The 230,686-nt window shown below is 71.4% G+C and carries 184 protein-coding genes and 33 pseudogenes (2 of these 217 cut by a window edge); 136 read left to right on the plus strand and 81 right to left on the minus strand.

The window, feature by feature from the left end; all coding sequences use genetic code 11:
• From Pflav_RS40985 to Pflav_RS41010, 7 genes are all read right to left on the minus strand, one after another.
• Positions 1–696: the 5' portion of a nucleotidyltransferase domain-containing protein gene (locus Pflav_RS40985; protein WP_232072511.1), read on the minus strand. 18 nt of this gene lie to the left of the window's left edge; 696 of the gene's 714 nt are visible here — the first part of the coding sequence; the start codon lies at positions 694–696; its stop codon lies beyond the left edge, outside the window.
• A gap of 153 nt (positions 697–849) precedes the next feature.
• A complete protein-coding gene (locus tag Pflav_RS40990; protein WP_173041872.1) occupies positions 850–3,588 on the minus strand; it encodes an ABC transporter permease in 2,739 nt (912 codons plus the stop codon).
• Complete coding sequence (locus Pflav_RS40995; protein ID WP_173041873.1) at positions 3,585–4,298, minus strand: ABC transporter ATP-binding protein; 714 nt, start codon at positions 4,296–4,298, stop codon at positions 3,585–3,587. Before Pflav_RS40995 ends, Pflav_RS40990 begins: the two co-directional genes overlap by 4 nt.
• Positions 4,295–4,684 carry a hypothetical protein gene (locus Pflav_RS46925; RefSeq protein ID WP_232072810.1) on the minus strand — a complete coding sequence of 130 codons (390 nt, stop codon included), beginning with the start codon at positions 4,682–4,684 and terminating at the stop codon, positions 4,295–4,297. Before Pflav_RS46925 ends, Pflav_RS40995 begins: the two co-directional genes overlap by 4 nt.
• Positions 4,573–4,908: a PadR family transcriptional regulator gene (locus Pflav_RS46930; protein WP_232072512.1), complete on the minus strand. Its 336-nt coding sequence runs from the start codon at positions 4,906–4,908 to the stop codon at positions 4,573–4,575. The genes Pflav_RS46925 and Pflav_RS46930 overlap by 112 nt, the downstream gene beginning before the upstream one ends.
• Before the next feature lie 48 nt (positions 4,909–4,956).
• The gene (locus Pflav_RS41005; protein WP_173041874.1) at positions 4,957–5,382 is read right to left on the minus strand and encodes a ferritin-like domain-containing protein; all 426 of its coding nucleotides are present in this window, start codon (positions 5,380–5,382) and stop codon (positions 4,957–4,959) included.
• A gap of 46 nt (positions 5,383–5,428) precedes the next feature.
• Positions 5,429–5,923: a hypothetical protein gene (locus Pflav_RS41010; protein ID WP_232072514.1), complete on the minus strand. Its 495-nt coding sequence runs from the start codon at positions 5,921–5,923 to the stop codon at positions 5,429–5,431.
• A 258-nt stretch (positions 5,924–6,181) separates the two neighbouring features.
• On the opposite strand from Pflav_RS41010, the gene rimP reads away from it, so the two are divergent.
• The 8 genes and pseudogenes from rimP to Pflav_RS41050 all read left to right on the plus strand — a co-directional run bounded on the left by rimP (position 6,182) and on the right by Pflav_RS41050 (position 15,120).
• Positions 6,182–6,790 carry a ribosome maturation factor RimP gene (gene rimP / locus Pflav_RS41015; protein WP_173041875.1) on the plus strand — a complete coding sequence of 203 codons (609 nt, stop codon included), beginning with the start codon at positions 6,182–6,184 and terminating at the stop codon, positions 6,788–6,790.
• Entirely contained in the window at positions 6,787–7,821 is a 1,035-nt protein-coding gene (gene nusA / locus Pflav_RS41020; RefSeq protein ID WP_173041876.1) for a transcription termination factor NusA, read from the plus strand. The genes rimP and nusA overlap by 4 nt, the downstream gene beginning before the upstream one ends.
• A gap of 47 nt (positions 7,822–7,868) precedes the next feature.
• Complete coding sequence (locus Pflav_RS41025) at positions 7,869–8,156, plus strand: YlxR family protein (protein ID WP_232072811.1); 288 nt, start codon at positions 7,869–7,871, stop codon at positions 8,154–8,156.
• 106 nt (positions 8,157–8,262) lie between these two features.
• A pseudogene (gene infB / locus Pflav_RS41030) lies at positions 8,263–11,323 on the plus strand (translation initiation factor IF-2).
• 73 nt (positions 11,324–11,396) lie between these two features.
• Positions 11,397–11,689 (plus strand): annotated as a pseudogene (locus Pflav_RS41035) (DUF503 domain-containing protein).
• A 94-nt stretch (positions 11,690–11,783) separates the two neighbouring features.
• Positions 11,784–12,260 carry a 30S ribosome-binding factor RbfA gene (rbfA, locus tag Pflav_RS41040; protein WP_173041878.1) on the plus strand — a complete coding sequence of 159 codons (477 nt, stop codon included), beginning with the start codon at positions 11,784–11,786 and terminating at the stop codon, positions 12,258–12,260.
• 5 nt (positions 12,261–12,265) lie between these two features.
• Positions 12,266–13,318: a DHH family phosphoesterase gene (locus Pflav_RS41045; protein ID WP_173042929.1), complete on the plus strand. Its 1,053-nt coding sequence runs from the start codon at positions 12,266–12,268 to the stop codon at positions 13,316–13,318.
• Positions 13,319–13,819: 501 nt separating this feature from the next.
• Positions 13,820–15,120, plus strand: a pseudogene (locus Pflav_RS41050) (MATE family efflux transporter).
• Here Pflav_RS41050 and Pflav_RS41055 read toward each other — a convergent pair.
• The gene (locus Pflav_RS41055) at positions 15,117–15,455 is read right to left on the minus strand and encodes a helix-turn-helix domain-containing protein (protein WP_173041879.1); all 339 of its coding nucleotides are present in this window, start codon (positions 15,453–15,455) and stop codon (positions 15,117–15,119) included. The pseudogene Pflav_RS41050 and the gene Pflav_RS41055 overlap by 4 nt on opposite strands.
• Positions 15,448–15,861: a type II toxin-antitoxin system RelE/ParE family toxin gene (locus Pflav_RS41060; protein WP_173041880.1), complete on the minus strand. Its 414-nt coding sequence runs from the start codon at positions 15,859–15,861 to the stop codon at positions 15,448–15,450. The genes Pflav_RS41055 and Pflav_RS41060 overlap by 8 nt, the downstream gene beginning before the upstream one ends.
• Positions 15,862–15,969: 108 nt before the next feature.
• On the opposite strand from Pflav_RS41060, the gene truB reads away from it, so the two are divergent.
• The gene (truB, locus tag Pflav_RS41065) at positions 15,970–16,851 is read left to right on the plus strand and encodes a tRNA pseudouridine(55) synthase TruB (RefSeq protein ID WP_173041881.1); all 882 of its coding nucleotides are present in this window, start codon (positions 15,970–15,972) and stop codon (positions 16,849–16,851) included.
• On the opposite strand, the gene Pflav_RS41070 is transcribed toward truB, so the two are convergent.
• On the minus strand, positions 16,841–19,834 hold the full coding sequence (locus Pflav_RS41070) for an NACHT domain-containing protein (protein WP_173041882.1): 2,994 nt from the start codon (positions 19,832–19,834) through the stop codon (positions 16,841–16,843). The two genes, truB and Pflav_RS41070, sit on opposite strands and share 11 nt — an antisense overlap.
• Before the next feature lie 96 nt (positions 19,835–19,930).
• Here Pflav_RS41070 and Pflav_RS41075 point away from each other — a divergent pair, with 96 nt between their 5' ends.
• The 5 genes from Pflav_RS41075 (at position 19,931) to dapB (ending at position 26,030) form a co-directional block, all read left to right on the plus strand.
• Positions 19,931–20,857 carry a bifunctional riboflavin kinase/FAD synthetase gene (locus Pflav_RS41075; RefSeq protein ID WP_173041883.1) on the plus strand — a complete coding sequence of 309 codons (927 nt, stop codon included), beginning with the start codon at positions 19,931–19,933 and terminating at the stop codon, positions 20,855–20,857.
• A 113-nt stretch (positions 20,858–20,970) separates the two neighbouring features.
• Entirely contained in the window at positions 20,971–21,240 is a 270-nt protein-coding gene (gene rpsO, locus Pflav_RS41080; RefSeq protein ID WP_173042930.1) for a 30S ribosomal protein S15, read from the plus strand.
• Between the two features lie 253 nt (positions 21,241–21,493).
• Positions 21,494–23,866, plus strand: a complete 2,373-nt coding sequence (locus Pflav_RS41085; protein ID WP_173041884.1) for a polyribonucleotide nucleotidyltransferase — start codon at positions 21,494–21,496, stop codon at positions 23,864–23,866.
• Positions 23,866–25,122 (plus strand): M16 family metallopeptidase, encoded by a 1,257-nt coding sequence (locus Pflav_RS41090; protein WP_173041885.1) that lies wholly within the window; start codon positions 23,866–23,868, stop codon positions 25,120–25,122. The genes Pflav_RS41085 and Pflav_RS41090 overlap by 1 nt, the downstream gene beginning before the upstream one ends.
• A 146-nt stretch (positions 25,123–25,268) precedes the next feature.
• Positions 25,269–26,030: a 4-hydroxy-tetrahydrodipicolinate reductase gene (gene dapB / locus Pflav_RS41095; RefSeq protein WP_173041886.1), complete on the plus strand. Its 762-nt coding sequence runs from the start codon at positions 25,269–25,271 to the stop codon at positions 26,028–26,030.
• A 417-nt stretch (positions 26,031–26,447) separates the two neighbouring features.
• On the opposite strand, the gene Pflav_RS41100 is transcribed toward dapB, so the two are convergent.
• Positions 26,448–28,454 (minus strand): amylo-alpha-1,6-glucosidase, encoded by a 2,007-nt coding sequence (locus Pflav_RS41100; protein WP_232072520.1) that lies wholly within the window; start codon positions 28,452–28,454, stop codon positions 26,448–26,450.
• 131 nt (positions 28,455–28,585) lie between these two features.
• Here Pflav_RS41100 and Pflav_RS41105 point away from each other — a divergent pair, with 131 nt between their 5' ends.
• Genes Pflav_RS41105 through Pflav_RS41120 form a run of 4 tightly spaced genes read left to right on the plus strand, consistent with a single transcriptional unit; the run spans position 28,586 to position 32,642 of the window.
• Positions 28,586–29,557, plus strand: a complete 972-nt coding sequence (locus Pflav_RS41105; protein ID WP_173041887.1) for a LacI family DNA-binding transcriptional regulator — start codon at positions 28,586–28,588, stop codon at positions 29,555–29,557.
• Between the two features lie 12 nt (positions 29,558–29,569).
• Entirely contained in the window at positions 29,570–30,808 is a 1,239-nt protein-coding gene (locus Pflav_RS41110) for a sugar ABC transporter substrate-binding protein (protein ID WP_173041888.1), read from the plus strand.
• On the plus strand, positions 30,805–31,830 hold the full coding sequence (locus Pflav_RS41115; protein WP_173041889.1) for a carbohydrate ABC transporter permease: 1,026 nt from the start codon (positions 30,805–30,807) through the stop codon (positions 31,828–31,830). Before Pflav_RS41110 ends, Pflav_RS41115 begins: the two co-directional genes overlap by 4 nt.
• On the plus strand, positions 31,827–32,642 hold the full coding sequence (locus tag Pflav_RS41120; RefSeq protein WP_232072522.1) for a carbohydrate ABC transporter permease: 816 nt from the start codon (positions 31,827–31,829) through the stop codon (positions 32,640–32,642). The genes Pflav_RS41115 and Pflav_RS41120 overlap by 4 nt, the downstream gene beginning before the upstream one ends.
• Before the next feature lie 889 nt (positions 32,643–33,531).
• Here the strand turns inward: Pflav_RS41120 and Pflav_RS41125 are convergent.
• Positions 33,532–34,056, minus strand: a pseudogene (locus Pflav_RS41125) (N-acetyltransferase family protein); the annotation flags it as partial.
• Between the two features lie 50 nt (positions 34,057–34,106).
• Entirely contained in the window at positions 34,107–34,934 is an 828-nt protein-coding gene (locus Pflav_RS41130) for a bifunctional DNA primase/polymerase (RefSeq protein ID WP_173041891.1), read from the minus strand.
• 60 nt (positions 34,935–34,994) lie between these two features.
• On the opposite strand from Pflav_RS41130, the gene Pflav_RS41135 reads away from it, so the two are divergent.
• Positions 34,995–36,200 (plus strand): winged helix-turn-helix domain-containing protein, encoded by a 1,206-nt coding sequence (locus tag Pflav_RS41135; RefSeq protein WP_173041892.1) that lies wholly within the window; start codon positions 34,995–34,997, stop codon positions 36,198–36,200.
• Between the two features lie 120 nt (positions 36,201–36,320).
• Entirely contained in the window at positions 36,321–36,767 is a 447-nt protein-coding gene (locus Pflav_RS41140) for a DUF2752 domain-containing protein (protein ID WP_173041893.1), read from the plus strand.
• A 15-nt stretch (positions 36,768–36,782) separates the two neighbouring features.
• Here Pflav_RS41140 and Pflav_RS41145 read toward each other — a convergent pair whose 3' ends face one another.
• Positions 36,783–37,595: a DUF4097 family beta strand repeat-containing protein gene (locus Pflav_RS41145; protein WP_173041894.1), complete on the minus strand. Its 813-nt coding sequence runs from the start codon at positions 37,593–37,595 to the stop codon at positions 36,783–36,785.
• Between the two features lie 11 nt (positions 37,596–37,606).
• Positions 37,607–38,083, minus strand: a complete 477-nt coding sequence (locus Pflav_RS41150) for a toxin-antitoxin system HicB family antitoxin (protein ID WP_173041895.1) — start codon at positions 38,081–38,083, stop codon at positions 37,607–37,609.
• An 80-nt stretch (positions 38,084–38,163) separates the two neighbouring features.
• Between Pflav_RS41150 and thyX the strand changes: the two are divergent.
• The 7 genes and pseudogenes from thyX to Pflav_RS41185 all read left to right on the plus strand — a co-directional run bounded on the left by thyX (position 38,164) and on the right by Pflav_RS41185 (position 44,893).
• Positions 38,164–38,915, plus strand: a pseudogene (gene thyX, locus Pflav_RS41155) (FAD-dependent thymidylate synthase).
• A 59-nt stretch (positions 38,916–38,974) separates the two neighbouring features.
• Complete coding sequence (dapA, locus tag Pflav_RS41160; protein ID WP_173041896.1) at positions 38,975–39,868, plus strand: 4-hydroxy-tetrahydrodipicolinate synthase; 894 nt, start codon at positions 38,975–38,977, stop codon at positions 39,866–39,868.
• Positions 39,865–41,553, plus strand: a complete 1,689-nt coding sequence (locus Pflav_RS41165) for a ribonuclease J (protein WP_173041897.1) — start codon at positions 39,865–39,867, stop codon at positions 41,551–41,553. Before dapA ends, Pflav_RS41165 begins: the two co-directional genes overlap by 4 nt.
• 168 nt (positions 41,554–41,721) lie before the next feature.
• Entirely contained in the window at positions 41,722–42,645 is a 924-nt protein-coding gene (locus Pflav_RS41170) for a helix-turn-helix domain-containing protein (RefSeq protein WP_173041898.1), read from the plus strand.
• A gap of 100 nt (positions 42,646–42,745) precedes the next feature.
• Entirely contained in the window at positions 42,746–42,943 is a 198-nt protein-coding gene (locus tag Pflav_RS41175; RefSeq protein WP_173041899.1) for a DUF397 domain-containing protein, read from the plus strand.
• Positions 42,944–43,051: 108 nt separating this feature from the next.
• A complete protein-coding gene (locus Pflav_RS41180) occupies positions 43,052–43,240 on the plus strand; it encodes a DUF397 domain-containing protein (protein WP_173041900.1) in 189 nt (62 codons plus the stop codon).
• A 123-nt stretch (positions 43,241–43,363) separates the two neighbouring features.
• On the plus strand, positions 43,364–44,893 hold the full coding sequence (locus Pflav_RS41185) for a S1 family peptidase (protein WP_173041901.1): 1,530 nt from the start codon (positions 43,364–43,366) through the stop codon (positions 44,891–44,893).
• Positions 44,894–45,044: 151 nt separating this feature from the next.
• On the opposite strand, the gene Pflav_RS41190 is transcribed toward Pflav_RS41185, so the two are convergent.
• Genes Pflav_RS41190 through Pflav_RS41200 form a run of 3 tightly spaced genes read right to left on the minus strand, consistent with a single transcriptional unit; the run spans position 45,045 to position 48,919 of the window.
• A complete protein-coding gene (locus Pflav_RS41190; RefSeq protein WP_173041902.1) occupies positions 45,045–46,613 on the minus strand; it encodes a type III secretion system chaperone family protein in 1,569 nt (522 codons plus the stop codon).
• Positions 46,610–48,421 (minus strand): HSP90 family protein, encoded by a 1,812-nt coding sequence (locus Pflav_RS41195; protein WP_173041903.1) that lies wholly within the window; start codon positions 48,419–48,421, stop codon positions 46,610–46,612. The genes Pflav_RS41190 and Pflav_RS41195 overlap by 4 nt, the downstream gene beginning before the upstream one ends.
• 60 nt (positions 48,422–48,481) lie before the next feature.
• Entirely contained in the window at positions 48,482–48,919 is a 438-nt protein-coding gene (locus tag Pflav_RS41200) for a type III secretion system chaperone family protein (protein ID WP_173041904.1), read from the minus strand.
• Between the two features lie 299 nt (positions 48,920–49,218).
• Here Pflav_RS41200 and Pflav_RS41205 point away from each other — a divergent pair.
• The 3 genes and pseudogenes from Pflav_RS41205 to Pflav_RS41215 all read left to right on the plus strand — a co-directional run.
• Positions 49,219–51,576 (plus strand): annotated as a pseudogene (locus tag Pflav_RS41205) (DNA translocase FtsK); the annotation flags it as partial.
• Positions 51,577–51,591: 15 nt separating this feature from the next.
• Positions 51,592–52,245 carry a helix-turn-helix transcriptional regulator gene (locus tag Pflav_RS41210; RefSeq protein ID WP_173041906.1) on the plus strand — a complete coding sequence of 218 codons (654 nt, stop codon included), beginning with the start codon at positions 51,592–51,594 and terminating at the stop codon, positions 52,243–52,245.
• 7 nt (positions 52,246–52,252) lie between these two features.
• A complete protein-coding gene (locus tag Pflav_RS41215; RefSeq protein WP_173041907.1) occupies positions 52,253–52,729 on the plus strand; it encodes a DUF3291 domain-containing protein in 477 nt (158 codons plus the stop codon).
• Here Pflav_RS41215 and Pflav_RS41220 read toward each other — a convergent pair.
• From Pflav_RS41220 to Pflav_RS41230, 3 genes are all read right to left on the minus strand, one after another.
• On the minus strand, positions 52,708–55,344 hold the full coding sequence (locus Pflav_RS41220; protein ID WP_173041908.1) for a putative bifunctional diguanylate cyclase/phosphodiesterase: 2,637 nt from the start codon (positions 55,342–55,344) through the stop codon (positions 52,708–52,710). The two genes, Pflav_RS41215 and Pflav_RS41220, sit on opposite strands and share 22 nt — an antisense overlap.
• Entirely contained in the window at positions 55,341–56,570 is a 1,230-nt protein-coding gene (locus tag Pflav_RS41225; RefSeq protein WP_173041909.1) for an FIST signal transduction protein, read from the minus strand. Before Pflav_RS41225 ends, Pflav_RS41220 begins: the two co-directional genes overlap by 4 nt.
• A gap of 136 nt (positions 56,571–56,706) precedes the next feature.
• Positions 56,707–57,972: an FAD-binding protein gene (locus Pflav_RS41230; RefSeq protein ID WP_173041910.1), complete on the minus strand. Its 1,266-nt coding sequence runs from the start codon at positions 57,970–57,972 to the stop codon at positions 56,707–56,709.
• A gap of 69 nt (positions 57,973–58,041) precedes the next feature.
• Between Pflav_RS41230 and rimO the strand changes: the two genes are divergently transcribed.
• The 6 genes from rimO to pspM all read left to right on the plus strand — a co-directional run bounded on the left by rimO (position 58,042) and on the right by pspM (position 63,102).
• Positions 58,042–59,481, plus strand: a complete 1,440-nt coding sequence (gene rimO / locus Pflav_RS41235) for a 30S ribosomal protein S12 methylthiotransferase RimO (protein WP_173042932.1) — start codon at positions 58,042–58,044, stop codon at positions 59,479–59,481.
• Positions 59,478–60,065 carry a CDP-diacylglycerol--glycerol-3-phosphate 3-phosphatidyltransferase gene (gene pgsA, locus Pflav_RS41240; RefSeq protein WP_173041911.1) on the plus strand — a complete coding sequence of 196 codons (588 nt, stop codon included), beginning with the start codon at positions 59,478–59,480 and terminating at the stop codon, positions 60,063–60,065. The genes rimO and pgsA overlap by 4 nt, the downstream gene beginning before the upstream one ends.
• A gap of 21 nt (positions 60,066–60,086) precedes the next feature.
• Positions 60,087–60,545 carry a CinA family protein gene (locus Pflav_RS41245; protein ID WP_173042933.1) on the plus strand — a complete coding sequence of 153 codons (459 nt, stop codon included), beginning with the start codon at positions 60,087–60,089 and terminating at the stop codon, positions 60,543–60,545.
• 127 nt (positions 60,546–60,672) lie between these two features.
• A complete protein-coding gene (locus tag Pflav_RS41250) occupies positions 60,673–61,227 on the plus strand; it encodes a helix-turn-helix domain-containing protein (protein ID WP_173041912.1) in 555 nt (184 codons plus the stop codon).
• 188 nt (positions 61,228–61,415) lie between these two features.
• Positions 61,416–62,279 (plus strand): PspA/IM30 family protein, encoded by an 864-nt coding sequence (locus tag Pflav_RS41255; RefSeq protein WP_173041913.1) that lies wholly within the window; start codon positions 61,416–61,418, stop codon positions 62,277–62,279.
• Between the two features lie 13 nt (positions 62,280–62,292).
• Positions 62,293–63,102 (plus strand): phage shock envelope stress response protein PspM, encoded by an 810-nt coding sequence (gene pspM / locus Pflav_RS41260; protein WP_173041914.1) that lies wholly within the window; start codon positions 62,293–62,295, stop codon positions 63,100–63,102.
• A 287-nt stretch (positions 63,103–63,389) separates the two neighbouring features.
• Here the strand turns inward: pspM and Pflav_RS41265 are convergent, their stop codons facing one another.
• Both Pflav_RS41265 and Pflav_RS41270 read right to left on the minus strand, forming a co-directional pair.
• Complete coding sequence (locus Pflav_RS41265) at positions 63,390–64,253, minus strand: dioxygenase family protein (protein ID WP_173041915.1); 864 nt, start codon at positions 64,251–64,253, stop codon at positions 63,390–63,392.
• Between the two features lie 8 nt (positions 64,254–64,261).
• A complete protein-coding gene (locus Pflav_RS41270) occupies positions 64,262–64,780 on the minus strand; it encodes a MarR family winged helix-turn-helix transcriptional regulator (protein ID WP_173041916.1) in 519 nt (172 codons plus the stop codon).
• A 78-nt stretch (positions 64,781–64,858) separates the two neighbouring features.
• Here Pflav_RS41270 and Pflav_RS41275 point away from each other — a divergent pair, with 78 nt between their 5' ends.
• The gene (locus tag Pflav_RS41275; protein WP_173041917.1) at positions 64,859–65,236 is read left to right on the plus strand and encodes a DoxX family protein; all 378 of its coding nucleotides are present in this window, start codon (positions 64,859–64,861) and stop codon (positions 65,234–65,236) included.
• A gap of 46 nt (positions 65,237–65,282) precedes the next feature.
• Here the strand turns inward: Pflav_RS41275 and Pflav_RS41280 are convergent, their stop codons facing one another.
• A complete protein-coding gene (locus Pflav_RS41280; RefSeq protein WP_173041918.1) occupies positions 65,283–66,098 on the minus strand; it encodes an Fpg/Nei family DNA glycosylase in 816 nt (271 codons plus the stop codon).
• 80 nt (positions 66,099–66,178) lie between these two features.
• Between Pflav_RS41280 and Pflav_RS41285 the strand changes: the two genes are divergently transcribed.
• Positions 66,179–66,928 carry an N-acetyltransferase gene (locus tag Pflav_RS41285; RefSeq protein WP_173041919.1) on the plus strand — a complete coding sequence of 250 codons (750 nt, stop codon included), beginning with the start codon at positions 66,179–66,181 and terminating at the stop codon, positions 66,926–66,928.
• Between the two features lie 23 nt (positions 66,929–66,951).
• Here Pflav_RS41285 and Pflav_RS41290 read toward each other — a convergent pair.
• Positions 66,952–67,736, minus strand: a pseudogene (locus Pflav_RS41290) (SAM hydrolase/SAM-dependent halogenase family protein).
• Between the two features lie 63 nt (positions 67,737–67,799).
• Between Pflav_RS41290 and Pflav_RS41295 the strand changes: the two are divergent.
• Positions 67,800–68,264, plus strand: a complete 465-nt coding sequence (locus tag Pflav_RS41295) for an SRPBCC family protein (protein ID WP_173041920.1) — start codon at positions 67,800–67,802, stop codon at positions 68,262–68,264.
• Here Pflav_RS41295 and Pflav_RS43005 read toward each other — a convergent pair.
• The 3 pseudogenes from Pflav_RS43005 to Pflav_RS49385 form a co-directional block, all read right to left on the minus strand.
• Positions 68,261–69,127, minus strand: a pseudogene (locus Pflav_RS43005) (Lhr family helicase); the annotation flags it as partial. The gene Pflav_RS41295 and the pseudogene Pflav_RS43005 overlap by 4 nt on opposite strands.
• 183 nt (positions 69,128–69,310) lie before the next feature.
• Positions 69,311–71,997, minus strand: a pseudogene (locus tag Pflav_RS41300) (Lhr family ATP-dependent helicase); the annotation flags it as partial.
• Between the two features lie 417 nt (positions 71,998–72,414).
• Positions 72,415–73,011 (minus strand): annotated as a pseudogene (locus Pflav_RS49385) (DEAD/DEAH box helicase); the annotation flags it as partial.
• 61 nt (positions 73,012–73,072) lie between these two features.
• On the opposite strand from Pflav_RS49385, the gene Pflav_RS41305 reads away from it, so the two are divergent.
• Genes Pflav_RS41305 through Pflav_RS41325 form a run of 5 tightly spaced genes read left to right on the plus strand, consistent with a single transcriptional unit; the run spans position 73,073 to position 78,064 of the window.
• A complete protein-coding gene (locus tag Pflav_RS41305; protein ID WP_173041921.1) occupies positions 73,073–73,402 on the plus strand; it encodes a hypothetical protein in 330 nt (109 codons plus the stop codon).
• Positions 73,403–73,459: 57 nt separating this feature from the next.
• Complete coding sequence (locus Pflav_RS41310) at positions 73,460–74,749, plus strand: cation:proton antiporter (protein ID WP_173041922.1); 1,290 nt, start codon at positions 73,460–73,462, stop codon at positions 74,747–74,749.
• Complete coding sequence (locus Pflav_RS41315; RefSeq protein ID WP_173041923.1) at positions 74,749–76,044, plus strand: hemolysin family protein; 1,296 nt, start codon at positions 74,749–74,751, stop codon at positions 76,042–76,044. The genes Pflav_RS41310 and Pflav_RS41315 overlap by 1 nt, the downstream gene beginning before the upstream one ends.
• The gene (locus Pflav_RS41320; RefSeq protein ID WP_173041924.1) at positions 76,041–77,096 is read left to right on the plus strand and encodes a hemolysin family protein; all 1,056 of its coding nucleotides are present in this window, start codon (positions 76,041–76,043) and stop codon (positions 77,094–77,096) included. The genes Pflav_RS41315 and Pflav_RS41320 overlap by 4 nt, the downstream gene beginning before the upstream one ends.
• Positions 77,097–77,104: 8 nt before the next feature.
• Positions 77,105–78,064, plus strand: coding sequence for a sporulation protein (locus Pflav_RS41325; protein ID WP_173041925.1), 960 nt, complete (start codon positions 77,105–77,107; stop codon positions 78,062–78,064).
• A gap of 910 nt (positions 78,065–78,974) precedes the next feature.
• On the opposite strand, the gene Pflav_RS41330 is transcribed toward Pflav_RS41325, so the two are convergent.
• Complete coding sequence (locus Pflav_RS41330; protein WP_173041926.1) at positions 78,975–79,214, minus strand: hypothetical protein; 240 nt, start codon at positions 79,212–79,214, stop codon at positions 78,975–78,977.
• A 93-nt stretch (positions 79,215–79,307) separates the two neighbouring features.
• On the opposite strand from Pflav_RS41330, the gene Pflav_RS41335 reads away from it, so the two are divergent.
• On the plus strand, positions 79,308–79,646 hold the full coding sequence (locus Pflav_RS41335; protein ID WP_173041927.1) for a hypothetical protein: 339 nt from the start codon (positions 79,308–79,310) through the stop codon (positions 79,644–79,646).
• A 237-nt stretch (positions 79,647–79,883) separates the two neighbouring features.
• Here the strand turns inward: Pflav_RS41335 and Pflav_RS44410 are convergent, their stop codons facing one another.
• A complete protein-coding gene (locus Pflav_RS44410) occupies positions 79,884–80,351 on the minus strand; it encodes a hypothetical protein (RefSeq protein ID WP_197938871.1) in 468 nt (155 codons plus the stop codon).
• 68 nt (positions 80,352–80,419) lie between these two features.
• Between Pflav_RS44410 and Pflav_RS44415 the strand changes: the two are divergent.
• The 4 genes and pseudogenes from Pflav_RS44415 to Pflav_RS41350 form a co-directional block, all read left to right on the plus strand.
• A pseudogene (locus Pflav_RS44415) lies at positions 80,420–80,824 on the plus strand (substrate-binding domain-containing protein); the annotation flags it as partial.
• Positions 80,825–80,857: 33 nt separating this feature from the next.
• Positions 80,858–81,832: pseudogene (locus tag Pflav_RS46935) on the plus strand (glycoside hydrolase family 43 protein); the annotation flags it as partial.
• Positions 81,833–81,924: 92 nt separating this feature from the next.
• The gene (locus Pflav_RS46940; RefSeq protein ID WP_232072812.1) at positions 81,925–82,335 is read left to right on the plus strand and encodes an RICIN domain-containing protein; all 411 of its coding nucleotides are present in this window, start codon (positions 81,925–81,927) and stop codon (positions 82,333–82,335) included.
• A 14-nt stretch (positions 82,336–82,349) separates the two neighbouring features.
• Positions 82,350–83,771, plus strand: a complete 1,422-nt coding sequence (locus tag Pflav_RS41350) for a family 43 glycosylhydrolase (protein ID WP_173041928.1) — start codon at positions 82,350–82,352, stop codon at positions 83,769–83,771.
• Positions 83,772–83,788: 17 nt separating this feature from the next.
• Here Pflav_RS41350 and Pflav_RS41355 read toward each other — a convergent pair whose 3' ends face one another.
• From Pflav_RS41355 to Pflav_RS41375, 5 genes and pseudogenes are all read right to left on the minus strand, one after another.
• A complete protein-coding gene (locus Pflav_RS41355) occupies positions 83,789–84,442 on the minus strand; it encodes an L-ribulose-5-phosphate 4-epimerase (protein WP_173041929.1) in 654 nt (217 codons plus the stop codon).
• A 2-nt stretch (positions 84,443–84,444) separates the two neighbouring features.
• Positions 84,445–86,119, minus strand: a pseudogene (gene araB, locus Pflav_RS41360) (ribulokinase).
• 8 nt (positions 86,120–86,127) lie between these two features.
• Positions 86,128–87,171 (minus strand): LacI family DNA-binding transcriptional regulator, encoded by a 1,044-nt coding sequence (locus Pflav_RS41365; RefSeq protein WP_173041930.1) that lies wholly within the window; start codon positions 87,169–87,171, stop codon positions 86,128–86,130.
• 872 nt (positions 87,172–88,043) lie between these two features.
• Positions 88,044–88,682 (minus strand): leucine efflux protein LeuE, encoded by a 639-nt coding sequence (gene leuE / locus Pflav_RS41370; protein WP_180201304.1) that lies wholly within the window; start codon positions 88,680–88,682, stop codon positions 88,044–88,046.
• A 10-nt stretch (positions 88,683–88,692) separates the two neighbouring features.
• Positions 88,693–89,937: a bifunctional pyridoxamine 5'-phosphate oxidase family protein/GNAT family N-acetyltransferase gene (locus Pflav_RS41375; protein WP_173041932.1), complete on the minus strand. Its 1,245-nt coding sequence runs from the start codon at positions 89,935–89,937 to the stop codon at positions 88,693–88,695.
• Between the two features lie 49 nt (positions 89,938–89,986).
• On the opposite strand from Pflav_RS41375, the pseudogene Pflav_RS41380 reads away from it, so the two are divergent.
• The 9 genes and pseudogenes from Pflav_RS41380 to rny all read left to right on the plus strand — a co-directional run bounded on the left by Pflav_RS41380 (position 89,987) and on the right by rny (position 98,730).
• Positions 89,987–91,329 (plus strand): annotated as a pseudogene (locus tag Pflav_RS41380) (aminotransferase class I/II-fold pyridoxal phosphate-dependent enzyme).
• Positions 91,326–91,972, plus strand: a pseudogene (locus Pflav_RS41385) (UdgX family uracil-DNA binding protein). Before Pflav_RS41380 ends, Pflav_RS41385 begins: the two co-directional pseudogenes overlap by 4 nt.
• Before the next feature lie 4 nt (positions 91,973–91,976).
• A complete protein-coding gene (locus Pflav_RS41390) occupies positions 91,977–93,119 on the plus strand; it encodes an acyl-CoA dehydrogenase family protein (protein WP_173041934.1) in 1,143 nt (380 codons plus the stop codon).
• 60 nt (positions 93,120–93,179) lie between these two features.
• Positions 93,180–93,380 (plus strand): DUF3046 domain-containing protein, encoded by a 201-nt coding sequence (locus Pflav_RS41395; protein WP_173041935.1) that lies wholly within the window; start codon positions 93,180–93,182, stop codon positions 93,378–93,380.
• 283 nt (positions 93,381–93,663) lie between these two features.
• A pseudogene (gene recA / locus Pflav_RS44430) lies at positions 93,664–94,644 on the plus strand (recombinase RecA); the annotation flags it as partial.
• Positions 94,645–95,013: 369 nt separating this feature from the next.
• Complete coding sequence (locus Pflav_RS44435) at positions 95,014–95,703, plus strand: regulatory protein RecX (RefSeq protein ID WP_415624410.1); 690 nt, start codon at positions 95,014–95,016, stop codon at positions 95,701–95,703.
• A 108-nt stretch (positions 95,704–95,811) separates the two neighbouring features.
• Positions 95,812–96,039, plus strand: a complete 228-nt coding sequence (locus Pflav_RS49215) for a 3-keto-5-aminohexanoate cleavage protein (protein WP_232072526.1) — start codon at positions 95,812–95,814, stop codon at positions 96,037–96,039.
• A gap of 144 nt (positions 96,040–96,183) precedes the next feature.
• Positions 96,184–96,534 carry a 3-keto-5-aminohexanoate cleavage protein gene (locus Pflav_RS46950; RefSeq protein WP_232072528.1) on the plus strand — a complete coding sequence of 117 codons (351 nt, stop codon included), beginning with the start codon at positions 96,184–96,186 and terminating at the stop codon, positions 96,532–96,534.
• Between the two features lie 418 nt (positions 96,535–96,952).
• Positions 96,953–98,730, plus strand: a pseudogene (gene rny, locus Pflav_RS41415) (ribonuclease Y).
• Between the two features lie 15 nt (positions 98,731–98,745).
• Here rny and Pflav_RS41420 read toward each other — a convergent pair.
• The 4 genes and pseudogenes from Pflav_RS41420 to Pflav_RS41435 form a co-directional block, all read right to left on the minus strand.
• Positions 98,746–99,716, minus strand: a pseudogene (locus Pflav_RS41420) (amino acid ABC transporter permease).
• Positions 99,713–100,420, minus strand: a complete 708-nt coding sequence (locus Pflav_RS41425; RefSeq protein ID WP_173041936.1) for an amino acid ABC transporter permease — start codon at positions 100,418–100,420, stop codon at positions 99,713–99,715. The pseudogene Pflav_RS41420 and the gene Pflav_RS41425 overlap by 4 nt, the downstream one beginning before the upstream one ends.
• A gap of 39 nt (positions 100,421–100,459) precedes the next feature.
• Positions 100,460–101,350, minus strand: coding sequence for a glutamate ABC transporter substrate-binding protein (locus tag Pflav_RS41430; protein WP_173041937.1), 891 nt, complete (start codon positions 101,348–101,350; stop codon positions 100,460–100,462).
• A gap of 57 nt (positions 101,351–101,407) precedes the next feature.
• Positions 101,408–102,154: an amino acid ABC transporter ATP-binding protein gene (locus Pflav_RS41435; protein WP_173041938.1), complete on the minus strand. Its 747-nt coding sequence runs from the start codon at positions 102,152–102,154 to the stop codon at positions 101,408–101,410.
• Positions 102,155–102,311: 157 nt separating this feature from the next.
• Between Pflav_RS41435 and Pflav_RS41440 the strand changes: the two genes are divergently transcribed.
• The gene (locus Pflav_RS41440) at positions 102,312–102,821 is read left to right on the plus strand and encodes a hypothetical protein (protein WP_173041939.1); all 510 of its coding nucleotides are present in this window, start codon (positions 102,312–102,314) and stop codon (positions 102,819–102,821) included.
• 97 nt (positions 102,822–102,918) lie between these two features.
• Here the strand turns inward: Pflav_RS41440 and Pflav_RS41445 are convergent.
• The 4 genes and pseudogenes from Pflav_RS41445 to Pflav_RS41460 all read right to left on the minus strand — a co-directional run.
• Positions 102,919–103,119: pseudogene (locus tag Pflav_RS41445) on the minus strand (DUF2277 family protein); the annotation flags it as partial.
• Between the two features lie 11 nt (positions 103,120–103,130).
• Complete coding sequence (locus tag Pflav_RS44440) at positions 103,131–103,310, minus strand: type II toxin-antitoxin system VapC family toxin (protein ID WP_197938875.1); 180 nt, start codon at positions 103,308–103,310, stop codon at positions 103,131–103,133.
• 208 nt (positions 103,311–103,518) lie between these two features.
• Positions 103,519–103,746, minus strand: coding sequence for a FitA-like ribbon-helix-helix domain-containing protein (locus tag Pflav_RS41455; protein ID WP_173041940.1), 228 nt, complete (start codon positions 103,744–103,746; stop codon positions 103,519–103,521).
• Positions 103,747–103,830: 84 nt separating this feature from the next.
• A complete protein-coding gene (locus tag Pflav_RS41460; protein WP_173041941.1) occupies positions 103,831–104,328 on the minus strand; it encodes a hypothetical protein in 498 nt (165 codons plus the stop codon).
• A 119-nt stretch (positions 104,329–104,447) separates the two neighbouring features.
• Between Pflav_RS41460 and miaB the strand changes: the two genes are divergently transcribed.
• Positions 104,448–105,887, plus strand: coding sequence for a tRNA (N6-isopentenyl adenosine(37)-C2)-methylthiotransferase MiaB (gene miaB, locus Pflav_RS41465; RefSeq protein WP_415624362.1), 1,440 nt, complete (start codon positions 104,448–104,450; stop codon positions 105,885–105,887).
• Between the two features lie 10 nt (positions 105,888–105,897).
• Here miaB and Pflav_RS41470 read toward each other — a convergent pair whose 3' ends face one another.
• The gene (locus Pflav_RS41470) at positions 105,898–107,520 is read right to left on the minus strand and encodes a cellulase family glycosylhydrolase (RefSeq protein ID WP_173041943.1); all 1,623 of its coding nucleotides are present in this window, start codon (positions 107,518–107,520) and stop codon (positions 105,898–105,900) included.
• A gap of 363 nt (positions 107,521–107,883) precedes the next feature.
• Between Pflav_RS41470 and Pflav_RS41475 the strand changes: the two genes are divergently transcribed.
• Positions 107,884–109,620 carry a transposase gene (locus Pflav_RS41475; protein WP_173041944.1) on the plus strand — a complete coding sequence of 579 codons (1,737 nt, stop codon included), beginning with the start codon at positions 107,884–107,886 and terminating at the stop codon, positions 109,618–109,620.
• A gap of 571 nt (positions 109,621–110,191) precedes the next feature.
• On the opposite strand, the gene Pflav_RS41480 is transcribed toward Pflav_RS41475, so the two are convergent.
• Positions 110,192–112,360: an MMPL family transporter gene (locus Pflav_RS41480; protein ID WP_173041945.1), complete on the minus strand. Its 2,169-nt coding sequence runs from the start codon at positions 112,358–112,360 to the stop codon at positions 110,192–110,194.
• A 214-nt stretch (positions 112,361–112,574) separates the two neighbouring features.
• On the opposite strand from Pflav_RS41480, the gene Pflav_RS44445 reads away from it, so the two are divergent.
• Positions 112,575–113,183, plus strand: a complete 609-nt coding sequence (locus Pflav_RS44445) for a TetR/AcrR family transcriptional regulator (RefSeq protein ID WP_197938876.1) — start codon at positions 112,575–112,577, stop codon at positions 113,181–113,183.
• Between the two features lie 61 nt (positions 113,184–113,244).
• Here the strand turns inward: Pflav_RS44445 and Pflav_RS41490 are convergent, their stop codons facing one another.
• Positions 113,245–114,453, minus strand: coding sequence for a DUF349 domain-containing protein (locus Pflav_RS41490; protein ID WP_173041946.1), 1,209 nt, complete (start codon positions 114,451–114,453; stop codon positions 113,245–113,247).
• A 244-nt stretch (positions 114,454–114,697) separates the two neighbouring features.
• Between Pflav_RS41490 and Pflav_RS41495 the strand changes: the two genes are divergently transcribed.
• The 4 genes and pseudogenes from Pflav_RS41495 to Pflav_RS41510 all read left to right on the plus strand — a co-directional run bounded on the left by Pflav_RS41495 (position 114,698) and on the right by Pflav_RS41510 (position 117,641).
• Positions 114,698–115,357 carry a class III extradiol ring-cleavage dioxygenase family protein gene (locus Pflav_RS41495; RefSeq protein WP_180201306.1) on the plus strand — a complete coding sequence of 220 codons (660 nt, stop codon included), beginning with the start codon at positions 114,698–114,700 and terminating at the stop codon, positions 115,355–115,357.
• A gap of 5 nt (positions 115,358–115,362) precedes the next feature.
• Positions 115,363–116,243: pseudogene (miaA, locus tag Pflav_RS41500) on the plus strand (tRNA (adenosine(37)-N6)-dimethylallyltransferase MiaA).
• An 8-nt stretch (positions 116,244–116,251) separates the two neighbouring features.
• Positions 116,252–117,028, plus strand: coding sequence for a diaminopimelate epimerase (dapF, locus tag Pflav_RS41505; protein WP_173041948.1), 777 nt, complete (start codon positions 116,252–116,254; stop codon positions 117,026–117,028).
• 85 nt (positions 117,029–117,113) lie between these two features.
• The gene (locus Pflav_RS41510; protein WP_173041949.1) at positions 117,114–117,641 is read left to right on the plus strand and encodes a hypothetical protein; all 528 of its coding nucleotides are present in this window, start codon (positions 117,114–117,116) and stop codon (positions 117,639–117,641) included.
• A 629-nt stretch (positions 117,642–118,270) separates the two neighbouring features.
• Here the strand turns inward: Pflav_RS41510 and Pflav_RS41515 are convergent.
• Positions 118,271–119,682: pseudogene (locus Pflav_RS41515) on the minus strand (malic enzyme-like NAD(P)-binding protein).
• Positions 119,683–119,856: 174 nt separating this feature from the next.
• On the opposite strand from Pflav_RS41515, the gene hflX reads away from it, so the two are divergent.
• Together hflX and Pflav_RS41525 are read left to right on the plus strand one after the other, a co-directional pair.
• Positions 119,857–121,248 carry a GTPase HflX gene (gene hflX / locus Pflav_RS41520; RefSeq protein ID WP_173042935.1) on the plus strand — a complete coding sequence of 464 codons (1,392 nt, stop codon included), beginning with the start codon at positions 119,857–119,859 and terminating at the stop codon, positions 121,246–121,248.
• A gap of 50 nt (positions 121,249–121,298) precedes the next feature.
• On the plus strand, positions 121,299–122,855 hold the full coding sequence (locus Pflav_RS41525; protein ID WP_173041950.1) for a hypothetical protein: 1,557 nt from the start codon (positions 121,299–121,301) through the stop codon (positions 122,853–122,855).
• Positions 122,856–122,898: 43 nt separating this feature from the next.
• On the opposite strand, the gene lexA is transcribed toward Pflav_RS41525, so the two are convergent.
• A complete protein-coding gene (gene lexA / locus Pflav_RS41530; protein WP_173041951.1) occupies positions 122,899–123,699 on the minus strand; it encodes a transcriptional repressor LexA in 801 nt (266 codons plus the stop codon).
• Between the two features lie 286 nt (positions 123,700–123,985).
• On the opposite strand from lexA, the gene Pflav_RS41535 reads away from it, so the two are divergent.
• The 5 genes and pseudogenes from Pflav_RS41535 to Pflav_RS41550 all read left to right on the plus strand — a co-directional run bounded on the left by Pflav_RS41535 (position 123,986) and on the right by Pflav_RS41550 (position 129,766).
• Entirely contained in the window at positions 123,986–124,426 is a 441-nt protein-coding gene (locus Pflav_RS41535; RefSeq protein ID WP_173041952.1) for a LysM peptidoglycan-binding domain-containing protein, read from the plus strand.
• A gap of 299 nt (positions 124,427–124,725) precedes the next feature.
• Positions 124,726–125,250, plus strand: coding sequence for a transcriptional regulator NrdR (nrdR, locus tag Pflav_RS41540; protein WP_173041953.1), 525 nt, complete (start codon positions 124,726–124,728; stop codon positions 125,248–125,250).
• 189 nt (positions 125,251–125,439) lie between these two features.
• Positions 125,440–125,574, plus strand: a pseudogene (locus Pflav_RS46955) (hypothetical protein); the annotation flags it as partial.
• Positions 125,538–128,144 (plus strand): annotated as a pseudogene (locus Pflav_RS41545) (vitamin B12-dependent ribonucleotide reductase); the annotation flags it as partial. The pseudogenes Pflav_RS46955 and Pflav_RS41545, both read left to right, overlap by 37 nt.
• Positions 128,145–128,505: 361 nt before the next feature.
• Positions 128,506–129,766, plus strand: a pseudogene (locus Pflav_RS41550) (IS4 family transposase).
• A 281-nt stretch (positions 129,767–130,047) separates the two neighbouring features.
• Here the strand turns inward: Pflav_RS41550 and Pflav_RS41555 are convergent.
• Positions 130,048–130,497: a hypothetical protein gene (locus Pflav_RS41555; protein ID WP_173041954.1), complete on the minus strand. Its 450-nt coding sequence runs from the start codon at positions 130,495–130,497 to the stop codon at positions 130,048–130,050.
• Between the two features lie 229 nt (positions 130,498–130,726).
• Here Pflav_RS41555 and Pflav_RS41560 point away from each other — a divergent pair, with 229 nt between their 5' ends.
• The 4 genes from Pflav_RS41560 (at position 130,727) to Pflav_RS41570 (ending at position 133,564) form a co-directional block, all read left to right on the plus strand.
• Positions 130,727–131,389 carry an EamA family transporter gene (locus tag Pflav_RS41560; protein ID WP_232072530.1) on the plus strand — a complete coding sequence of 221 codons (663 nt, stop codon included), beginning with the start codon at positions 130,727–130,729 and terminating at the stop codon, positions 131,387–131,389.
• The gene (locus tag Pflav_RS46960) at positions 131,317–131,634 is read left to right on the plus strand and encodes a DMT family transporter (protein WP_232072531.1); all 318 of its coding nucleotides are present in this window, start codon (positions 131,317–131,319) and stop codon (positions 131,632–131,634) included. The genes Pflav_RS41560 and Pflav_RS46960 overlap by 73 nt, the downstream gene beginning before the upstream one ends.
• Before the next feature lie 108 nt (positions 131,635–131,742).
• On the plus strand, positions 131,743–132,942 hold the full coding sequence (lhgO, locus tag Pflav_RS41565; protein WP_173041955.1) for an L-2-hydroxyglutarate oxidase: 1,200 nt from the start codon (positions 131,743–131,745) through the stop codon (positions 132,940–132,942).
• 67 nt (positions 132,943–133,009) lie between these two features.
• Positions 133,010–133,564 carry a hypothetical protein gene (locus tag Pflav_RS41570; RefSeq protein ID WP_173041956.1) on the plus strand — a complete coding sequence of 185 codons (555 nt, stop codon included), beginning with the start codon at positions 133,010–133,012 and terminating at the stop codon, positions 133,562–133,564.
• A 1,204-nt stretch (positions 133,565–134,768) separates the two neighbouring features.
• Here Pflav_RS41570 and Pflav_RS41575 read toward each other — a convergent pair.
• Positions 134,769–135,452, minus strand: a complete 684-nt coding sequence (locus Pflav_RS41575) for a metal-dependent transcriptional regulator (RefSeq protein WP_232072533.1) — start codon at positions 135,450–135,452, stop codon at positions 134,769–134,771.
• An 88-nt stretch (positions 135,453–135,540) separates the two neighbouring features.
• Here Pflav_RS41575 and Pflav_RS41580 point away from each other — a divergent pair, with 88 nt between their 5' ends.
• The 6 genes and pseudogenes from Pflav_RS41580 (at position 135,541) to Pflav_RS41605 (ending at position 142,372) form a co-directional block, all read left to right on the plus strand.
• A complete protein-coding gene (locus Pflav_RS41580; RefSeq protein ID WP_173041958.1) occupies positions 135,541–136,365 on the plus strand; it encodes a sulfurtransferase in 825 nt (274 codons plus the stop codon).
• A 115-nt stretch (positions 136,366–136,480) separates the two neighbouring features.
• Positions 136,481–137,661: pseudogene (locus Pflav_RS41585) on the plus strand (acetoin utilization protein AcuC).
• 111 nt (positions 137,662–137,772) lie between these two features.
• Complete coding sequence (locus Pflav_RS41590) at positions 137,773–138,246, plus strand: RNA polymerase sigma factor (RefSeq protein ID WP_173041959.1); 474 nt, start codon at positions 137,773–137,775, stop codon at positions 138,244–138,246.
• The gene (locus Pflav_RS41595) at positions 138,243–138,881 is read left to right on the plus strand and encodes a hypothetical protein (RefSeq protein ID WP_173041960.1); all 639 of its coding nucleotides are present in this window, start codon (positions 138,243–138,245) and stop codon (positions 138,879–138,881) included. The genes Pflav_RS41590 and Pflav_RS41595 overlap by 4 nt, the downstream gene beginning before the upstream one ends.
• The gene (locus Pflav_RS41600) at positions 138,881–141,535 is read left to right on the plus strand and encodes a bifunctional acetate--CoA ligase family protein/GNAT family N-acetyltransferase (protein ID WP_415624363.1); all 2,655 of its coding nucleotides are present in this window, start codon (positions 138,881–138,883) and stop codon (positions 141,533–141,535) included. Before Pflav_RS41595 ends, Pflav_RS41600 begins: the two co-directional genes overlap by 1 nt.
• Before the next feature lie 51 nt (positions 141,536–141,586).
• Entirely contained in the window at positions 141,587–142,372 is a 786-nt protein-coding gene (locus Pflav_RS41605) for a methyltransferase domain-containing protein (protein WP_173041961.1), read from the plus strand.
• A 4-nt stretch (positions 142,373–142,376) separates the two neighbouring features.
• Here Pflav_RS41605 and sigB read toward each other — a convergent pair whose 3' ends face one another.
• Complete coding sequence (sigB, locus tag Pflav_RS41610) at positions 142,377–143,342, minus strand: RNA polymerase sigma factor SigB (protein WP_173041962.1); 966 nt, start codon at positions 143,340–143,342, stop codon at positions 142,377–142,379.
• Positions 143,343–143,588: 246 nt separating this feature from the next.
• On the opposite strand from sigB, the gene Pflav_RS41615 reads away from it, so the two are divergent.
• Positions 143,589–144,377 carry a sporulation protein gene (locus Pflav_RS41615; RefSeq protein WP_173041963.1) on the plus strand — a complete coding sequence of 263 codons (789 nt, stop codon included), beginning with the start codon at positions 143,589–143,591 and terminating at the stop codon, positions 144,375–144,377.
• 282 nt (positions 144,378–144,659) lie between these two features.
• Here Pflav_RS41615 and dtd read toward each other — a convergent pair whose 3' ends face one another.
• The 5 genes from dtd to Pflav_RS41640 form a co-directional block, all read right to left on the minus strand.
• A complete protein-coding gene (gene dtd, locus Pflav_RS41620; protein ID WP_173041964.1) occupies positions 144,660–145,082 on the minus strand; it encodes a D-aminoacyl-tRNA deacylase in 423 nt (140 codons plus the stop codon).
• A 4-nt stretch (positions 145,083–145,086) separates the two neighbouring features.
• Positions 145,087–146,547, minus strand: a complete 1,461-nt coding sequence (locus Pflav_RS41625) for a DUF7782 domain-containing protein (RefSeq protein WP_173041965.1) — start codon at positions 146,545–146,547, stop codon at positions 145,087–145,089.
• Positions 146,548–147,021, minus strand: coding sequence for a cupin domain-containing protein (locus Pflav_RS41630; RefSeq protein ID WP_173041966.1), 474 nt, complete (start codon positions 147,019–147,021; stop codon positions 146,548–146,550).
• Between the two features lie 17 nt (positions 147,022–147,038).
• Positions 147,039–148,157: a PQQ-dependent sugar dehydrogenase gene (locus tag Pflav_RS41635; RefSeq protein WP_173041967.1), complete on the minus strand. Its 1,119-nt coding sequence runs from the start codon at positions 148,155–148,157 to the stop codon at positions 147,039–147,041.
• 150 nt (positions 148,158–148,307) lie between these two features.
• A complete protein-coding gene (locus Pflav_RS41640) occupies positions 148,308–148,868 on the minus strand; it encodes a helix-turn-helix domain-containing protein (protein ID WP_173041968.1) in 561 nt (186 codons plus the stop codon).
• 221 nt (positions 148,869–149,089) lie between these two features.
• On the opposite strand from Pflav_RS41640, the gene Pflav_RS41645 reads away from it, so the two are divergent.
• Positions 149,090–149,674, plus strand: coding sequence for an HhH-GPD-type base excision DNA repair protein (locus tag Pflav_RS41645; protein ID WP_173041969.1), 585 nt, complete (start codon positions 149,090–149,092; stop codon positions 149,672–149,674).
• 12 nt (positions 149,675–149,686) lie between these two features.
• Here Pflav_RS41645 and Pflav_RS41650 read toward each other — a convergent pair whose 3' ends face one another.
• Both Pflav_RS41650 and Pflav_RS41655 read right to left on the minus strand, forming a co-directional pair.
• Positions 149,687–149,998, minus strand: coding sequence for a ribbon-helix-helix protein, CopG family (locus tag Pflav_RS41650; RefSeq protein WP_173041970.1), 312 nt, complete (start codon positions 149,996–149,998; stop codon positions 149,687–149,689).
• Positions 149,995–150,282: a hypothetical protein gene (locus tag Pflav_RS41655; RefSeq protein WP_173041971.1), complete on the minus strand. Its 288-nt coding sequence runs from the start codon at positions 150,280–150,282 to the stop codon at positions 149,995–149,997. The genes Pflav_RS41650 and Pflav_RS41655 overlap by 4 nt, the downstream gene beginning before the upstream one ends.
• A gap of 77 nt (positions 150,283–150,359) precedes the next feature.
• Here Pflav_RS41655 and Pflav_RS41660 point away from each other — a divergent pair, with 77 nt between their 5' ends.
• Positions 150,360–150,710 carry a DUF3099 domain-containing protein gene (locus tag Pflav_RS41660; RefSeq protein WP_173041972.1) on the plus strand — a complete coding sequence of 117 codons (351 nt, stop codon included), beginning with the start codon at positions 150,360–150,362 and terminating at the stop codon, positions 150,708–150,710.
• Here Pflav_RS41660 and Pflav_RS41665 read toward each other — a convergent pair.
• Together Pflav_RS41665 and Pflav_RS41670 are read right to left on the minus strand one after the other, a co-directional pair.
• A complete protein-coding gene (locus Pflav_RS41665; protein WP_173042937.1) occupies positions 150,707–151,576 on the minus strand; it encodes a carbohydrate kinase family protein in 870 nt (289 codons plus the stop codon). The two genes, Pflav_RS41660 and Pflav_RS41665, sit on opposite strands and share 4 nt — an antisense overlap.
• Positions 151,576–152,477, minus strand: a pseudogene (locus Pflav_RS41670) (pseudouridine-5'-phosphate glycosidase). The gene Pflav_RS41665 and the pseudogene Pflav_RS41670 overlap by 1 nt, the downstream one beginning before the upstream one ends.
• 71 nt (positions 152,478–152,548) lie before the next feature.
• On the opposite strand from Pflav_RS41670, the gene Pflav_RS41675 reads away from it, so the two are divergent.
• The 3 genes from Pflav_RS41675 (at position 152,549) to Pflav_RS41685 (ending at position 155,226) form a co-directional block, all read left to right on the plus strand.
• Positions 152,549–152,767: a DUF3039 domain-containing protein gene (locus Pflav_RS41675; protein ID WP_173041973.1), complete on the plus strand. Its 219-nt coding sequence runs from the start codon at positions 152,549–152,551 to the stop codon at positions 152,765–152,767.
• 54 nt (positions 152,768–152,821) lie between these two features.
• A complete protein-coding gene (locus Pflav_RS41680) occupies positions 152,822–153,406 on the plus strand; it encodes a trimeric intracellular cation channel family protein (protein ID WP_232072536.1) in 585 nt (194 codons plus the stop codon).
• 101 nt (positions 153,407–153,507) lie between these two features.
• On the plus strand, positions 153,508–155,226 hold the full coding sequence (locus Pflav_RS41685) for a DEAD/DEAH box helicase (protein WP_269474589.1): 1,719 nt from the start codon (positions 153,508–153,510) through the stop codon (positions 155,224–155,226).
• Between the two features lie 967 nt (positions 155,227–156,193).
• Here Pflav_RS41685 and Pflav_RS41690 read toward each other — a convergent pair.
• Both Pflav_RS41690 and Pflav_RS41695 read right to left on the minus strand, forming a co-directional pair.
• Positions 156,194–156,433, minus strand: a complete 240-nt coding sequence (locus tag Pflav_RS41690; RefSeq protein ID WP_173041975.1) for a DUF7455 domain-containing protein — start codon at positions 156,431–156,433, stop codon at positions 156,194–156,196.
• Positions 156,434–156,679: 246 nt separating this feature from the next.
• Positions 156,680–158,307: pseudogene (locus tag Pflav_RS41695) on the minus strand (RNA polymerase sigma factor).
• A 270-nt stretch (positions 158,308–158,577) separates the two neighbouring features.
• Here Pflav_RS41695 and Pflav_RS41700 point away from each other — a divergent pair.
• Positions 158,578–159,374 (plus strand): annotated as a pseudogene (locus tag Pflav_RS41700) (inositol monophosphatase family protein).
• 46 nt (positions 159,375–159,420) lie between these two features.
• Here Pflav_RS41700 and Pflav_RS41705 read toward each other — a convergent pair.
• Positions 159,421–159,957 (minus strand): LytR C-terminal domain-containing protein, encoded by a 537-nt coding sequence (locus Pflav_RS41705; RefSeq protein ID WP_232072538.1) that lies wholly within the window; start codon positions 159,955–159,957, stop codon positions 159,421–159,423.
• 293 nt (positions 159,958–160,250) lie between these two features.
• Between Pflav_RS41705 and Pflav_RS41710 the strand changes: the two genes are divergently transcribed.
• Both Pflav_RS41710 and Pflav_RS41715 read left to right on the plus strand, forming a co-directional pair.
• On the plus strand, positions 160,251–160,547 hold the full coding sequence (locus Pflav_RS41710) for a DUF4193 domain-containing protein (RefSeq protein WP_173041976.1): 297 nt from the start codon (positions 160,251–160,253) through the stop codon (positions 160,545–160,547).
• Between the two features lie 13 nt (positions 160,548–160,560).
• A complete protein-coding gene (locus tag Pflav_RS41715; RefSeq protein WP_173041977.1) occupies positions 160,561–161,337 on the plus strand; it encodes a hypothetical protein in 777 nt (258 codons plus the stop codon).
• Here the strand turns inward: Pflav_RS41715 and Pflav_RS41720 are convergent.
• Positions 161,327–161,794: a DUF3093 domain-containing protein gene (locus Pflav_RS41720; protein ID WP_173041978.1), complete on the minus strand. Its 468-nt coding sequence runs from the start codon at positions 161,792–161,794 to the stop codon at positions 161,327–161,329. The genes Pflav_RS41715 and Pflav_RS41720 overlap by 11 nt on opposite strands.
• 175 nt (positions 161,795–161,969) lie before the next feature.
• Between Pflav_RS41720 and dut the strand changes: the two genes are divergently transcribed.
• The 4 genes and pseudogenes from dut (at position 161,970) to Pflav_RS41740 (ending at position 164,367) form a co-directional block, all read left to right on the plus strand.
• A complete protein-coding gene (dut, locus tag Pflav_RS41725; RefSeq protein ID WP_173041979.1) occupies positions 161,970–162,440 on the plus strand; it encodes a dUTP diphosphatase in 471 nt (156 codons plus the stop codon).
• Positions 162,437–163,102, plus strand: a pseudogene (locus Pflav_RS41730) (DUF3710 domain-containing protein); the annotation flags it as partial. The gene dut and the pseudogene Pflav_RS41730, both read left to right, overlap by 4 nt.
• 231 nt (positions 163,103–163,333) lie before the next feature.
• On the plus strand, positions 163,334–163,714 hold the full coding sequence (locus Pflav_RS41735; RefSeq protein WP_173042940.1) for an OB-fold nucleic acid binding domain-containing protein: 381 nt from the start codon (positions 163,334–163,336) through the stop codon (positions 163,712–163,714).
• Between the two features lie 2 nt (positions 163,715–163,716).
• Entirely contained in the window at positions 163,717–164,367 is a 651-nt protein-coding gene (locus tag Pflav_RS41740) for a DUF3159 domain-containing protein (RefSeq protein ID WP_173041980.1), read from the plus strand.
• Here the strand turns inward: Pflav_RS41740 and Pflav_RS41745 are convergent.
• Together Pflav_RS41745 and Pflav_RS41750 are read right to left on the minus strand one after the other, a co-directional pair.
• Positions 164,364–165,053, minus strand: coding sequence for a potassium channel family protein (locus Pflav_RS41745; RefSeq protein ID WP_173041981.1), 690 nt, complete (start codon positions 165,051–165,053; stop codon positions 164,364–164,366). The genes Pflav_RS41740 and Pflav_RS41745 overlap by 4 nt on opposite strands.
• A 2-nt stretch (positions 165,054–165,055) precedes the next feature.
• A complete protein-coding gene (locus Pflav_RS41750; RefSeq protein ID WP_173041982.1) occupies positions 165,056–165,721 on the minus strand; it encodes a potassium channel family protein in 666 nt (221 codons plus the stop codon).
• A gap of 91 nt (positions 165,722–165,812) precedes the next feature.
• On the opposite strand from Pflav_RS41750, the pseudogene Pflav_RS41755 reads away from it, so the two are divergent.
• Both Pflav_RS41755 and Pflav_RS41760 read left to right on the plus strand, forming a co-directional pair.
• Positions 165,813–167,815 (plus strand): annotated as a pseudogene (locus tag Pflav_RS41755) (APC family permease); the annotation flags it as partial.
• Positions 167,808–168,976 (plus strand): annotated as a pseudogene (locus Pflav_RS41760) (class I SAM-dependent RNA methyltransferase). The pseudogenes Pflav_RS41755 and Pflav_RS41760, both read left to right, overlap by 8 nt.
• Positions 168,977–169,055: 79 nt before the next feature.
• Here Pflav_RS41760 and Pflav_RS41765 read toward each other — a convergent pair.
• Positions 169,056–169,283, minus strand: coding sequence for a hypothetical protein (locus Pflav_RS41765; RefSeq protein WP_173041983.1), 228 nt, complete (start codon positions 169,281–169,283; stop codon positions 169,056–169,058).
• 276 nt (positions 169,284–169,559) lie between these two features.
• Between Pflav_RS41765 and dxs the strand changes: the two genes are divergently transcribed.
• Positions 169,560–171,503, plus strand: coding sequence for a 1-deoxy-D-xylulose-5-phosphate synthase (gene dxs, locus Pflav_RS41770; RefSeq protein ID WP_173041984.1), 1,944 nt, complete (start codon positions 169,560–169,562; stop codon positions 171,501–171,503).
• Positions 171,504–171,507: 4 nt separating this feature from the next.
• Here dxs and Pflav_RS41775 read toward each other — a convergent pair whose 3' ends face one another.
• Entirely contained in the window at positions 171,508–172,131 is a 624-nt protein-coding gene (locus Pflav_RS41775; RefSeq protein ID WP_173041985.1) for a PIN domain-containing protein, read from the minus strand.
• A 21-nt stretch (positions 172,132–172,152) separates the two neighbouring features.
• A complete protein-coding gene (locus Pflav_RS44455; protein WP_197938879.1) occupies positions 172,153–172,398 on the minus strand; it encodes a helix-turn-helix domain-containing protein in 246 nt (81 codons plus the stop codon).
• Between the two features lie 397 nt (positions 172,399–172,795).
• On the opposite strand from Pflav_RS44455, the gene Pflav_RS41785 reads away from it, so the two are divergent.
• The 7 genes from Pflav_RS41785 to Pflav_RS41815 all read left to right on the plus strand — a co-directional run bounded on the left by Pflav_RS41785 (position 172,796) and on the right by Pflav_RS41815 (position 180,198).
• Entirely contained in the window at positions 172,796–174,244 is a 1,449-nt protein-coding gene (locus tag Pflav_RS41785; RefSeq protein WP_173041987.1) for a hypothetical protein, read from the plus strand.
• An 80-nt stretch (positions 174,245–174,324) separates the two neighbouring features.
• A complete protein-coding gene (locus Pflav_RS41790) occupies positions 174,325–175,263 on the plus strand; it encodes an outer membrane protein assembly factor BamB family protein (RefSeq protein ID WP_173041988.1) in 939 nt (312 codons plus the stop codon).
• Positions 175,251–175,628, plus strand: coding sequence for a hypothetical protein (locus Pflav_RS41795; RefSeq protein WP_173041989.1), 378 nt, complete (start codon positions 175,251–175,253; stop codon positions 175,626–175,628). Before Pflav_RS41790 ends, Pflav_RS41795 begins: the two co-directional genes overlap by 13 nt.
• A 43-nt stretch (positions 175,629–175,671) precedes the next feature.
• On the plus strand, positions 175,672–176,940 hold the full coding sequence (locus tag Pflav_RS41800) for a PQQ-binding-like beta-propeller repeat protein (RefSeq protein ID WP_173041990.1): 1,269 nt from the start codon (positions 175,672–175,674) through the stop codon (positions 176,938–176,940).
• 2 nt (positions 176,941–176,942) lie between these two features.
• Positions 176,943–178,271, plus strand: coding sequence for an outer membrane protein assembly factor BamB family protein (locus Pflav_RS41805; protein WP_173041991.1), 1,329 nt, complete (start codon positions 176,943–176,945; stop codon positions 178,269–178,271).
• Positions 178,272–178,336: 65 nt separating this feature from the next.
• On the plus strand, positions 178,337–178,996 hold the full coding sequence (locus Pflav_RS41810; RefSeq protein WP_173041992.1) for a response regulator transcription factor: 660 nt from the start codon (positions 178,337–178,339) through the stop codon (positions 178,994–178,996).
• The gene (locus tag Pflav_RS41815) at positions 178,993–180,198 is read left to right on the plus strand and encodes a sensor histidine kinase (RefSeq protein ID WP_232072540.1); all 1,206 of its coding nucleotides are present in this window, start codon (positions 178,993–178,995) and stop codon (positions 180,196–180,198) included. Before Pflav_RS41810 ends, Pflav_RS41815 begins: the two co-directional genes overlap by 4 nt.
• Positions 180,199–180,202: 4 nt before the next feature.
• Here Pflav_RS41815 and Pflav_RS41820 read toward each other — a convergent pair whose 3' ends face one another.
• The gene (locus tag Pflav_RS41820) at positions 180,203–180,598 is read right to left on the minus strand and encodes a VOC family protein (protein ID WP_173041993.1); all 396 of its coding nucleotides are present in this window, start codon (positions 180,596–180,598) and stop codon (positions 180,203–180,205) included.
• Between the two features lie 69 nt (positions 180,599–180,667).
• Between Pflav_RS41820 and htpG the strand changes: the two are divergent.
• A pseudogene (gene htpG, locus Pflav_RS41825) lies at positions 180,668–182,514 on the plus strand (molecular chaperone HtpG).
• A 109-nt stretch (positions 182,515–182,623) separates the two neighbouring features.
• On the opposite strand, the gene Pflav_RS41830 reads toward htpG, so the two are convergent.
• The 5 genes from Pflav_RS41830 to Pflav_RS41850 form a co-directional block, all read right to left on the minus strand.
• On the minus strand, positions 182,624–184,237 hold the full coding sequence (locus tag Pflav_RS41830; RefSeq protein WP_173041994.1) for a cation:proton antiporter: 1,614 nt from the start codon (positions 184,235–184,237) through the stop codon (positions 182,624–182,626).
• On the minus strand, positions 184,234–185,016 hold the full coding sequence (locus tag Pflav_RS41835) for a transporter substrate-binding domain-containing protein (protein ID WP_173041995.1): 783 nt from the start codon (positions 185,014–185,016) through the stop codon (positions 184,234–184,236). Before Pflav_RS41835 ends, Pflav_RS41830 begins: the two co-directional genes overlap by 4 nt.
• 48 nt (positions 185,017–185,064) lie before the next feature.
• Positions 185,065–187,119, minus strand: coding sequence for a 3-hydroxyacyl-CoA dehydrogenase NAD-binding domain-containing protein (locus Pflav_RS41840; RefSeq protein ID WP_173041996.1), 2,055 nt, complete (start codon positions 187,117–187,119; stop codon positions 185,065–185,067).
• Complete coding sequence (locus Pflav_RS41845) at positions 187,116–188,309, minus strand: thiolase family protein (protein ID WP_173041997.1); 1,194 nt, start codon at positions 188,307–188,309, stop codon at positions 187,116–187,118. Before Pflav_RS41845 ends, Pflav_RS41840 begins: the two co-directional genes overlap by 4 nt.
• An 81-nt stretch (positions 188,310–188,390) precedes the next feature.
• Positions 188,391–189,707, minus strand: a complete 1,317-nt coding sequence (locus tag Pflav_RS41850; protein ID WP_173041998.1) for a ribonuclease D — start codon at positions 189,705–189,707, stop codon at positions 188,391–188,393.
• Between the two features lie 433 nt (positions 189,708–190,140).
• On the opposite strand from Pflav_RS41850, the gene Pflav_RS41855 reads away from it, so the two are divergent.
• Together Pflav_RS41855 and Pflav_RS41860 are read left to right on the plus strand one after the other, a co-directional pair.
• Positions 190,141–191,226 (plus strand): S1C family serine protease, encoded by a 1,086-nt coding sequence (locus Pflav_RS41855; protein WP_173042942.1) that lies wholly within the window; start codon positions 190,141–190,143, stop codon positions 191,224–191,226.
• 222 nt (positions 191,227–191,448) lie between these two features.
• Complete coding sequence (locus Pflav_RS41860; protein WP_232072544.1) at positions 191,449–192,336, plus strand: hypothetical protein; 888 nt, start codon at positions 191,449–191,451, stop codon at positions 192,334–192,336.
• 51 nt (positions 192,337–192,387) lie between these two features.
• On the opposite strand, the gene Pflav_RS41865 is transcribed toward Pflav_RS41860, so the two are convergent.
• The gene (locus Pflav_RS41865) at positions 192,388–192,954 is read right to left on the minus strand and encodes a DUF3000 domain-containing protein (protein ID WP_173041999.1); all 567 of its coding nucleotides are present in this window, start codon (positions 192,952–192,954) and stop codon (positions 192,388–192,390) included.
• A gap of 149 nt (positions 192,955–193,103) precedes the next feature.
• Here Pflav_RS41865 and hemE point away from each other — a divergent pair, with 149 nt between their 5' ends.
• On the plus strand, positions 193,104–194,174 hold the full coding sequence (gene hemE / locus Pflav_RS41870) for a uroporphyrinogen decarboxylase (protein WP_173042000.1): 1,071 nt from the start codon (positions 193,104–193,106) through the stop codon (positions 194,172–194,174).
• On the opposite strand, the gene Pflav_RS41875 is transcribed toward hemE, so the two are convergent.
• Positions 194,148–194,909, minus strand: a complete 762-nt coding sequence (locus Pflav_RS41875; protein WP_173042001.1) for an SDR family NAD(P)-dependent oxidoreductase — start codon at positions 194,907–194,909, stop codon at positions 194,148–194,150. The genes hemE and Pflav_RS41875 overlap by 27 nt on opposite strands.
• 27 nt (positions 194,910–194,936) lie before the next feature.
• On the opposite strand from Pflav_RS41875, the pseudogene Pflav_RS41880 reads away from it, so the two are divergent.
• Both Pflav_RS41880 and hemQ read left to right on the plus strand, forming a co-directional pair.
• Positions 194,937–196,276, plus strand: a pseudogene (locus Pflav_RS41880) (FAD-dependent oxidoreductase).
• Positions 196,273–196,977, plus strand: coding sequence for a hydrogen peroxide-dependent heme synthase (hemQ, locus tag Pflav_RS41885; protein WP_173042002.1), 705 nt, complete (start codon positions 196,273–196,275; stop codon positions 196,975–196,977). The pseudogene Pflav_RS41880 and the gene hemQ overlap by 4 nt, the downstream one beginning before the upstream one ends.
• A 126-nt stretch (positions 196,978–197,103) precedes the next feature.
• Here hemQ and Pflav_RS41890 read toward each other — a convergent pair whose 3' ends face one another.
• Complete coding sequence (locus Pflav_RS41890; RefSeq protein WP_173042003.1) at positions 197,104–197,541, minus strand: GNAT family N-acetyltransferase; 438 nt, start codon at positions 197,539–197,541, stop codon at positions 197,104–197,106.
• 112 nt (positions 197,542–197,653) lie between these two features.
• Between Pflav_RS41890 and Pflav_RS41895 the strand changes: the two genes are divergently transcribed.
• The 22 genes from Pflav_RS41895 (at position 197,654) to Pflav_RS42000 (ending at position 226,815) form a co-directional block, all read left to right on the plus strand.
• Positions 197,654–197,929, plus strand: coding sequence for an isoamylase early set domain-containing protein (locus Pflav_RS41895; protein ID WP_173042004.1), 276 nt, complete (start codon positions 197,654–197,656; stop codon positions 197,927–197,929).
• A 209-nt stretch (positions 197,930–198,138) separates the two neighbouring features.
• Positions 198,139–198,561, plus strand: coding sequence for a WXG100 family type VII secretion target (locus Pflav_RS41900; RefSeq protein WP_173042005.1), 423 nt, complete (start codon positions 198,139–198,141; stop codon positions 198,559–198,561).
• A 31-nt stretch (positions 198,562–198,592) separates the two neighbouring features.
• Positions 198,593–198,886, plus strand: a complete 294-nt coding sequence (locus Pflav_RS41905) for a WXG100 family type VII secretion target (RefSeq protein WP_232072546.1) — start codon at positions 198,593–198,595, stop codon at positions 198,884–198,886.
• Between the two features lie 125 nt (positions 198,887–199,011).
• Positions 199,012–199,989: a hypothetical protein gene (locus tag Pflav_RS41910; RefSeq protein WP_232072548.1), complete on the plus strand. Its 978-nt coding sequence runs from the start codon at positions 199,012–199,014 to the stop codon at positions 199,987–199,989.
• Positions 199,990–199,998: 9 nt separating this feature from the next.
• Positions 199,999–202,041, plus strand: coding sequence for a hypothetical protein (locus Pflav_RS41915; RefSeq protein WP_173042007.1), 2,043 nt, complete (start codon positions 199,999–200,001; stop codon positions 202,039–202,041).
• Positions 202,038–202,643 carry a hypothetical protein gene (locus Pflav_RS41920; protein ID WP_173042008.1) on the plus strand — a complete coding sequence of 202 codons (606 nt, stop codon included), beginning with the start codon at positions 202,038–202,040 and terminating at the stop codon, positions 202,641–202,643. Before Pflav_RS41915 ends, Pflav_RS41920 begins: the two co-directional genes overlap by 4 nt.
• A complete protein-coding gene (locus Pflav_RS41925) occupies positions 202,640–203,737 on the plus strand; it encodes an SMI1/KNR4 family protein (protein ID WP_232072550.1) in 1,098 nt (365 codons plus the stop codon). Before Pflav_RS41920 ends, Pflav_RS41925 begins: the two co-directional genes overlap by 4 nt.
• A gap of 2 nt (positions 203,738–203,739) precedes the next feature.
• Positions 203,740–204,696: an SseB family protein gene (locus Pflav_RS41930; RefSeq protein WP_173042009.1), complete on the plus strand. Its 957-nt coding sequence runs from the start codon at positions 203,740–203,742 to the stop codon at positions 204,694–204,696.
• 68 nt (positions 204,697–204,764) lie between these two features.
• Positions 204,765–205,187: a YbaB/EbfC family nucleoid-associated protein gene (locus tag Pflav_RS41935; protein ID WP_173042010.1), complete on the plus strand. Its 423-nt coding sequence runs from the start codon at positions 204,765–204,767 to the stop codon at positions 205,185–205,187.
• A complete protein-coding gene (locus Pflav_RS41940) occupies positions 205,171–205,524 on the plus strand; it encodes a hypothetical protein (RefSeq protein ID WP_173042011.1) in 354 nt (117 codons plus the stop codon). The genes Pflav_RS41935 and Pflav_RS41940 overlap by 17 nt, the downstream gene beginning before the upstream one ends.
• Positions 205,525–205,527: 3 nt before the next feature.
• Positions 205,528–206,442: a hypothetical protein gene (locus Pflav_RS41945; RefSeq protein WP_173042012.1), complete on the plus strand. Its 915-nt coding sequence runs from the start codon at positions 205,528–205,530 to the stop codon at positions 206,440–206,442.
• 21 nt (positions 206,443–206,463) lie between these two features.
• Entirely contained in the window at positions 206,464–207,132 is a 669-nt protein-coding gene (locus tag Pflav_RS41950) for a hypothetical protein (RefSeq protein WP_173042013.1), read from the plus strand.
• Positions 207,133–207,152: 20 nt separating this feature from the next.
• Positions 207,153–209,399, plus strand: coding sequence for a WXG100-like domain-containing protein (locus Pflav_RS41955; protein WP_173042014.1), 2,247 nt, complete (start codon positions 207,153–207,155; stop codon positions 209,397–209,399).
• On the plus strand, positions 209,396–213,907 hold the full coding sequence (locus Pflav_RS41960; protein ID WP_173042015.1) for a hypothetical protein: 4,512 nt from the start codon (positions 209,396–209,398) through the stop codon (positions 213,905–213,907). Before Pflav_RS41955 ends, Pflav_RS41960 begins: the two co-directional genes overlap by 4 nt.
• A 72-nt stretch (positions 213,908–213,979) precedes the next feature.
• Entirely contained in the window at positions 213,980–214,315 is a 336-nt protein-coding gene (locus Pflav_RS41965) for a hypothetical protein (RefSeq protein WP_173042016.1), read from the plus strand.
• Complete coding sequence (locus tag Pflav_RS41970; RefSeq protein ID WP_173042017.1) at positions 214,294–216,696, plus strand: toxin glutamine deamidase domain-containing protein; 2,403 nt, start codon at positions 214,294–214,296, stop codon at positions 216,694–216,696. Before Pflav_RS41965 ends, Pflav_RS41970 begins: the two co-directional genes overlap by 22 nt.
• A 32-nt stretch (positions 216,697–216,728) precedes the next feature.
• The gene (locus Pflav_RS41975) at positions 216,729–221,243 is read left to right on the plus strand and encodes a toxin glutamine deamidase domain-containing protein (protein ID WP_173042018.1); all 4,515 of its coding nucleotides are present in this window, start codon (positions 216,729–216,731) and stop codon (positions 221,241–221,243) included.
• Entirely contained in the window at positions 221,198–222,613 is a 1,416-nt protein-coding gene (locus tag Pflav_RS41980) for a hypothetical protein (RefSeq protein ID WP_173042019.1), read from the plus strand. The genes Pflav_RS41975 and Pflav_RS41980 overlap by 46 nt, the downstream gene beginning before the upstream one ends.
• A 291-nt stretch (positions 222,614–222,904) precedes the next feature.
• Positions 222,905–223,132 (plus strand): hypothetical protein, encoded by a 228-nt coding sequence (locus tag Pflav_RS41985; RefSeq protein ID WP_173042020.1) that lies wholly within the window; start codon positions 222,905–222,907, stop codon positions 223,130–223,132.
• Between the two features lie 23 nt (positions 223,133–223,155).
• The gene (locus tag Pflav_RS41990) at positions 223,156–224,949 is read left to right on the plus strand and encodes an ADP-ribosyltransferase (RefSeq protein ID WP_173042021.1); all 1,794 of its coding nucleotides are present in this window, start codon (positions 223,156–223,158) and stop codon (positions 224,947–224,949) included.
• A gap of 37 nt (positions 224,950–224,986) precedes the next feature.
• On the plus strand, positions 224,987–225,856 hold the full coding sequence (locus tag Pflav_RS41995) for a hypothetical protein (RefSeq protein WP_173042022.1): 870 nt from the start codon (positions 224,987–224,989) through the stop codon (positions 225,854–225,856).
• Positions 225,853–226,815 carry an ADP-ribosyltransferase gene (locus Pflav_RS42000; protein ID WP_173042023.1) on the plus strand — a complete coding sequence of 321 codons (963 nt, stop codon included), beginning with the start codon at positions 225,853–225,855 and terminating at the stop codon, positions 226,813–226,815. Before Pflav_RS41995 ends, Pflav_RS42000 begins: the two co-directional genes overlap by 4 nt.
• A 29-nt stretch (positions 226,816–226,844) precedes the next feature.
• Here the strand turns inward: Pflav_RS42000 and Pflav_RS42005 are convergent, their stop codons facing one another.
• Positions 226,845–227,351 (minus strand): hypothetical protein, encoded by a 507-nt coding sequence (locus tag Pflav_RS42005; protein ID WP_173042024.1) that lies wholly within the window; start codon positions 227,349–227,351, stop codon positions 226,845–226,847.
• 57 nt (positions 227,352–227,408) lie between these two features.
• Between Pflav_RS42005 and Pflav_RS42010 the strand changes: the two genes are divergently transcribed.
• Together Pflav_RS42010 and Pflav_RS42015 are read left to right on the plus strand one after the other, a co-directional pair.
• Positions 227,409–227,969 carry a hypothetical protein gene (locus Pflav_RS42010; RefSeq protein WP_173042025.1) on the plus strand — a complete coding sequence of 187 codons (561 nt, stop codon included), beginning with the start codon at positions 227,409–227,411 and terminating at the stop codon, positions 227,967–227,969.
• Between the two features lie 17 nt (positions 227,970–227,986).
• On the plus strand, positions 227,987–229,222 hold the full coding sequence (locus tag Pflav_RS42015; protein ID WP_173042026.1) for a S8 family serine peptidase: 1,236 nt from the start codon (positions 227,987–227,989) through the stop codon (positions 229,220–229,222).
• A gap of 4 nt (positions 229,223–229,226) precedes the next feature.
• Here Pflav_RS42015 and eccB read toward each other — a convergent pair whose 3' ends face one another.
• A complete protein-coding gene (eccB, locus tag Pflav_RS42020; RefSeq protein ID WP_173042027.1) occupies positions 229,227–230,618 on the minus strand; it encodes a type VII secretion protein EccB in 1,392 nt (463 codons plus the stop codon).
• A gap of 6 nt (positions 230,619–230,624) precedes the next feature.
• A protein-coding gene (gene eccD / locus Pflav_RS42025; protein ID WP_173042028.1) for a type VII secretion integral membrane protein EccD crosses the window boundary here: on the minus strand, positions 230,625–230,686 show its 3' end. 1,345 nt of this gene lie beyond the right edge of the window; 62 of the gene's 1,407 nt are visible here — the last part of the coding sequence; its start codon lies off the right edge, out of view; the stop codon is at positions 230,625–230,627.

Below are 230,686 nucleotides of genomic sequence, written 5' to 3' on the forward strand. Positions count from 1 at the left end.
GCTCACCGTCGCGTCCACCGGGCGGCCCCGGTTGGCCAGCTCCTTGGCCTGGTCGCGCAGGATCAGGCCGAGCTCGGTCATGTCCACGCCGGCCAGGCCGGTGCGCTTGACCGCGTCCGCGCTGTTGCGGAAATACGTGCGGGTGATCAGCCCCACCACCATCGCCGCGTTGAGCCGGGCCTCGCCGATCATCAGCATGGCGGCATCCGTCTCGTACCACTGGGTGAGCCGGACCGCCCGCGCGTGCGCCGACGAGGCTCGGCACCACGCCTCCCGGGCGAGCGTCGTGAACTCCAGCGACTTTGCCTCCGCCAGCCGCCCGAGGTGGGTGTCGCGGAGCCGCTCCAGCCACCCGTCCGGGTCGTAGATCGACTTGGTCGTCACGTACCGGTCGGCGGCCACCGGCCACGAGGTGGTGAGGGTGCGGGCGTGCTGGAGGTACTCCTCGGCGGCCACCACACCGAGGTCGACAAGGATCCCGTCCACCCGGCGGGTGACCGGCCGTGGCCCGGCGCCCGCCTTGTAGGTGACCACGACCAGGTCGACGTCGCTCGTGTCGGTGTCGTCGCCGTGGGCAAGTGACCCGTGGACCCCGATGGCCTGCACCCCCGCTGGGTACCGCCGTCGGGCCGCGTCGGCCACCTGTTCCGCCACGACCCAGCGGGGATTCGCGAGGTACGGATTTGGCTCCGCCACGGCGATCATTCTCCGCCACACCGTGTCGGATCGGTAGCGCTAAGTTTCTTCTACGTAGGACCGGCCCATCGCTTCATATCCATGATGGTGCCGTCCGGCGGGCTAGGGTGGGCCCGCCGGACGTTTCTGTGGCACGACTCCGGGATCTCCGGATCAGGTGGCGCGGCGGGCCTCGATCGGCAGCCGGGAGCGGGTGAGCAGGCCCGCGCCGAGCATCGCCACGAGCGGCACGACGGCGACGACCGCGAGGCTCTGCCACGGGACCCCGACTGGGTACGGCGGCTCGACCGGCCACCGGTCAGCGCCCGTCTGGTTGTACGCGTACAGCACCGCGGCGGAGACGCCGAGCCCGGCGGTCACCCCCAGCACCGTACCGAGCCCGGCGATCACCCCCGACTGGCTCAGCGACAGCCTCCGCCGTACCCCCGGACTGGCCCCCACCGCCGCGAGCGTGGACAGGTCGGCGCGGCCGTCGGCGGCGGCGAGGCCGGTCGCGATGCCGGCCGCGCCGAGCGTGATCAGCCCGGCCGCGGCGGCGAGGACCAGCAACATCGGGTCGGACCGTTGGCTGGGGCCGTGCTCGACCGACGTGTACAGCGCCGCGTCCAGCTCGCGTAGCCCGGCGGTCAGCCGGTCCTGCTCCGCGCTGGTGGGCATCCGGCTCGTCGACACCACGAGGCCGGAGGGGCGGTGGGACAGCTTGGCCGCCTCGACCGCGCCGCTGGAGAGGATGATCCCGCCGAACGCAGGCAGGCCGGTCGACACCGCGTACGCGGGCACCACGACCGTGGGCAGCTTCGCCAGGTCCCGCACCGCAGTGGTCCCGCTCTGCTGGCTGGCGTCGTAGATCTCCAGCGTGACCTTGCCGTCTTCGACGAAGCGCGGGTCGCCGACCACGACGCCGCCCGCGGCAAGGGCCGCTCGGGCCGTGGCCAGGTCGTCGCCGGTCGCCGCGGTAAGCCCGGGCAGCGCGTCGGGCCCGGCGACGGCCATGCCGTACCCGACGCTCTGCCAGCCGGAGTCCAGTACGCAACGCGGGTCCTGGCGGGCCTTGCGCTGTTCCTCGGCGCCCAACGTCCCCACCTCGTCGGCCCACGGGCACTCCCGCCCGGCCGGCACACGCGGTGAGAGTCCACAGTAGACATCGTTCGGGGTGCCGGCGGGACAGGTGACCTCGGCGAGCGGAGCGGTGGCGACCGTCGGGAAGGTGGCGCGGGCGATCGCCGCCACCCGTTCCAGGTCGGGCGCCTGCTCGGGCTTGCCGGGTTCTGTCTGCGCCTGGCGGTACTGGTACTGGATGAGCGCGTTCCCGGAGGGGAGCCCGGCGTGGTACCTCGCGTCGTTTCGGTCCTGCTCGGCCGTGAGCACGACGCCGAGCGCCACGCTGCCCGCGACGGCCGCCATCACCGCGGCGATGGCCGGTGCCGAGGCGGCCCGGTTGCGCGCGGTGTCGCGGAGCGCGATCCGGGGCGCCAGCGGCAGGACCCGGCCCAGCCGGGCGATCAGCCCCACCAGCGCGGGCGTGCAGAGCACGAGCCCCAGCTCGCCGAGGATCAGGCCGGCCAGCAGCATGTTGATGTCCGTACGCCGGGCGCCCAACACGGTCACGGCCGCGCCCACCCCGGTGAGCGCGAGGCCGGCGACAAGCCAGCGCTTGCGCGAGCGCACGCTGCCGCGCCGCCCGGTCAGGGCCGCGACCACATCGCCGCGGGCCGCGGTGAACGCCGGCACGAGCGCGGCGAGCAGGCCGGTGCCCACCGCGAGTACGGCGATGCCGGCGAGCGCGAGCGGGAACACCCGGTAGCCGCCGGCCCGCTGGTTGACGAAGTGCTCCTCGAGCAGCGGGCGGGTGAGGAACGCGGCGGCGATGCCGATCACCAGGCCGGCGGCGGCGCCCAGCGTGCCCAGCACGACGCCGTCGGCGAGCACGATGCGGCGCAGGTGTGCCGGGGTACCCCCGTTGGCGGCGATCAGGCCGAGGTCGCGCCGGCGACGGCGGGCGCCCACGGCGAACGCCGGCCCGGCCAGCAGCACGATCTCCAGGATGGCCAGGCCCGCGACAAGCCCGCCGATGCCGAGGGCCTCGGCGTCGACGCCGGAGGTACGGAACATCTCCGGCGTCTCGGACTCCGGTGGTGGGTGCAGGAACACAGCGCGGGAAGAGACGATGATGCCCCGCTGGTTGAGCTGCTTGACCTGGTCCCAGTCGACCGGGCCGGGTGCGTCCCAGAGCCAGCCGGCGCTGCCACCGGAGGGACTCGGCCGGGCGGGCATTGTCTCGGGGAGGAATACGGCGGTCTCGTAGAGCGAGTCGGGAAACTCGACGAGCCCGGTGACCGTCCAGGACCGGGTGCGGTCCGGGTTCTGGATCGTGCCGCCGATCTCGGTGCCGAGCCGGTCAGCCGCCTGCGGGGTGAGCGCGACTTCGCCGGCGCTGGCGGGCGCGCGGCCCTCGAGGAGCGTGACGAGCCCTTCGGTGAGCGGGTCGCGGACGTCCAGTCCCTGGACACCGATGCTGCCGATCCCACCAGCGGTACGGAACTCGGTGTAGTTCTCAAGCGCCGGGATGATCCGGCTGCCCGCGGGCAGGGCGGCGAGGACCTCCCGCTCGGTAAAGGGCTGGGTGACCGGCGAGCCTTCGCCGCTCCAGCCGTTGCCCCGCGGTTCCTGCACGACCGGCCCGGTGTGGTCCCACCGCAGCCGGGCGTCGGCGGCACCCATCTCGCGGTCCGCCTGCTCGGCCGGGCGGAGCCGGAACATGTCGTACGACGCGGCGGCGAAGGACAGTGCCAGCACCGGCAACGCGATCATCGCGACCACCATCGCGGAACGGCCCTTGGCCCGGCGTGCCTCGCGCCGGGCGATGCGCAGCGCAATGAACCAGGAGGTCACGATGCCGGCTCCAGCAGCTCTTCGGCCTGGGCGAGCGGGCCGGACGTGTCCACCACGACGCCGTCGCGCAGGAAGACCACACGGTCGGCCCAGCCGGCGTGCCGCGCCTCGTGCGTCACCAGTACGCCGGCCGCCCCAGCGTCGACCCGCGCCCGGAGCAGCCGCAGCACTGCCTCGCCGGTCTGCGAGTCGAGCGCGCCGGTCGGCTCGTCGGCGAGCACGAGACGGCGGTCGCCGACAAGCGCCCGCGCGATCGCCACCCGCTGCTGCTGGCCGCCGGACATGTCGTCGGGGAAGCGCGGGCCGAGGTCGGCGAGGCCCACCTCCTCCAGCGCGGCGACGGCGAGCCGGCGCGCCTTGCGTACGCCCATGCCGTCCAGCTCCAGCGGCAGTGCCACGTTCTCCGCGGCGGTGAGGCTGGGCAGCAGGTTGAGGTCCTGGAAGACGTACCCGACCGAGCGCCGGCGCACAGCGGCCAGCTGCCGCTTGGAGAGCTCGCCGAGCAGCTTGCCCTCGACGTACACGCCGCCCTGGGTGGGACGGTCGAGGCCACCGGCGAGGTTGAGCAGGGTGGACTTTCCGGAGCCGGATGGGCCCATGACAGCCACCAGCTCCCCGGGGCGTACGCCGAGCGAGACGCCCCGCAGCGCGTGTACCGCCGCCGCGCCGGTGCCGTGGGTACGGTGCACGTCGCGCAGTTCGAGGATCATGACGAGCTCACCTCGCTGTGTTCGGTATCCGGCGTATCCACCGGGGAGGGGGTGGCTGCCAGGGTCGGCTTGGCGGACGAGGGGTTCGGCGTCGCTGGCGGGTAGCGCATGACGCTCGCCTCGCAGTGGTCCAGCCAGCGGATCTCCGCCTCGGCCTGGAAGATCATCGCGTCGAGGACGAGCCGCCACGGCAGGTCGGCGACATCGGTCTCGCGGCTTTTGAGGCGGGTGTACTCCTGTAGCGCCCGCATCGTCGCGGTCCGCTGGGTCTGCACTACCGCGCGTACGTCGACGCCGGGCGTGGTGAGCGCCAGCGCGAGCTTGATCGCCAGCTCGTCGCGGGGCCGGTCGGTACGGCTGATCGGGGTGGCGAACCACTCGGCCAGCTCGCTCCGGCCCGGATCAGTGATCTCGTACGGCCGCTGCCCCCGTCGTTCTCCGGCAGCGGACGGATGAGGCCGTCCCGTTCGAGGCGGGACAGCGTCGTGTAGACCTGCCCGATGTTCAGCGGCCACGTCGTGCCGGTGGACTCCTCGAAGGCGGCGCGGAGCTGGTAGCCGTACATGGGGCCGCGTTCGAGCAGCGCCAAGAGGCCATGACGGATGGACATGGCTACCGAGTATGCATACCCGGTATGGTGAGGGCAAGAGCAGGGGCCTCAGGTAACCCGTCCGGGGAAGGGGACGGTCGCCGGGCTGACTCCTGCGCGGCGGCGCCAGCGGGTGGCCCGGACCGCGCAGTCGCAGAGCGCCGCGAGGGCGCTGGCCCGGTCGGTCTCCGTCGTCTCCGGCAGGGCGGCCCGCCATACCGCTGCGGTGCGTTCCTCTATCTCGGTGGCCAGCTTGAGCGCGGCGGCCCGGTCGGTGACCTTGTAGGGCAGCGTGTAGCTGGCCGCCGCGGCGGGTGGCGAGGTGCCCATCTCGGTCAGTCGCAGCACGAGCGCGTCCCGGCGGGTGCGGTGCGCGGCCTCGGCCTGCCGGGCGTCGGCGGCCGAGGCGTTGTCGAGTCGGACCCCTATCGGCCCGTATGCGTAGATCGCCGCATGCTCGGCTTCGAGCGCGGCGGACAGGGCCTCGGGCTTCATCGGTTCGTCCTGAATGGGAAGGATCGGGGGTCCGGCGGTGTTGGCATCATCGGACCACTTCCAGGTGTGTCGCGCGCGCCGCGGCGATAGAGCCCAGCAGCGCGGCACGCTCGGCCGCCGCGGCCTGGCAGGCCTGCGCCGCGGACTTCTGACCTTTTTGCTCCGCGCTCCGCAGTGCGCCGAGAGTGCTCTTCTCGTCACCGCTCGGCGGGGCGGGGCTGGCGGAGGAGGCGGAAGCGCTGGGCGCCGGTGCCTTGATCACCTTGGTAAGGGCGGTCGCGTGCTCGCGATGTGCCGCCGCGACCGGGGTCAACCGCTCGGCGAGCGCGGGGAAGGCGGCGATCGCGGCCTCGTGCTGGCTGGCGAGCGAAAGCGCCTCGGCCAGCAGTGGAGCCAGCGGGTCGGGCGCCGGGGGCTGCGACTTGTCCTCTTCGTCGCCGAAGAGGCCGCACCCGGCGATCGGGTACAGCGCGGCGGCCCCCACCGCCGCGGCCAGCACTCCACGGCGGGACGCCTGGTGAACCTCAAGCCTGCTCCGCACGGCCAAAGTCTGCCGTACCCCGCTACCGGCCGGCGACCCGACTCCCGGAAACCCCCGACTCGGGTGACCTGGCCTCTCGTGCTGAGTGGCCCCGTGGATGGATGGTCGGTGCGGCGGCCGTCCCGGAAGTGCTCCGGCGCGTTACGCTCTGCGCAGCCACCGGACGCGCTTTGGTCCGGTGGCAAGGAGGCATGGCCGCCCAACCAGGTCGGGGAGACGGCGGCTGGGCCGCTCGATTGACGGAGAGAGGTGCACCCGATGACTCAGCGTGGTCGCACCACTCCGCCCCGCAGCTCCGGCGGCGGCCGGCGCCAGTCGGCTGGCGGAGAGCGGACCCCGCAGCCGAGGGTGTCCAAGGAGCGGGTCACCGCCGTCGTGCAGCCGGTCGTGGTCAGCGCCGGGTACGACCTGGAGGACCTCGCGGTCTCCCGGGCCGGGCGGCGACACGTGGTGCGGGTGACGATCGACGGCGACCGGGGCGTAAGCCTCGACGGCATCGCCGACGTCTCCCGGGCGGTCTCCGCCGCGCTCGACGCGGCCGAGGAGGCCGAGGGCGACCTGCTGCCCGGGGAGTACGAGCTGGAGGTCAGCTCGCGTGGCGTCGACCGGCCACTGACGCTGCCCCGCCACTGGCGGCGCAACGTGGGGCGGCTGGTGAAGGTGAGTGCGGCCGGCCGGCAGATCACCGCGCGGATCAAGGCCGCTGGCGACGAGGGCGTGACGCTCGACGTCGACGGCACCGTCCAGGAGGTGGCCCACGCCGACCTCGGGCCAGGCCGGGTGGAGCTGGAGTTCACCAGGTGGGGCGAGGTCGAAGGCGCGGATGATGAGGACGACGAGATCGACGAGGAGGACGAGGAGAGGTGAACATCGACCTCGCGGCGCTGCGCGCCCTCGAGCGGGAGCGGGAGATTCCGTTCGACACGATCCTCGCGGCGATCGAGACCGCGCTGCTGACCGCGTACCGCCACACTGAGGGCGCGGAGGCACACGCGCGGGTGGAGATCGACCGGAAGACCGGTGCCGCGCTCGTGTACGCGCAGGAGCTGGACGCGGACGGCACGGTGGTCCGCGAGTGGGACGACACCCCGCACGACTTCGGCCGGATCGCCGCGATGACCGCCAAGCAGGTGATCCTCCAGCGGCTGCGCGAGGCCACCGACGAGGTGCACTTCGGCGAGTACGTGGGCCGCGACGGCGACCTGGTGACCGGTGTGGTCCAGGCGCACGAGGCACGCTCGGAGAAGGGCATCGTCACGGTCGACCTGGGCAAGCTCGAGGCGGTGTTGCCGCACTCCGAGCAGGTGCCCGGCGAGATCTACGCGCACGGCCAGCGGATCCGCTGCGTGGTCGTGCACGTTGCCAAGGGCTTCCGCGGCCCGCAGATCACGCTCTCCCGCTCGCACCCCAACCTGGTGAAGAAGCTCTTCGCCCTGGAGGTGCCGGAGATCGCCGACGGTACGGTGGAGATCGCCGCGATCGCCCGCGAGGCAGGTCACCGGACCAAGATCGCCGTACGCTCGGCCGCGCCCGGTGTCAACGCCAAGGGCGCCTGCATCGGTCCGATGGGCCAGCGGGTCCGCGCGGTGATGAGCGAGCTGCACGGTGAGAAGATCGACATTATCGACTGGTCGGAGGACCCGGCGAACTTCGTCGGCAACGCGCTCTCGCCGGCCAAGGCGCTGCGTGTAGAGGTCATCGACGCGGCGACGCGCACCGCGCGGGTCACCGTGCCAGACTTCCAGCTGTCGCTGGCGATCGGCCGCGAGGGGCAGAATGCCCGCCTCGCCGCCCGGCTCACCGGATGGCGGATCGACATCCGCCCTGACAACGAGCCGGCGCGCCCCGCTGGTAACGATCATGCGACCGAGCCAGGCGGCGCGGTCGCCGAGGCGTAGGAGTAGACTCTCTGTTGGTACGACGTGCGCGGCCGGTGCGCACATGTGTGGGTTGCCGGCAACGGACGGCGGCCGGCGATTTGCTACGGGTTGTCGCGGTTCCCAGTGAGGCTGGCCACAGCCTTATGGCGGATCGGGCCCGTAGACTGCCGGGTCGGGGAGCTCACCTGCATCCTGATCCGGCTTGCTTCGCGCTAGCGGAGCGGCGTCGCGCTTTCGGGCGTGCGCTGCGCATCACCGGTGTCCTGGACACAGGTGAGCTGGCCGAGCACATCCGTGCGGTAGCCACTACGACCGGTCAGCAGACCGGCCGAGGGTCGCAAAGAGCAAGGTAGGACGACCGACATGAGCACACGATGAAGTCCCTGAAATGACCAGGCTTCAAGTGCAGGAGTGAGGTCGAGCGGGTGCCGCCCGCACGACCTCGGAGTGAGGAGTGCAGTGGCAGGCAAGGCCCGCGTACACGAGCTTGCGAAAGAGCTCGGGGTCGAAAGCAAGACCGTTCTCGCCAAGTTGAAGGAAATGGGCGAGTTCGTCAAGTCCGCGTCGAGCACTGTTGAGGCGCCGGTAGCCCGGCGGCTGCGCGGTGCGTTCGCCGCACAATCAGCCCCCGCGGCGGCTCCGGCCGCCCCATCGGTATCGGCGGCCTCGGCGGCAACACCAGCCGCACCGGCCCCGATGCCCCAGAAGGTATCGGCGCGCCCCGCGCCGCCCCGGCGGGCGACGACGCCCGCCCCTACCCCCGGCCCTTCGGCTCGGCCCAGGCCCCCGGTTCCGGGTCCGCCCCCGCCCGCCCCGTCGTCAAGCCCGCGAGCGCCCACGACATCGAGGTCGCCGCGGCTGAGGAGCGCGCGGCGCGGCTCAAGCGTGACCAGGAAGCGGCGGTCAAGGCCGCCCAGCAAGCGGCCAAGCAGCGCGACCAGCGTGACACCGCGCGCCGGGAGCCCCCGGCCGACGGTGCGACCCGGCCCAAGCCCGGTCCGGGCGCGATGCCCCGCGGCCCGGCTCCCCGGCCGCCGGTCGGCCAACGCCCCCCGCGGCGCCGACTCCGGGTCCGGGCCGTCCTGGCCCGCGTCCGCCGCGCAGCGGCGGTAACAACCCGTTCGGCATCACGCCCGGCGGCCAGCGTCCCGCCGCCAGCGGCGGTGGCGGCGGTGGCGGGCCTCGGCCCAACCCGGCCTCGATGCCGCCTCGGCCGAGCCCGGCGTCCATGCCGCCTCGGCCCAGCCCGGCGTCCATGCCCACCCAGCGGCCTGGCCGCCCGGGTGGTGGCGGCCCCGGCCGTCCCGGTGGCGGTGGTGGTCCCGGCGGTGGCGGCGGCGGTCGCACCGGCGGTGGCTTCCGTCCCGGTGGCGGCCCCGGTGGTGGCGGCGGCGGTGGCGGCTTCCGCGGTGGCGGCGGCGGCCCCGGCGGCGGTGGCGGTGGCGGCGGCTTCCGCGGTGGCGGCGGCCCCGGTGGTGGCGGCGGTCCCGGCGGCGGTGGCGGTGGCTACCGCGGCGGTCCCGGTGGTGGCGCGCCGGCGGGTGCCGGCGGTGCCGGTCGTCCCGGTGGCGGCGGTCGCGGTCGCGGTGGCGGAGCGGCGGGTGCCTTCGGGCGTCCCGGCGGTAAGCCGACCCGCGGTCGCAAGTCCAAGAAGCAGCGGCGTCAAGAGTTTGACAATCTGTCCGCGCCGCAGATGAGCTCGGGTGCTCCGCGCGGTCAGGGCCAGGCGGTCCGGCTCTCGCGCGGTGCGTCCCTCTCGGACTTCGCCGACAAGATCAACGCCAACCCCGGTTCGCTGGTCCAGGAGATGTTCAACCTGGGCGAGATGGTGACGGCGACGCAGTCGTGCTCCGACGACACGTTGCTGCTGCTCGGTGAGCACCTCGGCTTCGACGTGCAGATCGTCAGCCCCGAAGACGAGGACCGCGAGCTGCTCGCGCAGTTCAACATCGACCTCGACGCGGCGGTCGACGAGGACCGGCTGGTCAGCCGGCCACCGGTCGTGACCGTCATGGGTCACGTCGACCACGGTAAGACGAAGCTGCTCGATGCGATCCGCAAGACGAACGTGATCGAGGGCGAGGCCGGCGGCATCACCCAGCACATCGGTGCCTACCAGGTCATGGTGGAGCACGACGGTAACGAGCGGGCGATCACCTTCATCGACACCCCGGGTCACGAGGCGTTCACCGCCATGCGTGCCCGTGGTGCCCAGGTGACCGACATCGTCATCCTGGTCGTCGCGGCCGACGACGGCGTCATGCCGCAGACGATCGAGGCGCTCAACCACGCCAAGGCGGCCGAGGTGCCGATCGTGGTCGCGGTCAACAAGGTCGACAAGCCGGAGGCCAACCCGGACAAGGTGCGCCAGCAGCTCACCGAGTACGGGCTGGTGGCCGAGGAGTACGGCGGCGACACGATGTTCGTCAACGTCGCGGCCAAGCCCGGCATCGGCATCGACGACCTGCTCGAGGCCGTCCTGCTGACCGTCGACGCGTCGCTGGAGCTGACCGCTCCGATCGACGGCCCTGCTCAGGGTGTGGCCATCGAGGCCCACCTCGACAAGGGCCGGGGCGCGGTGGCCACGGTGCTGGTCCAGAAGGGCACGCTCCGCGCCGGCGACTCGATCGTCGCCGGTGGGGCGCACGGCCGGGTCCGGGCGATGCTTGACGAAAACTTCAAGCCGGTAACCGAGGCGGGTCCGGCCCGTCCGGTGCAGGTGCTGGGCCTCACGGCGGTGCCGGGTGCGGGTGACACGTTCCTGGCCGCGGCCGACGACCGTACCGTGCGGCAGATCGCCGAGCAGCGCCAGGCGCGGCGGCGGGCGGCGAGCTTCGCCAACTCCCGTGGCCGGGCCACCCTTGAGACGCTCATGGAGCAGATCAAGGAAGGCGAGAAGACCACGCTCAACCTCATCCTCAAGGGCGATGTCTCCGGTTCGGTGGAGGCCCTGGAGGACGCGCTGTTCAAGCTCGACATTCCCGAAGAGGTTCAGCTCAAGATCCTCGACCGGGGCGTCGGCGCGATCACCGAGAGCAACGTCATGCTCGCCAGCGCCTCGTCCGAGGCCGCGACGATCATCGGCTTCAACGTGCGGGCGTCCAACAAGGTTCGCGAGATCGCCGACCGCGAAGGCGTGGAGATCCGGTACTACACGGTCATCTACCAGGCCATCGAGGAGATCGAGGCGGCGCTCAAGGGCCTGCTCAAGCCCGAGTACGAGGAGGTCGAGCTCGGCACGGCGGAGGTCCGCGAGGTCTTCCGTTCGTCCAAGATCGGCAACATCGCGGGTTGTATCGTCCGGTCGGGCCTCCTCCGGCGCAACGCCAAGGCGAGGCTCATGCGGGACGGGGTCGTGGTGGCGGAAAACCTCACGATCAGCTCGCTCAAGCGGTTCAAGGACGACGCGACCGAGGTCCGCGAGGGCTTCGAGTGTGGTCTGACGCTCCAGGGCTACAACAACATCCAGGTCGACGACGTCATCGAGACGTTCGAGATGCGGGAGAAGACGCGCTCCTGAGTGGTGCGTTCGAAGCGCCCCGCCGGCACCCGCCGGCGGGGCGCTTTGCTTGGGCCCAGTAAGTTCTCTCGGCGTGTATACGGGAACTGCTGTGTTTGACGTGCTCCTGCCGGGGACTCACGTTCGTTGAAGGCGAAGCGCTCGTACGTGCGGCCGATCGTCGCCGCCCTGCGGAAGTTCGAGATCTCCGTGGCCGAGGTCGGTGCGCTCGACCTGCACGGGCGGGCGGAGATCGGCGTGGCGGTGGTGGCCGCCGAGCCCGCGCACGTGGGCGAGGTACTGGACTCCTGCGAGCGGCTCGTCGCGGGCCGTCCAGAGATCGAACTGCTGTCCGTGAGGCGCCGGCTACACGGCGACGAGGACTGATTTTGAGCTGCTCACACGGGTAGTGTGCAGAGGTTGGCGGGTGTCTCCGGCCGCCTGGCCGGGTGCGCGCAGTGGAGCTTCCGGAGGTGGCGAGATGACGGACCCGGCCAAGGTACGCCGGCACGCGGAGCGGGTGCGGGAGCTGGTGGCTTCGGTGGTGCGTACGCAGATCAAGGACCCCCGCCTCGGCATGATCACGATCACGGATGCCCGGATCACCGCCGACCTGCGTGACGCGACGGTCTTCTACACGGTGCTCGGTGACGCGGCCGCCCAGGCGGGCACCGCGGCGGCCCTCGACAGCGCCAAGGGGCTCGTGCGCAGCACGGTCGGCAAGGCGCTCGGGCTGCGCCACTCGCCGACGCTGACGTTCATCCACGACGACGTGCAGGAGCACGCCAAGCACATCGACGACCTGCTCGCCGCGGCGCGCACGGCCGACGCCGAGGTGCAGCGGCGGGCGGCCGGCGCGGAGTATGCGGGCGAGTCCAACCCGTACAAGGAAGAGTCCGACGAGGAAGAGGGTGACGAGGCGGACGACGCCGCGGACGACTCTCGGGACCGGCCGTGACCACCGTGGCGGAGGTTCCGGCGGCGGAGACGGCCGAGCCGACCGCCGCCGACTGGGCCTCGGCTGTCGCCGCGGTGCACGGCCTGCCGCCGGGCGGTACCGTGCTGCTGGTCTGTCACGTCAACCCCGACGGGGACGCGCTGGGCAGCATGCTGGGCGTGGCGTTGGGGTTGCGCCGGCTGGGGATCTCCCAGCTCCAGGCGACGTTTCCCGGTGCGACGGCGGGAGCCGGCGACGGTGGGTATGGCGGGCCGCCCGAGGTGCCCGAGCCGTTCCGCTGGCTGCCCGGCCTCGACCTGCTGGTGCCGTCGGACGAGGCGCACCCGGCGCCGGACCTGTTCCTCTGCTTCGACGCGGCCAGCGCCTCCCGGCTGGGGACGCTGGCCGACCGGCTCGACACGGCCGGCGCGGCCGTGGTGCTCGACCACCACGCCTCGAATACCCGCTTCGGCGGCATCCACCTGGTCGACCCGGGCGCCGCGGCCACCTCGGTGGTGGCCGAAGGGCTGCTCAACCGGCTTGAGGTGCCGCTCGACGCGGAGATCGCCCAGTGCCTGTACGTGGCGCTGGCCACCGACACAGGCTCGTTCCGGTTCGACATGACCACCCCGGCGGTACACGAGATGGCTGCCCGGCTCATCGCGACCGGCATCAGCCCCGGGGAGATCTCCCGCCGGATCTTCGACACCCGACCGTTCGGCGCGGTGCGGCTCTACGGCGACGTGCTTCAGCGCGCCCAGCTGGAGCCGGAGGCGGCCGGCGGTGTCGGGCTCGTGTGGACGTACGCGACGCTGGACGACCTCGCCCGGCACAGCCAGAAGCCGTACGTGCTGGAGGCCCTCATCGACTCCGTGCGCTGCGCCGCCGAGGCCGACGTGAGCTGCGTCATCAAGCAGGTCGGCCCGGCCGAGTGGGCGGTGTCCATGCGGAGCAAGGGCGCGGTCGACGTGAGCCGGGTCGCGGTGGCGCTCGGCGGTGGCGGGCACCGGCTGGCCGCTGGCTTCACCGGGCGGGGCTCGGTCCACGACGTGATCGGGGCGATCCGGGCAGAGCTCTGAGACCCGCTGCGACGGAGCGTCCCCGCCTGCTACCAGTCCGTATCCCGGGAACCTAGCGCGCGTTCATCTGACTTAACGCTAACTTGGTCAACGTTGCGTACTGGTTCGTGCGTGCACTGCGTGCGGCCGGTATTGCTCCAGGGTCTGATCGACCCGGGCTCGCGCCTCCGCTGTTCCGGCGATCCCGGAAGGCTGTCTCGGCGCACCGCACGACCGCCCGCTGAGCCTGATGATTCGCTCGCCGCGCACGCCTCTGTGTGGGCTCACGCCGCTGCGCGCCACACACGCCGCTGGAAGGACCCGTTCCATGGCTACCAAGCCCAAGCCGCAGAACACCGAGGAGGAGCGCGAGCAGGCCCGCCGCGCCCTACAGACCTCGATGGACACGCGCCAGTAAGACACCCCTCGCCCGCACGGCGGGCGCAGGCACTCCCGCGCTCGACGATGTAAGTCCTTGTGAGCGTTGCGGTCATTACCTGACGGGTGTCAGGATGACCTGCGATGGCTCCGTACTCCCTGCGCCGCGTCGCGGCCCTCGCGCTGCCCGCGCTTGTCGTGCTGGCCGCTGAGCCGCTCTATGTGCTCGTCGACACGGCGGTCGTGGGTCATCTCGGCAGCGTCCCGCTGGCCGCGCTGGCGATCGGCGGCACAGTGATGTCGGCGGCCGCGTGGCTGGGCACCGTGATGGCGTATGGCACGACCGGCCGCTCCGCCCGCCGCTTCGGCGCCGGCGACCGGGCCGCGGCGGTGGCCGAGGGGTACAGGCGTCGTGGCTCGCGCTCGGCGTCGGACTCGCCCTGGCAGTGATCGCGCAAGTGGTGGCCGGCCCGCTGGCCCGTACCCTCGGCGGCGGCGACTCGGACGTGGCCGGCGCGGCCGCGCAGTGGCTGCGGATCGCGGCCCTGGGCGCCCCAGGCCTCCTTCTCGCCGCGGCCGGCAACGGCTGGATGCGCGGTGTGCAGGAGACTCGGCGACCGCTCTACTACGTGCTCGGCGCCAATGTGCTCTCGGCCGTGCTCTGCCCGATCCTCGTGTACCCGGCGGGACTCGGCCTGACCGGCTCGGCAGTGGCCAACGTGGTGGCGCAGACCGTCGCGGGCGGCTTCTTCGTCTGGGCACTGGTCGCCGAGCGGGTGTCGCTCCGCCCGCACGTCACGGTGATCGGCAAGCAGCTCGTGCTCGGCCGCGACCTGCTGATCCGGGGTTCCGCGTTCCAGGCATGCTTTCTCTCCGCGACCGCGGTGGCCGCGCGCTTCGGTACCGCGGTGGTCGCCGCGCACCAGATCACCGTGCAGCTGTGGTTCTTCTGCGCGCTCGCCCTCGACGCCGTGGCGATCGCCGCCCAGTCGCTGGTCGGCGCCGCGCTGGGTGCCGGCCACGATCGAGAGGCCCGCGACCTGGGCCGGCGCATCGCACTGATCGGTGGCGTGTGCGGCGCTGGGTTCGCGGTGGTGATCGGCGCGGGCGCGGGCGTGGTACCCGACTTGTTCAGCCGCGACCCGGCGGTGCACGAACAGGCGATGGTGGCGTGGCCGTGGTTTGTCGCGCTGCTGCCGCTGGCCGGCGTCGTGTACGCCCTCGACGGTGTCCTCATCGGCGCCGGCGACGCTCGCTACCTGCGCAACGCCACGATCGTGGCCGCGCTGTGCGGTTTCCTGCCGGTGGTGTGGCTGGCCTACGCCCTGGACGCTGGGCTGGGCGGCATCTGGGCCGGGCTGTCGCTCTTCATCGTGCTGCGCCTGGTCACGCTGCTGCTGCGGATGCGCTCAGGCGCGTGGGCCGTAGTAGGCGCGGTGCGCTAGCCCAGCACATACGACTCGTCGTCGAACTCGGCCACGATCGTGAGCTTGCCGCCGAGAGCCCGCACGTAAGCGGCGAGCGTCTCCACCTCGGTCCGCGCGAGCTGGCCCTTTTCGATCCGGGAGACGCGGGCCTGGGTGACGCCCATCGCCTTGGCCACCTCGACCTGGGTCGTGTGCTGGCGGCGCCGCACCTCCGCGAGCCGGTGCGCCCGCGCCTCGGCGACGAACCGGCGCGCACCGGCGTCGATCTCGGCCTGCTCCGCCTCCGTGAAGGCCAGCTCGTCTTTGAGGTCCTCCCAGGAGCGGGCATCCGGGTCGCTCAGGTGCTCACTCATGCGTCTGCTCCTCCACGCGTTTCAGATGCTCGGCAAATGCCGCCTCGGCCATGGGAATCGCCGACCTGTACCACCCCCGCCAGCGGCCGGCTTTGTCGCCGCCGACGAGGATCACCGCTTGCCGGAGTGGGTCGAAGACGAACAGGACCCGAACCTTCGCGGCACCGCTCGAACCCGGTCGCAGCTCCTTGAGATTTGCCAGGCGGGAGCCCTTGACCGTGTCGACCAGCGGCCGGCCGAGGCCGGGGCCCTCGATGCTCAGCGCCTCGATGGCCTGGCTGACCAGCACCAACGTGGCGCGGTCGGTGCGGCGTAGCGAATGGAGCCAGGAACGGGCCGGCTCCAGGACGATGATTGACCACCTCACGGTGCGGCTCCACGGGGACAAGTATAATGCTGGCAACATATAATGTCTATATTTTGTTGATCTTCAGCCCCGTTTCCCCGCGGTAGCCGAGTCAAGGCTGGCACAGTCCCCGATCGGTCGCAGTCCCCATCTGGCAGGCTTGCGGCCGTGAGCGCGGATGGGCTGGTAGTGGTCGATAAGGCTGGCGGGATGACGTCGCACGATGTGGTGGCACGCGTGCGGCGGCTGGCGCGCACCCGACGCGTGGGGCACGGCGGCACGCTCGACCCGATGGCGACCGGCGTGCTCGTCATTGGCGTGGGGAGAGGGACCCGGCTGCTCACGTACGTGATCGGGTCCGTCAAGGGCTATGCGGCGACGATCCGGCTCGGACAGACCACGATCACCGACGACGCCGAGGGCGAGGTGGTGGCCACCGCGCCTGCCGGGCACGTCACGGACGCCGCGATCCGGGACGGACTGGCCGCGCTCACGGGCGCGATCGAGCAGGTGCCCAGCGCGGTCAGCGCCATCAAGGTCGACGGCAAGCGGGCGTACAAGCGGGTGCGCGAAGGAGAGCAGGTGATGCTCGCCGCCCGGCCGGTGACGATCTCCCGCCTCGACGTGCTGGCGATCCGGCGGCCGGCGCCGGATGTGGTGGACGTCGACGTCGAGGTGGTGTGCTCGTCCGGGACGTACGTGCGCGCGATCGCCCGGGACCTCGGCGCCGGGCTGGCGGTGGGTGGGCACCTGACCGCGCTGCGGCGCACCGCGGTCGGTGGGTTCACGCTCGCCGAGGCGTCCACACTGGAGGAGCTGGAGAAGGTGGCACCCGAGGTAGTCAACCTGCCGCTGGCGGAGGCGGCGCGCCGGTTCTTCGCCGTGCGGGAGGCCACTGTGGACGAAGCCCGGACCCTGTCGCACGGCGGGCCGCTGGACCGGGCCGGCATCGACGGGTCCTACGCGGTCTTCGCCCCGGACGGCGGGCTGCTCGCCATCGTGCGGGAGCGGGAGGGTCGCGCCCGCCCGGAGGTCGTCTTCACCGGCTAGGTGGGTCTACCCAGGCGCTGCGCAACTCGCTGCCCGGGCCGAGCTCGTCCTCGCCCCTGACCTGGGTGCTGCGGTGGTACACGAACACGCGCACGTTCGGGCGCCCGGCCAGGGGCCCCAGGTTCAACCTGTCGCGGCCGTGGTGGTGCAGCTCGATCACCGGTCCGGCGATCGAGCGGAGGGCGTGGAGCTTGGCGGGAGTCTCGAAGTGCACAGCGAGGCGGCGCAGGCCGCGGCGCTCCGGGAGACCGTCGAGCCGGGCACCGTGGCTGAGGTACAGCTCCAGGTCGACCAGCTGGGGCAGGCGGGCCGCAAGCAGCGGAGCCACCGTGTCGACGCTGTAGAGCGCCAGTGACCGCAACGAGGACCACTCGACACCGTCCAGTTCGGCGAAGAGCGACGCCGTGACACCCAGTGCTTGCAGGTCGAGCTCGGGTAACAAGTGTTCGTTGGCGACGCGGCCGTGCCACCTCAGTTCGGTCAACTGCTGGAGATCCTTGAGGATGGACAGATCCAGCGGGTGCTCGTAGAGGGCGCTCTCCAGCGCCCGCAGGCCCGGCATCTTCCGGATGACGCCGAGGTCTCCGGTCATCAGATCGAGCTTCAGGTGGGTCAGTCGCTTCAACCGAGCCAGGGCCGGCAAGATGCGGACATCGCCCACTTCGAGCTCGCCGGCGTGGAGTGGGTTATCGGCGAGGACGCGTTGGGCGTATTCCTCCGGGTCGAAGTGGGGCCAGGCGCGGATCAAGGCGTCCACCACACTCGGCCGCGAGTCGGTGCCGAAGCGGGCCAGCAGCGGGAGCGCGGCCGGGTCGCCGGACTCGCGTACGGCCTCGACGGTGAGCACGGCCGCGTACTCGTTGTTTGGCTTGGCGGCCATCAGCAGGTCGAGCGCGAACGGCCCGGCCCGCCCGAGCGCTCGAGCCGCCGCCTCGGTCTGGGGTGGAACTAGCTTCGCGGTGGCGTCACGGATCGCGCGTTCCAGCTCCGGCGAGCGCTCCGGCGAGGTCTCCAGACAGGCGAGCGCGACAAGGCACAGCAGGTCGCGGTCTGCTCGGGGGGTGGTGGGCTCGGCCGCGCGGTCCAGCAGCGCGCGCAGCAGCGTCTCGCGGCCAGCGGCGCTCGCGTGACCGGCCGCCATCACGACGACCTCGTGCCATTGCGGCTCGTGCGCGTGCGCCCGCAGCACGCCGAAGTCGCCCTCGTCGATCGCCTGCTTGGCGGCCAGGTACTCCTCGAATGAGCGGTGCACGAAGTCCACCCGCCCGGCCACCTGCTCCCGGAGCAGGCCGGTGCGCTCCAGCAGTACCCGGTAAACCCGCTGCGGATCGGCCTTGACCTGCGGCATGGCCCGCAGCTTGGCGGCCAGCCGGTCGATCGCCTCGCCGTGACCCGCGTCCGACCAGCCGTTGCGGATCAACCAATAGGCCAGATCGCTGAGCAGTAGCGCCTGCTCGGTGCGGCCGAGGGCCGGCGAAGTCTCGATTCGGCGTTCCCGGTCGCGGCGTTCGAGGAGCATCTGGAGCGCCACCTCGTAAAGCTCCATGCGGTTGGCGGGCAGTTGGCCGCGCCGGTCCCGGTGCAGCGCACAGAGCAGGGCGCACAGTAGCGGGTACCCGGCGAGCTGGCGCAGGTGCCGGTGGCGGTCGAGGGCGGCGAGCAGCCCCTGCTCCTGCTCGGTGACCTCGGCGCGTTCCGGCTCGGTGGCGCACCTGCTGCGCATCGCTTCGTGCCAGCGGTGCGCGAACGCGCCTACCTGCGTGGGTGTCATCGGCTCGAGCTCAGCGGTGAGGAAGCCAGTCGAGGCCAGCCAGTCCTCGGGCGCCGCCGCCGGGCGAGAGGTGATCACGTAACGGGCTGCCGGGAACGCCGCGATCAGCTCGCCGAGCCACCGCCGCACCTCGTCCCGGCGGTTTTCCGCCAGTTCGTCGACTCCGTCCAGCAGCACGATCGCCTGTCCCGAGCGGAGCTGGCGCTGCACCCACCCGGACGGCATCTCCTCGGCGATGTGGCGGCCGACCTCCCACAGAAACCCTTCCGGTGGCGGCAGCTCCGCGGCTGCGTACCGGCGCAGGGGGATGAAGAAGGGCACCGTGCCGTTCCAGCTGGCGAGCCGCTCCGCAAACGAGCCGCGCGCGCTCTGCACGGCGATCCAGTGCAGCAGCGTGGTCTTGCCGGTGCCGGCTTGGCCGCGCACGAAGAGCCGGTCGGACCGAGCCAGGACGCGTTCGACCGGATCGGCCGCGGGCAGGTCGTCCGGCGCGTGGGCGGCCCGCGCGGTGAGGCTGAGGTACGCGACCGAGAGGGGGTATCGCCGGCTCGACTCGGAGAGCGTGGCGCCGAAGAACTCGATCTGGTCGAGGCGGTTTGCCGTGAGCTGCCGGTAGTCGCGCTCGAAGTCGTGCACCCCGCGGCGTTCGGGCAGGCGCTCCAGCACCGTGCGGATTTCGTCGAGGATCTGGCGGTCGCGGCGCAGCAGCTCGGCCATCGCCTGCGTCCCGGTGCCCGGCAGGGTGCGCGCGACCTCGATCACGTACGCGGAACATTCGCGCAGGACCAGGTCATAGAGGCGCACCGCACCGGGGGCTAGACCGGCGCGCGTGGCCCGCTCGGGATCCTGGGCGCGCAGGTAGCGGTCCAGGTAACCCGCATCGAGGTCCTGCTTGAACAGGTCGTCCTCGGTCAGCGCGGCCGCCTCGAACGTGTCCCGGACCGCGTCGACCGCCGCTTGCTGTTCGTTCGGCGGCAGGTCCTCGCCCAGCTCGCGGAGGGCGAGGACGCGGTCGGCGATGAGTTCGGCGGCCTCGTCCCAGACCCGGCGGAAGCGGCGTTGCTCACGCACGCTGGTGAGCCGCCGCGCGGCGAGGTCGATCGCGCTCGCGCCGACCTCCGTCACCAGCTTGCTGTCGCCGAACCAGACGCCGCACGCCGCTCGCGCCACCGCCGCGCCGAGGGAGATCGCGGCCACCTCCAGACCTGACACCCGCAGGACGGTGCCAGATCGACGCCAGCCGCGCTATCGGATCTTGTGACACGGCTCGCAAACGTGGGACAAAGCGGGCGGCCTAAGCTGAACCTCATGCAGAGGTGGCGGGGGTATGAGGCGGTCCCGAGCGGGTTCGGCCGCTCGGTGGTCACCATCGGGGTGTTCGACGGTGTCCACAGGGGACACCAGGCGACCATCGGCCATGCGGTGCAGCGGGCTCGCGAGGCCGGGCTCCAGTCGGTGGTGGTGACCTTCGACCCGCACCCGTCCGAGGTGGTCCGCCCCGGCACCCACCCCGCCGTGCTCAGCGAGCCGCGGCGCAAGGCCGAGCTGATCGCGGACCTCGGCGTCGACGTGCTGTGCGTGGTGCCGTTCAACCTGGAGTTCTCCCGGCTCTCGCCGGACGCGTTCGTGCACGACGTGCTGGTCGAGCACCTGCACGCTGCGGTGGTCGTGGTGGGGGCCAACTTCCGGTTCGGTCACAAGGCGGCCGGTGACGTGCCGCTGCTGCGCGAGCTGGGCCGCCGGTGGGGCTTCGCGGTCGAGGACTCGCCGCTGGTGTCGAGCGTCGACACGGTGTTCTCGTCGACGTACATCCGGGCGTGCGTGGCCGCCGGCGACGTGAGCGCGGCCGCTGAGGCGCTCGGCCGCCCGCACCGGATCGAGGGCGTGATCGTCCGGGGTGACCAGCGTGGCCGCCAGCTCGGCTTCCCCACCGCCAACTTCCTCACCGGCACTCACACGTCGGTGCCGGCCGACGGCGTGTACGCCGGATGGGTGATCCGCGGCGGTGAGCGCCTGCCGGCCGCGGCCTCGGTGGGCACCAATCCCACCTTTTCGGGTGAGGAGCGGCGGGTCGAGGCGCACATCCTGGACTTCGACGGCGACCTCTACGGCGAGCGCCTCGGCCTGGAGTTCGTCGCGGGCCTGCGGGGCCAGGTCAAGTACGACGGGATCGAGCCCCTGATCGCCCAGATCAAGGAGGATGTCGCCCAGACCCGGACACTGCTGAGCAAGTAGCATCCCACGTGCTGGTAGTGTTACCAGGACGTCGTGTTACGACGTTCTGTTCGGTGTGCCTGCACGACGCCGCGGGCCCGGACTGGGACAAGCCCACAGAAACTAGGGAGAAAATGGCGCTCGACCAGCAAGCAAAAGCCAAGATCAGGGAAGAGTACGCGACTGTCGAGGGGGACACCGGTTCTCCGGAAGTGCAGGTCGCGGTGCTCACCAAGCGGATCGCCGAACTCACCGAGCACCTCAAGGTGCACAAGCACGACCACCACAGCCGCCGTGGTCTGCTGCTGCTGGTGGGTCGTCGCCGCCGCCTCCTGAACTACATGGCGAAGAAGGACATCAACCGCTACCGGTCGATCATCGAACGGCTCGGTCTGCGGCGATGAGCTAGCGGGGGAGCGGCTGTGCTTCCAGGCGCCGCTCTTCGCGTCGCGGTCACGCGATGCGAAGAGCGGCATCAAGAGGGATAGCTGTTCCCCCTGTCCACAGGAGGGGCCCGGGAGCGGATCGACGCACCGGTCCTCGGTAGTGGCCCCCGGGCTGCCGCATTCGGCCCCCGGGCGCTTCGATCGAAGACCGGCCCGTCTGAGCAGCTCCCGAGGTTGTGGCCCCACGACCGAAGAGGAGTGCATCCAGAACATGACCGAGCACAACAGCCTCGGCACACAACACAGCACCGCAGTGATCGACAACGGGTCGTTCGGTACCCGTGAGATCACCTTTTCCACCGGCCGGCTTGCCAAGCAGGCCGCCGGTTCGGTGATCGCCGAGCTCGGCGACACCGTCGTCCTCTCCGCGACCACCGCGAGCAAGCAGCCGAAGGAGCAGTTCGACTTCTTCCCGCTGACCGTGGACGTCGAGGAGCGGATGTACGCCGCGGGTCGCATCCCCGGCTCGTTCTTCCGTCGCGAGGGGCGCCCCAGCGAGGACGCGATCCTCACCTGCCGCCTGATCGACCGGCCGCTGCGCCCCAGCTTCGTCAAGGGCCTGCGCAATGAGGTCCAGGTGGTCGAGACCGTCCTCGCGCTCGACCCGTCCCACCCGTACGACGTAGTGGCGATCAACGCCGCGTCGCTCTCCACCAAGCTCTCCGGCCTGCCGTTCTCCGGCCCGATCGGGGCCACCCGCATGGCGCACATCGACGGCCAGTGGGTGGCGTTCCCGACGTACGAGGAGCTGGCCCGCGCCACGTTCGACATGGTGGTCGCCGGTCGGGTCCTGCCGGACGGTGACGTCGCGATCATGATGGTCGAGGCCGAGGCCACCGAGCACACCGTCGGCCTTGTCGCGGGCGGCGCCACCGCGCCGACCGAGGAGATCGTCGCCGGTGGCCTGGAGGCCGCCAAGCCGGCGATCCGCGAGCTGTGCCGCGCCCAGGACGTGATCGCCGCGGTGGCCGCCAAGCCGGTCGCCGAGTTCCCGGTGTTCCTCGACTACCAGGACGACGCGTTCGACGCGGTCGCCGGCGCGGTCCGCGGCGAGGTCAGCGAGGCGCTCAAGATCGCCGGTAAGGCCGAGCGCGAGGAGGCGCTCGACCGCATCAAGGACAAGGCGCTCGAGGTCGTCGCGCCGCAGTTCGAGGGGCGCGAGAGGGAGATCTCCCCGGCGTTCCGCTCGCTGGTCAAGTCCGAGGTGCGCACGCGGGTGCTCCGCGAGCAGGTGCGCATCGACGGCCGGGGCCCGCGCGACATCCGGCCGCTGACCGCCGAGACCCAGGTGCTGCCGCGGGTGCACGGCTCGGCGCTGTTCGAGCGGGGCGAGACGCAGATCCTCGGCGTCACCACGCTCAACATGCTTCGGATGGAGCAGCAGCTCGACACGCTGTCGCCGGAAAAGCACAAGCGCTACATGCACAACTACAACTTCCCGCCGTACTCGACGGGTGAGACCGGCCGCGTCGGCGCCCCCAAGCGCCGCGAGATCGGCCACGGCGCGCTGGCGGAGCGGGCGCTGATCCCGGTGCTGCCCAGCCGCGAGGAGTTCCCGTACGCGATCCGTCAGGTCTCCGAGGCCCTCGGCTCCAACGGCTCGACCTCCATGGGCTCGGTCTGCGCCTCGACCATGTCGCTGCTGTCCGCCGGTGTGCCGCTGAAGGCGCCGGTCGCGGGCATCGCGATGGGCCTGATCTCGGACGAGGTCGAGGGCAAGACGCAGTACGTCAGCCTCACCGACATCCTCGGCGCCGAGGACGCGTACGGCGACATGGACTTCAAGGTCGCCGGCACGCGGGAGTTCGTGACCGCGCTCCAGCTCGACACCAAGCTGGACGGCATCCCGTCCGACGTGCTGGCCGCCGCACTCCAGCAGGCCCACGACGCGCGGCAGACGATCCTCGACGTGATGCAGGACGCCATCGAGGCGCCGGCCACGATGTCGGAGTACGCGCCGCGGGTCACCACCGTCAAGATCCCGGTCGACAAGATCGGCATGGTGATCGGGCCGAAGGGCCAGACGATCAACGCGATCCAGGACGAGACCGGCGCCGAGATCTCCATCGAGGACGACGGCACGATCTACGTCGGCGCGACCAACGGCCCCTCGGCCGAGGCCGCGGTCGAGCGGATCAACGCGATCGCCAACCCGACGCTGCCGAAGGTGGGCGACAAGTTCCTCGGCACGGTGGTGAAGACGGCCGCGTTCGGCGCGTTCATCTCGCTGCTGCCCGGCCGCGACGGTCTGCTGCACATCTCGAAGGTGGGCAACGGCAAGCGGGTCGAGAAGGTCGAGGACTTCCTCAACGTCGGCGACAAGGTCGAGGTGCAGATCGCCGACATCGACCAGCGCGGCAAGATCTACCTGGACAAGGTGCGCGCCGAGGGCGAGGAGGAGCCGGCGGCCGAGGGCGCCGAGGACGCCGGTGGCGACCGCCCGCCGGCCCGCGACCGGGGCGACCGGGGTCCGCGCGACCGCGGTGACCGCGACGGCGGCGACCGCGGCCCGAGCCGCGGCGACCGCGAGGCTGCTGAGGGCGACGGCGAGGGCGGCCCGCGCCGACGCCGGCACCGCCGCTGATGGCGCTAGATCAACGCGATGGGGGCAGTACGGTACGGCGTACCGTACTGCCCTCCGGCCTAAGGGTGCTCACCGAGGCGATCCCGTCGATGCGCAGCGTCTCGTTCGGCGTCTGGGTCGGCATCGGCTCGCGTGACGAGGCACCGGAGCAGGCCGGCGTCTCGCACTTCCTGGAGCACCTGCTCTTCAAGGGCACCGAGCGGCGCAGCGCGCTGGACATCACGGCCGAGATCGAGGCGGTGGGCGGCGAGACGAACGCGTTCACCACCAAGGAGTACACCTGCTACTACGCGCGGGTCCTCGACGAGGACCTGCCGCTCGCCATCGACGTGATGTGCGACCTCGTGTCCCACTCGGTGCTGGATGCGGCCGACGTGGAGACCGAGCGCGGGGTGATCCTCGAAGAGATCGCCATGCACGACGACGAGCCCGGCGACGAGGTGCACGACGTCTTCGCCGAGGCGCTGTACGGCACGCACCCGCTGGGCCGGCTCATCTCCGGTACCGAGGAGACGATCGCGCCCATGACGCGGGCGCAGATCGAGGGCTTCTACCGCGATCGCTACCTCGCACCGTCCATTGTGGTCGCCGCCGCCGGAAACCTCGACCACGACCTGGTGGTCGAGCTGGTGCGGCGCAGCCTCGACCTGGCCGGTGGGGGCACGCCGGCGCCGCTGCGACCCACGGCCGCCGTGCCGACGCTCGCGCCCGACACCGTGGTACGCGTGAAGGACACCGAGCAGGCGCACATCGTGCTCGGCTCCCCAGGCATCGGGCGGCTGGACGAGCGGCGGTGGGCACTCGGGGTGCTCAACAACGTGCTCGGCGGTGGCATGTCCAGCCGCCTCTTCCAGGAGATCCGGGAAAAGCGCGGCCTCGCGTACTCGGTCTACTCGTACTCCAGCCAGTACGCCGACGCCGGCCTCTTCGCGGTCTACGCCGGCTGCGCGCCGGGCAAGGTCGACGAGGTGCTGGAGCTGGCCCGGGCCGAGCTCGCGGCGGTGGCGGGCAAGGGTTTCACCGCGGCGGAGATCGCTCGCGGCAAGGGCATGGCCAAGGGGTCGTACGTGCTGGGCCTGGAGGACACCGGTTCGCGGATGAGCCGGCTGGCCAAGGGCGAGCTGCTGTACGGCGGGGTGCTCTCCGTCGACGAGCTGCTGGCCCGCGTCGACGCCGTCACGCTCGACGAGGTGAACGCACTGGCCTCCGACCTGCTGACCCGGCCCACCTCACTGGCGGTGATTGGCCCGGTTTAGGGCGCTGGAGCGGTTCCCCGGTGCCCTTGCAGGGTGCGGAAGTGTCGCGTGAGTTAAATTCTCCCCGTGAGTGAGCGAAGCCAGCGAACCATCAAGCACAGCGTGGTTGGAGCCTCGCGGCCGCCCGCAGCAAAGCGAGGACGGCCGTGAGCGAGGAGCGCGAACCCATCCGTGTCGGCGTGCTCGGCGCCCGTGGGCGCATGGGCGTGGAGGTCTGCAAGGCCGTCGACGCCGTCGACGACCTTGAGCTGGTCGCCATGATCGACCAGGGCGACTGGCTGTTCAACGCGTCGGACGCGGGTGCGGAGGTCGTCGTCGACTTCACCAACCCCGACGTGGTGATGGACCATCTGCACTGGTGCATCGACCAGGGCATCAACTGCGTGGTGGGCACGAGCGGCTTCACCGAGCAGCGCCTCGAGCGGGTGCGGAGCTGGCTCCAGCACAAGCCCGAGGTCGGCGTGGTCGTCGCGCCCAACTTCGGCGTCGGCGCGGTGCTGATGATGGAGTTCGCCGCGCGTGCGGCCCGCTACTTCGAGTCCGTCGAGATCATCGAGCAGCACCACCCGGCCAAGGTCGACGCCCCGAGCGGCACCGCCACCCACACGGCCCGCGTCGTGGCCGAGGCGAGGGCCGCCGCCGGCCTGGCCGCCATGCCCGACGCCACCAAGGACGAGGTGCCCGGCGCCCGCGGCGCCGACCTCGACGGCGTCCGCGTCCACTCGGTGCGCGCCGCCGGCCTTGTCGCCCACCAGGAGATCCTCTTCGGCACGGTCGGCGAGACGCTCACCATCCGCCACGACTCCTACGACCGGGCCTCCTTCATGCCCGGCGTGCTGCTGGCCATCCGCCAGGTCATCCAGCGCCCCGGCCTGACCGTGGGCCTGGCCCCCCTGCTCGACCGCTGACCCCGTCCATCCCAAGACCAAGACCTTGAGCTACCGCGACGTCCGCGGTGGTCCGGACCGCTGCTCCCGCAGCCTCACCCTCCGCGCTACACAACCCACCGCCGGCCTGCCGGCCGCCGGCACGGGCAGACCCGCCAGAACTCTGGATCTAGTCGACTCTCTGTCGCCAGGACGACAGCAAGTCGACTAGATCTCCCGGGAGTCGAGTGCTGCCGGCGGTACCGCGAGCGTCGAGACCTGGGTGCCCTTGATCGGCGCTGCGGCTGGACACGATCGGGCAGATCTTGGTCGTTTGCTGCCCCTCTGGGGGCAGTTGCGTACCACGATCGCTGGCGGGCTCCGACGATCAAGGGGACCCAGGTCCCCACAGCCGAGCGCTGAGCGCGATCGCGAACCGGCCGTCCTCCATCACCGCTGTCAGGGGGCCTCTTGGATCGTGATGGTGGCGGGGAGGCCGGTCAGGGTGGCTTGGCCGCTCGCGTCCACTGACGCGTCGACCGGCGTGCCGGCGATGCGTAGGCCGCGGGCTCGCACCGCGCCCAGCGGGAGGGAAGGGCGGAGGGTGACGCGGCCGGCCGGGACGTCCGGGTAGATGCCGAGCGCGGCGTGCAGCACCACCACCGCAGCCGCGGCCGACCAGGCTTGTGGGCGGCAGGCGGCAGGGTAGGGCATCGGCCGGGCGAAGTCGGCGCGGTCGTCGCCGCCATACAGCTCGGGGAGGCGGTAGCCGAACGCTTCGCCGGCGATCAGGAGGCCGTCGGCGAGCTTGGCCGCGGCCGGACCGAAGCCCTCGCGGGCCAGCCCGGCCAGCACGATCGCGGTGTCGTGTGCCCAGATCGAGCCGCAGTGGTACGAGAGCGGGCTGAACCCAGCGTCCTGTGTGGACATCGTGCGCAGCCCGAAGCCGCCCGAGAGGGCCGGTGAGGCGAGCGCCTCGGCTACCGCCGTGGACTCCTTCGGGGTCAGCAGGCCGGTGCCGAGCAGGTGGCCGATGTTGCTGGTCAGCGCGTCGACCGGGCGGCCGTCGCCGTCCAGGGCCAGTGCCGGGTACGCCCCCTGCGGACGGTCGACCCAGTAGCGGGCGCGGAAGCGGTCGGCCAGCGCACCGGCGTAGTCGCGCCAGCGGTCGGCACCCGGTCGGTCGAAGGCGTCCAGCAACGTGGCGCCGTGCAGGGCCGCCTGGTACGCATACCCCTGCACCTCGGCCAGCGCGATCGGCGGCTCGGCCTGTCGGCCGTCACGGTAGCGGACCGCGTCGCCAGAGTCCTTCCAGCCTTGATTGGCGAGGCCACGCCCGCTCTTGTCGACGTAGCGGACGAAGTCAGTGTGGGTGCCCAGCCAGGCAAGCGCCGCCTCGACGTGCGGCAGCAGCGCCGCGACCTCCTCCGGCGGCATGCCCCATCGCCAGGCGTCGTGCAGCAGGCTGATCCAGAGCGGGGTGGCGTCGACCGTCCCGTAGTACGCCGCGGGGAGCTCCATCCGCTCGCCCTGGTGGCGGGTGTCCTGCCGGCGCAGCTCGTGCATGATCTTGCCGGGCGCCTCACCCGAGCGGTCGTCGTCGCGCGTGCCCTGGCTCCGGGCGAGCACCCGCAGCGTGCCGGCGGCCAGCTCCGTGCCGAGCGGGAGCAGCATGCGGGCGGCCCAGATGCTGTCCCGGCCGAAGAGCGTGAGGAACCACGGCACACCAGCGCCCAGGTACGTGTCGTCGCCGTCGGTCAGCCGCAGCGACGCGAGGTCGTCGAGGGAGCGGTCGAGCAAGCGGACCAGGCGGTGGTCGTCGGCGGTGACCTCCGGGCGGGACCACTCGACCGGCCCGGATGGCGCGGCCACCATCGCCCGCGGGTCGTCGATCCGCACCTGCCACCGCAGCGTCACGCTGCCGCGATTGGGCAGGTCGACGGGCCAGGTGATGCGCTCGGGCGAGACGGTGCCGTCACCACTGGCCGTCACCGTGATGCCGTCGCCCCGCCACACCAGCGGCTCGACCGGGCTCAGCCGCTCGGCCGCGCCGCCCGACTTCACCACATCCATCGGCGCGAGGTCGCAGGCCAGGTCGAGGGTGACGGTGGCACGGACCGGCACGTCGGCGGTCGAGGTCACCGTGATCTCCTCGGCCATCCCGCCCGGCGTCACCCTGCGGATCCGGTCGATCCGCACAGTCGGGTCGGCGATCCGGGTGCCGAGCCAGCGCACAACCGAGACGAACCGGGTGGCGCCAGGGCCGGCCGGCGTGTGCCCGATCGGCTCCGGCTCACGGCCGTCGACAAGCAGCCTGACCTCGGCGAGCACGCGGGCGTCAGCGTGGAAGACGCCTTCGACGCCGGTCCCGCTGACCTGCCCGCCGGCCGCGTTCAGCACGGTCGTGGGCGCCACTGTCGTCGCGACGAGGTCGTGCAGCAGCGGCTGCAACATGTGGTCCGGCACGGGCGACTACCTCCTGTACCCAGTCTTGACAGATTGCCTCGCACAGAGCAAAGTGCGAAACACCCCAGAAACTTGAACGATCCAATCATGCCGCACCGCGCCTTGAACGTTCAAGAGGATAGAAGGTACGAATGGCCGATAAGGTGACGATCGCCACGGTCGCCGCGCACGCCAACGTGTCGCGGCAGACCGTCTCGAACGTGCTCAACACTCCGCACCTGGTCCGCGAGGAGACACGGGAGCGGGTGCGCGAGGCGATCGCTGCCCTCGGCTATCGGGCCAACCAGGCCGCCCGGCTCATGCGCACCGGCCGGTCGCACCTGCTGGCCGTGCGGATCGAGCCCACCCAGGACGGGATCAACGGCTCGGTCCTCGACCGCTTCCTGCACGGGCTGACCGAGGCGGCCGCCCCGGCGGGATATCGCATCCTGCTCTACGCCGCCGCCGACGACAAAGCCGAGATCACCACCTACGACGACCTGCTCGCCACGTACGAGCTGGACGGCTTCGTGCTGACCAGCACCCACCACGGCGACGTGCGCACCTCGTGGCTGGCCGAGCGGGGCGTGCCGTTCGTGACGTTCGGCCGGCCGTGGGGCGCGCCCGACAGCCACCCGTGGGTGGACGTGGACAACGCGGCCGGCACCGACGCGGCCACCCGCCACCTGCTCGACGCCGGCCACCGGCGGATCGGCTTCATCGGCTGGCCCGAGGGCTCCGGCGTCGGCGACGCCCGCCGCTCGGGCTGGGCCGCCGCGGCGGGTCCGGAGTCCGCCGACCTCGCTCGTGCCACAGTGGACGGTGTGGCCGAGGGCGAGGCGGCGGCGCGCGACCTGCTGTCCATATCGGACCCACCTACCGCCCTTGTGTGCGCTAGCGACTCGCTGGCCGCCGGAGCCTACGCCGTGGTGCCGCCGGGCGTCGCGGTCACCGGCTTTGACGACACCGCGGTCGCCCGCGTACTCGGGCTCACCAGCGTGGCGCAGCCGCTCGCCGAGGCGGCCGCCCGCTGTGTCGACCTTCTCGCCGGCGTGCTCGACGGGGGCACCACGCCGCGCCCTGTGCTCCTACCACCTTCCCTAGTGATCCGCCACTCTGCCTGAAGGAGATCGACAATGATACGAAAGACCGTCCTCGCCGCCATGGCGGCCGGCGCGGTGCTGGCCAGCGCCGCGTGCGGCAGTGGTTTCGACGACGACTCCGCCGACTCCGCCCAGCAGCAGTCCGGGCCGGTGTCGTTGCAGATCCTCATCGGCTCGTCCGGGCAGGCCGAGACCACCGCCGTGCAGGAGGCCGCGGCGAAGTGGGCCAGCTCATCCGGCAACACCGCGACCGTCACACCGGCCCAGGATCTGACCCAGCAGCTCGGCCAGGCGTTCGCCGGCGACAGCCCGCCGGATGTGTTCTATGTGGACGCCGGCCGCTTCGCCGACTACGCGAGCGTGGGCGCGCTTGAGCCGTACGGCGACAAGATCAGCAACTCGAACGACTTCTACGAGAGCCTGCGCACCACGTTCACGTACGACGGCAAGCTCTACTGCGCGCCCAAGGACTTCTCGACGCTCGGGCTGGTGGTCAACACCGACCTGTGGAGCAAGGCCGGCCTGACCGAGGCGGACGTCCCGACCACCTGGGACCAGCTCACCTCGGTCTCCCAGAAGATCAAGGCGAGCGGGACGGTGCCGCTGGCGCTCGGCGACACCCGGGACCGGATCGGCGCGTTCATGGTGCAGGCCGGCGGCTGGATCACCAGCGCGGACGGCAAGACGGCCACCGCCGACACCCCGGAAAACCTCCAGGCGCTCCAGTACGTCCAGGGCCTGCTCAAGAACAAGTACGCCGAGTACCCGAAGGCGATGGACGCCGGTTGGGCCGGTGAGGCGTTCGGCAAGGGCAAGGCGGCGATGACCATCGAGGGCAACTGGATCAAGGGCGCGCTGAAGGCGGACTTCCCGAACGTCAAGTACACCGTGCACCCGCTCCCCGCCGGTCCCAAGGGCCAGGGCACGCTCTCGTTCACCACGTGCTGGGGTATCGCGGCGAAGAGCAAGAACAAGGACGCGGCGGTCAAGTTCGTCGAGGCGATGACCACGGCCGAGCAGCAGTTGGCGTACGCCACGGCGTTCGGCGTGATGCCGTCCCGCCAGTCGGCCGGCGCGCAGTTCACCCAGCAGTTCCCGACCGACAAGGCGTTCATCGACGGCGTCGCGTACGCGCAGGGCCCGGTCAATGCGCCCAAGATGGACAGCGTCCTCTCCGACTTCGACACCGGCCTGCAGGGCCTGACGAGCGGCGACCCCAAGGCGCTGCTGGCTCGCGTGCAGAAGAACACCGAAGCCGCGCTGGGGCAATGAGCAGAAAACGTTCGGCCGTTCGGGGCGGCGAGGCGGTCGCTGGCTGGCTCTTCGTCGCCCCGGTCGTAGTGATCCTCGGTCTCTTCCTGCTGCTGCCCATCCTGATGGCGCTGTGGGTGAGCCTCACCGGCTGGAACGGGCAGGGTAGCCCGTTCCGGTCCGGTGTGCCCTTCGTCGGCACGGACAACTACGCCTCGCTCTTGACCGAGGACGGCCTGCCCCGCCAGGACTTCATGACGAGCATCCGGAACAACCTGTACTACGTGCTGCTCGTCGTGCCGATACAGACCGCGCTGGCGCTCGGGCTCGCGCTCGTGGTCAACCAGCGGATGCTCAAGAGCAAGGGGTTCTTCCGGACCGCCTTCTACTTCCCGTCGGTCACCAGCTCGGTGGCGATCAGCGTCGTGTTCCTGTTCATCTTCGCCAACTCCGGTGCGGTGAACGCGCTGCTCGGGATGGTGGGGATCCAAGGGCCGGTGTGGTTCAACGACTCGCGCGGCCTCATCCACATACTGCTCGACACCGTGGGCGTGAACAGCCCACCGCGCGCGCTCGTCGACCACGGCATGCTGAGCCTGACCTGGTGGGACTGGCTCGCCGGGCCGAGCGTGGCGATGTCCGCGATCATCGCGCTGGTGGTCTGGACCACGTCCGGCACGTTCATGCTGATGTTCCTCGCGGCACTCCAGAACGTGCCCCAGCAGGTGGAGGAGGCGAGCCTCATCGACGGTGCCAACCGCTGGCAGCGGCTGCGGTTCGTCACGATCCCGATGATCAAGCCGACCGTGTTCCTGGTGCTCACGCTCGGGTTGATCAGCACCTGGCACGTCTTCGACCAGATCTACGTGATGAGCCAGGGCAATCCGGCGAAGACCACGCTCACCCCGGCATTCCTGTCGTACCGCACGGCGTTCAAGGACTTCGAGTACGGCCGGGGCGCCGCGATCTCGTTCGTGCTCTTCCTGATCATCGTGGTGATGACGCTGCTACAGCGGTGGATACTCCGGGAGCGGAAGTCATGAGCCGCACGGAGGCGACCCCCGGGGCGCACCGACAAGGGCGGGACGAGCCCGAGGCGCCACGCCGGCGGAGCAAGCGCAGATCCAGGCCGCGCGGGCTCGTCAACACGTTCGTCGGGTACTCGATCCTGATCTTCTTCGCGCTGGTCTTCCTGTACCCGTTCGTGATCCAGCTGGCCAACTCCTTGAAGAGCGAGCCGGACGCAGCGGCGAACCCGCTCTCGCCGATACCGCACCCGGTGTCCTTCGCCGGCTTCGAGCGGATCTTCGAGGGGACCAACTTCCCGCTCTGGCTGGTCAACTCGCTGCTGGTGACCACGGTCATCACGGTCGGCCGGGTGTTCTTCGACTCGCTGGCCGGGTACGCGCTGGCCCGGCTCCGCTTCCGTGGCCGGCAGGCGATCTTCGCGGGCGTCATCGCGGTGATGGCGGTGCCCGGCGTGGTGCTGCTGATCCCGAAGTTCCTGGTGCTCAACCAGTTCGGCATCTACGACAGCTACACCGCGCTGATCCTGCCGATCATCGTGGACGCGGCCGGCGTGTTCATCATGAAGCAGTTCTTCGAGTCGGTGCCGGCCAGCATGGAGGAGGCGGCCCGGATCGACGGGGCGAGCGTCTTCCGCACGTACTGGTCGGTGGTGCTGCCGATGGCCCGGCCGGCGCTGATCACGCTGACGATCCTGTCCTTCCAGGGCTCGTGGAACGAGTTTCCGCACACCCTCGTCGCCGTACAGGACCCCGACCTCTTCACACTGCCGCGCGGCCTGGCCGACCTGGTCAGCGGCTCGCTGGGGGCGGCACGCAGTACCCACTGAAGCTCGGCGCGGCTTTGCTCGCCACGATCCCGGTGGCGATCATTTTCGTGATCTTCCAGCGGTACTTCGTCCGCGGCGCCACGGAAGGAGCCGATAAGGGCTAGACCCAAATACATTGAGCTACCGCGATGTCCGCCGTGGCCCGGACCGTTGCTCCCGCGGCCTCACCCTCCGCGCTTCACAACCCCACGCCGCCGCCCGCCCGTAGGCGGGTGGCGGCGCGGCGCGGCGGCCGATGTCGTATCGCGTAACGTCCCGGCCGCGCTGCGGATCGTGGTCGACAGCGGCAAGAGGTGAGCGCGCCGGTCGCATTCGCTCTGCTTCCTTATAGGAAGTGGCCCCACGATCTGCCCGGACATCGTGTTAGCCGCTGCTCGCCGACGGCGGCCGCCGAGGGGGATGCGACCCTCGTTCGCGGTGATCAAGGCCTCGTCCGCCGATCCCTGACCCACTAGGTCCATTGAGAGCTTTCAGGGGTGAGGGGTCTCAGCAGAGCTCGCCTGACAACCGGCAGATCGTGGTACCGAGCCGCCCCTGTGACGGCCGTTCCGTACCACGATCTGCCCGGACACGGCGATGGCCGCAGGCATTTTCCTTGATCGGCGTGGTTGCGGGGTGCCATCCCCGCGTCCGTGGTGAAAGAGCACCCCTCCAAGGGCATTTTTCAGGCCGGGTCCATGGGGGCGAGGCAAATTGGGGTTGGGGCTTGAACCGCGGGGCTGGCAGTGGAGGTCGGGGTTTCGGCGAGCGCTAGCGAGTCGCCGGCCGGAGCGGTGCCCGCGGGAGCAAACGGTCCGCAGGTGACGCGGACCGGGGAATATCTGCCTAAAGAACCGTCCCGGCCGCCGATGCCCGAAGCTTCGCTAGAGGCTCGTGTGGAGGCGGTGCTGGGGATTAGTTGGTCGTCGACGTCGAGCGCGCGGGTGGCGCCGTCGGGCTCCCAGCCTGCCGAGCCGAGGAACTTGCGGGTGGCTGGGTCGCCGTCGTAGACCCAGGCCACCGCGGTCGCCAGGCTGTCTTCGCGCCACAGGTCGACGCTCGCCGCGAGTAGCCGGCTGCCGTGGCCGCGGCGGCCCCAGCGCGGCTCGACGAGCAGGTCGGTGAAGGCCGCCACGTCCGCGCCAAGTGGTGGCTCGTCGGGCGCGAGCGCCTGCTCGTCGGCGGGTCCGGAGGCGGCGAAACCGACCAGGTACGTGCTCTCCGCCTGCTCGAACGCGACAAGCACCCGGTGCCGCGCGGTAGGCGGCTCCTCGATCGCGTTGCGCCACTGGTCGGCGATCCACGCTTCGTCGAGGCGGTCGAGCGCGCGGGCCGGGAGCACCTTGCGGTACGCGGTCCGCCACGTCGAGAGCTGCATGCGTGCGATCTCGCCGGCGTCCTCGGGACGGGCCGGCCGTACGAACCCCGTGGCCATGGGTGACCAGCCTACGGAGGTGGGGCGGGCCCACCGCGCCGGCCCCGCTCTCAAGCTGCTCGGCGGGCGCGGCCAGCGGTCAGCCCCGAGCGGATCGTGCGGGCGGTCTCGACGGCGCCCAGCCCGGCGGCCAGCGCGGCGGGCGTCAGCGCGCTCACCACGTCGTACGGGTCGAGGAGCCCCGCCGCCACCAGCCGCCCCAGGCTGCGGGCGGCGCGGTACAGCGTGTTGTTGCGCTCGCCGACCGGCGCCGACCGCACGCGCGTGACCTCGTTGTCCAGCGCGGCCGCCGCGTACCGCCCCGGGTGCCGGACCACCGGCGGCGGTGGCGGTGGGGGTGGGATGACCAAGCGCAGCAGCGTGGGCGGGCAGGGTGGCGCCGGGCCGCGGCTGATCCACCTGTAGCGCGTGCCGTTGCCGTGCACGGAAGGCGGGGCCACCACGTAGCCACCTTCGCCGCGCCAGTCGACGCCGGGCAGCAGCCGGACCCGGTTGGGTGCGCCGCTGGCCGCGAAGTAGAGGTGCAGCCCGCCCGAGCCGGTCTGCACCATCGGGATGTCGGCCAGGTCGCCGACGAGGTCGCGGAGCAGGTACAGGCCGGCCGGAGTGTCCACATCGCACACATCGACGGCGACCCCGGTGCGGAGCCCGACATTCGCCTCCGGCCAGGCGGCCCACCAGCGGCGCACCTGCTCGGGATCGGTGCTCGCCTCGTGCAGGCCGGCGGTGATCAGTCGGGGGTGCCACCGGGGGTGCTTGCCGGCCCGGTCGCAGTGCGCGCGCCGGCACGAGCAGCGGCCACCGCCGAGCCCGGTGTGGAGGGGGAGCACGGGGAGACCGCTCTTCGCGTACCACAGTGCGCTCTCGATCGGTCGCATTGGGTGATCGTATCGAACGTGTGTGCTAATTGTCGTACGGGTGAGTTAACGTCCGGTGCGATGACCGTTCCAGAGTCCTTGTCGATCGCCCAGGCCCGCCGGATCGCGCTGGCCGCCCAGGGTTTCGCCGACCCCGCGCCGACGGGTGCCGTGACCATGCGGCACCTGCGCCGGGTGCTGTCCCGCACCGGCCTGCTCCAGATCGACTCGGTCAATGTGCTTCAGCGAGCCCACTACCTGCCGATATACAGCCGGCTGGGGCCATACCCGACGGCGTTGCTGGACCGCGCGGCCTACGGGCGCCCCCCGGAGCTTTTCGAGTACTGGGGGCACGAGGCCTCGCTGATCCCGGTGGCGCTGCACCCCGCGCTGCGGTGGCGGATGGCCGGTGCCCACGCCTGGGGAGGCGTGCAGCGCATCGCCGAAGAGGATCCGAAGCTTGTCGACTGGGTGCGTGACGAGGTCGCGGTCAACGGGCCGCTGACCGCCGCCGAGATCGAGCACGAGGCGCCCCGGGAAAAGGGCAACTGGGGGTGGAATTGGTCGTCCGTCAAGCGGGCGCTCGAGTTCCTCTTCTGGGCCGGAGAGGTCGTCGCCGCCCGGCGCAGCGGCAGCTTCGCGAGGGTGTATGACCTGCCCGAGCGGGTGCTGCCGGCCGAGGTGCTGGCCGCGCCGACGCCGACGCCCGCCGAGGCGTATCGGGAGCTTGTCGCGGTGGCCGCCCGCTCGCTCGGCGTGGCGGCCGAGCTTGAGCTGCGCGACTACTTCCGGCTCCCGGTCGCCGGCGCACGGGCCGCGATCCCCGAGCTCGTCGACGCCGGTGTGCTGCTCCCGGTCGAGGTGCACGGCTGGCGCCAGCCGGCGTATCTGCACGCCGACGCCAAGCTGCCCCGGTGGGTGCGCGGTGACACGCTGGTCAGCCCGTTCGACCCGCTGATTTGGGAGCGGGCGCGCACCGAGCGGCTGTTCGGCTTCAGCTACCGGATCGAGATCTACACGCCGGCGCACAAGCGGGTGCACGGCTACTACGTGCTCCCGTTCCTGCAAGGTGACAGGTTCACCGCGCGGGTCGACCTCAAGGCCGACCGCAAGGCGGGCGTGCTCCGCGTGCCGGCGGCCTGGCTGGAGCCGGGCGCCGACCCGGAGACGACCGCGGAAGGGCTCGCCGCCGAGCTGCGGCGGCTCGCGGGGTGGCTGGGCCTGGCGGAGGTGGCGCCGCCCGAGGGCGGAGACCTGAGGCTGAGAAGCGCCCTCGGTGTACGGTGAGGCGGTGAGCGAGCGGGCGCCGGTGACGCCTGCCCGGCACGGCGTGGAGCGAGCGACCCCGGGAGGCGCAGTGACCAGCGTGGCCGATCCCACCGCCGCCCCGCCGCCCCGCACTACTTCGTGCCCCCGCCGCCTGGCCGGTTCACCCGGCTGCTGGCCCGGTCACCTCGGTGGCTGGCCCCGGCCGCGGTGCTCGGCTGCCTCGCCGCCGCCGCGGGCTACGTCACGATCGCCAACCCGACGGACTCGACCGCCGACGCGACGCCGACCTGCCTGCTCAAGCTCACCACCGGGCTTGACTGCCCGGGGTGCGGCGGGACCCGCGCGTTTTGGTACATGATCAATGGTGACCTGCCGGCCGCCGCCCGGCACCACGCGCTGTTCATCTTCGCGGTGCCCTTCCTCGTGTATGTGTACGTGGCGTGGGTTAGCAAGCAGGTCTTCGGCAAGAAGCTGCCCAAGCTGAGCGTGACGCCCACGATGATCGGCGTCTTCCTCTCCGCGTGGCTGGCGTTCAGCATCCTGCGCAACCTGCCGTGGGCGCCATTCACCTGGTTCTACGTCTAGGGCCTGTTTCGCGTCTCAGGCCGCGGCGGCCTCTGCCGGCACCCGGCGGATCGCGATGTCGCCGCTGGCCGTGCGGACTTCGACGCTGAGCTCGTGGCCCGCCTCGCCACCGCCACCGGCGGCGGTCATGTCCAGGTCGTTGGTGGTACGCCCGGAGATCGTGCCCAGGTCGAGCCACACGCCGGTGCCACTGCGCACGCCCACCGCGACGTCGCCGCTCGCGGTGCGCACCTTGACCGTGCCGCGGTGGGCCGAGCCGATCCGCACTTCGCCGGAGGCGGTGCGCGCCTTCACGCCCGCGCCGGCCGTGCCGATGTCGATCCTGCCGCTGGCCACGCTCGTGTCGACCGGGCCGCCGACCTGCTGGGCCGTGACGTCGCCGGCAGCGCCGCTCACCTGTAGCTCGCCGTCGACCTGGCCGGCCGTGACGTCGCCGCTGGCGATCTTCACCTTGGCGTCGCCGGCGATGTGCTCGAGGAACATGTCACCGGAGGCGCCGACCGCGTCAAGCGCGGCGAACCGGCCGCGGCAGGTCACGTCGGCCGAGGCTGTCCTGAGGCGCAGCCGGCTGTCCAGCGGCACGCGGATGGTGATCAGCAGCGAGGCAGGGCGGCGGGCCAGCCAGCCGCCGTCCGGCACGGCCACGGTCAGCGTGTCGCCGCGCAGCTCGACGGTGGTGCGCTCAGCGGCCTCGTGCGAGGCGGGACGGTCGTCGTACGGCTGGACGTCGACCACGGCCGTATCGCGCTCCTCGGCGGTTATCTCCAGCGCACCGGCGGGCAGCTTGACGACGGCGTTGACGGGTCCAGCGGTCGGAAACTCGGACATGACAGCTCCTCTCAGGCACGGCCGAAGCCGGTGATCCGGCGGCCGGCGGTGCCACGGGTCGGTGGGGTGGACGGGCCACCCTGGGCCGCGACCTGCACGGCCCGGACCAGCCAGGTGTTGACCGAGACGCCCTCCGCAGCCGCGGCCCGCTCGACCGTGTCCTTGAGGGACTCGGGCAGGCGCAGCGTGATCCGCGTGACATCACCGGACGGCTCGGGTGGTGTCACTGGCGGCGGCGCTGCGACGTCAGTCGGTGTCACCACGAAATCGGCCTGGCCGCCGCGCAGCCGCACCTCGACGGTCGCCGCGGAGAGCTTCGTGGTGATCTCGTCCGCCGCGTCGGAGAGCATCTCCAGGAGACACAGCCGCATCGACGCGTCGAGCGCGCCGGTGAGCAGGTCAGCGGCGCGGGCCACGTCGGGCCCGCCCGGTGCGGCGGAGGCGGCGAGGTCTCGCCGCACGGTCTCCAGATACGGTGCCAGGTCCATGACGCCACTATGACATCAGAATGACGTCATGACAAGCCGCGATGCCGGTGGTGTCGGTGGGGTGGTCTAGGCTCGCGGCCATGCCGGAAGTAGTCCCGCCCCAGGTCAAACTCATCGCTTGGACGCACTTCGAGGCGCCGGACGACGTGCCGTGGTCCACCGACGCCGATGGGGCCAGGCGCTCGCCGAGTTCGCCGGCCGCGCCTGCTACCAGTCGTGGAAGAAGCCCAACCCAGCCACCGCCACCAACCAGGGTTATCTCGCACACATCCTGGAGGTGGGGCACCTTTCGGTGCTGGAGCACGGTTCGGTGACTTTCTACTTCACCGGTGTGTCCCGCTCGTTCACGCACGAGCTGATCCGGCACCGCCACTTCTCGTACTCGCAGCTCTCCCAGCGGTATGTGCCGGAGCGCGAGGCCGCGATGGTCGAGCCGGATGTGATCGCCACGGACCCGGAGCTGCACAAGCTCTTCTTGGCGGCGACCGATGCCAGCCTCCGCGCGTACAACGAGCTGCTGGAGGGGCTGGAGCGCAGGTTCGCCGACGTGGAAAACCCCACGCTGCGCCGCAAGCAGGCACGTCAGGCGGCCCGCGCGGTCCTGCCCAACGCCACCGAGACCCGCATCGTGGTCACCGGCAACTACCGGGCCTGGCGGCACTTCGTCGGGATGCGCGCGACCGAGGGCGCTGACGTCGAGATCCGCGAGCTGGCGGTGGAGTGCCTGCGCCAGTTGCAGGGTGTAGCGCCCAACGTGTTCGGCGACTTCACCATCTCCCGGCTAGCCGACGGCACCGAGGTCGCGGCCAGTCCGTACGCACAGCTGTCATAAGGCCGTCGACAGGGCGTAACCCTTCGGTGGGTCTGCGCGGGTCCGCTAGGTTGTCAAGCATGACGCACGACCACCGACCCTTCGGGCGGCTGCTCACCGCGATGGTGAGCCCGTTCCGCGCCGACGGTTCGCTCGACATCGAGGGAGCGGCCCGGCTCGCCGCATACCTGGTGGACGAGCAGGCCAACGACGCATTGGTGATCAACGGCACGACCGGTGAGTCGCCCACCACCACTGACGCGGAGAAAGAGCAGCTCATCCGGGCGGTGGTGGAGGCCGTCGGCGACCGGGCCAAGGTGGTCGCCGGCGTGGGCACCAATGACACCTCACATACCATCGAGCTCGCGACGGCCGCGGAAAAGGCGGGCGCGCAGGGACTGCTCGTCGTCACGCCGTACTACAACAAGCCGCCCCAGGCCGGCCTGATCCGGCACTTCACGGCGGTGGCCGACGCGACCGGCCTGCCCATGCTCGTCTATGACATCCCTCACCGCGCCGGCATCGCGATCGCCACGGAGACGCTGGTCCGCCTCGCCGAGCACTCGCGGATCGTGGGCGTCAAGGACGCCAAGGGCGACCTCGTCGGCACGTCCTGGGTCACCAGCCGCACCGACCTGGCCTTCTACTGCGGCGACGACCCGCTCACGCTGCCGCTGCTCGCGCTCGGCGCGGTCGGCCTGGTCGGCACGTCGACCCACCTCTGCGGCCCCGACGCGCAGGAGATGATCCGGGCGTACGAGAGTGGCGACACCGGTACCGCGCTCGCCCTGCACCGCCGGCTGCTGCCGATCTTCACGGGCATCTTCCGGAGCCCGGGCACGATCCTGGTCAAGGCCGCGCTGGCCGCCAAGGGGCTGCCCGCCGGCCCGGTGCGCTCGCCTCTCGTCGACGCGACCGAGGCGGAGATGGCGCAGCTGCGCCAAGACTGCGAGGCCGCGGGGCTTCCTCTATGACCGGCGCGCATACCGAGCTGGAGTTGCCGCCACCGCTGCCCGCCGGCGGCCTGCGCGTGACGCCGCTGGGCGGCCTCGGCGCCATCGGCCGCAACATGACCGTCTTCGAGTACGGGGGCAAGCTCCTCATCGTCGACTGCGGGGTGCTCTTCCCGGACGTGGAGCAGCCGGGCGTCGACCTGATCCTGCCGGACTTCACGGCGATCCTCGACCGGCTCGAGGACGTGCAGGCGATCGTGCTCACCCACGGTCACGAGGACCACATCGGCGCCGTGCCGTACCTGCTCGCCCACAAACCGGACATCCCGCTGGTCGGGTCGCAGTTCACGCTCGCCCTCGTCGAGGCGAAGCTGGCCGAGCGGCGGATCGAGCCGTACACGCTGACCGTGCGCGAGGGGCGGCGAGAGCCGCTGGGGCCGTTCGAGTGCGAGTTCTTCGCGGTCAACCACTCGATCCCGGACGCGCTCGCGGTGGCCATCCGTACGCCGGCCGGGCTTGTGCTGCACACCGGTGACTTCAAGATGGACCAGCTCCCGCTGGACGGGCGGGTCACCGACCTGGCCGGCTTCGCGCGGCTCGGCGCGGAGGGCGTCGACCTGCTGCTGTCCGACTCGACCAACGCGGAGATCCCCGGCTTCGTCACGCCGGAGCGCGACATCGGGCCCGTGCTTGACTCGATCTTCGCCAAGGCGACCGGCCGGATCATCGTGGCCAGCTTCGCCTCGCACGTGCACCGCGTGCAGCAAGTGCTCGACTCGGCGTACGAGTACGACCGGAAGGTCGCGTTCATCGGCCGCTCGATGGTCCGCAACATGGGCATCGCCCGCGACCTCGGCCTGCTGCGCATCAACGCCGGGCTGGTGGTCGGCCTGGAGGAGGCCACCGCACTGCCGCCGGACCAGATCGTGCTGATGTCGACCGGCTCGCAGGGTGAGCCGATGAGCGCGCTGGGGCGGATGGCGGTCGGCGACCACCGGCACATCACGGTCGCGCCGGGCGACACGGTCGTGTTGGCCAGCTCGCTGGTTCCGGGCAACGAGACCTCGGTGTACCGGGTGATCAACCAGCTCTCCCGCGCCGGTGCCACGGTGATCCACAAAGACGTGGCCAAGGTGCACGTCTCCGGCCACTCGCCCGCCGGCGAGCTGCTCTACGTGCTCAACGTCGTAAAGCCGCGCAACCTCATGCCGGTACACGGGGAGTGGCGGCACCTGCGCGCCCACGCCCGCCTCGGCATCGAGTCCGGCGTGCCGGCCGACCGGGTCGTCCTTTGCGAGGACGGCGACGTGGTCGACCTTGTCGAGGGGCGGGCGCGGCTGGTGGGCCACGTCAAGAGCCGCTATGTGTACGTCGACGGGCTCGCGGTCGGCGACGTGGGTGAGTCGCTGCTCACCGAGCGGCGGATCCTCGGCGACGGCGGCTTCATCGCCGCGACGGTCGTGGTCGACTCGGTGACCGGCAAGGTGGTGGGCGGGCCGACGGTGTCCGCCAAGGGCTTCTCCGAGGATCCCGAGGCGTTCAACGCGGTCGTCCCGTTGATCACCGAGGCGCTCGACCGGGCCGCGCTCGAGGGCATCACCGACCCGCACCAGCTCCAGCAGATCGTGCGCCGTACGGTCGGCCGCTGGGTCAACGAGGCGTACCGCCGCCGTCCCATGATCGTTCCGACGGTCGTCGAGGTCTGACAACGGCTCTCCCGCACGCCATGTCGCACATCGTGGCATGGCGATCTCGGCGTGCTCCGCCCATACTGTCGGCACCCCCGTCCCTAGTTGTTGTGTTGTCCTGGCGTGTCCTCAAGGACGCGTGTAACGTCCTGCATCGTGTCGTGTGGCGGAACCGCAATCTGCCACATGGCAGGTGAGCACCTCACTGGTTGGATCATGACTTCGCCTGAGCCGCCCGCGGTCGCACGCCGCCGTGTCCGCCTCGCGTTGCGCGCGGCACGCGAGGCGAGAGGTTTTACGCAGCAACACGTCGCAGATGAGCTTGACTGGTCGCTCAGCAAGGTCAACCGCATCGAAAAGGGCGACGTCACCGTCTCGAAGACGGATCTGCTCGCGTTACTGGAGTTGTTCGGCGTCGATGACGACGAGCTGATCGACGATTTGGTGCGGGCGGCCCGTTCGTCGCGCCAGCGGGGGTGGTGGGACGAGCCGCGCTTCCGCGAGCACCTCACGCCGCCGATGCTTCAGCTCCTCCAGTTCGAGACAGAAGCGACAGCGATTCGCGTTTTCCAGCCGACGCTCGTCACCGGCCCGTTCCAGACCCGGGCGTACGCACAGGCGGTGCTCGATTTCTGGCAGCCCGAGCTCAGCTCGGTCGTGCGCGAAGCGCGCCTGGAAACGCGACTGATGCGAGGCGAGCAGTTGCTCTCCAGGGCAGACCCGCCGGACATCTATTTCATCTTCGACGAGTCGCTTTTGCATCGGCCGGTCGGTGGGGTTCCGGTGATGGCCGAGCAGCTTCGTCACCTGCTCCTCATCATGGAGCGGCCCACTGTGCACGTGCGCGTGGTGCCGTCCGCCGCGGGCGCCCTCGTCGCCATGCTCGGGCCATTTCTCATCTGTGACTTCGGCGAGGAGGAAAACGCCGTCCTCTATCGGGAGAGCCTGCTCCTGGACGAGGTCGTCCACTCCGCCGAAACAATTGGCCGCCATCGCAGATATTTCGAGCACTTATGGCAGGAGTCGCTGAGCGAAACGGAGTCCGTGCGACTTATCGAGGCCCGCGCGGACCACATGTATTCGCGGATGAGGCGAGATACCAGCGGCTGACGATACTTCGGCTGCGGTAAATCCTCGAAAGGCGGCAACGCCGTGGGGGCCTGTGGCCGGGGCAATACCCACCTATTTATCCCGATCTGAGGAGAACCGAATGGAGCAGACCGCGGCGCTGGTCTGGCGTAAGAGCGGGCGGTGCGACACCAACACGTGTGTCGAGGTGGCCGAGGTTGGCCGGGACATCGCCATCCGCGACTCGAAGCGTCCAGATGGGCCCACGTTGCTCTTTACCAGGTCTGAGTGGGACGCGTTCGTCGGCGGCGTGCACGACGGCGACTTCGTCTTCGACTGAGATCTGACCGAGGCGGCATCCCGGGCGACTGCGCTCAGGATGCCGTCTCTTCCTTTCGGTGGGACCATTACGTATGGTGAGTATTCCCCGCTAAGAGTGGAGTCGGTGATGGCAGACACCGAACGTCTTCAATGGCGCAAGAGCACTCGCTGCGATAACGCGACCTGCGTGGAGGTCGCGGAGTCGGCTGGTGGCGTGGTCCTTCGGGACGGCAAAGATCCAACCGGACCGCGACTGACCTTCACGGCCCGGCAGTGGACCGCCTTCCTTGCCTGGACGCGCCAGCGCTCACAGTGATCAGTTCACTACTTTCTCGTCTTTCTCTGTGAGATCCACCATCGCTGTCCCATTCATCCGCGTCTAGCTCTCCGCCGTACCCCGATTTGCCGGTTCAGTACGGCTATGTGGGAGGTGTTGCGGATGGACCGCAGACGGGCGTTGACCATTGGCCTGGTGGTGGCCACAGCTGGAGCCGCGGCCGCGGTGACGATTCCAGCGGTCGCGACCACGAGAGGCCCGGTGCCCGGCGGCCCGGAGCCCGAGATGCTCTCGGCGCTCCAGCGTGACCTGGGTCTGACACAGGACCAGGCCCGCACACGGTTGACGACCGAGCGCGCCGCCGGCCGTACCATCGCCGAGCTCAAGCACCGCGCGGCGGATGCCTGGGGCGGCGCCTGGCTGAACGCGAACGCCACCAGCCTGACGGTGGCCGTGACCGATCCCGCGCTGGCCGAGCAGGTGCGGGCCGCGGGCGCCGAGCCCAAGATCGTCGCCCGGAGCGCGGCGGACCTCGACTCGGTCAAGCGCACGCTCGACCAGAACGCGGACGACGCCACGCCCAACCTGCCCGGCTGGTACGTGGACGTCGCCAACAACACCGTCGTCGTGCTCGCCCAGAAGGGCGGCGAGGCGGCGGCCCGCGAGTTCGCGACGGACGCGGGCGCACCGGCGTCGAGCGTGCGCGTCGTGTCCACAGTGGAAACACCGGTGCCGTTCTTCGACGTACGCGGCGCCGACCCGTACTTCATCAACAGCGCCGCCCGCTGCTCGATCGGCTTCTCGGTCGTCGGCGGCTTCGTCACCGCCGGCCACTGCGGGCAGGTGGGCGCCACGACCACGGGCTTCAACCAGGAGGCCCAGGGCACGTTCACAGCGTCGTCCTTCCCCGGCGACGACTGGGGCGTGGTCGAGGTCAACGGCGACTGGACGCCGCGGCCGGTCGTCAACGACTTCAACGGCGGCGAGGTCACCGTGGCCGGCGCGGAGGAGGCACCGGTCGGCGCCTCGATCTGCCGCTCCGGCTCGACGACCGGTACCCGCTGCGGCGTGGTCGAGGCCAAGAACGCGACGGTCAACTACGCCGAGGGTACGGTGACCGGCCTGACCCGTACCGACGTGTGCGCCGAGCCGGGCGACTCGGGCGGCTCGTGGATGTCCGGCGACCAGGCCCAGGGTGTGACCTCCGGTGGGTCGGGCGACTGCACGGTCGGCGGTATCACGTTCTTCCAGCCGCTGACCGAGATCCTCGAGGTGAACCAGCTGACCCTCGTCACCGCCAGCGGTGAGGTCCCGCCGCCGCCCGCGACCGGCGCCCCGCCGACCACCGAGCCGCCGGCACCGGAGCCGCCGGCGACAAGTGCGTGCGCCGACGAGGAGGTGGCGGTGGCCGGCGCGCTGAGCCGAGCCGGTGCCCGCCAGTCCCAGCCCAACGGCCGGTTCTTCCGCACCGCCGGTGGCCGGCAGACCGCCTGCCTGGACGGCCCGGACGGCGCCGACTTCGACCTCTTCCTCCAGCGCTGGAACGGCCAGTCGTGGCAGACCGTGGCGCGGGCGACCGGCCCGGACGCGGACGAGACGCTGACCTTCAACGGCAACGCGGGCGTGTACCGCTACCGGGTGCAGTCCGAGGCCGGATCGGGTGACTACACGCTGGGGTTCTCCATCCCGTGACGTAGGACGCGCCGCGGCGGGATGGGCCTCCTCCTCGCCCGCCGCGGCACCCAAGAAAGAAGCCCGTCACCGCCAACTCGGGCCGGCGGCGAGCGGGCGGGCCGGATGCCGGCGCCCTGATGCACGGGCGCCGGCATCCCGTCTTTCCGGGTTACGGGAGGGCAGCCACCTCGTCGGCGAACTGGGCGCTCGTCACGATCGCGGCGTGCACCAGCACGCCGAGCTGGGGAGCGGCAGCGCCGTGCTCAAGATCCGTGGTGATGTCGCCGGCCAAGATGAGCTCGCCCTCGCCGGTGTCGTGCACGTACGCCTTGGGCAGCAGCTTGTCGTGGTTCCAGGCGTTGCAGAACGCGTACGCCTCCATGAGGCGGTCGGCCTTCAGACGGCGCTGGGCGACCACGCGTACGTGCAGGATCTCGCCCTCCTCGCCCATCCGGTCGAAGGTCACCATGCCCTTGCCCCATTGGCCGCCGATCGTGCCGTCCTCGTCGACGTAGTACCGGTCGCCGCGGTCGTCCAGGGCGGCGGTGATGGCCTGCACGGTCAGCGGCGCCACGACTTCCTCGCGGCCCTCCGGGGGTAGGCCGGGCTCGGCCATGTACGACGGGGTGGGCTGGTCCGGCGGCAGCTCCAGGCTGGCCAGCACCGGCTCGTCGGACATCCGCAGAGCCAGCCGGCGGGACTGGTGGTCGGTGCCGTTGCGGGCGTCGAACTGGCTGGCGATCTCCCGCGCCTGCGCGGCCAGCTCGGCGCCGAGCTGCTCCAGCGTGAGGTCGGCCGCCGCGCGGCTCTCGAACGCCGGGCGGTGGACGATCCGGCCGGTCGAGGCGGCCAGCCGGCACACGAGCGCACCCGCCGCGGCGAACTCCATCGCGGACGCCTCGTCGTACGGGCGGTCGAGCCAGCCCAGGTGCTCCGCCAGGATGTCCACGGCCCGGTCGGCGTTGCCGGTCAGCACGCAGAAGCGCATGTGCTCCGGCAGGAACGGGAAGGCGTCCCGCTCGTGCCGGTGGCGGCGGTACGCCCGCACGTGTGCCTTCGCCGCCTCCTCGTAGCGGCCCAGCTTCAGGTACGGCATGAGCACCGCCTCGAGCGCCTTCTCCGGCTGCTCGGCACAGCCCAGCACGCCGCTGAGCACCGGCTCGACCGTGCGTACGGACTCCTCCCACTCGCCCCAGCCGGCGAGCAGCTCCGCCTGCCGGGACGGGTCACAGCCGGCGCAGTCGCTGTTCTCGTCCCGCTCGGCGGTGCGCCACAGCTCGAACCACTTGCGCGCCTCGCCCTCGTCGCCGATGTGGTCGGCGATCTTGCAGCGGAGGTTGTAGATGGTCTGCATGCTGTGCCCGCCGGCCTTGAAGCGCCGCTCCATGTCGTCGAGCGCGGCCTGCGTCTGCGCCAGCCCCACCCGCGGCGTGCTGCGCAGCGTGGCCACCGCCCACTTGTGGTACCAGCGCAGCTGCTCGCCGTCCCACTCCTCGAACATCGAAGGGTCGCGGTCGTACGCCGCCAGGCACCACCCGAACGCGGGCAGCATGCGCCACCGCTCGGTGTGGTTGTTGTACGCGTCGATCAGGTCGATCCGGGCGTCGTAGCCGAGCCGGACGTCACGGGCGGCGTCGGCGTGGGCCGCGATCCGCTCCAGCTCGGCGATCTTGCTGTCGCCGTCCGGCAGCTCGCGCGCCGCTTCGAGGGCTTCGTGCAGCTCGTGCGTGGTGCTCATGAGGGCTCCGGATCAGAAGAGGGAAGCGATGGGATGTCGGTGAAGGCCCGGTCGAGCAGCGCCAGGAACGACCGGTTCAGCGCCGCCGTGTCGACCGCCCGCAGCGGGTGGTGGCCGGCGAGCAGCGCCTGGCCGTACAGGGCCTCGACGGCGTGGCGCAGCGCGGGCCCCGGCGGGTACGACGTGATCTTGCGGATGAGCGGGTGGCGCCAGTTGAAGACAAGCTCCGGCCGGTGCTCCACGGTCACGTCGTTGAACGCCGAGAGCACGTCCGACCACAGCTCGTCGACCGCCTCGATGCTGCGCCGCACGGTGTCCTGGGTGCGCGCCTTCTGGCTCATCACGTAAAGCGCCGGCATCGTCACCGGGTCGAACTGGCGGATCAGCGGCACGCAGTCGAGCTCGCGCAGCACCGCCCGCGCGGTCTCCAGGAACGGCGCCACCTGCGCCTCCTGGCCGGGCAGCAGCGGATCGAGCCGCGCGGCCAGCTCGCCCGGGTCGAGGCGGCGCACCCGTGCCTCGGGGTCCACCCTGGACAGTCGCTCCAGGATCTCGGTGTCGTACGCGTACCCAGCGTTGACCACCGGCGTACCGGCGGCGCTGGCGATCGCGGCCAGCGAGCGGAACTCGTCGACCGTCTCGACGTACCGGATCATCGACAGCCCGCGGCGGAAAACCCGCAGCGGCATCGTGCCCCGGCTCGTCTCGAACGGCAGCCACGCGTCGACAAGCCGCAGCATCTCGTCGTCGCGTACCGCGAGCGCCTTGACGCCCAGGTGGTGCACGCGCAGGAAGGCGGCCAGCCGGTCCGGGTCGTTGACCGACAGGTCGAGCAGCCAGGTGCGGATCTGCTCGCCGAGCCCGGCGCGTACGGCGGAGAGCAGGTCGTCCTCGTACAGCGCCTCACGGCTCGCGGTTGGCCGCAGCATGCTCGTGTCGACCACGCACCGCACGAAGAACGCCCACTCCGGTACAAGCTTGGCGGCGTCCTCGCTGAGCAGCATGCGCTTGAGGTAGACACGGTGACCGCCCTGCCCGACCTGGGCCGGTGAGGCGAGCACGAAGCCGACCCCGTGCAGCCCGGCCTCGGGCACGCCGAGGTCGATGACCTCCATGGGGCGGCTGCCGAGCAGCTTGGCGCCGTAGTCGAGCAGCGCCGCGCGGCGTACCTCTGGATCGTCGTAGCTGATCTCCCACGGAGCCTGCGGCTCGGTGATCCGCTCGCCCTCGAGGGTGACCTCGACATCCAGCAGGTGGGCGTACGACATCGCGAGGTCGCGGACAGTGGTCGGCGTGAGCCAGTGCTCCGCGCCGGCCCGGGGCCGGAGGGTGACCGCCGTGCCGACCTCGGCGGCCTCGGCCGGGCCCACGGTGTAGCGGCCGTCCGCGTACCCGGTCCAGCTCACCGCCTCGCCGCCCTTGGCCGACCGGGTGACCACCTCGATCGCGTCCGCGACCATGAAGCAGGAGAGCAGCCCGATGCCGAACTGGCCGAGGTAGTCCTGCCGCGCGAACCCCAGGTCGTCCCGTTTGGAGGTGCGCCCCACGCTGGCCAGGAACGTGTGCACCTCCGTCTCGGTGAGCCCGATGCCGTTGTCGGTCACCCGCAGCGCCCCGCCGGGCAGCGACTCGATGACCACGCGGCCGGCGGGGGAGTCCGGGTCCGCGGCGCGACGCGCTGTGATCGCGTCGGTGCCGTTCTGCAACAGCTCGCGTACGAAGACTCGCGGGCTCGCGTACAGGTGGTGGCTGAGCAGGTCGACCACGCCGCGCAGGTCGACCTGGAAGCGGTGCTCGGCGGTCGTCACGCTCCGCTTCCCTTCGTGCGTTCGCTCATCGTCGTCGCGGGGCGCGGCCGCGGTCCCCGCTCACTCACCCTTCAAACCCGCCGCTGCCTCGGCCAGCTGGCAGCCGGTCGAGATGCCGCAGCCGATGAGCTGGTCGAGCTGGGCCTGCGAGACTCCGCGCTCCAGGTCGGTCGTGACCTCGCCGAAGACGCGGGCCGTACCGTCGTCGTTGACGTGGACGAACGCCTTCGGCCACAGGCGGTCGTGGTTCCACTCGTTGCAGAAGGCGTAGAGCTGCGGCACGTCGTCCACGGTGAACTCGGTCGCGGCGAGCGTGCGTACCTGCAACATCTCGCCCTGGGAGCCGCGGCGGAAAAACCAGATGAGGTTTTCGTCCCACATCCCGCCGATGTCACCGTCGTCGTCGGTGCCGAAGTTGTAGCCGCGGGCGTTCAGTACCTGCGCGATCAGCTCGTTGGTGAGCGGCGCGAGGGTCTGCACCTCGCCGTCGGATGGCATGCGAGAAATGTCCCTTCAGCTGGCTGCGATTTTTCCGGTGTCGCCCATCTTTGGGCGCCTCCGCCACGTGACGGGCGGCACCCATGGTGCGAAGTTCCCGGGGCACGATACGACGGCGGCGCCAGACCGGATCAAGGGCCCGCGCACCAAAATTCACGCCGCCCACCGGGCGCGGTTCCGTCGTACCTTGCGGCTACCGTGTGATCCTAGGGCCTATGGCTGGCCGCACCACCCAGGCGAGTAAGCGGCGCGGCGCCTCCACTGCGCGCGCCGCGAGCGCTCGCACGCGCCAGACCACCCGCCGGCGCACCCCGACCGCCAGCCCCGCCGTCATCGTCGGCCGTGGTGTTCGCGCACTCTGGATGGGCCTCGCGAACAGCGTGGGCTGGCTGGTCCGCGGCGTCGGCCAGCAGGCCGCCAACGCCCGCGACCTCGACCCCGAGCATCGCCGCGACGGCGCCGGCCTCCTGCTGCTGGGCCTGTCGATCCTCACCGGTGTCGCGGTCTGGTTCTCCGGGGCCGGCCCGGTCGGCGAGCGGGTGGCCGACACCGTGCGCCTCTTCCTCGGCGCGATCGCCGCCGCGCTGCCGCTGCTGCTGCTCGTCGCCGCGATCCGCCTGATGCGCGAGCCGAGCGATCCCGAGCACCGCGGCCGGGGCGTGGTCGGCTGGTCCGCGCTGATCCTCTCCTCGGCCGGCCTGCTGCACCTCGCCCAGGACCCGATCGACAACGCCCAGCGCGACTACGCGGGCGGGCTCTTCGGCGCCGCGGTCGGCGGGCTGCTGGAGCGGGCGGTGACCGAGTGGGTGGCGACGCCACTGCTGATCCTGCTGCTCCTCTTCGGCCTGTTGGTCATCACGGCCACGCCGATCAACAAGATCCCCGAGCGGCTGGGGCTGCTGGTCGGCTCGTTGCTGGGCCGCCCGCTCCCCGCCGACGAGCCCGCGCAGGACGAGGAAGACGAAGAGGAGGAGGCGCCGCCGGTACGGCGCCGGTCCACGACGCGCCGCCGGCAGTCGGCACGCACCGAGGACGCCGGAGATGCGGACGGCGAGGAGATCGTGCACGACACGGTCCTCCTGCCCCGCAAGCCACCGGCGACCGTGCCCGCGGCCCGCAAGGTCGCCGAGCCGCCCGAGCACTCGACGCCGCCCACCCGCGCTGAGCAGCTCGCCATCACCGGCCTGGCCGGCGACTACAAGCTGCCCCCGCCCAACCTGCTCAAGCAGGGGGTCGCGGCCAAAACCCGGAGCAAGGCGAACGACGAGGTCATCGCCGCGCTACAGAGTGTGTTCGAGCAGTTCGATGTGGACGCCGCGGTCACCGGGTTCACCCGCGGGCCGACGGTCACCCGGTACGAGGTGGAGCTGGGTCTCGGCGTCAAGGTCGAGCGGATCACGCAGCTGTCCCGCAACATCGCGTACGCGGTGAAGTCGCCGGACGTGCGCATCCTCAGCCCGATCCCGGGCAAGAGCGCGGTCGGCGTGGAGATCCCGAACTCCGACCGTGAGGACGTGGCGCTCGGCGACGTGCTCCGCTCGCGGGCGGCCACCGGTGACCACCACCCGATGCTTGTCGCGCTCGGCAAGGACATCGAGGGCGGCTACGTGGTGGCCAACCTCGCGAAGATGCCGCACATCCTCATCGCCGGCGCCACCGGCGCGGGCAAGTCGTCCTGCCTCAACTCGCTGCTGGTCTCGATCCTGACCCGGGCCACGCCGGACGAGGTGCGGCTCGTCCTGATCGACCCGAAGCGCGTGGAGATGACCGCGTACGAGGGCATCCCGCACCTCGTCACCCCGATCATCACCAACCCCAAGAAGGCCGCCGACTCGCTCGACTGGGTCGTCCGCGAGATGGACATGCGGTACGACGACCTGGCCGCGGCCGGGGTGCGGCACATCGACGACTACAACCGCAAGGTACGCGCCGGGCAGGTCAAGCCGCCGCCGGGCAGCGAGCGGGAGATCCGCCCGTACCCGTACCTGCTGGTGATCGTCGACGAGCTGGCCGACCTCATGATGGTGGCCCCGCGCGACGTCGAGGACTCGGTCGTCCGGATCACCCAGCTGGCCCGCGCCGCCGGCATCCACCTTGTACTGGCCACCCAGCGCCCCTCGGTCGACGTGGTCACCGGCCTCATCAAGGCGAACGTGCCGTCCCGCCTCGCGTTCGCCACATCCTCGCTCGCCGACTCCCGGGTCATCCTCGACCAGCCCGGCGCGGAGAAGCTGATCGGCCGCGGCGACGGGCTCTTCCTGCCGATGGGCGCCTCCAAGCCGATCCGCATCCAGGGCGCCTGGGTCAACGAGTCCGAGATCAACGACGTCGTCAAGTTCTGCAAGAACCAGCGCGAACCGGAGTTCCGCCCGGATGTGCTGACCCCGGTGCAGGACCCGAAGAAGAAGATCGACGAGGAGATCGGCGACGACCTGGACCTGCTCGTGCAGGCGATCGAGCTGGTGGTCACGTCGCAGTTCGGCTCGACCTCGATGCTCCAGCGCAAGCTGCGGGTCGGCTTCGCGAAGGCGGGCCGCCTGATGGACCTGATGGAGACGCGCGGCATCGTCGGCCCCTCAGAGGGCTCCAAGGCCCGCGACGTGCTCGTCAAGCCCGACGAGCTGGAGGAGGCGTTGGCCCAGCTCCGCCCCGAGTAGCTCTATTGTCAATGGGTGGACGATTTAGAGGCGCTCGCGCTCCTGACCGATCCGGTGCGGCGCTCGGCGTACCAGGCCGTCGTCGATGCCGGCGCGGAGCCGGTGGGGCGGGACGAGGTGGCCGCGGCGCTCGGGGTCGGGCGCACGCTCGCCGCCTTTCACCTGGACAAGCTTGTCGACGCGGGGCTGCTCGAGGTGTCGTTCGCGCGGCGGACCGGGCGTTCCGGGCCGGGTGCCGGACGGCCGGCGAAGCTCTACCGGCGGGCCGCCGGCGAGCACGTCGTCAGCGTGCCGCCCCGCGCGTACCTCTCCGCGGCTGAGCTTCTCGCCGAGGGCGTCGAGCGGGCCGGTGCCGACGCGGCGGTCTACGAGGTCGCGCGCGAGCACGGGCGGGAGGTGGGTGCCGCCGCCGGTGCGGGGGCCGATCCGGTCGAGGTGCTCGCCTCGAGCGGCTACGAGCCGGAGACGGACGACGCCGCGGTACGCCTGCGCAACTGCCCGTTCCACCAGCTCGCCACGCGGTTCCCACCCCTCGTCTGCGGCATGAACCTGGCGCTCGTCGAGGGCGTGCTGGAGGGTGCCGCCGCGGCGCAGTGGCGGGCCCGGCTCGACCCGGGACCCGGCTACTGCTGCGTGACTCTTTCTAAAAACAAGATCAATGATTTATAGTACGACCATGGCCGACTACCACCTTGCCCAGCTCAACGTCGCGTACCCGCGGGCCCCGCTCGACAGCCCGTCCATGGCCGGTTTCGTCGACGACCTCACGCTCATCAACGAGCGCGCCGATGCCGCGCCCGGCTTCGTCTGGCGGCTCGTCGGCGAGGGCACGGGCGACGCGACGAGCCTGCGCCCGTTCGGCCCGGACCTGATGGTGAACATGTCGGTCTGGGAGTCGGTCGAGGCGCTGCGCGACTTCACGTACCGGGACGGCACCCACCTGGAATCGCTGCGCCGGCGGCGGGAGTGGTTTTCGCACGAGGGGCTCGGCTCGCACCTCGTGCTGTGGTGGATCCCGGCCGGCACGCTGCCCACATTGGACGAGGCGCGGGAGCGGCTCGCCCTGCTGGACCGGGACGGCCCCGGCCCGGACGCCTTCACGCTGCGCGAGCCGTTTGCGGCGCCGGCCGTTCAGGTGGCGGTGACCGAGTGACGCGCTCCGGTCAGTAGGTCGAGAGCCGCGTCCGGGGTGAGCGGCGTGGAGAGCAGGTTGCCCTGGCCCCACACGCATCCCAGGTCGAGGAGGGCGGCGCGCTGCTCCTCGGTCTCCACGCCCTCCGCGATCACGCCGAGCCGCAGCGATTCGGCGATCGCGAGCACCGCCCGCACGATGCCCCGGTCGGTGTCGCTGGCCGCCACGCCACCGACGAACGAGCGGTCGACCTTGAGGTGGTCGATCGGAAACCACTTGAGGTAGTTGAGGCTGGAGTACGACGTGCCGAAGTCGTCGAGCGCGAAGTGCAGCCCGGCCGAGCGGAGTACCGCCGCGCTCTCGGTGACGTCTTCGCGCAGGTAGCTGTGCTCGGTCACCTCCAGGCACACGTCGCCGGGGTCCACTCCGGACTGTCGCACGATGTCGAGCAGCCCGCGGGCCAGGTTTGGCTGCTGTAGCTGTACCGGCGAGAGGTTGACGTTGACCCGCACCCGCGGGCCGCCGTGCAAACCCCAGCGGGCCAGCTCGCGGCAGGCCTGCTCCAGCACCCAGTGTCCGATGGGGACGATCGCGCCGGTCTCCTCGGCGAGCGGGATGAAGACGTCGGGCGGTACCGGGCCGCGCTGCGGGTGGGTCCAGCGCAGCAGCGCCTCGAACGCGACAACCTGCCCGCTGCGCAGGTCGCAGATCGGCTGGAAGTTGAGCGCGAACTGCTCGCGTTCGAGCGCGCCCAGCAGGTCGGAGCGGAGCCCCAACCGGTCCAGCGAGCGGCTCGACGCGTCGTCGTCGAAGACCTCGATAAGGCCGAGGCCACGGTCCTTCGCCGCGTACATCGCGGCGTCGGCGTCGCGCAGCATCGCGCTGGCCGTCGTCCGTCGGCGTACGCCGAGCACCCCGCCGACGCTCGCCGAGATGCGCACCGGCTCGTCGTGCAGCCGGAACGTGTCGTCCAGGGAGCGGGACACCCGCCGGCCGATCTGCGCGACGTCGGACAGGTCGCGCACGCCGTCGAGGACCACGACGAACTCGTCGCCGCCGAACCGGCCCAGCAGGTCGCCCGGGCGCAGGCTGTGGCGGAGCCGGGCGGCCACCTGCTTGAGCAGGTCGTCGCCGGCCTCGTGGCCGAGCCGGTCGTTGACCGCCTTGAACCTGTCGAGGTCGCAGAAGAGCAGCCCCACGTCGTCTTCGCCGGCCGGGTCGGCGAGCGCCTCGGCGAGCCGCTGCGCCACGAGCGTGCGGTTGGCCAGGCCGGTCAGCGCGTCGTGGGTGGCGCGCAGTCGCAGCTCGTCTTCGAGCCGCTTGCGGTCGTCGATCACGCGCGAGGAGAGCACCACCGTGCCACCGGCCGAGGGCGCCGGGCGCAGCGCACTCTCCACCCAGGTCCAGCGGCCGGAGCCGGTGCGCAGCCGGTACTCCACCTTGTCGCCGGAAGCGGCGCCCTTCAGCGCGGTCTCCAGCCGATCCTGGTCGTCGGGGTGCACGAAGTCGGCGACCCGCCGCCCGACCAGCCGCTCGGGCTCGCGGGCCAGCTCGCGGCCGTGCGAGGGGGACGCGTACGCGAAGCGCCCGTCCGGGTCGACCATCGCCACCAGGTCGCTGATCGAGTCGGTGATCAGGCGCAGCGACGACTCGCTCTGGCCGAGAGCGCGGTACAGCTCCGCGTTGGCGATCGCGGCCGCCACGTAGTTGGCGAACACCGCGAGGATCTCGACCCCGTCGCCGGTCAGCGGGCGGGGGAGCGCGCGGGTGGCGTAGAGCAGCGCGCACGGCTCGCCGTCGCGCATCACCGGCACGCCGACCAGCCGGCGGTCCCCTTCGACGAGCACGTACGGCTCGCCCTGCCAGGCCACCTCCCAGCCGGGTAGGTGGTCGGCCGGGTCGAGCGTGCCGTCGATGCCGCTGTGGGCGCGCCGGACCGCGCGGCCGTCCCGGACGGTGACCACCCAGGCGTCGTCGGCGCCGGTCAGCTCGCGCAGGAGTGCGGCCGCCTCGTCGAGCAGCGGGGCCAGCTCGAGGTGGCGGGCCAGCCGGTGGCCGGACTGGGCAAGGCGGGCCATGACCGCGCTCTGCTCGCGCTCGCGCAGCGCCAAGCGCAGGCGGGGCGTCACCGATACCAGCACTTGGAGGTCGAGCTGGCTGAACTCGGCACCGGCCCGCCGGCACAGCACCAGCACGTCGCCCGTCTCGGTGTCGGGGTCGAGCGGGATCCAGAGGGCGAAGCGGGTACCGATCGCGACGAACGGTGCGGGCATCGCCTCGGCCCCCGTCCCGCCCAGCGTGGCAAGGCCGGCACCGCCGAGCGGTCCGGCCGACTCCGCGGGGACTACCCAGCCCGCGGAGTGCGCCGGGTCGTCCTCCGGGAGGCCGCAGGACTGGCGCACGACCATGCGCGGCGGCGCCACATGGGCGAGCATCGTCACGTCCGCGGCGAAGACGTCGGAGAGGACCTGGAGCATCCGGTCGGTGAGCTCCTCCGGCGAGGAGGGCTGGCTCACGGCCGCGAGCAGCCGGATCAGGCGCGTGGTGTCGCGGTACGCGTCGCGGACGGCGGTGGCGGCCTCACCAAGCTGCCGCCGCAGCGACGCGACCAGCTCGATTTCCTCGTCTCCGCTCACAGTGCGATCGCCGCCACCGTCGCGTTGTGGTAGCCGACGACGCTCGTCGTCCGGGCGAACTCGCCGTAGGTGAAGAAGCCGATCGTCGGCACCCCGGCCGCGGCCGTGTGCAGGCGGGCGGCCTCCTCCGGGCCGCGCTCGCCCAGGATGTCCATGCGGGCCACGCAGCTGAAGACAAGCAGCACGCCGGGGGCGCGCCCGGACACCGCGTCGGCCGCGATGCCCTCGGCGACGCCGAGCAGGTCGTCGGGCTGGCAGGCCATGAGCTGCACCGCGGCGTACGGCGGGAGCGGCGCGAACGTGTTGACCCGGCCCTCCTCGTCGATGTACGCCCCGCGGACCAGATGAGTGCCGTCCGGCTCGAGCAGCCCGATCGCGTACGAGCGGGGCCAGCCGTCGTCCGGCGCGGACCGCAACGCGGCCTCCACCTCGCCGCGCGGGAAGTGCTCGCGGAAGGCGTCGAGCGCCGGGCGGCCGCCGATCTCGTGCACCACCGTGCCGTCGACCCTGGTGACAAGCAGCGGGAGGCTCACCGGCCGCCAGCCGTGCGCGATCGCCACGTCGAGCCGGTGCGGTGAGTCGATCCACACCCCCACCGCGGCGTCGGTCAGCACCTCGCCGTCGTGGAAGACGAACGTCTGCTCCCGCCGCTGGTCGTCGCCGGCCGTGCCGCCGGCGATCGGCACCGACGCGCCGGCCACCCGGTGCACGCCGCTGAGCAGCGTCTGCTGGTGGTCGGCCAAGCCGTCGGAGAGCAGCAGGAACGCCGCGTGCGCGGGCCGCTCGGGACCCTGCTCGTCGGCATCGTGCTCGTCGGCGCTGGGCTCCTCGGCCCGGCCGTCGCGGGCCGCCGCGCGGGCCGCTCGGGCGACCTCCCGACCGGTGGCGAACGCGTCGGCGCGCAGGCCGGTCGCCGAGCCGATGCCGTAGCGGTAGGGCCCGGGGCCGAGCACCAGCACCACGACCCCCTCGCCGGGCCGGGCGTGCCTGCCGTCGTGGAAGTGCCCGCTCGACGTGGCGCCCGCCAGCGGCGCCGAACCGGTGACCGCACGGACGCCGTCCAGCAGGTCGGCGAGGCAATAGCGGACGGACGAATACACGAGCACGAGGGAGGGTGACGCGCCGCCCAAGTGGCCGGCGGCGGCCGACGCGGCGGCCCGGCCAGCCTCCCGCGAGTCGGCGAGGTCACTGGCGCCGATCCCGGTGAGCAGGCGCGACGGCGCCACGGCTGGCGCGGACCCAGGGTCACGCTGGGTAAACACGTCGCATCTTCCCACACATCAGGGCGCCCGCGCGTACCCGTGCGTGATCACTTATGCACGCTTGATGATCACGACACGCGAGTTTCCCGCGGGTGACCAGCTACTCGTCACCGTCCGTGATCAAGTAGCGATCGAGCATCTCGTTCCTGAAGACACCGCGCGGGTCGTGGCGGCGGGCGAGCGCGGCGGCGTCGCGGAGCTTCGGGTAACGCTCGGCGACCACATCGGGCGCCATCGCGAAGACCTTGCCCCAGTGCGGGCGCGCGCCGAACGGAGCAAGCTGCTCCTCGATCGCGGCCACCGCCGGAGCCACCGCCGCCGGGTCCTTGACCCAGGTGAAGTGGAAACCGACGCTGTCCTGCTCGTACGAGGGGCTCAGCCACAGCCGGTCCGCGGCGATCGTCCGGATCTCGCAGATCTGGAGCACCGGGGCGATCCGGTCGCGCACGGCGTCCAGCGCCTCCAGCCCGGCCACCGCGTCCCCGCGCGCCACGAAGTACTCGGTCTGTAGCTCCTCACCGCTGCTCGGGGTGAACTCCAGCCGGAAGTGCGGCAGCCGCGCGTGCCACGGGCCGGGTACGCCGAGCTGCTCGGTGCAGTTCTCCGCCGGCATGGCGGGCACGGGGTGGCGCGGCCCGTCCGCCCGTACGGCGCCGAACCACTGCTCCGGCGGCGGGAGCGGCTCGTCGACCCGGCGCTTGACCCACACGTTGCGCACGGTCGGACCGGACCAGTCGGTGAACGCGCTGACGCTGTACGCCGCCCCCATCACCTCGGTGAAGTGCCCTAGGAGCGTGGCGAAGGGCATGCCGTCGTAGACGTACTGCTCGACCTCGAACGTGGGCAGGATGTCGAGCGTGAGCCGGGTGACCACGCCGAAGGCGCCCAGCCCGACCGCCGCCGCGCCGAAGAGGTCCTCGCCCCGCCGCAGGACGACCAGCTCGCCGTCGGCGTTCACGAGCTCCATCGCGGAGACGGCCGTCGCCAGCCCGCCGTTGCGCATGCCCGAGCCGTGCGTGCCGGTCGCGCACGCGCCGGCGACCGACAGGTGCGGCAGCGAGCCGAGGTTGTGCAGCGCGTACCCCTTGTCGTTCAGGTAGGGGGCCAGCTCGCCGTACCGCAGGCCGGCCGAGATCGTGACAGTGCCGGCGGCGGTGTCCACGTCCATCACCGGCGGCAGCCCGGCCACCGTGACAAGGTCGCCGGCGGAGTCGGCAATACGGCTGAACGAGTGGCCGGTGCCGAGCGCGTGGATGCGCTCCGCGCCGGCGACGAGTGCCTGGAGCTCCGGCACGGTCGTAGGGCGGTGCAGGCGCGCTGCGGTGAAGGTGACATTGCCGGCCCAGTTGCTGATTCGCTCGTTCACTTGCTGATCTTCTCGCACTTCCGGTACGGACGCCTCAGGCGGTTCCGCTGCTCGGACCGGTACCCTCGGGTGGTGTCCGCCTCCTCCGCCGAAACACGCCGCGTAGCCCTGCTCACGCTGGGCTGCGCCCGCAACGAGGTCGACTCGGAGGAGCTGGCCGGCCGCCTGCACGCCGACGGGTGGGAGGTCACCACCGACGGCGAGCAGGCCGACGTGGTGCTCGTCAATACGTGCGGCTTCGTCGACAAGGCCAAGCAGGACTCGATCCAGACGCTGATGGCCGCCGCCGACACCGGGGCCAAGGTGGTCGCGGCCGGGTGCATGGCCGAGCGGTACGGGCGGGAGCTCGCCCAGAGCCTCCCCGAGGCGCACGCGGTGCTCGGTTTCGACGACTACCCCGATATCGCCGCCCGCCTCGACGCGGTGCTGGCCGGCGAGCGCCTCGACGCGCACACCCCTCGGGACCGCCGCGAGCTGCTGCCGCTCACGCCGGTGGCGCGGCGCGAGAGCGACGTCGTGGTCCCCGGCCACCTGCCGAAGCACCTGCGCCGGCGCCGGCTCCAGGAGGGGCCGGTCGCCGCACTCAAGCTGGCCAGCGGGTGTGACCGCAGGTGCGCGTTCTGCGCGATCCCGGCGTTCCGCGGCGCGTTCGTGTCACGTACGCCGGACGAGCTGCTCGCCGAGGCCGAGTGGCTGGCCAAGAGCGGGGTCCGCGAGCTGGTGCTGGTGAGCGAAAACTCCACCTCGTATGGCAAGGACCTCGGCGACCCCCGCCTCCTGGAAAAGCTCCTGCCCCAGCTCGCCGCGGTCGAGGGGATCGTGCGGGTGCGGGCCAGCTACCTCCAGCCCGCCGAGACCCGCCCCGGGCTTGTCGAGGTGATCGCCACGACGCCCGGCGTCGCGCCGTACTTCGACCTGTCGTTCCAGCACTCCAGCGAGCCGGTGCTGCGGCGGATGCGGCGGTTCGGCTCGACCGACCGCTTCCTCGACCTGCTGGAGTCGGTGCGGGCGCTGGCGCCGGAGGCGGGCGCGCGGAGCAACTTCATCGTCGGCTTCCCGGGCGAGTCGCGGTCCGATGTGGACGAGCTGGTGCGCTTCCTCACCGATGCGCGGCTCGACGCGATCGGCGTCTTCGACTACAGCGACGAGGACGGCACCGAGGCCGCCACGATGACCGGCAAGGTCGGTCGGGCGACGATCAAGCGGCGGTACGACAAGCTGCTCGCGCTCTCCGAGGAGCTTTGCGCCCAGCGGGCGTCCGACCGGCTCGGCTCTGTGGTCGAGGTGCTCGTCGACACGGTGGACGACGGTCCCGTCGAGGGCCGGGCGGCCCACCAGGCACCCGAGGTCGACGGTTCGGTGACGCTTGTCGCCGGCGACGCCGCGGTGGATCTGGCCGCGCTGCTCCCGGGCGACCTGGTCCGGGCCACGGTCACCGCGACCGAGGGCGTGGACCTGGTGGCCGTACCCACCGAGATGGTCTCCGCCGCCCCTCGGGTCGCGACGTGACGGATTCTGACCTGCGCCCTGCGCCTCCGCCGGTACCGGTGGTCAACGCGGCGAATGTGATCACCGCGGTCCGGCTGGTGATGGTGCCGGTGTTCGTGGCGATGGTCGTGGCGTCCGGCATGGTCGAGCGGGACTGGCGGATCGCGGCCTGCCTGACGTTCGGCGTGGCGTCGTTCACCGACTACGTCGACGGCTGGATCGCCCGGCGGTATGGGCTGGTCACCGCGTTCGGCAAGGTCGCCGACCCGATCGCCGACAAGGCGCTCACCGGTGCCGCGCTCGTGCTGCTCTCCTGGTACGACCGGCTGCCCTGGTGGGTGACGGTGGTGATCCTGGTGCGCGAGGTGGGCGTGACGCTGCTGCGCTTCTGGGTGATCCGGTACGGCGTGATCGCGGCCAGCCGGGGCGGCAAGATCAAGACAGCGCTCCAGGTCCTGGCGATCGGCTGGTACCTGTGGCCGTTCCCCGAGCCACTCTCCGACGTCGGCCCGTGGATCATGGCGGCCGCGGTCGCGGTGACCGTGGTGACCGGCCTCGACTACACGCTCCGCGCGCTGCGCATGCGGATGGCACCGAGTGCCTGATCCGGTGACCCCCGCGCCCCACTGGCCGCGGCGGGGGTCGTGCACGCCCTCGCCGAGCGGAGGGAGACGCTCGCCGCGGTCGAGTCGATCACCGGCGGTCTTGTCGCGGCCACGGTCGTGGAGGTGGCCGGGGCGAGCGCGGTCTTCCGCGGCGGCCTGGTGGTCTACGCGACCGCGCTCAAGGCGACGCTGGCCGGCGTACCGCAGGAGCTGCTGGACGAGCGCGGACCTGTCGACCCGGACGTGGCGCTCGCGCTGGCCGAGGGTGGCCGTGCCCGCTGCGGTGCCGACTGGGGGCTCTCCACTACGGGGGTGGCCGGCCCCGACCCGCAGGGCGGCAAGCCCGTCGGCCTCGTCTACGTGGCGGTGGCCGGCCCGGCCGGTTCAGCCGTGCGCGAACTCTCCCTGGGCGGCGGCCGCCAAGCGATCCGCTCCGCAAGCGTCACCGAGGCGCTCCGGCTGCTGGCCGAGTACCTGTAAGGAATCTTTTGTCGGCTTCTCCGGTTGGTCCGGAGACAGGCTCGGTGAACGACGTGCGACAAACGGAAAGCTGTCGTCGGGCCGGGAAGCGGGTAACGTTGCGGGCAGCGTTCCCAGGGGAGGTGCGATGATCCTGCTACGCCGTGTGATTGGCGACGCACTACGCGCGCGCCGGCAGGGGCAGCACCGCACCCTGCGCGAGGTCTCCACCGCCGCCAACGTGAGCCTTGGCTACCTCTCCGAGATCGAGCGTGGGCAGAAGGAAGCGTCCAGCGAGCTGCTCGCCTCGATCTGCGATGCGCTTGGCGCCCAGCTCTCCGAGCTGCTGCGCGAGGTCAGCGACGAGATGGCCCTGGCCGAGCAGATGGAGCACGTGCTCGTTCCGGCTCAGGGCGGCGGGCGCGACGGTGGCGATACGCCACCCGCGGCCGCGCCGGCCGCCACGCCCACCCCGACGCCGGCCCCGGTGCCGGCCAAGGCGGGCGCCGAGCCGGAGTCCGCGGGCCAGCCCGAGGCCGCCCTACCGCGCATGGCCCGGGCCAGCAAGGTCGCCGGTGGCAAGATCACCGATGGCGCCGTCTCGGTGTCCATCCGGCACGACACGCCACTCGCCGCGGTCCTGCGCACCACGCGCACCGTGCGTCCCACGCCGCGTGACCGGGATGTAGTCTGCGTCGCCTGACGCGCGTAGGGTTGACGCGCGGGGCGGCATCCACCCAGCCACGTCGGCACATACCCGGATATCCCCCTGAGGTCGCATGACGGGTTGGCGCCGGGCTGGGAGTATGGAACTCTGCCGGACCGTGGGGGCCTGCCGTCCCAGCGGTGGCGGCCCGACCGGAGTGCTGACACTGAGGGGATACCGCGAAGATGGCGAACCCGTTCGTCAAGGGCTGGCGCTACTTTATGGCGTTGTTCGGCGCCAAGATCGACGAGTACGCCGATCCCAAGGTGCAGATCCAGCAGGCGATCGAAGACGCGCAGCGCCAGCACCAGGCGCTCGTCCAGCAGGCGGCCGCCGTGATCGGCAACCAGCGGCAGCTCGAGATGAAGCTCTCCCGGCAGATGGCCGAGGTGGAGAAGCTTCAGTCGATGGCTCGCCAGGCGCTGGTGCTCGCCGACAAGGCGCGGGCCGGTGGTGACGAGGCCGAGGCGGGTAAGTACGAGCAGACCGCGCAGACGCTCGCCACCCAGCTTGTCGCCGCCGAGCAGTCGATGGAAGACCTCAAGACGCTGCACGACCAGGCGCTCGGCGCCGCCGGCCAGGCTCGCCAGGCGGTGGAAAACAACCAGATGGTCCTCCAGCAGAAGCTGGCCGAGCGCACCAAGCTGCTCAGCCAGCTTGAGCAGGCCAAGATGCAGGAGAGCGTGGCCCGCTCGCTGGAGTCGATGTCCGCGCTCGCCGCGCCGGGCAACACCCCGTCTCTCGACGAGGTCCGGGAAAAGATCGAGCGCCGCTACGCCAACGCGATGGGCCGCGCCGAGCTCGCCGGCAACTCGGTCGAGGGCCGCATGCTCGAAATCCAGAAGTCCACGTTGGACCTCGCTGGATCGTCCCGTTTGGAGCAGATCCGGGCCAGCATGGCCGGCGAGCAGTTGGCCGCCAAGCCGGCAGCGCCCGCCGTCGAGCCGGCCAACGCCGCCGACACGGCCGGTGTGGCCCGCCTCGACCAGATCCGGGCCAGCCTCGCCAACAAGGAAAAGTCCACCGGCGACGCCAGCGCGGCCGGCTAGCGGGGAGCTTGCGGTGAAGGATCCCCGGGCTCGCTACTTCCGGCGGCTCCGCCGGCTGCGCCGTTCGGCGCGCCGGTGGAGCGTGCTCGCCGCGGGCTTGGGCGGCGCCGCGGCGGTGCTCACCCCGTATGCCGGCCTGGGCCTGCCCGACGCCGGCTGGGCCGCGGCGGCCGGCGGCTCGATCGCGCTGGCCGCGTGGCGCTGGGTCGACTACCGTGCGCTGGCCGCGGAGCCCGCCCCGGCACCGCTCGACCCCGCGGTGGCTGGGGAGCAGGCCCGCGCCAAGCTTGTCGCCGCCGTCCAGCGGCTGCCCGTGGGCCGTTCCGCCCTCGACGAGGTGCGCCGCCAGCAGGCCCGCTTCGCCCTCCGCGGCTCCGCGGCCCTCGGCCCGTGGACCCGCCTCGACCGCGCGTCGATGACCCTCTCCGGCCTGGCCGGTCGCCTGACCGGCCCCGGCGAGCCCGCGGTGCTGGAGGCCGCGGTGGCCGAGCAGTCGCTGCGCGACCTGGCCCAGCGCGTGGCGAGCGTAGAGAAGGCGCTGCGCTTCGCGCCGCCGGACGCGCGGCCCGCGCTGGAGAAGGCGCGGCACACGCTCATGGAGCAGCTGGAGAGCGGCGCGGTGGCGTATGAGCGCCTTGTCGCGGCGGCCGCCAGCTACGTGGCCGAGGACGGCCGCACCGCCACCGAGCATCCGGCCGTGTCCCGCCTGACCGAGGCGAGCGACATGCTGCGCGGCGTGGCGGACGGGCTCGCCGAGCTACGCGACCTCACCGAGCCGATGCGCATCCCCGACTCACTGCGCACCCCACCCCAGACCGCCTAAGGCCTGTTTCAAAATCCTTGCCGGGCTGCGCCGGGTCCAGACGACGACCGGCGGCGCCGGGCGTAAGGCCGCATACAACACCGGTATGCGACCTTGCGCCCGCCTTGCCGGATCGCCGCCTGGACCTCGGCTCGCCTCGACAAATCTTTTGAAACAGGCCTTAGCCCATCGGCCCCGATCCGGTAGCTCCGAGGTCGACGCGCCGTCGCCCTCAACCTTTTGTCGTCGGGATGCGAGATCGCGGCTCCATGGTGGAACCGCAGCAGTGTGACGGGGCGAGCGAGCCGTCAGGCGGTGGTCTGGAATGCGCGTTTTGAAAAGCCCATCATGTAGCCGTCGATCGCGGTGTCGACCGGTTGGTCGGCGCGGTCGGCGGCGCCCAGCGTGACGAAGAGCGGGATGTAGTGGTCTGGCGTCGGGTGGGCGTACGGCATGCCGGGCGCGCGGTGCTGGTAACCCGCCAGCGCGTCCACGTCGCCTCGGGACAGTGCGTCGGCCACCCAGGCGTCGAAGTCGGCGGACCAGGACGGGACCCTGCCGTGCAGGACCATCTCGCGGGTCAGGAACGGCAGGCCGTGGGTCATGAAGCCGGAGCCGATGACCAGTACCCCCTCCTGGCGCAGCGGGCGGAGTCGGGCGCCGATGTCCAGCAGGCGGGCCGGGTCATGGGTGGGGAGGCTGAGCTGGAGCACGGGGATGTCGGCCAGCGGGTACATCGCCATCAGCGGCACCCACGCGCCGTGGTCGAGTCCCCGGCTCGGGTGCTGGTGCACCGGCTCGCTGTCCGGCATCGCGGCGGCCACGCGGGCGGCCAGCGCGGTGGCGTCCGGCGTCGCGTACTCCATTGTGTAGTAGCGGTGGTGGAAGCCGCCGAAGTCGTAGACCAGCGGGGTGTGCGCGGCAGCGGCGGAGAGGCTCAGCGGGGCGGTCTCCCAGTGGGCGGAGATGATGACGATGCCGCGCGGTTTGGGGAGGGTCTGCGCCCAGTCGAGGAGCTGCCCCAGCCAGAGCGCGTCGTCGAAGAGCGGCGGTGCGCCGTGGCTGAGGTAGAGGGCGGGCAGGGCGCCGTCGGCCGGGGCCCAGGGCCGCTGGGCGCGGGCCCGGGACAGGGCCTCGGGAAGGAACGCGTCGTACGCGGCGGCGGGGATCATCGCGGGCCTTATCTTTGGGTGGGCAGGTGGGTCGAGCGGCGCTGCGGGGTGTGGCAGGAGCCGTCCGGGTCGATGGCTTCCATGATGCGCCGGCCGATGGCTCCCAGCTGCCGCTGCTGGCCCTTCGTCGTCGGGTCGAAGACGAGGCGGCGTACCTCCTCGACGTGTCCCGGTGCGGTCGCCACCACCTTGGCCCAGCCCTCGTCGGTGAGGATCGCGAGCGTGTAGCGGCCGTCCTCGGGGTCGGGCGTGCGCCGCACCCAGCCGCGCCGCTCGAGGCGGGCGACCACCTGGGAGAGGCGGGGGAGCGAGGCATCGGCGAACGCGGCCAGGTCGCTCATCCGCAGCGTCCGTCGCGGCGACATGGAGAGGCCGGCGATCACCTGGTACTCGAAGTGGCTGATCCCGGCGTCCCGCTGTAACTGCTGGTCGAGCGCGGCGGGCAGCCGGATGAGCACGCTCAGCAGAGCGAGCCACGTCTCCCGCTCGTCGGCGTCCAGCCACCGCGGCTCGGCCTCCGTCCCCATATCGAGATCATATCGTCACTTGCTTCTTGAAGTGATCGTCGTTAGCTTTCGCTTCAAGCTTGAAGTGATGGAGGACCCGTGAACGTGGTGTTGTGGATCATCGCCAGCCTGCTCGCCGCCGCCTTCGTGGGTGCCGGCCTGCTCAAGCTGATCCAGCCGAAGGAGAAGCTGAGCGCCAGCGGTCTGGGATGGGTCGACGCCTACTCGCCGGGCATGGTGAAGGCGATTGGCGCGCTCGACTTCCTCGGCGGCATCGGCCTGGTGCTGCCGGCGTTCCTCGACATCGCGCCGGTGCTCGTGCCAGTCGCCGCGCTGGGCCTGGTGATCGTCATGATCGGTGCGGCCGTCGTGCACGGGCGGCGCAAAGAGTGGCCGATGGTCGTCGCGAACATCGTGCTGCTCGCACTCGCCGCCGTCGTGGCCTGGGGCCGGTTCGGGCCGTATTCCTTCAGCTAGTTACGAGGCGGGCGACGAGCATCCGGGCGGCCCTCGCCGACGAGGGTCAGGACTGACAGGCCGGGCACCAGTAGGTGATCCGGTCCGCCTGCTCCACGTTTCGGACCGGGGTGCCGCAGCGGCGGCAGGGCTGGGCGTGGCGGCCGTACACGTACGTGGTCTCGCTCTTGCGCAGCGATCCGGTCGTCGATTGGGTCCACCGCCCCCGGTTGGCGGCCAGCAGCTTCTGCGCGAGCGTGACCATGGCCGGCAGGTCAGGCACATCCCGCACCGGCGTCCACGGGTCGACGCCGCGCAGGAAGAGCAGCTCGCACTTGTACAGGTTGCCGATGCCGGCGAGGTTGCGCTGGTCGAGCAGCGCCTCGGCGATCGGGGTGTCCGGGTGCGCGGAGAGCCGCCGCACCGCCTCCGCCGGATCCCAGTCGGTGCCCAGCAGGTCCGGCCCGAGGTGCCCCACCAGGGTCTTTTCCTCATCGGTCGGCACCAGCGCCAGGTCGTGCAGGTGGTAGCCGACCGCGACCGCGTCAGCCGTGCGCAACACAGTGCGGATCAGGTGCGCGGGACGGGAGGCCCACCGCTCGCCCGGCGAGTACGTCCGCCAGGCGCCGTCCATCCGCAGGTGCGAGTGGAGCGTCAGGCGGCCCTCGTCGCCGCGCCCCTCGAAACCGCCGCCGCCCGCCCCGGGGGCGCGGAGGCGCAGCAGTAGATGCTTGCCACGGCTGGCCGACTCGAGCACGGTCCAGCCGGCGAGGTCGACGGTGGCGAGCTGGGGCACCCGGAAGTCGGTCGCGGTGAGCCGCCCGCCGGCCAGGGCGCGATGCAGCGCGCGGGCCGTATTCCAGACGGTGTCACCCTCGGGCACGCCTCCTATCCTTCCGCACCGGGGGTCGCGCGGTGATAACGGCTAGCCAGGGTGGGCAGGTCCCTCCTTACGATATCGGCGTGCATCTCCAGATCGCGACCGTCGCCGAGCGGCCGGAGTGGGGTCAGATGCTGGGCCAGCTCGACGGCTTGTGGCCGGAGTTCATGTCCCACGATCCGACCGGCGGGCTCTACTTCGGCTACCACCTGACCGCCTACCCCGAGTACGTGCTGATCGCCGTCGACCCCGCCACCGGGCAGCCGGCCGCCAAGGCCCACTCGGTGCCGATCACCTGGGAGGACGACCCCGCCGACGGCATGCCCGACGGCGGGTGGGACTGGGTGATCCGCACGTCCGCGTACGACCGGCTGAGCGGCAACACCCCGACGATCGTCTCCGCGATCGAGATCTTCATCCGCCCCGACCTGCGCGGCGGCGGCCTGTCCGGCCGGATGCTGGAGGCGATGCGGGCAAACGCCGCGAGGCTGGGCTTCAGCGACCTTGTCGCGCCGGTACGCCCGAGCGGCAAACACCGGCACCCGGACGTGCCGATCGAGGAGTACGTCACCTGGATCCGCGACGACGGCCTCCCGTACGACCCGTGGCTGCGCGTACACGTACGAGCCGGTGGACAAATCATCAACGTCGCGCACTCCAGCATGGTCATCCCGGGCCAGCTGGCACGCTGGCGGCAGTGGACCGGCTTGCCGTTCGACAAGACCGGGCCGGTGCGTGTGCCCGAGGCGCTCAACCCGGTCCACTGCGACGTCGACCAGGACATCGCCGTCTACGTCGAGCCGAACGTTTGGGTACACCACCGCATCGGCTAGGCATCTCTGTCTCGGAAAGGTCTTTAGGCGGCGACCAGCCGCACCACGTCGCCGGGGGTTACCGAGAGCACGACGGCGGCGCGGCCCCCGTTGACCGCGACCGCCGCGCGGCCCGCGGAGTCCACATAGACCACCAGGCCGCCCGGGCCACGGTGCCGAAGGTCGTGCCTCGCACGGCGCGTACGCCGCCCACCCGCAGGTGCTGGCCGAGCGCCTCCAGGGTCTCGCCGCCGGCCGCGAGCTGCACGTTTCCAAACCTGTCGACGGTCAGCACCTCGGCCTCCAGCCACCCGTCGCCGACCGCGACGACCGGCTCGGGCAGACGGACCAGCGTCGCGGGGTCGGCGGCCGGACCCGCGTCTGCCAGGTCCGCGCCGAGTGCGAGGTGTGCGGCCACCGGCGCGAAGATGTCGCGACCGTGGAAGGTGCTCGACACGTCGGCCAGGAACCACTCCGGGTTGGCCAGCTCCACAAGCTCCTCGGCGCCGCCGAGCGCGTCGACCGCCCACGGCAGCAAGCCGTTGTCCGGACCGACCAGGACGCCGCCGGGCGCGCGCGCCGCGATCCCGCGCCGGGAGGTGCCCACGCCAGGGTCCACCACCGCGACGTGTACCGCGGGCGGCAGGTAAGGCACGGTCTGCGCGAGCACCGCGGCACCGCGCGCCACGTCACCCGGCGCCACCCCGTGCGTGACGTCGATGACTCGAGCCTCGGGGGCGAGCCGTGCGATCACCCCATGGCACGAGGCGACGAACCCGTCCGAAAGCCCGTAGTCGGTCGTGAAGCTGATCCAGCTGAAGCCGCCCATGCCTGAACGTTAGCGGGCGATCGCTGCTCGTGTCCGTCCCGGCCGCACCGTAGGCTCATTGGGGTGCGGCACCTCGAGTTCGTCACCACGATCACGGCGCCGGTCGAGGTCGTCTTCGACACGTCACTCGAGGTGGACGTCCACACCGGATCCATGGCGGCCAGCGGCGAGCGCGCGGTCGGCGGTGTGACCAGCGGGCGCCTGCACCTCGATGACGAGGTCACCTGGCAGGCGAGACACCTGGGCCGGTCCTGGCGGATGACCTCACGCATCACGAGCCACGAACGGCCGAGGTACTTCGTCGACGAGCAGGTGTCCGGACCGTTCGCGGTGTGGCGGCACGCCCACCACTTCGAGGCGCGGGACGGTGGTGTGACCGTCATGCGCGACGTCATCGACTTCGCGGCGCCGTACTGGCTGCTCGGCCGGCTCGCCGAGCGCTTGGTGCTCGACACGTACATGAGCAGGCTCATCGTCACCCGAAACAAGCACCTCGCAGCGATCTGCGAGGCCCGGCACGCGGCCTAACCCCGCAGGCGGAGGCCCCTCGGGGTGGCGCGGAAGCCGGCCGAGGTCAGGGCGTCGCGCAGTGGGGAGGTGAAGACGGCCTCGCCGTCGGCGCGCTCGACGGACAGCGCGCCCAGCGCTCCGGTGTGGACCGCGTCGGCGAGGGCCTTGGCGGCGGCGGCAAGCGCCTCGTCGTCGTCCACAAAGGACAGCAGGGTACGGCCGCCGCGTTCGACGTAGAGGGTCAGCTCGCCGGCCACGAGCACCACAAGGGCGCCCGCCTTGCGGCCGGGGCGGTGGCCGGTGCCCTCCTGGGCGACCACGCGCTCGGGCCAAGGCAGCGCCGCGCCATAGGGGCTGGCCGGGTCGGTCGCGGCCAGCACCAGCGTGGTGGGTGTGCGGCGGTGCTCGTCGGCGAGCGCGCGCAGGCGGTCGACCGCGCCCGGCACCGCGAACTGGGCGGCGCCCAGGCCCTCCACGAAGTAGCCGCGGCGGGCGGCGCCGCGCTCCTCCAGGGCGGCCAGCACCGGATACACCGCCGCGAAGCCGCCGGTGACGCCCTCCGCCGCGACCGCGCCTCGGGTGACCACGCCGTGCCGCTCCAGCAGGGCATCGGCGACCGCGGCGGCGCGGCGGGTGGGGTCGGTGTCCCGCTCCGGCAGGCGCGACCAGCGGCCGGCAACCGTGGGTGGGCCGGTGCGGGAGGGGAGTGCCACCCGCCCGGGGCGCCGGTATCGGGTGCGCGGCGCGGCCGGCTTGGCCCGGTGGGCGCCGCCACCGCCGCCGATCAGCGTGCGTAGCGGGGCGAGGGTGTCGTTGGTCAGCCACCCGGCCCAGACCAGATCCCACACCGCGGCCGCCAGGTCTTCGTCGGTCAGGCTGCCAGGCCCGGCACCCGACCAGGTCGCGCTGCCGGACCCAGCACCTGAGGAGGTCGCGCTGCCGGACCCGGTACCTGAGGAGGTCGCGCTGCCAGGCCCGGCACCCGACCAGGTCGGGCTGCCGGACCCAGCATCGGACCAGGTCACGTCGGAGCCAGCGGGGGAGCCGGCGGAGAGTGCGGGGCCGACGCGGTCGGACAGGGTACGGAAGAACAGCGCCTGCCCATCCGCGAGCGCGTCCAGCACGGCCTGGTGCAGCGGGGTGAGGGCGAGCGACTCGTCCGGCGGAGGGAGCAGGAGCGGGGCGGCGTCCGCATACGCCAGCGTGACCCACCCGTCGCCACCCGCGATCGCGCCCGAGCCGGCCCACAAGACCTCGCCGGAGGCGCAGAGCTCGTCCAGATACGCGGGGGAGTAGTCGGCCACCCGCCCGGGCAGCACCAGCCGCTCCAGCGCCGACGCCGGGACCGCCGCGCCCTGGAGCTGCTCGACCGCGGCGGCCACCGCCTCGACGCCGCGGGAGGAGGCGCCCACGTGCTGCCACCGGGGCAGGAACGTGGCCAGCGCCCGTGGCGGCACCGGCTCGATCTCGCGGCGCAGCGCGGCCAGCGAGCGTCGCCGCAGCATGCGCAGCACCTCGGCGTCGCACCACTCGGCCCCGGCGCCGTCCGGTGAGAACTCGCCGGAGACCACCCGCCCGGTCGCGGCGAGCCGGCGCAGCGCCTGCTCCAGCACGAAGACACCGAGCCCGAAGCGGGCGGCGCAGGCGGCGGCGGTGAACGGGGCGTGCGTACGGGCGTAGCGCGCGACCAGGTCGCCGAGCGGGTCCGGGACCGGCTCGACATACGCCTGGGCGACGCCCACCGGCAGCGCCACGCCGAGCGCGTCGCGGTAGCGCCCGGCATCCTCGACGGCGATCCACCGCTCCTCACCGGCGACCCGCACCCGCAGGGCACGCTTGGCACGCTCCAACTCGACCGGCCACTCCGGAGCGACACCCCGCGCGGCGAAGTCAGCGTCGGACAGGTCGCCCAGCAGCCGCAGCAGCTCGGCCACGTCCTCCGCGTCGCGGGGGCGGCGCTCGTCGGAGAGCCACTGGAGCTGCCGCTCGGTCGCGGTGACCACCGCCGGCTCCAGCAGCTCGCGCAGGTCGACCCGGCCCAGCAGCTCGCCGAGCAGCGTGGAGTCGAGCGCCAGCGCGGCCGCCCGGCGCTCGGCGAGGGGAGCGTCCCCCTCGTACAGGAACGCGCCGACGTAGCCGAAGAGCAGCGACCGCGCGAACGGCGACGGCTTCGCGCTCTCCACCTCGACAAGCCGTACCTTGCGGGCGGCCATGTCACGCATCAGCCCCACCAGGCCAGGCACGTCGAAGACGTCCTGTAAGCACTCGCGGGCCGCTTCGAGCGTGACCGGAAAGTCCGCATACTCCCGGGCGACGTCCAGCAGCTGGGCGGCCTTCTGCCGCTGCTGCCACAGTGGCTGGCGGCGGCGCGGGTCGCGGCGGGGAGCAGCAGCGAGCGGGCGGCACACTCGCGGAAGCGGGACGCGAACATCGCCGAAGTGCCGACCGACTCCTCGACTAGCTGGGTGATCTCCTCGGGGTCGAAGGCCACCAGCTCGGCACCGGGCGGCTGGTCGGCGGTGTCGGGCAGCCGCACCACGATGCCGTCGTCGGAGGGCATGACCTGGGCGTCCACCCCATACCGCTCGGTGAGGCGGCGGGCCACCGCGAGCGCCCACGGGCCGTTGACCTTCGCACCGAGGACACAGTGGACGGCCAGCCGCCAGTCGCCAAGCTCGTCGCGGAAGCGCTCGACCACCACCGTGCGGTCGTCGGGGAGCGCGCGGGTGGCCTCGCGCTGCTCGCGCAGGTAGGCCATCAGGTTGCCAGCGGCCCAGTCGTCGAGCCCACCCGCCCGTAGCGCCGCGGTGGCGGTCTCGTCGTCCTGGCGCACCAGCGCGCGCAGCCGGGCGCCGATCGCGCGGCCCAGCTCGACCGGGCGGCCGGGCTGGTCCCCCTTCCAGAACGGCATCCGCGCGGCCGCCCCCGGCGCCGGCGAGACGAGCACGCGGTCGGGCGTGATGTCCTCGATGCGCCAGGAGGTGGAGCCGAGCAGGAAGACGTCGCCGACGCGCGACTCGTACACCATCTCCTCGTCGAGCTCGCCCACCCGGGCCGCGCGCTCGGCCCCGGCCAGGAAGACCCCGAAGAGGCCGCGGTCGGGGATAGTGCCGCCGCTGGTCACGGCCAGCCGCTGGGCGCCTGGGCGGCCGGTGAGCAGGTCGGCCGCGCGGTCCCAAACAAGGCGGGGGCGGAGCTCGGCGAATGCGGTCGACGGGTAGCGCCCGGAGAGCATGTCGAGCACCGCGTGCAGGGCGGAGTCGGGCAGCTCGGCGAAGGGCGCGGCGCGGCGGACCAGCGCGGCGAGGTCGGCCAGCGGCCACGGGTCGAGCGCCACCATCGCGACGATCTGCTGGGCGAGCACGTCGAGCGGGTTGCGTGGGTAGCGCAGCTCCTCGATCGCGCCGTCGCCCATCCGCTCCGCGACCACCGCGCAGGAGAGCAGGTCGCCGCGGTGCTTGGGGAAGACCACGCCTCGGGAGACCGCGCCCACCTGGTGCCCGGCCCGGCCGACGCGCTGGAGGCCGGCGGCCACGCTGGGCGGGGCCTCGATCTGGACGACGAGGTCGACCGAGCCCATGTCGATGCCAAGCTCCAGGCTGGAGGTGGCGACCACGGCGGGCAGCTGGCCGGACTTGAGCGACTCCTCGATGTGCTTGCGCTCCTCGCGGGAGACGCTGCCGTGGTGGGCGCGGGCGATCACTGGCGGCGCCCCGGTCGCCGCACCGGACTGCGCCATGATCGCCGCAGGCATCCAGCGTGTGCCTTGGCCGGCCGCCAACGCGGAGTCGGCCGCCGCGGAGCCGGATGCCGCGAGGGAAGCGTCGGCGGCCAGCTCGTTGAGCCGGGCGCAGAGCCGCTCGGCGGAACGTCGCGAGTTGGTGAACACGATCGTCGACTGGTGCCGCCCGATCAGGTCGAAGACCCGCTCCTCGACGGCCGGCCAGATCGACGCGCGGCGGGAACCCTCCTCCGGCTCGCCCACCTCGTCGAGCTGGGTCATGTCCTCGACCGGCACCTGCACGCTGACCTCGATGGTCTTGGCGGTGCGCGGCTGCACCACCTCGACGTGGCTGGAGCCGCCGAGGAAGCGGGCGGTCTCCTCGATCGGGCGCACGGTCGCGGAGAGGCCGATCCGCTGCGCCGGCCGGGGGAGCATCGCGTCCAGCCGCTCGAGCGAGAGCGCGAGGTGGGCGCCGCGCTTGGTGGCGGCGACCGCGTGCACCTCGTCGATGATCACCGTCTCGACGCCCGCCAGCGACTCCCGCGCGGCGGAGGTGAGCAGCAGAAACAGCGACTCCGGCGTGGTGATCAGGATGTCCGGCGGGGTGCGCTGGAACGCCCGCCGCTCGTCGGCCGGCGTGTCACCGGTGCGCATGCCGACCGTGATGTCGGGCTGCGGGACGCCGAGGCGGGCGGCGGCGTGGCGGATACCGGCGAGGGGCGCCCGCAGGTTGCGCTCGACGTCGACCGCGAGCGCCTTGAGCGGGCTCACGTAGAGGACGCGGCAGCGCCGCTTGGGATCGGCCGGGACCGGCTCGCGGGCAAGCCGGTCGAGCGACCAGAGGAACGCGGCCAGCGTCTTGCCGGAGCCGGTGGGCGCCACGACAAGCGCGTGGTGGCCGTCACCGATCGCCCGCCAGGCGCCGGCCTGCGCGTCGGTCGGCGCCGCGAACGCGGCACCGAACCACTCCCGCGTCGCCTGCCCGAAGCGCTCCAGCACGTCTACCACGCACCAATCTTGCCCCTGAGGTGTGACATGCACGCAACGTAACGGGCAAACTGGTCAGGTAAACTTACCTCTCGGCGAGCGGCGGGAGATCTTCATGCGGGGTACGGCAGGAGCGGTCGGCCGTGTGCTCGCCGCTGCCCTGCTTGCCGTGCTCGCCCTCACCTCGGTGCACGGGGCCGCCTCGACGGCCGCCCCGGCCGGCGCCATCGCACACGGTCCCGCCTCGATCGGCGCCGCGGTGGTGCACGCCGCCCCTGCGCTGGCAACCCACGACCATCGGCTCGACCTCACGCCCGTACCAGGGAATGCTCTTCCGCCGCCCGCGGAGGGTGCGCCGGCCGCGGCGGCCGAGCCCGCCGCCACCTTGCCCGTCGCCGTCGCATCGGCGCCGCACTCGTCCCGGGCACCACCCGGCCTCCACTGATCCTCGCCCGCATCGAGATCAACGCGCCGCGACCCGGCGCGGAGTGGAGGCACACCCATGCACATCGGCGATGCACTCGTAGCCCTGGGCGGGGCGTTTCTGGCGGCGGCCGTACTGGCCCGCCTCGGCGCCAGGATCGGCCTGCCCACGATCCCCCTGTTCATGCTCGCGGGCGTGGTCTTCGGACCGCACACGCCCGGTATCGCGCTCGTCGAGGACCCCGGCGACCTGGCCCTGATCGCCGCCCTCGGCCTCGTATTCCTGCTCTTCTACCTGGGCCTCGAGTTTCACACCGACGACCTTGTGGCGGGCGGGCGGCGAATGCTCGCCGCCGGCCTCGGCTACCTGGTCCTGAACATCGGTGGCGGGCTCGCGCTCGGCTTCGCCTTCGGGTGGGGCACGCGCGAGGCGCTGGTGATCGCCGGCGTGATCGGCATCTCGTCCTCGGCGATCGTCACCAAGCTGCTGGTCGAGACCGGCCGGCTGCGCAACCCCGAGTCACGCCTGATCCTCGGCGTGATCGTGATCGAGGACATCTTCCTCGCGCTCTACCTGGCGATACTCCAGCCCGTGCTGGGCAACGCCAGCGGGCCGGCCGAGGTGGCGACCGACCTGGCCAAGGCGTTCGCGTTCCTGATCGCGCTCGCCGCGCTGGCCCGCTGGGGCGCCCGCGCGGCTGGGCGGCTGCTGCGCGTCTTCAACGACGAGCTGCTTGTCGTCTTCTTCGTCGGGCTGGCCGTGCTCTCCGCGGGCGTGGCCGAGGAGCTGGGCGTCTCGGACGCGATCGGCGCCTTCATGATCGGCCTGGTGCTCGGCGGGTCGACCGCCGCCGAACGCGTGCGGTCGCTGGTGCGCCCGCTCCGCGACGGCTTCGCCGCCATCTTTTTCTTCACCTTCGGCCTCACCATCGACCCGGGCGACATCGGGCCGGTCCTGGTGCCGATCGCGGTGGCGGTGGCGATCACCGTCGTACTCAACATCGCCGCCGGGGTGCTCGCCGCGCGGTTGCACGGGTACGGGCGCCAGGAAGCCGCCAACATCGGACTCACCGTGCTCACCCGCGGGGAGTTCTCGCTGATCCTGGGCTCACTCGCGGTGGCCGCCGGGCTGGACTCGCGGATCGCGCCGTTCGTGGCCGGGTACGTGCTCGTGCTCGCCGTGATCGGCCCGCTCGCGGTACTCCGATCGGAGAAACTCGCCGCGATGTTCGCAGGACGGCGTAGCGTTCACAGGGAACGTCCAGGCAGCACAGATAAGATGCCGGCCATGATCGTGGCACCTGCCCAGGAGGGCAGTAGTACCGAGCCGGGTGACACCCGGCGCACGACCTCAACAGAGAGCCGATGATGCTGATCGCGATCGGCCTTCTTCTCATCCTGCTACTCACCGCGCTGACCGGATATTTCGTCGCGCAGGAGTTCGGCTATGTCGCCGTCGACCGGGGCAAGCTCCGCCGCCTCGCGGACGAGGGTGACCAGGCGGCCGCGCGGGCGCTGACCGTTACCGAGCGGCTCTCGTTCATGCTGTCCGGCGCGCAGCTCGGCATCACGGTGACCGTGCTGCTCGTCGGGTACGTCGCCGAGCCTTTCGTGGGTGAAGGGCTCGCCGACCTGCTCGGCACGGCCGGTGTGTCCCGCGCGGTGAGCCTGCCCGTATCCGTGATCCTGGTGCTGCTCCTGTCCACCGTCATCCAGATGGTGCTCGGCGAGCTGGCCCCGAAAAACCTCGCCATCGCCCGCCCGGAGGCCCTCGCCCGGGCGCTGAGCCGGTCGACGCTGATCTACCTGACGGCGTTCGCTCCGGTGATCCGGATCTTCGACATGGCCGCGGCGCGGCTCCTGCGACGGGTCGGCGTCGAGCCGATCGAGGAGCTGCCCTCGGGTGCCACCGCCGAGGACCTGGAGCAGATCATCGCGGAGTCGCGGGCCGAAGGGCACCTCGACGCCCAGATCTCGACGCTGCTCGACCGGGGCCTCGACTTTCGCCGGCTCACCGCCGACGAGGTGATGGTCCCCCGCGTCGACGTGTACACGGTGCGCGCCGACGAGCCGGTACGCCGCGTCGTCGACCTGCTGGAGACGGGACACTCCCGCTTTCCGGTGCAGGGCGTCGACGGCGTCGACGACGTGACCGGCGTGGTGAGCATCGCGGACGTGATGGAGATACCGCCCGCCGAGCGCTCGACGACGCCGGTGCGCGCGGTGGCGGTACCCCCGTTGATGGTGCCCGGGACGCTGCCGCTGCCGGCGGTGCTCGACCGGCTGCGGGCCGGGCACCGCCAGATGGCCTGCGTCGTCGACGAGTACGGCGGCTTCGCCGGCGTGATCACACTGGAGGACATCGCCGAGGAGCTTGTCGGCCCGATCCGCGACGAGGACGACCGCCCGGAGCCGGCACCGCAGCGGCAGCCGGACGGCTCGTGGCTCGTGCCGGCACGCTGGCGGATCGACGAGGTGGCCGACGCCACCGGCGTGGAGCTGCCCGAGGCACCCGAGTACGACACGGTCTCCGGCCTCGTCATGCGTGAGCTGGGCCGGGTGCCGTCGGTCGGCGACCGGGTCGAGCTGGCGCAGGCGGTGCTCTCGGTCGAGTCGGTCGACCGCCACGTGCCCGAGTCGGTACGGCTGGAGGTGCGCTCATGAGTGCCAGCTGGGCGTTGATCTTGTCGTTGATCCTGTTGGCGCTCAACGGGTTCTTCGTGGCCGCCGAGTTCGCGCTCGTCGGCAGCAAGCGGTACCGGCTGGAGCAGGCCGCCGCGGACGGCAGCCGCGCCGCGAAGGCCGCGCTGGAGGGCAGTCGCGAGCTCTCCGTCATGCTGGCCGGCGCGCAGCTCGGCATCACGCTGTGCACGCTCGGCCTTGGCGCGCTCGCCGAGCCGGCGATCGAGCATGTGCTCAGCCCGGCCCTGCACGCGCTGGGGCTGCCCGAGTCCGGCAGCCACGTGATCTCGCTCGTGGTGGCGCTGATGCTGGTCAGCTTCCTGCACCTGGTGGTCGGCGAGATGGCGCCGAAGTCGTGGGCGATCACCGATCCGGAGCGTTCGGCGCTGCTGCTGATGATTCCGTTCCGGGCGTTCGCGCGGCTGACCCGGCCGGCGCTGGTGGTTTTCAACGGCCTCGCCAACGGCGTGCTGCGACTGGTCAAAGTGGAGCCGCAGGACCAGCTCGCCCAGGTGCACGGCCCGGAGGAGCTGCGCATACTGCTGAAGCAGTCGCGCGAACATGGCACACTCGCGGCCGACCAGGAGCAGCTGCTGACCAGCCTGCTCCAGCTCCAGCGCACCACCGTGGCATCGGTGATGCAGCCGCTGAACGAACTGGTCACGGCGGCGCTCGGCGCGAGCGCCGAGCGGATCGAGGCGATCTCCCGCGGCTGCGGGCGGTCCCGCCTCGCGGTGGCCGGTCCAAACGGGGACCTGGTCGGCCTGGTCCACGTGCGAGACGCTGTAAGGGCGACCACCTTCGGGCGGCCGGCCACCGCGGCCGAGTTGATGACGGAGCCGTTCGCGCTCCCGGCCACGGCGACGGTCACCGAGGCGGTCGCGGCGATGCGCGCCGACCGTGCGCAGCTCGCCCTCGTCCGCGAGGGTGATCGGACGGTCGGGTTCGTCGCCCTGGAAGACCTGCTCGAAGAGGTCATTGGCGAGTTCGACGACGAGACGGATGCCGTGCCGCAGGGCCGGCGGATGCGATAGGAGCATCGATGGTATTCAAGAAGTTGTTGGGTGCCTTCGGCGTCGGCGGGCCCTCCGTCGACACCGTACTGGCCAACTCCAACACCCGGCCGGGCCTGACCCTCGACGGTCAGATCCACATCCTGGGCGGTGATCACGACGTCAAGATCGACCAGGTCTCGCTCGGGCTGGTAACCCGGGTGGAGGTGGAGAGCGGCGACTCCAACTACGACGCCAATGTGGAGTTCCACCGCATCGCGGTCGCGGGTGCCTTCCCGCTCGCCAAGGGTGAGCGCAAGGACATCCCGTTCAGCTTCCCGGTGCCGTGGGAGGCGCCGGTCACCGACGTGTACGGCCAGCGCCTGCGCGGCATGACCATGGGCCTGCGCACCGAGCTCGCGGTGGCACGCGCGGTCGACAAGGGCGACCTCGACCCGGTGCAGGTGCACCCGCTGCCCGCGCAGGAGCGCATCCTCGACGCGTTCAACCAGCTCGGCTTCCGCTTCAAGGGCGCCGACCTGGAGCGCGGCCGCGTCTACGGGGTCAACCAGCAGCTGCCGTTCTACCAGGAGATCGAGTTCTACCCGCCGTCCCAGTACGCCGGCGGCATCAACGAGTGCGAGCTCACCTTCGTCGCCGACCCGCAGGGCGTCGAGGTGATCCTGGAGTTCGACAAGCGCGGCGGCTTCCTGAGCAGCGGCCACGACGCCTACGGCCGCTTCCGCGTCGACCACGCCACCGTCGACCAGACCGACTGGGTGACGGTGGTGGACGGCTGGGTCCGCTCCGCCAGCGACCGCTACTCCAGCCTGCGCGCCTCGCACGGCTACCACGGCGGCGGCCACCACGGCGGCCACGGCCGCGGCGGCCTCGGTGCGGGCGCGGTGATCGCCGGCGCGGGTGCCGGCATCCTGGGCGGCATGGTGCTCGGCGAGGCGATGGAAGAGGTCTTCGAGGGCGGCGACGACTTCGGCGACTTCGGCGAGTAGGTCTCACCTGACGTAAAGGGCCCCGCTCCGGCGGGGCCCTTTCATTGTGGGTGCCGCTCTGTGGACACTCATTTACGACAAGAATTCGGGCTACCGCGATGCCCGTCGTGGTCCGGACCGCTGCTCCCGCGGCCTCACCCTCCGCGCTCCACGACCAAATACCGGCCATGCCGGCCGGGCAGAGGCTGAGGCCCTAGGGTGCGCGATGCGCGGAGCTACCGAATCTGACCGCTTGTTTCCCGCAATCGCTGTGTGCTCCGACCCCATCGCCGATCAGGGCGCCGGTTGTGGATGGCCGGCACTGTCGAAAGGGCGGTGCGGCCTTGATCGGTGGACGCTCTGGTCGTCCGTGGCGATTCATCACCCCGCCAGGGGCAATTTTTCGCCACGATCGCACCGCGATACGACGCTGCTCGCGTCGATCACGGGACGTCCGCGCCCATAGGCCATGATCGGCGTCTTTGTGTGGAAGTTCGATCCCGCCAACGCGAGGTCTGGGGCCTCCGGCCCTCGACAGACCCTGCCTCCAGAAGGCCTTTGTGAGGACTTATCGTTGTCCTGGCAGCAACAGATCATCACAAAGCCGGACGAGGCACTCTCACGAGCGATCGTCGTACTCAGCTGTCGTTATTAGGGCAGTAGATGACCACGATCTGCTGGATGGTCGTCGGCCGTAACGCTGATCAAGGGAAATGGTGCCGGCTGGTGCACGCTTCGGGTGTTGCAGGGGCGCTTCCTGGAGGGAAGCAGAGCAATGCGGTGAAATTTCCCCGGGCTAGTCGGCGGTCCTGACCGCTACTCCCGCGGCCTCACCCTCCGCGCCTCACGACACCACCCGCGGGCACCGCCGGCGGCAGGGCTGCCGGGCGTGGTGGAGTCGGGCGACGGGTCGTCGGTATGCGCAAGCCTTTCAGGGTGTTTCGTCGCCGGTCTCGCGTACTCGATACCGGCGCTCCTCGACCAAGTGGCGTCCGTAATGCCGCTGCCCAGTGCCTCGCTGTAGTTTGGCGGCCTTCTCGACCTGGGACCAGGTGGCGCCGGTGTTGAGCGCGTGGGCGACAGCGCGCAGGATCTCCTGCTCGAGCTCGTCACGCTGGCCCACGAGCGTGGCCAGGTCGTCCAAAGCGACTTGTTTGCGCTGGTCGGACACTGGTTAAGGCTACGGTCTCGCCGCAGTCTGAGTGCGCCATCGTGCCAGAGGGACCGGACCGGGACGAGGATCCGGAATCACTACTGTGTGCCCGTGGTGTCGATGGTGAAGTCGGAAGAGCAGACCAGGCCGGTACGTCTTGATGGGTGGCGGGATGCGTCGCTCACCCGGATCGCGGAGCTTCCGGTCGGTGTCTCCGTGGTCCTCTATGAAGTCCAACCGGGCGGTTGCATGCGGCTCTCTGGACAGGAAGATCATGAGGCTCTGATGGTGCTGGCGGGGAGTGGGTGGGTGGAAGCCGACGACGGAGACCGTCAGCCCGTCGGCAGCGGTCACCGCGTATCCGTCCGTCCGGACGACAGCGTCACGATTGGGACGGAACGCGGCCTTGCGCTTCTCTCGATTTTCGGCGGTTGGATGTTGCCGGAGTAACCGCCCTGGGGCAGGTCTAGCTGGCGGACGCAACGGCGCCGCAACCGCATGCCGCTTACCCGAATAGATCGATTCAAGTCAACCTCTTGACATGGTTGGTGTGAGCGTTAACACTGCGACTGAACCGGCCAGCCATAGGGAGGTCCCGATGCGCGGTGCGCGGCGGTTGCGGGACAGGCCGGTCATGACGGGCGTCGCCCGCGTGGCCGGCATGCCGCACCGGACGGCGGTCAGGGATCAGGCGGCCGGCACGGCGTACCCACTGGGGCTTGTCGCTTTCGACACGTCGCTCGCCGGTCCAACCTCGACGGTGCACGCGATCGTGCGTGCCGCCCGCGCCGCCGGCCACCCGCTGACGGTGGTCAGCGCGCGTTCGCTCGACGCCGGCTCGGTCGACGCCGCTGTCGACGTCCTGTATGGACAGCCTGTGGAGGGCATCCTCGCCGTCGCGCCGACCGACCCGGCGCTCGCCGCGTTGGCCGGCATCCCGGCGGACGTCCCGCTCCTCGCGGTCGGCGCGGGCGGTGCCGGCTGCGCGGGCGGGGCGGTCAGTGCGGGCGGAGCCGGGGCGCCGGCGGGGCGGTCACTGCGGGCGGTGCCGGCTGCGCGGTCAGTGCGGGCGGGGCGGCGGGCGTGCCCGTCGTCGGCTTTGACAACCTCTCCGGCGCGGCCACCGCCACCCGCCACCTGCTCGACCTCGGCCACCCGACCGTCCACCACATCGCCGGGCCGTCGGGCTGGCCGGAGGCGCGTGAGCGGGGGCCGGCTGGCGGGCGGCGCTGGCCGAGGCGGGTGCGCCGCTGGGGATGGTGCTCGACGGGGACTGGAGTGTGCGGTCGGGGTACGAGGCGGCTCGCCGGCTGGCCGAGGACCGCGACGTGACCGCCATCTTCTGCGCCAACGACCAGATGGCGCTCGGCGCGCTGCGGGCGCTGCACCTGGCTGGCCGCGCGGTGCCCGAGGAGGTCAGTGTCGTCGGATTCGAAGACGTGCCGGAAGCCGCGTTTCTGCGGCCGGCGCTGACCACTGTGCGGCAGGACCTCGCCGCGCTTGGCCGGGCCAGCGTCGACCTGCTGGTCCGGCAGATCGGCGCTGGCGTGCGGATCCTGCGGCACGTGCGCTTCCCACCGTCCTTTGTGGAACGAGAAAGCACCGCACGCCCATCATGTGAACGCTAACAGCAACCTCTGTCGATGAAAGAAGGTGTCGCGATGACCCGTCTCAGTGCCTGGCTCGCCGCCCTGACCGCGCTGATAACAGTGTGTGCCATCGCCGTACCGCAGCCCGCGTCCGCGGCGCCCGGCCGGCCGTACACCAACCCGGTCAAGTCGCAGAAGGGTGCCGATCCCTGGCTCCAGTACTACAACGGCAGCTACTACCTCGTCACGACCTCGTTCACGAACACGCTCACCATGCGCAAGTCGCCCACGCTCGCCGGCCTCGCCACCGCGCCGAGCGTACAGATCTGGCAGGACACCACGTCATCGCGCGGCACCAACTTCTGGGCGCCGGAAGTCCACTTCCTCAATGGACGGTGGTACCTCTACTACTCCGCCGGCGCGGTCGGTGTCGCCTGCTGCGACAGCCAGCGCACCCACGTGCTGGAAAGCGCCGGCGCGGACCCGCTCGGGCCGTACACGTACCGCAACATGCTCACCGGCGCCAACCTCACGCCGGGCGGCTGGCTCATCGACGCCAGCGTGCTCCAGCTGAACGGCGCGCTCTACCTGCTCGGCAGCGGCTTCATGAACGGCAGCGAGCAGAGCCTCGTCATCGCGCCGATGAGCAACCCGTACACGGTCAGCGGCAGCTTCAGCCTCATCTCGTCGCCCACCCTGTCGTGGGAGCGGCAGGAGGGCACCGTGAACGAGGGGCCGGTCGCCCTCCAGCGCAACGGACGCACCTACCTTGTGTACTCGGCGAGCGCCTGCTGGGGCCCCAACTACAAGCTCGGCCGGCTCACCCTCACCGGCACCAACCCGCTCAGCGCCGCATCCTGGACCAAGAACGCCAACCCGGTCTTCCAGCGCAGCGACGCCAACAGCGTCTACGGCCCCGGCCACCACGGGTTCTTCACCTCGCCGGACGGCACCGAGAGCTGGATCGTGTACCACGCCAACAGCTCGACCAGCGGTGGCTGCGACAACAACCGCACCACGCGGGCCCAGCGGTTTACCTGGAACGCGGACGGCACGCCCAACTTCGGTACACCCATGCGGCTTGGCACCACGGCCGACGGGCCGGCGGGGAGACGGGGAACACGCCGACCGCGTACACGATCGTCAACCGCAACAGCGGCAAGTGCCTCGAGGTCGCCGGCGGGTCCACAGCGGACGGAGCCAACATCCAGCAGTGGACGTGCAACGGCGGCGCTGGCCAGCGGTGGCGCCTGGAGGACCAGGCCGACGACACGAGCCGGCTGGTCAACGTGGCGACCGGCAAGGTGGCCGACGTGACCAACTGCGCCTCGGCGGACGGCACCGACATCCGCCAGTGGTCGTGGCTCAACAACACCTGCCAGCGCTTCCGGCTCGTGCTGACCGCCGTCGGCGGCTGGGTACGGCTCACCAACCAGGCCACCGGAAAGGTCGCCGACGTCGCCAACTGCGGTACCGGCGACGGCGCCGACGTGCGGCTGTGGTCGTGGCTCAACAACAACTGCCAGCAGTGGCAGCTCCAACCGGTCTAAAGGGGAGGGACACCATGCGCAGAGTCGCCGCCATCGCCGTGCTTGTCGTGGCCGCGAGCCTGCTCGTCGCCACGCCGGCCGAGGCCGCGCCCGCCGTGCAGTACACGAACCCGCTCGTCGCCCAGCGGGCCGACCCGCACATCGTGAAGCACACCGACGGCTACTACTACATGACGGCCACGGCACCCGAGTACGACCGGATCGTCCTGCGCCGCGCCACCACCCTCCAAGGGCTCGCCACCGCCAGCGAGAGCGTCATCTGGCGCCGGCACACGAGCGGGGAGATGGCCGCGCACATCTGGGCGCCGGAAATCCACTACGTCAACGGCCGCTGGTACATCTACTTCGCCGCCGGCCGCAGCGACGACATCTGGGCCATCCGCATGTACGTGCTGGAGAACGCCTCGGCCAACCCGCTCACCGGCTCCTGGACCGAGCGGGGCCGGATAGCCACGCCGCTCGACACCTTCTCACTCGACGCCACCACGTTCGTCCACAACGGAACGCGCTACCTCGCCTGGGCGCAGCACGACCCGGCCATCGGCGGCAACACAAACCTGTACCTCGCCCCGATGTCCAACCCCTGGACCATCACCGGTACGCCGGCGCGGCTGAGCGTGCCCACGTACTCGTGGGAGACCGTCGGGTTTCGGGTGAACGAGGGACCCGCGGTGATCCAGCGCAACGGCCGGGTCTTCATGGCGTACTCGGCCAGCGCCACCGACGCCAACTACTGCCTGGGCCTGCTCACCGCCTCGGCCACGAGCAACCTCATGAACCCCTCGTCGTGGACGAAGAGCGCGCAGCCGGTCTTCCGCAGCAACGCGGCGACGAGCCAGTACGGCCCGGGACACAACTCGTTCACCGTCTCCGACGACGGCCAGAGTGACATCCTCGTGTACCACGACCGTAGCTACCGCGACATCAGCGGCGACCCGCTCAACGACCCGAACCGCCGCACGCGCGTCCAGAAGCTCTACTGGAACGCCGACGGCACGCCGAACTTCGGCATCCCGGTCGCCGACGGGATCACGCCGCAGCGGCTGCGCTCGTACAACCTCACGGACCGCTACATCCGCCACTGGGACTTCCGGGCCCGGGTCGAGGCGAACGTCACCAACCTCGCCGACTCCCAGTTTCGCATCGTCACCGGGCTGGGCGGCGCCGGTACGGTGTCGCTGGAGTCGGCCAACTTCCCCGGGTACTACCTGCGCCACCGCAACTACGAGATGTGGGTGGAGCGCAACGACGGCTCCGCCATCTTCCGCTCGGACGCGAGCTTCTTCCGGCGGGCCGGGCTCGCCGACGCCGCCGGAGTCTCGTTCGAGTCGGTCAACTTCGCCGGCAGGTACATCCGGCACTCGTCCAACCTGCTGTACGTGCAGCCGGTCAGCACAGCGACCGACCGGGCTGACGCGACGTACGTCCTGGAGTAGTGGTGAGGTGAGGCCGCTCAGCGCTGCCCGTAGACGTTCTGGTACCGGTCGTAGAGCTTGTCTATATCGGACTGTGCGATGGGGAGCGGCTCGCCGAGCTGGCGCGCGATGTGCACGGTACGGGCCACGTCCTCGCACATCACCGCCGCCTTGACCGCCGCGCGGGCACTCTTGCCGATCGTGAAGACGCCGTGGTTCTGCATCAGCACGGCCGGCGAGCGGTGCCCGCGCAGTGTCGCCACGATGCCCTTGCCGATGTCGTCGTTGCCGATGAGCGCGAACGGGCCGACCGGGATCTCCGCGCCGAACTCGTCGGCCATCGCGGTCAGCACGCACGGCACCGGCTCACCACGGGCGGCCCACGCGGTCGCGTACGTCGAGTGGGTGTGCACGACGCCGCCGACCTCGGGCATCTCGCGGTAGACGTACGCGTGGGCGGCGGTGTCGCTCGACGGGGCGAAAGCGCCGTCGACGAGCTGCCCGTCCAGGTCGCACACCACCATCGACTCGGGCGTCAGCTGGTCGTACGTGACGCCGCTGGGCTTGATGACGAAGAGGTTTTCGCCGGGCACGCGCGCCGAGACGTTGCCCGCGGTCCAGACCACCAGGCCCCACCGGATCAAGTCGTCGTGCAGCCCCACGAGGTCCTTGCGCAGCTGGTCGACATCCATTTTTAAACCCTCGCCTCGTTCCGGATCCGCCGCAGCCGGTGCAGCACGTCGTTCTCCCCACGGCCGAAGTAGTCGTGCAACAGGCGGTACTCCTCGTAGAGCACCTCGTACGCCTTGGTCCGCGCGGGGTCCGGCTCGTACACGCGGCGCAGGACCCGGCCCATCGCCGCCGCGGCGGCCGGCACGTCCGGGTAGGCGCCGGCGGCCACCGCCGCATGGATCGCCGAGCCGAGCGCGGGGCCCTGCTCCGAGCCGATCACCGAGATCGGGCGGCCGGTGACGTCGGCGTACAGCTGCATGAGGAACGTGTTCTTCAGCAGGCCGCCGGCCGCGACAAGCTCGCGCACCGGCAGGCCGGAGCCCTCGAACGCGTCGATGATCGTGCGGGTGCCGAACGCGGTGGCCTCGACAAGCGCCCGGTACACGTCCTCGGGGCGGGTGGCGAGCGTCTGACCCACGATCACGCCGGACAGCTCGTGGTCGACGAGCACCGAGCGGTTGCCGTTGTGCCAGTCGAGCGCGACGAGGCCGTGCTGCCCGACCCGCTGCGCGGCGGCGAGCTCGCTCAGGTACTCGTGCGGCCCGATGCCCCGCCGCTCGGCCTCGGCCCGGTACTCCGCCGGCAGCGACGAGTCGACGAACCAGCCGAAGATGTCGCCGACGCCGCTCTGGCCGGCCTCGTACCCGTACCCGCCGGCCACGATGCCGCCCTCGACGACGCCGCACATGCCGGGGACCTCGGCGAGGGTGTCGCCGTTCATCACGTGGCAGGTGGAGGTACCCATGATCATGACCAGCTGGCCCGGCGCGATGGCCTGCGCGGCCGGTGCGGTGACGTGCGCGTCGACGTTGCCGGCGGCGACCGCGATGCCCTCGGGCAGCCCGGTCCAGGCGGCGGCCTGTGCGGTCAGCCCGCCGGCCCGCGCGCCGAGCGACAGCAGCGGGTGCTCGATCTTCGCCACGAAGCCGGCGAAGTCCGGGTTCAACGCCGCCAGGTACTCCGCGCTCGGGTAGCTGCCGTCCTGGTAGATGCCCTTGTAGCCGGCGGTGCAGACGTTGCGGGTCTCGGCGCCGCAGAGCTGCCACACGATCCAGTCGGCCGCCTCGATCCACCGCTCGGCGCGGGCGTAGACCTCCGGGTCCTCCTCCAGCAGCTGGAGACCCTTGGCGAACTGCCACTCGGAGGAGATCTTTCCGCCGTACCGGTTGATCCAGGGCTCGCCGCGCTCGTGCGCGAGCGCGTTGATGCGGTCGGCCTGCCCTGGGCCGCGTGGTGTTTCCACAGCTTCACGTACGCGTGTGGCCGGCCGGCAAGCTCCGGCACCCGGCACAGCGGGTGCCGTCGGCGAGCGTGGGCAGCACCGTGCAGGCGGTGAAGTCGGTGGAGATGCCGATCACCTGGGCCGGGTCGACGCCCGCGTCGGCGATCGCGGCCGGCACGGCGGTACGCAGTACGTCGACGTAGTCCTCGGGGTCCTGGAGCGCCCAGTCCGGCGGGAGTGCCGTGCCGGTCGCGGGGAGGGCCTGGTCGATGACGCCGTGGCGGTACTCGTGCACGGCCGTACCCACCTCGACGCCGTCTTCGACGCGGACCACGAGGGCGCGGCCGGACAGCGTGCCGAAGTCGACGCCGACGACGTATCGGGGGGACTCGTTAGCGTTAACAGCGGGGGGCATGGGCTACCTCAGTAAGGGGCGCGGGTACTTTCGCGGACGATGAGCTCGGGCGGGATCACGATGCGGCGGCGGGACCGTGGCGCCCCCTCCACCTGCTCCATCAGCAGCGCGAGGCTCTGCCGGCCAACCTCGCCGAACTCCTGGCGGAGCGTGGTCAGTGGCGGAGTGAAGAACTCAGCCTCTGGGATGTCGTCGAAGCCGACGATGCTGACGCGCTCGGGCACCGCGATGGCGGCCTCGGAGAGGGCCCGCAGCGCGCCGATCGCCATCTGGTCGTTTGCCACGAAGATGGCGGTCAGCTCTGGCCGGCCGATGAGCTTGCGGGCCGCCTCGTAGCCGGACCGGGGGCTCCAGTCGCCGCGCACCAGCTCGGGGATCTCGCGCTCCGCGTCGGTCAGCGCGTCGTGCCACCCGCGCTCGCGCTCCTGCGCCTCGTGCCAGTCACTCGGGCCCGCGATGTGCCCGACCGTGGCGTGGCCGAGGGAGAGCAGATGCTCGGTGGCGATGCGGGCGCCGAGCCGCTGGTCGACCGCGACGGTGGGTACCGGCGCGCGGCCACCCTCGACCGCCACGACCGGAATGTCTTTAGGTGCGTGGCGCAGCGCCGTCGTGGTCGAGGTGTGCGGCGTGATCGCGATGATGCCCTCGACCGCCTGCGCCATCAGCGCCTCGAACGCCTCGCCGAACGAGCGGCGGTCGACGCTGGGCAGGCTGGCGATGCTTATCGCATACCCGATGTCGCGGGCCGCCCGCTCGATCGCGAGCAGCATGGAAGCCGGCCCGTAGAGCGTGGTGTCGATGCTGACCACGCCGAGTGTGCGGGTGCGCCCGGTGACGAGCGCGCGGGCCGCGACGTTGGGCCGGTAGCCGAGCTCGGTCATCGCGGCGAGCACCCGCTGGCGCGTCACCTGGCTGACCGTGGGCTGGTCGTTGATGACGCGGGAGACCGTCATGTGGGACACTCCGGCGAGTCGGGCCACATCGACCATCCCGACCTGCCGGCGCGGACCACGCCCCGATGGGCTCCCGCCGTCTGGTCGCCGCTCCGCCATGCGTCTAGGCCCCGTTTCTCGAACCCAGTGGTACAACTCGCCTGTTCACGTTAACAGGCATGCTCCGGCTTGGACCCGTTGCCTGTCAAGGCCTCCGAAAACCTTTCGACGCCGCATTTCGACGCCGGCCCTCTCGTAGGCGCGGCGCGACACCGCGCCGGACGACCAATTCCAAGAGATTCGGGCTACCGCGACGTCCGCGGTGGTCCGGACCGCTGCTCCCGCGGCCTCACCCTCCGCGCTTCACGACCCATCCCGCTCCCGCGCCGGATAGGCGGGCGATCGATAGATCGCGGCTGCTGCCGCCGCAGCCTCACCCCCCGCGCTCCACACCCAGCACGACCCCGAGCTTTGTGAACGTTTCCCGCTGCTGGGGAGCCGTTCGCGTAATTCCTCGTGGGAGGTTGTCAAGCCCGCCTTGCGGCTGCACCAATGCCACGAAAGGGACTTCTTATCTAACGGAGGCCTTTGATTGGCACTCCAAAATGCCCGACTTACGCCAGACGCGCCGGAAGGTCCAGCAGCTTGACCCGCCTCGACAGCGAATTACGCGAACGGCTCTGGGGCAACGGGAAACGTTCACAAAGGCTGGAACCGCGCGGCCTTGCGGCCTCGGCAGGTCAGGGTGCGGTAGATCAGGCGAATGCGGTCGCCGGGCCGCTAGCGGCTGCTGGATCTAGTCGACTTCCTGTCGTCAGGGCGGCAGAAAGTCGACTAGGGCCCATCGCCGGTCTGCCGGCGTCCGCCGGGCGGGGTGGGTTGTGAACAGCGGTGGGTGAGGCCGCGGGAGCAGCGGTCTGGACCACCGCGGACGTCGCGGTAGCTCAATCTTTGGCTTGAAATTGTTTGCGGCGCCCCCGCCGGACGCTGGCTCAGCCGGTGGCGAGCTTGAGGCCGAAGCCGAGGAAGATCGTGCCGGCGGCGGTCGTGGCGCCGGCGGCCAAGCGGCGGCGGCGCCGGAACTGGGCGGCCAGAGCCGTGCCGGCGAAGATGAGCAGCGTCAGGTACAGCGCGCTCGCCAGCTGCGCGATCAGGCCCAGCAGGAGGAACGACAGGGCCGGGTACGCGTACGACGGGTCGACGAACTGGATGAAGAACGAGATGAAGAACAGGATCGCCTTCGGGTTGAGCAGGCTGATCACGGCGGCCCGGCGGAAGGGGTTGAACGCCGGCTCCGCCGCGGCCGTGGGCGCGGCGGTCCGCGACGGCGAGCGCCAGCGGCGCCAGGCGCCACGGAGCATCTGCACGCCGACGTAGCCCAGGTAGACCGCACCCGCGTACTTGATGGCGAGGAAGACCGGCGGGTACGCCTTCAGGAGGGATGCGACGCCCGCGGCCGAGAGCACCATGAGCACCGTGTCGCCCAGGAAGACGCCCGCAGCTGCCTTGTAGCCGGACGCCACGCCGCGCCGGGCCGCCGTCGACAGCACGAAGAGCGAGTTGGGCCCGGGCAGCAGGATGATGGCGACGGTGCCCAGCACGTACGTCCAGATGTCGGTGATCCCCAGCACGCCGCCATCCTCACCCGACCACCGCTGGCGCGCGAAGCTTTTTCCGCAGCTCAAGGTGTGCCGCTGGCCACTCGTCGACGGTCATCGCGTACTGAACCGTGTCGTACCAGGCGCCGTCGGCCCGCAGCCGGTGCTTCCGCAGCACCCCCTCGCGGCGCGCGCCGAGGCGCTCGATGGCGGCTTGCGAGCGTTCGTTGCGGGTGTCGGTGTGCCACACCACCCGCACCGCGCCCAGCTCCTCGAACGCCCGGGTGAGCAGCATCAGCTTCGCCTCGGTGTTGACCCCCGTGCGCCAACAGCGGCGGCTCAGGAAGGTGTGGCCGATGCCGAGCGAGCGCTTCGCCTCTTTCACCTCGTAGTACGACGTTGTGCCGATCACCGTGCCGGTCGCCGCGTCGCGCTGGACCCAGGGCACCCGCCCGCCGTCGTGATGCGAGCGCAGCGCGTCGGCGACGAACTCGGCCATCGCGTCGCGGTCGGCCGGCTGGCCGCTCGTGAGGTACTGCCACACCTCGGGGTCGCGGGTGGCGGCGAAGAGCTCGTCGACGTGCGCCATGTCGAGCGGCTCGAGGATGACGTGGGCGCCGTACATCGGCTCGGGCGTCAGCCAGGGGGAGCGGGGCGGCCGCAGGTAATGCGGCACCGGGACGGTCACGCCGGCGTCCGGCTCGGGCATGCCGGGCACGAGGCGCAGGGGCACCACTCCCGCCCAGTACGGCAAAGTGAGGTCCTCCTCGTCCTCGATGACACCGCCGGCCCGCGCCTTTACCGAGACCTCGTGCAGCGGGAGCGCCAGCACGGCGGTCTCGGCGAGCTCCTTGCGGGACGGCGGGCGGGTCTGCGTCGAGCGACCGCGCCCGATCTTGTCGATCAGTGCATTGAGGGCGGTGCGCTTTTCCTCCTCGCCGGTGACGAGCCGCGCCACGCCGTGCGCGACCGCCGAGCGGTAGTTGGCACTGTGGTGGAGCTGCGAGCGGGCCAGCACCAGGGCGTCGAGCTGGGTGACCACGACGCTCACCCGCAGGCCGGCGTCGGCCCGCGCGGCGAGCAGTGGCCGGCTGCCGGTGGAGCCGTGTAGGTAGAGCGTCTCGCCGACCCGCACGTGCAATGTGGGCAGCACGCGCGGCTCACCGTCCACAGTGAACGCGAACGCGCAGTGGTAAGCCTCGTCGAGGATGGCGTGCGCGGTGGCGCGCTCGTAGGACATCCGCTCGCGACTCCGGTTGGCGGTGGTCCGCTCCGTCTGCTGGTACACCCCGACATCCTCCCGCTCGCCACGTTTGTTACAGTACAAAACTGTGACTGTGCCAGTACATTATCAGATCAGTGGTGCCACGTCAGCCGAGATTTCGTCCAGCGTGGAGGCTGGCGTGCGCACGGGCGAGCTGCCCTCCGGGGCGCCGCTGCCTGCCGTGCGGGCGCTGGCGGACGAGCTCGGCGTGAGCCCGGGGACGGTCGCGAAGGCGTACCAGGTGCTCCGCCAGCGCGGCGTGATCGAGACCGCCGGTCGCAACGGCACGCGGATCCGCCCCCGCCCGCCGGTCACCGCCACGCGCGCCGCGTTGCGCCCGGCCGTGCCGCCGGGTGCGCTCGACCTCTCCTCGGGGGAGCCCGACTACGACCTGCTGCCACCGCTGGGTCCGCACCTCGCCGCGCTGTCCGAGCGGGCCGCGCGACCCACGGCGTACGCGGAGGCTGGTGTCCTGCCCGACCTGGCCGAGCTGGTCCGCGTGCGGCTCGCCGCCGACGGGGTGGACGCGCCGGCGGTCACCATGACCGCTGGCGCGCTGGACGGGGCCGAGCGGCTGCTCACCGCACACCTGCGCCCGGGAGACGCGGTGGCGGTCGAGGACCCCGGCTGGTCCAACCTCCTGGACCTCGTGGCCGCGCTGGGGTTGCGCGCGGTGCCGGTACCCGTGGATGGCGAGGGGCCGACGCCGCACGGCCTGCGCACGGCGCTCGCGGCGGGCGCCCGGGCCGTGGTCGTGACCACCCGCGCGCACAACCCGACGGGCGCCTACGTCACCGCGGCCCGGGCGGCCGAGCTGCGCGAGGTGCTCGCCGGTCAGGACGGGGTGCTGCTGATCGAGGACGACCACGCCGGCGAGCTCTCAGCCGTACAGCTGCATCCGCTGGCTGGTGCGACGCGGAGCTGGGCCTTCCTCCGCTCCGCCTCCAAGCCCTACGGTCCGGACCTGCGCCTCGCCGCCCTCGGCGGCGACGAGGCGACGGTGGCACGGGTCGCCGGCCGCATGCGGCTCGGCGCCGGGTGGGTCTCCACGCTGCTCCAGCGGCTGGCCATGGGGCTGTGGCGCGACCCGGCCGTCGCGGCCGGGTGGTCGCGGCGGGCCGCAGCTACGACCGCCGCCGCGACGCCTTCCTCGCCGCGCTCGCCGAGCGCGGGGTGACCGCGTACGGGCGCAGCGGCATCAACGTCTGGATCCCCGTCGCCGACGAGACGCGTGCGGTCACTACCCTCCGTGACGCGGGGTACGCGGTGGCGCCCGGCGCGCTATACCGGCAGGCCACGCCGCCCGGCGTCCGGATCACGATCAGCCCACTGGCCGAGTCGGACATTTCGCCACTTGCGGACGCGGTGGCCGCCGCCGCATCGTCCCCACCCGAATGGGGTAGAACAGTGCGGTGACGACAGCGCAGGAGTTCGTCCCGGACAATTTCCGTACGCTCGACGAGCTGAAGGCGGCCGCCCCTCGTGCAAGGGCTGTGAGCTCTACCAGGACGCCACACAGGTGGTATTCGGCCGGGGTGACGCGCACGCGCGCGTGGTCTTCGTGGGTGAGCAGCCGGGCGACATCGAGGACCAGAAGGGCCTGCCCTTCGTGGGGCCGGCCGGTCACCTGCTGCGCCGCGCGGTCGACGAGGCCGGCATCGATCCGGCCCACATCTACATCACCAACGCGGTCAAGCACTTCCGCTTCGAGATGCGGGGCAAGCGCCGCCTCCACAAGACACCCGATCGGGTACACATCGAGGCGTGCCGGCCGTGGCTTGTGGGGGAGTTCGCGCTGCTGCATCCGGAGGTCGTGGTGCCGCTCGGCGCGACCGCGGCCAAGGCTCTGCTCGGCCCCACGTTCCGGGTGACGCAGCAGCGCGGTCGGGTGTTGCAGTGGCCGGCCACGGCGCAGCGCCCCGAGGACTTCCCGGTGGAGCCGGCGAAGCTCGTCGCCACCATCCACCCGTCGGCCGTCCTGCGGGCCGACGACCGGGACATCGCGTTCGACAGCCTTGTCGCGGACTTGCGGGTGGTCGCTCGGGTCCTGCGACACTGACCTCATGGAGCAGCAGCTGTACGAGGCGGTCCACGAGGACTTTCGCGGGCTGTGCCGGGAGTTCCTGGCCCGCGAGGCGATGCCCTATCACGAGGCGTGGGAGAAGGATGGCATCGTCGACCGCGAGGTCTGGCGCAAGGCCGGCGCCGCCGGGCTGCTGGGGATGGACGTCGACGAGGAGTACGGCGGGGGCGGGCAGCGCGACTTCCGCTTCAACGCGGTGCTTGTCGAGGAGGTCGTGGCCTCCGGCTGTGCCGGCCTCGGCTTCGGGCTGCACAACGACGTCGTCGCGCCGTACCTGACCGACCTCACCACCGAGGACCAGCGCAAGCGGTGGCTGCCCGGCTTCTGCTCCGGCGACCTCGTCACCGCGATCGCGATGAGCGAGCCGGGCGCCGGTTCCGACCTGGCCGGCGTGCGTACCTCCGCGGTGCGCGACGGCGACTCGTACGTCCTCAATGGGCAGAAGACGTTCATCACCAACGGCGAGATGGCCGACCTGGTGGTTGTCGTCGCCAAGACCACGCCGGACCAGGGCGCCCACGGCCTGAGCTTGGTCGCGGTGGAGCGGGGTACGCCCGGGTTCTCCCGGGGCCGCCGCCTGGAGAAGGTGGGCATGAAGGCCAACGACACGGCCGAGCTCTTCTTCGACGACTGCCGCGTGCCGGCCGACAACCTCATCGGCACCGAAAACCACGGCTTCTACCACCTCATGGCCAACCTGCCCCGCGAGCGGCTGGGCATCGCGGTGGCGGCGGTCGCCGTCTGCGAGCGGCTGCTGGCCATCACGCTGGAGTACGCGCGCAGCCGCGAGGCGTTCGGCCGGCCGATCGGGAAGTTCCAGCACAACCGCTTCCTGCTCGCCGAGCTCGACACCGAGGTGACGATCGCGCGGACGTTCCTCAACCACTGCGTGCGGGAGTACAACGCGGGGCGGCTCACCGTGGTCGACGCGGCCAAGGCGAAGTGGTGGACCACCGAGCTACAGAACCGGGTGGCCGACCGGTGCGTCCAGTTGCACGGCGGCTATGGCTACATGCTGGAGTACCCGGTCGCCAAGGCCTGGCTGAACAGCCGCGTACAGACCATCTACGGCGGTACGACGGAGATCATGAAAGAGATCATCGGGCGCGGCCTGGGACTGTAATCCGGCCCGCCCGGCGAGTCGCGCTAGGGTGGCGGTCTCGTCTTTTGGAGGGTTTGAAGGGTGCGGCTCACGGACTTCTGGGCGCGGATGGAGCAGGCGTTCGGCCCGGCGTACGCGGCCAGCCTCGCCTCCGACCAAGTGCTGACCCAGCTCGACGGCCGGACCATCCGGGAGGCGCTCGACGCCGGCACCCCGACGGTGGTCGTGTGGCGGGCGGTGGTGGCCGCGTACCCCGATCGGGTGCCCACCCGGCTCCGCTGAGTGTCGTTTCAACTTCGTTCGGTGACTGTCGGAATAACGGACGCTTTGTGTGGCGTGTTAGGCCTTGCGTCGTACAGGTGTTCGGCTATTGTCCACAGCTGGGTGCTTGTCCACAGGCTGCGGCTCGTCGGCTGTTTTCTGTCGGACCCAGCGCCTAGCGTGTCCGCGTGACGAGAAGCTCTTCGGCGAAGACGCCCGCGAAGGCGGCGAATGTAGGGGTGGCGGCAATGGGGCAGCAGGAACACCTGACCGAGAAAAGGCGCTCGACCTCGCTCTAGCGCAGATCGACAAGCAGTTCGGCAAGGGCTCGGTCATGCGGCTGGGCGAGCGCCCGGTCATCCAGACCGCGATCATCCCGACCGGCTCGATCGCCCTCGACGTGGCCCTCGGCGTGGGTGGCCTGCCCCGCGGCCGGGTGGTGGAGATCTACGGCCCGGAGTCGTCCGGTAAGACCACTGTCGCGCTGCACGCGGTGGCCAATGCCCAGCGTGCCGGCGGTATCGCCGCGTTCATCGACGCGGAGCACGCGCTCGACCCGGAGTACGCGAAGGCGCTCGGCGTCGACACCGACCAGCTGCTCGTCTCCCAGCCCGACACCGGTGAGCAGGCGCTGGAGATCGCCGACATGCTGGTCCGCTCCGGCGCGCTCGACATCATCGTCATCGACTCGGTGGCCGCGCTCGTGCCGCGCGCCGAGATCGAGGGCGAGATGGGCGACAGCCACGTCGGCCTCCAGGCCCGCCTGATGAGCCAGGCGCTGCGGAAGATCACCGGTATCCTCAACAACTCCGGCACGACCGCCATCTTCATCAACCAGCTCCGCGAGAAGATCGGCGTCATGTTCGGCTCGCCGGAGACCACGACGGGTGGCCGCGCGCTCAAGTTCTACGCCTCGGTCCGCCTCGACGTGCGGCGCATCGAGAGCCTCAAGGACGGCACCGACGTGGTGGGTAACCGCACCCGCGTCAAGGTCGTGAAAAACAAGGTGGCCGCGCCGTTCAAGCAGGCCGAGTTCGACATCATGTATGGCAAGGGCATCTCCCGCGAGGGCTCGCTCATCGACGTCGGCGTCGAGCAGAGCATCATCCGCAAGTCCGGTGCGTGGTACACGTACGACGGCGACCAGCTCGGCCAGGGCAAGGAAAAGGCGCGCGAGTTCCTGAAGGAAAACCCGGACGTGGCCGCCGAGATCGAGAAGAAGATCCTCGAAAAGCTCGGCGTCGGGCAGGGCGCCAGCGACGAGGCCGGCGGGGTCGAGCTGCCCCGGTCGACTTCTGATCCGGCCCGCCATGCCCGGACGACGGCGTGGCGCTCGCTCGGGGCGAGGCTGGGACGCAGCACCGCCCCGGGCGCGTTCCGCAGCGGACGGCGGCGGCTCGTCGGCGCGCTCCGGCCGCCGGTCGACGCCGCCACTGAGCCCGGACGAGGGCGAGTTCGAGTGGCCGGAGGGTGCGGTGCCCGCCGACCCTTCCACCAGAGCGGCCCGGGAGCCCGGCGCGGGCTGGCCGGCCGGAGTGATGCCCGCGAGCGCGCTCGGCGCGTCGGGCCCCGACCCCGAGTCCGCCCCGGACTGGGCCGCCGACCTGCTGGCGAGGGGCCGCGCGGCGGACGAGGAGCCGGCCGACGAGGCTGGTTGGGCGCGCGGTCGCGCGGCCGAGGAGCCGCCCGGCGAGGTGCGGCGTGGTCGTGGGCGTTGGGGCGGTGGACGCCCAGCGACCGAGGAGCTGCGCGAGGGGCGCAGCGTGGGCGTTGGGGCGCCGGGCGCCCCGCGGCGGAGGAGCCGCGTGACGAGGCCGAGCGGGCCCGCGAGATCTGCCTCAACCAGCTGGCCGTCCGTCCGCGCACCCGTGCCGAGCTGGCCACCGCGCTCGCCCGGCGGGGCATCTCGCCCGAGGTCGCGGTGGAGGTCCTGGAGCGCTACGACGAGGTCGGCATCATCGACGACGAGGCGTTCGCCCGTGCGTGGGTTTCCAGCCGCCACCACGGTCGTGGCCTGGCCCGGCGCGCCCTTGCCGGCGAGCTGCGCCGGCGCGGCGTGGACGCCGAGACGGCCGGTGCGGCCCTGGACGACCTCGACCCCGACACCGAGGCGGCCACGGCGCGGGCGCTGGTCGACCGCAAGCTGCGCACCGCGCGGGGCGAGCCCGAGGCCGTCTTCCGGCGGCTTGCGGGGATGCTGGCCCGCAAGGGGTACGGTCCGGGCCTGGCGATCCGCGTGGTCAAGGACGCGATGGCGGCCCAGAGCGCGGAGGCAGCCGAGTTCGCCGACGCGGTCGACGCGGACGCGCTGGCCGACCTGGAGAGCGGCGACCGCGCCGACTGACCTCCGCGGCCGCGGCCCGGCCGGTTGGACCGGCGCGCTGGCGGAGCGGGGCTGAAGGCGGCATGGCGCGGGGGTGCCGGGAGCTGAGCGGACGCTCAGAATGAGGGGATGCTCAAAGCCTGCCTGAACGGGAGCCTCCGCCGGCACGAACACCCCGCCGTGCCGATCACGCCGGCCGAGGTGGCGGCCGACGCGGTGCGGTGTGAGAGTGCGGGCGCGGCGGCCGTGCACGTCCATCCACGCGACGAGGAGGGCGGGAGACCCTCGCGGCGGACGCCGTCGACGCGACCGTCGCGGCGTTGCGGCGGTCGTGCCCGGAGCTGCCGGTCGGGGTGAGCACCGGGGCGTGGATCGCGCCCGATCCGGATGAGCGGGTCGCCGCCATCGAGTCGTGGGGCGTGCTGCCGGACTTCGCCTCGGTCAACGCCCACGAGGAGGGGCCGAGCGGGTCGCGGCGGCCCTGCATTCGCGGGGATCGGCGTGGAGGCGGGGCTGTGGACGCCGGCGGCGGTGGCGGCCTACCAGGCGTGGCGCGTCCCCTGCGTACGGCTGCTGCTGGAGTGCATGGAGCCCGAAGAGGAGGCGGCACTCGCCAACGCGCACGCCATGCTGGCCGCGCTGGGCGGTGCCGCGCAGTCCGTCCCGGTGCTGCTCCACGCCGAAGGTCCCGCGGTATGGGCGGTCCTGCGCGAGGCTGTGCAGCTCGCACTGCATGTGCGAGTGGGGCTGGAGGACACCCGGATGATGCCAGATGGCACGATGGCATCCGGCAATCGCGCTCTGGTGGAAGCGGCGGTGACCTTTGGTGCGACCAGCGGATCAGCCGTCTGACCGCTCGGGTCGGCCGAAAAATGTGTGGCCTTCGTGACTCGTCCCGGAATGCCCGTACCGGTCATGACCTGCGCGTGAGCGTTCCAATGCCGTACGTCCTGGGTTCGGCCGGATCATGGGTCCTTGACCGAACCACCACTCGCGACCTAGCCTCGCGTTACAGACGAGAAGGCCCGACCAATCGCAGGCTAATCGCACAACATAGATCGCGTAACAGTACGGCATCACTTTAGATCCGTCGTCGACCGGGCCGCGTCGACGACGGCGTGACATATCTGGCCAGTGGCGGTGCCCGGGTGGGCGCCGCTGGCGGTCGTACCTGCGGTCAGCTGCCTCGGTCGGGCGACACAGCCGTAAGGCGCGTCAGTGGGAGGGCACAACCCACCCCAGGACGTCCCAGGCGGCGAAGGGAGGCGGCATGGGCGGGATGACCGTAGTACTGCTGATCGCGGTACTGGCGTTGGCCGTACTCGTGCTGGTTGCTCTTGTCCTTGGCGCGCGGGCCCTGCGTGGCCTGACGGCGACCCAGCCGGCGGCGGAGCGGGCCGACGACCCCGCTTTCGTGGCCGAGCGGGACCGCCAGGAGGAGTCCCTGGCCGCGCTGCGCAGCGCGGCTGGCGAGGCGTCGTCCGCGGTGGAGCAGGCCAAGTCGGCCGCGACCGTGGCCCGCACCGACGCCGCGGAGGCAAAGGCCGAGGCCCGCGCGGCGCGAGCGGAGGCACGCCGGGTGCTCGACGCGGCCCGGGCCGAGGCGGACACCATCATGGAACGGGCACACCGGCAGGCCGAGACCGACGCGGAGCAGGTGCGGACGGCCGCCCGGCGCAGCGGCGAGCGCGAGATCTCGATGCTCAGCGCGGCCGTCAAAGAGCAGGCCGTGGAGCTGGAGCGGCGTACGGCCCGGATCGACGAGCGGGAGCGGCTGCACACCGAGGAGGTGGAGCGGTTCGCCGAGCGCGACCGGCGGGTCACGGCGTCCGAGGCGGAGCTCACCGAGCGGGAGTCGTCGCTGGCCGAGCGCGAGGTGACGCTGGCCGAGGCGGAGGAGCTGCGGCGGCGCGAGCTGGAGCGGGTGGCCGGGCTGACCGCCGACGTGGCCAAGGCGGAGCTGGTCGAGGCGATCGAGGGGCAGGCCAAGCGGGAGGCGGCGCTGCTCATCCGCGACATCGAGCACGACGCCCGCAGTACCGCCGAGCAGCGCGCCCGCCACATCGTCGTGGACGCGATCCAGCGGGTGGCCAGCGAGCAGACCGCGGAGAGCGTTGTCAGCGTCCTCCACCTGCCCGGCGACGAGATGAAGGGGCGGATCATCGGCCGCGAGGGCCGCAACATCCGCGCCTTCGAGTCGGTGACCGGCGTCAACCTGATCATCGACGACACCCCGAGGCGGTCCTGCTCTCCTGCTTCGACCCGGTACGCCGCGAGATCGGCCGCCTCACGCTGGAGAAGCTGGTGCTCGACGGGCGGATCCACCCGCACCGCATCGAGGAGGTCTTCGAGACCGCCAAGCACGAGGTGGAGCGGCTGTGTGAGCGCGCCGCGGAGGACGCGCTCGTCGAGGTGGGCATCACCGACCTGCACCCGGAGCTGATGACGCTGCTGGGGCGGCTGCGCTACCGCACGTCGTACGGGCAGAACGTGCTCAAGCACCTCGTCGAGACCGCGCACATCGCCGGCATCATGGCGTCCGAGCTGCGGCTGGACCCGCGGATGATCAAGCGGTCCGCCTTCCTGCACGACATCGGCAAGGCGCTCACCCACGAGGTGGAGGGGAGCCACGCGCTGATCGGCGCCGACCTGGCCCGCAAGTACGGCGAGCCGGAAGAGGTGGTCCACGCGATCGAAGCGCACCACAACGAGGTGCCGCCGCAGACCATCGAAGCGGTTCTCACGCAGGCATCCGACGCCTGCTCGGGCGGGCGTCCAGGGGCGCGACGGGAGAGCCTGGAGGCGTACGTCAAGCGGCTGGAGCGGATCGAGGAGATCGCCGCCGGCAAGACGGGTGTGGAGAAGGTCTTCGCCATGCAGGCCGGCCGCGAGATCCGGGTGATGGTCAAGCCCGACGACGTCGACGACATCGGCGCGGCTGTGCTGGCCCGCGACGTGGCGAAGCAGATCGAGGAGGAGCTCACCTACCCGGGGCAGATCCGCGTGACGGTGGTCCGCGAGTCCCGGGTCACGGAGATCGCTCGCTGACCGCTACCCCGCGGATCAGTTCAGAGCAGTCTCGGCCTCGGCGGTGATGGCGGCCGGTGGCTTCTCCGGCGGGAGCCCGGCGGTCTTGCGGCCGCGGGCGAGGCGGCGCTGCGTGTACTCGGCGAGCTTGGAGAGCGCGTAGTTGACGGCGATGTAGATCACGCCGACCACCGCGTACACCTGGATCGGGTTGGGCTCCGGGAGGGCCTGGATGATCTGGCCGCTGACCCGCAGCACCTCCTCGTAGCTGATGATGAAGCCCAGCGAGGTGTCCTTGAGGACCACGACAAGCTGGCTGATGAGCGCCGGCAGCATGATGCGGAACGCCTGGGGCAGCAGGATCATGCGGGTGGTCTGGAACGGGCTGAGGCCCATCGCCTCGGCCGCCTCCCGCTGGCCGCCCGGCAGGCCCTCCATCCCGGAGCGCAGGATCTCGCCGATGACCACCATGTTGTACAGCGTCAGGCCGATCACCAGGTACCAGAGGATGTCGCCGAGATCGACGCCCAGCTCGGGCAGCGCGCTGGCGACGAAGAAGATCGTGATGACGACCGGCAGACCGCGGAAGATCTCCACGAAGAGGCGCGACACGATCGTGAGGAGCCAGCTCAGCCCGCGCAGCGCGACCGCGAGCGGTGCGATGAGGCCGGTGAACCTGCGCTTGTTCAGCGACTTGAGCTGGATGCGGAGCACGGCGAGGCCCGTGCCGAAGACAAGCGAGGAGACGATCGCCAGCGCCGCGGCGATGAACGTGGCGACGAACCCGTCCCGCAGGCGGGCCCACACCAGTGAGAAGACCTCGTTGCCCGGGTCGATCAGCGGGCCCCAGAGCTCCATCGAAAACTGGCCCTGCTCGTCGAGCGGCCGGTAGACGAGGTAGTAGGCGCCGGCCCCCAGGAGGAGCACGGTGACCACGCTGGAGATGAGCGTGACGCGGCGGGCCCGGGGCCGGGCGCGTCGTAGAGGACGGTCTGCTGGTCCTTCATCGGGCGACCGCCCGGCGGCGCTCGACGTGGTCGATGAGGAGGCCGAGAGGCACGGTCATGATGAGGAACCCGATCGAGACGCCGATGAAGACCGGGATGATCGGCTCACCGAGTGCGCTGGTGAGGTTGACCCCGGAGTTGGACAGCTCGCCGACGAGGCCGAAGAAACCGGCCAGCGCGGAGTTTTTGATCATTGCGATGATCACGCTGCCGAGCGGCACGATCGCCGCCTTCCACGCCTGTGGCAGCACCACGAAGCGGAGGTTCTGGGTGAACGTGAGCCCGATTGCCCGCGCCGCCTCGGCCTGGCCCGCCGGCACCGCGTTGATACCGCTCCGGATCGCCTCGCAGACAAACGCTCCGGTGTAGACACTCAGCGCGATGATGGCGAACCGGAAGTACGGAATGTCGACCCCGAGCCGCGAGAAGATCGTCGTCAGCCCCGGGATCCTGAGGAAGTCGCCGTTGGAGCCGAGCGCCGGGAGCCCGAACGCCGCGAAGAAGAACACGATCGTCAGCGGGCAGTTGCGGAACACCGTGACGTACGCCGCGCCGACCCACCTCATCGGCGGGATCGGCGAAATCCGCATGACCGCGGCGACGGTGCCCAGGAGCAGGGCACCGATCGCCGATAGCAGGCAGAGTTGGAAGGTGAGCCACAGGCCGCCGGCGAAGACGTCGAAGTGGTCGACTAGCACTCTCACCGAGATCTCCTACCGCTCACCCTCCAACTGCCCATCGATCTAGTACCGGTTGACGGCCGGGCCGGTCGGCACCTGGTCGTCGAACTTGCCGGCCGTGTCCTTCCACGCCTTCTCGTAACGCCCGTCGCTGTACGCCTTCTCGAGCGTGTCGTTGATGAACGTGCGGAAGGCGGTGTCGCCCTTCTTCACGCCGATGCCGTACGGCTCCTCGGTGAAGTTTTCGCCGGCGAGCTTGAACTTGCCCTCGTTGCGGGCGATGAAGCCGAGCAGGATCACGTTGTCGGTGGTGACCGCGTTGACCTGGCCGCTGTTGAGCGCGTCGATGCACTTCGTGTACACGTCGAAGAGCACGAGCTGCTCGGCCTTGTTGGCCAGGGACTTCTCGATGTTCGCGGCCGGGGTGGAGCCCTGCACCGAGCAGACCTTCTTGTCGCCGGCCTTGAACGAGTCGGGGCCGGTGATCGAGGAGTCGTCGGCCTTCACCAGGATGTTCTGCCCGGCGACGTAGTACGGGCCGGCGAAGTCGATCCGCTCCTTGCGCTTGTCGTTGATCGTGTAGGTGGCGACGACGATGTCGGCCTCGCCCTTCTCGATCTTCTCCTCACGCACCGCGGACGGCGTCTCGATGTACTCGATGTTGCCCTCGGGAACGCCGAGCTCATCCGCGATGATCTTGGCGATCTCGACGTCGAAGCCGGCCGGCTTGCCGTCGAGGCCCTTCAGGCCAAAGCCCGGCTGGTCGAACTTGGTGCCGACGATAATCTTCTGCGCCTTGTTGAGCCGCTCCATCGTGCTGCCGGCCGCGAAGGACTTGCCCTCGGTCCCGCCGCCCGTGGAACCGCTGTCGTCGCCGTCGTCGCCCCCGCATGCCGCGACACCCAAAGACAGCACCGCCACCGCGGCGATCGCTGTCAAGCGCGCAATACGCATTCTTACCCTCCTCTTTCACGGAGCCCCGAACCCGGCGGTGCGCTCCACAGTGGACGCTTAGTGCGTCAGGATCTTCGACAGGAAGTCTTTGGCGCGTTCACTCTTCGGACTGCCGAAGAACTCGTCGGGTGGTGCCTGCTCGACCAACTGGCCGTCGGCCATGAAGACCACCCGGTTGGCGGCGTGCCGCGCGAAACCCATCTCGTGCGTCACGACCACCATCGTCATGCCCTCTCGGGCGAGCGACGTCATCACGTCGAGCACCTCGCCGACCATCTCCGGGTCGAGCGCGCTGGTGGGCTCGTCGAAGAGCATCGCCTTGGGCTGCATCGCCAGCGCCCGGGCGATCGCCGCCCGCTGCTGCTGACCGCCGGAAAGCTGGGCCGGGTACTTGTCCGCCTGGCTCGCGATGCCCACCCGATCCAAAAGCGCCATCGCCCTGTCGCGTGCGACCGACGGCCTCTCCTTGCGCACTTTGATCGGCCCCAGCGTCACGTTCTGCAGGATGGTCTTGTGCGCGAAGAGGTTGAACGACTGGAACACCATGCCCACGTCGCTGCGCAGTCGGGCGAGCGCGCGACCCTCAGCGGGAAGCGGATTGCCGTCGAAGGTGATCGTGCCGGAGTTGATCGGCTCGAGCCTATTGATTGCCCGGCACAGTGTGGACTTGCCCGAGCCGGACGGCCCGATTACGACCACCACCTCGCCACGGTCGACGGAGAGGCTGACGTCTTGCAACACGTGCAGCGGTCCGAACCATTTGTTGACTGCGTCGAGCACGATGAGCGGTTGGCCCGCTGCCACTGATGTCACCGCCCTGTAATGACATGACTACTCTCGGTTGGCCGAATGCCTCGGCTCCGGCAACTTTAGGCGGGCGAGAGTGCGGGAAAGTCACTTACTTGGTCACGGAGGAGTAACACCGGCCACGCGTTCCGTGTCGGACAGCCACCATCGAGTTATGACAACCCCGGCCGCCATCTGGACCTGGTCGGTTGACGCCCGGATTCATCCGGCCCGTTTGTGCGCCGCGCTCGAAGCGGTGCTCCTGCGGCCGGTGGTCCCTCTGGGCGCCGCCGATCCCGCCCAATTGCCGGCGGATGCGGTTATCTGCGACGTGTGGCAGACCTCGGGTGACTTTCCGACGATTGTGGAGTGCTACGGCCCGCCGGCGGGCGTGGTCGAGGTCGCGGTGGTCGCCGCCCTGGCCCGGCAGCTCGGCCGCCGTTGCCTGGTCGCCGACGACACGCTCAACCCGGGCCGTCACCTGCTGGCCATGCCGGATGGCACGCTCCGCCCGGCGCATGTGGACGTGGCGGACACCGACGAGGGGGCGGCCCATTCCAACGCCCGGCCGTGCACGATCGCCACCGAGCGGTGCCGGGAGTCGGAGGAGTGCCGCCAGTCGCGGTGGGAGCCGGACAGCACCCATCGGCTCGGCTCCGCGCTCGCCCCGCTCCTCGGCTGCTGAGGCGTCGGTCCTCGTCGGCCCTAACGCCGGTCGGAGGCGAGCCGGGCCGCGCGGGCCTTCTCGCGCCGCACCTCGGGGAGTCCGCGTTCGGGCTGGGGCGCACAACGAGATCGTCGAGCAGCGTCCGCGTCGCGTCGGCCACCGCGGCGACCGCGGCGTTGAAGGCGTCCGCGTTGTGGGCGGCGGGGGTACGGAAGCCGGAGATCTTGCGCACGTACTGAAGCGCGGCCGCCTGGATGTCAGCCTCGGTGACCTCCTCGACGAACGGCTCCCGCAGGGTCATGATGCTCCGGCACATATGTTTCCTCCCTATCCGATGACTTCGATGTGACACTGCGGACCCGGAGCACGGGCCAGCTTGGCATCGCTCGTCAGCAAGGTTGCCGACAATATCTCGGCGAGTGCCACATAAGACGCGTCGTATGGCGTGACGTTGTCTGCCAACTGCCATATCCGACCGACCAGGCCGAGGTGCGGCATGCGCTCCATGGGTAGATCCCGAGATCGACGATGGCAAGTGCGGCGCGCTCGGCGCTGAGCTGTGTCGACTGCACGAGCTTGCGAAGGACCGAGAGGATCTCGAGATCGACTAGCTCGGGCGCCGCCAAGTCGGCCCCCAGCAGCCTCTCGCGGACCGCTCGCCCGGCGTCACCGTCGTCAACCAGTGCGACCACGAGCACCGATGCGTCGGGGACGATCAACGCTCGCGGTCCTCGCGGAGGAGTGCTGCGGCCTGACGAGGGGTCAAGCTCCCGCCGGATCGCTGGCCCATGCGTTGGATGACCTCTTCCAGCGTCGGTCGGCGAGCCTCCCGGGTGAGTCGCGCCAGCAGGTACTCCTGCAGTGACTGCCCAGCCGCCGCCGCCCGACTCCGCAGGATCCGGTGCACATCGTCCGGAACGTCCTTGACCTGGATGTTCGGCATGGCTCCATTCTAGCGCCAGAACATGCGATTGGGCTCCACTAAGGGTCATCATGGTCCTCCGGCGACGGAAGAAGTGCGTGGTGATCAACTGTCAACAACGAGGCTGTTGATGAGTGAGTGAAGCCGTTGAGCTGTCTGCTGGTTTAAACTAAGTGGCAGCTCCAGCTTGATGCTCAGGTGGGCGTCAACCGGAAACTCGACGATCCTCGTAGGTGGTGTCAGTGCGCTGTCCGCGGGCATCGGCGGGGCGGCGGTCCGGGGACGAGTCCGGGCGATCGACTTCCACTCTGGATCTCCCTCCAACCAGGCGAGATAGAGCTGCGATGCGACCCGTAGCCGGGTCCGATATGTGGCGGCGCTGCGGAACGCGGGGCCTTTTGCGGCTTGGAAATGGTCCATCAGCTGCTCGATATCCAGTGCGGCGACCTGTGTGTCCAGCGGGAGGCTCAGTAGAGTGGCGACGCTGTTGGCGCCGGACCTCATCGACTGGACCGTCACGCGGTTGAAGTCCTTGTCCTCCGCGCAACGATCCAGGAAACCAAGCAGGCCGGCGATGGTCCCTGACCTGATGTCGACATCCATAGCGGCACCTCCCAGAACTGATGCTAGCCATGCCTGCAATGTAAAACAAGCGCCCACGCCGCCCGCTGAGGGCGCAAAGGGGGCGGCTAACCTGGATGGTCGTGGAAAGGGTTCCCTCGGTGGATGCGAAAAGCTACAAGGTGGTTACGTACGGCTGCCAGATGAACGTCCACGACTCCGAGCGCATCTCCGGCCTCATGGAGCAGGCGGGCTATGTGCGCGCCACCGGGTCGGACGAGGCGGATGTGGTGGTCTTCAACACCTGCGCGGTACGGGAGAACGCCGACAACCGCCTCTACGGCAACCTCGGGCACCTGCGGCCGGTCAAGGACAAGCACCCCGGCATGCAGATCGCGGTCGGCGGCTGCCTGGCGCAGAAGGACCGCGGCGAGATCGTGAGCCGCGCGCCCTGGGTCGACGTCGTCTTCGGTACGCACAACATCGGCTCGCTGCCCGCCCTGCTCGAGCGGGCCCGCCACAACGCCACCGCCGAGGTGGAGATCCTCGAGTCGCTGGAGGTCTTTCCCTCCACGCTGCCGACCCGCCGCGAGTCGACGTACGCGGGATGGGTCTCGATCTCGGTGGGGTGCAACAACACCTGCACGTTCTGCATCGTCCCCTCGCTGCGTGGCAAGGAGAAGGACCGGCGGCCGGGCGAGATCCTCGCCGAGGTCGAGGCGCTGGTCGCCGAGGGCGTGCTGGAGGTGACCCTCCTCGGGCAGAACGTCAACTCGTACGGGGTGGAGTTCGGCGACCGGCTCGCCTTCGGCAAGCTGCTGCGCGCCACCGGCGGCATCGAGGGGCTGGAGCGGGTGCGCTTCACCAGCCCGCACCCCAAAGACTTCACCGACGACGTGATCGCCGCGATGGCCGAGACGCCCAACGTCTGCCACCAGCTGCACATGCCGCTCCAGTCCGGCTCCGACGCGGTGCTCAAGGCGATGCGCCGGTCGTACCGGGCGGAGAAGTACCTCGGCATCATCGAGAATGTGCGCGCCGCGATGCCGGACGCGGCCATCACCACCGACATCATCGTGGGCTTCCCCGGGGAGACCGAGGAGGACTTCGCGCAGACGCTCGACGTGGTGCGCGAGGCCCGGTTCGCCGGCGCGTTCACGTTCCAGTACTCCAAGCGCCCCGGCACGCCCGCCGCGACGATGCCCGACCAGCTCCCGAAGCAGGTGGTGCAGGAGCGGTACGACCGGCTGATGGCGGTCGTCGAAGAGGTCACCTGGGCGGAAAACAAGGCGCTCGTCGGCGAGGCCGTCGAGGTGCTGGTGGCCGTGGGTGAGGGGCGCAAGGACGAGCGCACGGGCCGCCTGTCCGGCCGCGCCCGCGACGGCCGGCTGGTGCACTTCGCCACCGGCGATATCGGCGACCAGATCAGGCCGGGCGACATCGTGCACACCGTCGTGACGTACGCGGCGCCGCACCACCTCAACGCCGACGGCGCGCCGCTGCACCACCGGCGCACGCGCGCGGGTGACGCGTGGGAGTCGGGGCGGGCACCCCGTACACCAGGGGTGCTGCTCGGGATGCCCGCCGTCCGTCCTTCTTAGACGCGCGCGGTCATGTACCGGCGGTGCAGGTCGCGCCGTTGAGGCGGACGCTCGCCGGCGCGGTGGCCGGGCCGTTGGCGGTGAAGCCGATGGTCACCGAGCCGCCGACCGGCAGCGACGGGCTCCAGTTCGGCGCCGCCGCGGTCACGGTGGTACCGCTCTGCGTCACGGTCGCGTTCCAGCCGCTGCCGAGCGTCACGCCGGACGGCCAGGTCCAGGCGACGCTCCACGGGTTGACCGCGCTGTTGCTGTTGTTACGCACGGTCAGGTTGCCCTGGAAGCCACCCTGCCAGGCGTTCGTCTGCTGGTACGTGAACTGGCAGCCGAGCGGCCCGTTGGTCGTGGGCGGCGCGCCGGTGGTCGGACCGCCGGTGGGGCCGCCTGTCGTGGGCCCGCCGGTCGATCCACCGCCGACCGGTGCGATCAGGTACGGCTGGAGGATCGCCTGCTTCTCCGTGTTGATGTTGGTCCAGTCGTCCAGCGCGATGCCGCCGGTGTCACCCGAGTTCGGGTTCCACGACCAGTACGTGAAGGACATGCCGTTGACGCCGGCGCCGGTGTACCGCATCAGCTCCTGAAGCCACACCTTGTCCTTCGGGTCGGCCAGCGTGCTGCCGAACTCGCCCATCATGATCGGCGCGACGTTCTGCTTGTACAGGTAGCCCCAGAAGCCGTCCCACAGCGCCGGCATGTTGGCCGGGTAGTTGGGCTCGTCGAACCAGTCCTGGTGGAACACCGAGATCGCGTACTCGTGCGGCGAGTAGACGAGCCGGTTCGCCACGTTGAGCCGTACCGGGAACTCGCCCGCCTTGGACAGGTTGCCGCCCCACCAGCCGCAGCTCTCGTCGTTGCTGGGGTCGCCGTCCCACACGTTCGACAGGCCACCGCTGGGGCAGCTCACGCCCTCCACGAAGATCAGCCAGTTGGGCTGCACGCCCAGGATCGCGTTGCCGGCCCGCTCCGCCGCGAGGCGCCAGTCGCGGGTCTGCACGCCGCAACCCCAGCAAGCACCGGTGGCGTTGGGGTTGGTCCCGTCGGCGTGCGGCTCGTTGTGCAGGTCCGCGCCGATCACGGTGGTGTTGCCCGCGTACCGCCGGGCCAGCATCTGCCAGTCGCTGATCCAGGTCGCCTCGGTGACGGTCGGCGTGTACCAGAGCGCCGACTGCCCCGCCGCCGTCGGGCGGTGCCGGTCGAGAATCACCCGCATGCCCTTGGAGCCGGCGTAGTCGATGACCTTGTCGAGGATCTGCAACGGCGTGTTGCCGACCAGGTCGGGGTTGACAAAATCATTGATCCCGGTCGCGGTCGCACCGGGCTTGAGAGCATCGTTGGAGTACGGGATGCGCAGCGTGTTGTAGCCCAGGCTGGCCATCTTGTCGACCTGGTTGCGCCAGGGGTTGCTGGACCACAGGCCGTGGAAGGTCTTGTTGTCGGTCTCCATGCCGAACCAGTTGATGCCGGTCAGCCGGACCGTCGAGCCGGTGCTGTCGACAATCTTGTTGCCGCTGGTGCGCAGGTATCCGGTGCCGGTACCCGCCGCGAGCGCCGCCGGCGCCATGGCGATGGCGACAAGGAATCCGGCGGCGGCTGCGGTGGCGACGGCAAGGGCGCTCGCGAGCGCTCTGCGGGACATAGCCAGGTTTCTCCGATCAGAGGAAATGCAGCGTCAAGGAAAGAACGTTGCCCTGGCTCCGCCGCCCATTCTGATGCCTGTAAATGCCCTCGTCAAACGCGGCGTGGGTGTCCTACCTCCGCCTTCAACAGATTTGAGCTACCGCGATGTCCGCTGTGGTCCAGACCGCTGCTCCCGCGGCCTCACCCTCCGCGTCACACAACCTCCGGCCCCGCCGCCCCTCCGGCGGGGGCGCTCCGCACTGTCGCGCGAGCGGCGTGGTCGCATTTGCTCTGCTTCCCTACGGGAAGCGGGCCCCGCGCAGGCGGGCGGCGGCCTTGATCGGTGGGTGGTTGGGTCGTCCGTGGCGAGAAATTGCCCTTGGTGAGCCTGTTGCGTTTTCGGTATGTGTCGTTAGGCCGTTTTTGGTGGGTGGTGGTCGATGGTTGTGGGGTGGCGAAGGGGTTCCGGCCGGTAGATCGTGATCAGCGGTTTCTGTTGCCGGTGGATATGGTCGAGTGGCTGCCGGTTGATCATCAGGTGTGGCTGGTGTTGGACGTGGTGGATCAGCTGGACCTGGCGGTGTTGACGGGCTGGTATGCGCGGGGTGGGGTGGGGCGGCGGGCGTATGACCCGGCGATGATGCTCGCGTTGCTGGTCTACGGCTATGCCAATGGGGTTCGTTCTTCGCGGGCGATCGAGCGGGCTTGTCACAGTGATGTGGCGTTTCGGGTGATCTGTGCGCAGGATCCGCCGGATCACACTCAGATCGCCCGGTTCCGTAAGCGGCATCTGGAGGCGTTCAGCGACCTGTTCACCCAGGTGTTGATCGTGTGTGCCCGGGCCGGGTACGTGCGGCTTGGGATCGTCGCGATCGATGGGACGAAGGTCGCCGCGAACGCGTCGATCGACGCGACTCATGAACGGGACTGGTTCGCGGGGAAGGTGGCGGCGATGACGGACGAGGCCGCCGCCTGTGACGCGGCCGAGGACGCGCTGTTCGGCGCCGGCCGGCGCGGCGACGAACCGCCCGATGGGATGTCCGGCCGGGGCGCGGCCGGGCGCGCGGAGCGGGCCGCCCGGCTGCGGCAATGCCTGGACGAGTTGGCCGTCGAGCACGCCACCCAAGCCGAACACACACGTGTCCAGGCGCAGCACGCCACCGACTATCTGGCCCAGGCCCGGGCCGGGCAGCCCAGGCGGGGCCGCCCGCCGCGTGGGGTCGACCCGGTCGCGTTGGCGCAGGCCATCGCTGAAGGGCACGCGGCCAAGTACGGCCCGGAACACCGCTACACCCGCCGCGCGGCCAAGGCCGCTACCACCAAAGCGGAAACCGCTGCTACCGAAGCGGAAACCGCTACCACCAAAGCGGAAACCGCTACCACCAAAGCGGAAACCGCTGCTACCGAAGCGGAAACCGCTACTACCGAAGCGGAAACCGCTGCTACCGGTCAGCGCGGCACACCGGCTGCCGCCGCAGACGGCAAGGCAGGACACAAGACCGGCCCGCGGCGCAACAGCACCGACCCCGACTCCCGACTCATGCCCACCCGCAAAGGGTTCATCCAGGGCTACAACGCGCAACTAGCCGGCAGCCAAGACCACTTCGTCGTCGCGGCCGACCTGGTACAAGACACCGGCGACGTCGCCCAACTACAACCCATGATGGCCAAGACCAGCCACACCGCCGACACCCTGCGCCCACACCGACCCGACCCGGACGCCGACCACGCCACCATCGGCACCGCCCTGGCCGACAACGGCTACTGCAGCGACGCCAACCTCACCGCCGACGGCCCCGACCGACTCATCGCCACCGGCAAAACCCACGACCTGACCACCGCCGCCACCACCCACCCAGCCAGCGGCCCACCACCCGAACACGCCACCGCCACGCAACGCATGCACCACCGGCTACGCACCCCCGAAGGCGCCGCCCTCTACAAAAAACGCGGCGCCACCATCGAACCCATCAACGGCACCCTCAAAGACCGCGGCAACTTCCGCCACTTCCTCCTACGCGGCCTACAAGCCTGCCGCGCCGAACTCCACCTCGCCGCCACCGCCCACAACCTGCGACGCCTACACAACCTCCTCCACAACCCACAACCAGCCACCTGACCACCCCACAACCACAAGGAGCGGCGCTTCACGCCGCTCCACTTCTCGATGCGGAGGTGGTACGGCGCGAAACGCCGCACCACCCCAACCGAAAACGCAACAGGCTCTGGTGGGGCGCTTTCTCGCCACGGACGCTGGGCGGCACCGAGCGACGGCGCCGATCAAGGAACGTCCGGGGGCGGCAGCCGGCGGCATACCCATGTGGACAGACGCCGGGGCAGCGGCGCACAACGGGGCGGCTCGACAGGTCCGCGCTCGACAGATGGCCCGACGCCTGGACCGCGCCCCACGCGAAGGTTGTGTTCATCCGTGACCGGCGGGCTCTTGGCCCGCGGAGCCGGCAGTGGAGGTCGGGGATCTCGGCGAGCGCCAGCGAGCCGCCGACCGTAGCGGTGCCCGCGGGAGCATGCGGTCCGCAGCTGACGCGGACCGGGGCAAATCAGCTTGTCCAGCTTTCCCTGCGACCGGGCGGACCTTCGACGCCAGGTCTCTGCTGGCGGAGGAGACACGAAACGGTGAGGGCTCCCCAGCCCGCCGCCGGGGAGCCCTCACCTCTTTTGGGAGGGAATAGCTAGTGCGTGCCGGCTGCCACCGGCTCCCGCTCCTGCGCCGGCTGGCCGTGCCCGCCGGGCGCGTCGCCGTGGCCGGGCCACCAGGCCTTGTGGCCTAGCAGCGCGGTCAGGCTCGGCACCAGGAACATCGACATGACGAACGCGGAGATCGCGATGCCGATCGAGACCGCGAAGCCCATCTCGCTCAGGAACGCGATGCCGGCCAGCATCATCGAGGCGAAGGTACCGGCCAGGATGAGGCCCGCCGAGGCGACCGAGGGGCCGCCGTGCTCGACGGCGAGGTCGGCGGACGTGCGCGGGTCGTTGCCGAGTCTCGCCTCCTCGCGCAGTCGGGCGATCATCAGGATGTTGTAGTCGGTACCGATCGCCACCACGAAGAGGTACAGGATCGTGGGCAGCATGAACGACAAGCCGGGCCGGCCGACCATGCCCTGGAAGACCAGCACCGTCGCGCCCAGCGTGCTGAAGAAGCCGAGCACCACCGCGAGCATCAGGTAGATCGGCGCGACCAAGGCCCGCAGCAGCAGTGCCAGGATGATCGCGATCAGTACGCCGGCGACCGGGAAGATGACCCGCAGGTCGCGGTCGTTGGCGTGCCGGATGTCCGCGAAGATCGAGCTGGCGCCACCCACGTACGCGGTCGCGCCGGCCGGCACGTCGGCGTGTGCCACGTCGCGGAGTGGGCCGCCGGCGAGGTCGAGCGCCTCGTTCGAGTACGGGCTGGTGGCGAGCAGCAGGTTGATCTGCGCCGCCATGCCGTCCTGGCTCACCGCCGCCTGCTTGCCACCCGGTGCGGGCATGATGCCGCCGACGCCGGGCACCGCCTTGAGCTTGTTCGCGTACTGGTCGAGCGCCGCCGGGTCAAGCTGCCCACCGTCGCTGCGTACGTACACAGTGGTGGGGTTGAGCGCGCCCGCCGGGAAGCCGGCCTGTAGGTCGCGGAAGCCCTGCGACGACTCGGTGTCCTCAGGCAGCTGGCCGGTCTGGTCGTAGTCGGTCTTCATGCCCAGCGAGCCGAGCGCGAGCCCGACCATGATCAGGCCGGAGACGGCCGCCACCACCGCCGGACGGCGGCCGACGAACTTGCCGACGCCCTGGAACGCGCTCTTCTTCGGCACCCGCTGCCACGACTTGGACGGCCAGAAGACGCGCGGCCCGAGGAGCGAAACGATCGCGGGTACCAGCGTCACCGAGGCCAGCGCCATCACCGCGACGGCGATCGAGAGGCCGGGGCCGAGGCTGCGGAACGCGCCGAAGACGGCCAGCAGCAGCGCCATGAACGCGATGACGATCGCGGCCGCCGCGGAGGCGATCACCTCGCCGACCCGCGCCACGGCGTTGACCAGCGCCTCCTTCTTGTTGTCGCCGGCGCGCAGCCGCTCGCGGTAGCGGAAGAGCAGGAAGAGGATGTAGTCGGTGCCGACGCCGAACAGCACGATCGTCAGGATGATCTGGAGCGACTGGTCGACCTGGAGGTCGGTGGCCTCGGCGACGAGCGCGATCAACCCCGGGGAGATGGCGCTCACGATGCCGACCGTGACGATGGGCAGGAAGGCCGCGATCGGGCTGCGGTAGATCAACAGCAGCAGCACGATGATGAGGACGACCGTGGCGATACTGACGATCGTCAGCGCCTGCTCGAAGGCGTCCTGGTTGTCCAGCTGCATCGCGACGTCACCGGTTACTGCCAGCGCGAGCGGTGTGCCGGACAGCATGGGCTTGGTCGTGTCCCGGATCCGCTGGACGGCGTCCATGACCTTCTGGTCGTCGGGCAGCCCCTGGATGCCGATGCTGATCAGCTGTACCTGCTTGTTGGGGGAGAGGGCCTCCGGGCCGGTCACCACGCCGGTGACCTTCTCGATGTTGGCCGACTGCACCGCTTGGGCCATGTCGCCGACCTTGGCCTGATCGGCCTCGGTGAGCGGCTGGCTGTCGGTGCGGCGTACGACGACGGTCGCCGTGGAGTCGCTGGACTGCGCGAACTTCTCCTCAGCCAGCTGCTGCGCCTGGACTGACTCGTAGCTGTCGGGCAGGAAGTTTGCCTGGTCACCGGTCGTCACGTCGGACAAGGTGGGGGCGAACGCGACGATACCCACCGCCGCGATGACCCAGGCAAGGATGACCTTCCACGGGTTGTAGACGACAAAGCGTCCCAACCGTTCGAACATGACTCCCCCTCAGTCGGCCGTTCGGTCCTTACCGTCCGGCAAGTAGATGCCTACCTGCCGGACGGTAGATAAGATTTGAGCGTAGGGCAAGGACTTTTCACGCGTATGACGAAGCTCGCACGACGATGATGCGCCAGGCGGGCTGAGAGGCTGCTGAGAGTGCGTAACGCGCAGATTGCTGGGTACGATCAGCGCGCTGAGGAGGTGCGAAACCGTGGTCGCAGATGACACCAAGGCCCGGATCCGTGCCGTGGCGATGGAGCTGTTCACCGCGCAGGGTTACGAGCAGACGAGCCTGCGTGAGATCGCCGATCAGGTGGGCATGACCAAGGCTTCGCTCTACTACCACTACCCGTCGAAGCAGGCGCTGCTGCTGGCGCTGATCGAGCCGCTCGTCGACGACTGGCGGCGCGAGGTGGAGGCGGCGGAGCAGGAGCCGTACAACCCGGCGAGCGTGCGCATCACCCTCGGCCGCATCCTCGACACGATGATCCGCCATCGCGACGCGTGCGCGATCGTCATGCGGGACACCCCGGCATTGACCTCGGTCAAGCCGATGCTTCAGGAAATGCTCCAGGTCGGCGCCCGGCTGCACGATTGGCTGGCCGGTCCACACCCGAGCGATGTCGACCGGATCAAGGCGGTGGCCGCCTCCGAGGTGCTCGGCGGCGCCGTCTCGTCGGTGGTGTCGATCGCCGAGGTCTCGCCGATCGTGCTCCGCCAGACGCTGCTCGACTGCGCGATGGGCGTGCTGGGCATGATCACCTCGGAGGCCCCGGTGACGGTGGCGAGCCAGCGCGTCCCGGTCGACCAGCCAGCCTGATCGCCGGCTCAACGCCCGAAGGCGACGAGCCGGCGAAGCGAATCCCAGGCAGCGCCGAAGGCTAGCTGGTCTGCTCGGCCAGCTTCAGGAACTGCCGCTTCGACTCCAGCGCCTTTTCCGCCTCGCGGATCCGCTTGGCGTCGCCCGCCGTGCGAGCCCGGTTGAGTCGCTGCTCAGCCTCGGCGACCTGCTCCCGCATCTGGGCGAGCAGCGGGTTGGCGGACGGCTCGGTGCGCCGCCAGGCCGACTCCATCGCCTGGCGCACCTTGTCGTCGATCGAGCGGAGCCGGCGGTCGAGGCCGGCGGCCGCCTCGCGGGGCACCCGTCCGGCATCGTGCCACTGCCCCTGGATCTCGCGGAGCCTTGCCTGCGCGGCCCGCGGGTCGGCGTCGACGTCGATAGCCTCCGCCTCGGACAGCAGCGCCTGCTTGCGGTCGAGGTTTCCACGCTGCTCGGCGTCGCGGGCCGAGAAGACCTCGCTGCGCCGGGTGAAGAAGGCGTCCTGCGCCGCCCGGAACCTCTCCCACAGCCGCTGCTCGGCCTCCTTCGAGGCGCGGGGCGCGGCCTTCCACTCGGTCATCAGGTCCTTGAGGCGGGCCGCGGTCGGCGCCCAGTCGCTCGACTCGGCCAGTGTCTCGGCCTCGACCACCAGCGACTCCTTGGCGCCCTGCGCCTGCTTGCGCTGCGCGTCGAGCGTGGCGAAGTGGGCGCCGCGCCGGCGGGTGAACGAGTCACGCGCGGCGGCGAACCGCTTCCACAGCTCGCCGTCGGTCTTCTTGTCGACGCCGCGGACCGTCTTCCACTCGTCGAGGATCTCCTTGAGCCGGTCGCCGGCCGTCTTCCAGCCCGTGGACTCGGCGGCGAGCTTCTCGGCCTCTTCGACGAGCCCGGTCTTGCGGGCCAGCGCCTCGGCACGAGCCGCGTCGCGGGCCGCGCGGGCCTCGCCAGCCTTCTGCTCGGCCAGGCTGGTCAGCTTGTCCAGCCGGGCGCACAGCCCGTCGATGTCGCCGACCACGTGCGCCTCGACGAGCTCCGCGCGGATCCGGCGCACGCTGGCGAGGGAGTGGGCCGCGTCGGCGGCGCCCGAATTGAGGCGAGCCTCGACCAGATTGACTTCGGTGACTTTGTCGGCGAACCTGCGGGCGAAGTGGGCCAATCCCTCCTCGGGTGGCCCGGCCTGCCACGACCCGACCACTCGCTCGCCCTCTGTCGTCTTGACGTACACCGTGCCGTCGGCGTCCACTCGACCGAAGGCGGTCCAGTCGCTCATGTGCCCATCCTCGTTCTCCCGGCGCCGTCGAGCGGGGGTCACCCGGCGGCTACCGCCACAGCGCAGTATGTTTGCAGCGGAGTTTCTTCCGGCATTGTCACAGGTCCCACCCGGTCCGCGTCGAGCGCTAAACGTTGACCGTGACCATACGGTGTCCTTGGTTGGCTTGCGCACGACACAGATAGGTCGCCGCTACCGTGTGACCGTGCCATTGGTCGCCGCAGCGGTCTGTCCGCATCCGCCCATGATCGTCCCCGAGGTCGCCAGCGGTGCGGCTCCCGAGCTGGATCCGCTGCGGGCCGCCTGTGACGCGGCGGTGCGCCGACTCGCCGAGTCTGGCGCCCGGTCGCTGCTGGTCGTGGGTAACAATTCATCGACGGTCGACTATAACTTTCCGGTGCGGGCCTCGTTTGCCCGATGGGGCCTGCCCGAGCCGCCGGGCGAGCCACCATCGTTGCCGCTCAGCCTGTCGGTCGGAGAGTGGCTGATCAATCGGGCGTTCGTCCCGATTCCGGCGGTGCATCGGCGTTTCGTCGCGATTGGCGACGGTACGCCGGTCGATGAGTGCGCCGCGTTCGCCCGCCGCATCGAGCCCGAGGGACCCTGGGCGCTCCTCGCGATGGGCGACGGCTCCGCCTGCCGGGGTATCGGGGCGCCGGGGTACGACGACCCGCGCGCGCTCCCGTACGACGAAGCTGTCGAACGGGCCCTGGCCAGCGCGGACCTGGACGCCTTGACGAGCCTGGACCCGGTGCTCTCCGCGGAGCTGATGGTCTCCGGGCGGGCGCCGTGGCAGGTGCTGGCGGCGGCCGCCGCGGGCGGCACGTGGCGCGCGACGATGGAGTACTCGGGCGCGCCGTACGGGGTCGCCTACTTCGTGGCCAGTTGGGAGCGCGAGCTGTGAGCGTCATGGCTGTGGTGGGGCCGACCGCCGCGGGCAAGTCGGCGCTCGGCATCGCGCTCGCCCATGCGCTCGGCGGCGAGGTGGTCAACGCCGATTCCATGCAGCTCTACCGTGGCATGGACATCGGCACCGCCAAGCTCACGCCGGCCGAGCGCGAGGGGGTGCCGCACCACGTCCTGGACATTTGGGACGTGACCGAGGCGGCGAGCGTCGCGGAGTACCAGCGGGTGGCCCGCGCGGCCGTCGACGACGTGCGGGCACGCGGGCGGGTGCCGATCCTGGTGGGCGGCTCCGGGCTGTACGTGCGGGCGGTGCTGGAGGAGTTCGAGTTTCCGGGCACCGACGCCGACCTGCGGTCCGAGCTCGAAGCCGCGCTGGCCGCCGAGGGCCCGGCGCCGCTGTACGAGCGGCTGCGCACCGCCGATCCCGCCGCGGCCGCCAAGATCCTCCCGACGAACGGGCGGCGCATCGTGCGGGCCCTCGAAGTGATCGCGCTGACCGGGGCGCCGTTCACCGCGTCGCTGCCGGCCGCCCCAAGCCGTACTACGACGCCGTGCAGATCGGGGTCGACCGCGCCGACCTGGCCACGCGGGTGGCTGACCGGGTGGACGTGATGTTCGAGGCCGGACTTGTCGCCGAGACGTCGGCGCTGGCCGAGGTCGGCCTGCGCGACGGGCGGACGGCGAGCCGCGCGCTGGGCTACCAGCAGGTGCTAGCCCACCTCGCCGGCGACATTCCGCTCGCGGAGGCGCGGGACGAGACGGTGCGGGCAACGCGGCGCTTCGTGCGGCGGCAGCGCACCTGGTTCCGCCGTGACCCGCGAATCGCCTGGCTGGACGCCACCCGCCCAGATCTCGTCGAGGCCGCGCTGGCCCATGCGGGATGATGGGTGGCGTGCGATTCCTGAAGGGCCATGGCACCGGCAACGACTTCGTCGTGCTGCCGGAGGGCACGCCCGAGCTCACACCCGAGTTCGTGGCCGCGGTGTGTGACCGGCGGCGCGGCATCGGCGGCGACGGCGTGCTGCGCGTCGCGCGCTCGTCGCTGCCCGGCGTCGAGTGGTTCATGGACTACTGGAACGCGGACGGTTCGCTCGCCGAGATGTGCGGCAACGGCGTCCGCGTCTTCGCCCGCTACCTGGCTACCGCCGGCCTCGCGGCCGGCACGGTGCCGATCGAGACCCGGGCCGGCGTCGTGCGCGCGGTGATCGGCGACGAGACCATCAGCGTCGACATGGGCCTCCCCAAGGTGTACGGGGACAGCAGCGCCCGGGTCGGCGGGCTGGAGCTGCCCGGCGTGGCCGTCGACTGCGGCAACCCCCACCTTGTGTGCGCGCTGCCCGAGGCGGTAGCGCTGGAGTCGCTCGACCTGCACGTGGCACCGGTGCACGACGAGGAGTTCTACCCGTTCGGGGTCAACGTGGAGTTCGTCGTGCCCGTGGCGGATCTGCACGTCAGCATGCGCGTGCACGAGCGCGGCTCGGGGGAGACCCTCTCGTGCGGTACCGGCGCGGTCGCGGTGGCGGCTGTGGCGCTCGCCAGGGCGGGCCGCGACACCGGCGTGGTGACGGTCGACGTGCCGGGTGGGCGGCTCACGGTGACCTTCGACGGCGCCGAGTGCCATCTGGCCGGACCCGCGGTGATCGTGGCGTCGGGAGAGCTTTCCTTGTGACCTCTTGATCGATGTTGGTCGAGGTGTCAGACTGCACGCTTGGGAACGCTCCCACTGACCCTGATCAATCTCGTGGAGGTCGACCATGCGCTGGACCAGCGGTGTGCTGCTCGGTGTCGCGGTGCTGGCGTTCGCCACCGGCTGCAACGGCCCGCAGGGCGACAACGCAGGCCCGCCCGGCGGCATCCCGTCCGCGCCCGCGCCCGCCCCGGTGGAGGGCACGCCAGTGCCCAACGGCCCGAATGTCCAGGAGGCGCTCGACGTCGCCAACATGCAGTTCGCGCTGCTGGCCGGTGGCGACTGGGCGGGCGCCTGGGGTCAGTGGACCGACGCGGCCAAGAAGGAGGTCGCGCAGAAGGACTTCGAGAAGGTCAACAAGACCTGCCCGGTCCACAAAGGCCTCAGGATCGAGCTCCAGGACGTGCGCCCGGTGAGCATGGAGCTTGTCGAGCTCACCTGGCGCCAGGGCGACAAGGTGGGCCACAGCACGCTGCGGCTGACCAGTGGAAAGTGGCAGTACGAGCCAGCCGGGGACACGCTCGTCGAGTACGCGGCCGGCGCGGACGCCGCAATAACCAAGCGCAAGTCGACGAACCAGTGCCCAGCGGTCTAGAGAGCTTTGGAGTCAGGGTGGCCTCGGCGTCGTGTCGCGGATGAGGATCAAAAACCAAGGAAATTGAGCTACCGCGATGTCCGTGGTGGTCCGGACCGTCGCTCCCGCGGCCTCACCCTTCGCGGTTGGGCAAGCTCACCCCCCGGGGGGCGTGGTCGGCCGACCACGACCTTCGCTGCCGGGTCCGCATCGACGCTACGACGGGCGCCGTCTGGCAGATCGTGGTACCCAACTGCCCCCGGGGGGCAGTTGGGTACCACGATCTCTCGCGTACACCCAGCCCGACCACGCCGATCAAGGAAGCGGGGCTGCGCGGTCGCTGTGGGATCAGCATCAGCCAGGACCAGACGGCCCTACCTGGCGGCAAGGTCGCCTTTGATCACCGGCGCGGCCACTCCAGGAAGCAGAGCGAATGCGCCCGCGCACCCACCTCGGGTCGGGTCGGGGTTGGGCTTGGACCGCGGACGTGGCAGCGGAGGTCGGGGGTTTCGGCGAGCGCTAGCGAGCCGCCGACCTGCGCGGTGCCCGCGGGAGCAAACGGTCCGCAGGTGACGCGGACCGGGGCAAATACCCTGTCTCAAGAAATTGAATGTGACCCCGACCCTGAAAGACCTCTTGCGCCGCGCTGGTCAGCCTGCGGGGTGGGCACCTGACGGGCGGGCGGCCTGGCGTACCGCGGTTGCTACCGCCGTCGAGACGCGGGGGTCGAAGACGCTGGGCACGATGACGCTGGGGTTGATCTTCTCCTCGCCCACCACGTCGGCGATCGCCCGTGCCGCGGCGAGGGCCATCTCGTCGGTGAACTCCTCGGCGTGCGCGTCGAGCATGCCCGGAAGACGCCGGGGAAGGCCAGCACGTTGTTGATCTGGTTGGGCTGGTCGGAGCGGCCGGTCGCCACCACCGCCGCGTGCCTGCGGGCCTCGCGCGGGTCGACCTCCGGGTCGGGGTTGGCGAGCGCGAACACGATCGAGTTGGGCGCCATGGCCGCGATGTCGTCGCCGGTCAGCAGGTTGGGCGCGCTCACGCCGATGAAGACGTCCGCGCCGCGCACGGCACCGGCCAGGTCGCCGCTGTACCCCGTCGAGTTGGTGTGCTCGACCAGCCACTGCCAGCCCGGGCTGAGGTCGGTCATGCCACTGTGGAGGGCGCCCTTCCGGTCGTACGCGATGATGTCGCCCACACCCTCACGGAGCAGCAGCTTCATGATGGCGGTACCCGCCGCGCCGGCCCCGGAGACGACCACCCGCACGTCCGCGAGCTGCTTGCCCACGACGCGCAGCGCGTTGGTCAGCGCGGCCAGGACGCAGATCGCGGTGCCGTGCTGGTCGTCGTGGAAGACCGGGATGTCCAGCTCCTCCCGCAGCCGCTCTTCGATCTCGAAGCACCGCGGCGCGGCGATGTCCTCCAGGTTGATACCCCCGTACGCCGGGGCGATCGCCCGCACGATCTGGACGATCTCGTCGGTGTCCTGGGTGTCGAGCACCACCGGCCACGCGTCCACGCCGCCGAAGCGCTTGAACAGCGCGGCCTTCCCCTCCATCACGGGGAGTGCGGCGGCCGGACCGATGTTGCCGAGGCCGAGGACCGCGCTGCCGTCGGTGACCACGGCCACCGTGTTGCGCTTGATGGTGAGGCGGCGGGCGTCGTCCGGGTTTTCCGCGATGGCGAGGCACACGCGGGCCACGCCGGGGGTGTACGCACGGGAGAGCTCGTCGCGGTTGCGGAGCGCGACCTTCGAGTTCACCTCGATCTTTCCGCCCAGGTGCAGCAGGAACGTGCGGTCCGAGACCTTGTGCACCTCGACGCCGGGCAGCACCTCGAGCGCCTTGACAACCGCGTCGGCGTGGCTCGAGTCGGCGGTGTCGCAGGTGATGTCGACGACCACCCTCAGGTGGTCGGAGTCGACCACGTCGATCGCGGTGACGACCGCGCCGGCCTCGCCGACACAGGTGGTCAACCGGCCGATCGCCGACGCGTCCGCGGTGACACTCACCCGGATGGTGATCGAGAAGCCGGCGCTGGGCAGGCGGGTCGTGGACACCTTGGGATCCCCTCAACATTGAACGGTCATGCCATTTGTACTCCGGGGGCTACTGGGTCTTTAACCCAGGTACGGTCTTTAACCCACGTGCGTTCGGCACTTCGGCGTGACACCATTGAAGACCGGAGCAAACAGCCACTGAACAGGGAGACCAGCTTGCAGGACGTCGTTCTCATGAGCGAAGACGCCACAACGGGTGAGTTGGAGCTCGAGGACCGAAACGCACTGCGCAGGGTCGCCGGGCTCTCCACGGAGCTCGCCGACGTCACCGAGGTGGAGTACCGGCAGCTACGCCTGGAGCGCGTGGTGCTGGTGGGAGTGTGGACCGAGGGTACGGTCACCGACGCGGAAAACTCGCTGACGGAGCTTGCCGCGCTCGCCGAGACCGCCGGGTCCGAGGTGCTCGAAGGGGTGATCCAGCGGCGCAGCCGCCCTGACTCGGCCACCTACATCGGGCGAGGCAAGGTCGACGAGCTGGGCTCGGTGGTGACGTCGAGCGGCGCCGACACGGTGATCTGCGACGGCGAGCTCTCCCCGTCCCAGCTGCGCAACCTCGAGCAGCGCACCAAGGTCAAGGTGATCGACCGCACCGCGCTGATCCTCGACATCTTCGCCCAGCACGCCAAGAGCAAGGAGGGCAAGGCGCAGGTCGAGCTGGCTCAGCTTGAGTACCTGCTGCCCCGCCTGCGCGGTTGGGGTGAGGCGCTCTCCCGGCAGTCCGGCGGTAGCGCGCGGGTCGGTGGCGCCGGTGGCGGCGTGGGTCTGCGCGGTCCCGGTGAGACGAAGCTCGAGACCGACCGCCGCCGCATCCGTACCCGGATCGCCCGACTGCGCCGCGAGATCAAGGGCATGCGGACGGTACGGCGAACGATGCGCGCCAGCCGTGCCCGCAACTCGATTCCGGCGATCGCCATCGCCGGGTACACGAATGCGGGCAAGTCCAGCCTGCTCAACCGGCTGACCGGCGCGGGCGTGCTGGTCGAGGACGCGCTCTTCGCCACCCTCGACCCGACGACGCGGCGGTCCGAGACGCCCGACGGCCGGGTCTACACGCTCTCCGACACGGTCGGGTTCGTTCGGCACCTGCCGCACCAGATCGTCGAGGCCTTCCGCTCCACGCTGGAGGAGGTGGCCGACGCCGACCTTGTCGTGCACGTGGTCGACGGCGCCCACCCGGATCCGGAGGAGCAGGTGCGGGCGGTGCGCGAGGTGCTCGCCGAGGTGGGCGCCGACGCGCTGCCCGAGCTGCTGGCGGTCAACAAGGTCGACGCGGCCGACGAGGAGACCCTGCTCCGGCTCAAGCGCGCCTGGCCGGAGGCGATCTTCGTCTCGGCCCGCAGCGGGCAGGGCATCGACGACCTGCGCGCCGCGATCGAGGCGCGACTGCCGGTACCCGCGGTGGAGTTGGCTGTCGTCGTGCCGTACGACCGGGGCGACCTGGTGGCCCGCATCCATCGACGGGGTGAGGTGCTCTCGGCCAGTCACACCGAGCGGGGCACCGAGCTGCGCGTGCGGGTCGACCAGGCACTCGCGGCCGAGTTGGCGCCCTTCGCGCATGTCGCGTGACGAAACGTAGCGTTACACACGGGATGCGCGCGGCGTGCGACACTAATCTGATGCGTCGTTTGGTGTCCTCGGTGGTGGTTGCGCTGGGCTTGGTCGGCGTCGGCCTGGCCGCCTTCCCGGCACCCGCTGTGGCGGCCGGTAAGAAGGTCTGCACCATCGAGGACTCCAAGCTCGACGAGCTGTCCGGGCTCGTGGCCACCAGCGGTGGGTACATCACGATCAACGACAGCAGCGAGTCGGCCAACCGCAAGCGCGTCTTCTACCTCGACGGCAAGTGCACCGTCACGAAGAATGTGCAGTACACCGGCTCCGGCCCGCGTGACACCGAGGACCTCGCGATCTCGCCGGATGGCAAGACGCTCTGGATCGCGGACGTCGGTGACAATCCCGAGGCCAGCGAGCGGCGCAGCAGCGTCGCGCTGTGGACCATGCCGGTCGGCGGCGGGTCGCGCCCGACGCTGCACCGCGTGGCGTACCCCGGCGGCAAGCACCACGACGCCGAGGCGCTGCTCATCGGCGCCAACAACACGCCGATCATCATCACCAAGACCGGGGGCAAGGCCGAGCTGTACAGCCCGTCCGCCGCGCTCAAGGCCGACAACAACACGCCCGTGCCACTCAAGAAGGTGGGCGAGGTCACGCTGCCGAAGACGGAGACCGACAACCCGTTCGGCGCGGTCGGGCGGCTCACGGTCACCGGCGCGGCCCGCGCGCCCGACGGCAGCCGGGTCGTCCTGCGCACCTACGCGGACGCGTTCGAGTTCGACGTGGCCGGCGGCGACGTGGTCAAGGCGCTCACCACTGGCGAGCCGCGCGTGACCCCGCTCGACAGCGACGTGTTCGGCGAGGCCATCGCGTACAGCGCGGATGGCAAGACCTTCGTTACCGTCTCGGACCTGGGCAGGCTCGACCAAAACACAAGCAACGACATGTTCCGGTACACGCCGTCCAAGGACAAGCCGAAGGAGCCGGTCGCGGCCGACCTTCAGGGCGGGACGAGCGGCGGCTCGGGACGGTCGTGGACCGACGACCTGACGATCGGCGACATCACGGCCATGGTGGCCGTGGTCGGGGTGATCGGCGCGCTCCTGGTGGGCGCCGGCATCTTCGGCATCTTGCGGGCCCGCCGCCGCGCGGCCGATGAGCCGGCGCCGCTGAAGGGCGGTCCGCAGGACAGCCCGTCCGGCTCGATCGGCCGCACGTCCGGCGCCGCGAGCGTCGCTTCCGCGTCCGCCTCGGTCGACAAGGGTTTCGGGTACGACGAGGCGAGCTGGGACCGCCGGCCGGGCGGCTTCGACGACGGCTACCGCTCGGGGCGGCCCGACGACGACTACCAGCCCGCCGGCAACACGTACGGGTCGGCTCGCCCGGCGTCCTCCGGCGGTGGCGGTGGTGTGTACGGCGGCTCCGGCGCCAAGGGCGGCGGGGGCGTGTACGGCGGCGGCAACGGCAACGGCAACGGTGGTGGCAACGTCTACGGCGGTGGCGGACAGAGCCGCCCGCCGCGGGAGAGCCCGCCGGTCACGGGCGGCACCCACTCGTCGGGCGGCGTCTACGGCCGTCCACAGGGCGGCGGTGGTACGTACCCGCCCGACGAGCGCTACTGACTCCGCTCTCCCTGTACTTGGCTCTCGCCTACTTGGCTCTCGCCTACTTGACGCGGCGGAGCACGGCCACGACCCGGCCGAGGATCGTGGCGTCGTCGCCGGGGATCGGGTCGAAGGCCGCGTTCTGCGGCATCAGCCACACGTGCCCGTCCTTGCGGCGATACGTCTTCACGGTCGCCTCGCCCTCGATCATCGCGGCCACGATCTCGCCCGCGTTGGCGGTGGGCTGCTGGCGCACGACCACCCAGTCGCCGTCGCAGATCGCCGCCTCGACCATCGAGTCGCCCTTGACCTGGAGCATGAAGACCTCGCCCTCGCCGACCAGCTCACGCGGCAGCGGGAAGACGTCTTCCACGGCCTGCTCGGCGAGGATCGGCCCACCGGCGGCGATGCGGCCCAGCATCGGCACATACGCCGGGGCGGGGCGCGCGGCCCGCGCGGTCTCGTCGTCGAGCATCTCGCTCGGCGGCCGCACGTCGACGGCGCGGGGACGGTTGGGGTCGCGGCGCAGGAAGCCCTTCCGCTCCAGCTCCTTCAGCTGGTAGGCCACGCTCGACGGGGAGACGAGCCCGACCGCCTCGCCGATCTCGCGCACGCTCGGCGGGTATCCGTAGCGCTCCACCCAGTCGCGGATGAACTCGAGGATCCGCCGCTGCCGCGCGGTCAGGTCGGCGGTCACCAGGTCCGGGAAGGAACTGACCACCGGCGTGACGGCGCGCAGCGCGGGCGCGTCGGCGCTCCGGGACCGGGCCGGGCTACGCCGCCGGGTGCCGGTCTCCGCCGTTGCCTTGGCGCTCTTCTGCTGGGTCGGCGCTTGCCGCCCGCCTCGCTCGTCGGTGGGCACGGGTCGGTCCTCCCTGGTCACGGTGGTGCGTCGCGGTGCGCGGTGGTGCTCGTCGCCCCGACCGGCCGCCTGTTTGTGGGGTTAGTGCCGCGGTGCCCCGGATCGGTGGACTCACCGTATCGGCAAGATTGGCCAGTTTCAAACATCTGTACGACCTGCGTGTCGGCGTGTCGTGCGCCAACCCTCGACATCGCACACATGTTCTGGTAGACCATCGTACGTCCGTTCGATCGAACTGCTGTTCGACCAAGGGTCGGGTCAATCGATGGGGGCCGGTATGCACACGATGGAAGCACAGGTCGCGATGGGTCCGTGCCGCACTCGCGCCACGTCGGGCGGGTCGGCCATGGGCGGTGTGCTGGCGCTGGCGACGGCGGCGGGCGTCGTGCCCACCCGCCACACGCCGCCCGTCCGGGCTGCCGCTCGTGCCCGAGGTGCCGCCAAGCCAAGGCTGCGGCTCACCCGCCGGGGGCGAGTGGTCGTGTTCGCGTTCTTCCTCCTGCTCGCCGCGGCCGCGGTCACGGTGGCCGCCTCCGCCTCCCGCGCCGCCGACCGGTCCGGCCCCGCGACCACCACGGTGGTCGAGCGGGGCGACACGCTCTGGTCCATCGCCGACCGCCACCACCTCAGCGGCGACCGCCTGGCCGTGATCGAGGAGATCCGCCGGCTGAACTCCCTGGACGACTACACCGTCTACGCCGGGCAGGAGCTGAGGCTCCCCGGCTGACCAGGCCATCTCGGGCGCGTTCGCGGGTCAACGCGTCATGAGATCCACACCACTGCGACACCTAGCGGCAGGAATGACGTTGAGCTTGCGTCAGCGCGTCCGCTGGCATAACGTCGAACCCCTAGATGTAGTAGTTACAAGGGTGTAAGTCGTCCACAGGTTGGGTTTGGCTCCACACAGCTTTCCCACACGTCATACACAGCCGTGTCCACAGGCCGTGGCGTTCGGCTGGGTATCAGTGTGCCCGAAAGTTGTCGTAGGGGACGCGTAACCTCGGTGTGCTGAAGGGAGGGGAGTCGATGCGCTGTCCGTATTGTCGGCACGCCGACTCCCGGGTCGTCGACTCGCGAGAGGCCGACGACGGCCAGTTGATCCGCCGCCGCCGGGCTTGCCCGCAGTGTGGCAAGCGGTTCACGACCGTCGAGGAAGCGGTGTTGGCCGTCGTCAAGCGCAGCGGGGTGACCGAGCCGTTCAGCCGGACGAAGATCGTCGGTGGTGTGCGCAAGGCGTGTCAGGGACGGCCGGTCGACGAGGACGCGATCGCGCTCCTCGCGCAGAAGGTCGAGGAGACCGTCCGGGCTCGCGGCGCCGCCGAGATCCCCAGCCACGACGTGGGCCTGGCCATCTTGGGGCCGCTGCGCGAGCTGGACGAGGTGGCTTACCTGCGGTTTGCGAGCGTCTACAGGTCGTTCGAGTCGCTGGGCGACTTCGAGCGCGAGATCGCGACACTGCGTGCGGCCGCGGCGGCGCGGGACGGCGCCGGGCGAGTGGAGGGCTCGAGTCGCCCTCCGGTGCCCGAGCCGGCCGGCGAGCGTACCCCGTAGTTTTTTCGGGTTTTGATCTTTAAGGTTTTCGCGGTTCCGAGGGGCATTGAGTATGTCGGGGGAAGGCGTGACAGCAAGCAAGGGACGTGCGACGCGCAGCGTGAGCGGGGGCTCAAGGTCGAGCGCGTGTGGACCACCGAGGGTGTGCACCCATATGACGAGGTCACCTGGGAGCGCCGCGACGTCGTGATGACCAACTGGCGCGACGGCTCGATCAACTTCGAGCAGCGGGGCGTCGAGTTTCCCGACTTCTGGAGCGTCAACGCGGCCAACATCGTGACGACCAAGTACTTCCGCGGCGCGGTCGGGACGCCGCAGCGGGAATGGTCGCTCAGGCAGCTCATCGACCGGGTGGTGAAGACGTACCGCGCCGCGGGGAGGAGCACGGGTACTTCGCCGCGCCGGGCGAGGCGGAGATCTTCGAGCACGAGCTGACCTGGATGCTGCTGCACCAGGTGTTCAGCTTCAACTCGCCGGTCTGGTTCAACGTGGGCACGCCCTCGCCACAGCAGGTCAGTGCCTGTTTCATCCTCGCGGTCGACGACTCGATGGACTCGATCCTCGACTGGTACAAGGAGGAGGGCCTGATCTTCAAGGGCGGGTCCGGCTCCGGTGTCAACCTCTCCCGCATCCGCTCCTCCAAGGAGCTGCTCTCCAGCGGGGGCACCGCGTCCGGCCCGGTCAGCTTCATGCGCGGCGCCGACGCGAGCGCTGGCACGATCAAGTCGGGCGGCGCCACGCGGCGCGCGGCCAAGATGGTGATCCTCGACGTCGACCACCCGGACATCGAGGAGTTCGTGCAGACCAAGGCGCGTGAGGAAGACAAGATCCGGGCGCTTCGCGACGCCGGCTTCGACATGGACCTCGGCGGTCACGACATCGTCAGCGTCCAGTACCAGAACGCCAACAACTCGGTGCGCGTCTCCGAGGAGTTCATGCGCGCGGTCGACGAGGGCGGCAGCTTCGACCTGCGGGCCCGCCTCGACGGCTCGGTGGTGCAGACGGTCGACGCCAAGAAGCTCTTCGGCGCGATCGCCCAGGCGGCGTGGGAGTGCGCCGACCCCGGCCTCCAGTACGACGACACGATCAACGACTGGCACACCTGCCCCGAGACCGGCCGGATCACCGCGTCCAACCCCTGCTCGGAGTACCTGCACCTGGACAACTCCTCGTGCAACCTGGCCTCGCTCAACCTCATGAAGTTCCTCCGCGCGGACGGCGGCTTCGAGGTGGAGAAGTTCGTGCGGTCGGTCGAGTTCGTCATCACCGCGATGGACATCTCGATCTGCTTCGCCGACTTCCCGACCGAGAAGATCGGGATCACCACCCGCGCCTACCGTCAGCTCGGCATCGGGTATGCCAACCTGGGCGCGCTGCTGATGGCCTCCGGCCTGCCGTACGACTCGGAGGCGGGCCGCTCGGTCGCCGGCGCCATCACCTCGCTGATGACCGGTACCGCGTACCGCCGCTCGGCCGAGATCGCTGGCGTGGTGGGCGCCTACGAGGGATACGCGCGCAACGCCGAGCCGCACAAGCGGGTCATGCGCAAGCACGCCGCCGCCAACGACGAGATCAAGCCGACCCACCCGGTGGCCACCGCGATCGTGCGCGAGGCGACCAAGCAGTGGACGCAGGGCAACAAGATCGGCGACAAGAACGGATGGCGCAACTCGCAGGCCTCCGTCCTCGCCCCCACCGGCACCATCGGCCTCATGATGGACTGCGACACCACCGGTGTGGAGCCCGACCTGGCGCTGGTCAAGTTCAAGAAGCTGGTCGGCGGCGGCTCGATGCAGATCGTCAACCAGACGGTGCCGCGGGCGCTCCGCACGCTCGGCTACCCCGAGGAGCAGGTCGAGGCGATCGTCGAGCACATCTCGGAGCACGGCCACGTGATCGACGCGCCGGGCCTCAAGTCGGAGCACTACGCGGTCTTCGACTGCGCGATGGGCGAGCGTTCGATCGCGCCGATGGGCCATGTGCGGATGATGGCGGCGATCCAGCCGTTCATCTCCGGTGCCATCTCCAAGACGGTCAACATGCCCGAGGCAGCCACCGTCGAGGACGTTGAGCAGATCTACCGCGAGGGCTGGAAGCTCGGCCTCAAGGCGCTGGCCATCTACCGCGACAACTGCAAGGTGGGCCAGCCGCTGTCCGCGGGCTCGTCGGCCAAGGTCTCGGTGCCGGCGGTCATCACGGCGCCTGAGCCTGTGGTCGAGTACCGCCCGGTCCGCAAGCGGCTGCCGAAGAAGCGCCCCTCCGAGACGGTCTCCTTCTCGGTCGGCGGGGCCGAGGGCTACCTGACCGCCTCGTCGTACCCGGACGACGGCCTCGGCGAGGTCTTCCTCAAGATGTCCAAGCAGGGCTCCACGCTGGCCGGCGTGATGGACGCGTTCTCGGTGGCCATCTCGATCGGCCTCCAGTACGGGGTGCCGCTGGAGACGTTCGTCGGCAAGTTCACCAACATGCGCTTCGAGCCGGCGGGCATGACCGACGACCCGGACATCCGCATGGCCGCCTCGGTGATGGACTACATCTTCCGGCGGCTGGCGCTCGACTTCCTGCCGTATGAGCGCCGCGCCGAGCTGGGCATCTTCACCGCTAAGGAGCGAGCCGCCCAGATCGCGGCGGAGTCCGAGGGCACGCTCGACCTGGCCGGCATGGCCCAGTCGGCGCCGGTCTCCGCCCCGGTCCCGCCGCCGTCGGCCACCGAAGCGCCGGAAGTGGCAGCCGCCAAGCCCGCGCCAAATGTGGGTTCCTCGACCGAGCTGCTGGAAGCGGTGATCGGCAAGGCGGCGGACGCCCCGCTCTGCTTCACCTGCGGCACCAAGATGCGCCCGGCCGGTAGTTGCTACGTGTGCGAGGGCTGCGGCTCCACGAGCGGCTGTAGCTGACACAAGTCGGCCGCAGGCCCCGGCCGCTCCTTGAGAGACAAGTAACGCCCAGGTGCGGCTGCCGTTAGGCAGCCGCACTGTCTCATTGCGCGACCTGTCGATCTATCCATCATGGAGATTTGAGCTCGGCCCGACCGCCGGCCATGCCGGCCGGCGGTGCGGATCACGGAGGGCGCCGTGCGACGGCAAGGAGCACCGTCCCGATCGCGCGGGGCGGCGTGGGCGCGGTGGGTTGGGGTGTGAAACGCGGAGGGTGAGGCCGCGGGAGCAGCGGTCCGGACCCAATGCCACTCACCTTAGTTTGATCTTGGTGGGTGGGTGTGTCGGTGTGGGTTGGTGGTGTTGGTGTGGGTGATGATCGCTGGTCGTGTTTGGGGCTGGTGGGCGGTTGACGGACTGGGTCTCGGTGGGGTGTTGGCCGGGTCGGTGCCGCGGGATGTGGTCGATGCGGCGGTGGCGGTGTATGGCCGGGAGTCGAAGCGGTCGGATGGGAAGTTGCCGGCGCATGTGATGGTGTACTTCGCGATGGCGTTGGCGTTGTTCGCTGAGGATGACTATGAGGGGGTGCTCGCGCGGCTGGCTGAGCCGTTGATGGCGTGGGGGTGTTGGGATGCGAGTTGGTCGATGCCGGGTTCGGCGGGGATTACGCAGGCCCGGCAGCGGTTGGGGCCGAGCCGGTGCGGGAGGTGTTCGAGCGGGTGGCTCGGCCGGTGTGTGGGGTGTTGACCCGGGGTGCGTGGCTGGCTGGGCGGCGGTTGGTGTCGGTCGATGGAAGTGAGCTTGATGTGCCGGATAGTCCGGCCAACGCGGAGTTCTTCGGCTATGCCGGCGGGGCTACGAGACGTTCGGCGTTTCCCAAGGCCAGGTTGGTCACGTTGGTCGAGACCGGTTCGCGGGCGCCGATCGGTGCGGTGATCGGGCCGGTCGTGGGTAAAGGGCAGGGGGAGCAGAGCCTGGCCCGTGGGTTGTATCCGTTGCTGGAGCCGGGCATGCTGCTGTTGGCCGATCGTAACTTCTACGGCTGGCGCGACTGGTGTGCGGCTACCGATACCGGCGCGGACGTGTTGTGGCGGGCCGGTGGCGCTGGCGGCGCGATCGCCCTACCCGTCGTGCAAGATCTGCCCGACGGCTCGTATCTGACCGTGGTGTATGCCTCCCGGACGCGTCCAAGCGAACGTGACCGGATCCTCGCGCTGGCCCGTGACCCGGCCACCCGGGCCGACATCGACCCGCACCGCGCCCGCATCGCCCGGGTCGTGTCCTATCAGGTCACCGACCGCGCGGACAACGACGAACCGATCAGCCTGCTCACCAGCATCCTGGACCCGGCCGACGCCCCGGCCGCCGTGCTGGCCGAGGCATACCACCAACGGTGGGACCACGAAACCAGCAACGGCCAACTCAAAACCCACCTGCGCGGCCCCGGACGGGTCCTACGCTCGAAAAGCCCGGCCATGGTGACCCAAGAAATCTACGGCTACCTGCTGACCCACTACGCGATCAGCGCCCTGATCTGCCAGGCCGCCACCGAAGCCGACATCGATCCCGACCAGGTCAAATTCCACCGCACCGTGCGTATCCTGCGCCGTCGGGTCCAAGACCCGACGGCATTTTCCCCCTGACCACCGCCACCACCTCATCGCCGCCATCGGCGCCGACATCACCCACCACCGACACCTCAACCAACACCGCCACCGCAGCTACCCCCGCGTCGTCAAACGCATGCGCCACAACAGCTACCGAGTCAAACAACCCCACGACACCGGCACCCGCCACACCAACCCACCCACCACCAAGATCAAACTAAGGTGAGTGGCATTGGGTCCGGACCACCGCGGACATCGCGGTAGCCCAAATCTGCCTTTGGAATGGATTTTCCTATGGCCGTGAGCGGCGCGGGCGCTCAGGCGGCGCGGGTGAAGTACATGTGCCAGTTGGTCTCCCAGTCGCCGTCCTCGGTCGCGAATGCCTGCTGCCAGTGCACCGAGTCGGCCGTGATCTCCGACCAGATGAAGCGGACGCGCACCGGCCGGCCCTCCCACACATCCGTGCCGGTGAACTCGCCCGTGCCGTCCTCGAAGCGCCCCACCACTGGCGGGTCCATGCGGCCCGTGCGGCTGTCTACCCAGTAGAGCGACCACAGTTCGGTGGCCGGGTCGTACGTGCGTACCGTGGCGCCGCGCCAGCCCTTCGTGGGGAAGGCGATCTCGTCGAAGTTGCCGGCGCCCTCGAAGAAGGCATGCGACACCGCGCGCCCGGGAAACTCCTCCCACTCGTCGCTGCCGGCCAGCCGCTTGGTCAGGTAGCGGTTGGCGACGTCCCAGGTGCCGACCAGGAAATCGAAGTTGTTCATGCGGGCATCATCGGGGTGCGTGGCTGACAACCAGCGGCAGGAATTCTGGCGACGTTTTCCCGGGTACCGGCTAAGTTTGTCGCCGTGCATCTCGGCGTGCTTCCCCTCCCGCCCGCTAGCGGGCGGCTCCTCCACTGACACCCGCCGCCGGACCGGCCTAGGTCCCGCGGTCGATGGCTGCCGCCCGCATTCCCGCGGTCCCGTCAACCATCCACAGTGGAGACTTCGCATGCCCGCACGTGGTTTTCTGTTCATCTCCGTCGCTGCGACCGCCTGGGGTTCCGGTGGGGCCGGCGCGGCCCTCCTCTACCGCACCAGTGGCCTCGGCCCGATCGCCGTTTCGTGGTGGCGTTTCGCCATCGGCGTCACGATCCTGGCCGCCGTCCTCACCGTCCACCGCCGCACGTCCGCGTCCGCGGCGCGCCGCGACAAGACACGCCGCCGCAAGCGGGACCTCGTCGCCATCGGCGTCGGGCTTGCCCTCTACCAGACCGCGTTCTACGGCGCGGTCGCGTACATCGGGCTGGCCGTCGCCACCGTCGTCACGCTTGGCGCGGGTCCGGTGCTGATCGCGTTCGGCGCCCGGGTCACGCTCGGCGAGCGCCTCGGCCGCGCCGGCGCGGTCGCCGTCGGGCTCGCGCTGGCTGGGCTGGTGCTGCTGGCCGGCGGATCAGGCGGCGCCGGTACCCGTCCCGCGCTCGGCATCGCCCTCTCGTTGCTGTCCGCCTCCGGGTACGCCGGTGTCACGCTCCTGACCCGCGCCCGGGTACGTCCGCGCAGCCCTACGACACCGCGCTCGCCGGGTTCGCGGTGGGTGGGGTGTGCCTGCTGCCGTTCGCGCTCGCGGAGGGCCTTGGTGGCGCCTACACGGCCGGCACGGTCGGGTGGCTGATCTACCTCGGGGCGGTGCCGAGCGCGCTCGCGTACGGCCTCTTCTTCGCCGGCCTCGCCCACGTACGCGCGGCGACGGCCTCGGTCGTGGCGCTGCTGGAACCGGTGGTGGCGGCGGTGATCGCGGTCGCGTTCCTGGGTGAGCGGCTCTCCGCCGCGGCCGTAGCCGGGACCGTAGTGCTGCTCGGCGCGGTGGCCGCGCTTGTGGCGACCGAGGCGGAGTACGAGCCGGCGGCGACCGGCTAGACCGGCGATAGGGGGTCGGGACGTGGGTCAGCTCGCGCCCCGACCCCGCAGGTATGTATAGGCGACCGGCCAGGCCCGCCGGCGCACGCCGCGGGGTACTGTCCGGCCATGGCGAAGTTTGTCGTGGTCGGAGCCGGGATCATCGGTCTCGCCGTCGCGCACCGGATCACCCAGGACCAGCCGGACGCGCAGGTGACCGTGCTGGAAAAGGAGGAGCGGGTCGCCGCGCACCAGACCGGCCACAACTCCGGCGTGATCCACGCGGGCGTCTACTACAAGCCGGGCAGCCTCAAGGCGACCCTCTGCCGCGCCGGCTCGCAGTCGATGGTCGAGTTCTGCGCCGAGCACGGCATCCGCCACGAGGTGTGCGGCAAGCTGATCGTCGCCACTGGCACCGACGAGCTGCCCCGCCTCCGCGCGCTGCACGAGCGGGCGGTGGCCAACGGGCTTCCGGTGCGGCTCCTGAGCAAGGACGAGGCGACCGAGTACGAGCCGCACGTCAACTGCGTACAGGCCCTCCACGTGGCCTCGACCGGCATCGCCGACTTCGCCGCGGTGTGCCACACGCTCGCCGCGCTCGCCGAGAAGGCGGGTGCCGAGGTGCGCTTCGGGACCAAGGTGACCGGCATCGCCGTACGCGACAACAAGCAGATCATCGAGACGACGGCGGGTGACATCCGCGCGGACGTGCTGGTCAACTGCGCCGGCCTGCACGCCGACCGGGTGGCGCGGCTGGCCGGGGTGGACCCGCCGGCGCGGATCATCCCCTTCCGCGGCGAGTACTACGAGCTGCGCCCCGAGCGGCGCGACCTGGTGCGCGGGCTGATCTACCCGGTGCCCGACCCGCAGTTCCCGTTCCTCGGCGTGCACCTGACCCGCATGGTCGACGGCACCGTCCACGCTGGACCGAACGCGGTGCTCGCGCTCGCCCGCGAGGGGTACAGCTGGAGCCGCGTCAACCCGCGCGACATCGCCGACTTCGCCGTCTACTCTGGACTGTGGCGGCTGGCTCGGCGCCACTTCGCGTACGGGCTGACCGAGGTGCGCCGCTCCCTCTCCACCCGGCGCTTCGCGCAGAGCCTGGCGCGGCTGGTGCCGGAGGTGACCGAGGACGACCTGGTGCGCACCGACGCGGGCGTGCGGGCGCAGGCGATCGCCCCGGACGGTTCACTCGTCGACGATTTCCTGATCGTGGCGCGCGAGCGGCAGGTACACGTGCTCAACGCCCCTTCGCCGGCCGCGACGAGCTCCCTGGAGATCGCAAAGCACATCGTGTCGCACCTACCGGGCTTTCCTGCCGCCGCCTGAGGCCCTATCGTGGCCCACGAGTTTTGACCCGGTTCCGGCAAGGCCGTCAGCCAGGAGGGCCACACCCGTGCGGACGCGTGCGCGACGCCTCAGCGCCAATCTCTTGCTGCTGCTCCTCGCCGGCTGTGGGGCGGAGGCCGCGGCCGACACGCCGCCCACGCCCGCGCCGGTGGCACCCGAGATCCCAGCGGCCGCGGCGGGCGGTGTCTGCCAGCTCCTCGACTACGTGCTGATCGAGCGGATCGTGGGCGTGAAGTTCGACATCGCGGCCGCGCAGAAGGTCGACAAGACCTACACCTGCGCCGTCCAGTCGATGGGCGCGCCCCGCCCCGACCTGGTGCTGTCGGTGACGGTGACGCAGGCCGACGCGGAGGTCTTCCAGGAGGAGCTGATCCCCGAGGGCGGCGCGAGCGTCAAGGGGCTCGGCAAGGCCGCATACCGCCAGGTCCGAGGCGCCGGCGGCACCGCCGGCCCAGGCGTCGAGGTGGGCTGGCTGACCGCCGACGCCCGGCTGATCGTCCTCCGCTACACCTTCCCCACCGGCCAGCCCAAGTCGGCCGCCGACGCACTGGCACCCAAGCTCGTCGCGCTGGCGAAGGAAATCAACCAGACAAGCGTCTAGCGGCTGCCCTTCTCGGCCAGCCTGCCCTTCTTGGGCGGCCTGGCCTTCTTGGGCGGGCCTGGCCCGGCGACACCAGGGCGCCGAGCTTTGGCCCATGTTCCGAGATTAGAGCTGCCGCGATGTCCGCGGTGGTTCGGACCGCTGCTCCCGCGGCCTCACCCTCCGCGGTACACAATCCAACCCGCCGCTGGCGGGCTGCGGCCTGCCCATTTTTCGCGCGCTGGTCTGGGCTGGCGGCTGGTCTCTGTTGATCGGCGCTTCTCTCTGACCGGAGCTGCGGCCGATCGCTGGCGTGCTCGGACGCTATCCCGCCGATCAAGGGAAACAGATCCTCTGCGGCTGCTGTAGAGGCGGCATGGACCCGATATGGAGCTGTGGCGTGCGGACAAGTCACTCAAAGCACCCGCCCCTGGGGCGTCGCCATGGCCAAGCCCAAGCGATCTAGAGATCTTTCGGGGGTCGGGGTCGGTCGGGGGCCGGAGGCCCCAGGTCCGCGTTGGCCTCCGCGCGAAAACGCCGATCAAGGCCATGACCGCGGGCTTCCCACGATCGGCGCAAACAGCACCCCCACAGCGCTGCGTCCGTGTCGAGAAATTGCCCCTCCAGAGCCTGTCGCAAAATTGCCCGACTACAGCGTGTGTCGAGAAAAACACGGCTGTGTCCGCCGCTGGCCGCCGAACGGCGGCCGGCGAGGGTCAACGAGACCCTCATTTCAAGCGAATCTGGCGATTCTGCGACAGGCTCTCCAGGGGAAATTTCTCGACACGGACGGCCAGAGCACCACCGATCAAGGCCACGCCACCCACTCGACGGTGCCGGCCGTCCACGACCGTCGCCTTGATCGGCGCAGTGGGGTCAGAGCGCGTAGCGATCAAGGAAACATGCGACAAGGGCTCGCCAGCTCCGGGCATCGCGCCCGCCAGCGATGGCCTTATCGCCAGGGACGCCGGCCTGGTCTGGATTGTGGACCGCGGAGGGTGAGGCCGCGGGAGCAGCGGTCCGGACCACGACGAGCGCCGCGGTAGCTCAAATCTTTCATCAGGCAATGAGCCCGCAGCCACCCTTGTTGGCGGACCCAATGAACCCCACTCCGAAAGATCTCTAGTCGACTTGTTGCTGCCAGGGCGGCCCGCCGCTCGCGGGACCTGGCGTCGCTGGGACGAGGGTCTGGGGAACAGGGGCCCGGCGTAGAGCGGGTGAGCGGCTAGCGGGCCGCCACGAAGACTCGGGAGGCCACCTCGCGGGGGAGGCGGATCTTGTCGCCCGAGCGGTCGATGGTCACGCCGTCGCGCTCCTGGGCCACCGTGACCGTCACGCCCGGGTCGACGCCGGCGGCGTGGAGCTGGCGGAGCACGTCGGAGTCGGTCTGCACGCTCTCGCAGATGCGCCGCACCACCACCTGGCCGGTGAGGCCGGGGAACGCGAGATTGCGCTCGCCGCCCTCCTCACCCGTCGCCGGGCTCGTCCCGTTACCGAGGGCGTCGAGGCCGGGGATCGGGTTGCCATACGGCGAGCGGGTCGGGCGGTTGAGCAGCTCGTAGACCTTCTTCTCCACCGTGTCGCTCATCACGTGCTCCCACCGGCAGGCCTCCTCGTGGGCCTCCTCGTAAGGCATGCCGATCACGTTGACCAGGAGGAGCTCGGCGAGGCGGTGCTTGCGCATGACCGAGACGGCGTGGGACCGGCCGGAGTTGGTGAGCTGGAGGTGGCGGTCACCCTCGACAGTGAGAAGACCGTCCCGCTCCATGCGGGCGACGGTCTGGCTGACGGTGGGGCCGCTTTGGTGCAGCCGCTCGGCGATCCGGGCACGCAGCGGCGGCACACCCTCCTCTTCCAACTCGAGGATGGTCTTCAGGTACATCTCAGTGGTGTCGACCAAGTCGTTCACAGTGCAGCCCTCCCCGCACCATGCTACCCCTGCGGGACGGCGCAGCCTGTCCCGCGGCGCGGCCCCGGGCGGTGGTTGACTGGACCGCGTGGCCGAACAAAACGATCTTATCGTGGATGCCCCCGACCTCGCGACAAAGCTGACGGAGACGACAGTCATCGATGTCCGGTGGCGCCTGGCCGGCCCGCCCGGCCGGGACGACTATGCCGCGGGTCACCTGCCCGGCGCCGTCTTCCTGGACCTCGACGCGGACCTCTGCGGCCCGCCCGGCGAAGGCGGGCGTCACCCGCTGCCCGACCCTGACGACCTCCAGCGGGTGCTGCGGGCGGCCGGGGTGCGCGCCGGACACCCCGTGGTCGTGTACGACCTGGGCGACGGCCTCCCCGCCGCCCGCGCCTGGTGGACGCTGCGCTGGGCGGGACATGACGAGGTGCGGGTGCTCGACGGCGGCTTCCCGGCCTGGGTGGCGGCGGGGCTTCCGGTCACCACCGAGGTGCCCACCCCCGCGCCCGGCGACATCACCGTACGGCCGGGTGGCATGCCGGTACTCGACGCCGCGGCGGCCGGCCGCCTCGCCGCCGAGGGGGTGCTCGTCGACGTGCGTGCTGCGCCCCGCTACCGCGGCGAGGTCGAGCCGGTCGACCCGGTCGCCGGGCACATCCCGGGCGCGGTCAACCTCCCGACCACCGACCATCTCGAGGCCGACGGCCGGTTGCGCGCCGCCGACGCCATCCGGTCGCGGTTCGCGGAGGTCGGCGTCGACGAGGGGGTACGCGTTGGCGCGTACTGCGGCTCCGGAATCACCGCCGCGCACACCGTCCTCGCGCTCAACCTGGCCGGTCGCACCGATGCCGCGCTCTATGTGGGGTCGTGGAGCGAGTGGATCACGGACCCCGACCGCCCGGTGGCCTGAACCGACTGGCCCTCCTCGCGCGGCCCCGGCGTCGCGACGCCGGGCCCGACCGCGACCCGGAGCGGTGGCTGGCCGGGCGGCGTACCACTCCTCATCCGCGTGCGACGATGAACCGATGAGCGACAGCACGGTTGTGGTGTGGGACGAGGCCCTGCTGGCGTACAACCTGGGCGACCACCCACTCGACCCGGTCCGCGTGGAGCTGACCATCGCGCTCGCCCGTGAGCTGGGCATCCTCGACCGGCCGGGCGTGCGCGTCGTCGCACCGAAGCCGGCCGACGACGCCGCGCTCGCCCGGGTGCACCGCACCGACTACATCGACGCGGTACGGGCCGCGCCGGACGATCCGTTCTTCAACGGGTGGGGACTGAACAGCCCCGACAACCCCGTCTTCGACGGCATGCACGAGGCGAGCGCGCTCGTCTGCGGCGCCACGCTCGCGGCCGCGGAGGCGGTGTGGCGCGGCGAGGCACGCCGCGCGGTCAACATCGCCGGTGGGCTCCACCACGCGATGCCGGCGCGGGCGGCCGGCTTCTGCGTGTACAACGACCCGGCCGTAGCCATCGCCCGGCTGCTCGACCTGGGCGCGGAGCGGGTCGCGTACGTCGACATCGACGTACATCACGGCGACGGTGTGCAGACGATCTTCTACGACGACCCGCGCGTGCTCACGGTCAGCCTGCACGAGACGCCGATCTCGCTCTTTCCCGGCACCGGCTTCCCGGAGGAGATCGGCGGCAAGGGTGCGCAGGGCACGTCGGTCAACGTGGCACTGCCGCCGGGGACGTCCGACCGCGGCTGGCTGCGCGCGTTCCACGCGGTGGTGCCGTCGGTGGTACGCGCGTTCCGTCCGCAGGTGATCTTCGCCCAGTGCGGCGCCGATAGCCACCGCCTCGACCCGCTGGCCGACCTCCGCCTGTCGGTCGATGGCCAGCGCGCCGCCCACCTCGCCCTGCGCGGGCTCGCCGACGAGCTGTGCGAGGGCAAGTGGATCGCCACCGGCGGCGGCGGGTACGCGCTTGTCGAGGTCGTCCCGCGCACCTGGACCCACCTGCTCGCGGCGGCCACGGGCGACCCGATCGACCCGGCGACGCTGACCCCGCTCGGGTGGCGCGAGCTGGCCAAACGCCGCCGGCCGAGGCGCGACGTGCCGCTGCGCATGACCGACGACGAGCCCGCCGTGTACCAGCCGTGGCAGCCGGAAAGCGAGCCGGACGCGGTCGACCGCGCGATCATGGCCACCCGCAAGGCCGTCTTCCCCTGCACGGCCTGGACCCCCACGACCCGCGCGACTGACCAGGGCTGGCCCGGCGGGCGTCGTTGCCGAGCCGTGATCTTCCGGGTAAAGGTCGCGGCCGGCCCAGCCGTTGATGAGGCGACACAGGAGTGAAGCCAGCGGCGGGGTGCATGGACGACTTCGGCGAGTTCTACGCGGTCACGAAGGATGGCGTGTTCCGCGCGATCCTGGTCGCCACCGGGGATCGGGCAGGTGCGGAGGACGCGAGCGCGGAGGCGTACGCCCGGGCGTGCGCGCGGTGGTCGCGGCTCCGCGAGCACCCGAACCCGAAGGCGTGGGTCCTGCGCACCGCCCTCAACGTGCGGCGGTCCTGGTGGCGCCGGACCAGGCGGGAGCTGCTCGGCGCGGTACCCGAGCATGGGGCCGAAGACACGGCGAGCATCGACCTCGACGCGGACCTGCGGCGCGCGGTGGCCGCCCTGCCGACCCGCCAGCGTGAGGTGGTGGCGCTGCGGGTGCTCGCCGACCTCAGCGCGGAGGACACCGGCGAGCTGCTTGGCATCGCGCCGGCGACCGTGCACGTACACCTGCACCGCGCCCTGTCGGCGCTCCGGCTTCAATTCGGCGAGGAGGTTGTGGGATGAACGTCGAGGACATCGTGCGGGCGCACGCCGACGAGCGGCTCGCGGTGCCGCTGGCCGAGATCGAACGCCGGGCCGGCCGGCGGCCACGGCGGTTCGCGTACGCGGGCGTCGCCGTCGCCATCGCGCTCGCCGCGGTGGTCGGGATCGGGGCCGTGCCGTCCGAGCCGGACCCGGCACCCACTGCCGCCGCACTCGACAGCGAGGCCTTCGCCCGCTTCTGCGCCGCGGAGCAGGAGCGCGTGCATCCGCTCATGGCGTTGCCACCGCTGCGGTTCCGGCTCCAGGACGGGGATTTCGTCGTGTGGGTGTACGGCCACCGGGGGCGGATCGTGACCTGCCGGCGGGACGGGATCGTGACCTACGAACCGCCCTCCGGCGGGTGGACAGAAACCCTCCGGCCGCGGGTCCTGGCGCCGGAGGGACCGCTGTCCTGGGTCGTGGGGATGATCCCGAGGGGCACCGAGCGGGTCGAGGTGGTGCTGCCCAGCGGTCGGACCGTCCCGGCCGATACGAACGAGGAGTTCTACGCGGCCTCCTGGACCGGTGAGGCGGCGATGCCCGTGAAGGTCGTGGCCACCACCCGTGACCAAATCTTCACGTTTGAGGACGGCTACACAAGTGCCCGCCCGCGATAGTGCGACCACGGGCGGCTGGGCGAGGCCATGATGGAGGCGTGACCCCACCCGTGCGGGACCGGTCCGCGGACGTGCTGTTGAGCGACGGCACCACCGTCCACCTGCGACAGATCCGGCCGGAGGACGCGGCCGGGATCGTCGCGATGCACTCGCGGTTTTCCGAGCGCACCCGCTACCTTCGCTACTTCTCGCCGTACCCGCGCATCCCCGAACGCGACCTGCGGCGCTTCGTCAACGTCGACCACCTCGCGCGCGAGGCCTTCGTCGTGGAGGCGGGTGAGCGGATCCTCGCGGTCGGCCGGTACGAGCGGCTCGGACCCGAGGCCGTGGACGCCGAGGTGGCGTTCGTGGTCGAGGACGCCTACCAGGGGCGCGGCATCGGCTCGGTGCTGCTGGAGCACCTCGCGGCGGCGGCGCGGGAGGCGGGGCTCCGCCGGTTCGTCGCCGAGGTGCTGCCGGAAAACTCCGCGATGCTGCGGGTCTTCGCCGATGCCGGTTACCAGGTCCAGCGGCAGTACGCGGACGGCGTCGTGCACCTCACCTTCCCGATCGCGCTGACTGAGCAGTCACTCGAGGTGCAGTGGCGGCGGGAGCAACGGGCCGAGGCACGGTCGATCGCGCGGCTGCTCAGCCCCCGCGGCGTCGCCGTGTACGGAGCGAGCGCGAGCGGCCACGGCGTCGGCGCGGCGATCCTCGGGCACCTGCGGGACGGTGGCTTCACCGGCGCGATCCACCCGATCCACCCCAGGGCGCGGCTGGTGGGCGGCCTGCCCGCACTCCGCTCCGCGCGCCTCGCCGAGGGCATCGACCTCGCGGTGGTGGCGGTGCGACCGGAGGAGGTGCCCGGCGTGGTCGACGACGCGGCCGCCGCCGGCGTGCACGGCCTCGTCGTGGTTTCGGCCGGGTTCGCCGAGGCGGGTACCGAGGCCGGGGCCGCCGCCGAGCGCGAGCTCACCCGCGCGGCCCACGCCGCGGGCATGCGGGTGGTCGGGCCGAACTGTCTCGGCGTGGCAAACACCAACGAGGGGGTACGCCTCAACGCCACGCTCGCCCCGCGCCTGCCGCTGCCGGGCCGGGCCGGGTTCTTCAGCCAGTCGGGTGCGCTGGGTGTGGCGCTGCTGGCCGAAGCGGACCGGCGCGGGCTGGGGCTGTCCAGCTTCGTCTCGGCCGGCAACCGCGCCGACGTCTCCGGCAACGACCTGCTCCAGTACTGGGAGGACGACCCGGCGACCGACGTGATCCTGCTGTACTTGGAGACCTTCGGAAACCCGCGCAAGTTCGCCCGGCTGGCCCGCCGGATCGGGCGCACCAAACCAATCGTCGCGGTAGCGTCGCCGGCCCGCCCTGCGGGACTCCCGGGGCTCTCTCGGTCGCGCTCGCTTCGCTCGCTGGGCGGCCCGGATGGCCGGCGCGATCCGGCCTCGTCGCTTCGCTCCTCGGATCGGATCTTGCCGGCCACCGGGCCGGACCGGGAGGGGGTCGCCGCGCTCTTCGCGCACGCCGGCGTGATCCGGGTGGACACCGTGGCCGAGCTCTTCGACGTGGGCGTGCTGCTGGCCCACCAGCCGCTGCCGGCCGGCCGCCGGGTCGGCATCGTGGGCAACTCGACCGCGCTGACCCGCCTCGCCATGGCCGCCTGCGCGGACGGCGGGCTGGCGGTGGCCGAGGGGTACCCGCGGGACGTACCGCCGCAGGCCGGCGCGCACGACTTCGGCGACGTGCTCGCCGAGGCGGCCACCGACCCGGGTGTGGACGCGCTCGTCGTGGTCGTCGCGCCGCCGGTGCCGGGCCAGCTGTCCGATGAGGACGCCGACTTCGCCACCGCGCTGGCGAGCGTGGCGCTGGCCGGGGACAAGCCGGCCGTCGCGACGTCCCTTGTGGACAAGATGCCGGCGGGCGTCGCGGCGTACCCGTCGGTGGAGGAGGCGGTGCGCGCGCTGGCGCGGGTCTGCGGGTACGCCGACTGGCTGCGCCGTCCACCCGGGACAGTGCCCGAGGTGATCACGGTGGACTCGTTCGACGTGCTGACGGCGTACGGAATCGAGGTGGCACCCTCGCTACCCGCCGAGTCGGCGGCGGAGGCGGTCACCGCGTCGGACCGGCTGGGGTACCCGGTGGCGCTCAAGTCGGCCGGTGAGGCGCTGCGGCACCGGCTCGACCTCGGCGCGGTCCGCCTCAGCCTGCCCGACGAGTCGGCCGTCGGGCGGGCGTACGCGGAGATGGCCGAGCTGTTCGGGCCGGGCGTGCTGGTGCAGGCGATGGTCCCGCCCGGCGTGGCCTGCGTGGTGGAGCTGACGGAGGACCCGGCGTTCGGGCCGGTGGTGGGCTTCGGGCTGGGCGGGGTGGCCACCGAGCTGCTCGGCGACCGGGTGTGGCGGCCGGCCCCGCTCACCGACCGGGACGCCGCCGCGATGGTCGACGAGCCGCGGGCCGCACCGCTGCTGCGCGGCTACCGGGGCGCCGCGCCGGTCGACCGGGAGGCGCTGGCCCAGCTGCTGATCCGGGTGGGGCGGCTGGCCGACGAGCGGCCGGAGGTACGCGAGCTGCGGCTCAACCCCGTCCTGGCCCGCCCGGACGGCCTGTCGGTACTGCACGCCGAGGTGGTGCTCGGCCCGCCCGCGGTGCGTCCGGAGACAGCCCCGCGCCATCTCTGATACTGGGAATTGTCTCCCAGATTCTGGACCGAGAGCGTTAGCGTGCTGGTCATGGCGACGTACACGCACGGGCACCACGAGTCGGTCCTGCGCTCGCACAGGTGGCGCACCGCGGAGAATTCGGCGGCGTACCTGCTCGGCCACCTCGCGCCCGGGCTCGCCGTGCTCGACGTGGGATGCGGCCCCGGCACGATCACCGCGGACCTAGCTCAGCTCGTCGCGCCCGGCCGGGTAACGGCGGTGGACGTGTCCGAGGCGGTGCTCGACGAGGCGCGCCGGGCGGCCGGTCTGGCTAACGTCGAGTTCGCGCTGGCCGACGTGCACGCGCTGGACTTCCCGGACGACTCGTTCGACGTCGTACACGCCCACCAGGTGCTCCAGCACGTCGGCGACCCGGTGGCGGCGCTCCGGGAGATGCGACGGGTCTGCCGGCCGGGCGGGATCGTGGCCGCGCGCGACTCCGACTACGCGGCGATGACCTGGTACCCCGAGGTGCCCGAGCTGGACGCGTGGCTGGCGCTGTACCGCGAAGTGGCCCAGCACAACGGCGGCGAGCCGGACGCCGGCCGGCGGCTGCACGCGTGGGCGCGGCGGGCCGGGTTTCGCGAGGTGACCGGGTCGGCGTCGGTGTGGTGCTTCGCCACCGGCGAGGACCGGACCTGGTGGAGCGGCATGTGGGCGGAGCGGATCACGCACTCGGCCATCGCCGGCCAGGCGCTCGCGGCAGGGTACCCGCAGGAGGAGCTGGACCGGATCTCCGAAGGCTGGCGGAAATGGGGCGCCGTGGAGGACGGCTGGTTTTCCGTCCTCCACGGCGAGGTGCTCTGTCGCCCGTGAGGCGTCAGGAGGCGTAGGCCTCCAGACGCTTCGCGCGGCTGGGGTGGCGCAGCTTCAGCAGCGTGACCTTTTCGATCTGGCGGATCCGCTCGCGGGAGAGGCCGAACTCGCGGCCCACCTCGTCGAGCGTGCGCTGGCGGCCGTCGTCGAGGCCGAAGCGGAGGCGGATCACGGCCTGCTCCCGCTGGGAGAGCGTGGCGAGCACGATCTCGACCTCGCTGCGCAGCTCTCCCTGCGCGACGCTGTCGCCCGGCTCCTCGCGGGGGTCGACGCCCGCCACGAAGTCACCGAGCGCGCTCTCGCCGTCTTCGCCCACGGCCTGGTCGAGGCTGACCGGCTCCCGGTCGTACGAGATCAGCTCGATCACCTGGAACTCCGGCACGCTCATCGCCTTGGCGATCTCGGCGATCGTGGGCTCGTGGCCGAGCGTGGTGCTGAGGTCGCGGCGGGCGCGCACCATGCGGTTCACCTGCTCGACCATGTGCACCGGAATCCGGATGGTGCGGGCCTGGTCGGCCATGGCGCGGGTGATGGCTTGGCGGATCCACCAGGTGGCGTAGGTGGAGAATTTGTAGCCCTTGGTGTAGTCGAATTTTTCGACGGCGCGGATGAGGCCGAGGTTGCCTTCCTGGATGAGGTCGAGGAAGGCCATTCCGCGACCGGTGTAGCGCTTGGCGATGCTGACCACCAGCCGCAGGTTGGCCTCGAGTAGGTGGTCCTTTGCCGCGCGACCCTCGACCGCGATGGTCGCCAGGTCCTCCCGTATGGCCGGCGGAAGCGTCGCGTCGGCGAGCTTCTCCTCGGCGAAGAGCCCGGCCTCGATGCGCTTGGCCAGCTCGACCTCCTGAACGGCGGTGAGCAGTTTGGTCCGACCGATACCGTTCAGATATGCCCGGACCAGGTCGGCCGACACTCCGCGCTCGTCCGTGGCATCGAGGTCGGCATCGAGGGTGAGCTCGTTGTCGTTCATTTGCAGGACCACCTTTAGTCGCCTCCCCGCGTCGACAAGTGGCACGCGTCCCAGCCGCCTGAGTGGCGCTGGTGAGAAAAGCTTGGCGGTCGGGGCGTGAAGCGGGAGTGAGGCGAGCGTTCCGTGGCACTAATCCGGTAGTTGAATAGCCCGGCGTACGCCTTTTGGGGGAAATGTCGGCGGTTGCTGCCTGGGGTTAGTGTGCTGGGGTCGCAATAGCTCTAACCCCAGGTCCGGGAGGACGACGTGGTCTTCAAGCGCATGTTGCAGGCGATGGGCGTGGGAGGCCCGTCGGTGGAGACGGTGCTCAGCAACCCCAACTGCCGTCCAGGTGGCTACCTGGAGGGCCAGGTGCACGTGGTCGGCGGCGACCACCCGGTCGACGTCGAGTACGTGGCCGTTGGCCTGGTCACGCGGGTCGAGGTGGAGAGCGGCGACTCTGAGTACGACACCACCCAGGAGTTCCACCGCCAGCGCCTGACCGGCTCGTTCCGGCTGGTCCCGGGCGGGCGCCACGACGTGCCGTTCCGGTTCGGCGTGCCGTGGGAGACCCCGATCACCGAGCTGTACGGGCAGCACCTGCACGGTATGACCATGGGCCTGCGCACGGAGCTCGAGGTGGCCCGCGCGGTCGACAAGGGTGACCTGGACGCGGTTGCGGTGCACCCGCTGCCGGCCCAGGAGCGGATCCTGGACGCCCTGCTCAGGCTCGGTTTCCGCTTCAGCCGGGCCGACGTCGAGCGGGGCCGCATCTACGGGGTGCAGCAGGCGCTGCCGTTCTACCAGGAGATCGAGTTCTACCCGGCGCCGCAGTACGCGCGGGCGTTCAACCAGCTCGAGGTCACCTTCCTGCCCACGCCGACCCAACTCCAGGTCGTGCTGGAGCTCGACAAACGGGCCGGCGTCTTCACCGAGGGCCGCGACGCGTTCGGCCGCTTCACGGTGGACTACGCGGGAGCCGAGCAGGCCGACTGGGCCAGCCAACTGGACGGCTGGCTCCGCCAGTCGGCTCAACGTCGGGGCCTGTTCTTCTAAATCTCGTTCTTTCTCAATCTCGAAACAACGAAGCCCGCCGCCGACCGCGGCGGGCTTCGTCATGCAACGCACCCTCGCCGCAGACAGAGCAGAATCCGAGCTACCGCGACGTCCGCGGTGGTCCAGACCGCCGCTCCCGCAGCCTCACCCTCCGCGCTTCACAACCCACCGCCGCCCGCCGCGCAGCCAGTCCCAGAAGAACGCTGGATCTAGTCGACTCTATTTCTATGGAGTGTGTGTGGATCAATGCAGGCTGGATGGATGTCCGGGGCGAAAGCGCGCCTAAATGTCGAGGAGGATTGTCCGAGGGCCTACGTTGACGCTTTCCACGAGCATGTGGGCGCGGAAGCGGCCGGTGGCGACCTTCGCGCCGCGGGACTCCAGGGCCTTGACGAACGCGATCACCAGTGGCTCGGCGACCTCGGCCGGGGCGGCCGCGCCCCACGACGGGCGGCGGCCCTTGCGGGCGTCGCCGTAGAGGGTGAACTGGCTGACCACCAGCACCGGCGCGTCCAGGTCGGCGGCTGAGCGTTCCTCGTCGAGGATGCGCATCTCCCACACCTTGCGGGCCATGGTCTCGGCGGTCGCGGGCGTGTCCGAGTGGGTGACCCCGAGGAGCACCAGCAGGCCCTCCTCGATCTCGCCGACCACCTCGCCGTCGACCGTCACGCTCGCCCGGCCGACGGTCTGTACGACAGCGCGCATCCGGTCAGTCCTCCGGGAGCAGGATGCCGCGCTCCACCAGGTGGGCGACGATCGGCACCGCGGCCTCGGCGAGGTCGGACTCGGTCACCTCGTGCGCGACCGCCAGCACGCTGATCTGGTCGCGCAGCGGCACCTGCCCGTCGCAGCCGCCCACCAGCGCCAGCACCAGCGGGTCGATCTCCTCGCTCCAGCGCAGGCCGTGCGGCATCGCCAGCACCTGCCGGTCCACCGCCCAGCCCTCGGGCCCCATCGTGGCCTCCTGCCGCAGCTGCAAGCCCTCGGCCGCCCGGTAGCGCTGGGCGAGGAGGCCGGCCGCGTCGTGTACCCGGAGGAACTGCTGGCGGTCGAACCAGGCCGCCACCTGCGCGCCCAGCGGGCCCGCGACCTGCTGGCGCAGGTCTTCGATCCGGACCACCGGGTCGTCGGTGCCGGAGCGGCGGAGGGTGATCAACCCGAAGCCCACGGCCTCGATCTTGTTGGCGTCGAACCAGTCGAGCCACTCGGCCTTGCGGGCTGGGTCGCGCACCTCGCCCGCGTCGGATATCCACAGATCCACGTAGGACACCGGATCGGCCACCTCGCGCTGGATCACCCACGCGTCGAGGCCGGTGCCGGCCACCCACCCGGCCACGCGGTCGCCCCAGTCCTCGCCGGTGACGTACGCCCAGTTGGCCAGGTACTGCATCGTGCCGCCCTCGGTCAGCAGGTCCGGCGCGGCGGCGGCCAGCTCGGCGGCCAGGGCGTCGCTCGGGCGCCCAGAGTCGCGGTACGCGTGGGTGGCCGTCCCCGGCCCCACCACGAACGGCGGGTTGCTCACCACAAGGTCGAAGCGGCGCCCCGCGACCGGCGCGACCATGTCACCGCGCAGCAGCTCCCAGTCCATGCCGTTGAGCGCGGCGGTCGTGGCGGCGAAGCTGAGCGCCCGCTCACTCACATCGGTGCCGGTCACGGTGGTGGCGTGCTGGGTGAGGTGCAGCGCCTGCACCCCGCAGCCGACGCCCAGGTCGAGCGCCGACCCCACCGGGCGGCGGATCGTGGCGCCGGCCAGCGTGGTGGAGGCGCCGCCCACGCCGAGTACGTGGTCGGGCGCGAGCGGTATGCCGGGATGTGCCGCGGCGGGCAGGTCGGCGAGGACCCACCACGAGTCGCCGTACGCCTCCAGGTCGAGCCCCTGCCGCAGCCCGTCGCCGTGTGGCACGACGAGCCCGGCGGCCAGCGCGTCGGCGAGGGGGAGCGGCGCGAACGCGGCCTCCACGGCGGCGGTCGGCTCGGTCTGCCCGCACACGAAGAGCCGGATCAGCGTGGCCAGCGGGTCACGGTCGGCGGTGGCGCGCAGCGCGGCCCGGAAGTCGTTGCGGGACACGCCCGCGGTCGCCGCCGGGCCGAGGCGCTCGGCGATGCCGCTGGCGGTGTAGTCGGTCAGGGCGGTACGGAGCTGATCGACGCCCTTGTCGGTGAGAAGCATCTAGTCCATCCGGAAGTCTGCGAAGTCGAAGCCGGGCGCCACCACGCAGCTGACCAGCACCGGCTGGTCGCCAGCGGGCACCGCGGCCTGCCACACGCCGCCCGGCACCAGCACCTGCGGGCGCTGGCCGGCGGCGATGTCGTTGCCCAGGATGGCGGTCTCCTGGTCCTGGACCGAGCCGGCGACCGCGACCTCGGGCTCGCGGAGGGAGCGCCAGGCGGCGGTACCGTGCATGCGCAGCTCCAGCGGGCCGCCCGAGTGCCACAGCCACAGCTCGTCCGAGCGCACCACGTGCCACCGCGACTCCTCGCCGGGGTGGAGCAGGAAGTAGATCGCGGTGGCGGCGCGGCGTGGCCCGCCGTAGCCTTCCGGCTCGAACGCGTGGTCGCTGCGCCAGGTCTCCCGGAACCACCCGCCCTCCGGGTGCGGAGCGAGGTCGAGCTGCTCGGCGAGCGGCGGTCGTGGTGTCGTCACGGGGTCATTCTGTCGGGTCACGCGCGGGCCGGGTGGCGAAGGATGCGATCGTCACCGTCCCGGAGGTCCCCGCGCCCGTCCCGGTTGGAGGTGGCCAGCCACAGGGCGCCGTCGGGGGCGACCTCGACCGTGCGGAGCCGGCCGTAGCGGTCGCGCAGCTCGGCGCGGGGCTCGCCGGCCTGACCTTCGTTCAGCGGTACGGTCCAGAGCCGCTCGCCGCGCAGCGCCGCCACGTACAGCGTGTCGCCGGAGATCGCCGCGCCGGACGGGGAGGCCTCGTCGGTGGACCAGGTGACGATCGGGTTGGTGAACCGCCCACCCCTTGTGTCGCCCTCGCCCTCCACGTCGGGCCAGCCGTAGTTTCTGCCCGGCTCGATGCGGTTGACCTCGTCGAGGCGGTTCTGGCCGAACTCGGTCGCGTACATCCGGCCGGCGCTGTCCCACGCCAGCCCCTGCACATTGCGGTGACCGAGCGTGTACACCGGGGAGCCGGCCCGCGGGTTGCCCGGCGCCGGCTCGCCCTCCGGCGTCAGGCGCAGGATCTTGCCGTTGGGACTGTCCGGGCTCTGGGAGGAGGCGGTGTTGGCGGCGTCGCCGGTGCCGGCGTACAGCATGCCGTCCGGCCCGAACTTGATCCGCCCTCCATTGTGGTTACCCGCCTTGCGGATGCCGTCGAAGATGACCTCCGGCCGGCCGCCGTCCAGCCGGAAACGCACGATGCGGTTGTCGGAGTCGGAGGTGAAGTACGCGTACACCCACCGGTCCTGGGCGTAGTCGGGCGAGACCGCCAGCCCCAGCAGCCCGCCCTCGCCGCCCGGGTCGACGCCCGGCACCTCGTACACCTCGCGCGCCTGGCCGCCGCCCGGCGACACCTGAAGGACGCGGCCCGTGTCGCGCTCCGCGACCAGAGCGTTGCCGTCCGGCAGGAACGCGAGTCCCCACGGCACGTCCAGCCCGCTCGCCACCTGCTGGGGCGCGCCGAGGTCGGGCGGGCCGCCGGGGGTGCTCGTAGCGCCCTCCGAGGTGGTCGGCGTCGGCACGGTGGGCGCCGCCAGGGTCGGGCCGCCGTCGCCGCCGTCGTCCGAGCAGGCGGCCAGCGACGCCACCAGGCCGAGTGCCACCACGGTCTTCCGCACGGTCGTGCCCCTCTCCTCGGCGGTCCCGATCAGACGCTGCCCTGATCGGACGCGGCCTCCGATCAGACGCTGCCCCCGATCGGACCCAGACCCGGGGCTGGGCTCCTCCGCCCGGACATTGCCAGCCCGGGGCGAAAGGCCGAGGAAAGACTACTGCCGGCCGATGGCGTGTCCCTGTGAGCGGAGCCGCCGGGCCCATCCGGCGACGGTGTGCCGGGGCACGCCGAAATGCTCGGCGACCGCGGTGATCGAGCCGGTCTCCCGGTACACGTCCATGACCTGCTCCGGCTCGGGCATCCGCCGGTATGCCCGGGTGCCGGCGTCTTCGACGGCGGCCTTCTTCGTCGCCTTCTTCGCCGCCCTGGTGCTTTTCGCGGCCGCCGCCTTCTTGGCGGCGCTCTTGCGCGATCGGCGCCGCGGCGCCGGCTCGATGTCCTGGACCGGCTCGATCGGCTCGCTCGGCTCACTCGGCTCGGCCACCGGCGGCAGCGCCGTCGGTGCCGTCGGCGCGGCGAGCGCGCGGATCAGCAGATCCAGGTCGACGGGGGGCAGATCCGCCGGGGCGAGCCCGCCACCGGTGGCCGCTTGCACGGTCAGCTCGGTGATCCGGGTCTGCCCCGAGGAAATGTCCACCCGTACGGTGGTGTGTGCCGTGGCGGCGCCGGCCGCGCCGTCATTGTCCGGCGTAATGGTGATGACGTATCTACTCACAGGAACCTCCTGTCCGGTGGGTCCGCCATCCGCGCCCGACCGCCGCGCCCCCGTGCGCAAGCGGCGCCCCGCAACATTCCTCGGTGGGACGACCTGCCACATTTGTCGACGGCGTGAGATTACCCCCGAGATCGGCAATCGTGCGCTCTCTGGTGCTTTCCATAGTGGAGTCGCCACACGGCCGCCCCCGGTCGGATGGCCTATCGGGCAGGATGGGGTGCATGAAGCTCAACCTGCCCATCGACGCCGAAGCCAACGAGCTGCTCCAGCGGAGCCCGCTGGCTCTGTTGGTCGGCATGATTCTGGATCAGCAATTCCCGCTGGAGCGCGCCTTCGCCGCGCCGTACGAGCTGAGCCGCCGCCTCGGGCACGAGCCGACCGCCGAGGAGCTCGCCGACTTCGACCCGGAGGCGCTGACCGCCATTTTCGCCACCCCGCCGGCACTGCACCGCTTCCCGAAGGCGATGGCCGCGCGAGTGCAGGAGGCGTGTCGCATCGTCGTCGACACGTACGACGGCGCGGCGGAGAATATCTGGACCGGCGCCGCCGACGGCAAAGATCTGCTCAAGCGGGTGGGTGCGCTGCCCGGGTTCGGCAAGCAGAAGGCGCAGATCTTCGTGGCGCTGCTCGGGAAGCGGTTCGACGTGCGGCCGGAAGGCTGGCGGGAGGCCGCTGGCGCATACGGGCCGGACGACGCGTACAAATCGGTGGCCGACATCGTCGACGCGGCCGCGCTGGTGAAGGTCCGCGAGTACAAGCAGGCGGCGAAGGCGGCCGCCAAGGCCGCGGCGGCCGAGAAGAAGTAGCCCTTCCGCCGCTCAGGCGGCGCGCGGGTGGGCGAGCGACGCGATCGCCCGGCGCACGTCGGCGAGCGAGACGGTGGCCGACTCGTCGAGGTCGGCCAGCCCGGCCTCGATCCACTGCCGCATCAGCGTGGTCACGCCTATGCCGCGCGCCTCGGCGGCCTCCCGCACCCGCTCATACGTGTCGACGGGCAGCCGCACGGATCGGCTGACCATGGGCACGTCGCTGTCCGGGGTGGGCAACTCCGCCGGTGACCCCTCGTCGATAAGCTCCGCGAGCCGCTCGCCGCCCTCGTGGAACTCCTTGAGCGCGTCGTTCCTATTCATCGTCGCCACCCCTGCTGTGCCTCGTCGTACCGCTTGGACTCGACGTCGGTCAGGTCGCGGCCGGACAGGACATCCCAGTCGTTGTCGCCGCGGTCCGCCTCGATGAGCAGGATCGCGATCCGCCGCCCCCGCCCGGTCGCCGCGTAGACCACCATGACGTCGTCGCCCAAGTGCCGGATGATCCGGCGCGTGCTGTGGAGTGCTTCCCAAACCTCGCCCGGAGTCACCTCATAGAGCCGCAGGTTGGCTAGGCCCTCCTCGGTGAAGCTGAACCTGCTGCCCACGCGGCGAGCGTACCACGTACGTGGTACGTAGGCCGGTCCATGTTCGCGCCGGTCAAGCGGGTGGAAGTATGGGTCGGGTGAAGCGAAAGGCCGCGCGGCCGATCCTGATCACCGACGCCGACCGCAGCCAGGCGGAGCAGTTGCACCACCGCCAGGTGCGGTACGTCCTGATGATGTCCATCCGAGGTGTCTGCCTGTTGGTGGCCGCCATCCTGGTGGGCGTCAAGGCGCCGCTGCTCTGGCTCTGGCTGCCACTCTGTCTGCTCGGTATGGTCCTGATCCCGTGGCTGGCCGTGCTCCTGGCCAACGACCGGCCGCCCAAGGAGCAGTACCGCTTCCGGCACAGGCATACCGAGGCGGAGGAGGAAGCCCCTCAGCGGGAGCTTCCGAACACAACCCCGCCCCGCACGATCGACGCCGACAGCTAGGGCCTGCCGCCGAGCAGGCCGACCGCCTCGGTGCCGAGCGCGACCGCGCGCTCCAGCGACTCTCGCGGCGGCGCGCCGCCGACCCAGGCGGCGAGCAGGCCCGCGGCGAAGGCGTCGCCGGCGCCGGTCGGGTCGACCACCGCCGCGGGGCGGCCCGCTGCCTCGTAGACCCCATCCGGGCCGGCCCAGACCGCGCCCGCCGGGCCGCGCTTGACCACGGCGTGCACCGCGACCGTGGAGAGGGTGCGGGCCTGCGCGACCGGGTCGGTGTCGCCGGCCAGCACGGCTGCCTCGTCGGAGTTCGCGAGGACGAGGTCGACGCCGCGTACCCAATCCTCGAAGGCCGCCCCCGCGCGCCGCAACGGGCCCGCGGACGCGGCGTCGACGCTGGTGGTCAGCCCTTGTTCGCGGGCCGCGGCCAGCGCGCGGAGGCCGGCCTCCCGCGAGGCCGGGTCCAGCAGGGGGTACCCGGACACGTGCACGTGCCGCGCGTGCGGGGCCGTGGCCAGCGCGGCGTCGACGTCGGCGGGGGAGAGCAGCAGGTTGGCGCCGCGATCGTTGACCATCGTGCGCTCGCCGTCGTGGCTGAGCACGATCACCGTGCCGGTCGCGGCGCCGGGGTGGGCGTGCACGGCACAGCGGACGCCCGCGGCCTCCAACTCGGCCACCCGCGCCCGGCCCGGCTCGTCGGCGCCGACCGCGGCGACAAGCGTGACCGGCGTGCCGCGGGCGGCCAGCCAGGCGGCGGTGTTCGCGCCCTGGCCGCCGCCGGCGAAGCGGATCCGCGCGCCCGTGTCGGTACCCGCCACGGGTGGCCCGTCGAGCACCGCCACCACGTCCGTGACCAGGTCGCCCACGACGAGGATCAAGCGGCGGCCACCGCGATGCGCCCGGCGAGCTCGGCGTTGCGGAGGATGATCCGCACGTTGACCGCGAGGCTCTTCCCCTCGGTCGCGGCGTGGAAGTGCGCCAGTAGGAACGGCGTCACCGCCTTGCCCGTGATCCCCTCGCCGCGCAGCCTGGCGAGGCCGTCGGCGAGCGTACGGTCGTGCAGCTCGGGTCGAGCTGCTCGTCGAGCGGGAGCGGGTTGGCGACGACCAGGCCACCGACGTGTACGCCCTGCTCGCGCCGCGCCGCCAGCACCGCCGCCACCTGCTCGGGCGTGTCCACGGACCAGTCCAGGTCGAAGCCGGCGTCGGTGATGTAGAAGCCGGGGAAGCGGCGGGTGCCGTACCCGACCACGGTGACCCCGAGCGTCTCCAGCCGCTCCAGCGTGGCGCCCACGTCGAGGATCGACTTCACCCCGGCGCAGACCACGGTGATGGGGGTACGGGCGAGCGTGATCAGGTCGTTCGACTCGTCGAAGGCCTCGCGATGCACCCCGCCGAGCCCGCCGGTCGCGAAGACTTTGATGCCGGCGGCGACCGCGACCGCGCTGGTGGCGGCGACCGTGGTGGCACCGTCCGCACCGGCGGCCGCGGCGACGGCGAGATCGCGGACCGAGAGCTTGGCCACGCCGTCGGCCGTGGCGAGGCGGGTCAGCCCAGCGTCGTCCAGGCCCACGGTCAGCGTGCCCTCGATCATGCCGATCGTCGCCGGTACCGCGCCTGTCGCGCGCACCGCCTGCTCTATCTCGCGCGCCACCCGAAGGTTGTCCGGGCGGGGCAGGCCGTGTGCGACGATAGTGCTCTCCAGGGCCACGACGGGCTGGCCGGTGCGGAGTGCCTCGGCGACATGGGGGCCGACCCGGATGTGAAGGTCTGTCACGATCACTACCGTATGTGGCGCGTTGGACCGCCCGCCGCGGAGGTGGGAGAGTAGACGGCTGGAGGTGTGACGTGAGCACTGAGGTTCTTGAGCGTCCGGATTTGAAGGACGCCGATACTGGTCCTGAGATGTTTCACTATGTCCGTAAAGAGAAGATCGCTGAGAGTGCGGTCATGGGCACCTTCGTGATCGCGCTGTGCGGCGAGACGTTCCCCGTGACCAAGTCCCCCAAGCCGGGCTCGCCGGTCTGCCCGGACTGCAAGGAGATCTACGAGTCGATGTCCGGATGAGCGTGCCAGCGGTCGATATTGCTGTGACCGGCGGCGTTGCTCTTCGCTGACCTCGTGGGGGTGGCTGTCTTCGCCGCCTCCGGAGCGTCGGCGGGCGTGGCCAAGCGCCTCGACCTGTTCGGCGTGATCTTCGTCGGATTCGTCGCAGCGCTTGGCGGCGGGATCATCCGCGACCTCGTGATCGACGTGGTCCCGCCGCTCGCGTTCGCGGACTGGCGCTACCCCGCGGTGGCCGCCGTCGTGGCCACCGCGACCTTCTGGCTCCACCCGCAGCTGGCCCGGCTCCGCCGCACCGTACTGGTGCTCGACGCGGCCGGGCTCGGCCTATTCACCGTCACGGGCACGCTGAAGGCGCTCGACGCCGACGTGCCCCCGGTGGGTGCCTGCCTGATCGGCATGCTCGTGGGCATCGGCGGCGGGCTCGGCCGCGACCTGCTCACCGGCGAGATCCCGGTGGTCCTGCGGCGCGAGATCTATGCGGTGGCCGCGCTCGCCGGCGCGGTCGCGGTGGTCGGGCTCGAGCGGGCCGAGATGCACCACAACGTGGTACTGCTCGCGCCCGCCGCGCTCATCTTCGGCGTCCGCCTCGTCGCGCTCCTGCGCAGGTGGTCCGCCCCGCTTCCGCCCGGGGCGCCGTGACGCGTGTGACGGCTGCCGGCCACTGAGGCTTCCCCGGGCTATGCTGAACGTCGCCTTCGTGCTCCGGCGCGAAGGCGATTTCGTGTCGATGGGGGTGTCGGGTGCGGCTGGCGTTGGACGACTTTCCACCGCTTCGGGCCTGGCAGCGCAAGGCGATGGTGGAGTACCTGCGTCGCCGTGCCGAGGACTTCATGGCCGTGGCGACGCCCGGTGCCGGCAAGACGACCTTCGCGCTGCGCATCGCGGCCGAGATGCTCGTCGACGGTACGGTCGAGGCGGTCACGGTGGTGGCGCCGACCGAGCACCTGAAGACCCAGTGGGCGACCGCGGCGGGGCGGGTGGGGATCCAGCTGGACGCCTCGTTCCGCAACGCGGACGTCCACTCCTCGACCGACTTCCACGGCGCCGTGGTCACGTACGCGCAGGTGGGCGTCGCGCCTCAGGTGCACCGCCGCCGCACGATGACCCGCCGCACGCTGGTGATCCTCGACGAGATCCACCACGCCGGCGACTCCCGATCGTGGGGCGACGGCGTGCGGGCCGCCTTCGAGCCCGCCGTACGGCGCCTCATGCTGACCGGGACCCCGTTCCGGTCCGACGACAACCCGATCCCCTTCGTGACGTACGAGCGGGGCGGTGACGGCCTCCAGCGGTCCCGCTCCGACTCGGTGTACGGGTACTCCGACGCCCTGCGCGACGGCGTCGTGCGGCCGGTGATCTTCCTGGCGTACTCGGGCGAGACCCGGTGGCGCACCAGCGCCGGCGACGAGCTTGCCGCGCGGCTGGGCGAGCCGATGACGCAGGACCTCGTGGCACAGGCGTGGCGCACCGCCCTCGACCCGGCCGGCGAGTGGATGCCCCAGGTGCTCCGGGCGGCCGACGCGCGGCTCCAGGTGCTCCGGGCCGGCGGCATGGCCGACGCGGGCGGGCTGGTGATCGCGACCGACCAGCAGGCCGCGCGGGCGTACGCGCGGCTGATCGAGCGCGTGACCGGTGAGAAGGCGGTCGTCGTCCTCTCCGACGACCAGGGCGCCTCGGCGCGGATCGCCTCGTTCTCGACGTCGCAGCAGCGGTGGCTGGTGGCGGTGCGGATGGTCTCCGAGGGCGTGGACATCCCGCGGCTGGCCGTCGGCGTGTACGCGACAAGCGCCTCCACGCCCCTCTACTTCGCCCAGGCGATCGGCCGCTTCGTCCGGGCCCGCCGCCCCGGCGAGACCGCGACGGTCTTCCTGCCGAGCGTGCCGCACCTGCTGGGGCTGGCCAGCGAGATGGAGGCCGAGCGGGATCACGTGCTCGGCGAGCCCAAGCACCCCGACGGCCTCGACGACGAGCTGCTGGAGCGCGCCCAGCGCAACGAGAAGGCGAGCGGCGAGCTGGAGAAGCGGTTCGAGGCGCTCTCCGCCACGGCCGAGCTCGACCAGGTCATCTTCGACGGCGCCTCGTTCGGCACCGGCGCCCAGGCGGGTACGCCTGAGGAGGAGGAGTACCTGGGGCTGCCCGGCCTGCTCACGGCTGACCAGGTGGCAACGCTGCTCAACAAGCGCCAGGCCGACCAGATCGCAGCCCAGCGCCGCGCCAGGGCCGCCGCGCCAGCGACAGCCACGGCGCCACCCCAGCCAGCCGGGCCGAGGACAGCGGGGGAGCGCAGGATCGCGCTGCGCCGCCAGCTCAACTCCCTGGTGAACGCCCACCATCACCGCACGGGCCTGCCCCACGGCAAGATCCACGCGGAGCTGCGCCGGCTGTGCGGCGGCCCGCCGAGCGCCCAGGCCACGATCGAGCAGCTCGAGGAACGCATCGCCACGGTCCAGACGCTCTAGGGACGGTCCAATCGCTCAAGGGGCCAAGATATGGGCTACCGCGATGTCCGCGGTGGTCCGGACCGCTGCTCCCGCGGCCTCACCCTGCGCGGTTCACAACCCAAACCCATGCCGGCATAGCCGGGTAAGGCGGCAGACCACTTGGCGCGCGTCGCACAGGGCTGGCGAACCTTGCCCATTTGCTCCCTTTATTACTGTCTGCCGCGATCCCATCACGGCGATCAGGGCGATGGTCGTGAATGGCTGGGCAGTATCGAGAGGGGCGTGGCCTTGATCGGTGGGTGCTCTGGTCGTCCGTGGCGAGAAACGGCCCCTCCAGAGGCAATTTCTCACCACGGACGCGGCGCGGTAGGGCGCTGCCTGGCCGATCATGGGAAGTGTGCGGCAGTCGGCCTTGAGCGGGCGCCGGGCGTCTTTTGCAGGAGGTTCGATCCGCCGACGCGGGGTCTGGGCCTCCGGCCCCACACCCCGAACCCGAAAGCTCTGGTCTCCGCGGACGCGACGCGGGCGGAGGAAATCAGGCATGGAATCGCGGACGGCGCCGACCACGTGGCGGCTCGGCCTGGTCCGTGGCCGGGTGGGCAGTGTTTGGGAACCCACCCGCCGGGCTACCGGGCCCAAGGCGGTCGGGGCGGGCGCATCCATGCGCCCAGCTCCAGAGCCCCACTGGGCCGGCGGGCCCTCTGCCGCCCCGGATGCCAGCGGGCAGGTTTGGGGGTTGTGGAACCGCGCAGGGTGAAGCTGCGGAAAAGCACCCCAAGAAAACGCTCCGCTGCGCTCCCCACGTTTCCCCGGGGACCCCGCGCAGCGGCCTGGGCCGCGGCGGACATCGCGGTAGCCCAGATTGGCTTGAGGCCGTGAAGAGCGGGTTTCGCTTAGAGCGAAATCCGCCTGAGGACACAGAACCGGCCGGAGGCACACCTCCTCCGGCCGGTTTACGTCTGTGTGCGCGGCGGTCGAACCTGGATCAGTTCGGGTTTGCCATCAACTCGGCACCGCGCCAGGTGAACTCGGGGTCCGACACGAACTGCACCGTGATCTTCACGAGATCCTCCGCGTACTTGTTCGCGTGGTGCCCGCAGAACACCAGCTCGCTCCCACCCGCCAGGGTGATGCGCAGCTTGCCAGCCGCATTGCAGCGGTCGCACCGTTCATCGGCGGCTGGCGGGGCCGCCGTTTCGGGCGGCGGCGTGAGGGTCGGGGTCATCGCCTTCCTCCTCTGGTCGTCACCGATGAACACGTTCTTCGGTCGTCGCTCACCTATCGTCCAACACCCACAGGGGGTGCTGCCTTCCCGGAGTGCCCTCTGGGGACCGAGGTCACACCTGGCTACCGACAGTGTGCCGTGCGACAAGGGTGCCACGTCAACGATCACATCTGGGCAACGGCGAGATGACCACGCGGAGATGTACGGGTGGTGTTCAAAGCGACACGCTCTGTTGACGGGCGTCCCTCAATCGAGGTAGTCGCGGAGCACCTGGGACCGGGAGGGGTGTCGCAACTTCGACATCGTCTTCGACTCGATCTGGCGGATGCGCTCGCGTGTCACGCCGTAGACCTGGCCGATCTCGTCGAGCGTGCGCGGCTGGCCGTCGGTGAGGCCGAAGCGCAGCCGGACCACGCCCGCCTCGCGCTCGGAGAGCGTCTGGAGGACCTGCTGGAGCTGATCCTGGAGCAGCGAGAAGCTCACCGCGTCGACCGCCACCACGGCCTCGGAGTCCTCGATGAAGTCGCCGAGCTGGCTGTCGCCCTCGTCGCCGATGGTCTGGTCGAGCGAGATGGGCTCCCGGGCGTACTGCTGGATCTCCAGCACCTTTTCAGGTGTGATGTCCATCTCTTTGGCCAGCTCCTCCGGGGTGGGCTCGCGGCCCAGGTCCTGGAGCAGCTCGCGCTGGATGCGACCGAGCTTGTTGATCACCTCGACCATGTGCACCGGGATGCGGATGGTGCGGGCCTGGTCGGCCATGGCGCGGGTGATCGCCTGGCGGATCCACCAGGTGGCGTACGTGGAGAACTTGTAGCCCTTGGTGTAGTCGAACTTTTCGACCGCGCGGATGAGGCCGAGGTTGCCTTCCTGGATGAGGTCGAGGAAGGCCATGCCGCGTCCGGTGTACCGCTTGGCCAGCGAGACCACGAGCCGCAGGTTGGCCTCGAGCAGGTGGTTCTTCGCCCGCTCGCCGTCGCGCCCGATCCAGCTCAGGTCGCGGTACATCTGGGTGGGGAGCTTCTCCTCGCCCTCCTCGGCGGCGCGCAGGCGCTCCGCCGCGTACAGCCCGGCCTCGATGCGCTTGGCGAGCTCGACCTCCTGCTCCGCATTCAGCAGGGGACCTTGCCGATCTGCTTGAGGTAGGCGCGGACCGAGTCGGCGGAGGCGGTGAGCTCGGCGTCGCGGCGCGCCTGCTTGAGCGCCTCGGACTCCTCGTCGTCCCACTCGAAGTCGTTGCTGTCGGCGGTCGCGTCGGCCTGCGCCGCCTCGGCGAGCTCGGCCGGCTCCTCGACCACGACGTCTTCGATCTCGGCGGCCAGAGTCTCGGGATCGATGTCTTCGACCTCGCCCTCGGGCGGCGTGCCGTCGGCCGGCGCCTCGCCGCCGGGCGCGGCCTTGACGGCGCCCTTGGCCGGGCCGGTCTTGGGCGCGGCGTCCCCCGGGGCGATCTTGGGTGCCGCCTTGGCGGCCTTAGCGGCCTTGGCGGGGCGAGTGGCGGCTGCGTCGTCAGCCGCGGGCGCGGCCTTCTTGAGCGGGGTCACGGTGGCCTCCTCGGCGGGTGCCGGCTTGGGCACCGGCGCCTTCTTGGCAGCCGTCTTCGTCGCCTTGGCGGTGGTCGCCTTGGACGCGGGGGTCGCGGACCGCGCGGCGGAAACGCGGCGTCGGGTACTTACCGAGCCGTCCCACACAACGGTTACGCCCCGCTCGGCGAGGGCCCGCAAGATCTTCTTCGCCTCGGCCGGGGTCACCGCGGCGGCCTCCACGGTCTGCGTGACCTCAGCCGAGGTCAGCTGACCGCCGGCACTCTCGGCGTGGGCGATCAGAGAGTCGGTGATCGAGCGAACGTCGGCGCCGGTGTGGCGAGGCTCTGTCACGAATGACCTTCCGGAGGCGATGAACGAACGCGGCCGACCGGTCAGCACAGCACGAGGTGGCGAACTGGCCGGTTTGTGGGAGCCCCCGTCTCGCGGGCCGTCCGGGCGGTGGCGGTCTGCGTCGCGGTGGGCAGCGTGAATTGTAACGCTGTCTGCGGCGATCATCCCGCGGCGCACGCCAGGGGAGCGGCTCCGGGGGCCGCCGCAGAGGGTCTTTTCGAAGCTCTGACAGGATGATACGGGCCGAACGCGTTTTTGGAGGGGTACCCGATGCCGGACGCGGCGGAGTTGCTCGCGATCGCCGTGGAGATCGTCAGGGAGGCGGGCGATACCGCCCGCCGGATGCGCGTCGAGGGGTCTCCGGCGTCACCACCAAGAGCACCGACACCGATGTCGTGACCGCCGCGGACCGCGCCGTCGAGCGCCAGGTGGTCGACGCGCTGCGGGTACGGCGGCCGCGCGACTCGGTGCTCGGCGAGGAGTACGGCGCGAGCGGCGCCCACGGTGACGTGCGGTGGATCCTCGACCCGATCGACGGCACCGTGAACTACCTGTACGACCTCCCGCAGTACGCCGTCTCGCTCGCCGCCGAGGTGGACGGGCGGGTGGTGGCCGGCGTGGTGCACAACCCGGCGACCGGGGCGGAGTGGACGGCCACGCTGGGCGGCGGCGCGTTCCGCGACGGCGAGCGGCTCCAGGGCTCGCCGCAGACCGAGCTCGGCCAGGCGCTCGTCGGTACCGGCTTCGGGTACGACCCGGCCCGGCGGGTGCACCAGGCGGGCGTGCTGCACGGGCTGCTCGGCCAGGTGCGGGACATCCGGCGCTTCGGCTCGGCCGCGCTCGACCTGTGCGCGGCCGCGGGCGGGCAGCTAGACGCGTACTACGAAAAAGGGCTGAACCCCTGGGACCACGCCGCCGGCGGCCTTGTCGCCATGGAAGCGGGCCTGGTGGTCGCCGGCCTCGACGGGGCACCACCCGGGCTGGACATGGTGGTCGCCGCCCCGCCCGCCCTCTTCAAGCCGCTGCACGACCGCCTGGTCGAGCTGGACGCGGCGGGCGGCCCCTGAGTCACCCCACGCCGCCCGCGTCGCCTCTCAAGGCCTGAGCCGCCGCTCAGGCCTCCGTCTTGCCCGCGCAGGTACCGGGCGGCACCTGCGGGCTGCCCAGGTCGACGAGCGACTGGTTGACCTCGGTGGGGGTGGCCAGCTGCTGGAACTGGTCGCCGAGCACCACGTCGACGAGGTCGTCCTGGCGCTTCGGGTCGTACTGCGTGGCCGCCTTACCCAGGAAGAACGCCTGGATCACCTGCGACGACCCGATGCCCTTCGGCCCGTACCGCAGGAGGGCCACGCCGTCGACGGCCTTCTTCTGCGGGTCGTTCCCCTTCTTCTTCACCTGGAACTCGCGGCCGGCGAAGTCATCCGCCACCGCCTCGGCAAGGCCCTGCGTGTCTGTCGCGTTGTAGACGTTGATCTTGATGTCCTTCGCTTCGCGAAGCACCATGTCGCCTTGCGGCCAACCCTCTGGGCAACTGGCCGACACAGCCTCGCCACCCTGTGAGTCGCGTATCAGCGCGACCCCGACAAAGACCAGCGCGAACACGACCAGTACGCCGACGACGACGAGTGCTCGCACTCGGGCAAAGGTCATGCGGGTGAGGTTAGCGCCTGGTCGCTTGTCACGCGGAAGGAGGCACGCAAAGCCGCGAATCAGGTCGAGTCGCCGGTGTGTTGACAGTACGGCCGACGCGGGTACCCCTATCTTCGTGTCGCCTGAGTCACATTGGGAACAACTTCGCGCGCGGGGGCGTACATGCATCCCACAGGGGCGGTATACATGCCTCGCTCGCGAGGCGGTAAGGTACGCCGCCCACAGTTGGGCACAGAAACGTCGTCGTCCGGGTTACATCCGGAAGCGACACACGAACGGGAGAGTGACAACCGATGGCCACCGACTACGACGCACCGCGTCGCGACGAGGTCGACCTCGGCGAGGACAGCCTGGAGGAGCTCAAGGCACGGCGGACCGACTCACAGTCGGGCGCTGTGGACGTGGACGAAACCGAGGTAGCCGAGAGTTTCGAACTGCCTGGAGCCGACCTCGCCGACGAAGAGCTGACCGTCAAGGTGCTGCCGATGCAGCAGGACGAGTTCCGCTGTGCACGCTGCTTCCTGGTACATCACCGGAGCCAGCTGGCGTACGAGCGGAACGGCGAGCTGATCTGCACCGAGTGCGCCTGACCTGGACAGTGCCGTGACTGACGAAGTCCCGGAGTCCGGAGTGGACCCAGAGCTGAGCAAGGCGATCGCCGAGCTCAGCGAGGAGGGCGTACCCGAGGCCGAGCGAAAGCGGCTCCTGCGCCGCATCGCCGCCCGGGTACCCATCCGCCGGATCGGCGCGATGTTCCGGCCCAGGGTCGCCGTCCGCTGGATGACCGACACAGTGGCCGACGTGGCGCCGTACATCCCGGTCCGCGACCTGGAGACGCTCCGGCGCCACCACGACGGCCTGGACGGTGATGCGCTCGCCGAGCGGCTCGTCCGTAACGCCAGCAGGGTGACGGCTGGCGTCGGGGCGGCCGGCGGCGGCATCGCCGCCGTCGAGTGGGCGGCGACGCCCACCCTGCTGACCGCGCCGGTGCTCCTCACGGTCGAGACAGTCGCCGTGGTGTCTGTCGAGATCAAGCTGATCGGCGAGCTGCACGAGGTTTACGGGCAGCCGATCCCGGGCACTGGGCCACAGCGCGCGATACACCTGATCCACGCTTGGTCACAGCAGCGGGGGTTCAACCCGCTGACGCCGGGCGTCGGCATCGGCGCCGTGCTCGGCACCGCGGCCCGCAAGGAGTTGCGCGACCGCCTGCTGCGCCGTCTCGGGCGCAACCTCACCACGCTCGGTCCACTGTTGACCGGCGCGGCCGTGGCCGGCTACCTCAACCGGCGGGCGACACACGCCCTCGGTGAACGTATCCGCGACGACCTGCGGCGGCGTGGGCGCGACGCGATCGAGGGCCAGGTCGTCAGCGAGTAGCCGCGCGGGTGGCGTCGCGGGCCGCCAGCAGCGCGGCGGCCAGCTTCGCGGGGTGGCGGGAGCTGACCACCCAGTACGGCGTGGGGTCCTCCGGGTCGTCGAGCACGACCTGCACGGCACCGCCGACCCACGGCCGCTGCACCACGAAGGCGAGCGGGTCGGCGCCAACGCCGAGCACCTCGCGGCGGCCGGAGGCGTCGAGCGGCACCACGTCGGTGACAAAGCGCACCGGCAGGTGGGCGTCGTCGACGTACAGCTCGCCGCCGGCCACCCGGACCCGGATGCGACCCACCCACCACAGGCCGGCGACCGCCAGCGGCAGCAGCACGGCGAAGGGCAGCCAGGCGCGGACCCCGGTGGAGCCCATCCAGATCTCGGTCGCGAGGAGGGCGGCGGCACCAAGACCAGGCAGCCACAGCCACCACGGAACGATCAGGCGTTCGGCATACTCCTCCACGGAGGTGAGGGTACGTCCCGGCGCCCCCACCCTGACACGCGAGGCGCCAGCGAGTGAGCATCGCAGGGCCGGCCACGGCCCGAGGAGCGGAGCGAGCGCGAAGCCGAGCAATGAGATACGGCAGGATGGAGGGTGCGGCAACCCTCCGCAAGCCCTGTGAACGAAAGAGACAGACGTGACCGACGCTGTGCCCGTACCGGTGCGCCGGCTCGACCCGGACCTGCCGCTGCCGGAGTACGCCCATCCGGGGGACGCGGGTGCCGACCTCGTGGCGGCCGAAGACGTGGAGATCGCGCCGGGCGAGCGTGCCCTGGTGGGGACCGGCGTGGCGATCGCGCTGCCGGAGGGGTTCGTGGGGCTTGTGCACCCGCGTTCCGGCCTCGCCGCGCGGCTGGGCGTGACGGTGCTGAACGCGCCCGGCACGGTCGACGCCGGCTACCGGGGCGAGATCAAGGTCAACCTGGTCAACCACGACCGGGCCACGACTGCCAAGATCTCCCGGGGTGACCGGATCGCACAGCTCGTGGTGCAGCGGGTCGAGCGGGCCGCGTTCCAGCTCGTCGACGTGCTGCCCGACTCCAGCCGCGGGGCGGGCGGGCACGGTTCGACCGGTGGGCACGCGGGCCTGGTTGGGGAGGTGCGTTGATGTTCTCGCGACGGCGAGAGGGCGGACGGCACGCGCGGGACAACAACCAGCGCCGGGGCCGCCCGGAGGAGAACGAGCAGCCGGCCGAGACCGAGCCGGAGGTGCCGAGCGTCGGACCGTACGACGCGTCCGAGGCCCCGGAGGGCGTGCAGCGGCTCGACCTGGGCAGCCTCCAGATCCCCGCGATCGACGGCGTCGAGGTGCGGGTGCAGGCCAACCCTGACGGGGTGGTGCAGCAGGTCGTGCTCGTGCACGGGGAAAACGCCCTCCAGCTGGGCGTCTTCGCCGCGCCGCGGAGCGAGGGCATCTGGGACGAGGTACGCGCCGAGATCCGCAAGTCGCTCTTCGACGACGGCGTGGCCGCGGAGGAGACCGACGGTGAGTACGGGATCGAGCTGCGCGCCCGTGTGCGTACCCCGGAGGGCATGACCGACCTGCGCTTCGTCGGCGTCGACGGCCCGCGGTGGATGGTCCGCGGCGTGTACCAGGGGCATGCGGCGGTCGACCCGTCCGGCGCCGGCCCGCTGCTGGACTGCATGCACGGTCTGGTGGTCGACCGCGGCCAGGAGGCCAAGCCGGTGCGCGAGCCGCTCCCGCTGCGCCTGCCGAAGGAGCTTGCCGCGCAGGCCCAGCAGGGCCAGGCACAGGAAGCCGCGCCGGAGGTCGAGGTCGACGACACGCCGCCGCCGGTCAACGGCGCCGGCCCGAGCCAGCCGCCCGGTCGCAGGCCGTCCCCCGCCCACGCCGCACCTAAACCTCAGGGTCGACCGACGTCGATCGACGTGTTGCCCGCGGACGCGTACGCTGGCAGGGGCCGGCGGGCGCCGGTTCAGGGTGTGTCATCCACAAGATCCACCGGACACACCCCCATCGAGGAGGCTGACCCCAAGGTCATGGCGACCGACCACACCACATCTTCGGTACGCCGGTTCTTCCAGCGCCTCACCGCGAGCGAGGCGGAGCTCGACGCGGAGGAGCTCCAGCGGGAGAGCGCGGAGTCCGGTTCCACCCTCGCGGGCATGTGTCGCCGCGGTCAGCTCGTCTCGGTGTGCGGCCGGTTGCGCACCGTGGTCTACACTCCACGGACCAACCTCCCGACGCTGGAGGCTGACCTGTACGACGGCAGTGACGTGGTCACGCTGGTGTGGCTCGGCCGCCGGCACATCGCCGGCATCGAGCCCGGCCGGCAGTTGACGGCGCGCGGTCGCGTCGCGGTACGTGACGACCGTAAAGTCATCTACAACCCGTACTACGAGCTGGAAGCGCCTCGATAGACATGACGACGCAGCCGGAGGACGACGAAGAACGCCTGCCCAGCTTCGCCGAGCAGATGGCCGACCAGCTGGGCGGCTGGCGGGGTCTGGTCGAGTCGAGCGTGCCGGTCGTGGTGTTCGTCTTCGTCAACATCATCGCGGACCTCAACCCGGCCCTCATCGCCTCGGTCGGCGTGGCGCTGGCCATCGCCGCCCTCCGCCTGATCCAGCGCCGCCCCATCCGCCACGCGCTCAACGGGCTGTTCGGCGTGGGCGTCGGCGCGTTCATCGCGTGGCGTACGGGTGACGAAAAGGACTTCTACCTGCCCGGCATCCTGTACGGGATCGGCTACGGCCTGGCCCTGCTCCTCTCGGTGGCCGTCCGGCAGCCGCTGGTGGGCTGGATCTGGTCCGTGATCGTCGCCGGTGGCAAGTCCGAGTGGCGCACCGACCCGAAGCTGATCCGCCTGTTCAGCCGCCTCACCGTGCTCTGGGGCGTGGTGTGGCTGGCCAAGGTGGGCGTGCAGGCCGCGCTGTACCTCGCCGACCAGGACACCGCGCTGGGCATCGCCCGGCTCGTGCTCGGCTACCCGCCGTACCTGCTGCTGCTCGCCTTCACGGTCTGGGCCGTACGCCGTGTGACCAAGTCGGTGCCCGAGGCGGCGACAGCCTAGTTGCCCCCGCGGGTGCGTTCGACGCTGTCGGCGCCCAGGATCACCGCGCGGACCGTGTCCTCGACCTCGGCGGTGCACACGAAGATCAGCTCGTCGCCGGCCTCGATCGGGTCGTCCGGGGTGGGTACGAGCACCCGCTTGCCGCGCAGGATGGCGACGAGCGCCGCGTCCCGGGGCAGCGGCACGGCGTGCACGGGATGGCCGACGTAGGGCGCGGTGGGCGGCAGCGTGATCTCGACCAGGTTGGCCTCACCCTGCCGGAACGTCATCAGCCGCACCAGGTCGCCCACCGTGACCGCCTCCTCGACCAGCGCGGCCATCACGCGCGGCTTGCTAACCGCCACGTCGACGCCCCACTGCTCGGTGAAGAGCCACTCGTTCTCCGCGCGGTTGACCCGGGCGACCACCCGCGGTACCGCGAACTCGGTCTTGGCCAGCAGCGACACCACCAGGTTGACCTTGTCGTCGCCGGTGGCGGCCACGACCACGTCACAGCTGGAGAGCGCGGCCTCTTCGAGGCTGGCCAGCTCGCAGGCGTCGGCCAGCACCCACTCGGCGGCCGGCACCCGCTCGGGGCGGAGCATCTTCGGCTGGCGCTCGATCAGCATCACCTGGTGGCCGTTTTCGATCAGCTCCTGAGCGATCGAGCGGCCCACGTTGCCCGCTCCGGCGATCGCGACCCGCATCGCTACCGGCTCCCTTCCGGCGCGGTGCTGGCGACCAGGCTCACGCGCTCCGCGATGTCGTCGGTGACCAGCATGTACACCTGGTCGCCCTCCTGAAGGATGGTCGAGTGGCTGGCCAGCGTGCCGATGCCGAAGCGGGTCAGGTACGCGACCCGGGTGCCGGTGACCGACTCCAGCTGCTTGACCGGGTGGCCGTACCAGTCCTTGTGCAGCGGCACCTCGATGATCGAGACGGTACTGGTGGGGTCGCGGAAGATCTCCACCGTGCCCTCGGGCACGAGCTGGCGCAGGATGCGGTCGGCGGTCCACCGCACGGTGGCCACGGTCGGGATGCCGAGCCGCTCGTACACCTCGGCGCGCCTCTGGTCGTAGATGCGCGCCACGACGCGGGAGACGCCGAACGTCTCGCGGGCCAACCGGGCCGAGATGATGTTGGAGTTGTCGCCGCTGGAGACCGCGGCGAACGCGTCGGCCCGCTCGATCCCGGCCTCCCGCAGCACGTCGCCGTCGAAGCCGATGCCGGTGACCGTGATGCCGCCGAAGTCGGGGCCCAGCCGCCGGAACGCGTCGGAGTTCTGGTCGATCACCGCGACCGAGTGGTCGCGCGCCTCCAGGGTGTGCGCGAGGGTCGAGCCGACCCGCCCGCAACCCATGATCACCACGTGCACTCCGTGACTCTCCTCTCGTTTCCGCGAGAAGCCTCCCACGTGATCGCCTCAGACGGGTGATCGGCCACCCCGCCACGTAGCATCGGCGCTTGTGGCCAGTCCCACCTCTCTGCTGAAGCGGCTGCTGGTCGGCCGGCCTTTCCGGTCCGACCGGCTTCAGCACACCCTGCTGCCGAAGCGGATCGCGCTGCCCGTGTTCGCCTCGGACGCGCTCTCCAGCGTGGCCTACGCGCCGGACGAGATCCTGCTGACCCTCTCGATCGCGGGGGCCAGCGCGTATTTCTACTCGCCGTGGGTGGCGCTGGCCGTCGTCGTGGTGATGCTCACAGTGGTGGCGAGCTACCGGCAGAACGTGCATGCGTACCCGTCGGGTGGCGGCGACTACGAGGTGGCGACCGTCAACCTGGGGGCCAAGGCGGGCGTGGGGTGGCGAGCGCGCTGATGGTCGACTACGTGCTGACCGTGGCCGTGTCGACCTCGTCCGGCGTCGCCAACCTGGGGTCGGTCATCCCGTGGGTGGCGGAGCACAAGGTGGCGGTGGCGGTGGCGGCCGTGGCACTGCTGACCGCGATGAACCTGCGGGGCCTGCGCGAGTCGGGTACGGCGTTCGCGATCCCGACGTACGGCTTCATGATCGTCATCATCGGCATGCTCCTGACCGGCCTGGTCCGCATCTTCGTGCTCGGTGAGGACCTGCGTGCGCCGAGCGCCGACCTGCTGATCGCGGCCGAGGACGACCACCTGACCGGCTTCGCGATGGTGTTCCTGCTCTTGCGGACGTTCTCGTCGGGCTGCGCGGCGCTGACCGGTGTGGAGGCGATCTCCAACGGCGTGCCCGCGTTCCGGCCGCCCAAGAGCCGCAACGCCGCGACCACGCTGCTGCTGCTCGGTGTCGTCGCGGTCACGATGCTGGTCGGCATCGTGTGGCTGTCCCGCCTGACCCACCTTCAGTTCGTCGAGGACCCGGCGCTCCAGATCGTGGGGGGACCGCCCGGGTACGAGCAGAAGACCGTGACCACCCAGCTCGGCGAGGCGGTCTTCGGCACCGGAGTGCTGCTCTACGTGGTAGCGGCCGCGACCGCGCTGATCCTCTTCCTGGCCGCGAACACCGCGTTCAACGGCTTCCCGGTCCTCGGCTCGATCCTGGCCCAGGACCGCTACCTGCCGCGCCAGCTGCACACCCGCGGCGACCGGCTGGCGTTCTCCAACGGCATCATCCTGTTGGCGCTCTTCGCGATCTTGCTGATCGTGGCGTTCCAGGCCGAGGTCACACGGCTGATCCAGCTGTACATCGTGGGTGTGTTCGTATCGTTCACGCTGTCGCAGATCGGCATGATCCGCCACTGGAACAGGCTGCTGCCCCGCACCCGTGATCTTGAGCAGCGCCGCCGCATGATGCGCTCGCGGGCCATCAACGCGTTCGGTGCCGTGATGACCGGTACGGTGCTGGTGATCGTGCTGATCACGAAGTTCTTGCTCGGCGCGTGGATCGCGATCGCCGCGATGGCTGTGATCTACGTGACCATGCTGGCCATCCGCAAGCACTACGACACGGTCTCCCGCGAGCTCACCCCGGACGAGGACCGGCAGGTGCTGCCCGCCCGAAACCACGCGGTCGTGCTGGTCAGCAAGGTGCACCTGCCGACGCTGCGGGCGCTCGCGTACGCCCAGGCCACCCGCCCCGACTCGCTCACCGCGGTCACGGTCAACGTCGACGACAAGGACACCCGGCAGATCCAGCAGGAGTGGGAGCGCCGCGAGATCCCGGTACCGCTCACCGTCGTCGACTCGCCCTACCGGGAGATCACCAACCCGATCGTCGACTTCGTCAAGTCGGTCCGCCGCAGCTCACCCCGGGACGTGGTCACCGTCTTCATCCCGGAGTACGTCCTGGGCAGGTGGTGGGAGAACATCCTGCACAACCAGAGCGCGCTGCGTATCAAGGGGCGGTTGCTCTTCGAGCCGGGTGTGATGGTGACAAGCGTGCCGTGGCAGCTCGCCTCCTCCGCCGCCAAAGACCTCGACCGCCTCGACCGTGACCTGGCCCGCGGTCCCGCCCGCGGCCCCGCGACCGGACACCGCGGCAGTGATTCTCGAACGCGTCACCCTCGACGTCGGCCCGGTCGCGCACGGCGGACACTGCGTGGCACGCCTAGGCGAACCACCGGGGCGGGTGGTGTTCGTCCGGCACGCCCTGCCCGGCGAGCGGGTGATCGCCGAGATCACCGAGGAGCATCCCGGGTACCTGCGCGCCGACGCGGTCTCCGTGCTGGAGGCTTCGCCGGACCGCGTCGCGCCGCCCTGCCCGTTCGCCCGGCCCGACGCATGCGGCGGCTGTGACCTCCAGCACGTGGCGCCGGCCGCCCAGCTGGAGTGGAAGGCCGCCGTCGTACGCGAGCAGTTGGCCAGGCTCGCCGGGCTGCCCGACTTCCCAGTAGTCGTGGAGCCGCTGCCCGGCGGCCCGCTCGGTTGGCGCACGCGGGTCCGGTACACGGTGGATGCCGCCGGCCGGCCGGGGCTGCTCAAGCACCGCTCGCACGAGGTGGTGCCGATCGACCGCTGCCGGATCGCCCACCCGGCCATCCAGGAGCTGCCGGTCACCGCGCGCACGTGGCCCTCGGCGTCCACAGTAGACACAGTGGCTCCTGCCGAGGGGCCGGCCGCCGTCGGTCCGGACGGTGACTTCGACGGCCCGGTCGCCGAGCGGGCGGTGGGTCGGGAGTGGACGCTGCCGGCCGACGCCTTCTGGCAGGTGCACCCCGCTGCCGCGGACACCCTGGCCGGCGCCGTGCTCGACATGCTGGAGCCGCGGCACGGCGAGTCGGCCTGGGACCTGTACGGCGGTGCCGGCCTCTTCGCCGCCGCGCTCGCCGCCAAGCTCGGTCCGGACGCCCCGATCACGCTCGTCGAGTCGGCACCGCCGGCGGTCGTCGCCGCCCGTACCAACCTCGCCGACCTGGCCGGCCCGCGCGTGGTGTCGTCCACAGTGGAGGCGGCGTTGCGCCGACGGCGCGTGGAAGGTCCGGTGGACCTTGTCGTGCTCGACCCACCCCGCACCGGCGCCGGCGCCGCGGTGACCAAGGCCGTGATGGCCGCGGGCCCGCGGGCCGTCGCGTATGTCGCCTGCGACCCGGCGGCCTTCGCCGGGACGTACGCACGTTCCGGGACGGTGGATGGCGGCTCGCGACGCTCCGGGCGTTCGACCTGTTTCCCATGACGCACCACGTCGAATGCGTGGGGCTGTTGTTGCCCTGATTCGGGCTCGCTCGCTTTTGGGTTTTCGCGCTTTGGGTGCTTACCCGCGCTTTCCGCTCCGAGGGTGAGCGGTGGCGGGCTATACGGCGGGCGGCGGAATGGCGGAAGCGGGCTGCGTGAGGGTCGCTGACTGGCGCGCCGCCCGAACAGAGGAAAGCCGGCCGCGGACACGCACGACCGCGACGACCAGCAGCACAAACGGCAGCAAAGGCAGGGAGAGCAGCAGAATGACGAGCATCGCGAGCGACTGACCGGCGCCGGAACCGTCCGGGCGGCGCGCGCGATGTGCCGGATGAGCGGCGGACATGTCACCGAGCGTACTCGTCGACTGGGGGCATCTGTCCGGTTTGTACCTCGTATGGGGGATGGTGTCCTGGTCGCCATGGCATGCCGGCCGCTGGCCGTCGATCGGCTCGCCACCACTGGCGGAGGACGCGGCCGAGAAATCGCCGTGACCCCTTGGGCTGACCAGCGAGTCAGGGCCTGCGCGCCTCTGACCTTGGCAATCGACTCTGAACGGGCACAGCTTCTTCACCGCCGACTCCGGAGCGGGCCGGTTCGGGTGCCGATAGAATCGGCCGGCATGAGCGCTGAACCAGGTCTGCTGAGTACGGTCCGTGGCCCCCAGGACGTCAAGCGCATGACTCCTGACGAACTGGCCTTCCTCGCCGCCGAGATCCGGGACTTCCTGGTGGCGAAGGTCTCCCGGACCGGCGGCCACCTCGGGCCCAACCTCGGCGTGGTCGAGCTCACGCTGGCGATGCACCGGGTCTTCGACTCCCCGCTGGACCGGTTCCTCTTCGACACCGGCCACCAGGCGTACGTGCACAAGATGCTCACCGGCCGCCAGGCCGGCTTCGACCAGCTCCGGCAGCGCGGCGGCCTCTCCGGCTACCCCAGCCAGCAGGAGAGCGAGCACGACATCATCGAAAACTCGCACGCCTCCACCGCCTTGTCGTACGCGGACGGCCTCGCCAAGGCGTACGCCCTGCGGGGTGAGTCGCGGCAGGTGGTCGCTGTGGTCGGCGACGGCGCGCTCACCGGTGGCATGTGCTGGGAGGCGCTCAACAACATCGCCGCCGCGAAGAACCCGCTCGTGATCGTGGTCAACGACAACGGCCGCTCGTACGCGCCGACGATCGGCGGGCTCGCCGACCACCTCTCCAGCCTGCGGCTCAACCCCGGGTACGAGAGGGTGCTCGACACGATCAAGGACACGCTCGGCGCGACGCCGATCGTGGGCCGGCCGGTGTACGAGGTACTCCACGCGGTCAAAACCGGCATCAAGGACGCCGTGGCGCCACAGGCCATGTTCGAGGACCTCGGCATCAAGTACGTCGGCCCGATCGACGGCCACGACATGTTCGCCATGGAGTCCGCGCTGCGCCGGGCCAAGGGCTTCGGCGGCCCGGTGATCGTGCACGCGGTCACCCGCAAGGGCTACGGGTACCGACCCGCCGAGGACGACGAGGCCGACTGCCTGCACGGGCCGAGCAGCGCGTTCGACGTGGAGACCGGCAAGCTGCTGGCCGCGCCGTCGGTGAAGTGGACCAACGTGTTCGCCGAGGAGCTGGTCGCGATCGCCGACGATCGGCCCGACGTGGTCGGCATCACCGCCGCGATGGGTGAGCCCACCGGCATCGCGACCCTCGCCCGCAAACACCCTTCCCGGGTGTACGACGTGGGGATCGCGGAGCAGCACGCGGTCACGTCCGCGGCCGGCCTGGCACTGGGCGGGCTGCACCCGGTCGTGGCGGTGTACGCGACGTTCCTCAACCGGGCGTTCGACCAGGTGCTGCTTGACGTGGCGATGCACAAGCTGCCGGTGACGTTCGTGCTCGACCGGGCGGGCATCACCGGGCCGGACGGGCCGAGCCACTACGGCATCTGGGACATGTCGGTCCTCGGCGTGGTGCCCGGCCTGCGCATCGCCGCGCCGCGCGACGCCAGCACGCTTCGTGAGGAGCTGCGCGAGGCGCTCGCGGTCGACGACGGCCCCACCGTGCTCCGCTTCCCGACCGGCGCGGTCGCGCCCGACGTGCCGGCGGTACGCCGCGTGGGTGGCGTCGACGTGCTCGTCGAGTCGTCCAGCCGCGACGTGCTGCTGGTCGCCGTCGGCGCGTTCGGCCAGATGGGCGTCGACGTGGCCGCGCGGGTCGCCGAGCAGGGCTACGGCGTGACGGTCGTCGACCCCCGCTGGGTACGCCCGGTGGCGCCCGAGATCGTGGCGCTCGCCCGCGACCACCGGCTCGTGGTGACGGTCGAAGACGGCGTGCGCGCGGGCGGCGTAGGCGACGCGGTGGCCAAGGCACTGCGCGACGCCGACGTGGCCGTGCCGGTGCGCGACCTCGGCGTACCGGTCGCCTGGCACGCCCACGGCAGCCGCGCCCAGATCCTCGCCGATCTCGGTCTGACCGCCCAGGACGTGGCCCGCGAGGTAACCGGCTGGCTCACCGGCCTCGACTCACCCGCCCCGTCCTTCGCCGAGGCGAAGGTCCTTGACGGCGGCAGGTCCCCCGCCAAGTAGCGCGTCAAGGTGCACGCATCGGCTTCTTGGGCTGCCCACCGGACGACCAGATCCGGTGGGCTTCCCCATGGTCGAGACGAGCTGTCAGGCGAGTCGTGAAGTTTGGCACCCCAGCCTTAGCGAGGCTGTCCGCCAGATCGTGAGCCGACAACGGCGGCCGCCGCTTTCCGGCGGCCATACGAACGACAGTGTCGACCACCTCACGCGGAAGCTCGACAATCAGTTCGCACAGATATTCGTCCGGATCCAAGACCCTGATGCCCCGGCACGCGAGTGGCTCGCTCGGGAAATCGCCACGATTCCAGGTGATGATCACATTCGCGCCGCCGGCCACGGCTGCCGCCATGTGCTGCTGATCATCCAGATCATTTGCCGGCATCTCCGCGACCAGAGCTTGGTACTCATCCTCGCCAACTCGACTGTCCGCGAAGAACTCGCGGATGCTGGAGGTGATTCGGCTGGCAGACTCGGCAGTGCGTCGCTGCTCCCGGACGATCACGCGCTCCCACTCGGCGAGCAGGGCGTCCGTCCACAGCACCTCGTGGATGGCATCCTCGGTCAACGCCAGCATTAGGTCCATGACCGAGAACGGGAAGAGCACATTCGTGTCTACGAAGACACGGGCCATGGGTTGGGGCTCCCAACGCCGCTAATAAGGGAGGTCCTCGGATTCGATGGCCTCGACGATACGTTGGCGGCCCATGCGGCGTCGCTCCCGTTGCCTTTGAAAATCGAGCACGTCGGCGAGTCTGACAACGCGGTGTCGGCTGTCGGGTAGGAATTCGGATGCGATCTGCCCTTGATCGAGAAGGCGAACCACGTACGGACGTGAGAGTCCTAGCAACTCGCCGACCTCGGCCGGAGTCAGCAAGACCTCTGAGGCCAGGATCGTCACGCTGTGACCTTCGGACAGTTCGTCGGTGGACGCTCGAAGAATCTCGACCAACGCGGCCGGCAACTCGACCTCTTCGCCCCCCGGCAGCCGAAGCGACAGTTGCGTGGCATTGCCTACCGCTCGGCGCAGGTCTCTCGCCGATCTGCGATCCTCCGGCCCTGGTTCTACCTTTGTCGCATTCCCCAACACACTCGACCGTGCCACGTCATGCCTCCCACCGGAGCAGGGTTATCCGAAATAAGTGTAACCGCGGGTCATGTGGCTGACCAGGTCGAATGCGCAGCGTAGGCGGCGTGGTGACAGTTGGATGTTGGCACGCCCGGATCGTGTCCCGTAACCACGAGCCGATCGACGGCCGGTAACGTCCCTGGCTAGCAGACAGCGAGGGGGAGGCGCGGTGGCGTACGAGCGGGCGGTCAGCGGTGGTCGGGCGACCCTGGATGCCGCACTGCAGCGGGCCGTCAAGCGGGCCTCGGTGATGCGGCAGAGCTTCTACGTGGTCGTCCTGCTGGTCGCGCTCGCCGGCCAGGTCTCCGGTGCCGTGGAGGCGCTGGGCATCCCGCTGGTCGCGGCGATACCGGCTGTGGGCGCGCTGGAGTTGGGCGGCATCGTCGTGCTCGCCAACGCCGACGTCCGGCGCCGGCTCGGGGAGCGGGCGATCGGCTCGCGCCTGCTGTCCGCGGCGATCGCTGTGGGCGCGGTCGCGTTCAACTGGCTGGCCCACGAGGACCACCTGCTCGGCGGCTTCTTCGCGGGCATGTCCGCGCTCGGCTACCTGGTGTGGCTCACGCACACGGAAAACCAGCGCCGCGACCGGCTGCGCGCGACCGGTGACCTGCCGCCCACCACGCCGGCGTACGAGGTGTTCGGCCACTGGGTGCGCCACCCGCTGCTGACGCTGCGTGCGAAGTCGCTCGCCAAGGCCGACCCTGAGCTGGGGCTGTACAGCTCGATGGCGGCCGCCCGCACGGAGACCCGGCGGGAGCGGCGGCAGAAGGCGATCGCGAAGGTGCTGCACCGGAAGATCCGGTCTGCGGTCGACCCGAAGACGGCGGACATCGCGCTCGCCGTGTACGACCTGGACGAGATCGCCGCCCGCTTGTCCAAGCGCGCCGACTACGACGGGCTGACCGACCTGATCGCCGCCGACCTCACCCCCGCGCGGCTGGCCGGCCTGCCGGCAGGTGAGGAGGCGCCGGCCACGCGGCTGGCGGAGCTGGCGACCGCCGCGCTCGCCCTGGAGCCCGAGCGCCCGGAGCCCACCCTGGCCATAGGCGAGCGCACGGCACCGGTCGCGGACGCCGATGCCGCCGCCGAGCGCCCGGCCCGGGCCGTGGCCGCCGAGCGCCCGGAGCCGGTCCAGGTCACCGAGGTCGTGCCGGCGCGGCCCGTACCATCGGCGGCGCTGACCGAGCCGAGCGAGGAGTTCCGGGTCATCCAGGCGGTCCGGCGGGAGTGGGAAGAGCTACAGCGTCCCAACCGCGCCACGACCCGCGCGGCCGACGGCGAGTCGTCGCGCCGCCGCTCCCGGGCCACCGCGCGGGTGCCGGTGCAAGAGCCGCCAGCGTCGGTACAGGTACCCGTACCCGTACCCGCGCCGCCGGCCGACCCCGAGCCAGAGCCGCCCGCCGCGAACGGGCGGCGGGAGCGTTCGCTGCGCAGCCGGGTGCACGCCGCGCTCGACAGCCACGCGCCGGCCGACGGCCCCAACGACAGCAACCAGCTTGTCGACCTGGTCGCAGACGTGCTCCAGCTCGACGACGTGGAGCGGGTGTCGGCGTTCACGTACGTGCAGACCTGGCAGCGCGACGCCACGCGCGTGCCCCAGCAGGCCGGCCGCTCATAGTCACCCGGCCGGTGGGTGCGCCGGGTCCGGCGCGCGGAAGCGGCGACGCCGGTTCCGCGGGACATGGCAGGCTTGACGCCATGGTGATCGATCTCGGGCTGGATCGGGAGCCGCCGGTCGCGCGGTTACGGGACTGGGGGCGGCGGCCCGCGCAGTGGCGCTCGCTCGCACTCGCCCTCGTCGCGGCGTTACTACTCACCGTGACCGCCTCCGGTCCTGCGCCGGCGCCCAGCCTGACGCTCACCGCGAGCTTCGGGCTCGAGCGGCGTACCGACTTCGTGGTGATCGGTGACCGGCTGTATGTGTCGGTGGCCAGCCCTGACCGCGCCGGCCCGACCGACCACCGCTGGCTGCTCTCCGCCTACGAGCTGCCCAGCGGCCGTCCACTGTGGGCAGCGCCGTACGAGTCGAGCTTCGAGCAGTTCGTCGACGTGCAGCAGGCCACCGGGATGGTCCTGGTCACCGGCCTGGTCGGCGGCGACGGGATCTCCACGCCCACGACCGCGGTCGACTCGGCGACCGGCCGGGTGCTCTGGACGCTGCCGACCCGCGTGGCCGTCGCCGACGACGGGCGTACCGGCGTGATCGGCGGGCTGCTGCGCCCAGGTGAGCCGGCCGGGCACAGCGTGCGGGCGGTGGACCTGACCACCGGGCGGGACCTGTGGAAGGCGACCTTCCCCGCATCGACCACGGTCCGGCCGGTACCCAATGGTCGGGCCGTGACCGTGACGAGCGGTGACGGAGGCGGCCGAGCCGAGGTGCGCGACGTCCGTACCGGCGCGGTGCTGGCCTCCCAGGCGGTGCTGCCGCCCGGCGCGGGCCCGACGCTCTCGGCGACCGTGGGTGACTCACTGCTGCTGGGCTACCAGGACGGGAAGGGCGACCGCGGGGTCGCGGCCTACGCCACGGACACGCTGGAGCTGCGCTGGCGCCGGGTGATCAACGAGGACGACGTACGCCGCTTCAGCCCTGCGGCCCGCTGGTGTGCACGCCCAGCCCGTTCGGCGTGGAGGCGATAGACCCGGCGACCGGCACGCTGGTCTGGCACACCGACGACGCGGACGCGGTCTTCGACGTGGGTGGGTTGCTCGTGGCGGACGCGCAGCCGGCCGGGCTGGCGGCGGTCGACCCGGCCACCGGCCGTACCCTCTTCGACCTCGGCGGGCTGGAGACGGTGCTGAACGCGCGCACGGAGCACGGGCTGATCTCGGTCGGCCGCAAGGTCGGCGACGACCGGACCTGGCTCTCGCTCGCCAAGCCACACACGGCCGCGCCGCGGCCGCTCGGTGTGGTGCCATATCGGGTATGGGACTGCGCCGCGGGCGAGCGGAGCGTGGTGTGCCGGGTGCCCGGCGACCAGCTGAACATCTGGACCTACCGCTGACCCTCCTCCGGAACCTTTCGGCGGCGCCGGGGGTCGGGTTCGTATGGTGATCGACCTGGGGGTGCCGCAGGACCAGGACGAGGTCGAGGTGGCCCCGCGGCGCTGGTCGGCACGGCAGCGGCGGGCGGTGGGGGCGGTGCTCGGGATCGCCGCGCTGCTGGGCACTGTCGGCGCGGCCGCGCCGGTGCGCTCTCCGCTGGTCTCCGTGACCATCCAGGCCACCGCCGCCGACGATGTCCTGGTCGCCAACGACGCGCTCTACCTCATGCGCCCGAGCCGCGGCGTGATCCGTGCCGGCTTGCGGACGATCACCCGGTACCGCCTGGCGGACGCGACGACCCCCGAGTGGGAGGCCGCCATCTACACCGCCGGGCCTGTGCGCGCGGCGTCCCTTGTGGATGGCGTGCTGATGGCGATGGCGATGGCGGAGGGCCCAGGCATCGAGACCATCGCGATCCGGCCCGACACCGGGCGGGAGGTGTGGCGCCGGAGCGGCTGGTACCACAGCACCGGTCTGGGCCACGGGCTCCTCCAGGACCAGTCGCCCGGCCGCTGGCAGCGGGTGTTCGGCGTGGACCTGGCGACCGGCGACGTGCGCTGGTCGCTTGAGTACCCGGTGGACGATACGGTGCTCGTCGACCGCGGTCGCTTCGTGCACTGGGACAGGTCCGGCATGGCGGAGCTCCACGACGCGGACACCGGCTCGTTGCTCGCCACCGCCCACCTGCCGTTCGACGCGCAGTCGTCCGCACAGATCGTGGGCGACCTGCTTTTGATCCCGGCGGCGGACGGCCGGCGGGCGGTCGTCGCGTACGGGATGGACCGCCTCGACCGCCGCTGGCAGGCCGACATCGACATGCGCAGCGAGTACGTCAGCGGGGAGTGCGGCGACGCGCTCTGCGTAGGGGCGGTCGACGGCGGCGGCATCCGGCTCGTCGACGCCGCCACCGGCCGCACCCGCTGGTCCGCGCCCGGCTGGGGATATGCCTTCCGGGTCGGCCCGCGCCTGCTCGCGTACGGCCCGGGCCAGACGACAAACCCCAACGCGGCCCTGCTCGACCCCGCGGACGGGCGCGTCGTGGGTGACCTCGGCGAGTGGAACGCTTCGGTGCCGGCCGACGACGGGCGCATGCTCGGCATCCGGGAGAGCAGCACCCGCGCGCTCGTCGCCCGTCTCGACCCGGTCGCGGCGGACGCGGAGGTGCTCGGCCTGCTCGCCGACGTCTTCCAGTGCCAGCCCGGCCCGGTCGCGGTGGTCTGCCGGCGAGCCGGCGGTTCTATCGGAGTCTGGTACCCCAGGCGCAGACTGTGACCATGACCACCGTCATCGACCTCGGCGAGATGCGGCCCGGCCAAGAGATGGCCGTGCCCGAGCCGGTGCGTACGCCGGTGCGGTGGCGGCTGGCCTGGGCGGCCGCCGGGCTGGCCGTGCTGGCCTGCACGCTGGGCCCCGCGTTGCCCGAGCGGGCGCCGCTGACCGAGGCGACGATCCCGGCGCGGCTCGGCGACACGGCGTTCGCGGCGGGTGAGCAGTACTACGTGGTTACGTCTGACCGCGGGGCGCCGCCCGACTCGCGCACCATCACGGCGTACACGCTGCCCGGCGCGACCAGGCTGTGGCAGGCGCCGCTGCCGCTGTCCGGCGCGCTGCGTGGGGTCGGCGCCGTGGCCGGGCAGATGCTCATCAGCACGCAGCCGGAGCTGCTGGAAGCGGTCGAGAGCGTCTCGATCCGGGAGGCCACCGGACAGATCATGTGGCGGCGCCGGGCGCTGTTCGAGGGCGTTACGGCGGGCGGCAGGGTGCTGCTCTGGACCTCGCTGGACGGCACACCCGCCGGCAGTACCGGGCGCGAGACGCTCGAGGCCGTCGACCCGGTGACCGGTGCCGTCCATTGGGCGTACCGGGTGCCGGTTGGCGGGTGGCTCTCCTACCGGTACAGGGGCGCGGCGCCCACCCACGTCGTCACGCTGCTGCCCGAGGGGCGGGTCGAGGTGCGCGACGCCGAGGACGGGCGGGTGCTGGCCGCCGCCGACCTGCTGCCGCCCCGGTTGCCGAACATACCGGCGAGCTACGTCCAGTTCGCCGGCGACATGGTGTTCGTCCGCGGCGGGCCGGTGGCGCAGGCGTACGGACTGGACCGCCTCGACCACCGGTGGAATGCCCCGATCGACCTGGCGACCGAGTACGTGACGTCCGGCTGCGGCGACAAGATCTGCGTGGTCGCGTACACGGGCGGCGTACGGGTCCTTGACCCGGCCACCGGCCGCCTGCTCTGGTTCGACCCGCTCCCCGCGGTCGTCGGCCGGGCCGGCGACGTCCTCGTGGCCCAGGTGCCCGGTCGGAACAGCAGTACCCAGCTGTCCGTGCTCGACCCGGAGACCGGGCGGGTACGGGAGCAGCTCGGCGAGTGGGCCGTGCTCGCGCCGCCGACCGGCGACGGCGAGCTGATCGCGATGCGCACCGATCTGAACACCGCCAAGGCTTGGCTGGCCCGCGTCGACCCGGCCACCGGCGGGGCCCACTACTTCGGCGTGGTCTCCGGAGTCACCGGCGACTGCGAGGCACGCGTGGGCGTGGGCGCGGTCATCTGCCGCCGCCTTGATGCGTCCGTAGGTGTCTGGCGCCCCATCCCGTTACGTTGACTCACGTTGGCTTCACACCTTGGGGTGGAGGCTGGCCTGGCGACGACGAAGGGGAGGTGGCCGCCGTGCGGGTCCTGGTGGTCGAGGACGAGCGCAACCTGGCCGACGCGATCGCCCGCGGGCTGCGCCGGCAGGGCATGGCGGTCGACCTGGCGTATGACGGCACCGCCGGGCACGAGATGGCGTTCGTGACCCGGTACGACGTGATCGTGCTCGACCGCGACCTGCCCGGCGTGCACGGCGACCAGATCTGCGCCGACCTCGTCTCGTCCGGCGCGCTGACCCGGGTGCTGATGCTGACCGCGAGCGGCACTGTCGCCGAGCGGGTGGAGGGGCTCCAGTTGGGCGCCGACGACTACCTGCCCAAGCCGTTCGCCTTCGACGAGCTGGTGGCCCGCGTGCAGGCGCTCGGCCGGCGAGCCACGCCCGCCGCGCCGCCCGTGCTGTCCGTCGCCGACCTGGTGCTCGACCCGGCCAAGCGGGTCGCCACCCGGGCCGGTACCCCGCTCGACCTGACCCGCAAGGAGTTCGGCGTACTGGAGGTGCTGCTCAAGGCGCGCGGTGGCGTGGTCTCCAGCGAGGAGCTGCTGGAGCGGGTGTGGGACGCCAACACCGACCCGTTCACCACGACGGTACGGGTCACGGTGATGACCTTGCGGAAGAAGATCGGCGACCCGCCTCTGATCGAGACAGTCGTGGGTGCCGGCTACCGGGTCACCCAGTGACCGTCTACTCGGGGCGGCCCGGCCGCCACCGGCTGCGGCCGACGCTGCGGCTGCGGCTCACGCTGCTCAACGGCGTGCTGCTGGTCGGCGCCGGCGCGATCCTGGTGCTGCTGGCCTGGCTGCTGGTCGGCGACGCGCTGCACCCGGCCGACCAGCTCCGCGCCGGTACCACCGTCGAGCTGGCCAACGGCAGCCGCCTCGACGCCCGCGAGTGGCAGGACCAGGTGGTCGACGCGGCCTCGCGGGAGCTGCTCGCGAAGGGCCTTGTCGCGCTGCTGGCGATCAGCGTGGTCGGCGTCGCCGGGGCGTACGCGGTGGCCGGCCGCGCCCTCCGCCCGCTGCACCAGGTCACCTCGACCGCGCAGCGGCTCGGCGAGGAGACGCTCGACCAGCGCATCCGGTACTCGGGGGCGGACGACGAGGTGGCCGAGCTCGCGGCCACGTTCGACGCGATGCTCGATCGGCTGGGGGAGGCGTTCGAGACGCAGAAGCGGTTCGTGGCGAACGCGTCGCACGAGCTGCGTACGCCGCTGGCCGTGATGCGTACCGAGATCGACGTGACGATGGCCGACGAGGAGGCGGACGTCGCGGAGTACCGGCGGATGGCCACTGTCGTGCGGGACGCCTCGGAGCGCGCCAACGGCCTTGTCGACGCGCTGCTCGTGCTGGCCCGCAGCGAGGCACAGTCGGGCCGGCGGCTGGCCCGCAAGGCCAACACCGACCTGGCCACCGCGGCGACGACCGCCCTCTCCGCGGTACGCGGTGAGGCCGACCGCCTCAAGCTGACCGTGACCACCTCGCTCGACCCGGCGCCGGTGGTCGGCGACCCGAGCCTGCTCGACCGCCTCGCCGGCAACCTCATCGAGAACGCGATCCGCTACAACCACCTGCACGGCAAGATCTGGGCGCGCACCGGCTCGGACGCGGCGGCGGCCTGGCTTGTCGTCGGCAACACGGGCTTCGAGGTCGACCAGGCGGACGTGCCGGGGCTCTTCGAGCCGTTCCGGCGGGGCGGCCGGGAACGCACCGGCGCGCGCGGCTCCGGGCTGGGCCTGTCGATCGTGCGGGCGGTCTGCGACGCGCACGGCGGCACGGTGACGGCCGCCGCCCAGCCGGGCGGCGGGCTGGAGGTCACCGTCACCCTGCCGGCGGCCGACACCACGCCGGTCGTGGCCGCGACCGCCGCGGTGCCGACGCACTGATCTTTCACTGTGGGCCGGCGGCCACCTCGGCGGTGCTGCGCAGGATGCAGAACTCGTTGCCCTCCGGGTCGGCGAGCACGACCCAGCCGGTCCCGTCGGGGTTGCGCCGGTCGTCGACGGTGGTCGCGCCGAGCTCGACGAGCCGGGCCAGCTCGGCGTCGCGCGCCCCTTCGACCGGGCGCAGGTCGAAGTGGACCCGGTTCTTGACCTGCTTCTTGTCTGGTACCTCGATGAAGAGCAGCCGGTGCGTGCGGTCGCGGGAGAAGATCATGCATTCCTCGTGCCCCGGCAGGTTGGGGTCGTCGGGGTCCTCGACGTAGTCCAGGACCTGCTGCCACCAGCGGGACAAGCCGTACGCGTCGGCGCAGTCGACGGTGGTGTGCGAAATGAAGGAGGTCACCCGGGCATCCTCGCAGGGCCGGCCAGTATTCTTTCGACGGCAGTCGGAAAGTACGGGAGGGAGTTCTCGGTGAGCAAGGAAACGCTGGAGTTTCAGGCGGAGACGCGTCAGCTCCTGCATCTGATGGTCCATTCGATCTACTCGAACAAGGACATCTTCCTCCGCGAGCTGATCTCCAATGCCTCCGACGCGCTGGACAAGATGCGGCTGGAGTCCTTGACCAACAAGGAGATCCAGGTCGACACCTCTGACCTGCACATCGAGGTCGAGGCGGACAAGGACAAGCGCACGCTCACCATCCGCGACAACGGCATCGGGATGACCCACGACGAGGTCGTCTCGCTCATCGGCACGATCGCCAAGTCGGGCACCGCGGAAGTGTTGCGAAAGCTGCGTGAGGCGTCGGACGCGGGCGCCTCGGCGGAGCTGATCGGGCAGTTCGGCGTCGGTTTCTATTCGACCTTCATGGTCGCCGACAAGGTCACGCTGGTCACCCGCAAGGCCGGCGAGAGCGCGGGCACCTCGTGGGAGTCGACCGGCGAGGGGACGTACGAGATCGAGGCGCTCGACGAGGCGCCGCAGGGCACGTCCGTCACCCTCCACCTGAAGCCGGAGGACCGCGAGGACCAGCTCTTCGACTACACCGCCGAGTGGAAGATCCGGGAGATCGTCAAGCGGTACTCGGACTTCATCGCGTGGCCGATCCGGATGGCCGGCGAGGACCAGCCGCTCAACTCGATGAAGGCGCTCTGGGCGCGGCCCCGCGGCGAGGTCACTCCCGAGGAGTACCACGAGTTCTACAAGCACCTCAGCCACGACTGGACGGACCCGCTCGAAACGATCCACATGAAGGGCGAGGGCACGTTCGAGTACGAGGCCCTGCTCTTCGTCCCGTCCCACGCGCCGTTCGACATGTTCACCCGGGACGGCAAGCGCGGCGTGCAGCTGTACGTCAAGCGAGTGTTCATCATGGACGACTGCGAGGCGCTGGTCCCGCAGTACCTCCGGTTCGTCAAGGGCGTGGTCGACGCGCACGACCTCTCGCTGAACATCTCCCGCGAGATCCTCCAGCAGGACCGCCAGATCCAGGTGGTGCGCCGCCGGCTGGCGAAGAAGGTCCTGTCCACGCTCAAGGACCTCAAGGCCGCCGACGCGGAGAAGTACGGGACGTTCTGGTCCGAGTTCGGCCGGGCGGTGAAGGAGGGCCTGATCGAGGACCCGGACAACCGGGAGCAGCTGCTCGACCTGACGCTGCTGACCTCGACCGCCGCCGAGTCGACGTCGCTGCGCGAGTACGTGGAGCGGATGAAGGACGGCCAGAAGGACATCTACTACATGACCGGCGAGTCGCGCGCGATGGTCGAGCACTCGCCGCACCTGGAGGCGTTCCTGGCCAAGGGCTACGAGGTGCTGATCCTGACCGACCCGATCGACGAGGTGTGGGTCGAGCAGGTGGCCGAGTACGACGGCAAGACGCTTCAGTCGGCCGCCAAGGGCAAGGTCGACCTCGGCGAGTCGGAGCCCCCGCCGAGCAGGCGGCAGACTTCGCGGAGCTGCTGTCGTGGCTCGGCGAGAAGCTGGCGGAGGACGTCAAGGAGGTCCGCCTCTCGACCCGGCTGACCACATCGGCCGCGTGCATCGTGGGCGACGAGCACGACATCACCCCGACGCTCGAGAAGATGTACCGGGCGATGGGCCAGCAGCTGCCGCGCACCAAGCGGATCCTCGAGCTCAACCCGGACCACCCGCTGGTCACCGGGCTGCGCACCGCACACGCGGCCAACGCCGACGACCCCACGCTGGGCGAGGCGGCCGAGCTGGTGTACGGCATGGCCCTGCTCGCGGAAGGCGGCGAGCTGGCCGACCCGTCCCGCTTCACCCGCCTGCTCGCCGACCGCCTGGCCCGCACCCTCTAAAGATTTGAGCTACCGCGACGTCCGTCGTGGTCCGGACCGTCGCTCCCGCGGCCTCACCCTCCGCGCTTCACAAGCCGCCGGCCACACCAACCCGACCGCGCTGAGATCTCTAGACGTCAACGGGGGTGGCGGCGCGGCGGGAGATCTCGCCGGCCAGGTCGTCGGAGGTTGCGGCGTGCAGCAGGGCGCCCTCCTCGCCGCGAAACTCAAGTACCGGGGCGGGCGGTGCCGCGCCGGCTCGATCTGACCACATCGGACCGTCCACGACCACGAGTGTGGCCAGATGGGCCGCGGCCGCGTGGGCCACGGCGGCGGCCAGGGAGCGGTCGACCACGACCGCGGCGGCACCGTCGACCCCGTGGGCGTTCGCCATGGTCTCTAGCGCGCTGACCGCGGCCGCGTCGTGGGCCGGGTCTGACTCGCGGCGCAGGAGGACCGGGTGCACCACACCGCCGTCCGGTGCGGCGATCCGCGCGGCGAGTTGGAAGATCTCCGCCGGTGGGTCCACGGTGGACACCGCGAGCACGACGCGGCTGCCGAGCGGGCGTTCGGTGTCGGACGGGCGGGGCAGCCGCCGCATGAAGCGGCGGCCGGCGATCGGCGACACGACGAGGCTGACCAGGATCAGGACCAGCACCGCGTTGACGACCGAGGTGCCGAAAAGCCCGATCTGAAACCCGATGGTCGTCGACGCGAGCGTGGCGGCGGCCTGCGGGGCGGTCAGCGCGAACATCACGCCCGCCCGTGCCCGGGTGAAGCCGAGCAGCACCTGGGCCAGCCAGGCGGCGAGCACCTTGCCACCCAGGCAGGCCACGACGAAGAGCGCGGCCAGCCCCAGAGTGCGCGGCTCGGCGATGACGCGCGGGTCGAGGATCAGGCCGACCGAGACAAGGAAGACCGGGATGAACACGGCCGCGCCGAAAAAGTCGATCCGGTCCATCAGGCGACCCTCGTTGGGTACGAGGCGGTTGAGCGCCAGCCCCGCGAAGAACGCGCCCACGATGCCCTCGATGCCGAAGACCTCGGCGACTACGGCAGCGGCGAGGAAGCCGGCGATCGCGACGAGGTACCGCACCGTGCGCTCGCCACCCAGGCGCCGGAAGCACCACCGGGCCGCGCGGGGCAGCGTGTAGAAGCAGAATCCACCGAGTACGGCGAAGCCGGCGACAAGCCGCACCACGACTACCCAGGTCGAGGCGTTGCTGCCGGTTGTACCGGAGACGACCGCCAGCACGATCAGCGCGAGCGTGTCGGTGAGCACGGTGGCCCCGACCGCCGTGGCGACCGCCGGGTCCGAGCCGAGGCCGCCGTCGCGGATCAGCGGGTACACGATCAGCGTGTGCGAGGCGAGCAGCGAGCCCAGCAGGAACGCGGCCGGCGCGCTCCAGCCGAGCACGAAGCCGACCGCCGTACCCGCCACCATCGGCACCGCGAACGTGAGCAGCCCGAACGAGATCGCGGACCGCCGGTACGTGCGGAGCAGGGCGAGGTCGAGCTCCACACCGGCCACGAACATCAGGTACAGCAGGCCGAGCTGGCCCAGGTCGGGCAGGGTGTCGTTGGCCCGGCTGATCCAGCCGAGGCCGTTGGGACCGATCGCGTACCCGCCGAGCAGCAGCCCGATGATCCCGGGCACCCGGGCCCGTTCCAGCAGCAGCGGGCCACCGATCACCACGACGAACAGCAGCAGAAACTCCCACGCCGGACCATGGGGCGCGCTCACCGGCCCCTCCCGAGGACCGGGATGTTCGGCTCGGTACCGCGCAGGTGGGCGCCGAGCCACCGTTTCGCGAGCCGGTCGATCGTGCCGTTGTCGGTGAAGGCGCGTACCGCCGAGTCGATCGCCTCCCGGTTGGCCGAGCCGTCCGGGAGGGCGACCGCGAGTGAGTCGTCCGAGTCGACCTGTACCGCCACTCGCAGCCCACCGCCGGAGCGGTCGGCGATGACGAGCGCGACCGGCAGGTCCAGCAGTACCGCGTCCACGGATCCGGCCGCCAGGAGGGTGAGCGCCGCCCGCTCGTCCACGGTGAGGGCGGGCGGCGTGGTGGGCCGGATGAAGCCGGCGAGGATGGCCGAGAGGGTCGTGCCGCGCTTGACCGCCCAGCGGGTGTCCCGCGCGGCGGCCAGGTCCGGGATCGCCGAGCGGGCCAGCCCGGCCGGGGGCGCCGCGAGGTACGGCTCGGAGAAGTCGAGCACCCGGTCCCGGTCCCGGGTCGCGGTCACCTGGGACAGCGCGAGGTCGGCGCCGCCGAGGTCACCGGAGACGATCCGCTCGAACGGCACCCGTACCACCCGCAGCCGCAGGTGGAAGCGGTCGGCGAGCGCCTTGGCAAGCCCGTACTCGAAACCGCCCGGCTCCTCCCAGAAGCCGGGCAGCGGCAGCGTGGCCGTCGCGACGGTGAGCTCGCCGGCGACCGCGGGCCGGAAGTCGCCCGCGGCGGGTGCGCCCCGCGCGCATCCGGCCAGCAGGACCGCGACGAGCAGCGCCCCGATCCACCGCATGTCATCACATTAGGGCGAATCAGGGCGCAGCTCGCTGAAACCGCGACATCAGGGCAGGCTGGCTACTCCCAGAGGCAAGAACCGCTGGCCGGTGACCCGCTCGGACGTGCCGGAGCGGTCCAGGTACGGCGTGATGCCGCCCAGGTGGAACGGCCACCCGCCGCCGAGGATCAGGCAGAGGTCGATGTCCTGCGGCTCGGCCACCACGCCCTCGTCCAGCATGAGCCGGACCTCCTGGGCGAGCGCCTCGAGCGCCCGCTGGCGCACCTGCTCGGCGGTGGACGGCTGGTCGCCGAACTCCAGCAGCGCCGCGACGGAGGCGTCGACCTCGTCGTCCACGAGCAGTGGCCGGCCCGACTCGGCGAGCCGGCGCAGGTTGTCGCTGACCGGGAAGCGGTCCGGGAAGGCCGCGTGCAGGATGCCGCCCACGTGGTACGCGACCGCGGGGCCGACGAGCTGGAGCAGCGGCAGCGGCCGCATCGGCAGGCCGAGCGGGTCGAGCGCCTCGTTGGCCACGTCGAGCGGGGTGCCCTCGTCGACGGCCGCGAAGATCTCGCCGAGGAAGCGGGTGAGCAGCCGGTTGACCACGAACGCGGGCGCGTCCTTGACCAGCACGCAGGACTTCTTCAGCTCCTTGCCGACCGCGAACGCCGTGGCCAGCGTGGCGTCGTCGGTCCGCTCGCCGCGCACGATCTCGAGCAGCGGCATGACCGCGACAGGGTTGAAGAAGTGGAAGCCCACCACCCGCTCGGGGTGCTCCAGGTCGGCGGCCATCTCGGTGATCGACAGCGAGGAGGTGTTGGTGGCCAGTACCGCCTCGGGCTTGACGATCTTCTCCAGCTCGGCCCAGACCTGCTTCTTCACGCCGAGGTCCTCGAAGACCGCCTCGACCACGAGGTCGGCGTCGGCGAAGACGCCCTTGTCCACCGAGCCGCTGACCAGGCCGTGCAGCTTGGCCGCCTTGCCCTGGTCCAGCCGCCCCTTGGCGACCATCTTGTCGATCTCGCCGTGCACGTACGCCACGCCCTTGTCGACCCGGGCCTGGTCGAGGTCGGTCAGCACGACCGGCACCTCCAGGCGCCGGGCGAACAGCAGCGCGATCTGGCCGGCCATCAGGCCCGCGCCGACCAGGCCGACCTTGGTGATGTCCCGGGCCAGCGCCGGCGCGGGCGCACCGGCCGGGCGCTTGGCACGGCGCTGCACGAGGTCGAACGCGTACAGGCCGCTCCGCAGCTCCTCGCTCATCACCAGGTCGGCGAGGGCCTCGTCCTCGGCGGCGGTACCGCTGGCGAAGTCGGCATCGCCAGCCAGGCCGAGCAGCTCCAGCGCGCGGTTGGCGGAGGGCACCGCGCCGTGCAGCCGGTCGTCGAGCGTCTTCTTCGCGAAGAAGAGCACGCCCTCCCACATGTCCTTGTCGACCTCGGGCCGGCTGACCGCGACCGCACCGCGCACCACGCCGGCGGCCCACTCCAGCGAGCGCTCCAGGAAGTCGGCCGGCTCCAGGAGCACGTCCGCGATGCCCAGCTCGGCGGCCTGGGCCGGCTTGAGCATCTTGTTCTGGCTGAGCGGGTTCTGGATGATGACCTGCGCCGCGGGCGCGATGCCGATGAGGTTGGGCAGCAGCTGGGTGCCACCCCAGCCGGGTACCAGCCCGAGCAGCACCTCGGGCAGCGCGAGCGCCGTCGCGCCACCGGAGATCGTCCGGTAGTGGCAGTGCAGCGCGAGCTCCAGCCCACCGCCCATCGCCGCGCCGTTGACGAACGCGAACGTCGGTACCGCGCTGTCCTTGAGCCGGGCGAAGATCCGGTGGCCGAGCCGCCCGACCTCCAGCGCCTGCTCACGATCGGTGATCGTGCTGAGGCCCGTGACGTCGGCGCCGACGCAGAAGATGTACGGCTTGCCGGTGACCGCGACGAACGCCGGGTCGGCGGCGAGCGCCTCGGTGATCGCCGCGTCCAGGCCGGCCAGCCCTTCGGGGCCGAACGTGTTCGGCTTCTTGTGGTCGAAGCCGTTGTCCAATGTGATCAGTGCGGCGGGCCGGTCGAGGCCGGGCACGGCCACGGTCCGCAGCAACGACTTGGTGACAACCTCCTGGTACGTCACTTCGCACCCTCCCACGACGGGTTTTCCCAGATCACCGTGCCGCCCATGCCGATGCCGATGCACATCGCGGTCACGCCGTACCGCACCTCGGGGTGCTCGGCGAACTGGCGCGCGAGCTGCGTCATCAGCCGTACGCCGGAGGAGGCGAGCGGGTGGCCGACCGAGATCGCGCCGCCCCACGCGTTCACCCGCGGGTCGTCGTCGGCGATGCCGAAGTGGTCGAGGAACGCGAGCACCTGCACCGCGAACGCCTCGTTCAGCTCGAAGAGGCCGATGTCCTCGATGGACAGTCCGGCGATGCGCAGCGCCTTCTCGGTCGAGGGGATCGGGCCGTACCCCATCACCTCGGGCTCGACCCCGACGAAGCCGTACGACACGAGCCGCATCGCCACCGGCAGGCCCAGCTCGCGGGCCACATCCTCGGCGGCGATGACGCTCGCGGTGGCACCGTCGTTGAGGCCGGCGGCGTTGCCCGCGGTCACCCGGCCGTGCGGGCGGAACGGGGTCTTCAGCGTCGCGAGCTTCGAAAGGCTCGTCTCGCGCGGCGCCTCGTCGGTAGTGGCGAGGCCCCAGCCGGTCTCCGGGTCGCGCACGGCCACCGAGACGAGGTCCTGCTGGATCTTGCCGTCCGCGTACGCCTTCGCGGTCTTCTCCTGCGAGGCGAGGCCGAACGCGTCCGCCCGCTCCTTCGTCACCTGCGGCAGGCGGTCGTGCAGGTTTTCCGCGGTCGCGCCCATGACCAGCGCGGACGGGTCGACAAGCTTTTCCGTCAGGATGCGCGGGTTGGGGTCGACGCCCTCACCCATCGGGTGGCGACCCATGTGCTCGACGCCGCCGGCGATCGCCACGTCGTACGCGCCCATGGCGATCCCGCCGGCCACCGTGGTGACCGCGGTCATCGCGCCCGCGCACATCCGGTCGATCGCGTAGCCGGGGACTGTCTTCGGCAGCCCGGCGAGCAATGCCGCGGTGCGGCCGATGGTGAGGCCCTGGTCACCGATCTGGGTGGTGGCGGCGATGGCCACCTCCTCCACCCGCTCTGGCGGCAGCTGCGGGTTACGCCGCAGCAGCTCGCGGATGCAGCGGATCACCAGGTCATCGGCGCGGGTGTTGGCGTACATGCCGCCCGCCTTGCCGAACGGTGTGCGGACGCCATCGACAAAGACGACATCCCGGACTTGACGGGGCACGACAGTGACCTCCTCGTGGGGTGGGTCCTTCTGCCCCAGGATGCTACCCGTGAGTAACTATCTCGCGGGTTGTGGGACAGCTCACTCCGGGTCGCGCAGCGCCACCGCCAGACCGTCCGAGATCAAGCCCACCTGCCAGGCCCGCGCGCCGTACCCCCGAAGCGTCGCCGCGACAGTATCCGGCGCGATCTCCTCGGGCGGCGTCCAGGCCAGCCGGCGTACCGAATCGGGTGTGATCAGGTTTTCCGGTGGCAGCGTGTGCGCGGCGGCCGCCGTGGTGACCACCTCGCGGCACCGGGCCAGGCGGGCGGCCGCGATCGGGTCGCGCTCCGCCCAGCGGTGCGGCGGCGGGGGCCCGTCCAGCGGCGGCGCCACCGGCAGCATGTCGTCCGGCAGCTCGCGGGCCTTGGCCAGCGCATCGATCCAGGTACGCGCCAGCCGCCGCACCGACCGCCCCCCGAAGCCGGGCAGCGTGAGCAGTGTCCGCTCGTCCTTGGGGTCGAGCTCCGCGGCCGCGATGATCGCCGCGTCGGGCAGCACCCGGCCGGGCGCCGAGTCGCGCCGCGAGGCGATCTCGTCCCGCGCGTACCACATCGCCCGCACCCGGGCCTGTGCCCGCGCACCGCGGATGCGGTGGATGCCGGAGGTGCGCCGCCACGGGTCGGGGCGCTGGCGGGGCGGCTGCGCGCCGGACGCGACGAGCGCCGCGAACTCCTCGCCCGCCCACGCGTCCTTGCCCTGTGCCGCCAGCTCGGCCGCCAGCTTGTCCCGCAGGTCGGTGAGCAGCTCGACGTCCAGCGCCGCGTACGTCAGCCACGACTCGGGCAGTGGTCGTGTGGACCAGTCTGCGGCCGAGTGGTGCTTTTCGAGCGTGTAGCCAAGTAGCTGTTCGGTCAGTGCGGCCAAGCCGACCCGCTCGAATCCGGCCAGCCGAGCGGCCAATTCCGTGTCAAAAAGGCGACGGGGTCGCAAACCAAGATCGGCGAGACAGGGCAAATCCTGGCTCGCGGCGTGCAGAACCCATTCAGCGTCGGCGATGGCCTCGTCGAGCGTGCGCAGGTCACCCAGGGGGAGCGGATCGATGAGTACCGTGCCCGCGCCAGCCCGGCGCAGCTGCACGAGGTACGCGCGTTGCGTGTACCGGTAGCCGGAGGCGCGCTCGGCGTCCACGGCGACCGGGCCGGTACCGGCGGCGAACCGGGCTACGACCTCGGCAAGCTGCTCGGGCGTGTCGATCGGGGGCGGGGTGCCCTCGCGGGGGGCGGTCAGCGGCACGGGCCCGCCAGGCGTTGTTGGGTCGGGCCCCACGGTTTCGGATGCCGGGTCAGGCCGGCTGTGTGGTCCGTCCCCTGCTTGGCGTTGCGCGGCCCGACGGCGCAGGGGTGGTTCGTCGGTCACCCGACAACCGTAGTGTGGTCGCCGGCTGGCAACGAGCAGCCGGTCCCCGGCGCGTCGGACCGGGCGCCCGCGCGCTCGCTCCGCCCGTCCCGGGCGGCCCGGTTCCGTCCGGCCCTGTCGGTACCGTTCGCGGACCGGACGTCACGGGACCCGGCGCCCGTGTCAGCATGAAGGAGACAAACGTCGTTCCGCCGGTAGATCCACCGGTGCCGCCGATCGGCTCGGGTGGGCTTGTGCCGAGATGCGACTGTGGAACGGGCGGTCCTAGGGGAGGGGCGAGATCTCGATGACTGCTGGGTACGACCCGCTGTCCGCGCAGCCCGGAGCACAGGTGCCCGGTCCGCGTCACTCGGCCGACGACGAGCTTGGCGTGGCGCCGGGTGGAGCGGGTGGCCTGCCCGCCGGCGGTCCACCCCGCCCTGACGACCCGGACATGCTGTACCGGCCCGGTCCGCTCCCGCCGGCACCGCAGGCCCCACCTGCCCCGCCGTACGGCGCGATGCCGCCGCCTCCGGGGCCTCCGCCCGGCCCGTCGTACCCGCCACCCCCGCCCCCGGCGTTCGCGGCACCGGCCTACCCGCTCTCCGCGCCGCCCATGTCGGCGCTGCCTGGCGGCGGCGACCCCCACTATCCGCCGTACTCCGGTCCGCCGAGCCCCGATCCGAGCTACGCGCCGTACCCGGGCCCGCCCGGCGATCCGAACTACCCGCCCTACGCGGCCGCGCCGCCGCGACCGCCCCGCCGGCGGCCGTCCTGGCTGGGGCTGAGCGCGCTGCTGCTGGTGCTGATCCTCGGCGGTGTCGCGGTCGTGCAGACGATGCAAATCCGTGACCTCCAGAGCCGCGTGGCCTCCGGGGACCAGGCGCTCGTCGACGCACAGGCCGCTGACAAGGGGCGCATGGACGGGCTGGAGGACCGCACCGGCGAGCTGGAGACGGCGGCCGGCAAGGCGTTCAACCCTGAGGCGATCTCCAGCCAGGTCCTGCCCAGCGTGTTCCGCGTATCGGCTGGTCAGTTCACCGGTACGGCGTTCGCGGTGGGCCGGCAGACCGGCAACAGCACCAACCTCTTCACCAACTACCACGTGGTCGAGTCGGTGTGGGTCGCGGGCGAGCGCGAGGTGTTCATCGAACGCAAGGACCAGCGCTGGCCGGCGACGATCGTGCGGGTGGACGAGCAGGACGACGTCGCCCAGCTGCGCACCAACAACAAGTTCACCGGGCTGGCGACCGCCCGCGAGGCGGTTAAGTCGGGCCAGCAGATCGTGGTGGTCGGCGCCCCGCTCGGGCTGGAGGACACGGTCACGACCGGTGTGGTCAGCGCGATCCGTAAGGACGAGGGCGGCTCCGGCACGGTGATCCAGTTCGACGCACCTATCAACCCGGGCAACTCTGGCGGCCCCGTGGTCAACGCCGCGAAGCAGGTGGTCGGTATCGCCACCGCCAAGGCCCGGGACGCGGAGGGAATCGGCCTCGCGGTGCCGATCAAGACCGCCTGCGACGAGTTCAAGATCTGTTGACGCGTCGCGGCGCCCCGAGACCGCCGGGAGTGCCGCGCTCTAACCGGGCGGCCGAGCGCCCACAGGAGGAATGATGTCCTACCCCCGAACCCGCAGGGTGGACCGTACCCACCACCGGGTGACCAGCCATCGACGCAGCCCATCCCGAGCGGAAACGAGCAGGCGTACACGATCCCGACCGGCTCGGTACCGGCCGGCACGTACCCGCCGGAGCAGAGTTCGGTGCCGCCCGCGCCGCAGCCGCCGTACAACGTGCCCGCCCAGCCCTCGGGCCCGCCCGCGTACTCGCCGGCGCCCGCCTCGCCCGCGTACCCACCGGCGCCTGCCTCGCCCGCGTACCCGCCCGCCGAGTCCGCGTACCCGCCGGCCCAGCCCGGATATCCGGCGGCCCAGCCCGCGTCGCCCGCCTATCCGCCGGCCCAGCCGCCGACGGCCGCGTACCCGGCGGTGGAGCCGCCCCCGCAGCCGTACGCGGCCACGTCCGCGCCGCCGGCGCAGCCCGCGTACCCGCCCGTCGACCCCGCCCCGGGCTACGCCGCGCAGCCGGCCTACCCGACCGCGTCCCCGTACGACCCGGCCTCCGCCCCGCCGTCCGGGCCGCTGTCCGCGGTGCCGTACTCCGCCGCGCCGCTGTCCGTCCCGCCGACGTCCGGCCCCGCGTACGGTGCTCCGTACGGCGCGGTGCCGCCGCCGCCCAAGCGCGGGCAGGCAGCCCTGATCCTCGGCATCGTGGCGGCGCTGCTGTTCGTCACCGGCGGCATCATGACCGGCCTGTACGTCAGCAAGTCCAGCGACCTGAGCCGCACCGAGAAGCTGATGGCCGAGCAGGTCAGCCAGCGGGACGACACGATCGCGGCGAAGACCTCTGAGGCCGAGAAGCTCCAGAAGGACCTGACCGCGGCCAACGACAAGCTGACCCAGACCGAGCGCGACCTGACCGGCACGAAGAACGCCAAGGATCAGACCGAGAAGGAGAAGGCGGTCATCGCCGACTGCCTCAACAAGGTCAACGCCTTCATCGAGGCGCTGGCCGAGGGCAACCGGGCCGCCGCAGACCGGGCGATCGACGCGCTCGAAGGACCCTGCAACGAGGCCGAGCGCTACCTGTAGCCGGCCGTCGAAAGCCGAGGGGGTCCCGCTCGCGCGGGGCCCCCTCAGTGTTCAGGCCATCAGGTGGCTGCCGTGCAGCGCGGTGACCCCGGGCGGCGGGAGGCCGGCCGTCGAGGCCAGCACCGCGCACCAGGCCAGCAGGTGGGCGCCCAGGTCGTCGCCGGTCGGGGTCCAGGAGGCGCGGATCTCGATGTCGGCGGCGGCGGGCGGGCCGGCCAGGTCGCCGAAGCGGGTCGAGATGGTCTGGGTGACCGTACCGGCGATCGCCGTGTGCGTGGCGTCCTCGGCCTCCAGCGCGTCGGTGAGCCAGGTCCAGCCCACCGCGGGTAGCAGCGGGTCGGCCGCGAGGTCCGGCTCCAGCTCCGCCGTCACGTACGTGACCAGGCGCATCGTGCCGTCCCAGGCCTCGTGGCCGTCCGGCTCGTGGAGCAGGATCAGCCGGCCGGTGGCGACCTCCTCGCCGTCCTTCAGTACGACGCCGCTCACCGCGTACGAGTAGGGGGCGAGCCGCTGCGGGGCGGGCACCTCCTCCAGCTCGATCTCCGCGCGCGGGGTCGCGGCCTTCAGGCCGGCCACTGCCCGCGTGAAGACCTCCGGATGCCCGTTCGGAGACACCATGACCGGAAGCCTAAGCCGCGTTCGGCCACAGCGGGGGACCGCCGCGCCGACAGCGGGTGACCAGAACCCTCCCCGGGCCGTCAGCGAGCGGAGCGAGCGAATCGGGACCAGCCCGGAGTGCGGCTGGCCGGCGTGGCACGATGAACCCGATGACGACGACCATGGAGGGCAGCGCCGCCCATCGGGACGACCCCGCTACCGACTCGCTGCTCGTGCGCGCCTGCCGCGGCCGACCGGTACCGCACTCGCCCGTGTGGTTCATGCGACAGGCGGGGCGTTCGTTGCCGGAGTACCGCAAGGTGCGGGCGGGTATCCCGATGCTGGAGGCCTGCCGGCGCCCGGAGCTGGTGGCGGAGGTCACCCTCCAGCCGGTGCGGCGCCACGGCGTCGACGCGGCGATCCTCTTCAGCGACATCGTGGTGCCGGTCGCGGAGGCCGGGATCGACCTGCACATCGAGCCGGGCGTCGGGCCGGTGGTGGCCGAGCCGATCCGCACCCAGGCCGACCTGGAGCGGCTGCGACCGCTCGACCCGACCGATGTGTCCTATATAGACGAGGCGGTCCGGCTGCTCGTCGGCGAGCTGGGCGCCACGCCGCTGATCGGCTTCGCCGGCGCACCGTTCACGCTGGCCAGCTATCTCATCGAGGGTGGGCCGTCGCGGACGCACGCCAAGACCAAGGCGATGATGTACGGCGAGCCGGAGCTCTGGCACGCCCTCTGCGCCCGCCTCGCCGAGATCACCCTGGAGTTCCTCCGGGTGCAGGTGCGCGGCGGTGTCTCGGCCGTGCAGCTCTTCGACTCGTGGGCCGGCGCGCTCTCCGACGCTGACTACCGGCGCTTCGTGTTGCCGCACTCCGCGCACGTGCTGACCGGGCTGTCCGGGGCGGGCGTGCCCCGGATCCACTTCGGCGTGGGTACCGCGCAGCTGCTCACGGCCATGGCAGAGGCGGGCGCGGACGTGGTCGGCGTCGACTGGCGTACCCCGCTGGACACGGCGATGGCGCAGATCGGGCCGGAGCGGGCGGTGCAGGGCAACCTCGACCCGTGCGTGCTCTTCGCGCCGTGGCCGGTCATCCAGCGCGAGGTGCTCCGCGTGCTCGAAGAGGGGCGGGCCGCCCCCGGCCACGTCTTCAACCTCGGCCACGGAGTGCTGCCGGATACCGACCCGGACGTCCTGACCCGGGTGGTCACGCTAGTGCACGAGGCGAGCGCGCGCTGACAGGCGAAGTGCCTGCCAGGAGCCGTCGGCGTACCAGCCGCCGTCGACCGAGAGCGCCTCGCCGTTGACGAAGCCGCTCTTGGCCGGGTCGGCCAGGAACGCCACCGCCTGCGCGATGTCGTCGGGCCTGGCGAAGCGGCCCTGCGGTACGTGGTCGGTGATGTCGCTGTCCCCGTACGCCCCCTCGGCCTGGGACGCCTCGTCCATCTCGGTCTTCACCCAGCCGGGGCAGACCGCGTTGACCCGCACGCCGCGCCCGCCCCACTCGGCGGCCAGAGTGCGGGTGAGCCCGACGAGGCCGTGCTTGCTCGCGTTGTACGCCGCGCGGTCGGCCACGCCGCGCAGGCCGGCGACCGAGGCGATGTTGATGATCGTCCCGGCGCCGGCGGCCAGCATCAGCCGCCCGAACTCGCGGCACAGCAGGAAAGGCCCGGTCAGGTTGACGTCGATCACCCGCTGCCAGTCGGCGAGCGTGGTCTGCTCCAGCGGCGTGATGAACGCGATACCCGCGTTGTTGACCACCACGTCGACCCGCCCGAAGCGCTCGTCCACCGCCGCCGCGAACGCGATCACGTCGGCCTCCGCGCTCACGTCGCCGAGAACCGCCAGGTCCGCCGCGACTGGCTGCTTGTCCATCACCGCCAGGGCATACCCCTCGGCGCTCAACACCTCTGCCACCCGTCGACCGATGCCCTGTGCGGCACCCGTCACCACCGCCACCCGCTCACCCGTCATGCCTGGCAGCTTAGTTACTTTGGACGTGTGAAGAGACCGCCGAAAGTCGCCGTGATCGGTGGCGGGATCGCCGGACTTGCCGCCGCGATGCGGCTGCGGGACCGCGCGCCTTCCGGCACGACCGTCACGGTGTACGAGCAGTCCGGCGCGGTCGGCGGCAAGCTGCGCACCGGTGCGGTGGCCGGCTCGGCGGTGGAGCTTGGCGCGGAGGCGTTCCTGGTCCGCGACCCCGAGGGCGGCGACTCGGCGGCGGTGGCGCTGGCCCGGCGGGTGGGGTTGAGCGACGCGCTGGTGCACCCCGCGACCGGCCAGGCCGCGCTCGCGCTGCACGGCACGCTCGCGCCGATGCCTGGCGGTACCCTCCTCGGCGTACCTGCTGACCTGGAGAAAGTGGCGGCGGTGGCGCGGCCGGCGGCGGAGCGCGACCACGACGGCGGCCGCCCGTTGCTGGGTCCGGAGGAGGACATCGCGGTCGGCGCGCTGGTCCGGCGGCGACTGGGCGACGAGGTGGTCGACCGGCTGGTGGACCCGCTGCTCGGCGGGGTGTACGCGGGGCGGGCCGACAGGCTCTCGCTGGCCGCGACGATGCCCGGCCTGGCCCGGGCGGCACGGGTCGAGCACACGCTGAGCGGTGCGGTGCGGTCCGCGCTGGCCGCCGCGCCACGGCCGCCGGGCCTGCCGGTGTTCGCCACGGTCACCGGGGGCGTGAGCCGGCTGGTGGCGGCGGTGGCCGAGGCGTCCGGTGCGGAGATCCGGCTTGGTGCGCCGGTGCGCGAGCTGGTGCGGGTGCCCGGCGGGTGGCAGGTCGGACCGGACACCGTGGACGCGGTGGTGCTGGCGCTGCCGGCTCGCCCGGCGGCGCGGCTGCTCGGCGTGGAGCCGCTGCTGGACTACGCCAGCGTGGCGCTGGTGACGCTCGCCCTGCCCGCCCCGCGGCTGCCCGAGCTTTCCGGCTTCCTGGTGCCGGCCGGCGAGGGCACGCTGGTCAAGGCGGCCACGTTCTTTTCCACCAAGTGGGCACACATGCGCCGCGACGACGGGGTGGCGCTGGTGCGCGCGTCCGTCGGGCGGTACGGCGAGGAGCACCTGCTGCACACCGGCGACCCGGAGCTGGTCCGCACCGTCCACACCGAACTGTCTACGTTGGTGGGCATCCCGCTGCCGGAGCCGGTCGACGCGCGGGTGCAGCGCTGGGGCGGCGCGCTGCCGCAGTACCCGGTCGGGCATGTGGCGCGGGTGGCCGCGCTGCGCGCGACCCTGCCCCGACGGTGGCTCTCGCCGGCGCCGGCTACGACGGTGTCGGCATCCCGATCTGCGTGCGCTCGGGCGAGACGGCGGCCGACGACGTACTGAAAGGACTGTCATGAGCACGGAACAGACGAACGCTTCGCGCATCAAAGAGCTGAATGCCACCATCCGGTACACGATGTGGTCGGTCTTCCGCGCCACCGGCCCGCTCCCGGCACTGCGGGACCCGGTGACCGGCGAGGTGGAGTCGCTCTTCGAGCAGTTGGCCGCGAAGGACGTGGTCGTGCGCGGCACCTATGACGTGTCCGGGCTGCGTGCCGACGCCGACCTCATGGTGTGGTGGCACGCGCCGTCGGCCGAGGCGCTACAGGAGGCGTACGGCCTCTTCCGCCGCACGGTCCTCGGCCGCCACCTCGCGCCGGTGTGGTCGCAGATGGCGCTGCACCGGCCGGCGGAGTTCAACAAGAGCCACCTCCCGGCGTTTCTGGCCGGCGAGGAGGCGAGGGCGTATGTGTGCGTGTATCCGTTCGTGCGTTCCTACGAGTGGTATCTGCTGCCGGACGAGGAGCGGCGCGAGATGCTCAGCGAGCACGGGCAGATGGCGCGCGATTACCCGGACGTGCGCGCCAACACGGTGGCTTCGTTCGCGCTCGGCGACTACGAGTGGATGCTGGCTTTTGAGGCGGACGAGCTGTACCGCATCGTCGACCTGATGCGCGACCTGCGGGCGTCCCGGGCCCGCCGGCACGTGCGCGAGGAGGTGCCGTTCTACACCGGACGGCGCCGCTCGGTGCCGGAGCTCGTCACCGCTTTGCCGTGAGCGAGCGAGTTGGCGCGGCGGCGTCTGGACTGAGCGGTCCCGCCGACGAAGTCGGGGTTTCGGGGCCGCGAGGGAAGATGTCGCCTTCAGCGCCGCATGAGCGAGCGAACCCGGAAACACAGTGAGCTATTTGCCGGCTGACTTTGCCATCGGCACGTGCGGGATGCCGTCTTCCAGGTACTCCGGGCCGGTCACCACGTAGCCGTACCGCTCGTAGAAACGCACCAGGTGTGCCTGTGCGTCGAGCACGCTCGGGCGGTCGCCGATCTCGTCGAGGGCGGCCGCCATCAGGCGCCCGGACGCGCCGGCGCCACGGTCGGCCGCGGCCACCACGACCCGCCCGATCCGCGCGACACCGCGGGGGTCGGCCAGGATCCGCAGGTACGCCACGGGTGCGCCGTCCCGGGAAAGCCACACGTGGCGGGTCTCCGGCTCGGTGTCGCGCCCGTCGAGCTCCGGATAGGCGCACTTCTGCTCGACCACGAACACGTCGACGCGGAGCCGCAGCAGCTCGTACAACGTGCGGACATCGAGGTCGGCGAACGGCGCGACGTGCAGCTCCATGCCTTGATCCTCGCACGTCAGCGGGAAAACACGGTGTGTCGCTTCCACCCAGCGGCCGGCGGTCCGGCAAAGCTCGGTGGAGCCCCAACATACGGTGCCTCGGAGGAGCAAGGTGATCAAGCGAAACAAACTGTTCGGTACGAAGACGCGGGTGACGTTCTGCCTGCCGAAGGACGCACCTCCCGGTGCGGTGAGCGTCGTCGGCTGCTTCAACGAGTGGGAGCCCGGCCGCCACGTGCTTGTACCGCGCAGTGACGGCACCCGGACCATCACCGTGAAGCTGGAGCCCGGACGATACCGCTTCCGGTACCTCGCGACCGGTGGCGTGTGGCTCGACGACGATGAGGCCGACCGGATCGACCACGAGGGCGGCGAACTCGTCCTGTGAGCGCGGCGCCGCCCGCACCCTACTAGTGAACCGGACCGGAGCGTCCCTCGTATTGGTTCAGCCACCCGTTCACGGGCTGGCAACGTGAGGGACGCTCTGATCACGGTTGGGGATCTTGCAGGCAAAACCGACTCTTGCCTGCCCCAGGGTGGTCTGAGTGGACAAATGGCGTTACCTTCGGGTCGCGAGTATTAGACGCATGGGGATCCATGCGTCCCAAGGGGAGGCTCCCTGGGACGGGGGGCACGACAGATGAGCGGGGTGAGTCTGCCTTGACACAAACTCCAGGGATCGGCAATGTCCACGCGACCCAGGCGCAGCTGAACCAGATGGCTACGCGCTGCCAGGATGTCCGCGAGCGATTGGCCACGGGCATGGCACAGCTGCTGGACCGGGTGACGGATCTCGGCGGCAGCGGCATGAGCGGTTCGGCCAACTCCGCGCTGCAAGGCGTGTCTGGCGACCTCAACAACGGCCTTACGAAGATTCTGAATGCGCTGGACGATCTGTCTGGCAAGATCAGCAGCGCCTCGACACAGTTCGGTGTGCAGGACGACGACGCCGCGTCCACCATCCGCAACGCGGCCGGTGCGACCGGCGACAGCGCCGTCATCTCGGCCCTTCGCGGCTGACGTCCATCCCTAGTCGAGAGGCGAAATCACGATGACTGATCTGCCCATCACTTACAACTTCGGCGCCATCGCCGACGTGGCCACCGCCATCGGCACGTTCTCCGGCAGCATGGACGTCGAGCTGGGCGACCTGTACAACGACTTCAAGACGCTCTTCGCGCAGGACTGGCAGGGCTCGGCGGGTCAGGCGTGCGACGCGGCCCAGCAGCAGTGGAATGCGGGCGCCGACGAGATCAAGGGCGCGCTGCTCCGGCTCGGCCAGGCGCTCGGCGCCTCGTCCGAGCGCATGCAGCAGGTCGACCAGTCGATCTCCGCCGGCTTCTGATTACACGGCATCGACGCTGACGGGTCCCGGCGGAGGCGAGAGCTCCGCCGGGACCGGCGTCTGAACCTTGTGCCTGGCAGAGCACGCTGGTAAGTACGTCGCAAGGTTGATACGGGGGTGGCACTGTGGTGAGAGACGACGGCGGTGGCGGCGGGAGCACGACGTACGACTACGAGTCCTTCGGGGACCGGGTCAACGTCGAGGTCACCGACCTGGTCACCTATTGGGAAGAGATGACCCGGCTGTCGGGTGAAGCCACGGGCGCGGCCAGCAACGCGATGGCCGAGATGCAAATGATGATTCACACCGCGTTGTCCACGCCGCTCGAAGGCGAGGTCCTGCCGGAAGGCCAGCAGGCGGCCCGGTTCCTCACCCACCGCGTGGGTGACTTCCAGCGGTTCGTCGCCGACGTGTCTCAGGGAATCATCAACATTGGCAACGCGGCGGCCGTCGTCGCCGAGATGTACGAGGGCTCCGACAACGAAAACGGCGCCAACCTCAACGACATCGGTTTCGTCTTCGGCGACTCCGGTGCCAACGGCCCAAGCGGCTTCCGCGGCACCGAGACCTTCCAGGAGTGGAAGATGCGGATGGCCGAGGAGACCGGGCAGAACGCGCAGGCCCTGACCGGCGACGAGAGGTACGCGACGAACACCGTGTCGTACCCGTACGGCACGATCTACACGTTCGGCGACGGCTCCCGCAAGCAGACCTACTCCGGATACGAGTCGGGTCCCAACGGTCAGCTTGTCACGGTCAGCACGGTGTACATCTACGGGGCGGACGGCACGCTGCTGTCGAGCACGACCGAGCGCAGCTACGAAAACGGGGCCGGGCGCCCGGTCAACACCGTCACCACCGCCACCGGCGAGGGCGAGCAGCGCCGGCAGAGCACCACCACGACGACCGAAAACTCCGACGGCAGCGTCACCATCCAAAACCAGACCCAGGTCGGCGACGAGCCCGCGGGGGAGCCCACGGAGACGACCGTGCGGCGCGACAGCCACCAGGACGGCGGCGTCGAGGCGCCGGTCGGGGACGCCGCCGACCGCCTTGAGACCGATGGCGACCAGCAGGCCGTTAACAACTACGGCATGGCGTAGGAGCGCACCATGTCGGACGACTACTTCGGGTACACCACCGGGCAAAACCGGGAGCTTGTCGAAAACCGCCGCCTGGCGGCCAGGATGGGCGACGACATCAGGTACTACCCGCCGCCGGGAAACGAGACCTACATCGAGCCGACGCCGAATTTCGCGCAGAGGTTCGAGGGCGGCATATCTCCGGGTGACGAGAGCCGCGACTACTACGCCAACGGCATCGAGCAGATCTACAAGCGGATCATGAGCCAGGACTCGGTCGTCCTGTACCAGCTCGCCGACCAGTGGTTCGAGCTCAACCAGGTCCTGGACGACCTGCGCACCCGCGTGCTGAAGGCCGCGACGAACCTCAAGGAGGGCGGCGACGGCGCGGGCGGCAACGGCGGCTGGGCCGGCGCGGGGGCCGACGCGTTCCTCGCCCGCGGGCCGGGCGCCACGCTCAAGTCGATCGACGACTGGGAGCAGGCCTCGTACCAGAACTGGATGGGCACGCTGGCGTTGGTAAGCGTGATCAACCAGCGCCGGGGCGAGATGGTGCAGCTTTGGCGTGAGTACAAAGAGGCGATGGTGTCGCAGAGTCAGATGTGGCTCGACGACCCGCGCAACTACAACTACAGCTCCAACAAGCCGTACTCCTCGCCGGATGACATCCCGCCTAAGAGCTACGAGGCCGAGCAGTACATCACCTGGATGCGCGATGCGCAGCTCGCCTGGCACCACAAGGCGCAGAAGATCCAGTGGGACATGGCGCAGGACTACTGGTCGACGATGAGCCAGGACTACGCCGGCGGCCGGACCACGGTGTACGAGGGACCCACCGACGCGGTGATGCCCAACATGGAGTTCATCGCGCGCTACAAGCTCGGCCCGATGCCCAACATCCCCAAGCCCAACATCACGACGCCCGACGGGGTCGACCCCAACATCACGAAGCCGAACGTAGCGAAGCCGGAAATCGACGTTCCGAACGTCCAGCAGATCGTGAACGATCCGCAGATCACGGCGCCGAGTGTCGACAACATCCCGACGCCCGACATCACCGCGCCGACCGTCACCCCGCCGAACATCACCGCGCCGGTCGTGACACCCCCGGCGATCGCGCCGCCCGTGCTGCCGCCCATCGCGCCGCCTGCCCTCACGACCGGCGGCCCGGGCGGGCTGCCCGCGGTGCGCCCGGGTGCCCTGCCCGCGACCAACGACCTGCTGAGCAACCTCAAGTCCGGTACCGGACCGGGCGTCCTGCGCGCCGGCATGACCCCGCCGGGCGGGGAAGGCCTGCCGCCGGGGATGCCGCAGGGTGGACGTCCCGGTCAGGCGCCGCCGCCACCGGCCATCAAGGGCCGCGGTCCGAATCCGAACACGCCGATGGCTCCGCCGCAGGGCAAGGGCGGCGCCCCCGACAAGACCACGCCCACGAGGCCGGGCACGCCGGCCGCGCCCGGCATGACGAACCAGTTCGGCGGGCCGCCCGGAACACCGGCGTCGCCGGTCCTGCGTAACCCGCACGCGACGCCTGGGCAGCCGGGCCGGGGCGGTGGCCCGCGCCGCGGTACTCCGGGCCTGCCGGGCGTGCCCACGCAGCGAAACCCCGACGGCACCAACCTGCGGCCCGACGCCGCCCCGCCGGTGCTGGGCCGCCCCGCGCCGCGTACACCGGAACGCATGCCCCCGGCGCGCCCCTCGGCAGGGTCCACCAACACTCCTGGCGGCCTGCCCAACCCGCTGGCTCCGCCGCAGCGGCGGACCGCGAGCCCGGTGGTCGGGCGCTCCGCCCAGGCCGGGCCCGGTGCGCCGCGGCCGCCGGAGCCGACCGCGGGTGTCATGCGTGGCAAGCGCAACGACGGCAACAGCGGGTACGAGGCGGAGATCGGCTCCCGGAAGCGGGACGCGAAGGACCCGCAGGTCACGATCGACGAAGAGTTCGACCGGATCAACGCGGTACTCGCGCAGGAGGGCGCGTGGACGGTGGACACCCCGGGCGGCGGCGTCCTGGACGCGGCGCCGCCTCGTCCGCAGGCGCGGTCGGCGGAGCCGAAGCCGACCCTGGGCACATGAGCGCCGCCCCGACATCGGTTGCCGCCGTCCTGCGCGGGGGTGCGGCGGCGCTCGCCGCCGTGCTCCTGCTGGCGGTCGCGGGCTGCGGCGGGTCGGACGAGCCGGCCGACGGCACGATCACGCTGCCACCCGCGCCGTCGGCCGAGGGGACGTCCGCGCCGCCGCCCGCCGCCGGTGTCGTGTACAAGCTCTCCGGTGACCTGTGCGAGAAAGCCGACCAGGCCCCGTTCGCCGACCTGTACCCGAAGGAGGACGCACAGCCGCTCGTCAACACCGAGAAGCTGTGCGTGACCCGGCGGACCTCGGCGGACAAGAGCATCAGCCTCACCATCGATGCTGACCTGCTGCCGAACGAGGCGGCGGCGAAGCTCTTCGTGGAGACCGGGCGCCGACTGGCGAAGCGCCCGTTCACCGACGTCACCGGCGCCGGCTCGGACGCGCACTGGAGCGGCGACAAGGACGACGTGAAGCTGACCAGCTACCACGGAAACCTGGTGCTGGAGGTGCAGGCCGCCGCCAACGTCGCGGACGGGATGCCCGACGACGTCGTGCAGCGCCTCGTGCGTGTCGCGGAGGGTACGTACGCGAAGTTGGCGCCATGACGGACGAGGATCCCGGTGACCTGGCTCCTGGTGCGCGCTTCGCGATGAGCGTGATCCACCCGGGCTCGCCGACCTTGCAGGTGCGCTTCCGGCAGGGCGTGCTCGTTACGCCGTACGGCTTTCCGGACTGGCCGCTCTGTGCCCGCGCGGTGGTGGAGCTGCCGGCGCCCGACCCGGCGCTGTCCCTCGAGGAGCAGCGGATTCTGGACGTGCTCGCGGCCAACGCGGCGATGTCCAGGACGGCCGGGGAGCCGGACGGCGATCCACTGTGGCCGGTGACGGCGGCGGGCACGCTCGGCGGTGGCCGGGACGGTGCGGTACCGACGCCGGCCGGCTGGTGCTGGGCGCACGTGGGTGCCCCTGACGCGGCTCGGCTGCTCGCGCTGGTGCCGGTCGAGCTGCACGGTTCGTACCGCCACGCGGGCGGGGTGCGCCAGCTGCCGGTGACCGGGCGCGGGCTGCGCGCCGAGGCCGAGCCGCTGTCCGTGGCGCCGGCCGTCGGCGACGAGGTACCCGATGACCTGCTCGATCTGCTGGAGAGCGCGCTGGGGTGGCCGCTGCCGCCGGCGTACCGGCGCTTCCTGGTCGAGACGAACGGTGCCGGCCCGGCGGCGCCCGCGGTGCTCCCGCCCTTCGGCTTCGTGGCCGACCAGCAGCTGTTCGGCATCGCCCGGGAGGACCGGCACCAGGATCTGTCCTATGTGGGCGAATGGGTGCGCGACCGGCTGACCGTCGACTTCCTGCCGATCGGGTACGTGCAGGGTGGCCTGCTGGCGGTCAAGGTCTCCGGCGACGACCTGGACTCGGTCTGGTACCTGGACGACGACGATCCGCGCGACCGCGAGGCGTTCGGGCCGGAGGAGGTCTGCGCCCACCTGCTGTACCGGTGCGCGGACAGCGTCGACGACCTGTGGACGCGGCTGGTGCGCCCGCCGGCGGCGCTCGTGGAGCTGGCCGGCCGGTGGGCGGGGCAGGTGACCCAGGTGCGGGACGAGCTGGTCGGTTCGGGCCTGCCGGCGCGGATGAAGGCGCCCTGGCAGCCGTCGGCCCGGCCTGGCCGCGACCCTGTCGCCACGATGTTCGAGGCCGGGTGATCATGAGCGGGAGCCGCGCGGCTACGGGTCCGGACCACGACGGCGGACGAGCGCCGAGCGACGGAGCGTGGGAGGCGCAGCTGAGCGAGCAGACGAGCGGCTGGGTGCCGGTGAACGATGTGGAGCGCGAGCTCCAGCAGGCGGTCGGCGACGGCGACATCCGTTCGGTGATGCGCATTCTCGCGGTGGCGCCGCTCGTGGTGCCCGGCTTCCGGGACGAGCCGGACGCCCAGCCTGGTCGGCAGCGGCTGCTGACCCGCGAGCGCGACGGCGTGCCGTACCTGCTGGTCTTCACCTCGCCGGAGGCCATGTACCGGTCGGTGCCGGCGGACGGCTGGCGGGCGACAACCCTCACCGAAGTTGTCTCCGGTACGCCCGACGGATGGGGGCTGGCGGTCAATCCGGTCACCCCGATCGGCGTGCTGGTCAAACCCGAGGACGTGCCGGAGCTGGTGCCCACGCAGCGGACGATGCGTGATTTCACCCCGGCCAACGAGGTGGAACGGCTGCTGCGCGACGCGCTCGTCGCCCCGGACGCCGAGGTGCTGCTCGACGTGCTCGTCACCGCCCAGGTGATGGTGCCGACGCAGGCGCTGGAGATGGACGGTGTGCTGGTCGTGCCGGCCTTCACCTCGGTCGACCGCTACGAGGAGTGCCTCGGCGGGCGCGATCTGGACGTCCCGGTGGTGACGCTCGACTTCATCTCGGTACTGCGGCAGTGGCCGGGCGACGACCACCGGCTCGCGGTCAATCCCGGCTCGCCGATCGCCATCACGCTGCCGGGGGAGCGGGTGCGGCAGTTGGTGGCGTACGCGGAACTGTTGGTGCGGCGGCGCCTCGGCGGCGACCCGCCACCGCCACCCCCACCGCCGCCGGTATCGCCATTTGCAGACCTCGAGCCGCCACCGATCCAGCTGCCCCCGGGCGGCATCGGCGGGGCGCTGCGAGGTGAGGGCTGATACCCGATCGATGCAAGGATCATCTATTGTCGGAGCAGGCCTAACGGGTCTAGGGGGAGGTGGGACGCATGGAGCGACCGCAATGGTCGGCGATTCGCGGCGTGATTGACGACCTCCAGCAGACCATCGAAAACGCGGCACAGACACGGCAGCAGATGATGGAGATCACCGGTACGGCTTGGTCCGACGACCGGATGATCAAGGCCGTGGTCGGCCCGCGCGGGCAGCTCGTGGAGCTGGAGATCGACCCCCGCGTCTACCGCACGCCCAACTCCAAGGCACTGGCCGCGTCGATCCTCTCGACCGTTCGCGCGGCTGTCGAAGACGCCAACAAACAGACGAAGGAAATCATCGACAAAGTCATGCCCAAGGATCGTGGATTGGGCGTGATCGGAAAGACTGATTTCGACGTATTGATGGAAAGTCACGACGCCGACCTGTCGAAGGCGCTGAAGAAGAACGAGGAGGATGGCCGTGGGTTCCTTCCTTGACATCCAGGACGACCCCAACGAGGTGAGCGGCACCGGCGCGATCCTGCGCTCGATCGGGACCTCGTTCAAGGGCCAGGCGCAGGGCATCCTCGCCGAGATCAACGCGGTCAACGCCGAGCGCCCGTGGGGCGGCGACCAGTACGGGCAGGCGTTCGAGCAGACGTACAACGTCGTGCCCGAGGGAAGCGACATGCCGCTGCGCGACGCCGTCGACGACGGGCTCAGCCGTGCCGGCGACGGCCTGATCAAGCCCGCCGACAAGACGATCCTGGCCATGACCCAGTACCAGGGTGTCGACGAGGACAACCGCGCCGACATCAACCGGGCAAACCTTTAGTCGATGGCCGACACCGTCGAGATCTATGTGAAGTACGCGGGACCGGGCCAGGAGCTCGCCCACCGGGTGGCGGAGGCGCTCGACCTGCGGGGGTACTTCTACAACGGGCGAAGCTACGTGCTGCCCGCAGACGCCCAGCCCTGGGTCGGCGTCGACGGCTGGGCGCATCTCAACCTCACGCTCACCGACCTCGGGCGGGACGGTGATCCGGGCCTGTCGGCGGATACGGCGTACGAGCCGTACGAGTTCGTGGTCAGCGTTGAGTTTCGCGGGCCGCGGGAGCGCCTCGGCCGGGCCGTCTTCGACCGGCTCACCACGCTCCAGCTGCCGATGGCGTACGGGGACGACAGTGACGTCTTCGCCGACTTCCTGCCGGGGCGGGGCGTGCGCGAGTTCTCGCCCGGCACCTCGGCGGAGGAGGACGGCCGTCCACTCTGGCGCGAGCCGGCGCTCAGCGCGGCCCGTTCACCGGCACCGGTTTGGCGGGTGAGCCCCGGCGCGGTCACGGTCTGCGAGACCGACGGGCTGCTCCAGTTCGTGCCGGTGTTCGACAGGCGGTGGCTGCGCCCGGTCGCCTCGGTCCGGACCTCGGCCGACGCGGTCGACATCGGACTGTTGCTGGCCGCCGCGCTCGGCACCGCCGACCGGCCCGGGCGCGACGAGCACGACGAGGTGATGGCCCGGCTCGCCGGCGCGGTCCGGCTGCCGGTCGAGGAGTTCCTGCTCCGTACGGTGTCGTTCGACGTGCGGGTGGTGGGCGAGGAGGTGCTCGGCAGCGCGCACGCCGCCCGCCGGGACGGTGCGCCTGGTGAGGTCGAGGAGCTGACCGGGCGTACGCCGGTGGCGGCCGGCCCGGAGCCGCTCGGCGCGCTGGTGCTCGATCTTGTCGTGGCGCTGCGGGCGCGCGTGCCGGCGTGACGGTGAACGGGGGAGAGACGGGTGGACTGGGATCGGGTGGTCGCGGCCCTGGAGCGGCATGCGCTGGCGCCCGGGGACGCTGTCGGCAAGCGGCGCGAGTGGGAGCACGTGCTGACGTTCACGGTCGACGACTACGGGTACGAGGCGCGCCCGGCTGACTGGCTGATCGGTCAGGCGGCGTGGGTGGACGCCGCGGTGCGCGTGGTCGCGGACCGGTTCATGGACAACTTCGCCATCACGTATGGGCTGCTCTTCACCGGCGACCAGGACCTGTTCCTCAATGACCCGGCGGCGATCCGCGAGCTCGGCCGGGGACTTGGTGCCGAGGTGGACCCGCTGGCGTATGCAGAGGTGCTGGCCGAGCTGTACTCGGGCGAGCACATCGACAGGTCCACGGTGCTGCCATTCTCCGCGACCGGCGGCCACCGGGCCGGCGCGCTCGTCCGCGACCGCGCTCAGTTCGCCGCCGAGTACGAGTGGGTCGACCCGGCCCTGGTCTCGGCGCCGGCGGTCCGTGGCGATGGCGGCGGGGTCGAGCTGGAGTTCTGCTCCGTGCACTACTTCCTGACCGAGACCAAGTCCGCTGTGGACGTTCTCCAGTGGACGGTCGTCGGCGGTGGTGGGCGACCGGCGTCCTGGGTGCGCCGTTACCTGGCCCGAGGTGTCGAGCGCCCGTACCGGGTCGGCTGAGCCTGCCGGGGGAGGGCCAGATGTCCGGAAACGTCGCGGAGGACGCCGCCGATGCCGCGCTGGAAGCCGTGCGGCAATGCTTCATCCAGATCAACGAGTGGATTCCGGTCCTCGGCGACTTCCTCGAGATGATCACGCAGTGGCCTGAGGCTCGCCACGATCGTCTCTTCGACCTCTCGGACTCGTACCAGTCGGCCGCTGAGCTGTACGCCGACCACCTCGAAGAGATCCAGGAGTACATCCGGGACCTCTCGGTGTGGCAGGGCGACGGCGCCGCCCAGCTCGTGCGCGAGAGCCTCCAGGGCTACATGGACGAGACGGCGAGCATGGGCGAGGCGCTCGGCTCGATGCAGCAGCTCGTCCACGGCAAGGCGCTCGAGATCGAGACCATGAAGTGGATGGCCGTCATCACGCTCGTGATGATGGCGATCGCGCTGATCCAGGCGATCCTCACGATCTGGACCGGCATCGGGGGCGTGGCGGGTCTGGCGGCGATCGCGGCCGGCCGCCAGACCATCTACACCATCGCCCGGGAGCTGCTGCGCAAGCTGTGGCAGGAGACCATCAAGGCGGGCATCCGGCGCTTCATCCAAAGTGGAATCAAGGGCGTCGGTGCGGCCGCCCTGCGCGGCGGCCTCGCGTACGCCGGCTTCATGGGCGCCATGAAGGGCGGGATCATGCTGATCCAGGCCCTTGAGGGACACGACCCGTTTACCGAAGGGTGGGCCGGCCGGTTCGGCATGGAGCTGGTGGACAGCTTCATCGCGGGTGCGATCGGTGGCCCGCTGATGTTCGGCATCCACAGCCGGGTCACCGAGGCCGTGGCGTTCGGCCTGGGGCAGGTCGGCGACAACGTCCTCCAGATCGGCCGCGACCGCCTCATCGACCAGATGGGCCTTACGGAGTGGGCCCAGCGCAACGGCGTCTACAGTGGAATGACGCTCGACAACCTGTGGGAGTCGGTCACGCCGGCCGCGCTCCTCGGCGAGATCCTGAGCGAGCCGGGTGGGCGCCACCGGCCGGACATCGTGACGCCGGCGCTCCAGCAGGGCGCGGGCCAGCTCTTCGGCGGCCAGCAGGGCAGCGGCGCGCCGGCCAACCTGGGGCAGGGCAGCAACCTCGGCAGCCAGACCGGCCTGCCGAGTGGGCTGCTCGGCCAGACCGGTGCCACCGGTGCCACCGGCGCCACCGGCGCCACCGGGGCGACCGGGGCGACCGGGGCGACCGGGGCGACCGGCTCGCAGGGTTCGTCGTCGAGTTCGGGTCGCGGCGGCTCGTCGTCGTCTTCCTCCTCCTCCTCGTCCTCGTCCGGTGGCCAGCAGGGCTCGTCGTCCTCCGGTGGCCAGCAGGGTGGCTCGTCGTCTTCCTCGGGCGGGCAGAGTGGGGACTCGACCACGGCCGCGCCGCCCGCCGCTGGCGACGGGACGCCGCAGACGGGCACGCCGGGTGACGGCCAGACCGCCGACGGGTCCACGGCCGATGGGACGCCGCAGGGTGGGCAGCCTCCGCCCGGCACCCAGGTCCCGGCCACCCCGGACGCCGGGACGCCAGCGACGCCTGATGCGGGAACGCCGGCCACGCCGGACGCCTCCACCTCGGCGACGCCTGATGCGGGAACGCCTGGCTCGCCCGATGCGGGAACGCCTGGCTCGCCCGATGCCGGAACCCCGGCCACGCCGGACGCTGGGACGCCGGCGACGCCTGATGCTGGGACGCCTGGCTCGCCTGATGCTGGGACGCCGGCCACGCCCGATGCCGGAAGCCCAGCCACGCCTGATGCGGGGACTCCGGGTTCGGCTGACGGGGGAACGACGGCAACGCCGGACGCCTCCACCTCGGCGACGCCTGATGCGGGGACGCCTGGCTCGCCTGATGCTGGGACGTCGGGCTCGCCTGATGGGGGTCGGGCGCCACTCCCGATAGCGGGACGTCCGCCACGCCCGATGCGGGGTCGCCGGCTACGCCTGACGCTGGCACGGGGGATGCGGGAACGCGTTCCTCGACGTCCGGGCCGACTGCTGACGGCTCCACGATCCCGGACAGTTCCACTTCGGATGGCTCCACTCCGGACGTCGCCACGCCCGATGCCACAGGCACGCCCGACGCGACCGGCGATGGTACGCCGCAGGCGGACGGGTCGACGTCCACAGCGGACGGTTCGACGACCGGCGACGGCAGCACGAGCACGGCTGACCCCTCCGCGGGTTCCGGTCAGCCCGACGGCAGCACGTCTGACGGTGGCGGCGCGGCGGCCGCCCCACCCGTGATCCAGACCGACGGCGCCTCGTCCGGCCGCGCCGACGGTGCCTCGGGTCGTGCCGACGGCGCCGGACGCCAGGACGGTGCCCAGCCTGCCGGCGACGGTGCTCCCGCGCGCGAGAAGCCCAAGTGGTACGAGTGGCGCAAGCGCATCGAGCAGCAGGTCAGCGCGGACTACGCGCGCGGTGTGGGCGAGATGTTCACCTCGCGGTCGGGCGGCAACGGCACGGGCCGGGACGCCCCGCTGCTGACGCCCGACATGGTGCAGCACGCGCTGAGCACGCCCCCGGAGAGCCTCGGCGACTACGGGCGGCGGCTTCAGTCGTACCTGGCGGACCACTTCACGAACGTCGACAGCAACGGCAACCGCACCCCGATGAGCCAGGCGGACATCGCGAGCCGGCTTGGCGAGCTGCGCGCCGGCACGCTGGCGCCGCCGCTGAACCCGACAACCGGTTCGCCCACGGCTGGATCCCCGGTCCCCGGCTCGCCGGCCTCGCCTCAGCCCACACCGGCCTCGCCTCAGCCCACACCGGCCTCGCCTCAGCCCACACCGGCCTCGCCTCAGCCCACACCGGCCTCGCCTCAGCCCACACCCCCCTCGCCTCAGCCCACGCCCGCCGCAGTCGGACCGCAGACGCCGTCCGGTGCGCGGGCGCCGGACTCCACGCTCGCGCCGCCCGACCCCGGCACGGACACACCAACGCCAGACGGGCCGCGCGGTCCGGACGGCGCCGGCCGGACCCCGGACGGTGCCACACCGGACGGATCCCGGACCGGAGATGGCCCGCGCACACCGACCAGCGACGGCCCCCGCCCGGACGGCAGCACGCCCGACGGCTCACGGCCGGATGGATCCACACCGGACGGTTCGCGTCCGGATGCCGCCACGCCGGACGGCAGCAGGCCTGATGGGTCGCGTGCGGACGGGGCGACGCCGGATGGGGCGCGCGACCGGGACGGAACCGCGACGCCGACCACCGATGGCGCGCGGCCGGATGGGTCCACACCGGACGGTTCGCGTCCGGATGCCGCCATGCCCGATGGCGGTAGGCCCGACGCCAGCACGCCCGATGGCGGCAGGCCTGATGGGTCGCGTGCGGACGGGGCGACGCCGGATGGGGCGCGCGACCGGGACGGGACGGCGACGCCGACCGTCGATGGGGCGCGGCCGGATGGGTCCACACCGGACGGTTCGCGTCCGGATGCGGCCACGCCCAATGGCAGCACGCCCGATGGCTCGCGTCCGGATGCGGGCACGCCCGACGGCGGCAGGCCCGACGCCAGCACGGCCGACGGGTCACGTGCGGATGGGTCTATGCCGGATGGCAGTAGTCCGGATGGGCCGCCACCGCCGGATGGGGGTGACGGGGACAGCGTCATCGAGCCGGAGTTGGTGCCGACCGCCAACTTCTCGCCGGACGTCACGCGGACCGGTGCCGACCTGCCGCGCCAGGTCAACGAGCTTGTCGACCGGGCGCGGGACAGGCTGCTCGCCCGCTACTCGCCGGAGGCGGTGGCTACCCGACTCGCCGACCTGGAGAACATCCGCCAGCTCGCCAACCGCCTCCAGGCCAGCGCCGACGCCGCGCGCGCCACCGGGCAGATGGGCGACATGGTCCAGCAGGTGCGCGACCTGAGCCGGGCGGTGAACTCGTACGCGGACACGTACCGCGACTGGCGCGACTTCGACCGGGGTGGCCGGCCGGCCGACCCGGGCTGGCGCGACCTCGACGGCGTCGACCCGCTCAACTCGGTCGAGATGGCCAACCGGGCGGCCAGCATCGACCCCGCTACCGGGCGGTTCGACCCGATCTCGCAGGCGATCGCCATCGCGAAGATCGGCGACGTGATGGGGCCGGAGTTCGAGGCGCACGCCACCCGGCTCTTCGAGCGCACGGTGCCGATGGACGTAGCCTCGCTGCACAGGATCCTGCCACCCAGCGCGGTCACGCAGACCTTGCTCGACCAGGTCACCGTGCAGCAGCCGCGCGGGTTCTACGACCCCCGGCTCGGCGCGATGTTCATCAACCCCACGACCTCGTCGGGCGACCCGCGCTCGCTCAGCGCCATCGCCACGACGATGGTGCACGAGGGGATGCACGCGGTGCAGCCCAACAACGCGATGCTCAGGGACATGGTCGAGGACCATGTGCACCCCGACGCGCGGCAGGACGTGTACCGCCAGCTTCGGCTGGAGCGGGAGTTCCAGGCCTTCACCGTGCAGCAGGAGTTTCTGCACGGGCTGGCGGGCCACCGCTCGCCCGATCCCAGCGGCGACCCGCGCATCCCCAACTCGGACGGGTACCGCGAACTCGCCGCCCTCACCCCGGACGAGCTGCGGGCCGAGGTGATGCGCCGGTACAACATTCCGGCGAGTTCCATCCCGGACGGCGTGCTCACCACCGACCCGGACACGATCATCGGCCAGGCGCGTACGGCGATTGCCGAGTCGACGCACCCCGACCCGGCGCAGCGCCAGGAGGGCGGCCTGGTCGGACCGCTCACCCAGCACGTGGCCGACACGCATGGCATCGACCTCGACGCCCTGCGGCAGCGCCAGACGCAGACGAGCTTCCCCGACCTGAACGGCCCCGGCACCCCGTCTGGCCAGCCCGGACCGGGGCAACCATCGGGCACAAGCCCGCAACCCGGTCCCGATCCGGTGGCGCAGCCCGACGCCTCCCAGCAGGACGGAATCGGCACACGAGAGGCCGAGCAGGGATCGCCGCCGGACCCGGACGACCCGTACCGCCACGACGTGCCGCCGGAGCACTTCGACGGCGTGGATCCGGAGCAGCGCGGCCCGCTGGGCGACAAGTACCAGGAGGGCGTGACCGACGCGCACGACGGGACGGACGAGGGCTTCGATCCCAAGGAGCGCGACTTCGCCAACCAGCGGGCCGACGAGGGGCGGCATGTCACGCGCACTCCGCGGCACCCCGAGTTCAACAACGGCTACAAGTCGATGGAGGCGCTGGAGCGCACCGGCCCGGAGGACCCCGGTACGGCGGTCGAGTACAAGAGCGTGGGCAGGGACAGCCGCGCGGCGGTGGACAGCCAGCTGACCCGCGCCTTGGACAAGTTCGACCCACAGCCGGACCAGAGCCGGCTGGAGGGCGACGTCGCCCTCGACGGCCGGAACGCCGAGAACAAGGATCCCGACCAGCCGGACGGCCTCTCCTACGAGCACGCGGTGAACTCGCTGAAGGCGCGCTTCGGCCGGATGCTGAGCGATCCCAACGAGACCCGGCTGGACCAGGTCGGCAAGATCGAGATCTACCTCGGCGACGGCAGCCGCGTCGTGTACCACGACGGCCGGATCACGCACGAGACCGACGCCGGCACGACCGTGGTGGGCGAGTGGGACGCCACGGCAGGGCGGTTCGTCTCCCCGACGCCGGATGGCGGCGGGCCGACCCCACCGGCGCCCGGCACGCCAGGCGCCGCCACCACGCCCCGGCAGGCGCCGCCACCACGCCGCCGGCAGGCGACGCCACCACGCCGCCGGCAGGCGACGCCACCACGCCGCCGGCGGGCGACGGGACCCGGTCCGACGGCGGGACCCGGTCCGAGGATGGGACGCGCGCCGAGGACGGGACGCGGGGTGACGACGGAACGCGAAGCGAGGACGGGACGCGGGACCAGGACGGGTCCACGCCCGACGAGCTTGAGCTGGAGCAGGACGGCGGCACCCCCGACGCACAGGACGGCACCCCCGACGCACGGACCATCGAGCAGCGGTACGTCGACGCGCTTACATCGGACCAGCGGCAGACGATGGAGGCGGCTCTCACGGCCGCCAGGCCCGTCGCCGAGCAGATGCGCAGCGACCTCAAGCAGGTGGCGGATGCACTGGCCGCCGAGTTCGGCGACGGGTCCGTGCGGGTCGAGGGCGACGGCAAGAAGGACGTCAAGAAGCTCGCCTCGCTGGCCCGGAAGTACCTCATCGAGGGCCGCCGCGAGGGCAGCTTCGGCGACTTCATGGCAGACGTCAACGACCTCGCCCGCTTTTCGCTGTCGGTGCTCGACGGACCGCGGTACACCGAGATCGTCCAGGCCGCGCTCGCGCGGCTCCAGGCCGAGCCGTACAACTACAGGTACGACCCAGCGGACGACAAGAGCTTCTGGCGGCCGGGCAACCGCTTCCTGGGGCGCAACATCACGCTGCTTTCGCCGGATGGGCACAAGATCGAGCTCCAGTTCCCGACCGGCGAGTCGTTCGCCGTCGGCGACACGACCCACGGGGACTACGAGATCTTCCGGCTGGAGGGCAGGGACCCGGTCACCGGGCAGGAGTTCCCGGTGCACGAGCGGGCCCAGGCGTTCCTGCGCATCCTCCGGGCCAACCAGGGGGTCACGGAACCGGTCCCCGGCGGGGTCGACCCGGCCCAGTCCAAGAACACCAGCTTCGCGAAGTGGATCGCGAGCCGGCCCCAGCAATGGGCCGAGTACCAGCAGTGGCTCGCCGACCAGGGCCGCACGTTCGAGGACGAGGTGCGGCAGCATGGGCTGACCCGGGCCGACTTCCCGATCGACCCGAAGCTGATCCCGGCCGACCCGGCGGTGCCGGAGAAGGGCAAGCTCGATGAGCGAACGCTTCACCTACTACGTTCTCTACCGCCGGGACCTGACCACACCGGTGGGCCTGCTGGCGGAGGGACAGGCGGACCCGGCACTGCCCCATCGGGTAGTGGGGTGGGATCACCAGGACGCGGACTGGACGGAAGCACAGGCCTCCCTGGGCGCGATGCAGATCAATCCGGATTACGAGGACCGGCTCCGGATAGTGGACCGGTCGACGGCCGAGCGGATCGCCCGGGAGACCCTGGGAACGCAGCTGCCGACCGAGGAGGAGCTACAGGCGATCGGGGATCGGGCGGCGGAGGAGTACGCCCGGAAGTGGGGCCCGGCGGGCAGCTAGGCCCGCTGACCGACCCCGGCGCGCTGGCGCCGGGCGTGCCGTCGCTGGACACGACGCGCACGACCGGCCCCGACCACCTCGGGCCGATCGAGGACCCGCAGTTCCAGGCCGACATCGAGCAGTCCCTGGACACCGGCTCCGGGTACCAGACGGGCGCCGACCCGTCCACCCACCCGTACGGCCGGCTCGTCAACGACGGCGGGCCCAACATGCCCGGCCGAAACAACAACTGCCTCGACTCCTCGCTCGCCGCGCTCTCCAGCTTCTACGGTGACCCGCGGGTCTCCGCCCCGCGCTGGCCGGACGTGCTGCCGGACGGTACGCCAGACACGACGAGCGGTGAGGCGGACGGGGTCGACCGCGCGGAGAACTGGCTCGGCGGGACCTGGGACGGCCCGTCCAGCCCGATGCCCGGCGACCCGGCCGGCCGGGCGGCGGCGGTGGCTGGGCAGTACGCCGATTTGCACGCCCAGATCGCGGCGGCCGGCCCGGGCGCCTCGGCGCTCGTCATCGCGGACTGGCTCGACTTCGACAGCGCGACCGGCCAGGTCAGCACCGACGCGAACGGCGACGTAGTCCCCTCCACGTCCTCCCACGCGTTCGTCATCGTCTACCCGCACGGCGCCAGCGGGCCGGTGTGGTGGGACCCGCAGCACGGCCAGACCTGGACCTCCCCGCCGACGCACTACATGGCCGACACGCACACGCTGTGGTCCATGCGCGGCGACAGCCTGGGCGCCCCGCCGGCCCCGGCCGCGCCATCCACGACCAGCACCCCGCCGGCTCCGGCCGCGAGACCCACCACCAACATCGAGGGAACGCCCTATGACACCGCAGGAACCCCAGATCACGGAGGACGAAGCCCGGACGCTGATCAGTCGGCTGATCGGGGCGGGCCGGGAGGTGACCCTGCTCCAGTTCGAGAGCGGCTGGCTGGCGAGGGTGGTCCTGACGGACGAGGAACGCAGCCGGGGGATGCAACTGGGTCAGGGGAGCTACATCATCGACCGGAACGGGACGGTGACGGTCCAGTCCAGCCTGTCGACCAGGATCCTGATGGCGCAGTACAGCGAGGCGAAGCGGGAGGGCCGGCTGACCGGTCGGCAGATCTGGCCGGAGCCGACGACGCCCCCGCGGTAGCCGACGGCCAGGCGCCGCAGGGCGGTCCCGCCCCGCACGCGACCGACCAGGCGTACCTCGACGCGCTCGACCCGGCGGACGCGGGCGCCCTCCAGACGGCCCTCGACGCGGCCGGGCCGGTGGCGCGGCAGATGCGCGCCGACCTCACGGAGGTGGCGGACGCGCTGCGGCGAGACTTCGGCACCACCGACGTCGAGGTCATCGGCAACGGCGAAAACGACGTCAAGGGACTTGTCTCGCTGGCCCGCAAGTACGTCATCGAAGGCGACGTCGCCGGCATCCTCGTGGAAGGCGACACCGCCCCCGTCGACGCGTTCCTGCGGCAGGCGAACGATCTGGCCCGGTTCTCGCTGCGGGCGCCGGAGGGTCCTGAGTACGACGCGGTGGTGACCGCGGCGCTGGAGCGGCTCCAGGCGGAGCCGTACAACTACCGGTACGACCCAGCCGACGACAAGAGCTTCTGGCGGCCTGGCAACCGGTTCTACGGGCGCAACGTCACGCTGCGCAACCCGGACGGGCACGCCATCGAGCTCCAGTTCCCGACCCAGGCATCCTGGGACGCCGGCAAGCTGACGCACGACGCGTACGAGCGGGTCCGGCTGGACCGGCCCGATCCGGTCACCCAGGAGAGTCTGCCGCCACACGAGCGGGTGCGCGCGTTCCTGGAGATACTCAAGGTCAACCGGGACGCGGACCTGGCCCACCGGATCCCCGGCGGGATGGATCCGGCGCTGGGCAAGGACACGAGCTTCGCCAAGTGGATCGCCGCGCGGAGCGAGGTGTGGACGAGGTACGAGGGCTGGCTGGCGGACCATGGACTGACGTTCGCGGACGATGTCCGGGCACACGGGCTCGGCGTGGAAGACTTCCCAGTCGCCCCTCGCTGGTGCAGGAAGGCAAGATCGATGACAGCATCCTTCAAGTACTTCGCGCTCTACCGCCGGGAGGACCGGACGGACCCGCCGGTGGGCCTGCTGGCGGAGGGGAGCCTGGCCCCGGATCGGCGGCTGGTGACCGTCGGCTGGAGTCACCGCCACCGGACCTGGACGGAGGCGTCGGCCTCCCTGAACTGGATCTCGACCAGCCTGGACTGGACCGACCGGTTCGAGACGGTGGACCGGGCGACGGCGGAGCGGATCGCCCGGGAGAGCCTGGGAGTCGAGCTGCCGAGCGAGGAGGAGATGCAGCGGATCGGCGAGGGCCCGTCGGTGACGTTCCAGCGGCCGACCCAGCAGCCCTAGGCCCGCAGGATCCGTCCGGGCTGGCCCCCGGCGTGCCGGCGCTGGACACCACCCGCGTGGTCGGCCCGGACAACCTGGCCCCGATCGAGAGCCCGCAGTACCAGCAGGACCTCCAGCAGGCACTCGACACCGGCAACGGGTACGAGGAGCTGGCCGACCCGTCCACCCATCCGTACGGCCAGATGGTCAACGACGGCGGCCCGTCGGTACCCGGCCGGTCCAACAACTGCCTCGACGGCTCGCTGGCCGCCCTCTCCAGCTTCTACGGCGATCCGCAGGTCGCCGCGCCGCGCTGGGCGGACGTCAACCCCGACGGCACCCCCGACCACCGCTCCGGCGAGGCCGACGGCCTGCGGCGCGCGGTGGACTGGCTGGGCGACACCTGGACCGGCCCACCGCCCGGTACGCCCGGTGACCCGGCCGGCCGCGCGGTCGCGGTGGCTGGCCAGTACGCCGACCTGCACGCCCAGATCGCGGCAGCCGGCCCCGGTGCCTCCGCGCTCGTCGTCGCCGACTGGATCTCCATCGACTCGGCCACCGGCCAGCCGAACGTCGACGCGAACGGCGACGTCGTGCGCGAGGACGCACACGCCTTCGTGATCGTGTACCCGCGCGGCGCGAGCGGCCCGGTCTGGTGGGACCCCCAGAGCGGTCGTACGTGGGACTCGCCGCCGGCCGCGTTCGTGTCCGCCACCCACACGCTCTGGCACATCCGGGCGGACCACCTGGCCGGGAGCCCAGCACCGACGAACAGCGAGGGAACGCCGAATGTCACAGGAACCGCAGCTGACGGAGGAACAGGCACGGGAGCTGATCCAGAGGCTGGTCGGACGCGGGACGGAGGTGACCCTGTACCCGTTCGAGTTCGGCTGGCTGGTGAAGCAGGCCCTGACGGAGGAACAGCTCAGCAAGGGGATGCACGTCGGCCATGGGTCGTACATAGTGGACCGGACGGGGGTAGTCACGGTGCAGACCAGCCTGCCTATCCCGATGCTGATCGAGGACTACAGCGAGGCCAGGAGGGCGGGACGCCTGACTGGGCGGCAGATCTGGCCCGAGGTTACGCCGCCGACGGCCTGACCACCGAGCAGGTACGTAACACGGCCGCCTGGCTGACGCCGCAGCAGTTCGGCAGCGGGCCGATCGTCGACGTGCGGCCCGACGGACCCAACCTGCGCGTCGAGCTCGCCGACGGGCGGGTGCAGCACTTCCGTACCGAGGCCGGGTACGGCGGCTCCACCGTCCACTCCGGAGCGCCGCACGATCCGCACGTCATCCGTATCGACGGCAATACGCCACCGCACCACCTCAACCAGGTGCTGGCGAACGAGATCGCGGACGCCATCCAGCAGCGGGCCGCCACCGATCGCGCGGCGCGGGGCTTCGCCGGGCGGATGCTCGACCGGCTCGGCCGCCTCTTCGGCTTCGGCTCGCGGCCCGCGCCGGACGTCACCCCGCCGCCACCGGTGACGTACCCGCCGACGACGGCGTACGCACCGCCGCCGAGCCCCTGGGCCACGCCGCCCACGACGCTGCCGCCGAGCCCTTGGGCCACGCCGCCCAACACCGCGCCGCCGCCGACCACCCACACCCCGCCATGGGCGCCGCCGACGACGCACACCCCGCCGTGGGCACCGCCGCCCGCGCCGGACTACGACGCGCCGCCTGCGCCCACCTACAGCACACCGCCGGCGCCGAGCACGCACACGCCGCCCCTGTCGCAGCCGGAGTCCGGCTGGCAGGACGCGTCGTCCGTACCAGATGCGGATGGTGGGAGAGCGGAGCCGGCGCCCGTCGCGGAGAACGCGAACGACGGGCATTGGGATGACCGCGCCTGGCACCGCGAAGGGCGACCGCCGTCGTTGGACGAGCTGCTGCCGCAGACCGACGCGGAGGCGGCGCGGTGGGCGGACGCGGTCCGCGACGAGTTCACGCGCCTGCTCGACGGCCGGGAGTTCGCCGGCATGCGGGTGCGGATGGAGCCGGACGACCCGCACGCGGTGAGCGTGTACCGCGACAACGTGACCGTGCGTCTCGACATCCTCGACGCCAACGGAAGCCCGGTCGGGCGGGTCGTGCGCGAGTTCCGCCGCCTGCACGACGGTGGTATCGCGGCGAACCATGTGTCGCTGCGGCTCGACAAGGGCGTGCAGGGGCGCGGCTTCGCGGGCGAGTGGAACCGGTTCATGGAGGACTGGTACCGCTACTCCGGCGTGTCGTTCATCGAGATCCACGCGGCGTCCACTGTGGGCGGTTATGCGTGGGCACGGGCCGGGTACGACTGGGCGCCGGGCAGCGAGCACCGCGCCAACGACGTGTTCGACCGCCTGCGTGGGGAGATGCGGCGGGTCGAGGCGGACGCGCGACAGGTGGCTCGCTGGGCGGCCGGCGACGCCACTGTGGACATCGACGCCCTGCGCGGTCGCTACGGTCCGCACGACCCGGACGCGCTCATCGCCGAGATGCGGCGGCAGCACGAGGCCGGGCAGGGGATCCTGGACCGGGCGGCCCGGCACGCGTTCGGCAGCCCCGGCTACCCGACGCCGAACGAGGTCAGCCGCGCCGGCTGGAACGGGCAGGACGGCCGGGACGCCCGCTGGATCGGCAAGGACGCCTTGCTCGGCGCCAACTGGAGGGGTGTCAAGGCGGTTACCGAGGGCGGCCCGTTCCACACCCGTGGCGAGTCCGCCAGCCCGGAGCAGGCCGGCCGTGCTCCGTCCACTCCGGACGGCCCGACCCCAGACGGCCCAACCTCGGATGGCTCCACTGGGGACGGAGGCGCCGGCGAGCCGCAGCCGCGGGTCATGCTCCGCGACCCGACCCCGGAGCAGCTTGCCGACCTCGGCGTCGGCGAGGCGAGGTACCGGGATCTGGGGCTCGACAGGGCCACCCTCACGCCCGAGGAGCAGGACCGCTACGACCAGGCGCTGGAGCGGACCGCGATGGTCTCGCCGGACCAGATCCGCTTCACCCAGCGCAGCGTCAGCCCGGAGACCAGCGACGGCATCAGCGCGCAGGACCTGGTGCGGAACATGGCCAGCGGCGGCTGGCGGGGCGGGCCGGTGCACGGCGTACGGTGGGGTGACGGCTCACTGTCCAGCTTGGACAACCGCCGGCTCCGCGCGGCGCGGGAGGCGGGCCTCGACGCGGTTCCGTTCGTGGTACACAGCCCGAACGACCGCCTGGACGCCTGGCCCGGCGAGTGGCCGGCGGACCGCCAGGCCCGCAACGCTCTGGGTGTCGACATCCGGGAGCTGCCGGACGGCCGGTGGGTGGCCGGCGGCGACGAGGGCTGGGTGGTCTACCGCCGCGGGACCGTGCCGCAGACGTACGGCGAGATGGCCATCTTCCGCGCCGCGGAGCAGCGCAGCCTGCTGCCGGGTCACCTGTGGGGCGCGCAGCCGCAGCCGGTGCTGCTGGCCAAGCCGCAGCTGGAGACGTTCCAGGTCAGCCAGGCGGAGGCCGACGTGCTCGACGACGCGCGCGGCCGCGCGCGGGACGCCGCCGACGGGGTGCAGACGGCGCTGGCCCAGGTGGGCGAAGCCGTGAGCCGCGACCTCGGCCTCGACCCGCCGGCGCAGCTGCGCGACCTGGCGACGCGGATCAAGGACCTGGACTCACTGGCGCGCAAGTTCGTGACGGAGAGCGACCGGCACCGCCAGAGTGTCGAAGAGTTCGCGTCCCAGGTCAACGACGCCCTGCGCTTCACCATGCCCTTGCCCGACGGCCCGGCGTACGCACCGGCCGTGTCGCGGATCCTCGCCGACCTCCAGGCGGCCCGCTTCACGGTGGTCGAGACCAAGAACTTCTGGTCGTCCGGCAACCGCCACTTCGGCCTCAACGCCACGTTGCGCTCGCCGTCCGGGCAGCTCTTCGAGGTGCAGTTCCCCACCGAGCTGTCGTACCGGGCCGGAAAGCTCACCCACGACCTGTACGAGGTGGTGCGGCGCGACGACGAGAGCCCGGCCAGGCGGGTGCACGCCCACCTGGAGATGCTGGCGATCAACAAGCGGCTGGGGCTCGACGGTGCGATCCCGCCCGGCGTCCCGTCGCCCGTCGACACGAGCTTCCCCGCCTGGGCCAGCAAGAACGCGGACGCCTGGTCCAGGTACGTAGCGTGGTTGGATCTCAACGGCCGGGACTTCGCGAGCATCATGGCGGAGTTCGGCCTGGACCGGGCCGACCTCCCGGTCTCCGGGCGGGTCGCCGAGCGGCTGGAGGGGCGTCATGGGCGAGCGGAGACTGTTCTACTGGGTGCTCTTTCGGTCGACGGAGGACCACACCCCGGCGGGGATCGTGGTCCAGGGGACCGAGGGGACGGAGGGCCACGGCCTGGTCTGGAGCCATCGGGCGGGGGCATGGCGGTACGACCCGGCGGCGGCGAGCCGGTGGGTGGGGGCAGCGACTGGGACCTCTCGGAGGAGCTGAGCCGGGAGGAAGCGGAGCGGGCCGCGCCGATAGCGACGGGGGGACAGGAGCTCCCGGACGAGGACACGATCTGGTGGATCTTCCAGTGGAAGGGGGATCCACCCCAGAACCAGGACTAGCCACCGACCCGCGCGCTGCCGAGCAGCAGCTGCTGGCGAGCCTCGACTCCGCCCACCGGGAAGCGTTGAAGCTGTCCGTCGCGGCGGCCCGCCCGGTCGCCGACGCGGTGCTAGCCGACCTGCGCGACGTGACCGGGCGCATGACGGGCTTCACCGACGCGGACCAGCCGCGGACCGTCGACGAGCAGTACCGGGTCAAGGAGCTGCCGTCGCTGGCCCGCAAGTTCGTGGACGCGCACGCCCTCGAAGGCACCTCACCCGAGGACTTCCTCGCCGAAGTGAACGACCGGGTGCGGTTCTCGGTGCTGACCCCGGAGCACCGGTACGGCGAGGTCGTCACCACCGTCCTCGACTCGCTGACCGCGCGCGGCTACACGGTCGACGACGTGAAGAACTTCTGGCGGCCGGGCAACCGGCACAACGGCGTCAACGTGACGCTGCGCTCGCCGGACGGCTTCACGCTGGAGGTCCAGTTCCCGACCGAGGCGTCTCGGGCGGTGGGCAAGCAGACCCACCAGCTGTACGAGATCATCCGGCTGGAGACGGCGACGCCGGAGGCCCGCGTCGACGCGTACCTGGAGATCCTGCGCCTCAACCGGGTCAACGGGATCGCCGACCGGATGCCGGCCGGCATGGACCGGCTCCCCGAGGCGATCGACACGAGCTTCGAGAAGTGGACCCGCCGCAAGCCCGCGGTCTGGGCCGACTACCAGCGGCGCCTCGCTGAGCAGGGTGTTACGTTCGCCGAGATCGTGGCGGAGCGGGGCCTCACCCCGGCGGACTTCCCGCGGGGCGAGAGATTGGGGTTGCCTGATGGGGACGTTCGCGTATCACGTGGTGTACCGGCACAGGGCACCGGGGCCGATCGTCAACCTGATAGCGGAGTGGGTGGAGTCGCGGACCCCGCTGCGGGCGGTGCTGTGGAACGTCCCGCAGGCGAGATGGAGCTACGAGCCGGGGATCGCGGCGCGGACGATCTACGGGGACGTGGAGATGGAGAAGACGGAGCCGGTCGACCGGGCGACGGCGGAGCGGGTGGCCCGGGACGTGCTGGGCCAGGAGCTGCCGACCGAGGAGGAGCTGCACCGGATCTGCGCGGAGGGCGCGAGCCAGGCGACCACGTAGGCATACCTCGGCCACGCGCCGACAGCGACTTGCACGGTCCCGCCGACCCGAGCGGACCCGCCGACGCGCTCAGCGGCGCGTCGATGCGGCCGCGCGACGAGTCCCGGGCGTGGGAGTGGGCCGATCGGGCGTACGACAGGTTCCGCGCCGACGACCTGGACGTGCCGGACATCGCCCGCCAGCTGAGGGGGCCGAGCGTCCAAACGGGACGGTGGGGTACAGCGAGGCGGAGATCGCCCACGTGAAGCGCCACCTGATGCGGGACGAGCACCTGCTCGACGAGGCCGGCCGAGGGCCGCGCCAGCGGTTCGACGCCGACCCGGCGATCGCCGAGGCGTGGATCCGGCTGCGCGAGGGCCGCCACCTCCCGGCGGATCTCGTTCTGTTGGAACACGAGCTGACCGAGGCCGGCTACATGCGCGACCACCCGGGAGCGACCTACCCGGCGGCACACCGGTACAGCACGGCGCGGTATGACTGGAACGCGGTCCGCCCGGACCGCACCGGAGAAGACCTGGACACATCGTGGGGACGGGATGGCGATACTGCTGGACTTCGAGAAGGTCCGGGAAGACCAGCGGGAGGTGGAGTACACCTTCGGATACCCGGAGATGGACCGGCGGCTGGTCATCGAGAAGGCGTCGCAGCGGGGGACCTCGCTGGACGGGAACGAGGACCACAACTACTGGGCGATCGTCAACAAGGTGACGCGCCTGTTCCGGAGCGAGGCGAGCTGGCCGGAGCGGGGAGTGTACGCGGCGTAGCCCGCCCGATCCAGCCGGCCGGGGTGCCCAGCGGGCTGACCCACACGGCGAGCCCGATCTCGTACACCGACTTCGTGCCGGACGGGCGCGCCGCGCACGTGCCGGACGTGTCGCTGAACGAGCTGCACTGGGCCGCCGACCGCGTGGACCCGTCCTTCTTCCGTGGCGAGGGCGTGCTCCGGGTCCACACCGATGGCCACCTCGTCCGCGTGGAGACGGCCGACGGGCGTACGGCGTACTACCGGCCGGTGGTCGGCGAGGGCCTGGCGAACGTCGCGCAGACGACCGTGCGCGCCGGCACGCCGCAGGACCCGCACGTCGTCGTGGTCAACCACCGCGTCGCGCCGGAGCAACTGACCCGCACCTGGGTACACGAGATCACCGAGACCGTCTACGTGCGGGCCGCGCTCGACCAGCACCGGCCGCAGGGTGTGGTACGGCGGCTGGTCGGCTCGATCCTGCGCGCGTTCGGCCGGGACGAGCCCACGCCGCACGTGGACCCGACCCACGGCGTGGGGCACGTGCGGGCCCGGCTGAACGAGCGGGAGCTGCTGCTGCGGCAGTTCGAGAACGCCCGTACGCCGCTGGACCAGCTGGCGATCCGGCAGGAGCTGATGGGGGTCGACCGCGACCTCGCGCGGCTCGGCTACCCGTCGCACGCGCTGCCCTTCCCGTCGGCCGACCCGCGCCCGGCGCCACCGGTCCGGCCGTGGTCGGCACCGCCGCCGCGGGTACCGGCACCACCGCCACCGCGGGTATCGACGCCCCCGCTGCCGCCACATGTCGCCGCACCGTCCCACGTCCCGGCGCCGCGGACGCCCACAATGGACGGTTACCAGCCCGGCGAGCACGTGCCCCGGCACGCCGCCCCGCCGCCGCCCCCGCTCACCGGGCCGGACCCGGCAAACTACGGACACCGCAACGAAAACGGCGTCTGGGAGTTCGATAGCGACGCGGCCGGCGAGGCGTTCGGCGAAAACCTGCTCGGCCAGGACTTCCTCCGCCTCCCACCGGACCAGCAGGCGGCGGTACGGGAGTACACGCGGCACTCGTGGCCGTACAACGCGATCGCACGGACCGACGAGGCACACGAGCTGCTCCAGCGGTGGTGGGACAGTGCGGGCACCGCGGACGCGGTACGCGCCCTCTTCGGCGGCCACGTCCCGACGCTCTCGGACGTCTACGCCCGGGCACAGCGCAACGCCCCACGGGGCACCCTCGAGCGGTGGCTCGTCGACCAGGTGCTCAGCGAGCCGCCGTCGCGGCAGGCGGCGGTCTTGAACCGGATCGTCACCGACGACGGCGTGCGCGGCATGCTGATCCGCACGTTCGGCGGGCGCTTCCCGACCGAGGCCGACATCCGCGCCCGGATGGCGCTCATCGACGAGGCCATGCGGACCACCCCGCTGCGGCACGGCGTGCAGGCCCACCGCGGACTTCAGGAAATCAACTTCATGCGCGACGCCGCCGGCAACGCGATGAACTTCCAGCGGGACGCGAGCGGCAGGTGGCTCAACGAGTACGGCCGGCCGCTGACCGCCGGCGACATCCGCCAGCGGCTGGTGGGCACCACCCAGGCCGCCAACGGGTACATGTCCACGTCGCTCGGCACCGCGCCCGCGTTCGCCGGAAATGACCACCCGTTCCGGCTCGTGCTGGACGTGCCGCCGAGCAACCCGGCGATCTGGATGGGACATCACAGCGCCTACCCCGACCAGCGAGAGCTGATCCTGCCGCAGGACGCCGAGTACACGATTGTGGACGTCCGGCCCGGGCCGGACGGCACCTTCGAGCTCGTCGCCTTCGTACGGAGGTAGGGTTTGCGCGAGCCGTGAGTACGAAGGAGACGCGACGATGAACGGGGACGGCAGATCGCTCGACGGCTACATCCCGCCGTGGGACGCGCCGCCTCCGCCGTTGCCCCCGTCCTCCGACCCGTACCCGCACGGCGGCTACAACGCCACCGCCGAGGGTCCGATCCGCTACCTGCCCGTGCTGGTGGACGGCGACACCGTCGGCTACCTGTGGGCGTCGGTCGCGGACGACGCGGCCAGCTTCCTTCGCGTAATGGCGCACCCGTTGGGCCGATCCCTCGACGCCGCGGTCGCCTGGAGCGAGCGGCTGCGGCAGGCCGAGGCCGAGGGGCTCACCCCGCTTCAGGCGTTGAGCCGCTGGGTGGGCGCGCCGGCTGACCCGCAGGCGGGCGCCATCCCGGCGGACGCGGTGCCACGGGAGGTGCCGAGCAAGCGGGACCTTCGCGAGATCGCCAATCCCGGGTCGCCGCCGGACCTCAGCGAGCTTCCGCCCGCGCCGTTCGGCTACCTGCCCGACGGTACGCCGCTCGACCGCTCGCAGGGCTGGGAGCCGAAGATCGCCACGTCCAGCCCGCGCGGGCGGCCACGGTACCTGGCGGTCACCGAGGGGCCGGTGCGCTATCTCCCGGTGGTCAAGGACGGCCGCACGATGGGCTACCTGTGGGCGTCCACTTCGGACAATGCCGCGTCGTATGAGCGCCGCGGCTTCGACGTCGAGGACAACGACGTGTGGGGCAGGTGGGTCGCCCGGCTCGACGAGGCGGCTGCGGCGGGGGTTCCCGCGCTGGAGGCGGTCCGCCGCCTGGGCGGGCAGCCGACCGACGAGGCGGGTGCGGCCGGCGCCGAGGAGCGGGAGGCGCCGAGCCTTGCCGCGCTGAAGGAGATCGCCCGCGCCCCCGAGGCTTCGTGAACCGTTGGGGTGACCCGCGGCTCCGGCCGGTCCACCCGCCGGAGCGGTACGCGGACACCGCCTCGGGCGCGGTGACGTACCGCCCGGTGCTGCGCGACGGCGAGCCGCTCGGCTTTCTCTGGGCCTCCGAAGTGGACGGTGCGGCGGGATGGGTGGACCACGGTGCCGCCGGGGCCTCCGGCTGGAGTGCCGGCACGCCATGGCTGCGCCACCTGGCCGCGTCGAAGGCCGCGGGCCACACGCCCGCCGAGGCGCTGCGGCACCTGGCCGACCTCCCTTCGGACGAGCGCGCCGGCGTCGTTGGCGGGACCGAGGCCGAGGCGGCCAGCCTGGCGGAGCTGACCGAGCTGTCCGTGCCGGCAGGCCTGCCCGCACCACCGCCAGAGCCGCCGCGGCCTACGGCGCCCGGGGTACCGCCCGAGGGACTCAACACGGTGCAGCAGGCGGCCTACGACTACACCCGCGCGCCCGGCGTCCACAATGCACTGTTGCAGGCGGACGATCCACCGGCCCGCCTCGCCGAGTTGCTCGCCGCACCCGCCCGGGCCGCGGAGCTAGCCGCCATCTTCGGGCGGGAGCCGCTGTACGGCGACTTCGCCGAGCGCTACCGCCTCCTCGACCAGGCCGTCGCCGCGCCGCTGCCCGAGTCGCTGGAGACGCTGCGCGGCGTCGAGGACGTGGCGAACCTGACGGGCGGCCTCGCGGACGTGCGGGCGCTCGCCGGCGGGACGTACACCGAGCCCGGCTACCTGTCCGTGTCGCTGGGCGCCACCCCCGCGTACCGCACCGGATGCTGGCTGCGGCTCGTCGTGCCCAAGGGCACGCGGGCGCTGTGGATGGGGCGGCAGAGCCACCACCCGTACGAGCGCGAGCTGATCCTGCCGCGCGGCCTGACGATCCGCATCGACGACGTCTACCTCCGCGACGGCCACGTAGAGATCGCCGCCACGATCGCCTAGCGGTTTCGGGCACGCACTCCCCAAGGTCTCTAGCGGAGTGAGCGGAAGCGGTCGCCGGCGTAGCGGCGGAGGATGTCCGCGACCTGGTTGTGGGTCTCGCGGATGTTGTCCATCTCGGCGATGACGTGGCCCTTGCGTCCGTTGCCCACCGGCGGGAACGAGGCCGCGTGCCGCATCGGTACGCCGTCGGCCACCCACAGCACGAGTAGCGAGCGGGACAGCGGCGGGTTGCCGGTGGGCGTGGTCTGCTCGATGTGGATCCCGTCGACCTGGCTCCACGGGCCGGCGAAGCGGTGCCCCTCGGACTGGACTACCAGGCCGGTCTCGCTCAGCGCGATCCGGAACGGGCGCAGCGACCCCAGCAGCAGGATCAGCCCGAGCGCGAAGAAGAACGCGCCCGGCACCCACACGATGAACGCGACGAGCCACCCGCCTACTGCCACGAAGACGCCGCCGACCGCGAAGCTCACCAGCCCGTAGACCAGGCCGACGAGGGCCAGCTTGCGGTCGCCACCGCCGGCGCGATGCAGCTCCACGGGGAGAAGCTAGCATCGACTAGATTTACGCACGCTGGTCTGTCACGGGGAGGGCGCATGGTGCTGCCGGTTGTCCGCACGCGGGATGAGGCCCACCTGTACATGGACCTGCACCCATGCGAGCGCTGCCAGAGCGTCGACATCGCCTGGGAGAGTGGGCTCACCGACGACGAGGGCGCACCAGCGCGGCGCTACCGCGGCGTCTGCGAGGGCTGCCAGACGCCGCGCGAGTTCGTCTTCCGGCTGCCCGAGCGGCCCAGCGTCCCCGGCGCCGACGACCTGGTGTTCTTTGGCGGGCCGGAGCACTCCCAGCTGTTCGACGCGGGGGAGTGGCGGCTCATCGCCGATGTGGGCATCCAGGACGGTTCGGCCCCGGGCTCCGGTGATCCGGCGCTCGACGCCGACCGCAAGCGTTCGTTCGCGCTCGCGGTGGCCGCCTTCGACGAGATCCTCAAGTTCATCCCGGAGGGCGGCGACGCGGTCCCGGAGTCATCGTTCTGGACCGCGCACGGCCGCGCGACCTACGAGCAGAATCCGGCCCACTTCCGGCGCGAGCACCTGGAGCGGCGCCGGCGAAACTTCGCGGACGAGATGGAAGACCGGTTCCGCGACCTGTGACCGGAGGTGTGTCCGGCGTGAGCCGCTTCGCCCGTACCACCGCGGTCGCCTGTGTCGCGGCCGTGATGTGCGCGGTCGGTGCCGCCCCGGCGGCGGCTGCCCCGCGCGCCCCGGCCAACCAGCGCTGTGCCGAGCCCGGCCCGCCCATCGCTGCGGTCCCGTGGGCCCAGAAGCTGCTGGGGCCGGAGCGGGTCCGGCCGTTCACGCGCGGTGGCACCTTCGTCGTCGCGGTGCTCGACTCGGGGGTCGACGCCCGCCACCCGCAGCTTGCCGGCCGGGTGCTCGACGGGTTCGACGCCGTGGCGGGCAGCGGCCGGGCTGACGACGACTGCCTTGGTACGGGTACCCAGGTCGCCGGCGTGATCGCGGCGAGGCAGGGGCAGTCCGTCGGGTTCGTCGGCTTGGCCCCGGATGTGACGATCCTGCCGATCCGGGTGGTGGCCGAGCGGTTCGGCAGCGGCACCGGGGCCGAGCCGCAGGTGCTGGCCCGCGGCATCACCGAGGCGGTGGCGCGGGGTGCGAACGTCATCGCGGTCTCCACGATCACGTACAAGGACAGCCCGGTCCTGGAGGGCGCGGTGGCCAACGCCGTCGCCAAGGGCATTGTCGTGGTGGCCGCCGCGGGCGACTTGGGCGACGAGCGCGGCACGATCCCCACGCCCTACCCGGCCGGCTACGACGACGTGGTCGGCGTCGGCGCGATTCGCGAGTCCGGCCTGCTGTGGGGCAAGTCCCAGCAGGGCGAGTACGTCGATGTGGTGGCACCCGGCGAGAACGTGCCCACGCTCAGCCGCGCGGGCGGGATGACGGTCGCCGAAGGTACGGGCGTGGCGACCGGGTTCGTCGCCGCGACGGCGGTGCTTGTCCGCTCCCGGCTGGGCACGATGCAGGGCCGGGGCGGCATCGGGCGCCAGCTCGAACGCACCGCTGTGCCCGCGCCCGGCGGTCCCGGCTACGGCAGCGGCGTGGTCGACCCGTACGCCGCGGTCACCGCCCGGCTGGCGACGGCCTCGCCCGAGCCCCTCCCCGACCTGCCGGCGCTGGCGGTGGACGAGTCACCGGCCTGGGCGCGCGCCCGCGACGTGGCGATGGTGGGCACCGGCATCGCGGTGGCGGTGGTGCTGATCGTGGTGGTCGTGGCCGTGGTGATGCCGCGCGGGCGGCGGCGTTTCTGGCGTACGGCGGTGGCACCGGCGCCCCGACAGGAGACCGAGCCGGAGGAGCCCGGCCCGCCCGTCCAGCTCTTCCCCTGACCGTTCAGGCGGCGGACTTGATGGCTTCGGCCGGGTTCAGCGTCGGGCCGGTGGGCAGCCGCTGCATCAGCGCGGTGGGCACCTCGACCACCTCGGCCGAGGGGTAGCCCAGCACCTCCAGCACCTCGGCGCTCGGCACCGCGTACTTGACACCCGTGTCGGTCACGACGAAGTAGCCACCGGCCTCGGCCGTGGGGGACGCCAGCACGCGCACGACGGCGATGTGGCCCGAGGGTACGAGCACGCCGTCGGCGAGCACGCGGCCGTCGGCGGAGGCGGACGTGGTCGGCGCGACCGTGTCCAGGCCCTCGACGGTGCCGCCCACCACGAGGGCCGGTGTGGTGCGGCCGTCCGACGTGACCGCGCAGACCTGCTCGCCGGCCGGTACAAGTGTGGGGGCCGAGGCGGGCGGTGTGCCGGCCTCGTTGGCCGGCGGGCGGAGGCGGGTGCTGTCCGGCGCGTTGTTGATCGCCGAGACGGCGACCTGCTCACGCCTCAGGTCGGCCTCGGCCGCGAGGATGGCGAGCTGGAGCGGCGTGATGGCCGCCTTCCCGTCGTCGAAGACCAGGTAGTGCTGCTCACCCGCGGCGGTCTGCGTGGTGAGCACCTCTCCGATCTCGCGTCCGGGCATCGCCGTCGAAGGATTACCCCGGTCCGGGACCCGGATGTTCTGGATCTCGCTGCCGGCGGGCACCGAATTGATCCACGCCGACCCGACCGGCGCCGAATTCACCTCGCCGAACATCGCGGTCACAAGGTTTGCCGCGTCCTGGATCAGGTGGCGGCGCCCCCGGTAGATCAGGTACGTCGTGCCTTCGGACCTGTCCCGCACCAGCAGGCCCTCGCTGTCGGCCAACGCTCGCCCGCCGGTGGTGCCCCGCCCGACGGCCAGCCGGACCCGGGTGACCTGCGTGCCGGCGTTGTCGGTCTCCGGCAGGCTACAGATCGTCCACGGTAGACCGATGCGCTTCTTGAAGCTGGGCAGCGAGTCAGGTGCGCCCGCGATGCCGATCGTGTTGCCCCGCGGCACCTCGCCCAGCGAGTTACCGGAGATCCGGAAGACCTGCGCGCCGGGGCGGCCGGCGGCCAGCTTGGCGGAGGCGAAGTTGAGCGTCGGGTGCAGCACACCACCGACGTAGACGAAGCTGGCGCCGGTCTCCTTTTCGATGACCACGGCACCCTCGGTCTTCCAGCCGTCGCTGCCGACCTTGGTGAGGATGCCGTAGATGCCGAAGCCGGCCGCTACGAGGATCGCGACCATCACGCCGCCGAAGACCGCGCCGACACCGCGGCGCAGCGGCGACTGCTGCGGGTCGGTCTCGCGCATCACGAACGCGGAGATGACCCGCTGGGTCAGGAACTGGTACGAGTGGAGCTGGTCCCGCCGCGTCGCCATCGGACGTCACCCACCGATCGAGGCGAACAGGCCCTGGATCGCGCTGTACAGGCCGATCACCCCGCAGG

The sequence above is a fragment of the Phytohabitans flavus genome (assembly GCF_011764545.1).
GTDB lineage: Bacteria > Actinomycetota > Actinomycetes > Mycobacteriales > Micromonosporaceae > Phytohabitans > Phytohabitans flavus.

Coding starts and splice junctions, on each gene's coding strand:
- Pflav_RS40995 (WP_173041873.1), bottom strand. CDS start 4,298: ATGATCCTCGAACTGCGCGACGTGCACCGTACCCACGGCACCGGCGCG.
- Pflav_RS46930 (WP_232072512.1), bottom strand. CDS start 4,908: ATGTCCATCCGTCATGGCCTCTTGGCGCTGCTCGAACGCGGCCCCATG.
- Pflav_RS41005 (WP_173041874.1), bottom strand. CDS start 5,382: ATGAAGCCCGAGGCCCTGTCCGCCGCGCTCGAAGCCGAGCATGCGGCG.
- rimP (WP_173041875.1), top strand. CDS start 6,182: ATGACTCAGCGTGGTCGCACCACTCCGCCCCGCAGCTCCGGCGGCGGC.
- rbfA (WP_173041878.1), top strand. CDS start 11,784: ATGACGGACCCGGCCAAGGTACGCCGGCACGCGGAGCGGGTGCGGGAG.
- Pflav_RS41055 (WP_173041879.1), bottom strand. CDS start 15,455: ATGAGTGAGCACCTGAGCGACCCGGATGCCCGCTCCTGGGAGGACCTC.
- Pflav_RS41060 (WP_173041880.1), bottom strand. CDS start 15,861: ATGTTGCCAGCATTATACTTGTCCCCGTGGAGCCGCACCGTGAGGTGG.
- Pflav_RS41075 (WP_173041883.1), top strand. CDS start 19,931: ATGCAGAGGTGGCGGGGGTATGAGGCGGTCCCGAGCGGGTTCGGCCGC.
- rpsO (WP_173042930.1), top strand. CDS start 20,971: ATGGCGCTCGACCAGCAAGCAAAAGCCAAGATCAGGGAAGAGTACGCG.
- Pflav_RS41085 (WP_173041884.1), top strand. CDS start 21,494: ATGACCGAGCACAACAGCCTCGGCACACAACACAGCACCGCAGTGATC.
- Pflav_RS41090 (WP_173041885.1), top strand. CDS start 23,866: ATGGCGCTAGATCAACGCGATGGGGGCAGTACGGTACGGCGTACCGTA.
- Pflav_RS41105 (WP_173041887.1), top strand. CDS start 28,586: ATGGCCGATAAGGTGACGATCGCCACGGTCGCCGCGCACGCCAACGTG.
- Pflav_RS41110 (WP_173041888.1), top strand. CDS start 29,570: ATGATACGAAAGACCGTCCTCGCCGCCATGGCGGCCGGCGCGGTGCTG.
- Pflav_RS41115 (WP_173041889.1), top strand. CDS start 30,805: ATGAGCAGAAAACGTTCGGCCGTTCGGGGCGGCGAGGCGGTCGCTGGC.
- Pflav_RS41120 (WP_232072522.1), top strand. CDS start 31,827: ATGAGCCGCACGGAGGCGACCCCCGGGGCGCACCGACAAGGGCGGGAC.
- Pflav_RS41130 (WP_173041891.1), bottom strand. CDS start 34,934: ATGCGACCGATCGAGAGCGCACTGTGGTACGCGAAGAGCGGTCTCCCC.
- Pflav_RS41135 (WP_173041892.1), top strand. CDS start 34,995: ATGACCGTTCCAGAGTCCTTGTCGATCGCCCAGGCCCGCCGGATCGCG.
- Pflav_RS41145 (WP_173041894.1), bottom strand. CDS start 37,595: ATGTCCGAGTTTCCGACCGCTGGACCCGTCAACGCCGTCGTCAAGCTG.
- Pflav_RS41150 (WP_173041895.1), bottom strand. CDS start 38,083: ATGGACCTGGCACCGTATCTGGAGACCGTGCGGCGAGACCTCGCCGCC.
- dapA (WP_173041896.1), top strand. CDS start 38,975: ATGACGCACGACCACCGACCCTTCGGGCGGCTGCTCACCGCGATGGTG.
- Pflav_RS41165 (WP_173041897.1), top strand. CDS start 39,865: ATGACCGGCGCGCATACCGAGCTGGAGTTGCCGCCACCGCTGCCCGCC.
- Pflav_RS41170 (WP_173041898.1), top strand. CDS start 41,722: ATGGCAGGTGAGCACCTCACTGGTTGGATCATGACTTCGCCTGAGCCG.
- Pflav_RS41175 (WP_173041899.1), top strand. CDS start 42,746: ATGGAGCAGACCGCGGCGCTGGTCTGGCGTAAGAGCGGGCGGTGCGAC.
- Pflav_RS41180 (WP_173041900.1), top strand. CDS start 43,052: ATGGCAGACACCGAACGTCTTCAATGGCGCAAGAGCACTCGCTGCGAT.
- Pflav_RS41185 (WP_173041901.1), top strand. CDS start 43,364: ATGGACCGCAGACGGGCGTTGACCATTGGCCTGGTGGTGGCCACAGCT.
- Pflav_RS41190 (WP_173041902.1), bottom strand. CDS start 46,613: ATGAGCACCACGCACGAGCTGCACGAAGCCCTCGAAGCGGCGCGCGAG.
- Pflav_RS41200 (WP_173041904.1), bottom strand. CDS start 48,919: ATGCCATCCGACGGCGAGGTGCAGACCCTCGCGCCGCTCACCAACGAG.
- Pflav_RS41215 (WP_173041907.1), top strand. CDS start 52,253: ATGGCCGACTACCACCTTGCCCAGCTCAACGTCGCGTACCCGCGGGCC.
- Pflav_RS41250 (WP_173041912.1), top strand. CDS start 60,673: ATGATCCTGCTACGCCGTGTGATTGGCGACGCACTACGCGCGCGCCGG.
- Pflav_RS41255 (WP_173041913.1), top strand. CDS start 61,416: ATGGCGAACCCGTTCGTCAAGGGCTGGCGCTACTTTATGGCGTTGTTC.
- Pflav_RS41265 (WP_173041915.1), bottom strand. CDS start 64,253: ATGATCCCCGCCGCCGCGTACGACGCGTTCCTTCCCGAGGCCCTGTCC.
- Pflav_RS41270 (WP_173041916.1), bottom strand. CDS start 64,780: ATGGGGACGGAGGCCGAGCCGCGGTGGCTGGACGCCGACGAGCGGGAG.
- Pflav_RS41305 (WP_173041921.1), top strand. CDS start 73,073: ATGCGGGGTACGGCAGGAGCGGTCGGCCGTGTGCTCGCCGCTGCCCTG.
- Pflav_RS41310 (WP_173041922.1), top strand. CDS start 73,460: ATGCACATCGGCGATGCACTCGTAGCCCTGGGCGGGGCGTTTCTGGCG.
- Pflav_RS41315 (WP_173041923.1), top strand. CDS start 74,749: ATGCTGATCGCGATCGGCCTTCTTCTCATCCTGCTACTCACCGCGCTG.
- Pflav_RS41320 (WP_173041924.1), top strand. CDS start 76,041: ATGAGTGCCAGCTGGGCGTTGATCTTGTCGTTGATCCTGTTGGCGCTC.
- Pflav_RS41325 (WP_173041925.1), top strand. CDS start 77,105: ATGGTATTCAAGAAGTTGTTGGGTGCCTTCGGCGTCGGCGGGCCCTCC.
- Pflav_RS41350 (WP_173041928.1), top strand. CDS start 82,350: ATGCGCAGAGTCGCCGCCATCGCCGTGCTTGTCGTGGCCGCGAGCCTG.
- Pflav_RS41355 (WP_173041929.1), bottom strand. CDS start 84,442: ATGGATGTCGACCAGCTGCGCAAGGACCTCGTGGGGCTGCACGACGAC.
- Pflav_RS41365 (WP_173041930.1), bottom strand. CDS start 87,171: ATGGCGGAGCGGCGACCAGACGGCGGGAGCCCATCGGGGCGTGGTCCG.
- Pflav_RS41390 (WP_173041934.1), top strand. CDS start 91,977: ATGGAGCAGCAGCTGTACGAGGCGGTCCACGAGGACTTTCGCGGGCTG.
- Pflav_RS49215 (WP_232072526.1), top strand. CDS start 95,812: ATGCTCAAAGCCTGCCTGAACGGGAGCCTCCGCCGGCACGAACACCCC.
- Pflav_RS41430 (WP_173041937.1), bottom strand. CDS start 101,350: ATGCGTATTGCGCGCTTGACAGCGATCGCCGCGGTGGCGGTGCTGTCT.
- Pflav_RS41440 (WP_173041939.1), top strand. CDS start 102,312: ATGACAACCCCGGCCGCCATCTGGACCTGGTCGGTTGACGCCCGGATT.
- Pflav_RS44440 (WP_197938875.1), bottom strand. CDS start 103,310: ATGGAGCGCATGCCGCACCTCGGCCTGGTCGGTCGGATATGGCAGTTG.
- Pflav_RS41455 (WP_173041940.1), bottom strand. CDS start 103,746: ATGCCGAACATCCAGGTCAAGGACGTTCCGGACGATGTGCACCGGATC.
- Pflav_RS41460 (WP_173041941.1), bottom strand. CDS start 104,328: ATGGATGTCGACATCAGGTCAGGGACCATCGCCGGCCTGCTTGGTTTC.
- Pflav_RS41470 (WP_173041943.1), bottom strand. CDS start 107,520: ATGTCCCGCAGAGCGCTCGCGAGCGCCCTTGCCGTCGCCACCGCAGCC.
- Pflav_RS41480 (WP_173041945.1), bottom strand. CDS start 112,360: ATGTTCGAACGGTTGGGACGCTTTGTCGTCTACAACCCGTGGAAGGTC.
- Pflav_RS41490 (WP_173041946.1), bottom strand. CDS start 114,453: ATGAGCGACTGGACCGCCTTCGGTCGAGTGGACGCCGACGGCACGGTG.
- Pflav_RS41495 (WP_180201306.1), top strand. CDS start 114,698: ATGATCGTCCCCGAGGTCGCCAGCGGTGCGGCTCCCGAGCTGGATCCG.
- Pflav_RS41510 (WP_173041949.1), top strand. CDS start 117,114: ATGCGCTGGACCAGCGGTGTGCTGCTCGGTGTCGCGGTGCTGGCGTTC.
- hflX (WP_173042935.1), top strand. CDS start 119,857: ATGAGCGAAGACGCCACAACGGGTGAGTTGGAGCTCGAGGACCGAAAC.
- Pflav_RS41525 (WP_173041950.1), top strand. CDS start 121,299: ATGCGTCGTTTGGTGTCCTCGGTGGTGGTTGCGCTGGGCTTGGTCGGC.
- Pflav_RS41535 (WP_173041952.1), top strand. CDS start 123,986: ATGGAAGCACAGGTCGCGATGGGTCCGTGCCGCACTCGCGCCACGTCG.
- nrdR (WP_173041953.1), top strand. CDS start 124,726: ATGCGCTGTCCGTATTGTCGGCACGCCGACTCCCGGGTCGTCGACTCG.
- Pflav_RS41555 (WP_173041954.1), bottom strand. CDS start 130,497: ATGAACAACTTCGATTTCCTGGTCGGCACCTGGGACGTCGCCAACCGC.
- Pflav_RS41560 (WP_232072530.1), top strand. CDS start 130,727: ATGCCCGCACGTGGTTTTCTGTTCATCTCCGTCGCTGCGACCGCCTGG.
- lhgO (WP_173041955.1), top strand. CDS start 131,743: ATGGCGAAGTTTGTCGTGGTCGGAGCCGGGATCATCGGTCTCGCCGTC.
- Pflav_RS41590 (WP_173041959.1), top strand. CDS start 137,773: ATGGACGACTTCGGCGAGTTCTACGCGGTCACGAAGGATGGCGTGTTC.
- Pflav_RS41595 (WP_173041960.1), top strand. CDS start 138,243: ATGAACGTCGAGGACATCGTGCGGGCGCACGCCGACGAGCGGCTCGCG.
- Pflav_RS41605 (WP_173041961.1), top strand. CDS start 141,587: ATGGCGACGTACACGCACGGGCACCACGAGTCGGTCCTGCGCTCGCAC.
- sigB (WP_173041962.1), bottom strand. CDS start 143,342: ATGAACGACAACGAGCTCACCCTCGATGCCGACCTCGATGCCACGGAC.
- dtd (WP_173041964.1), bottom strand. CDS start 145,082: ATGCGCGCTGTCGTACAGACCGTCGGCCGGGCGAGCGTGACGGTCGAC.
- Pflav_RS41625 (WP_173041965.1), bottom strand. CDS start 146,547: ATGCTTCTCACCGACAAGGGCGTCGATCAGCTCCGTACCGCCCTGACC.
- Pflav_RS41645 (WP_173041969.1), top strand. CDS start 149,090: ATGAAGCTCAACCTGCCCATCGACGCCGAAGCCAACGAGCTGCTCCAG.
- Pflav_RS41650 (WP_173041970.1), bottom strand. CDS start 149,998: ATGAATAGGAACGACGCGCTCAAGGAGTTCCACGAGGGCGGCGAGCGG.
- Pflav_RS41690 (WP_173041975.1), bottom strand. CDS start 156,433: ATGACCCCGACCCTCACGCCGCCGCCCGAAACGGCGGCCCCGCCAGCC.
- Pflav_RS41705 (WP_232072538.1), bottom strand. CDS start 159,957: ATGACCTTTGCCCGAGTGCGAGCACTCGTCGTCGTCGGCGTACTGGTC.
- Pflav_RS41710 (WP_173041976.1), top strand. CDS start 160,251: ATGGCCACCGACTACGACGCACCGCGTCGCGACGAGGTCGACCTCGGC.
- Pflav_RS41735 (WP_173042940.1), top strand. CDS start 163,334: ATGGCGACCGACCACACCACATCTTCGGTACGCCGGTTCTTCCAGCGC.
- Pflav_RS41740 (WP_173041980.1), top strand. CDS start 163,717: ATGACGACGCAGCCGGAGGACGACGAAGAACGCCTGCCCAGCTTCGCC.
- Pflav_RS41745 (WP_173041981.1), bottom strand. CDS start 165,053: ATGCGGGTCGCGATCGCCGGAGCGGGCAACGTGGGCCGCTCGATCGCT.
- Pflav_RS41765 (WP_173041983.1), bottom strand. CDS start 169,283: ATGTCCGCCGCTCATCCGGCACATCGCGCGCGCCGCCCGGACGGTTCC.
- dxs (WP_173041984.1), top strand. CDS start 169,560: ATGAGCGCTGAACCAGGTCTGCTGAGTACGGTCCGTGGCCCCCAGGAC.
- Pflav_RS41775 (WP_173041985.1), bottom strand. CDS start 172,131: ATGGCCCGTGTCTTCGTAGACACGAATGTGCTCTTCCCGTTCTCGGTC.
- Pflav_RS41790 (WP_173041988.1), top strand. CDS start 174,325: ATGGTGATCGATCTCGGGCTGGATCGGGAGCCGCCGGTCGCGCGGTTA.
- Pflav_RS41800 (WP_173041990.1), top strand. CDS start 175,672: ATGGTGATCGACCTGGGGGTGCCGCAGGACCAGGACGAGGTCGAGGTG.
- Pflav_RS41805 (WP_173041991.1), top strand. CDS start 176,943: ATGACCACCGTCATCGACCTCGGCGAGATGCGGCCCGGCCAAGAGATG.
- Pflav_RS41835 (WP_173041995.1), bottom strand. CDS start 185,016: ATGCGGTGGATCGGGGCGCTGCTCGTCGCGGTCCTGCTGGCCGGATGC.
- Pflav_RS41855 (WP_173042942.1), top strand. CDS start 190,141: ATGCTGTACCGGCCCGGTCCGCTCCCGCCGGCACCGCAGGCCCCACCT.
- Pflav_RS41865 (WP_173041999.1), bottom strand. CDS start 192,954: ATGGTGTCTCCGAACGGGCATCCGGAGGTCTTCACGCGGGCAGTGGCC.
- hemE (WP_173042000.1), top strand. CDS start 193,104: ATGACGACGACCATGGAGGGCAGCGCCGCCCATCGGGACGACCCCGCT.
- Pflav_RS41875 (WP_173042001.1), bottom strand. CDS start 194,909: ATGACGGGTGAGCGGGTGGCGGTGGTGACGGGTGCCGCACAGGGCATC.
- hemQ (WP_173042002.1), top strand. CDS start 196,273: ATGAGCACGGAACAGACGAACGCTTCGCGCATCAAAGAGCTGAATGCC.
- Pflav_RS41890 (WP_173042003.1), bottom strand. CDS start 197,541: ATGGAGCTGCACGTCGCGCCGTTCGCCGACCTCGATGTCCGCACGTTG.
- Pflav_RS41900 (WP_173042005.1), top strand. CDS start 198,139: ATGCGTCCCAAGGGGAGGCTCCCTGGGACGGGGGGCACGACAGATGAG.
- Pflav_RS41905 (WP_232072546.1), top strand. CDS start 198,593: ATGACTGATCTGCCCATCACTTACAACTTCGGCGCCATCGCCGACGTG.
- Pflav_RS41915 (WP_173042007.1), top strand. CDS start 199,999: ATGTCGGACGACTACTTCGGGTACACCACCGGGCAAAACCGGGAGCTT.
- Pflav_RS41920 (WP_173042008.1), top strand. CDS start 202,038: ATGAGCGCCGCCCCGACATCGGTTGCCGCCGTCCTGCGCGGGGGTGCG.
- Pflav_RS41925 (WP_232072550.1), top strand. CDS start 202,640: ATGACGGACGAGGATCCCGGTGACCTGGCTCCTGGTGCGCGCTTCGCG.
- Pflav_RS41930 (WP_173042009.1), top strand. CDS start 203,740: ATGAGCGGGAGCCGCGCGGCTACGGGTCCGGACCACGACGGCGGACGA.
- Pflav_RS41935 (WP_173042010.1), top strand. CDS start 204,765: ATGGAGCGACCGCAATGGTCGGCGATTCGCGGCGTGATTGACGACCTC.
- Pflav_RS41945 (WP_173042012.1), top strand. CDS start 205,528: ATGGCCGACACCGTCGAGATCTATGTGAAGTACGCGGGACCGGGCCAG.
- Pflav_RS41955 (WP_173042014.1), top strand. CDS start 207,153: ATGTCCGGAAACGTCGCGGAGGACGCCGCCGATGCCGCGCTGGAAGCC.
- Pflav_RS41965 (WP_173042016.1), top strand. CDS start 213,980: ATGAGCGAACGCTTCACCTACTACGTTCTCTACCGCCGGGACCTGACC.
- Pflav_RS41985 (WP_173042020.1), top strand. CDS start 222,905: ATGGCGATACTGCTGGACTTCGAGAAGGTCCGGGAAGACCAGCGGGAG.
- Pflav_RS41995 (WP_173042022.1), top strand. CDS start 224,987: ATGAACGGGGACGGCAGATCGCTCGACGGCTACATCCCGCCGTGGGAC.
- Pflav_RS42010 (WP_173042025.1), top strand. CDS start 227,409: ATGGTGCTGCCGGTTGTCCGCACGCGGGATGAGGCCCACCTGTACATG.
- eccB (WP_173042027.1), bottom strand. CDS start 230,618: ATGGCGACGCGGCGGGACCAGCTCCACTCGTACCAGTTCCTGACCCAG.